This window comes from Actinomadura miaoliensis (assembly GCF_039536785.1).
GTDB classification, from domain to species: Bacteria; Actinomycetota; Actinomycetes; order Streptosporangiales; family Streptosporangiaceae; genus Spirillospora; species Spirillospora miaoliensis.
The window spans coordinates 1-161,716 of sequence record NZ_BAAAZG010000018.1 but is presented as its reverse complement, the minus strand read 5'-3'; the positions used below and the strand labels follow the sequence as shown (position 1 = coordinate 161,716).

Below are 161,716 nucleotides of genomic sequence, written 5' to 3'. Positions count from 1 at the left end.
ACTCTAGACGTCCGGAACGCCTCGTTTCACCTGTTCGCACCATGAGATTGTGCTGTTCGCCGTGGGAGATCGTTCCGACCCGGAGGCCACCGTCCCCGGTGTCGCCGGCGCGGGGGGCCGGTGTGGCCGTGTGAGTCCCATCACGACTGCCTTTGTGTGGTATGACTGGATTTGCGCCACCAGTGTCGGACCGGTTTACTGATGACCGTGACTGCCGTATGCCCCTGCCCGACGCGCCACCCGCGAGCCGTGCGCGCGATGGGGTGTACGTGCCGGTGTCGAATGTGTGACCGCTGAGGGCCCCGACCGAAGCCTCGCGCCCCGAAGCGAGCCGACCCCCGGACGACATCGAGCCGCGCACATGACCTTCCAGATCCACCTGCTGAGCCACGCGCCGTACCCGCCCGGCCGCGCCTAGAGCCCGCCGTCGGCTCCCCGCTCACGCGTCTTCCTGCCCACCGTCCAGCTCCGCGCGCCCGGCCCGCGCGCGGTCGATCCGCACGGGTGAAACCCCTTGATCCAGATCGAGAAACTTCGCAAGGTCTACCGCACCCGCGGGCGCGAGGTGACCGCCGTCGACGGCGTCGACCTGACCGTCCGCGAAGGCGAGGTGTTCGGCGTGCTCGGCCGCAGCGGCGCGGGCAAGAGCACCCTGCTGCGCTGCGTCAACCTGCTGGAACGGCCGGACGCGGGGCGCGTGCTGGTGGACGGGCAGGACCTGCCGGCGCTGTCGGGCGGCGAGCTGCGCCGGGCCCGGCAGCGCATCGGCATGATCCACCAGCACTTCGGCCTGCTGTCCAGCCGCACCGTGGCGGGCAACGTCGCGTTCCCGCTGGAGGTGATGGGCGTGCCGCGCGCCGAACGGGCCGAACGCGTGGCCGAGCTGCTGGAGCTGGTCGGGCTCACCGAGCACGCCCGCGCCTACCCCGCGCAGATATCCGGCGGGCAGAAGCAGCGCGTCGGCATCGCCCGCGCCCTGGCCGGACGGCCCAAGGTGCTGCTGTCGGACGAGGCCACCTCCGCGCTCGACCCCGAGACGACCGCGTCCATCCTGGAGCTGCTGCGCGACCTCAACCGGCGGCTCGGCCTGACCATCCTGCTGATCACCCACGAGATGGACGTGGTCAAGCGCATCTGCGACTCGGCGGCGATCATGCGCGACGGCCGGGTGGTGGAGTCCGGCCCGGTACGCGAGCTGCTGCTGCGTCCCGGCTCGGAGCTGGCCCGCGGCCTGTTCCCGCTGCCCGAGCCGGTGCTGCGCGACGGCACGACCGTCGTGGACGTCACGTTCGAGGGGGACAGCGCGGACAGGCCGTTCGTGTCCACGCTGGCCCGCACCTACTCCATCGACGTCAACATCCTGGGCGGGGCGGTCGAGGAGATCGGCGGCACGCGCATCGGACGGCTGCGCATCGAGCTGCCCGGCGAGCCCGACGTCAACGCGGCCCAGCTGGCCCACCTGCGCGAGGCGGGCCTGGCCGTCGAGGTCCACGGCGCCGCCGGCGACCCGGCCGCGCCCGGCGGCACGCCCGCCACGGAAGAGGAGGCGCCGGTCTCATGACCTGGGACGAAATGGTTCCGCTGCTGCGTCAGGGCACCCTGGAGACGCTGCAGATGACCGTGTGGTCGACGCTGTTCACGGCGCTCGGCGGCACGCTGCTCGGGGTGCTGCTGGTGCTGACCGAGCGCGGCGGGCTGCTGCCCGTCCCGACGGTCAACAAGGTGCTCGGCGTGATCGTCAACATCGGCCGGTCGCTGCCGTTCGTGATCCTGATGATGGCGATCATCCCGTTCACCCGGGCACTGGTCGGCACGTCCATCGGCACCCAGGCGGCGATCGTGCCGCTGACGCTGTCGGCCATCCCCTTCTACGCGCGCCTGGTGGAGACCGCGCTGCGCGAGGTGGACCCGGGGGTGGTCGCCGCCGCCCAGGCGATGGGCGCCTCCCGCGGCCAGATCGTGTGGAAGGTGCTGCTGCGCGAGGCCCGTCCCGGGCTGCTGGCGGGCCTGACCGTCACCGTCATCGCCCTCATCGGCTACTCGGCGATGGCGGGCGCGATCGGCGGCGGCGGCCTCGGCGACCTGGCGATCCGCTACGGCTACCAGCGCTTCGAGACCGGGATGATGCTCGCCATCCTCGTGCTGCTCATCGCGCTGGTGCAGGTGGTGCAGTCGCTGGGCGACGTGGCCGTCCGGCGCCTCACCCACAAGTGACCCCCCGCTTTCCTGTTCCCCTGACGACCGCAATCGCCTGACACCCGAATCCCCTGTCACCGAACGAGAAAGGCACTCTTCGTGCTGCGCAAGATCACCACCGTCGTCGCGTCCGCCGGGCTGCTGCTGGGCCTGGCCGGCTGCGGCGGCGGCGCGAACTCCGACGACACCCTCACCGTCGGCGCCACCTCGGTGCCGCACGCCGAGATCCTCAAGTACGTCAAGGACAACCTGGCGGCCAAGAACGGGCTCAAGCTGGAGATCCGCGAGTTCAGCAACTACGAGCAGCTGAACCCCGCGCTCAACGACGGCCAGCTCGACGCCAACTACTTCCAGCACAAGCCGTACCTGGACGAGTCCAACCAGAAGACCGGGCAGAAGCTGACCTTCGTCGCCGGGGTGCACCTCGAGCCGCTCGGCGTGTACTCCAAGAAGGTCACCAAGCTGCAGGACCTGCGGCAGGGCGCCACCGTCGCGGTGCCCAGCGACCCGTCCAACGAGGCGCGCGCGCTGAAGCTGCTGGCCGACAACGGCGTGATCACCCTCAAGCCGGGGGCGGGCCAGAACGCCACCGAGAAGGACGTCGCCGGCAACCCCAAGAACATCACGTTCAAGCCCACCGACGCCGCCGCGCTGCCGCGCCAGCTCCCCGACGTGGACGCCTCGGTCATCAACGGCAACTACGCGCTGGAGGCCAAGCTCACCCCGGCCAAGGACGCGCTGGTCAGTGAGAAGGCCGAGGGCAACCCGTACGTCAACGGCATCGTCACCAAGGCGGAGGACGCCGGCGACCCGCAGGTCAAGAAGCTCGTCGACCTGCTGCGCGGCCCGGAGGTCAAGAAGTTCATCGAGGACACCTACAAGGGCTCGGTGCTGCCCGCCGCCTGATCGGCGGAACGAGCCGGCGGACACGAGCCGGCGGACGGAATCGACGGCCCCCGGTCGCCTCCGAACCGGGGGTCGTCGCCATATGTCGGATAAGGGTTGCCGGAACTCGCCGTGGGATGTCCGGGGCGACTGATAGGACAGGTTCCGTTCGACGCGCGAAAGGGACCCCATGACCGTCAGCGATCATCTGTCGCACTTCGCCGGGCTGCCGGTGACCGACTTCCTGCACGACCCCCGCCCGGCCGGCGACCCCGGCGCGACGGCCTGGCGGGTGCGGACCGACTACAAAAGACCCTTCGAGGAGATCTTCCAGGAGTTCCTGGACACCGTCGACACCACCCGGGTGTCCCACCTGATCACGGGCTACGACGAGAACGCCGCCCACGTGCCCGGGCTGCTCGCCGACGCCGCCGGCCGCCTGCCCGCGCTGCGCAACCTGTTCGTGGGCGACATCGTGTTCGAGGAGTCCGAGATCTCCTGGATCGAGCGCGAGGACATCACCCCGCTGCTGGAGGCGTTCCCCGGACTGGAGTGCCTGGAGGTGCGCGGCAGCCAGGGGCTGCAGGTGCGGCCGGTCAGCAGCGCGGCCCTGCGGCGGCTGCGGTTCGAGTCCGGCGGGCTGCCCGGCGAGGTCGTGCGCGGGGTCGGCGCCTGCGACCTGCCCGGCCTGGAGCACCTGGACCTGTGGCTGGGCGTCGAGAACTACGGCGGTGACGCCACCGTGGCCGACCTGGCGCCGATCCTGAGCGGCGAGCGTTTCCCGGCGCTGCGCCATCTCGGGCTGGAGGACGCCGAGATCGCCGACGAGATCGCCGCGGCGGTGGCGGGCGCCCCGATCGTCGCGCGGCTGGAGTCGCTCAGCCTGGCCATGGGCACGCTGACCGACGAGGGAGCCGAGGCGCTGCTGTCCGGTCAGCCGCTCACCCATCTGCGCCGTCTCGACCTGCACCACCACTTCCTCAGCGACGCGATGATGGAGCGCGTCCGGCAGGCCCTGCCCGGCGTCGAGGTGAACCTCGACGCCCAGCAGAAACCCGAAGACGACGGCGACGGCGACGAATGGCTCTTCGTCGCCGTCTCCGAGTGACGGCCGCTCGCACGATGAGACATCGATGGTGATGACCGGCCATTTCGAGGAGTTCGCCGGCCTGCCGCTGATCGACTTCACCGACCCCGACCAGCCGTGGCCGACCGACGTGGGCGCGGCGGCGTGGTGGTTCCCCTCGGACGTGCCCTATGACCTCTACGACGACGGCGAAGCCGAATTCCCCGGCATTTTCGAGAGGTTCCTGGACACCGTCGACACCGCCCAGGTCACCAGCCTGGCCGTCGGGTTCTGGGAGCCGACGTCGCCGGTGGACGAGCTCCCCGCCCCGATCCAGGTCCTCACCGGTGCCGCCGACCGCCTGCCCGCGCTGCGCAACCTGTCCCTGAACGCGTCGAGTGACCGCGCTCTCTGGGAGCTCTACTGCCAGGACATCACCCCGCTGTTCGTGAGCTTCCCCGGGTTGACCTGCCTGGAGGTGCGCGGCCACGTGGTGGAGCCGCGGCCGGTCAGCAGCACGGCCCTGCGGCGGCTGCGGTTCGAGTCCGGCGGGCTGCCGGCCGAGCAGGTACGCATGGTGGGCGCCGGCGACCTGCCCGGCCTGGAACACCTGGACCTGTGGCTGGGCGTCGCCGACTACGGCGGTGACGCCACCGTCGACGACCTCGCGCCGATCCTGAGCGGCGAGCGTTTCCCGGCGCTGCGTCATCTCGGGCTGGAGAACAGCGAGACCGCGGATGAGACGGCGGCGGCGGTGGCGGGCGCCCCGGTGGTGGCGCGGCTGGAGTCGCTCAGCCTCGCCCTGGGGACGCTCACCGACCGGGGCGCCGAGGCGCTGCTGTCCGGTCAGCCGCTCACCCATCTGCGCCGTCTCGACCTGCACCACCACTTCCTCAGCGACGGGATGATGGAGCGCGTGCGGGGCGCCCTTCCCGGCGTCGAGGTGAACCTCGACGCCCGGCAGCAGGGCCGCGATCGGCTGTTCGTCGCGGTCTCCGAGTAGGTCGCCTGACCGGCAGGATTTCTATGGCATTCGTGTTCGATGAGCATCTGACCCAGTTCGCCGGGCTGCCGGTGGCGGAGTTCACCCCGGACGGTGAGGCGGACGGGACGCCGCCGCCCGCCAGAAAGGCAGAACCGAAGAGGAATGCATGTCGTTCGATGAGCATCTGACCGAGTTCGCCGGGCTGCCGGTGGTGGCGTTCACCCCCGACACCGAGCCGGACGAGCCCCTGCCGCCTGCCGGCGAGGCGGCCTGGGCCGTGCGGGGGGACTGGAACGACGAGCCGTACCCCCGGCTGTTCGAGCGGTTCATGGCCGCCGTCGACACCACCCGGGTGACCGCGCTGGTGATCGGCTTCTGGGGCTGGGACGACGCAGCCGGGCTCGGCGCCGCGACGCTGACCGCCGCCGCCGACCGCTTTCCCAACCTGCGCGCCCTGTTCCTCGGCGACATCCTCGACGAGGAGTACCACCTGTCCTGGATCCCGCACGCCGACATCACCCCGCTGGTCGAGGCGTTCCCCCGGCTGGAACGGCTGGAGGTGCGCGGTGGTGACGGCCTGGAGCTCCGCGCGCCGCGCAGCGACGCCCTGAAGGTCCTGCGGTTCGAGTCCGGCGGGCTGCCGTCCGGCGTGGTGCGGGCCGTGGCGGCCGGCGACCTGCCCGCGCTGGAGGAACTCGACCTGTGGTTCGGCGTGCGCAACTACGGCGGCGACGCCACGGTCGACGACCTGGCGCCGATCTTCGAGGGGACGCGGCTGCCCGCCCTGCGGCATCTCGGCCTGCAGAACGGCGAGTTCCAGGACGACATCGCGGCGGCCCTCGCGTCCGCGCCGGTGGTGGCCCGGCTGGAGTCGCTCGCCCTGGGCATGGGCATGCTGTCCGATCGCGGCGCCGAGGCGCTGCTGTCGGGCCAGCCCCTCACCCACCTGGAGCGGCTCGATCTCGGCTTCCACTACCTGTCGGAACCGATGATGGAGCGCCTGCGCGCCGCCCTGCCCGGCGTCGAGATCGACCTCGACCACCCGCAGGGGCAGCCGTCCGAGCCGTGGCAGCCATGGCAGGGCTTCCTGTTCGTCCAGGTCACGGAGTGATGATGACGTCGTTCACAGTGATCGCCACGCCGGGCGACAGGCGGACCTCGTTCTTCGCCGCCGCCTGCCGCGCCCGCGGCCTGCCTGAGCCCCATGTCGTGCCCTGGCCGGACGTGCTGCCCGGCGGGTCCGCGCGGCTGCGCATGGACGCCGCTGGGGACGTGCTGGTGCGGATCGACTCGCCGGGGGAGGACGCGCAGGTCGACGCCCTGCTGCGCGGTCCGGGGCACCCGGCACGGGTGGGCGGCGGCGCCCGCTGGTACCGGACGTTCACCGAGGCCCTGTCGCGCATCGCCACGGAGACGCAACGGGCCGGCGCGCGGCTCGTCAACGACGTGGACGACATCGCCGTCATGTGCGACAAGAGACGATGTCATGCCCGTCTGCAGGCCGCGGGTGTGCCCGTCCCCGAGGCCCTTCCGTCCGTCGAGAGCTACGCGCAGTTGCGCGACCGCATGGCCGAGGCGGGGATGCGCCGCGTGTTCGTCAAGCCCGCGCACGGCTCGTCGGCCTCCGGCGTGGTCGCGCTGCAGACCGCCCCCGGCGGCCGGATCAAGGCGGTCACCTCGGCGGCGCGGACGGCGACCGGGTACGCCAACTCCCTCCGCGTCCGGACGTACGAGACCGAACCGGAGGTCGCGCACCTGATCGACGCGCTGGCCCCGGACGGACTGCACGTGGAGCGCTGGTTCCCCAAGGCCGCCCTGGACGGCCGCGTGTTCGACCTGCGCGTGGTCGTCATCGCGGGGGAGCCGACCCACGCCGTGGCGCGGACGAGCCGTTCACCCATGACCAACCTGCACCTGGGCGGGACGCGCGGCGACCTGGAGGCGGTGCGGCGCGCACTGGGGGCGGACGGCTGGCGGCGAGCGCTCGACGTGTGCGCGCGCACGGCGGCGTGCTTCCCCGGGAGCCTCATGGTCGGCGTCGACCTGCTCGTCGGCGTCGACCGGCGACGTTTCGCGGTCGCTGAGGTGAACGCCTTCGGCGACCTGCTGCCCGGCCTGACCGGCCTGCCCGGCACGTGGGCCGAGGGGCTCGACACCTACACCGCGCAGGTCCGCGCCGCCCTCGCCCGGTTCTCTCCCGCTCCCCGGGCCGTCCCGCCGGCGCACGCGGAGGTGGGCGCGTGCACGACATGAACGAGATCATCGGCAGCCACGATCTGCTGCTGGTGACGCTGGACACGCTGCGTTACGACGTCGCGGCCGAGCTGGCGGAGGCGGGGGAGACCCCGACGCTCACCGGCCTGCTGCCGGGCGGCCGCTGGGAACGGCGGCACACCCCCGGCAGCTTCACCTACGCCGCGCACGCCGCCATGCTCGCCGGGTTCATGCCGACCCCGGCGCGTCCCGGCCCGCATCCGCGGCTGTTCGCGTCGCGGTTCCCCGGCAGCGAGACCACCGCGGAGTCCACCTGGGTGTTCGACGCGGCCGACCTGCCGACGGGGCTCGCGCGGGCCGGGTACCACACCGTCTGCGTCGGCGGCGTCGGGTTCTTCAACAAGCGCACGCCGCTGGGCTCGGTCCTGCCGGGCCTGTTCGCCGAGAGCCACTGGGAGCCGGAGTTCGGCGTCACCGACCCCGCGTCCCTGACCCACCAGATCGACCGGGTGGCCGAGACGATGGCGCGGCTGCCTGCCGACCGGCGGCTGTTCCTGCTGCTCAACGTGGCGGCGCTGCACCAGCCGAACTGGTTCTACCTTGACGGCGCCACCCGGGACGACGGCGACACCCGCGACAGCCACGCCGCCGCGCTGCGCCACGTCGACCGTCACCTGGCGCGCCTGTTCGGCCTGATGCGCCGTCCCTGCTTCGTGATCGTCTGTTCCGACCACGGGACCGCCTACGGCGAGGACGGTCACGTCGGCCACCGGATCGGCCACGAGGTCGTCTGGACCGTTCCGTACGGGGAGTTCGTCCTGTCGTGATCACCACAACCGCCGGCCCGTACCAGGGCTACGTCTACGCCTACCCCCACAAGACCGCCTACCGCCACCTGCCCGCCCGGCCGCTGCGCGAGGTGTGGGCGAAGGAGCGGCGCGACGCGCTGTTCCTCTACCTGCACGTGCCGTTCTGCGAGATGCGCTGCGGCTTCTGCAACCTGTTCACCCGCACCGGGGCGCCCGAGGAGCTCACCGGCGCCTACCTGGACGCGCTCGCCCGGCAGGCCACCGCCGTGCGCGACGCCCTCGGCGATGCGACGTTCGAGGTCGCCGCGTTCGGGGGCGGCACCCCCACCTATCTCACCGCCGCCGAACTGGAACGGCTGTGCGACATCGCCGCCCGCTTCGCCGACCTGGACGCCGTGCCGCTGGCCGTCGAGACGTCCCCGGCGACCGCCACCGCCGACCGCCTCGCCGTCCTGGCCGAACGCGGCGCCACGCGGATCTCGATCGGCGTGCAGAGCTTCGTGGAGGCCGAGACGCGCGCCGCCGTACGGCCGCAGAAACGCGCCGAGGTCGAGGCCGCCCTCGGCCGCATCCGCGCCGCCGGCTTCCCGACCCTCAACATCGACCTCATCTACGGCATCGACGGGCAGACCCCGTCCTCGTGGCTGCTGTCCCTGGACGCGGCGCTGGCCTGGCGTCCCGAGGAGATCTACCTGTACCCGCTGTACGTCCGGCCGCTGACGGGGCTGGGCCGGCGCGCCGACGAGGCGGACGACGCCCGCGCCTGGGACGACCAGCGGCTCACCCTCTACCGCATCGGCCGTGACCACCTGCTGGCGAACGGCTACGAGCAGGTGTCGATGCGCATGTTCCGGCTGCGCGGCCTGGCCGAGCACGACACCCGGTACTGCTGCCAGACCGATGGCATGGTCGGCCTGGGATGCGGCGCCCGCTCCTACACCACGGATCTGCACTACTCGTTCGAGTACGCCGTCGACCTCCGGGCCGTGCGCGCCATCATCGACGACTACGTCCGCGAGGACGACTTCGGCACCGCGCGCGTGGGCTTCGAGCTGGACGACGACGAACGGCGCCGGCGCCACCTCATTCAGTCGCTGCTCCAGGCATCCGGTCTCGACCGCGGCGCCTACCGCGCGCGCTTCGGCGGCGACCCCGTCACCGACTTCGCCCCGGAGCTGACGCGCTTCTCCCAAAGGGGGTGGGTGGAGGAGACCCCCGACCTCCTACGGCTCACCCCCGAAGGGCTCGCCTACTCCGACACCATCGGACCCGCGCTGTTCTCCTCCCGGGTGCGCGCCCTCATGGACACCTACGAGAACCGCTGATGCCGCACCCGCACACATCACCGCCGCACCACGCCCCGACGGACCGGTCAGAGGCGCATCAGGACGCGTCGGGGGAGCATCTCACCATCCTCTACCGCGGTCCGCTGGCGAGCTGCGACTACGACTGCCCGTACTGTCCGTTCGCCAAGCGCCGCGACACCCCCGAGCAACTGCGCGCCGACCGTGCCGCACTGGAACGCTTCGTGACGTGGGTGTCGCAGCAGACCCACCCGGTCTCGGTGCTGTTCACCCCCTGGGGGGAGGGGCTGGTGCGGTCCTGGTACCGGCGGGCGCTCGTCGCGCTCAGCCACATGCCGCACGTCGAGCGCGCCGCCATCCAGACCAACCTCAGCCACCGTCTCGGCTGGACGGCCGACGCCGACCTGTCACGCCTGGCGCTGTGGAGCACGTACCACCCCGGCCAGGTGCCCTACGAGCGGTTCCTCGAAAGGTGCGGCGAACTGCTCCAGCGGGGCGTGCGTTTCAGCGTCGGCATCGTCGGCATGCCCGAACACCTGGACGTCGCGCGACGGTTGCGCGCCGCCCTGCCCGCCCACGTCTACCTGTGGGTGAACGCCGCCGAAGGGCGCTCCTACACCGATGACGAGGCCGCCGCCTGGACAGAGCTCGACCCCTTGTTCTCCTACAGCCGCCACCCCCACCGCAGCCGCGGCCTGCCCTGCCGTACGGGCCACAGCGTCATTTCCGTGGACGGCGACGGAACCGTACGGCGCTGCCATTTCGTCCCGGCCGTGTTGGGGAATCTCTACGACGGCACGTTCCGCGCCGCCCTCCGGCCGCGTCCCTGTCCGCTCGACATCTGCGACTGTCACATCGGCTACGTGCACCTCCAGCCGCTCGGCCTGTATGACGTCTTCGCCGGTGGCGTCCTGGAACGCATCCCGCTGTTCCGGGATTTGAGATAAGGACATGTTGTCCCGGCCCGTCCGAATAGCACATTCCACGGGCCGGGCGGAGCCGCGGGTCTACGTTGGTGAGCCGCCACGCCCCCCGCCCCGTGGACGAAAGGACGGCCGGCCGTGACCCACGACGACGCGCCCGCCCGCAAGATCGACATCTCGGTGCCGCACTCGGCCCGCATCTGGAACTACTGGCTCGGCGGCACCGACAACTACGAGGTGGACCGCCGCGCCGGCGACGCGTACGTGAAGGTCTATCCGCAGATCGTCGAGCTGGCCCGCACCGGCAGGCTGTTCCTGGCCCGCGCGATCCACTTCCTGGCCGGGGAGGCGGGCGTCCGCCAGTTCCTCGACATCGGCACCGGCCTGCCCACCGTCGACAACACCCACGAGGTCGCCCAGCGGATCGCCCCCGACTCGCACGTCGTCTACGTCGACAACGACCCGCTCGTCCTGGCGCACGCGCGTGCCCTGCTGACCAGCACCCCCGAGGGCACCACCCACTACATCGACGCCGACCTGCGCGACCCCGACCGGCTTCTCGAGCGGGCGCGGGGCATCCTGGACTTCTCCCGGCCGGTCGCGCTCATGCTGATGGGCGTCATGGGCCACATCGTCGACGACCAGGAGGCGCAGTCGATCGTCGGCCGCCTCAAGGACGCGCTGGTCCCCGGCAGCTATCTGGCCCTGTACGACTCCACCGACACCGAGACTTCCCTGAATGAGGCGCAGAGCGGCTACGACGACACGGGGGCCGTCCCGTACCGGCTGCGGCGGCCCGAGTTCGTCCACCGCTACTTCGAGGGCCTGGAGCCCGTCGAACCCGGAATCGTGCCGTGCTCGCTGTGGCGCCCGGAGGTGCAACCGCTGGAAGTGGTCGACCACCCCACCATGTGCGGAGTGGCCCGTAAACCCTAGGGCCGCACACGCCTCCTCGGGGGGTAGCACGAGCGCCCGTTCGGTCTTTTCATAAGGCCACACAAGCCGGATACGTCATATCCGCACGTCAGGATGTGCATCGGCGCGTCCCATGCCAGGCGGATCAGGGGGACGACATGCCGGCACCGGACGGTGGGAGCGCTTCCACGCGGGTCAGGCCTTACCGTGTTAAGCCGGTGTTGGTTCGTCCGTGGCCGTCCACACGAGGAGCCGCCTTGGTCGCCGCCCCCCGCAGCGCAGCGTTCACCGACAGGCCCACCACGTCCGCTCCCAGCGGTCCGCTCGTCGCGCGGCTGCTGCTCGGCAGGCGCCTGCGCGCCCTGCGCGAGGAGAGCCGCCTGACGCGCGGACAGGCGGCCAGGGCGATCGGCGCGTCCACGACGAAGCTCAGCCGCATGGAGCGCGGCCGCACCCGCTTCAAGGCCCGCGACGTCGTCGCCCTGCTCACCCTCTACGGCGTCCACGACGAGGCCGAACGCGCCACCGCACTGGCCCTCGTCGACCAGTCCCGCGCGCCCGGCTGGTGGGAGGACGAGCGCGAACTCGTGCCCGCCCGGGAGCGCCTCTACCTGTCGGCCGAGCAGTCCGCCCGGCTCGTCCGTTGCTTCGAGCCCACCACCGTGCCGGTGCTGCTGCAGACCCCCGAGTACGCCCGCGCGGACATCGCCCGGCGCCACCCCGCCGCCACCGACGACGAGCTGCGCCGCCACGTCGGGCTGCGCCTGCGCCGCCAGCGGATCCTGCGGACGCGCCCGCGGCCGGTCAATCTGTGGGTGGTGCTGGACGAGGCGGTGCTGTGGCGGCCGGTCGGCGGCACGGCGACGATGCGCGCGCAGATCCAGCACATCATCGACGTCGGCCGGCGGCCGAACGTCACCGTGCAGATCGTGCCGCACACCGCGACGGGCCACCTGGGCGACCACCCGTTCACCCTGGTCCGCTTCCATCAGCAGGGCCTGCCCGACCTGATCTACCTGGACCGTCCCGAAGGGGCGTGCTACCCGTCCCGCCCCGCGCAGATCGAACGGTACTGGCACGCCTTCAACACCCTGGTGACCGAAGCCGCCCTCCCCGAACACGCCCCGCACATCCTCAACCGCGTCCTCGCCTCGTACTGACCCCTCAGCGCAGCAGCGGCCCGGGCCCAACGCCCGGGCTTTCCGTTGTCCGAGTGGGCGGGCGGGGCCCGTTGGTTGCAGGGGAAGTGCCACCAACGGGCGCCCGCTCGCCGTGCCGGTCCCCGCCGGAGTCCGGGCGGCCCGGGCGGACGGATGGCCGTCCCGGGTCAGGTCTCGCGTTCGGGCCTGTAGGCGGCCTCGTCCAGGCCGAAGGTCCAGGCGACGCCCTCGCGGGCCGTCTTGGTCCGGGGCGGCACGCGCAGGTAGTAGGTGCGGAACGACCCGTCCGGCTCGGGGGTGGAGTTCACCACCTCGACCATCACCACCGGCTCGTCGCCGGGCAGGTCGATGCGCCACAGCACGCCGGTCTCGTCGCGGTGCAGGGGCTTGGCGCCGCTGTCGGCCAGGTAGCGGTCGTAGCCGAAGATCTCGAGCATCACCCGGCGCAGCTCGGCGTTCTCTTCCCGCAGGATGCGCCGGTGGTCGAGGTCGGTCAGGGAGGCGATGAAGTCGGACGGCACCGGCATGCCCCGCCAGGCGTGCAGGGAGAAACCGCCCTCGTAGGCCAGCGCCGGACCGTCCCCCCGGTGCAGCCGCCCCGGCTCGTCGCGGTGCAGTTCCGTCGGCCGCTCGGTGACGACCACCAGGCGTTCGTACGGCCACCACCAGCCCGCGTGGCGCGCCACCTCGGCCAACCCGGACAACGGGCCGTCCAGCATCCCCAGGGAGTCGAACGTCGCCAGCCACGGCGCGTCGTGCTGGCCCAGCACCGCGTCCAGGGTGGCCGCGCGCAGCAGCGCCTCGTGATCGTCACCGCCCACGGCGCCGATCGCCTGCCGGACGCGCGTGACCAGAGAGTTGACCTGGTCCCAGAGCGGCCCTCCCGTCTGCGCCCAGACCTGCGGCCACCGCTGCGGCCCGAGGTCGGCGTAGGCGGCGGTACGGGCGGACTCCCACGGCCGGGTCCGTACGGCGTCGCGCACGCCGGCACCCGGGGCGGCGTCACCGAGCGCCGCCCGCACCGGCTCGACCAGGTCGCCGAGCCCGGCGGCGTCCAGGGGGTGCCCGGCGAGCAGGGCCGCGGCGACGGTGCCGTGGGCGGGCGACGGGAGCCAGACGAACCGTTCGGGTGCGGGGAGACCCGCGCGGGTGTAGGCATCGGCGATGCCCGCCTCCGCCCGGGCACGATCCGCCGGCCCCGTGGCGAACGCGACGGACGCCCAGTCGGTGGTCTTCGCGACGGCGGTCGTCATCAGTCGGCCACCACCCGCACCGAGCCGGGCACGTACTCGCGCTGGCGGATCACCCGGTACCAGCCCTTGGGCAGCGAGATCGCCGCGTGCTCCTCGTGCTCCAGGCGCCCCCCGGACGGAAGGTGCAGATGGTCGGGGGCCAGCGGGTCGGGCGAGCGCAGCAGCGCCCCCGGCGCCTTCACGGCGTGCGCGTGCCCGGTCGCCTCGCCCAGCGCGAGCACCATGCGTCCCCGGGCGTCGCGCGGCGCGGGCGGCAGGTCGCGCACCTCCTGCGGAACCGCGTCCTCCGCCACCGGCACGATCAGGATGTCTCCCTGTCGGTACATGTCGCGAACGTAACCGCCGCCACTGACATTTTCCGTCGACGGCATCGAGTGATCGCGATCTCAGTCCGGGGCCGCGGGCCAGGCGTCGCCCGTCCCGCCACGTCAGGGGGCAAGTCCGGGGCTGTGTGCCCTGGTGGGCCCCGATATCGCCGAGAGGACCTCAGTAGCCGCGGGTGCGGCGGGCTGCGGGACGGGCCCACCGGCCGGAGGCGCCCAGGCCGACGCGCTGGAAGGCGCGTACCAACTCCCGGCCGAGGTTCACCCCGGCGCCGAGCGCCAGTGCCGTGGACAGCGCCCCGATCAGGCTCAGCACGCCCGCCTGCGGGGAGCCCGTGTTGAGTTCGACCATGCCCCGGTACAGCAGCGTCCCGGGGAGCAGGGGGCCGATCATCGGGACGATGTAGGGCAGCGCGGGGGCCTGGTGCCGGCGCGCCAGCAGGCTTCCCAGCAGGCCGACGATGACCGCGGCGATGGCCGACGCCAGGACGGACGTGACGTTCAGATTCAGCAACAGGACGTACAGGACCCAGATGAGCCCGCCGCCCAGTGCCGCCGCGGGCAGCACCTGGCGCGGCGCGGCCAGCGACAGCGCGAACGTGAGCGACACCGCCCCGGCCGCCATCACCGACACCGGCTGCAGCAGCGCGGGGAAGTTCGGCAGGTGCGCCACGTCGATCGGCACGTTCAGCTTGATCGCCGCGTAGACGACGACGCCGAGCCCGGACACGAGCGCCGCGATGATGAAGAAGACCTCCAGCAGACGGGCGCCCGCGCTGAGCAGGTCTCCGGTGATGCCGTCCTGGATGCTGGCCACCAGGGGACGCCCCGGCAGCAGCGCCAGGATCGCCCCGGTGACGATGGTGGACGCACGGGCCGGGTTGCCCGCCCACGCCACCACCATGGCCGCGGCCGTCGCGCCTATGGCTGCGGCCACGGCGAGTTGGAAGAACTCGGCGACACCGCGGCGGGCCAGGGCGGCGGCGGCACGTTCCCCCAGCAGCGTGGCGACGAACGCGGTTCCGGCCACCAGGGGCCCGCCGCCCACCAGCACGCTGGCCGAAGCGGCGATCAGCCCCAGCGAGACCACGATCAGCCACGGGGGATAGGGGCCGCGGCCCCGCTTGATCTCCCGCAGCCGCCGGTGCGCCTCCTCCAGCTCCAGCATGCCGATCGAGGCGTCCTGGACCAGGGAGTGCAACGCGGTCAGACGCCAGAACGCGGGAGTGCGCCGCCGGATGGCGCGCGCGCCGGTGACCGGCGGCGCGCCGGCCCCGGGATGCGCCGACACCAGCAGGCTCGTGAAGGTCACCTGGACCTCCACGCGCGGCAGCTCGTAGGCCACGGCCAGGCTCAGCATGGCCTCGTTGACCCGTTCCGTGGACTCGCCGCTGGCCACCAGCAGTTCGCCCACGCGCAGCACCAGGTCGATGGCGCGGGCGTCGACGACCTCGGCCGGCTCGTCCTCGGGCGGCTCGGAGGGCGTCCCGTCCATCAGGGCGTACCACGTGCGTCGTAGACGCTCCCTGACATCTCCCATGCCCGCCCAAGACCTCCCAAAGCCGCCGTCGACGATCTGTCTCGGCAGGTTACCCAGGGTGGGCGCGTGCCCATGCCTCCGCCCTCACGCCCCGGGTTTTCCACAGAACGCGATTCTGGTGCTCGGTGTCACGGGGCGTTGATACCAAGGAGTCATGACCACAGCAGAGACGGCGGAGACGCTCCGCGACGAGGCCGAGCGGTGCCTGCGCGCCCTCGCCGGCGACGACGCGCGGCTGCGCGACGACCAGTGGACCGCCATCCACGCCCTGGTGGCCGAGCGGCGGCGGGCCCTCGTGGTGCAACGCACCGGCTGGGGCAAGTCCGCGGTCTACTTCGTGGCGACCCGGCTGCTGCGCGACCGCGGCGCCGGCCCCACGGTGATCGTGTCGCCCCTGCTGGCGCTGATGCGCAACCAGATCGACGCGGCCACCGGGGCGGGCATCCACGCCCGCACCATCAACTCGGCCAACACCGCCGACTGGGACCAGATCTTCGCCGAGGTCGCCGCGGGCACGGTGGACGTGCTGCTGGTCAGCCCCGAACGGCTCGGCAACCCCGACTTCCGCGACCTGGTCATGCCCCGCCTGGCGGCCGAGGCCGGCCTGGTGGTCGTGGACGAGGCGCACTGCGTCTCCGACTGGGGGCACGACTTCCGTCCCGACTACCGCCGCCTGCGCACCCTCCTCGCCGACCTGCCCGCCGGGATCCCCGTCCTGGCCACCACCGCCACCGCCAACGCCCGCGTCACCCAGGACGTCGCGGAGCAACTCGTCGACCCGGCCGACGGAGAGGCGCTGGTGCTGCGCGGGCCGCTGGCACGCGAGTCCCTGCGGCTGGCCGTCGTCCGGCTGCCGAGCACCGACCGGCGGGTCGCCTGGCTGGCCGAGCACCTCGACCGGCTGCCCGGCTCGGGCATCGTCTACACGCTGACCGTGGCCGCCGCGCAGGAGGTCGCCGGCTTCCTGCGTGACCGAGGGTACGAGGTCGCCGCCTACTCCGGGCAGACCGATCCCGAAGACCGCCTGCGCGCCGAACGCGACCTGCTCGACAACAAGCTCAAGGCCCTCGTGGCCACCAGCGCGCTCGGCATGGGGTTCGACAAACCCGATCTCGGCTTCATCGTGCATCTGGGCGCCCCGCAGTCCCCGGTGGCCTACTACCAGCAGGTCGGGCGGGCCGGCCGGCGCGTCGACCGCGCCGAGGTGATCCTGCTGCCCGGCGCCGAGGACCGCGACATCTGGGCCTACTTCGCCGGCCTGGCGTTCCCGCCCGAACCGCTGGTGCGCGCCACCCTCGACACGCTCGCCGCGGCCGGACGCCCGCTGTCCACCGGCGCCCTGGAGCCCCGCGTCGACCTGGGCCGCAGCCGCCTGGAGATGATGCTCAAGGTCCTGGACGTGGACGGGGCCGTGCAACGGGTCAAGGGCGGCTGGGTGGCGACGGGCCGTCCCTGGTCCTACGACCGCGCGCGCTACGAACGCGTCGCCGCCGAACGCGCCCGCGAGCAGCGGGCCATGCTGGAGTACATCGCCACCGAGGGCTGCCGCGAGGAGTTCCTGCGCCGCCAGCTGGACGACCCCGCCGCCGCGCCCTGCGGCCGCTGCGACAACTGCACCGGCCGCCACTGGCCCGCCGACGTCACCGACGAGGGCGCCGCCCACGCCCGCGACCGGCTGCGCCGCCCCGGCGTCGCCGTGCCGCCCCGCCGGATGTGGCCCACCGGCGTCAAGGACGACCTCGGCGTCTCCGGCCGCATCGCCGCCGACGTCGTCGCCGAGGAGGGCCGCGCGCTGGGACGGCTCACCGACATCGGCTGGGGCAACCGCCTGCGCGAGCTCCTGGCCGACGGCGCACCCGACACCGACGTCCCCACCGAGATGTTCGACGCCCTGGTCAAGGTGCTGGCCGCCTGGGACTGGCCCCGACGCCCCGCCGCCGTCGTCTCGATCGGATCCCGCACCCGCCCTCGCCTGGTCCGCGGCCTCGCCGAACGCATCGCCCAGATCGGCCGCCTGCCCTACCTCGGCGAGATCGTCCCCGTGGGCGACCCGGTGCCCCGCCGCCACAACAGCGCGCAGCGGCTGCGCTCGGTCTGGCAAGCCCTCGCCCTACCCGACGACACGGCCACGGCCGTCCAGGGAACCGACGGCCCCATCCTCCTCGTCGACGACCGGATCGAAACCGGCTGGACCATCACCGTGGCCACCCGCCTCCTCCGCACCGCCGGAGCCCCCAGCGTCCTCCCCCTCACCCTGGCCGTCACAGCATGACCCCCCCAGAGCCCCACACACTCGCCGCCTGAATACGTCGGTCAGCCGCAGCCATCGCCTTCCCCATTCGTGAGCAGTTGCGGCCGGTCAAAGAGAGCGGGGCGAACAGCGTGCAGAACAGCGTGGCGGAGGCGATGCCGTGGGCGCGGGTCGAGAGGGTCTCGTACCCGTCCTGGAGCACCATGTCCGTCAGTGCGGCGTTCTGCGGCACGATGCCGAGTTCGCTCTCCAGCATCGGGTCGAGAACGGGCCAGGACATTTCCGGTCCGCCGATCGGCAGCATGGCCGGACCGGTGAGGCCGCTGGCGGGACGGCTTCGGGGCGCCGAACGAGAGGGTTTTCATGATCACCAAAGCGCGTCCGGTGGATTCTGAGAACATCTCACGATTAGTTCGGCGGGAAATAATGACATTTCTCGTTGAACTGCACCGGCGACCATTTCGAGCGAACCGGGGTGGAAAGCTAGTAACGTCCGTGTCCGTGTCTGCCTCGACCCCTGCGCACGTGACCGCCCAGCGGGCTCTGGACGAGTTGCTGGACTGCCCGCCCGCCCTGCTGGACACCACGTTCGATCAGCTCCGGACGCTCCTGGTGGTGTACGAGACCGGCTCGGCCCTGCGCGCGGCACGGGCCCTGGGCCGCGAGCAGTCCAGCGTGCAGAAACAGCTCAACACGCTCAACCGCAACTGCCAGGCGCTGTGCGGCGAGGTGCTGACCGTCCGGCAGGGGCGCGGCAAGGACTTCCTGTTCACCGAGACGGGGGAGGCCGCGGTCCGGCTGGCCCGCAGCACCCTGTCGCAGTGGCAGGACTCCATCCACCGCAGCCGGCGGCGCCTGGGCCGGATGCTGACCGTCGGTACCACCGAGTTCACCCTGCCGATCATCTCCGGGGCCTGGGAGCGGGTCGCCGAGCAGTTCCGCCGCCAGGAGGTGGAGTTCAAGGTCGTCCACGTGCGCACCCGGGACCTGTGGAGCCGCCTGGAGGCGCGGCAGGTCGACCTGATGTGCGGCAGCATCGTCAGCACGTCCGGGGACGACCGCCGCCTCGCCGACTACGAGGTGGTGGAGTTCGCCCGCGGCCGTCCCATGCTGCTGACCAACCTCACCGAGGAGGAACTGCCCGGCGACGCGGTCGGCACCGCCGCACTGGCCGACCTGCCGCTCGTGGTGCCCCCGGCCGGGCTGGTCGCCGACTACCTGAGCAGCTGGTACGGGCCCGGCTTCCGCGACCGGCTCGACGTGGTGGCCGACATCGACGACGTCCACTACGGGCTGTCGCTGCTGCGCTCCGGCTTCGTCCGCGGCTGCATGATCGTCACCCCGTCCATCGGCCGGCGGATGGCCTCCGAGGGCGACGCCGACGGCGTCCCGCTGCGCTCCCTCGACCTGCGCGACGACCAGGAACCCCGGGTGGAGATCATGACGGGTGCGTTCGTCCGCCGGGCCGACCTCATGAGGTACGCGCGCGAGCACCCTCTCAACCGCATCTGGGCAGCCGTCCAGGAAGGCGCCCGCACCTACAGGGCACCCTGATCGCCGCTCCGCCGTCCCCGGCCGCGGCGCCTCAGGCAGGCCGCGGTCGCCCCGACGGTCGCGCGGTCGCAGCCGTACCGCGCCCCTGCCGGACGGTCAGCACCTCGCCGCACAGCGCCTGGCAGTTGCGGTTGAGCGTGTTCGCGCCCACCTGCGTCGACGTTCAGCGGACCGCCATGTCGGTGGCGGCGAACGCGTTCCACTCCCCGACGGACGGCAGCCAGCGAAAGTAGTGGTCGTCCGCGTGAGGGTTGGCCGTGCGGCGGCCGTCTATGTGGCGGTTGTCCGGGTGGCCTGTGGCGGCGGCCAGGTAGGTGCGCGGGGGCGCCGGCCTGGCGGAGTGGCCGGTCGCGTTCTGGGACGGGTGAGGGGAGCCGGGGCGCGGGTTACTTGATCTGGTTGTCCACCACGTCGAGCGTGGGGCGGGCGCCCAGGTGCTGCATGGCCTGCGAGGCCAGGCGGCAGCCGGCGGACAGGGCCTCGGCGGGAGGCTTGCCGTCCAGCCAGGCGGGGAGGAACCCGGCGACGAACGCGTCGCCCGCCCCGGTGCCGTCGACGATCTTGTCGATGGGTTCGGCGGCGACGGTGACCGGCTCGGGGCGGCCGTTGGTGTACCAGAGGGCGCCCTCGGCGCCCAGCTTGATCACGACCTGGGGGTACCAGGCGGTGAGCACTTTGGCCGCCGCGTCGGCCTTGTCGCGGCCGGTCAGCACCTCGGCCTCGCGTTCGTCCACCACGAGCAGCCGGGCTCCCTGCGTCCACTCCAGGAACGGCTCGGCGCCCATGCGCTTGAGCGGGGAGGACGAGGCGCCGTCCACCGAGATCGACATCTGCGCCTGGCGGGCCAGTTCGAGGGCGTGCGTGGCGGCCTTGCGGGAGCCCTCGTTGATCAGCGAGTAGCCGGACAGGTGCAGGTGCGTGCCCTGGGTGAACAGGTCCCGGCACCGTTCGACGTCCTCGGGCAGCAGCGCCGCGTTGGCGCCCGGGTCCGACAGCATGGTGCGGTCGCCTTTGTGGGTGACGAGCACCACGCAGGTGCCGGTGGGACGCTCGGAGTCCATGACCAGGCGGGCGTCCACGCCGTACCCCATCAGCTCCATGTCCCGGTTCCGGCCCGCGATGTCGGAGCCGCGACGGCCCACGAACGCCACCTCGACGCCCTCAAGGGCCAGCCAGGAGGCGACGTTGGCGCCCGAGCCGCCTCCGTGCGTCGTCACGGCGGCGGGCGTGTCGCTGCCCTTGGCCAAGGGGTAGGCGGCACGTGCCACGGTGTCTGTCATCAGATCGCCGACCACGACCACGCGCGTCATGGAGTCATCACCTCGATCAACACGGCCCGCGCGAGCGGCATACTGGGCGTGTGCTCGACCGTAACAGTTCTTGACCCCCGATTAGGTCTCGAACGCGCAGCGAAACCGGGAACACGGCGTTTTCCCCGGCCGCCGCCACGCCGTGAACCGTGCCTTACCCTCTGGTACGTGACCGAACGGCATGCCGGGGGCTATCCGGACCACTGGGAGGCGGACGTCGTCCTGACCGACGGCGGCACCGCGCACCTGCGTCCGATACGGCCCGAGGACGGCCCGCTGCTGCGCGCGTTCTACGCCCGGCTGTCGCCCGAGTCGATCTACTACCGGTTCTTCTCGCCCCGGCCGACGCTGTCGGACCGCGAGGTCGAGCACTTCACCACCGTCGACTACGACCGCCGGGTCGCGCTGATCGCCACGATCGGCACCGAGATGGTGGCGGTGGTCCGCTATGACCGGCTGGCCGACGGTGCCAAGCCGGGCACGACCGCGGAGGTGGCGTTCCTGGTCGAGGACGCCCACCAGGGGCGGGGCCTCGGCGCGGTGCTGCTGGAGCACATCGCGGCGGCGGCGCGCGAACGGGGGGTGCGCCGGTTCGTGGCCAGCGTGCTGCCCGAGAACCGGCGGATGACCAGGGTGTTCCGCGAGGCCGGCTACCGGGCCGAGCAGCGGTTCGAGGAGGGCGTGATCGAGCTGGTGCTCGATCTGGAGCCCACCGAGACGTCCGTGGAGGTCATGGTGGCGCGCGAGCACCGGGCCGAGTCGCGGTCGATCCAGCGGCTGCTGTTCCCCCGGTCGGTGGCGGTGATCGGCGCGAGCCGCACCGAGCACAGCGTCGGTCACACGGTGCTGCGGAACCTGCTGTACGGGGACTTCAGCGGCCCCGTCTACCCCGTCCACCCGACCGCGACGGCGGTGGCGGGGGTGCGGGCGTACGCGTCGGTGCTCGACATCCCCGACGAGGTGGACCTGGCGGTGGTGGCCGTGCGCGCCGACGCCGTCCACGAGGTCGTCCAGCAGTGCGCGGGCAAGGGCGTGCACGGGCTGGTGGTGGTGTCGTCCGGGTTCGGCGAGACGGGCCCGGAGGGCCGTGAACGCCAGGAGGAACTGGTGCGTCTGGCCCGCGCGTACGGGATGCGTGTGGTCGGTCCCAACTGCCTGGGCATCGCCAACACCGACCCGGAGGTACGGCTGAACGCGACCCTGGCCCCCACCATGCCGGGGCGCGGCCCCGTGGGGTTCTTCTCACAGTCGGGTGCGCTCGGCATCGCGATCCTGCAGCGGACGGCGGAACGGGGCCTCGGCCTGTCCACGTTCGTGTCGGCGGGCAACCGGGCCGACGTGTCCGGCAACGACCTGATGCAGTACTGGGAGGAGGACCCGGCCACCAAGGCCGTCCTGCTGTACCTGGAGTCGCTGGGCAACCCCCGCAAGTTCGCCCGGCTGGCACGCCGGCTCGGCCGCCGCAAGCCGATCGTGGCGGTCAAGAGCGGACGCAGCACCCAGGGCGTGCCGCTGGGCCACGCGGCGCAGGCGCTCAGCCTGCCCGACCACGCGGTCAGCGCGCTGTTCGCCCAGGCCGGGGTGATCAGGGTCGAGGACCTGTCGGAGCTGTTCGACGTGGCGCAGCTGCTGGCCTACCAGCCGCTGCCCGGCGGGAACCGCATCGCGATCATCGACAACTCCGACTCGCTGCGGCTGCTGGCCCAGGACGCGGCCATGGCCCACGGCCTGGAGGTGCGTCCCCCCGTCGACCTGGGGCCGCGGGCGGGCGCCGCCGAGTACGAGGCGGCGCTGGCCGACGCGCTCGGCGACGACGAGGTCGACGCGGTGGTGGCGTTGTTCACACCGCCCACCATCGGCGGCTACGACGTGCGCGTGCCCGAGCGCATCCTCAAGCTGGCGGCGGGCAGCTCCAAGCCGATCGTCGCCACGTACCTGGGCATGAAGGGCATGCCCGAGGACCTGCGCGTCATCGGCCCCGACGGGACGGCGGCCGCGGGGTCCATCCCGTCCTACCCGGCCCCGGAGGACGCGGTGCGCGCCCTCGCCTACGTGATCCGGTACGCGCAGTGGCGGCGGCGGCCGCACGGACGCGTCCCCGACCTGTCCCACGTCGACCGCAAGGGCGCACGCGAACTGGTGGAAGGGTGGCTGGATTCCGGGGACGCCCCTGTGGAGGCCTCCGCCGAACGGGCCGCCGCGCTGCTGCGCTGCTACGGCGTCACAGTGGGGGAGCAGATCGCGATGGGGGACCACGGCGGCGTACGAACGCGCATCTCCACCAGGGAGGACCCCTCGTTCGGCGCGATCGTGTCGTTCGGCCTGGCCGACGAGACCGCCGCGCTACTGGACGACCGGGCCTACCGCCTGGCGCCCCTGACGGATGTGGACGCGGCCGAGATGGTGCGGGCGATCCGTACCGCCCCGCTGCTGCTGGGCCACCGTGGCGCCGACCCGGTGGACGTGGGCGCGCTGGAGGAACTGCTCCTGCGCGTGGCACGCCTGGCCGACGACCTCCCAGAGGTGGCGCGGCTGGAACTCGACCCCGTCCTTGTGGACACCTCCGGGGTTTCGGTACGACGCGCGTCGCTGCGCCTGCAGCGCCCCCTGGGCCCCCGCCCCGAACTGGGTCCACGCCGCCTCCGCTAGGCGGCCCCCGGGGACCCGGTGTGGCGGTGGGCTTTCCGTGTGATGGGGCCTACTCCGGGTATGGCGGCGGGCCGGGCTCGGGCGGGACCGGTTCCGGTTCCGGTATGGGCGGGATCGGTTCCGGTTCGGGTTCCGGGACAGGGTGCGGCGGACGGGGCGGCTCCGGGGGTTTCGGTGGCGGCTCCGGGGGCGGCACGGGCGGTTGGGGCGGCGGCACCGGCGGTGGGCCCGGCACCGGGTCGGTCATGCTCATGTTCCACCCCTACCCGGACCGCACGCGATGATCCCGGCGACGGCATCGGTCCTGGTGGGCGCCGTCCCGCCGGGAGTTCGGCGGAGGCGCAGCGGGCGGCGGGGGCCGGGAGCGCGACGGCCGGGTGCGACGGCGTGCGGCAGGAGGGGACCATGGGAAGCGGGGTTCACCCGCGCGGCGTGCGAGGTGCGTCCCGACAGGGCAGGATGGGGGCATGAGGGACACCCGAGCGACGGCGCATGGGCTGCGCACGGCCATCGAGCGCAGCGGCTACTATCCCGCCCTTGTGGCGGACGCGGTCGAGTCGGCCATCGGCGCTGAGCAGGTGGACGCATTCGTGGTGCACCACGAGGCGACCTTCGATCCCGCCATGGAGATGCGGCGGCACGTGACCGTGCTGGTGCTGTCGCCGACCCGCCTGCTGGTCTGCCACACCGACGAGCACCCGCCCGGCGAGGGGAATCCACGGCCGCACGCCTCCACCACGACCGAGGCGGTCCGGCTCGACCGGGTCCAGTCGGTCGCGGTCACGCGCGTGGTGCCCGAGCCGGCCTCCTACGTCCCCGGCGTGCCGCCGTCGGAGGTCGTGCTGACGATCGGCTGGGGCGCGATCTCGCACATCGACCTCGAACCGGCGACCTGCGGCGACGAGAACTGCGAGGCGGACCACGGCTACACCGGCAGCGTCACCGCCGACGACCTGTCGCTGCGGGTCAGCGAGGCCGCCGACGGCACCGACGCGGTGACGCAGGTGCTGGCCTTCGCCGAGGCGCTGTCGGAGGCCACCGCCCGATGACCGGGGCCCGGGTGCGCGGGAGCGCGTGGTGACGGCGGGGTTGCCGCCGGCGCCGCGCTACGGCGCGGGGGCGCTGGCCGACCTGCCCACGTCCGTGCTGGCCGCGCTGGGCGTCCCCGGCGCCGCCAACGTGCTGGATCTTCCGGAGCGGCCGCGTGCCTGCGTCCTGCTGATCGACGGCCTCGGCTGGGAGCTGCTGCGCGAGTACGGGGCGGACGCGCCGTATCTCGCCTCGCTGGCCGCCGAGGGACGCGTCCTGACCGCCGGGTTCCCGGCCACCACCGCCACCAGCCTGGCGTCCCTGGGCACCGGGCTGCCGCCGGGCGAGCACGGGCTGGTCGGCATCCAGTTCGCCGTGCCGGGCGTGAACGGGCTGCTGTACTGCCTCAAGTGGCGGGCCGAGGACGCCGACCCGGCCGTCGTGCAGCCCCACCCGACCGCCTACGAGCGGGCCGCGGCGGCGGGCGTGTCCGTGAGCTACGTCGCGTCCGGCGCCTATCGCGGCAGCGGGCTGAGCCTGGCCACGGCCCGGGGCGCCGGCTACGTGGCCGCCGACTCGCTCGGCCAGCTCGTCGCCGAGGCCGAGAGGGCCCTCGCCGAGGCCGACCGGGCGTACGTGACCGTCTACCACTCCGACCTGGACTCCACCGGCCACCGCTTCGGCGCGGGCTCCCCGCACTGGCGCCACCAGCTGCGCTTCGTCGACCTGCTCGCCGAACGCCTGGCCGCCGTGCTGCCGCCCGGCACGTCCATGTACGTCACCGCCGACCACGGCATGGTCAACCCGTCCGAGCGCGTCGACGCCGACGAGGTGCCCGCCCTGCGCGAGGGGGTGGCCGAGCTGGGCGGCGAGCCGCGGGCGCGGCACGTGTACGCGCGGCCGGGCGCCGCCGGCGACGTGCTGGCGGCCTGGCGGGAGACGCTGGGCGACAAGGCGTGGGTGGTGACCCGTGAGGAGGCCGTGGCGGCGGGCTGGTTCGGGCCGGTGGCCCCGCGGATGCTGCCGCGCGTCGGCGACGTCGTCGCGGTCCCCGACGGCGAGCTGGCGATCATCGCGGGCGAGGCCGAGCCGCTGATGTCCAGGCTGGTCGGCATGCACGGTTCGCTGCTGCCCGCCGAGCAGCTCGTGCCGCTGCTGGCCGTTCACCGAGGATGAGGAACGTGGACACTCCACTGTCAAATCCGGGCAACCACGGTCAAACTGGCGATGTGCAGCCTCTCATCGACGTCGCCGACCTGGCCCGGCTCCTGCGTCACGACCCCCCGACCCTGCTGGACGTGCGCTGGCGGCTGGGCGGCCCGCCCGGCCGCGCCGCCTACGACGGCGGCCACCTGCCCGGCGCGGTCTTCGTCGACCTGGACCGCGACCTGGCCGCGCCGCCGGGACCGAAGGGCCGTCACCCGCTGCCGTCGCCGGACGCCTTCGAGGACGCGATGCGGCGCGCCGGGGTTTCCGCGGGCCGCACCGTGGTGGTCTACGACGACGCCGACTCCACCGCCGCGGGACGGGCGTGGTGGACGCTGCGCTACTTCGGCCACACCCGCGTGCGCGTCCTCGACGGCGGCTACCACGCCTGGGTGAACGCGGGCGAGCCGGTGACCACCGAGGTGCCCGACGTCGAACCCGGTGACTTCACCGCCCGGCCCGGCGGGATGCCCATGCTGGACGCCGCCGGCGCCGCCGCGCTGGCCAAGGCCGGGGTGCTGCTGGACGCCCGTTCCGCCGAGCGCTACCGGGGCGAGAACGAGCCGGTCGACCCCGTCGCCGGGCACATCCCCGGCGCGGTCAGCGCTCCCACCGTGGGCAACGTGGGGGTGGACGGGCGCTTCCTGCCGCCCGGCGTGCTGCGCGACCGCTTCGGCGAACTCGGCGCGACCGACGCCGTGGACGTCGGCGTCTACTGCGGCTCGGGAGTGACCGCCGCCCACGAGGTTCTGGCACTGAACCTGGCGGGCGTCCCGGCCGCCCTGTACGTCGGCTCCTGGTCCAACTGGATCACCGATCCCGGCAACCCGGTGGCGACCGGGGACAGCTGAGCCTCCGGAGCGCTCAGCCGGCGCCGAAGCATTGGAACCCGGCGGTGCCGGGTGTGCGGGGGACCGCCGCGAGGGCGGAGGCGGGAGGCAGCCCCCGGTGCAGCCGCACATGGAAGTCGATCATGGCGTCGCGGGCGGCGCGGTCCCCCACGGGGGCGACACTGGCGATCACGGTGGCCGTCCCCGCGCCCAGCAGCACCCCGGCCAGGCCAGTCACCGCGTCCCCGGCGTCCGAACGGCCCGTGTCGCAGCCCGACAGGACGATCGTGGCCGGGGGACGGTCCAGGTCCTGCAGGTCGTAGCCCATCAGGGGACCGTCGGACAGCTCCAGGTGCGACAGCAGGGCGTTGCCCCGCCGGAAGTACCCGTGTGCGGCCAGGTGCGTCAGGTCGGCCCCGTCCAGCGCCTGGCGGACGTCGTCCACGCGTGCCGCCGAACCCGTCATGACGGTCGCGTCGGGGTAGAGCCTGGCCAGCGCCAGTACCTCCGCCGCGGCGTGCTCCAGCCTGGGGCCCGCGACCAGGACGACGCGACGCGCGCGGGCCCGGGACGACTCGCGGGCGCGCAGCCAGGCGGCGGCGGACGGCACCACCGTGAACGGTCGCTCGGCCAGCATCGGCAGCACCGCCCAGGGGAGCCCGTGCAGCATCGCCGTGGGCGCGATGACCAACTCGCGTTGCCCCAGGGCGTGTTCGAGCGGTTCCAGCACGACGGACTGGATGCGTTGCGCCGCCTGCGCCAGCCCCGATTCGGCCGCCTCGTCCGGGCCGTCGGCCATCACCAGGCGCCGCAAGGCGAACCGCACCAGGTGGACGTCTCGCTCAACGGTCCCGTAGGGGCCGAGCCGCCGACGACGGCAACGTCCCTCGGTGAACGTCACGGCGTGGAGTTCGTCGTCGATCCGCACCAGCTCCAGGAGCGCACGGTCGCCGAGGGCGTCCGGGAGCCGCATCAACGCCAGCGGCACCTCCGCCGGGTCCCAGCACGGCGTTCGAGCCGCCGGAGGCTTGGCGCGGGTCATGCTCTGGAGGGCCCGCTCCAGCCGGGAGAGCCGTTCGGCCGAGGCGGCGAGTTCGTCCGGTGGGAGGGCACCGTCCGCCGTGGCGGCGGCGTGGGCGGCGCTCGCGGCGCGCAACTCCACCAACGCGGCGGCACGGGACGGGTCGCGTGGCGGACGCACCGCGACGGGACGCCGGGCCACCGCGCGGCGCCGCTCCTCGGCCAGCAGCAGTTCGCGCGCCGAACGCGCCAGGCGCAGCCCGAACGCGGCCAGCTCGTCGCCGAGCCCGGTGACGTGCGCGCGCAGGTCCAGAGCGCTCATGGTCTCGGCGTGCTCGGCCACCACCCGCAGCCCCGCCCACACGGCCGCGGCCGTACCGCGGCGGTCCCCGCGCGCCCAGCGGTCCAGCGCGGTCGCGTGCCAGGCCGCCACGCGCAGCGCCGCCGGGCCCCGCCCACGGGCGCACTCGATCCCGGCAGGCAGGGCGCGGGGCGGACGCCCCAGCTCCATGGACAGCCGCGCCGAGATGATCCACGCCTCGGCGGCGGCCTCGGCCCAGCCTCCCCGCGCGAGACGTTCGGCGGTGGCGGCCGCGGAGCGCAGGAACACCGCGGAACGGTCGCCGCCGGCCCAGCGCGCCCGCACCAGCAGGTGCTCGGCGGGCAGCGTCCACCCGGGACGTTCCTGGGCGGCGAACGCGGCGCGGGCCCGTTCGGCGGTGGCGACGGCCCGTTCCGGCTCCCCGTCGGCCAGCTCCGCGTGCGCGAGCAGCAGCAGCCCGTCCGCGGCGTCGCAGGCGTAGCCGCGCCGCGCCACGTCGGCGAGGGTCTTCTCCAGCAGCGGGCGGGCCTCGCCGGGCAGGCCGGCGGCGATCAGCGTCTCGGCCCGGTCGAGCCGCGCCTGCGCCAGGCGTTCCCCCGTCAGGTCGGTCTCGGCGACCCCGTACAGGTGCAGGGCCAGCGGCACGTCGCCCCGGCGGGACACGACGAACGCCAGGTTGACCCGTGCCATCGCCGCCTGGTGCCGCAGCCCCGCCCGCGCCGCGACGTCCACGGCTTCGGCGAGGACGGTCTCCGCGGCGTCCAGTTCGCCCCTGAGGGCACGGGCCAGCCCCAGGTTGGTCAGCAGTCCGGCCAGCGCGGCAGGGTCTCTCCCCGAGCGCAGCAGGGGGATGGCGTCGAGCGCCTCGTCGAGACGCCCCGCCCTGGCCAGCGCGCAGGCCCGGTTGGCGGTGAGGCGTTCGGCGTCGGTGCCCTCCAGGAACGGCGCGGCGCGTTCGGCGGCGTCCAGGGCGCCCGCCAGGTCCCCGCGGGCGGCCAGAAGACCCACCAGCGTCATCCGCACCTGCGCCTCCTGGTAGGGCAGGCCCACCGCCGTGTGCAACGCGGTGGTCAGGAGCTCGATGCCCTCGCCCAGCCGCCCCAGCTCCTTGGCGGCGACCGCGGCGGCCCGTAACGCCGTGACACGGGCCGCCGCGTCGTCGTGCGTCTGCAGGGCCGCCAGCGCCGTCACGTAGGCGCGCGCGGGCTCCGACGCCGCCAGCCGCAGCAGGTCGTTCACAGGCGCACCCAGCTCGTGACGATGCAGACACCGTCGGGCAGGCGGAACAGCAGGCTGACCGGGCCCCCGGGCACGCCGTCGACCACGAACTGCCCCGCCATGTCGGTACTGGAGCGCAGCTCCCCGTCCGCATGCCGTAGGAACACGGTGGCGGTGGCCGGGGGCAGGAGACGGCCGACGACACGGTGCCCCTCGTGCTCCTCCATCACCTCGATCTCCACGCCCACGTCGTGACCGGTGAAGCTGAGCAGCCGGGGGCCGCCGCCACGGCGCAGCCCGGACCGTCCGGCCGCCGCGTCACCGACGATTTCCACCAGGACCGCGTCGGGGTCGCGCCACCGGAACGCGGCCTGCGCCGCCGCCAGCACGTGCGGAGGGGGCGGGTCGATGGCGTCGAAGGCGGCCCGTATCTCCGCCAGGATTTCCTGCTCGTTCATTACGTCAGAAGTCGTCTCCGAGGCGTTGGCGTAGGGCGGACAGGCACCGCGTACGGGTGGGGCCGATGCTGCCGACGGGGATCCCCAGGGCCGCCGCCACGTCCGCGTAACTGGGGGACGTGGCGAACAACCGCAGGAGCTGCCGACACCGCTCGGGAAGTTCCTCCAGCGCCCCCGCGACGAGGCGGAGACGCTCCCGGGCGGTCCAGACACGCTCCGGTGTGCGTTCCGCCGCCGCCGCCGGCCGGACGGCCCCGTTGTGCGGCCACTGCGCCGACCGGAAACGGGCGCGTTCGGCCTCACGCGCCGTGGTGACGGCGAGCCACGCCCCGATCCGCCGCGGATCGCGCAACGCGTCGAGCCGTTCGACCAGGCGCAGCCACACGGTCTGCACCACGTCCGCCGCGTCGTTCTGGGACAGCCCCCGGGAGCGGGCGATGGCCCACAGCATGTCGGTGTAGCGCCGGGTCAGCGCCGCCCAGGCGTCACCGTCACCGTCACGGGCCCGCCCCACGAGTTCCTCGGGGGACGCCGCCTCCGCCTGGGGCGGCCCAGACGTCCGCCTAGGCGCCCGCGGGCTCACGCTGGACCTCGTCCCGTGCCGGCGGCCTCACGACGACGCCGAGGTCCGGCAGCGTGTGCGCGCCGGCCGGATCCAGCACCCGCCGCGCCGCCTCGGCCGCCGTCACGTCCTCCTGGGCGGCCAGGCCGGCGATCAGCCCCGCGACCACCGGCGCGGCGAACGAGGTGCCGCTCCAGCGCGCGTAGCCGTCGAACTCCCCGAACCGCACGAAACAGCTGGCGACGTCCACGCCGGGCGCGCACGCGTCCACCCACCAGCCGTAGTTGGAGAACCAGGCGCGCTCGGCACGCCCCTGCCGGGTGTCCAGGGCGGCCACCGAGATCACCGGCTTGGCCGCGGCGGGCCAGAACGGCCGCTCGCCGCCGGTGTTGCCCGCGCACGCCACCACCACCGGACGACGCGGCGACGACCGCAGCTGCGCCAGCACACGCGACAGCACGGGGGAGGGACGGTCGTCGAAGGTGTGGCACCCCAGCGACAGGTTCACCACGTCGGCGCGGCCCCACGCGGCCAGCCGGGCGAGCGCGCGCACCACGTCCAGCTCGTCGCCGACGCCGTCACCGCCCAGCACCCGCACCGCGCGGATACGGGCCGACGGCGCGTACCGCAACACCACCCCCGCGATGAACGTGCCGTGCCCCGCCTGCGCGTCGAGTTCGCAGTCGAGGTCGGCGTCGAGCACCTCGGCCACGTCGTCGCGTTGCCCGGCGTACCAGTCCGCGCCGTCGTACCACGGATGGGGGGACAGGCCCGTGTCCAGCACCGCGACCGTCATCTCCCGAGCGGCGGGACGCGGCCTGGGCGCGGGCACCGGAGCCGTGGGACGAGCCAGATCGGCGGGCCCCGACCACCACAGCGGCTGGCCCTGCACCAGGTGGTTGGGGGCGACGGCCAGTTCCCGGTGGCGGCGGTCACCGGCGACCTGGGACGCCAGCTCGCACACGTTCACGCGCGCGGCCGGACGCAGCCGCATCCTATGGACCCCGTGGTCGTCCTCACCGGAGTCGTGCCAGCGGCGCACGAGGTCTGCCACGGCGGGTGCGTCCTGGGGGGCGACCAGCAGCTCGTCACGCCGGATCAGGGCGGGACGGCCGGGCACCGCCTCCACCACGACGGCGTCGTCATGCCGGGCGAGCAGACGCTCAAGACAGGAATCTTGGTCGAACATTTAACCGAGTGTGCCCTAACGGGCACGGTGTGTCATCGAAATCGCACGGAGTGGCGTTCACGGAACGGCGGTGCCTTACTGGAGGAGTGCTCGGACGTCAGCAGACCCGCGCCCCGGAGCGCGCACGGACGCCGCGACGGAGGGCGGCGACGTGGGTGACGCGTCCCCGCGCGGTGAGCCTGCCGGCCGGGGCGCTGACGCTGGTCGTCTTCCCCGAGGCGGACCTGGGGTGGCTGGCGTGGGTGGTGCTCGTCCCGGGGATCCTGCTGATGAGCCGCGCCCCGACCGTACGGGAGGCGGCACTGCGCGGCTGGTGGTTCGGCGCGGGTTTCCTGCTGGCGGCCCTCTACTGGACGCTCCCCAACATCGGCCCGGGGCTGCTGCTCGTCGCGTTGGTGTTCGGCGCGATGTGGGCGGGATGGGGGGTCGCCGTACGGCGTCTCGTGCCCGAGCACCCCGTCCTGGCCATGGTCGTGGTGCCGAGCGTGTGGCTGGTCATCGAACTGGTGCGTTCATGGCCGCGCCTGGGCGGCCCGTGGGCGCTGCTGGGGGCGTCCCAGTGGCGGCACCCCACCGTGCTGGCCCTGGCCGCCGTGGGCGGGGTGTGGCTGGTGTCGTTCGCGCTCGTCGCCGTCAACACGGCCCTGGCCCTGGCCCTTGTGCTCCCTCGGGCCCGCCCGGCGCTGCTCGCCACCGCCGTGGCGATCGGGCTGGCGGGCCCGGCGACGTTCGCGCTCAGACCCGCGCCGCCCGCCGAACGCGCCGTCCGCGTGGCGCTGGTGCAGCCCGGCGTGGTCCACCGCCCCGGCCCCCGGCTGGCGGCGGGCGAGCGCATCACCGCCGGGCTGCCCCCCGCCGACCTGATCGTCTGGGGGGAGAGCAGCGTCGGCTTCGACCTCGACCGCCGCCCCGACATCGCCGCCCGGCTCACCGCCCTGGCCGCACGCGGCCGGTTGCTGGTCAACGAGGACGCCCGCGACGCCGCCGGCCGCATCTCCAAGAGCGCGATCCTCCTCGGCCCCCACGGGACCGAAGGGCGGTACGTCAAGACGCGGCTGGTGCCGTTCGGCGAGTACATCCCGTTGCGCCCGGCGTTCGGCTGGCTGACCCGCGTCAGCCGGGCCGCGGGTGAGGACCGCGTCCCCGGCACCGGCGCCGAGGCCCTGCGCGCGGGCGAGGTGACGATCGGGCCGCTGATCTGCTTCGAGTCCGCCTTCCCCGACCTCGGCCGCGCCGTCGTACGGCACGGCGCCCAGATCGTGGTCTACCAGTCGTCCACCTCCACCTTCCAGGCCAGCTGGGCGCCGCAGCAGCACGCCGCCCTCGCCGCCGTCCGCGCCGCCGAGACCGGGCGTCCCGCCGTGCAGGCCGCCCTGACCGGCGTCTCGGCCGCCTACGACGCCCAGGGCAGGCGGCTGGTCTGGCTGGACACCGACCGGCGCGGCGCCGTCGTCGTCACCCTGCGCGTCCCGCCCGCCGCGAGCCGCACCCCCTACGACCGCTACGGCGACTACGTGGGTCATCTGGCCGTGCTGGTGACGGCCGCCGCCGTCGTGCTCGCCGCCGCGCGGCGCCGCCCCGCCCCCTGACCCCGCGCCGGCCGTGCCCCGAGTAGGGTGCCCCACGGGGCCCTCCGCGGGCGCATTGCTTCGGCGAACAGTCGTCGCGCAGTGGTGTCTCCGGTGCCGATGATGCAGAATGATGGTCGCGGAACGCGTCCTGGGACTTACGAGGCCGTAGGGGAAGACGAGCCTCGGTACAGATCCAGGAGGTCCGGTGACCGCACGTGGCGTTTTCTACGTCCACTCCGCGCCGCCTGCGCTCAGCCCGCACATCGAGTGGGCCGTCGCAGGTGTTCTTGGCGTGCCCGTTTCGCTGGAATGGGCCGACCAAGCCGCCGCCCCGGGGACGCTGCGCGCCGAACTCCATTGGGAGGGCAGGCCCGGCACCGCGGCGGGGATCACGTCCGCGCTGCGCAGCTGGAAGCTGCTGCGGTTCGAGGTCACCGAGGACCCCACGCCGGGGTGCGACGGCGTCCGCTACAGCTTCACCCCGTCCCTCGGGGTGTTCACGGGCGTGATCGGCGCCAACGGCGACATCATGATCCCCGAGGACCGGCTGCGCAGCGTCATGGCCAACGCCGCCGTCGGCAAGACCAACCTCGAACACGAGCTGGAGCGCCTGCTCGGCACCCCCTGGGACAACGAGCTGGAGCCCTTCCGCCGCGCGGGCGACGGCGCTCCCGTCCGCTGGCTGCACGCCGCCGTGTGACCGCACGCCCCGGGCATCGTCTGACCGCACGCGCGGCCCGCTCCACCCAAACCTCCAGGAGCAGCCGCGCGTAACGTTTTCCTGCCTGCCGTGCATTGCCACCGTAACCCCGGCGCCACACTCCGAGGCCGAAGCGTCGCGCCCCCGGCGCTGACAGGCGGCCGCCCATGCGGCCGACCGCGCCCCAAAGCGCCGTGCCCAATTGCGGCCGCACACCTACCCGTCGCGACAGGCGGCCGTTAGAGCGGTTCGCCGGGTCTATGGGCCGCCCCTGTCCTGTCCGGTGGCGCACAAAGCCTGGCGGCGGTGGGTGCGGTCTCCCGGGTGGGCTGGTGCGCCGTGTCACTGTCCGGGGCGCACGAGAATCCGTCGCCGGCGGGCGGCTCATGGAACGGGCTTGCTGATGGCCCCCGCTGGGTCCCTGGGCATGGCGATGGCCCGGCAGCGCGGCCGGGCCATCGTGCAGGTTGCGATCAGAGGGGGATGTTGCCGTGGGCGCCGCGGGCCGGGATGGCCTCGGCGATGGCGCGGGCCAGGGCGGCGCGGGTGGTCGTCGGCGTGATGACCTCGTCGACGACGCCGAGCTCGCGGGCGCGGTCGAGACCGCCGGCGATGCGCTCGTGCTCGGCGGCCAGCTCGGCCTCCAGGGCCGGGCGCTCCTCCTCGGGGACGGCGGCCAGCTTGCGGCGGTGCAGGATGCGGACGGCGGCGACGGCGCCCATGACGCCGAACTCGGCGGTGGGCCAGGCGAACACGCGGGTCGCCCCCAGCGAGCGGGAGTTCATCGCGATGTAGGCGCCGCCGTAGGCCTTGCGGGTCACCAGGGTGACGCGCGGCACCGTGGCCTCGGCGAAGGCGTGCAGGAGCTTGGCGCCGCGGCGGACCACGCCCTCGTGCTCCTGGCCGACGCCGGGCAGGTAGCCCGGCACGTCCACCAGCACCACCAGCGGCACGCCGAACGCATCGCACATCCGGACGAACCGGGCGGCCTTCTCGGCGGACGTGGCGTCCAGGCAGCCGCCGAGCCGCAGCGGGTTGTTGGCGATCACGCCGACGGTCCGGCCGCCGAGGCGGCCGAGCGTGGTCACGATGTTGGGCGCCCACCGGGGGTGCAGCTCGACCGCCGCCGCGGCGTCGTCGAGCACGCCCTTGACCAGCGGCTGCACGTTGTAGGCACGGCGGGGGCTGTCGGGCAGCACGGTGGAGAAGTCGCGCTCCTCGACGTCGCCGGTGCGGACGCGGCCCTGGTGGCCGAGCAGCATGGCGATCTTGCGGCCCTGCGCGATGGCCTCGGTGTCGTCCTTGGCGACCACGTGCACCACGCCGGACTTGCGCGAGTGCGGCTCGGGGCCGCCCAGCCCCGCCATGTCGATCTCTTCGCCGGTGACCGAGCGGACGACGTCCGGGCCGGTCACGAAGATCTTGCCGCCCTCGGACAGGACGACGATGTCGGTCAGCGCCGGGCCGTAGGCGGCGCCCCCGGCGGCGGCGCCGAGCACCACCGAGATCTGCGGGACGATGCCGGACGCGCGGGTCATCGCGGCGAACACGGTGCCGACGGCGTGCAGCGACTCCACGCCCTCGGCCAGGCGGGCGCCGCCGGAGTGCCACAGCCCGACGATCGGCAGCCGCTCGCGGACGGCCAGGTCGTAGGCGGCCACGATGGCCTCGCATCCGGCGGTGCCCATGGCGCCGCCCTGGAAGCGCGGGTCGGAGGCGAACGCCACCACGGGCAGGCCCTCGACCCGCCCGTGCCCGGCGAGCACGCCGCTGTCGTCGTCCTCGCCCGGGGCGCCGGCGAGCGGACGGAAGGTGCCCTCGTCGAAGAGCGCGGTGAGCCGGGTCCGCGGGTGCCGCGGATCGGCCTCCTGCTGGTCTGCGGTGGCTGCCGGGTCCACGACCCGGTTGTCGAGCACAGTCACGTCCGTAAAGCTCCTTGTGTCACAGCCGACGGGTCAGGCCCGCGGGGCGGGTCGTCAGACGGCGCGTTGGAAGGCGACCGACACGTTGTGGCCGCCGAAGCCGAACGAGTTGTTGAGCGCGGCGGCCGGGCCGTCCGGCAGCTTGCGCGGCTCGCCGCGCACGATGTCCAGGTCGGCCTCGTCGTCGAGGTCCTCCAGGTTGGCGACGGGCGGGACCAGGCCCTCGCGCAGCGCCAGGATCGTGAAGATCGACTCCAGCGCGCCGGCGCCGCCCAGCAGGTGGCCGGTCATCGACTTGGTGGCGGTGACGCACAGCTTGCGCGCCACGTCCTCGCCGAGCGCGGCCTTGATGGAGGTCAGCTCGGCGATGTCGCCGGCCGGGGTGGAGGTGGCGTGCGCGTTGACGTGGATGATGTCCTCGGGCTCCAGCCCGGCGTCGGCCAGCGCGCGGCGCATCGCCTTGGCCTGCCCGGCGCCGGACGGGTCGGGCAGCACGATGTCGTAGGCGTCGGCGGAGTAGCCGCAGCCGGCGGCGATCGCGTGCACGCGGGCGCCGCGGGCGCGGGCGTGCTCCTCCGACTCCAGGATCATCACGGCCGCGCCCTCGCCGAGCACGAAGCCGTCGCGGTTCTTGTCGTAGGGCCGGGAGGCGCGCTGCGGCTCGTCGTTGCGGGTGGACAGCGCCCGCATCACACCGAACGAGGCCATCTGCAGCGGGTGGATGCACGCCTCGGTGCCGCCGCAGATCACCACGTCGGCCCGGCCGGTGCGGATCATGTCGATGGCGTAGCCGACCGCCTCGGCGCTGGACGCGCAGGCGCTGACCATGGCGTGCGACCCGGCCGTGGCGCCGAACTCGATGCCGATGTGGCCGGAGGAGCCGTTGGGCATCAGCATCGGCACGGTGAACGGCGTGACCCGCTGCCAGCCCTTCTCCAGGAACGTGTCATAGCTGTTGAGGGCGGTGTGCAGGCCGCCGATGCCGCTGGACACCACCACGCCGAGCCGGTCGCCGTCGACCCGGAAGCCGTCCCCGGCCTCGGCGGCGTCCCCGTCCTTGCCGCCCTTGCGCTTGACGGGCGGCGCGAACCCGGCGTCCCGCCACGCCTCACGCGCCGCGATCAGCGCGATGGCCTGGCAGCGGTCGAGGCGCCGCAGCTGCGCCTTGGGAATGGACTCCGAGGGCTCCACAGCCAGCTGCGCGGCGAACCGGACGGGCAGCCGGTCCACGTTGTCCCAGTCCAGCTTGCGCACCCCGGATTCGCCGGCGAGCAGCGCGGACCAGGTCGACGGCACGTCACCGCCGAGCGGGGTGGTCGCGCCGAGCCCGGTCACCACGACTTTGGTCTGGGTAGTGCTCATAAGAGAGTGCTCCTAGCGAACTGGGGGAGGCGGGCGGCTCCACAGGGCGGCGGGCGGCGCCGGAGTCGGGAACGCGGCCGGCGGCGCGGCGGCACCCTCCTCCGGTGCGCGCCGCGCCGCCCGCCGCGGCGGCCTTACTGCTGCAGGTTCTGGACGAAGACGATGACGTCCTTGACCGTCTTGAGGTCCTTGAGCTGGTCGTCGGGGATCTCGACGCCGAACTTGTCCTGGGCGGCCACCGCGATCTCCACCATCGACAGCGAGTCGATGTCCAGGTCGTCGACGAAGTTCTTCTCGGGGGTCACCTCGGACTTGTCGATCCCCACGATCTCGTCGATGATCTCGGCGAGGCCGGCCAGGATCTCCTGCTCGGTGGCGACTGCCATGGTGTGTGCTCTCCTTTTGGTCGGATCGTCGTCGGGTCGGGCCCCGCGTACGGTCAGGGAATCTGGATGACTTGGGCGGCGTAGGACAGCCCGGCGCCGAACCCGACCAGCAGGGCCGGGGCGCCGGACGGCACGTCGCCGCGTTCGATCATGCGCGACAGCGCCATGGGGATGGACGCCGCCGAGGTGTTGCCGGAGTGGACGATGTCGTCGGCCACCACGGCGTTGACCGCCTTGAGCCGCCGCGCGATCGCTTCGACGATACGCAGGTTGGCCTGGTGCGGCACCACGGCCGCCAGCTGGTCGGGAGTCACCCCGGCGCGTTCGCAGGCGGCCAGCGCGACGGGCGCGACCGCGGTGGTGGCCCAGCGGAACACCGCCTGGCCCTCCTGGTGGATGAACGACTGCCGGTCCGCCACGATGATCTTGTCGGCCAGGTCGCCGGCGCTGCCCCACACCACCGGGCCCACGCCCGGCTCGGCGGCGCCGGTGACGACCGCCGCGCCCGCGCCGTCGGCGAAGATGATGCAGGTCGAACGGTCGTTCCAGTCGATCCAGTTGGACATCTTCTCGGCGCCGATCACCAGCACGTTGCGGGCGCTGCCGGTGCGCACGGCCGAGGCGGCGGTGTCCAGCGCGTAGCAGAACCCGGCGCAGGCGGCGTTCAGGTCGAACGCGCCCGGCGCCTTGATGCCGAGCCGGTGCGCGACCGTGGCGGCCTGGTTGGGGATGGGCGTCTCGGTGGAGCAGGTCGCCACGATCACCAGGTCGATGTCCTCGGGGGACACGCCGCCGGCCGCCAGCGCCTTGCCGCCGGCCTGCACGGCCATGTCGGCGATGGTCTCCTCGGGCCCGGCGACGCGGCGTTCGGCGATGCCGACGCGGCTGCGGATCCACTCGTCGTTGGTGTCGACGATCTCGGCCAGCTCGTCGTTGGTGACGACCCGGGCGGGCTGGTAGTCGCCGAACGCCACGACGCGGGCGCCGGGCGTGACCTCGGGCAGGCGCAGGGCGGGCGTCTCGTAGGCGGCGGTCATGACGTGTGCGCCTTGATCAGCTCGCGGGCCTTGTCGAGGTCCTCGGGGGTCTTGAGGGCGAGCAGGTCGATGCCCTTGAGCTCGCGCCGGGCGATGCCGACGAGCGTGCCGGCGGGCGGCAGCTCGATGATCGCGGTGACGCCCAGCTCGCGCATGGTCGCCATGCAGCGGTCCCAGCGGACGGGGGCGCTGACCTGCTCGACGAGGCGGCCGAGGTAGTCGCGGCCGTCGCGCACCACCGCGCCGTCCCGGTTGGACAGCAGCGCGACGGCCGGGTCGGCGACCGGAGCGCCGGGCGCCAGGCGGCGCAGCGTGTCGACGGCCGGCGCCATGTGCTCGGTGTGGAACGCGCCCGCCACCGACAGCGGACGCAGCCGCGCCCCGGCCGGCGGGTCGTCCTTGAGCGCGGCGAGCCGCTCCATCGTCCCGGCGGCCACGACCTGCCCGGCGCCGTTGACGTTGGCGGGGGTCAGACCGTGCCGTTCGATGACGGCGAGGACCTCGTCGGGGTCGCCGCCGAGCACGGCGGTCATGCCGGTCTCGGTGACGGCGGCGGCCTCGGCCATCGCACGGCCGCGTTCGCGCACCAGCACCAGCGCGGCCTCGGGCGACAGCACCCCGGCGATCGCGGCGGCGGCCAGCTCGCCGACGCTGTGCCCGGCCACCGCGTCCGGACGGTCGTCGCCCTGGTAGAGGGTCTGGAACGCGGCCAGGGCCGCGGCGACCAGCAGCGGCTGGGCCACGGCGGTGTCGCGGATCTCCTCGGCGTCTGCGCTGGTCCCGTAGCGGACCAGGTCGAGCCCGGTGACGGCGGACCACCATGCCAGGCGGTCGGCGACACCGGGCACCTCAAGCCACGGACTCAGAAATCCTGGGGTCTGGGCGCCCTGACCGGGCGAGGCGAGGAGAATCACACGCCCCAGCTTCCCCCCTGGGCTTCCGTGGTGCCGATGCCGATCGCGACGAACTTTCGTCGGGGCCCTTTGTACGACCCCTACAAGGCGGGAGAAACAGACGTCATGCCTTGGGAAAGGGCGGCCATCGTGTCGGCTAGGGCCGTGGCACGCGTTCGCTGAAGCGGCCGAGGACGAGCGCGATCCGCAGCGTGAAGGCGTTGCGACCGTCCGTCGGCGCCAGTCCGGTCAGTTCGGCGACGCGGCGCAGCCGGTAGCGGACGGTGTTGGGGTGGACGAACAGCAGCCGTGCCGTGGCCTCCAGCGACGAGCCCTGTTCCAGGTAGGTGGTGAGGGTGTCCAGCAGGGGCGCGCCCGCCGCGCACATCGGGTTGTAGACCTGCTCGACGAGGTACCGGCGGGCCTCCTCGTCGCCGTCGAGGGCGCGTTCGGGCAGCAGCTCGGCGGCCAGGACGGGACGCGGCGCGTCCGGCCAGCCGGCGGCGGCGCGCAACCCGGCGAGCGCGGCGCGCGCCGAGACGGTGGAGTCGTACAGGTCGCCGACCTGCGGGCCGACCACGACGGGACCGGGGCCGCACTTGGCCGCGATGGGACGGGACGCCTCCAGCGGGTCGGCGGCGCCGCCCACGATGACGATGACGCGGCGGCCCTGCACACCGGCCAGCACGTCGACCCGGGCGCGGCGGGACGCCAGCTGCATCTGGTCGATGGTGACCTCGGGCTCCTCGTCCTCGGGGGTGTACCCGGCGATGACGGTGACGGGTTTGGACGTCCAGCCGAGGGCGGCCGCCCAGGAGTGCATGCCGTCGTCGACCTCGCCGCGCAGCACCGCGTTCACCACCAGCGCCTCCAGGCGGGCGTCCCAGGCGGCGCGCGTCTCGGCGGCGCGCGCGTACACCTGGGCGGCGCCGAACGCCACGTCCCGCGTGTAGCGCAGGATCGCCTCGCGCAGCTGCGCCTCGCCGCCGGGCGCGGCCAGCTCGTCGAGCCGCGTCTCCACCACGTCGATGATGACGCGGATCATGTCGATGGTGTGCTGCAGCTTCACGGACCGCATCAGGTCGCGCGGCGCGGTGCCGAACACCTCCCCGGCGATGGCGGGGCGGGTGCGCTCGGCGCTTTTGAACCACTCCACGAACGCGGCGATGCCCGCCTGGGCGACCAGCCCGATCCAGGAACGCTGCTCGGGTGGCATGCGCCGGAACCACGGGAGCTGTTGCTCCATCTTGGCCAGTGCGGCGGTCCCGAAGGAGCCCATGGCCTTTTCCAAACGCAGCGTGGTCTGCTCTCTCAGGGCGGCCTCGTTCGTGGTGTCCACCTTCCCAAGGGTGCCACCACCTGGGTGGTGTCCATGCTCACCGGTCACCCTGAGGTCACCCTGACCGGCCGGTAACGGACGCGGAGGTCAGCCGCGGGTGACGTCCGCGGGACGGCCCAGCGCGATGTAGGTGAGGTTGCGCAGGGACGGCGAGCCCGGGGCGAGGTAGTCGCTGTGGCCGCTGCCGCCCGCGTCGAACACGCGGGCGCCGAAGCCGGGCGACACGGGGTCGGGCCCCAGGCCGAGGCCGAAGATGCGCACGTGCGGTACGTCCTGCATCCAGTCGGCGGAACCGCGTCCCGCCCACACGCGCGCGGCGCCGCCCAGACGTCCCGCCGACCATGCCGTGGTGCCGGGGCTGCCGTACAGGGCGATGTCGGTGACGCTGCGCCAGGCGTCCCCGGCCGTGCCGGATCCGGCCAGGGCGGCGCGTCCGCACACCACCGAGCCGTAGCTGTGGCACAGCAGTCCCACTTGGGCGTGAGGGTTGACGCGGTGCAGTTCGCGGAGGAAACGGCGCAACGAGGCCGCGCCCTGGCCGGCCCGCTCGTCGGTCAGTACGTCACTGCTGAACGTGCGCGGCGCCGCGTACCCCAGCCATGCCACGACCGCGATGTCGGGGTCGGGGGTCACCTTGTACGCCTGTTCCCACACCGCGCGTGCACCGCCCGCGGGGGTCGACCACGGCTTGCCGGCTCGGTCGTCGAAGTACGACAGCGTCGTGTCGGCTCCGGGGACCAGGAGCACCACCCGTTGGGCCCGTGTCAGGTCGCCGATGACCTCGATGGCCCGTCCGTCGCCGCGCGCGTCGAAGTACAGGAACCGCCTGCCCGGCTCCAGGAACGCGCCCAGCGCCTTGGCGCGCTCGTCGTCGCCCACCTGGTGGGCGGTCTGGAGGGCCTGTTCGATGGTGCGGCGTTCGGTGGCGTAGCGGGCGTCCAGGGTGGACGGGGCGAGCACGGGGACGGGGCCGGGGGCGGCGTAGGGGTCGGCGTGGCCGGTCCCGGCGGTGGTGAGCAGCAGGGCGGAGATCGTCACGGCGCAGGCGAGGGCCCGGCGCAGGCGCCGCCGGACGCGTCCGGGCGCGGCCGGACGGTCTTCCGGCGGGGCGTCCGAGGATGCTTCGCAGGGCCGTTCGGAAGGCAGGGCCGGTCGCGTCACTGCAGCTCGTGGCGGCATGGTCCGTCTTTCTACCGGATATGGCGGAGTGCTCCGCGCATCCAGGGGTCGTCGTGCGTGTCCGTCTGCCCCGCGCGTTCGCCGCAGTGCTCCGCCGCCCGGGCCACTCTTGTGTGATGTACGGGACGGCGCCGGGGTTGGCTCATCGCGGGCGGGGCCGTTCGAACCGGTGCGCCGCGGCCCACAGCACCGCCAGGGCGAGCGCGAAGACCGGCAGCCACAGCAGCCGGGCGGGGATCCACGCCGCCTGGTCGGGGGCGGTGTGGAGTCCGGGCAGCGGGCCGGCGGCCGGCGCGGTCGTCACGGTGACGGCCATCATGGCCGTCTGGTGCCACAGGAAGATCGTCATGGCGGACAGGTTGGCCAGCGCGACCACGGCCCAGACGCGGGGACGCCGCGTCCAGCGCGTGAGCGGGCCGCGTGCCAGCAGCGCCAGGCCGCATTGCGCCAAACCGAACGCCACCGCCGCCAGGGTGGGCGGGTTCAGGTTGGACACCTCGGCGCCCGGTACGCCCACCATGCTCGCCGGATATCCGGCCCACAGCACCAACGCGCCCGTGGCCATGGCGCCTCCGCCCAGCAGCGCCCAGCCGGTACGGGGCGACGCCAGGGCGCCGTGTGCCCACGCCACGCCCAGGTAGAACGGCACAAGCCATCCAGTCAGGACGGTGCCCCAGCCGATCCAGGAGGGCGCGTCCAGGCCGAACCGGCCGAGGTCGATGAGCGCGGTCGCGGCGAGGGGGAGCAGAACGCCCCACATGCCGAGCCGGTTCCACAGCGCCACCACCATGGGGGTGAGGACGGTCAGCGTCCCGTACACGCCCAGGAACCACAGCGGGCTCAGCACCAGCTTCAGCAATGCGTGCAGCGTGCCGGACGACAGGCCCGCCCACGCCAACACGCACACGGCCGCCGCCCACGCCAGCAACAGCACGGGCACGGGACGCGCCAGCCGTGCCAGACGCCGGCGTGCCCACGGCAGGTACGGCTCCCCGGCGCGATGCCCTTTCGCCGCCGTGTAGCCCCCCACGAGGAAGAACACCGCGAGGGTCTGCAACACCCAGGAGACCGGCGCCAGGTGCGGCATCGCCGACAGAGGGCTGCTCACCCGCAGCTGCCCGTCCCCGGTGGACACGAACGCGGTGACGCACCAGTGCCCCAGCACCACGCCCAGGATGGCCAGCGCGCGCAGGGCGTCGACGGCGCGGTCCCGGTTGGGCGGTGTCGACGCCTCGATGCGAGCCGTAAGGCCCGGCCGCCGCGTGTCAAGCATGGGTCACCTCGGAGGCGCGGCCGAGCGCGATGAACGTCAGGTTGCGCAGTGACACCGACCCCGGGCGCAGGTACTCGCTGTGGCTGCCCGTCCCGGCGGCGAAGCGCAGCGCCCCGAACGAAGGACTCACGGGGTCCGGGCCGAAGCCGAGCCCGGCCACGTGCCTCTTCGGCACGTACCTGGTCCAGTCGCCGTCGGCTCGCCCCGCCCACACGCGTGCCCCGGTGCGCATGTCGGTGACCGACGAGGCGGTGACACCGGGGCTGCCGTACAACGCGATGTCGTCCACCCGGACCGCCCCGGCCGCCTGGCCGCACACCACCGAGCCGTAGCTGTGGCACAGCAGCGCGACCTGGGCGCGCCCGTTGGTGTCGTGCAGCTCGGTCACGAAACGCTGGAGCTTGCGGGCTCCGTCGACGGCCCGTCCCGGGGTGAGCACCGTCGCGCTCATGGTGGAGGGCGAGGCGTACCCGAGCCAGGCCACCACCGCGACGCGTACACCAGGGGCCACCTGTCGCGCCTGGCGGTAGACGGCGCGCGCGCCGCCGCCCGCCCACTTGGGGTTGTCGAAGTTGGTGAGCCGTCCGTCCGCGCCGGGCACCACGACCGCGACCCGTTCGGCCCGCGCCAGATCGCCGATGACCTCGACGGCCCGGCCGTGGCCGCGCGCGTCGAACGCCAGGAAGCGGCGGCCGGGCGTCAGGAACGCCTCGAACGCCTCGGCGCGGGAGTCGTCGCCCACGTCGCGGGCGGTGTCGTACGCCCGCTGGATGTCGCCGCGCACGGCGGTGTAGCGGGCGTCGAGCGTGGCGGGCGACAGCGGCGGCCGGGCCTGCGGCGCCGCGTACGGTTCGGGCGTCCCGGCGGTCGTGGCGGCGACCGCCGCCAGGGCCGCGCCGACGGCCAGGAACCTTCGGGGGGCTGGGCTGCGCACGGCGGCGTCCTTCCTGGGCAGGGGGTTCGTCCTGACCAGGAAGCTAGGAATCGCGGGCCGTCGCGCGGATCACACCGCGGAGCCGTCTTGCCGCCTCACACCCCGGTATGACGCGGGTCAGCCGGACGGTGCCGGCCGGAGGGGGTCAGTCGCCGGGGCGGACCAGGCCGACCTCGTAGGCGTAGACGATGGCCTGCGGCCGGTCGCGCAGGCCGAGCTTGGTGAGGATGCGGCCGAAGTGCGTCTTCACGGTCTGCTCGGCCACCACCAGCTCGGCGGCGATCTCGGAGTTGGACAGGCCGCGGGCGACCAGCGCCAGCACCTCGGTCTCGCGTTCGGTCAGCTCGCCCAGCCGTTCCCGGGACGGCGCGCGCGGCGCGCCCAGCCGGGCGAACTCGGCGATCAGCCGCCGGGTCACCGACGGGGACAGCAGCGCGTCGCCCGCCGCGATGATCCGTACCGCCTCGGCCAGCTCGTCGGCCGAGGCGTCCTTGAGCAGGAACCCGCTGGCGCCCGCGCGCAGCGCCTCGTACACGTAGTCGTCGAGGTCGAAGGTGGTCAGCATGAGCACCTTCGGGACGGCGTCACCGGCGCCGTGCTCGCCCTTGAGCAGGCGCCGGGTCGCCTCCAGGCCGTCCATGACGGGCATCCGCACGTCCATCAGCACCACGTCGGGCCGCAGCTCGGCGATCACCGACAGCGCCTGCGCGCCGTCGACGGCCTCGCCGACCACCTCGATGTCGGGCTGGGCGTTCAGCAGCACACCGAACCCGGTGCGCACCATGCCCTGGTCGTCGACGATCACCACGCGGATCGTCATGCCGTGGATCCCAGCGGCAGTGTGGCGGTCACGGCGAAACCTCCTTCGGGGGTGGGCTTGGCGGTCACCCCGCCGCCCAGCATGGCGGCCCGCTCGCGCATGCCCACCAGGCCGTGCCCGTCGCCGGGCGGCGACAGCGACGACGGCCGGTGGCCCTTGCCGGGCGGGCCGTTGATCACGCTGAGCAGGAGTATGCCCTCCCGCTGGATCAGCTCGACGTCGACGACGGCGCCGGGGGCGTGCCGCATGACGTTGCTGAGCGCCTCCTGCAGGATCCTGTACGCGCTGAGCGCGACGCCCTGCGGCACGGCGGCCAGGTCGCCGGTGACGCTGGTGTTGACGGTCAGCCCGGTGCCGCGGGCCGCCCACACCAGCGCGTCCAGCCGGTCCAGGCCGGGCTGCGGCGCGGTCTCCGCGCCGTCCTCCGAGCGCAGCACGCCCAGGATGCGGCGCATCTCGGTGAGCGCGTCCAGCGCGGTCTCGCGGATCTCCTTCAGATCCTGGCGGATCTTGTCGGGCACCTCCGGCACGGTGTACGGCGCGGCCTCCGCCTGGATCGCGATCATCGACATGTGGTGGGCCACCACGTCGTGCAGTTCGCGGGCGATGCGCTGGCGCTCCTTGAGCACCGCCTCGGCCTCGCGGTGCCGCTTCTGCTGCTCGGCCAGCTCACGGGCGGCGGCCTGCTCCCGTTCGGCCAGCTCGTCGCGGGTCTTCTGGCGCAGCCGGACGAACGCGCCGACCAGCAGCGGCACCACCACGAACACGGCCGCGCCCGCACCGGTCTGCCGGTCGACCACCAGCACCCCGGCCACCGACCACACCCCCGCGCCGACCGTCAGGTTGAGCGGGGAGCGCACCGCCACCGTGTAGAGGACGAACACGCCGGCGATCGACCCGCCCGGCGGGAACGGGACGTCGAGCCAGCTCTGCATCCCGGTGTAGAACATCGCCGCGCACAGCAGCCGCCAGGCGGCCACCGGATGCCGTTCGCGCAGCGCCATCGGCAGCGCCAGCAGGAACGCGGCCATGCCCAGCTCCGCGTACGACACCGACGAACCGCGTTTCTCGGTCTCGGTGAGCAGCAGCGAGTAGGTGCCGAACCCGATGATCACCGCGATGATCAGGTCGATGGCCTGCATGACGGGCGGGAACGGGACCCCGCGCAGGCGGGTGTCGCGCAGCCGGGGCGGCCACGGCCGGTCGGCCGGGCGCGGCTCGGCGGACCCGACGAGGCCGGAGACCAGCGGCCGCAGCACCAGCCCCAGCGTCTGCGCCAGGCCCTGCTTGGGGGCGTCGTCGCTGCTCATGCCGCAAGGCTAGAGGCGTCCGCGCCCCGGCGAATGACACCGTGGTGCCACGTACGTGTCATACCTTGGGTGCATACGGGCGAGGCCGCTCGCGTCATCAGGCCACGGCGTGACGGTCGCCGTGCTGATGGCACCGGGTGCCGCACCGAGCCGCACCCTTGGGTACGGTCTGACTGTGGAACCTGTGGAGGCGCTGCGTCGGATCGCGTTTCTGCTGGAACGCGCGCACGAACCCACCTATCGGGTGCGGGCCTTCCGCAAGGCGGCCGATCTGGTCGAGCGCGCCTCGCGTGAGGAGCTGGCGGAGCGGGTGCGTGAGGGCACGCTGACCGCGCTGCCCGGCATCGGCAAGGTCACCGCGCTGGTGATCGAGGAGGCGCTGCGCGGGGAGACGCCCGTCTACCTGCGGCGGCTTGAGGCGACCGAGGGGACGCCGCTGGACGAGGCGACGGCGGCGCTGCGGGGGGCGCTGCGGGGCGACCTGCACACCCACAGCGACTGGTCCGACGGCGGCTCGCCGATCCGGGAGATGGCCGAGACCGCCCGCGGCCTCGGCCACGACTACATCGCGCTGACCGACCACTCGCCGCGCCTGACCGTGGCCAACGGGCTGTCGGCCGAGCGGCTGCGCCGGCAGCTGGACGTGGTGGCCGAGCTGAACGCCGAGCTGGCGCCGTTCCGCATCCTGACCGGCATCGAGGTCGACATCCTGGACGACGGCTCGCTGGACCAGGACCCCGAGCTGCTCGACCGGCTCGACGTGGTGGTGGCCAGCGTCCACTCCAAGCTGCGCATGGACCGCGTCGCCATGACCGAGCGGATGGTCGCGGCCGTGCGGAACCCGCGGGTCAACGTCCTCGGGCACTGCACGGGACGGATCGTCAAGGGCGGCGGGCGGCGCGGCGGGGTGCGGCCGGAGTCGGAGTTCGACGCGGCCCTGGTGTTCGACGCCTGCGCCGCCTACGACGTCGCCGTGGAGATCAACTCGAGGCCGGAGCGGCTGGACCCGCCCAAGCGGCTGCTGCGGCTGGCGGTGGAGGCGGGCTGCCGGTTCGCCATCGACTCCGACGCGCACGCCCCCGGCCAGCTCGACTGGCAGCCCAACGGGTGCGAGCGCGCCGCCCGCTGCGGCGTCGCGCCCGAGCAGGTCGTCAACACGATGAGCGCCGACGACCTGCTCGCCTGGGCCGCCAAGCACCGGGGCTAGGCGCCCACGGCGCGGACCATGCGCATGAGGGTCTCGATCTGCTTTCCGCCCTTCATGTCGTAGGCGGTGTCGCCGCCGTACCCCCACCAGTTCCAGCAGCCCTGGGGGTTGCCGCCCGTCCAGGAGCTGGCCGTGGCCTGCGGGTAGAGGACGACCAGGTTGTTGGTGTCGGCGTACTCGTTCAGGTAGGACCTGGTCACGAACGTGGTGCCGATCGTGTCGTACCCCTGCTGGCAGCCGTGCAGGGCCACCATCAGGCGGCAGGACGTCCCGGCGGCGCAGTTCTGCGGGACGTAGGCGAACCCCGTGGCGCCCATGCTGATGGCCGCCGCGCTGCCGTTGGGGGCGTACGGGTTCTGGTCATAGCGCAGGAGCGTCCCGGTGGGGGTGGACGCGGGGGCGGCCACGGTGCCGAGCAGGTGGCGCAGCATCGAGCCCTGTGGGTCGTCCGTGCACTTGTTGACGTAGGGGGTGTAGGTGGCCGAGCAGGGGTTCGGCCCGAGAGGGCTGACCCAGGCGTGCCCCGCCGGCGAGGTCTTGCTGTACGCCACGTTCGCCCCGAAGCCCTGGTGGAACGTGGCGAGACCGTCGGTCACCGACTGCTTCACGGTGATGTCGTTGACGCCGTGGTAGAGCCACACCTTGTGCCCGGCCAGGTTGGCGACCGGGTCGATGCGTCCCTGGGCGGACCGGTCGGAGGCGATGCGCCGCAGTTCGGCGGGGTTGTCGTCGTACAGGTCGTTCATGCACGCGAGCTGCGCCGTGGTGAGGTTGCCGCGCGCGCAGTGGTAGGCCCCGGCGCTGAAGATCCCGGCGCCCTTGAACGTGCCGGAGTAGGCGACGTGCAGCTGGTCGGCCATGTAGCCGCCGGACGACACGCCACTGACGTAGGCGGCGCTGATGTTGAGCCGGGGCAGGGAGTCCGCCGCCGCCGCGGGGGTGTGCGTGGACGTGGCCAGCAGTACGCCCGCGGCGGCGGTCAGGACGGTCGTGAGCTTGAGGGCGGGACGTTTTCCGGTGGGGCGCTCGACGGTGCGGGATTTGACGGTGCGGAATTGGACGGCGGGGAGTTTCATGCGTGACCTCCCATGGGGTGGGTTAGCCGCTGAGGGAGCAGCTGTTGGCGAGGTCCCCCGATGTGGGCCGGGGCAGGGTGGTGCTCGGCGGAGGCGCCTGTCCGCCCGCGGCCCAGGTCTCCATTGCGGTGAACGCGCTGCGCATGCAGGGCAGCAGCGGCCGCAGCCGGTCAGGGTAGGCGTCGTAGAGGCCGTCGACGTGGTTGCCGCCTTCGAGCCGGTAGTAGCGGTACGGCGCGGCCTTCGACGTGCGCACCATCTGCGCGTACACGTCGGAGACCTTGGTGATGGGCAGCAACGTGTCGTACGTGCCGTGCAGGGTGATGAGCGGTTTGCCGATGCGTCCGGTCAGGGAGATGCGCCGCACCGCCTTGTGCACGGAAGCCGGACGTGAGGCGTAGTCGTAGTCGCTTTCCGGGCCGTTGTAGAAGGGGTCGACCTCCTGGCGGTAAATGCGCTGGGTCAGCCCCCAGTACACCTGGTCGTGGTACGGCCAGAGGAATTCGGAGCCTGGCGCGAAACCCGCGTCGAGGATCGCGCGGTGCGCGTTCGGGTCGCCGGTCGCCGCGTACGACGGGTAGGCCCGCAGCACGGGCGGCAGGAACGTCAGCAGATTGGGACCGTCGGCACGCCACAGGGTCCCTTCGGAGTCGATGCCCCCGTCGTACAGTTCCGGGCGGTTCTCCAGCTGCCAGCGCACCAGGTAGCCGCCGTTGGAGATTCCGGCGGCGAACGTGCGGCGCGGGGGCCTGCCATAGCGTTGCGTCACCACCGCCCTGGCGGAACGGGTGAGCTGGGTGACCCGATGGTTCCATTCGGCGATGGCGTCCCCGGGGCGGCGGCCGTCCGTGTAGAACTCGCTGCCGCTGTTGCCCTTGTCCGTGGCGGCGAACGCGTACCCCTTGGCGAGCACCCAGTCGGAAATGGCGAAGTCGTTGGCGTATTGGCGGCGGGTCCCCGGCGACCCCGCCACGACCAGGCCGCCGTTCCATTTCTCCGGGAGCCGGATGACGAACTGCGCGTCGTGGTTCCAGCCGTGGTTGGTGTTGAACGTGGAGGAGTCCGGGAAGTAGCCGTCGAGCTGGATGCCCGGCACGCCGGTCGGGTTGCGTGCGCCGGCCGGGTGCAGTCCCGCCCAGTCGGCGGGGACGGTGTGGCCGGAGGCGACCGTGCCCGCCGTCGTCAGGTCGTCCAGGCAGGCCGCGACCTGACGTTGCGCCCCGGGGACGGTGAGCCGCGCACCGCAGCGCTCCCCGGCGTGTGCGGCGGCGGGCAGGACCGCCAGGGCGGTCAGGGCTGCGGCGCCCGTGCTGAGCAGTCGAAGGCGGGCGGTCGGCATGCCGGCTCCTTCTCCCGGGGACGTGGACGTCCGCCATGCTCCCCGCGCGACGTGACGCGGGCCACGTAGGCGGCCCCCACTCTTGACGGCGCGAATGTGGCCGCGTCCGCCACCCCGCGTTCCGATCCCGGCAGCGGCCGCGTGATGTGGGTCACGGCGGTGTCCGGGCGAGTGAATGTGTGGCCGCGCCACATGGCCGGGTCACCGCGTGCCACCTAGCGTTCACGGTCACGGCGTCCCGGTGTGGCCCGGGTCACGCCATGACTGCGAGGAGGCTGCATGGACGGTCCTGTCCTGCGCGCCCGGGGACTGGTCAAGGAGTTCCGCGGGTTCCGGGCCGTGGACGGCGTGGACCTGGACGTCGCCGAGGGCAGCGTGCACGCGCTGGTCGGGCCCAACGGCGCGGGCAAGACCACGCTGTTCAACCTGCTCACCGGGTTCCTCCGGCCGTCGGCGGGCAGCGTGCGGCTCGGCGGGCGCGAACTGGCCGGGCTGAGCCCCGAGCGCATCGCCCGCCTCGGCGTGGCCCGCTCGTTCCAGATCACCAGCCTGTTCGCCGAGCTCACCCCGCGCCAGCACGTGGAACTGGCGCTGGCCGGCTCCACCGGCCTGGGCTGGCGGTTCTGGAGGTCCGACCGGGCGCTGGGCCGGTTCTCCGGCCGCGCCGCCGAGCTGCTGGATCGGGTGGGGCTCGCCGACCACGCCGACGTGCCCGCCGCGTCGCTGGCCTACGGCCGCAAGCGCGCGCTGGAACTCGCCCTCGCCCTGGCGCTCGACCCGAAGGTGCTGCTGCTGGACGAGCCGACCGCCGGGATGGGCGTGGAGGACGTCGACCGCACCGTCGAGCTGGTCAAACGCGTCCGCGACGGCCGCACCGTCGTGCTGGTCGAGCACAACATGAACGTCGTCGCCAGCCTCGCCGACCGGGTGACCGTCCTGCAGCACGGCCGCGTCCTGGCCGAGGGCCCGTACGCCGACATCCGCCGCGACCCCCGCGTCGTGACCGCCTACCTGGGGGACTCCCATGCTGCGCGTTGACCGACTGTCGGCCTGGTACGGCGAGGCGCAGGCGCTGCGCGAGGTGTCCCTGGAGGTCGCCGAGGGCGAGATCGTCACGCTCGTCGGCCGCAACGGCGCCGGCAAGACCACCCTGCTGCGCTGCCTGATGGGCCTGCATGGCAAGACGGCGGGGACGATCGAGTTCCTCGGCCAGGACGTCACCGCGCTCGGCCCGCACCGCCGCGCCCGCCGCGGCCTCGGCTACGTCCCCGACGACCGCGGCATCTACGCCACGCTGTCGGTCGAGGAGAACCTGCTGCTGCCGCCCGTGACCAGCAAGGACGCCTGGCCGCTGGAGCGGGTGTACGAGACGTTCCCGCGGCTGCGCGAGCGGCGGCGCTTCCCCGGCACGAAGCTGTCGGGCGGCGAGCAGCAGATGCTCGCGCTGGCGCGGGTGCTGCGCACGGGGGCGCGGCTGCTGCTGTGCGACGAGCCCACCGAGGGCCTGTCACCGCTGATCGTCCAGCAGATCGGCGACATCCTGCGCGAGGTCAAGGCCGCGGGCGTGACCGTGCTGCTCATCGAGCAGAACGTGCACTTCGCCGCCACCGTCGCCGACCGCCACCACCTGATCGCCGAGGGCCGGATCGTGGAGTCGATGGACAACGCCGAGGTCCGCGCCCGCGAGCACGAGCTACTCGACTACCTCGGAATCTAGGAGAACCCCCATGACATTTCTCGTGCGCGCGACGGCGTCCGGGCGCCCGGCCCCGCGCCGCCGCGGTGTGGTCCCGTCGCTGGCGCTGGCGGCCGCCGGGGCGCTGCTGGCGGGCTGCGGCGGCGGCCCGGCCGGCGCCGGAGGGAAGATCAGCGACGGCAAGGTCGTGCTGGCGGTGCTCAACGACCAGTCGGCGATCTACGCCGACCTGTCCGGCCGGGGCAGCATCGAGGCGGTGCGCATGGCCGTCGCCGACTACAAGGCCAAGTACGGCGCCGACGCCGCCGCCGACAAGGTCGAGGTGATCGCCGCCGACCACCAGAACAAGCCCGACGTCGCCAACTCCAAGGCGCAGGAGCTGTACGACCGGCGGCAGGCCGACGTGATCCTGGACGTGCCGACCTCCTCGGCCGCCCTCGCCGTCGCCACCGTCGCCAAGAACAAGAAGAAGGTGTTCATCGACGTGGGCGCCGCCACCACGGCGCTGACCGGCGCGAGCTGCAACAAGTACACCTTCCACTACGGCTACAACAGCTACATGCTGGCGCACGGCACCGGCACGGCGCTCACCAAGGACGGCGCCAAGAACTGGTACGTGGTCTACCCCGACTACGCCTTCGGCCAGGACATGCAGAAGACGTTCACCAACGCCGTGCAGAAGGCCGGCGGCAACGTCGTCAAGGCCGACCCCGCGCCGTTCCCCAACGACAACTTCTCCACGTTCCTGCTGAAGGCTCCCGGGCTCAATCCCAAGCCGCAGGTGCTCGGCACCATGCAGGCCGGGGGCGACCTGGTGAACCTCGTCAAGCAGTACAACGAGTACAAGCTGCGCGACAAGGGCGTGAGCCTGGCGGCGGGGCTGATGTTCCTCACCGACATCCACTCCCTGGGGCCGGACGCCATGGCGGGGACGCGCTTCACCGACGCCTGGTACTGGAACTTCGACGCCACCAGCCGCGCCTGGGCCGACAAGTTCCAGGCCAAGACCGGCAAGCGGCCCACGTCCGTGCAGGCGGCCAACTACTCGGCGGCGCTGCAGTACCTGGAGGCCGTGCAACGCGGCGGCACCGACAACAGCGACGACGTCGTCAAGCAGTTGGAGGGCGCCAAGGTCAACGACATGTTCTCCCGCAACGGCACGATCCGCGCCCAGGACCACCTGCTGACGCACGACGCGTACCTGGCGCAGGTCAAGCCGTCCAAGGAGGTCAAGGAGCCCTGGGACTACGAGAAGATCCTGACGACCATCCCCGCGGCCGAGGCGTTCCAGCAGCCCGACCCCGCCTGCAAGCTGTGACGACCGGGAGACCCTTGTGCTGGAACAGGCTTTCAACGGGCTGGTGAGCGGTTCGTTCTACGCGCTGCTCGCCCTCGGCCTAGCCGTCATCTTCGGAATGCTGGGCGTGGTCAACTTCGCCCACGGCGCGTTCTACATGCTGGGGGCGTTCGGCGCGTTCGTCCTGCTGGACTCCTTCGGCGTGAACTTCTGGGTCGCGCTGGTCGCCGTGCCGGTCGTGCTGGGGCTCGCGGGCATCGCGCTGGAACGGCTGTTCATCCGCCGCCTGGCCCCACTCGACCCCCTCTACAACTTCCTGCTCACCTTCGGGCTGGCGCTGATCCTGCAGGATGTGGTGAAGCGCCAGTACGGGGTGCAGTCGCAGCCGTACCCGCGTCCCATGGGCGGCACCATCGACCTGGGGCTGTTCACCTACCCCGCCTACCAGGTGTTCGTGCTGGCCGTGTCGCTGGTGGTGTGCGGGGCGGTGTGGCTGGTCCTGACCCGCACCCGCGTGGGGATGATCGTGCGGGCGTCCACCGAACGGCCCGAGCTGACGCGGGCGCTGGGCATCGACGTGGCGCGCTGGGTGACGCCGGTGTTCGGGTTCGGCATCGCGCTGGCGGCGTTCGCCGGCGTGCTCGCCGCGCCGATGCGGGCGGTGAACCCGCTGATGGGCGCCGACCTCATCATCACCGTGTTCGCCGTCGTGGTGATCGGTGGGCTGGGGTCGGTGTTCGGGTCGGTCGCCGCCGGGTTCGCCGTCGGCCTGGCGTCCGCGCTGGGCAACCTGTACGTGCCCGCGCTGTCCCAGACCCTGGTGTTCATCCTGATGGCCGCCGTGCTCCTGTGGCGGCCGGCCGGGCTGTTCGGACGCGAGGAGGCGCTGTGATCCTCTCGAGGCTCGCCCGGCGGCCGGTGCTGCTGGCCGCCGGGCTGGCGGTGGCGCTGGCCCTGCCCTGGCTGATCTATCCGCCGGTGGCCATGGACATCGCCTGCTGGGCGCTGTTCGCCGCCGCCGTGGACCTGCTGCTCGGCTTCACCGGGCTGCTGTCGTTCGGGCATGCCGCGTTCTGGGGCGGCGCCGCGTACACCGCAGGTCTGGTCGCGCTGCACACCGGCCTGCCGTTCCCGGCGGCGGTGCTGGGCGGCGCGCTGCTCGCCGCGGTGCTGGCGGTGCCGATCGGCTACCTGTCGGTTCGGCTGCGCGGCATCTACTTCGCGATGGTGACGCTGGCGTTCGCGCAGATGGTGTACTTCGTCGCCAACCAGTGGCGGGACGTGACCGGGGGCGAGAACGGCCTGCAGGGGATCCCGCGGGAACTGTTCGGGCTGGACCTGTCCGACCCGTTCTTCTTCTACTACGCGGGCCTGCCGTTCGTCCTGGCGGGGTTCTTCGCCGCCTGGCGGATCGTGCGGTCGCCGTTCGGCCGCGTCCTGGTGTCGATCCGCGACAACCCGGCCCGTGCGCGCGCCCTCGGCTACCCGGTCGACCGGTACAAGCTGCTGGCGTTCGTCCTGTCGGCGGCGCTGTCGGGGATCGCCGGCGGCCTGTTCGCCATCAGCCACGGGTTCGCGTCCCTGCAGGAGGTGTACTGGACGACGTCCGGGCAGGTCGTGATGATGGTCGTGCTCGGCGGCATCGGCACCCTGTGGGGCGGCGCCGTGGGCGCGGCCCTCATCGTCGAGCTGAACGACCGGCTGGCCACGGCGGGGTTCCAGGAGACCGGCATCATCACCGGCGCCATCTTCATGGTGGTCGTCCTGGTCTTCCGCCGCGGCCTGTGGGGCACGACCCGCCACCTGCTGGCCTCACGCGGGAACACCTCTCCGGGGGACGACGCGCAGTCGTCGAAGAACGAGCCCGCGGAATCCGAAGCCCTGTCCGACGCCCGTACCTGACGGTGTGGCAGCGCGCGCTTGCGGGGTGACAAGCGCGCGCTGCGTCAGGCGTCTTGCGCCCAGGCGATGTGGCCGTCAGGACGAACCAGCGCCGCCCGTACACGAGACCACGCGGGACGGTTCGTTTCCGCGAGCGAGTCGTTGTGGACGATGAGTCCGTGGGGGACGGGTGTGTGCTGGTCGCGTTCCAGGGCCGTCAACGCCTCGTCGGTGGAGCCGGACAGTGCGAGAAGCACGTGCCGCCCCTGGCGAAGCAAGGAGAACAGGGTTTCTTCGGAGAACCTCAGGTCGGGCGCGCGGTGGCCGACGAGCGGATGGGCCGGGCCGTCCGGGGGATAGGCGACCGACAACCCTGACAGGCGTTCGGCCAATACGCGGGAGAACTCCGGCACCGTGGCGATGGTCTTGGCGAGGAAGGCACGCAGTACCTGTCCTTCGGGGGTGAAGGCGGACATCAGTGCGGTTTGGGCCTGGCTGGCCTCCAGCAGGTCCGCGCCGACGGGGTGGCGCTCACGGTTGTAGGTGTCGAGCAGTTCGTCGGGTGCGCGGCCCTGGGCGACGGCCGCGAGCTTCCAGCCGAGGTTGGTGGCGTCCTGCACCCCAACGTTGAGCCCTACGCCGCCCGTGGGGAAGTGCTGGTGGGCGGCGTCCCCCGCCACGAGCACCCGGCCCGCACGGTACCGCTCGGCCTGGCGGGTGGCGTTGCCGAAGCGTGACAGCCACACGGGGGAGTGCATGCCGAAGTCCGTGCCCGCGATGGCTTTCACCTTGGCGCGAAGCTCGTTGAGGGTGAGCTCCCCGGGATGCTCTGGGCGCAGGTCCTCGGGGGTGGCTCCGACCAGGCGGTGATGCCCGTCCGGCAGGGGCACCACCATGAGCCCGCCCGCGCCGCCGGCCGCACTGAACCCGAGTTCCGGGGGGTCGTCCAGGACGACGTCGCCGAGCCAGCCGTACATGGTGGCGGGAGTCCCGGGGAAGGCGATCCCGGCGGCCTCGCGGACGGTGCTGCGGACGCCGTCGCAGCCGACGACGTAGGCGGCCTCCAGCTCGTACGGGCCCGTGGGCCCCGTCACCCGGACCGTCACCGACTCCGCTTTCTGGACGAGCCCGTCCACCGTGTGGCCGCGCCTGATGTCCGCGCCCATGGCGACCGCGTGTTCTTCCAGCAGCTCCTCCGTCCTGGCCTGGGGCTGGACGAGGGTGAACGGGAAGGGCGTGTCCAGCACGGCGAACTGGAGCCGGCTGGAGAGGCCGCCGAAATGGCCGGTGGGCACGCGGATGGCGCCGGCGAGGAACCGCTCGTGGATTCCACGCGACGCCAGGATCTCGATGGTGCGCGGGTGCACGGTGAGCGCCTTGGAGTGGACGTCGCGTTCCGGCCGCTTCTCCAGGACGGTGACCTCGGCCCCGCCCAGCCGCAGTTCCGCCGCCAGCCACAGTCCGACGGGTCCGCCGCCCACGATGACGATCATGACTTTCTCCCTTGGTCGGTGACCAATTTCTGCTTCGCAGTAAACTAGGTCAGTGACCAAGAAGCAAGCGGGGAGACCGTCCGGGACGCGGCTGACGGCCGGCGCCGTGGTCCGCGCCGCGCTGGAAGTGCTGGACGACACCGGCTGGGAGGGCGTCTCCACCAGGGCCATCGCCGACCGCCTCGGCGTGCGGATGAACACCGTGCTGTGGCACGTCAAGAGCAAGGCGCGGCTGCGGGAACTGATGGCCGACGCCATCGTCGGCGAGATCTCACTGGACGACCTGCCCGGCCCGTGGGACGAGCGCGTCACCGAACTGGCCCGCCGCTACCGCCGGGCCCTGCTCGCGCACCGCGACGGCGCCCTGGTGGTCGCGGGCACCTATGTCCCCGAGCCCGGCACCCTGCGCTTCGCCGAGGCGCTCGTCGCCGCCCTCCTGGACAGCGGGGCGGCGCACCGCGACGTCGCGTGGACCGCCTGGACGATCATCTACCTCGCCCTCGGGCTCGTCCAGGAGGAACAGGGCGCGGAGGACGCCCTGGTGGACCGTCTCGCCCAGGCCGTCTCCGCCACGGCCTACCCCGCGCTGCACGAGGTCCTCGGGCACATGGACCGGCGGTTCGACGAACGCTTCGAGTTCGGTCTCTCCCTCCTGCTGGACCCGCTTCACTCACACGCCGTGTGAGGCTGAGCCGGCGCGGAGGCGGTGGAGGCGCAGGGCGAGCTGGATCTCCAGGGCGCGGTCGGGGGACTGCCAGTCGTCGCCCAGCAGGCGGCCGACGCGGTCGAGACGCTGGGTGACGGTGTTGACGTGGATGTGCAGGCGCTCGGCCGTCTTCGACAGGTTGCAGCCGCTGCCGAAGTAGGTCTCCAGGGTGTGGACGAGCGCGGTGCCCCTGCGGGCGTCGTAGTCGAGCACCGGGCCCAGCCCCGCGGTCAGGAAGCCGTCCACGTCACGGTCGTCGCCGATGAGCAGGCCGACGAAGCCGAGGTCCGCGGCGCCCGCGCCCTCCCCGTGGCGGCCCAACGCGAGCAGGGCCTCGGCGCAGCGTCCCGCCTCGCGGGAGGCGGCCGCCACCTGGCCCGGCCCGTGCACGGGCCCGGCCGCGCCCACGGTGACCGGTGCGTTGAGGGAGGCGCCCATCTCCTTGGCCACGCGCCGTGCCGCCGCCCCGGGGTCGTCGCCCGGCAGCATCAGCACGACCTCCCCGCCCCTGGACGCCGCCAAGCCGTGTTCCACCGTCGCGTGGGACGCGGCCCAGAACGCCGCGCGTGAGCGGTGGTCGGGCGACTCGTACCGGGCCGACAGCACCACGTGAGGCGCCTCCACGTCGACACCCACCCGCCTGGCGCGAGCCTTGAGGGCGTCGGCGTCGAACTCCCGGCCTGACACCAGGTCGTCCAGGAGGTCCCCCCGTACACGGCCCTCCGCCTCGGCCACACTGCGGCGGAACAGCAGCAGCAGCGCGGTCACCAGCGCGGCCCGTTCCAGGATGCGGCGCCCGTCGTCGGGCACCTCGTCCGGTACGCGCAGCACCAGCGTGCCCAACACCTCGTCACCGGTGGACACCGACGCGATCCACAGGTCGCCCCGCCGTACCGTGCGGCCCTGCGCGCGGATGTTGCGCGCCGAGGCCGTCACCCCGTGCAGTTCCTCGTCGGTGAGGACGTCGGCGTGGTCGCCCGCCGTGGCCAGGCGGCGTCCCTCCGCGTCCAGCACGTGCAGTGTCCCGCCCAGCACTTCCGTCACGACGGCGGCGACGTCCTCCACGCCGCCGCCCCGCACCACCAGGGCGGTCATGCGGTCGTGCGCCTGCGCGGCCCGCTCCACCGCGGTGCTGCGCGCGCGCACCTCCTCGTTGGCCGCGCTCAGCTCCTCCAGCGCGGTGCGGGTCTCCTCCAGCAGCCGCGCGTTGTCGATGGCCACCGCCGCGTGCGCCGCCAGTGACCCGAGCAGCGCCACGTCCTCCTGGTCGAACGGACGCTCCCTGCGGTTGGCCGCGAACAGCACGCCGATCACGCGGCCGCCCAGCCGCATCGGCACGCCCAGGATCGCGACGAGGCCCTCCTCGGCCACCGCCGAGTCGATGAAGTCGCGGTGGCGGAACCGCGGATCGCCCAGGTAACCGGCGCTGGTGTACGGCATCGCGGTCTGCGCGACCAGCCCGCCCAGGCCCGCGCCCATCGGCAGCCGCAGCCGCCGGAACGCCGCCGACACCGACCCGTCGGTCACCCGCATGTAGGTGTCGCCGCGTTCGTCGTCGTTCAGCGTCATGTACGCGGTGTCCGCCGACAGCAGCCGGCGGGCGCGGCGCACGATCGCCTCCAGCACCGCGTCCAGGTCGCGCAGTCCCGCCAGGTCGCCCGCCGTGTCGAACAGCGCCTGCAGCTGCGCCTCACGCCGCGCGTGCCGCCGCATCACCGCCCGCACCCGCAGCGCCGCCAGCTTGGCCGCCTCCAGTTCCGCCAGCACCTCCGGCCCGGCGCCCGCCGCGCGGGCCTCCACCAGCGGCCCCTCGAACTCCACCGGGGACGCCTCGCGGGCCAGCAACTCCAGGAAGACGGCGCAGGTCATGCGGGACATTGTGGGCGCCGCACCCGTTGCCGGTCCATCCGCGGCGGGCCGCTCGGTCAGTGGGCGGTCCATCCGCCGTCCAGCGTGATCGACGCCCCGGTGATCATCGCGGCCTCCGGGGCGCACAGGTACGCCACCGCCGCGGCCACCTCCTCCGGCTCGATCAGCCGCTTGATCGCGGTCCGTGCCAGCAGCACCTCGGCCGTCACCGCATCCGGCGACATCCCGTGCACCCGGGCCTGGTCGGCGATCTGCCCCTCCACCAGGGGAGTGCGCACGTACGCCGGGCACACGCAGTTGGACGTCACCCCGTGCGGCGCGCCCTCCAGCGCGATCACTTTGGACAGCCCCTCCAGCGCGTGCTTGGCCGCCACGTACGCCCCCTTGTAGGGGGACGCGCGCAACCCGTGCACGGACGAGATGTTGACCACCCGTCCCCAGCCGCGCGCGTACATGCCCGGCAGCGCCGCCCGCACCAGCCGGAACGGCGCCTCCACCATGATCCGCATGATGGCGGAGAACATCTCGGGCGGGAACTCCTCCAGCGGCGCCACGTGCTGGATCCCCGCGTTGTTGACGATGATGTCGGCCTCGCAGTCGCGGGCCAGCGCGTCCAGCTGCGCCGGGTCGGCCAGGTCGGCGACGCGGGCCGTCCCGCCGAGCCGCTCGGCCGCCGCCCGCGCCTCGTCCCCGCGCAGGTCCACGATCATCACCTGCGCGCCGGCCGCCGCGAGCCGTTCGGCGCAGGCCAGCCCGATACCGCCCGCGCCGCCCGTCACCAGGGCGCGCCGGCCGGTCAGGTCCAGATTCGCCACGGCTGCGGTCTGCGGGTGCACGCTCGTCATGCCGGAAACCTACGGACGCCGCCGCCCCGCTCCTATGGGGACGGCGAACACAATCCTACGGCGAACCATGTGGACGCCCCACTGCGTCGCGTCCCGTCCGGGACGGCACCACGCCGTTCGGGGGCCGGCCATGTGACGTTCGGGCGCGGCGGCTACGGTCGGCTGTGCCGACGAACGTGAGGGGTCCCATGACCGAGATCACCCATCGCCACGTCCAGTCCACCAGCGGCCTGCGGATGCACGTCGCCGAGGCGGGCACCGGCCCCCTGGTCCTGCTGCTGCACGGCTTCCCCGAATGCTGGTACTCCTGGCGGCACCAGCTCGTCGCCCTCGCCGAGGCCGGGTACCACGCGGTCGCCCCCGACCAGCGCGGCTACGCCCGCACCGGCGGGCCGTCCCGCGTGGACGACTACACCATCCTCCACCTGGTCGGCGACGCCGTCGGGCTGATCGACGCGCTCGGCGAGGAGCAGGCCGTCGTCGTCGGGCACGACTGGGGTGCCCCCGTCGCCTGGGCCACCGCGCAGCTGCGCCCCGACCGGGTACGCGGCGTCGTCGGCATGTCCGTGCCGCACCGGCCCCGCTCCTCGCGTCCCCCCGTGGCCGCGATGCGCGAGCAACTGGGCGAGGGCTTCTACATGGTCTACTTCCAGCAGCCCGACGTGCCCGAGGCCGAGTTCGACCGCGACCGCGCCGCCACGTTCCGGCGGCTGCTGTACGCCGCGTCCGGCGACGGCCCCGCCCTGGCGCCGATCGTCCCCGACGGCGGCGGCTTCCTCGACTTCTGCCCCGAACCCGCCGAGCTGCCCGGCTGGCTCACCGAGGACGACATCGCCGCCTTCGTCCGCGAGTACGAGGACGCGGGCTTCACCGGCCCCCTCAACTGGTACCGCAACCTGGACCGCAACTGGGAGCTCACCGCCGCCTGGCACCGCGCCCCAATCACGCCCCCGGCCCTGTACATCGCCGGGGACCGTGACCTCGTCGTCGCCGCCCCGGGCGCCCGCGACATCGTCGCCGGCATGAACGCGTTCGTCCCCGGGCTGCGCGACACCGTCTGGCTGCCCGGCTGCGGCCACTGGACCCAGCAGGAACGGCCCGACGAGGTCAACCAGGCCATGATCGAGTTCCTCGGCGCGCTGTAGTGTCGGTGGCGGAGCGTACGGTCGGGGCGTGAACCGCACCGACCGTCTCTACGCCATGGTCGAGGAGCTGCGGGCGTGCGCGCCGCGCCGGCTGAGCGCCCGTGAGCTGGCCGCCCGCTTCGAGGTCAGCGTCCGCACCGTCGAACGCGACATCGCGGCGCTGCAGCAGGCCGGGGTCCCCATCTACGCCGACGTCGGCCGGGCCGGCGGCTACACCCTCGACAAGAGCCGCACCCTGCCGCCCCTCAACTTCACCCCAGCCGAGGCCGTCGCGGTGGCGATCACGCTCAGCCGGGCGGCGGGATCGCCGTACTCGCGCGCCGCCCGCACCGCCCTGCACAAGATCCTCTCGGCGATGCCGGCACCCGACGGCGCCTCGGCCCGCGACCTGGCCGACCGCATCCGGTTCCTGGTCCCGATCGCGTCGGACGGGCCCGCGTCCGTGCCCGCCGTCCTGGAGGAGGCCGTGGCCGCCCGCCGCGTGGTGCGCCTGCTGTACGTCAACGGCTCCGGAACCACCAGCGAACGCGACGTCGAACCCGTCGCGTTCACCGCCGGCCACCACTCCTGGTACTTCCTCGGCTGGTGCCGCCTGCGCGGGGAGGGCCGCGTCTTCCGCATCGACCGGATCCGCCGCGCCACCCTCCTCGACGAGACCGCCCCCGCGCGGACCTTCGAAGAACTCGAATGCGACCGCCCCGCCGACATGATCGCCCGATCTCTGGAACTGGTCTGAAAACACCGACAGGGGGTTGTCGCGGACGCCGGAGAAAGTGACACGCGTACACCGAAACCGGCGATCACCGTGGAGGCAACCATGGCCGCACCCGCGTTCAACACCGTCACCTGGTTCCAGGTCGGCACCGACGACCCCAAGGCCGCCCGGGACTTCTACGGCGACCTGTTCGGCTGGACGTTCGACCCCGGCACCGGCTACGACCTGATCAGCTACCCGGGCGCCGAGGCGCCCAGCGGCGGCATCGCGCACGTGCCCAGCGCCGAGCAGAACTCCGCCACCTTCCTGGTCCTGGTCGAGGACGTGGCCGCCGTGTGCGCCCGCACCGAACGGCTCGGCGGCAAGATCCTCGTCCAGCCGACCACCACGCCCAAGGGCCTGGTGTTCGCCCACCTCCTCGACCCGTCCGGCAACCACTTCGGCGTCTTCACCCCGCCACCCGCCCCCTGACCCGCCGTTTCCCGGGCGGCCGGTCCCCCGGCCGCCGCGCGGACACCCTTCGCGGTAATCGCCGGGGCGCACCCACCCACGAGCACCTCAGTTTCCCCGGCCGCGACGTGGACGACGACCGCGTGCGCCGGAATCGTCCGTACCCGCAGGCGATCAGAGCGTCCGACGGGTGGTTCAGCCGCCTGCCGCGGCCTCGATCGCCTGCTTCATCTCCACCGCGCCGCGTTCCATCCGGATGCGGATCTCGGCGGCGCGCGCGTGCGGCAGCAACGGACGGACGCCATGGGGGCCGGCTCCTCTCAGGCACGCGCAGATGCCGATCAAACCTAGAGGTGGCCAGCACGGTGCGGCTGTCCGGGGAGGCGTGAAGCTGTGTGGATCGGTGGGGCGAGGGGGCTCCGAGGGGCCGCGGCCCTGCCCTGGGGGGACGGTCCTAGGGCAGGGCCGGGTGTGGGTTGGGTCAGCCGCCGATGTCGGAGTTCTGCGCGGCGGTGACGATCGTCGTGGCGTCCTCCGGCAGGAGGTGTCCGGCGTTCACCGATGCCTGCGTGGCCGCCCGGACCTTGGTCACGTAGTCGTCGTGCGTCGGGTACAGCCTGGTGAGCACGGGCTCGGCGGTGGGCGGGAAGTAGGGGTCGGACGGGTCGCCGTCGTCATGGCGGTCCCACGGGTCGGCGTCGCCGTTCCACGGATCCCGGGCGCCGTAGAGGCCGCAGAAGATGCCGCTGCCGCTGGTGTCCCGCATGCCGGTGAGCGTGCGGGTCGGGACCGTGACGTCCGGTAGCCGGATGCCGCCGGTGGCCAGGCCGGTGCTCGGGTCGCGCAGGTCGGTGTTCAGCGCCGGGCCGCTCGGCGGACGCGCACCGCCCTGGGCCCAGCTCGCCAGATGCCGCAGCGCGGCGTTCATCGAGTAGTGGCCGGGGCCGTCGTTGAACGGCGCCGAACCGGAGGCGCAGTCCGGCTGCGGCGCGGCGGAGCCGGCGGACTTCCTCAACGTCGGATCACCGAGGTCGTAGGCCCACTGGTCGCCGTGCGCGGTTCCCGCCAGCTCCCAGCGCACGATCCGGTCGGTGTCCGGCTGCCGGGCGTCGGACGCCCCGGGGATGTCGGTCTCGGTCAGCACGACGAACGTCGGCTCCGGCCGGTCGGTGCGAATGCGGGACGGGTTCGGCATCCACAGCACGTCGGCCAGGCTGCCGCTGATCGGCGAGGCGACCGCGCTGTTGCTGTGGATCATGAAGCCGTCGTAGACGCGGGACACCGGCTGCACGGCGTTGACGTAGGTCGTCATGAAACCGGCCGACTGCGACTCGCCGTCGGCGAGCAGTGTCCTGATCCGCAGCCCGCCGAGCGGGTCGGGTCCGTCCGGCGTGCGCAGCGCCTGCCCGGCCTGGGAGAAGATGTCGTAGGAGTAGGCGTCGCCGGGGTGGACGAGGCCGCCGTACCGCGCCGGGTCCCAGCCCTTGAGACCGCGGATCTGGCCGAGGCCGCCGTTGACGCCGACCGACTGCGCCGAGACGCCGACCCACGCGTAGCCCTTGCGCAGCAGCTCGTCCCGGGTGAACCAGTAGTCGGGGGAGAGTTCGAGCTGGCCGCTGACGTTGAGCCACTCCACCACGACGGTGCCGTTGAACCTGGCCGGGTCGGTGGGCCGCCGGACGAGCAGCCGGGTCTTGTAGGCGGCCCGGCCGGACGTGCGGACGGCCCACCGGCCGTCGGATGTCCAGATGCCGGACTTGGCGTAGGACGTGGCGGTGCCCGCGATGAAGTACTCGCTCTCGGTGTATCCGAACGAGCCGAGGTCCTCCGCCGCGGCCAGGAACGGGAATCCGTGGTCGCCGGCGGGCGGGACGGTGATCGTCGGGTTGGCGGCCGCGGCCCGGGCGGCCGGGACGGTGGGCGGGACGCCGAGGAGGAGGGCGGCGGCCAGCACCGCCCCCAGCGCCGCCGCAGCGGCTCGCCGCCACGGGAACCGGACAGGTGTGCGCACGGGGTTACCTCCCTGAGCGGATGACGGGGGAAGCACAGTGTGATTTGCGGGCACCGGCCCGGAATCGGCGAAATCACCGGCGCCCGCCAGGCCGGCGCCATGACGCCCCTCGGCCTGCGCAGCAATGCCGCCGAGCCACGTCATGTTACATAGAGTGATGTTCTGGATTCGGACAGCACGCATCAGGGTGAGGTGTGGCCCAGCCTTCTGGAGGCAACACGGCCGGCCACGGGTGAGAGCCGCGACAGGACGACCGACCGAGGAGAACCCCCATGGGCCGAAGCGCGACTCCCGTCACAGGCGCTCCCGGCAGTCCGCGTGGCCGGGAGCCAGGCCGCAGGGCGCGAAGGCTCGCCGCCGTGTTCCTGCTTGGCCTCATCGCGTCGGGGGCGTGCGGTGCGAGTGCGCAGCCCGTCGCCGGGGCGGCGGGGGCGCGGCCGTCCTGCCCGCACACCCTGGTGGGCGTGGCGCATCAGGATGACGACCTGCTCAGCCTCAACCCCGCGATCCGCGACCTGATCCGGGCGGGCTGCCCCGTCAGCACCGTGTACCTGACCGCGGGGGACGGTGAGCGCGGTGCCGACTTCGTCGCCAACCGTGAGAACGGAGTCCGTGAGGCGTACGCGGCGATGGCGGGAGCCCGGAACCACTGGTCACCGCGGCCCGTCCAGGTCGGCGACCGCACCCTTCGCTCGTACCGGCTGCTCCGGCGTGAGGTGCGGCTGACGTTCATGGAACTGCCCGACGGGCGTCCCGCAGGAGACCGTCACCCGAGCCTGCTCGGGCTGTTCACCGGAGCCGTGTCCCAGATCGGCCCCCTGAACGGAGGCCGCGCCTACAACGAGGCGGAACTGCTGGCCACCCTCGATCAACTCGTCGTGCGCTGGAACATCGGGCGGATCCTCACCCTGGACCCGGACAACACCAGGTTCGGCTACGACGGCTGGCGCACCGGCGGCGTCGACCACAGCGACCATGGCGTCACCGCCCGCTACTTCCGGAAGGTCGCCTATCGCCGAGCGCTGCCGGTGCGGACCTACCTCGGCTACACCATGTCCAAGTACACGCCCAACCTCACCGGCGGCGACACGACGGACAAGACCCGGTTCGCCAGGCTTTACCACAAGTACGAACTCTGCGGCACGACCCGCTGCCTCGACCCTCCCGAACCGTCCACGCTGCCCGAGGACTACTCCAACTGGGTCGCCCGGCAGTACCCCACGGCACACCGGCCGCCGAACGCCGGAGAGATCGTGTCCCACATCGGCGACCGCGCCACCGACAGGGAGCACTCCGAACTCTGTCTGGACGTCGACCACGCCACCGGCCGGGTGCGCACCCTGCCCTGCGACGGCACGTCTAGCCAGCAGTGGACATTCCTGCCCACCGGCCACATTGCATCGGGCCCGTACCGCACTCTCTGCCTCGACGCCGGAACGGACGACGTCACCGCGACCCGGTGCGCTTCCGGAGCACCGCAGCAAATCTGGCAGACCCGCTCGGGAACCATCTCCTCCATGCGCCGCTGCCTGTGGCAGGACGACGCCGCGCGCAAGACCCCTCGCCTCCGCCTGACACCCTGCCCGCACACCGCCGAACCGGAAACCAGCTGGCAGTGGCAGGCTCCGCGCGTCCGCTACCCGGCCGGTGAGTGATCGTTCGCCGCCGCGCGCGGCCCCTCGCTGTTCAGAACGGCCTGGCTGTTGTGCGGGGACCGGCACCTGGCCGAGGACCTGGTGCAGACGACGCTGGGAAGGCTGTACACCTCGTGGCGGCGCGTGCAGCGCGCCGACAACCCCGCCGCCTACGCGCGCACCGTGCTGACGCGCGCCTATCTGTCGCACGTCCGCAAGCACAGCAGCAAGGAGACGCCGTGGCGGCGGCTGCCCGAGGCGGCCGCCGCCGACCACGACCAGGCGTTGCGGGTGACGCTGCTGAACGGGCTGGCCCGGCTACCGGCCAAGGACCGCGCCGTGCTCGTCCTGCGCTACTGGGAGGACCTGAGCGTGGAGGACGTGGCGTCCGAGCTGGGGCTGAGCAGCGGGGCGGTGCGCAACCGGAGCATGCGCGCGCTGGGCAGGGATGCGCCACCGCGCCGGCATCGCCGTCTCGGCGGTCACCGCCGTCGCCGCCGCCACCGGTGGCGTGGTGGTGCTCGGCACCGGCGGCGACCGGCCCGGGACGACGGTGACACGGCCGCCCGCCGTGCGGCTGGTGAGCGCGCAACAGGTGCTGGGCCGGGCCGCGCAGGCCGCGGAGTCGCGCCCGGCGGTCAGGCCCCGCCCCGACCAGTGGTGGTACACCAAGGCGGTCGAGACCGGGGCCGCCGCCGAACACGGGCCCAAGCCGCACTTCTCCGAGGACTGGATCAAGCTTGACGGCACCCAGGACGCCAGTCTCCTGCGCGGCAAGCTGGTGATCTACCGTCACACGGGCATCGGGGCCAAGCGCGCCAGGGCCGAGCACGACCGCCTGGTGTCGCTGCCGGCCGACCCCCGGAAGCTGCGCTCGATCATCTACAAGGAGGTCGACGCCATGCCCGCCCGCGATTGGATGGTCCCCGACCGGGACGGCCAGGCGTTCGGCAACGCCGCGCAGATGCTGTGGGACGCCCCGGTGACCATGCCCCCGGCGACCCAGGCCGCCCTGTACCGCGTGCTGGCGACCATTCCCGGCGTGCAGATCGACACCGGCGTCAGGGACGGCGCGGGCCGTCCCGCCATCGCGTTGTCCCGGGGGTTCGGCGAGCAGTTCCTGATGGACCCCGTGACCTACCAGATGGTGGCGCGGCGGACCGTCAACACCGGCCGCAACGTTCCCAGGTCGGCGCTCGACGGCCGCGCCGACCCCCGCTACAACGTGCCCAAGGGCACGATCATGAACGACCTCACACGCGTCGTCACCAAGCTCGTCGACCGTCCCGGCCAGCGGTAGCCCCCGTGCGTGCGAGCAGGGCTTCGCCGGGCGAAGCCCTGCCGCTGGGCGGCGCGGTCACCACGATGCCGCCGGTCCCGCACCGTCCGGGACGCCTCGGTGGCCGTCGAGGCGTCCCGGCACCCGATCAGTTGACGCGCCGCAGATACCTGCCGGTGTCCACCAGCCACCCGACGCTCAGCGCCTTGGGCGCTCCGGGGACGTAGGAGCCGACGAGGTGGTACTGCACGTCCTTGCCGGGCTGCTGGAAGGCGGGGGCGGCGGGTCCCGCCTCCACGTCGAACGCCTTGACCACGCGGTAGACGTGGTAGTTGCAGACGTGCTCCGGGTCGGCGGGGTTGGTGTTGAGGCTGTCCGGCGGCAGGGCGCGCCCGCTGAAGCTCGCGCCGGCGCGGGCGAGGAAGGCGCCGCGCTCGGAGCCGAAACGGTCGAGGTACTGGCCGGCGCGGAGGGTCACCCGCCTCTTGGCCGGACGGCCGTTGATGACGTCGCCGTCGTGCGCGAATCCGTCGTCGGGCGGATACCTCCAGCCCATCGGCTGGGCGGTCTCGTCCCAGTACCGGTAGAGGAACCGGTTGGGCGACAGCCCGCCATAGCGCTCGTAGCCCTCCAGGATGCGTCCGAGGGGACCGGTCTTCGGCAGGTACTTCGGCCCGAGCCGCCGGTCGTCGTCGATGTAGGGCGGGCCGCACACCTGGTCGTCGCGATGGTCGCGGGTCGAGACCTGGGCGGCCACCGCCGTGCGGGGCGAGGTGCGGTCGGCGGTGTCCGCCCGGACCGGTGCCGCGACCGGCACCAGCGCGGCGGCGGAGCCCACCGCCATGGCCAGCGCGACACGTCGTCGGAAATCACGCATGAATTCCCCTTGTGCGTTGTCGAGTTCGGTCTGAATTCTGGAGGCCGCCGATGGAACGGAACTCCGGAACGCGTGGTCACGCGCGCTCGACTTCCGGGGAAGAAATTAACCGAACAGCCTGCACAAGCGGAGCAACTCGCGCGCCGGTCGATGTCACGATAAAGCAAAAGCCCGGGCGGAGACCGATAAAAAGGAAATAGCGGTGAAGGTGGCAGAATGGTGGCGCGGAGGGATTAATGGAGCAGACTTTCCCAACTGGTCGGCCGATCGCCCGCGTCGGCCGACGTCGAACCGGCGCCCCAGAGTCGGGGGTCGGCGGCCCTTGTCGTCCTGGAGGTGAAGGGCGGGCGGCCATCTCCGGCCGCCTCTTGACGGGCGATCAGATGTGAGTTCTTCTCACGTTCATGGATGATCTCCGCCCCCCGCATCGCCTCCGCCCGGCGGTCCGCCGCCTCGCCCGCCGGGCCGCCGCCCTCGCCACCGCCGCCGCGCTCACCGCCGTGCTCCCCGTGACCCCGGCGTCGGCCGGCCGGGCGGAGGAGCTCACCCTCAACCGGATCCAGAGCATCGGAACGCACAACAGCTACCACGCCGAGCCCAACGCCAGGGAGTTCGCGCTGATCTCCGCCTTCGCCGGGACGCAGGCCAACGGGCTCCAGTACACGCACGTTCCGCTCGGTCGGCAGTTCGCCGGGCAGAACGTGCGGCAGATCGAACTCGACATCTGGGCGGACCCCGACGGCGGACGTTTCGCCCGGCCGCTGATCCGGCCGCTGACCGGCCAGTCCCTGGAGTACGACCCGCGCATGCGCGAAAAGGGCACCAAGGTCCTGCACATTCGCGACATCGACTATCACAGCACGTGCGTGTCCTTCGTCGAATGCCTGACCGCGGTGCGCGACTGGTCGCGGGCCAACCCGTCGCACGTCCCGATCGCGATCCTGGTGGAGTTCAAGGACACCCTCGAACTGTCGCTGCCCGACTCCTTCCCGCTCCCGCCGTACCGGTGGACGCGAGCGCGCATGCTCGGCCTGGAGGAGGAGATCCGCTCGGTCTTCTCGGCGGACGACCTGATCACTCCGGACGACGTCCGCGATGACGGCCTCACCCTCGAACAGTCCGTCCTGCGCAACGGCTGGCCTTCGCTGGACGCGGTCCGGGGCAAGGTCATGTTCCTCATGGACAACGCCGGCTCGTACCGCGACCGCTACGTCGAGGGCAACCCCGGCCTGGAGGGCCGGATCCTGTTCACCAGTTCCGAGCCGGGGCGGCCCGACGCGGCGTTCGTCAAGCGCAACGACGCGGTGGGATCGGCGGAGGAGATCAGGTCGCTCGTCCGCAGCGGCTACATCGTGCGGACCCGCGCCGACGCCGACACCGCCCAGGCCCGCAGCGGCGACACCTCCGTCCGCGACGCGGCGCTCGCCAGCGGCGCCCAGTGGGTCAGCACGGACTATCCGGTCCCCGGCATCGCCGACCGCTTCGGCACCGGCTACTACGCCGCCCTCCCCGGCTTCGCCGCCGCCCGCTGCAACCCCGTCCTCACCTCCGACGGCTGCACCGTCACCTCCCCTTGACGCGCAACGGCGTGCCGCCCCACACCGTCGTCGGCCGAGTGCGCCCGGACCACGTGAATATGGGTTTGAGCTGCGTATTCTCACGACATGACGGGTATCGCCCATGGTGGCGGCAGAGGGCGCCCGGCTCGTCTGAGAAGGGGCAAGGGCACCGGGCGCCCCCGCCGTCCGTGGAATACCACCTGTGGGTGCTCAGGGCCGCTCAGCCGGACGCGCCGGAACGGAGGCGGGCGGGGCCCGGACAGGCCATGGATGATCGACGACCTTCTTCCAGCGTCCGCCGGCCGCGGCGGCGGTCAGGCGCCGCGGGGTCGCGCCGGGCAGAGGCGGTCGTGACGGCGGCGGGGCGCGTGCCCTGGACGGCACGCCGGCCGCCGCCGGCCCGTGAACGGTCGGCGGCCGATCGTCCGGCCGCCTCATCCGCGGACCCTGTGGAGGCCGGGTGAGCGGATGGCCGTCGGCGGACACCGTCAACATGATCACCCGCTGCCTGGACCTGGCCGGAGTGTTCGCCTGCGGGCTGCTCGGCGGGGTCGTGGCACGCGCCGAACGTTTCGACCTGTTCGGCTACCTCGTGATCGGCACGATCTCCGGGCTCGGCGGCGGCATCATCCGCGACACCCTCCTGCAGCACGGCACGCCCGTCGCCCTGACGGACCCGGCCTACCTGCCGACCGCGTTCGCGGGAGCCTTCGTCGCCTTCCTGGTCAATCTCCGCGAGGACCAGTGGAACCGGCTCTTCACCCCGCTGGACGCGGCCGTCATCTCGTTCTGGGCCGTGGCCGGCGCGCAGAAGACCCTGGCGGCCGGGCTCGGGTGGCTGCCCGCGGTGCTGCTCGGGACGATCACCGCGGTCGGCGGAAGCGCGGTGCGTGACCTGCTGAGAGGCCGCGTGCCCGCCGTGTTCGGCGGAAACGCGCTGTACGCGTCGGTGGCCGTGGCGGTCGCCGGCGTGTTCGTCCTGTTCTCCTACCTGGATTCCCCCACGCTCGGGATGATCGCCGGAATCGTGCTCGGCCTGGCCTTCCGGATGGTCGCCCACCGCCGGGGCTGGCGCCTGCCCGGCGGCCTGCCGCTGGAACCCGGCACCGCGCTGCGGACCGTTCGGGTCAGGCCCCGGCGAGGCCGAGGCCGACGAGAGGGGAAGGACCCATGACCGCCGACGCCGTTCTGCCCGGGCTGGACGACATCCGCCCGCAGTTGGAGGACTTCTACAAGGACCTCCACGCTCACCCCGAGCTCGGGCTGGCGGAGCACCGGACGTCCGCCCGGGTGGCCGAGCGCCTGCGCGAGTGGGGCTACGAGGTGACGGACGGCGTCGGCGGCACCGGCGTCGTCGGCGTCCTCGGCAACGGTGACGGGCCCACCGTCCTGCTGCGGGCCGACATGGACGCGCTCCCTGTCAAGGAAGAGACCGGCCTTCCCTACGCCTCCGCCGTGACCGTCACCGATGACGACGGCCACCGGCGTCCCGTCATGCACGCCTGCGGCCACGACGTCCACGTCGCCTGCCTGCTGGGCTTCGCCCGGCTGATGGCGCGGGCGAAGGACACCTGGCACGGCACGCTGATCCCGCTCTTCCAGCCCTCCGAGGAGAACGCCGCCGGCGCCGGGGCGATGGTCGACGACGGCCTCACCGACATGATCCCCCGGCCGGACGTGGCGTTCGCGCAGCACGTCCTGCCGTACCCCGCCGGATACGTCGGCGTCCGCCCCGGCCCGTTCCTCTCGGCCGCCGACAACCTGCGCATCACGCTGTACGGGCGGGGCGGGCACGGGTCCATGCCGCAGGCCACCGTCGACCCCGTCGTCATGGCCGCCGTCTGCGTGCTGAGGCTCCAGACCGTCGTCTCCCGGGAACTGGCGGCCACCACCCCGGCCGTGGTGACCGTGGGCAGCGTCCAGGCCGGGGCGAGCCCCAACGTCATCCCGGACAGCGCCGTGCTGCTCATCAACGTCCGCACCTACGACGACGCCACGCGCGAACACGTCCTGGACGCCATCGAACGCTGCGTCAAGGGTGAGGCGACGGCCTCGAACGCGCCGCGCGAACCGCGGATCGAGCACCTCGCCGGCTTCCCCCCGACCGTCAACGACGACGCGGTGACCCGCCGCCTCGCCCGCGCCTTCGCCGACCGTTTCGGCGACGACTTCCACACCATCGACCTGCAGACGGCCAGCGAGGACTTCAGCGAGATCCCCGATGCCCTCGGCACCCCGTTCGCCTACTGGGGCATCGGAGGCATCGACCCCAGCGCGTACGCGCAGGCGGCCGCACGAGGCAGCGTCCAGCAGGACGTGCCCGTCAACCATTCCTCCACGTTCGCGCCGGTCATCCAGCCCACACTGGACACCGGCGTCACAGCCCTCGCCGTCGCCGCACTCGAATGGCTCGGTGCTTCAGTGCGCTGACCGCGCGCGCTAGCGTCGGGACAATGACCAGTGCACAGCTGCTCACCGACGCGTTCGGCCGGATCCGCGAGGTGGTCCACCAGGCCGTCGACGGGCTCTCACCTCAGCAGCTGGCCTACCGGGCCGGCGAGAACGCCAATTCGATCGCCTGGCTGGTGTGGCATCTCACCCGGATCCAGGACAACCACATCGCCGACGTCGCGGGCCTCCCGCAGGTGTGGACGTCCAAGGGCTGGGCCGCAAGGTTCGGCCTGCCCTTCGACGCCGCCGACACGGGCTACGGGCACAGCAGTGACCAGGTCGCGGCCGTCCAGGTCGAGTCGGGGGAACTGCTCACCGGGTACCACGACGCCGTGTACCAGCAGACGATCTCCTACGTCGAGACGCTCACCGACGACGACCTGCCGCTTGTCGTGGACCGTTCCTGGGACCCGCCCGTCACGCTGGCCGTGCGGCTGGTCAGCGTCATCTCCGACGACCTCCAGCACGCCGGACAGGCCGCCTTCGTCCGGGGGCTGCTCTAGCGCCGCCGAAAATGTCGGTGCCGTAGGGCACGCTGTCCGGCGGAGGGGGCAGCGGATGACCATACATGTCGTGAGCAGGCGCCGGGCCAGGGCTTCGATCGAGGCGGTGTATCCGGGCGCGCGGATCGTGGACGTCACCTCTCGCGCCGACGAGCCGTGGGTGCGGCTGAGCCCCTTCTACCCGCACGGCGGCATTCCCGTGCCGTTCACTCCGGGGGTGACCGCCCAGTCGGTCGAGGGGATCTGGCAGGCCCTCAAGGTCTTCGCGGACGAGGACGTCGACCCCGCCAAGCTGCACGTCACCTCGATGCGGGGGCTCAAGCGGACGGTTCGCCGGCACGGGCCCGTCCTCGGCCACCGCCGGGGCCTCGAAGGGACGGTGCTGCTGCCGTACGAGCGGGCCCGCCGGGAGATATACCTTCCGGCCTACCGGTGGGTCCTGGAGCGCCGCGTCGCCGATCTGGTCGCCGAACTGGGCCGCCTCGGATCCGAGGGCGATGTCGTCCTGCTCGACTACGGCACCAACGACGACGTGAGTGACCTGTCCAGCCCGCTGTCACACGCCGGTCTCGTCCGCCGTCACGTCGAGGGGCGCTGGCCGGGCTCGTAGCGCGTCTTTCAGAGGCCGGCGGCGTAGAGAAGGTCGCGGACGGCGGGGACGGTTTCGCGGGCGCTGTGCCAGACGAGGCGCAGGCTCAGGTCGGGGGCGTCCAGGGGCAGCCGGGCGAGCGTGCCGGACGCCAGCGCGGCCGACACCGCGAACTCCGGCAGCAGGGCGACGCCGAGGCCCTGTTCGGCCCAGGCGCGCATGATCGGGACGCCGCCGACCCGGACGCGTTCGGGGCCGGGCCCGATGATCCTGTCGGCGGCCATCCAGAACGAGCAGGCCGGCACGTTCACCAGCAGGCGTTCGCCGGTCAGGTCGTCGGGCACGACGCGCGAGGCCCCGCGCAGCCGGTGGCCGGGGGCCGCGACCAGGGCGAGCGGAACGGCGTCGACGTCCAGGAACGCCAGCGGCTCGGGCGGGGACGGGAAGCCGAGGTCGCCCAGGGCGGCGCCGGTGTCCAGCAGCAGCGCCGCGTCCAGGCGTCCGGCGGTCACGTCGGCGAGCAGGTCGTCGCGGCTCGCACCGGGGTGCACGTCCACGCGCAGGCCGGGGCGGCGTTCCGCGAGCCTGGCCAGCACGCGCGGCACGTGCGTGGCGGCGATGGTCTCCAGGGCGCCGAGCCGGAGCCGCTGGGAGGCGCCGGTCACCTCGCGGCGCGCCTGCTCGGCCTGGTCCAGCAGGCGGCGGGCCCAGCCCAGCAGGCGTTCGCCCGGCCCGGTCAGCCGCATGCCCTTGGGCGTGCGTTCGAACAGCGCCACTCCCAGCGACCTCTCCAGGGTGCGGATCTGCTCGGAGACACTGGACGGCGCCATGCCCAGGGCGTTGGCGGCGTCGGTCACCGTCCGGTGCCGCACGACGGCCTCGAACGTCCGCAACTGGCGCAGCTCCATGCCCTCGACCAACCCGCGGCGCGCGTTCGGAAATTCCGAACGCGGCGTGCGGGCGGGCCGGTGGAGGTTCCCCGGCGCCGGCCCGACAGTGGCGCCATGACCACTGTTCACCTTCCGACCGAGCGGGAGCCGGCGGTGTGGCCCAGGCGGCCGTTCGTGCTGCTGGGGATCTCGCTCGGCTACTTCATGGTGCTCCTGGACATGACCGTGCTGTCGGTCGCCGAGCCCGACCTGGCCGCCTCGCTGCACACCTCGATCGCCGGGCTGCAGTGGGCCACCACCGGGTACACGGTGACGTTCGGCGCGCTGCTGCTGTCGGCCGGGGCCGTCGCCGACCGGTACGGGGCGCACCGGGTGTTCCGCGCCGGCGTCGCCGTCTTCGGGGGCGCCTCGCTGCTGTCGGCGTTCGCCCCGACGCTGCCGGCCTTGGTCGGGCTGCGCGCCGTGCTCGGCGTCGCGGCGGCGGCGTGCGTGCCCGCCTCGATGTCGCTGATCGCGCGGCTGTATCCGGACCCCGCCGGGCGCGCCCGCGCCGTGGCGAGCTGGGCGGCCGTCAGCGGCGCCGCGGTCGCCGCCGGACCGGTCGCCGGAGGCGTCCTGGTCGATCTGGCGGGCTGGCGCGCCATCTTCCTGATCAACGTGCCCCTGGCGCTGCTGGTGCTCGCGCTGACCGCGGGACGGGCGGTCCGCTGCCCGCGCGGCGACCGGCGGATCGACTGGACGGCGCAGCTCGCGGCGTGCGCGGTGCCGGCCCTGCTGACCGACGCGCTCATCGCGGCGGGCGCGCGCTCCTGGGCGCACGCGGCCGGGTCGGCGGCGGCCGCGGTGCCGGCGGCGGCCGTGTTCGCGGTACTGGAACGGCGCAGTGCGGCGCCGGTGCTGCACCGGCCGCTCCTGCGCGGCCGCGGCGTGCGCGCGGGGCTGTTGGCGGGCGCGGCGGTGAACTTCGCGCTCAACGGGAACCTGTTCGTCCTGCCGCTGCTGTTCCAGCAGGACCGGCACCTCGGCGCGGCCGCCAGCGGCCTGGCGTTCCTGCCGCTCACCCTGCCGTTCGCGCTGGTCCCGCCGGTGGCCGGCCGGATCGTGGCGCGCGTCGGCCCCCGCCCCCCGATCCTGGCGGGGCTGACGTCGCTGGCGGCGGGCTGTGCCGTGCTGGGCTGGGCGGCCCGGGCCGGGGCGGGATACCCCTGGCTGGCATCCGGGCTGCTGCTGGCCGGATTCGGCGTGTCGTTCGTCCTGCCCGCTCTGGTGTCCGCCGTGATCGCCGCCGCGCCGCAGGGCACGGCCGGGGCCGCCGGGGGGCTGCTGAACGCCGTCCGGCAGATGGGCGCCACGCTCGGCGTCGCCGCCATGGGCGCCTGCGTGGGGCCGGACGCGGAAACGACGTGGGCGCTGCTGCTGGCGGCCGCCGTGTGCGCCGCCGCCGCGGTGGCGTTCGGCCGCGGCGCCGCGCGGTGACCGGACGCGGCGGGCGGGGCGGGATCACGGCCTACACCTCCGTGATCTCGGCACCCGCCCGCGCGGCCGGGGTCAGGGCGTCAGGCGTCGCCGCCGGTGTTGCTCTCGGCGGTCTGCACGCCGCCCGCGAACACCGAGGCCACGTCGTCGTTCAGCCGGTAGCGCTCGATGGCCTGCTGCAGCGTCTCCGGCTTGACCTCGCCCTGCCGGGCCAGCCGGGTCAGCACGGCGAGCACGATGGACGCCGCGTCGACGTGGAAGAAGCGGCGGGCGGCGGCGCGGGTGTCGGAGAAGCCGAACCCGTCGGTGCCGAGCGAGAGGAAGTCGCCGGGCACCCACGGCGCGATCTGGTCGGGGACGGCGCGCATGTAGTCCGACACCGCCACGATCGGGCCGGGCGCGTTCTCCAGCACGCGCGTCACGTACGGGACGCGCTGGTCGGCCTCGGGGTGCAGCAGGTTCCACTCGTCGCAGGAGCGGGCCTCACGGGCCAGCTCGTTCCACGAGGTGGCCGACCACACGTCGGCGGCCACGCCCCAGTCCTCGGCCAGCAGCCGCTGCGCCTCCAGGGCCCAGCGCCCGCCCACGCCGGACGCCAGGATCTGCGCCCGCGGCGCCTCGGCCCCGTTGCCCGCCCGCGGCGCCTCGCGGTACCGGTACAGGCCCTTGAGCAGGCCCTCGACGTCCAGGTCGTCCGGCTCGGCGGGCTGCTGGTACGGCTCGTTGTAGACGGTGAGGTAGTAGAAGACGTCCTCGCCGTGCGGGTGCTCGTCGGACGAGCCGTACATGCGGCGCAGCCCGTCCCGCACGATGTGCGCCAGCTCGAACGCCCACGTCGGGTCGTAGTGCACGCAGGCGGGGTTGGACGCGGCCAGCAGCGGGGAGTGGCCGTCGGCGTGCTGCAGGCCCTCGCCGGTGAGCGTGGTGCGGCCCGCCGTGGCGCCCAGCAGGAAGCCGCGGCCCATCTGGTCGCCCAGCGCCCACATCTGGTCGCCGGTCCGCTGGAACCCGAACATCGAGTAGAAGATGTAGACGGGGATCATGTGCTCGCCGTGCGTGGCGTAGGAGGTGCCCGCGGCGATCGTCGAGGCCATCGACCCGGCCTCGCTGATGCCCTCGTGCAGCATCTGCCCCTGCTCGGACTCCTTGTACGACAGCAGCAGCTTGCGGTCGACGGCCTCGTAGGTCTGCCCGTGCGGCGAGTAGATCTTGGACGTGGGGAACAGCGAGTCCATGCCGAACGTGCGGTACTCGTCCGGGGCGATCGGGACGAACCGGGCGCCGATGTTCTCGTCCTTGATCAGGTCCTTGAGCAGCCGGACGAACGCCATGGTGGTGGCGACGTTCTGCTTGCCCGAGCCCTTCTTCAGCGACGCGTACACCGGGTCGCCGGGCAGCTTCAGCGGCTTGGCGCGCACCACCCGCCTGGGCAGGAACCCGCCGAGCGCCGCCCGCCGCTCGCGCATGTACTCGATCTCGTCGGAGTCCTCGCCCGGGTGGTAGTACGGCGGCAGGTCCGCCTCCAGCGCCGAGTCGGGGATGTCCAGGTAGAGCCGGTCGCGGAACTCCTTGAGCTCGGCCTTGGTGAGCTTCTTCATCTGGTGGGTGGCGTTGCGGGCCTCGAAGTCGGGGCCGAGCGTCCATCCCTTGATGGTGTGCGCGAGGATCACCGTGGGCTGGCCGACGTGCTCGCGGGCCGCCTTGAACGCCGCGTACACCTTGCGGTAGTCGTGCCCGCCGCGCGACAGGCGGCGCAGGTCGTCGTCCGACAGGTGCTCGACCATCTTGCGCAGCCGCGGGTCGTCGCCGAAGAAGTGCTCGCGGATGTAGGCGCCGGACTCGACCGAGTAGGTCTGGAACTGCCCGTCCGGCGTGGTGTTCATCTTGTTGACCAGCACGCCGTCGACGTCCTGGGCCAGCAGCGGGTCCCAGTCGCGGCCCCAGATCACCTTGATGACGTTCCAGCCCGCGCCGCGGAAGAACGACTCCAGCTCCTGGATGATCTTGCCGTTGCCGCGCACCGGGCCGTCCAGCTGCTGCAGGTTGCAGTTGACGACGAAGGTGAGGTTGTCCAGCTCCTCGCGCGCGGCCAGGCCGATGGCGCCCAGCGACTCCGGCTCGCCCATCTCGCCGTCGCCGAGGAAGGCCCACACGTGCGACCGGGACGTGTCCTTGATCTTGCGGTTGTACAGGTAGCGGTTGAAGCGGGCCTGGTAGACCGCGTCGATCGCGGTCAGCCCCATCGAGACCGTGGGGAACTCCCAGAAGTCGGGCATCAGCCGCGGGTGCGGGTACGACGACAGCCCGCCGCCCGGGTGTGAGATCTCCTGGCGGAACCCGTCCAGCTTGTCCTGCGGCAGCCGCCCCTCCAGGTAGGCGCGGGCGTAGATGCCGGGCGCCGCGTGCCCCTGGATGAACACCTGGTCGCCGGACTCGCCGTGGTCCTTGCCGCGGAAGAAGTGGTTGAACCCGACCTCGTAGAGCGACGCGGCCGAGGCGTAGGTGGCGATGTGTCCGCCGACGCCCAGCTCCGGCCGGTTGGCCCGGGACACCATGATCGCGGCGTTCCACCGGATGTAGGCCCGGATGCGCCGCTCGATGTGCTCGTCGCCGGGGAACCAGGGCTCGTGCTCCGGCGGGATCGTGTTGATGAAGTCGGTACTGCGCAGGCCGGGGACGCCGACCTGCTGCTCGCGGGCGCGTTCCAGCAGGCGCAGCATCACGTAGCGCGCGCGGCCCTTGCCCTCGGTCTTGATGACCGTGTCCAGCGACTCCAGCCACTCCCGGGTCTCGTCCGGGTTGATGTCCGGCAGCTGGCTCGGCAGGCCGTCGCTGATGATCGAAAAGCGTTGACGTCCGGTAGCCACGGGGTCCCCTCTGTGCCGTACCGTCTCGCGACTGTTCGTCGCCGGTTTCGTGATCCATCGTCGCCCCTCGGGGCGGCCATCGCATCTCTACCAGTCAGTAACTATTTTCCCCGGTCACGACGGGTGTCAGGGTCTTTGGTGGGGCGATTTGCCCGATTTCCTGGAGCGTCCGCGCCGCCTCCCGGCGGGACGCCGGCGCCCAGGAAGGTATGAATCCACAACCAGGGTATGAACGCCCGGACAGGACCCGTACGACCAGCAAGATCGCATGTGCCTGGGGGTGTGATGAAGGCATCGGTCGGAGATCGACTGCACGTGCACGCCAAGCTCGTGGGCCAGCCGGACCGGGTGGGAGAGATCATCGAGGTCCGCGGCCCCGACGGCGGCCCGCCGTACGTCGTGCGCTTCGAGGACGGACACGAGGGTCTCTGCTTCCCGGGGCCCGACGCCGTGATCGAACCGGCGAAGGCCGCCGCCAAGCACTGACCGCACCGGCGCCGATGGCGCCCCCAGGGGTCGTCATCGGCGCCCTTTCCCCAGGCGGCCGCGTCCCACGCCGCATCCCCGCACCCCTTGGCCGTGGCGGGGCGCTGGGATCGCGCGCCGGCCCCGTCCGCCGATCAATCTCCACACCCTGTAGTCATAACCACAGTGCGTAATCGCAATCACGAGTGGCCGGCCGCCGTGCGGCGGCCCTGGGACGGCTGTGCGCGCGGCCCGAGTGCAGGTGCCGGGGCGGCGGCTCGGCCGAGCGCTGCGCGGCGCGGCCGGAGCCGGTCATTTCCGGGCGGGGACGCTGGCCAGTTGCGGTCTCGGCGCGCCCGGCCGGGCGATCACGCATCGGGGTCCGGGGATGGGGTAAACAAGCGGGTCATGAAGAGCGTCGTGGTGCGGGTGACCACTGGGAACCGGGACGTCGTGCACGACATCACCGCCGAGTGCGAACGGTTCGCCGCCGAGGCGGGCGAGGACGGGTTGCTGCACGTCTTCGTGCCGCACGCCACCGCGGGGGTGGCGCTGATCGAGCTGGGCTCGGGCAGCGACGACGACCTGCTGGCCGCGCTCGGCGACCTGCTGCCGGCCGACGACCGGTGGCGGCACGCGCACGGCTCGCGCGGTCACGGGCGGTCCCACGTGATGCCCGCGATCGTGCCGCCGTACGCGACGATCCCCGTCGTGGGCGGGCGGCTGGCCCTCGGAACCTGGCAGTCGGTGGCGCTCGTCGACCTCAACGTCGACAATCCCGAGCGGCAGGTCCGGCTGTCCTTCCTTGCGGGCTGAGCATGGATTGTTACGCTCGGTGGGTGTCCAGTGACCAGCCCGGCGGCGTTCCCGCCAATGAGCCCACCAAATGCCGGGAAGACACTTGCGCTAGGGCCCCTCACTTGTGTGGACTGTCCCGCAAACACCGCAGCGGTGTCAGACTCGGACACGTGAAATGTGCCGCGCCCCCGCGCCCCGGCCGGTGCGCAGGGGCCTCCGCTCGGGGGCCGGGAACGGCGCCGCGCGGGCTATCGACCATGGGAGGACTTTCGTGAGCGCGACCGCGGGTCAGGCGCAGACTGAGCGCAGCCTGGCCGAACGGCTCGGCTTCAAGCCGGACCAGGTGGTGCAGGAGATCGGTTTCGACGACGACGTCGACGAGGAGCTGCGTTCCTCCGTCGAGGCGGTCACGGGGAACGAGCTGGTCGACGAGGACTACGGAGACGTGGTCGACGTCGTGCTGCTGTGGTGGCGGGAGGACGACGGCGACCTGTTCGACGGACTCACCGACGCGCAGGTCCCGCTCACCGACGGGGGATACATCTGGCTGCTCACGCCGAAGGCGGGCCGTGAGGGGCATGTGGAGCCCAGCGACATCGGCGAGGCCGCCCGCAGCGCCGGCCTGACCCAGACCAAGAGCGTCAGCGCCGCCAGGGAGTGGTCCGGCACCCGACTGGTGCCGCCGAAGGCGCGCAAGTAGCCCGGCCGCGGGCGACCGCCGCCCGCCCGGCGTGACCCGCCCGGCCGCGGCGCCGGTGAGAGCTGCGCCACGACGACGACCGCGCGGCCCCACTTCCATCGTGCCGTGCGGCCGGGGTGAGCGGGGCGGGGCGGCCGCCGGGCCTCCCGCCGGCGACGGGAGATGGCAGACTGGGCCGCGTCGCGCCGTGGTGCGCGCGCACGTCCCCGTGACCGCGGGGACGAGGAGTTCCCCGCCGTGGCGGGGCGATCCGCGGGAGAGGCATGGCGGTTGAGGTTGGCGGCAGCGCGCCGGACTTCGAGCTGAAGGACCAGCACGGAACCCCGGTGAAGCTGTCGGACTACCGGGGCCGGAAGAACGTCGTCCTGGTGTTCTACCCCCTGGCGTTCAGCGGCGTGTGCACGGGCGAGCTGTGCACGATCCGCGACGAGCTGCCCACGCTGGGCGGTGACGACGTCCAGGTGCTGGCGGTGTCGGTCGACTCGATGTTCTCGCTGCGGGCCTGGTCCGAGCAGGAGAAGTACCAGTTCCCGCTGCTGGCGGACTTCTGGCCGCACGGCGGGGTGGCGCGCAGCTACGGGGTGTTCGACGAGGAGCGCGGCGTGGCGCTGCGCGGCACGTTCATCATCGACACCGAGGGCGTCGTCCGCTGGAAGGTCGTCAACGCGATCCCGGACGCGCGCGACATCGACGAGTACCGCAAGGCGCTCGCCGCGCTGTAGGTCGTCCAGGGCCGGGCCCGGCCGCACGCCGGCCGGGCCGGTCCGTACCCTTCGCACCCCTGGAGGTGTGATGCCCTGCTTCCGATGCGGGGCGCGGCAGACCGACCCCGTCCGCGGCGCGAGCCCGTGGAAGCGCGGGGTCCGGGCGGACCGCCAGGTGCTGATCTGCCCCCGCTGCCAGGCCGAACACGACTGGACGGCCGAACTCGACCGGTGTGACGCCTGCGGCTCCACCGTTCTGACGTGCCGCCTGGGCGAGGTGGAGTGCCGCGACTGCGGGCACACCCGCGAGGCCGTCCGCGACGACGAACGCCCCGGTGACCTGGTGCCGTCCGGCGGCGCCGGCCCGGCCGACGCCGGCCTGTCGCAAGAGGTCGCGGCGGCGCTGTCCCGCGTGCTCAAGCGCGGCCCCATCCGCTGACCACCCGGCCTCCGGCCAGTCCACCAGGCCGCCGCAGGCCGGTGAGGGAGGCCGGGAGGGCGTCCGGCGCCGAGGAAAGTGAACGCCCTCCCGGCGGCCGCGACCGCGCGGCCCGGAAGTCCGGGGCCTCCCCGCGCGTCGCGGAGCCCGTCCTCAGGCGGCCTGGCGGTTGTCGGCGTCCAGCAGGTGGTACAGCAGCAGCAGCTGGGTGATCGCCAGGGGATCGCTGGCGGTGCCGTCGGCCAGGCGGCCCAGGGCGTCGCGGTCGATGCTGCCGTCGCCCGCGCGCGGCCCCAGACGTTCCCAGATGGCCTTCTTGACGACCTGGGACTCTTCGGGGGACACGTAGCCGTGGACGTGCAGCGCGTCCACGGGACGGCCGTCGGTGTCGCGGCGCAGCCGCAGGTGCATGGCGGTCCCCGGCTCCTTGAGCACCCCGGCCAGCTCGGGATGGTCGATGGTGGGGCGCAGCAGCAGTTCGGCCGACAGGGGCGTGCCGGGCGGGTCGGCGCGTCCCGCGACGGGCGCGAAGCGCACCACGATGTCGGCCCAGCGGCGCTGCGGGCGGATGTAGGCGGCGCTCTCCGGCTCCCGGCGGTCGAGTTCGCCGCGCACCTGGTCGGGCGTGTAGCCGCGGTTGCGGCAGTCCCGGTCGACCTTCCAGCGGTGCCGCAGGTCCTCGGGCGGGTCGAGGTAGACGGTGATGTCGAAGCATGCCCGCGCCAGCCGGGTGTGCAGGGGGAGCAGACCCTCGACGATCACGAAGTCGCGCGGCCGGACCAGCTCGGGACGCACCAGCCGCCCGGTGGCGTGGTCGTACACGGGTTTGAGGATCGGCTCGCCCATCGACAGCAGTTGCAGGTGCTGCTCCATGATGTCGATGTGGTTGCAGTCGGGGTGCAGGGCGGTGAAGGGCTTGTCCCGGCGTTCGGCGCGGTCGTAGCGGTGGTAGTCGTCCACGCAGACGGCCGTCATCCGGTCGGCCCCCAGGCACCGCACCAGCCCCCGGGTGAGGGTCGTCTTGCCCGCCGCGCTGTCCCCGGCGATGGCGAGCATGACGGGTCGGCGGGCCGAGCCGCGCGCCCGCAGCATGTGCACGATCCGATGGGGCACCTGGCCTCCTCAGCGTCCCGCGGTGGTCGGTCGTGCTCGCGACGCTAGGCCGCCGTGCCTGCTCGCCGCGTCCCCCGATCAGGGGATTCACGGGGTGAAGCCCTTCCTACTGGCGGGTAGGCAGCGGCTTGTTATCTTTCCCGAATGGGGCCCATTCGCGTCGTCCTGGTCGACGACCACGAGATGATCCTCGCCGGGCTGAAGGCCATGCTGGCGGGCTTCGCCGGGCGCGTGCGCGTGGTCGGGCAGGCGGGCGGCGGGGCGGAGGCGACCCGGCTGGTCACCTCGCTGCGCCCGGACGTGGTGCTGCTGGACGTGCGGCTCGGCCCGGAGAGCGGCCTGGACCTGTGCCGCACGCTGACCCGCCAGGCGCCCGGCTCGCGCGTGGTGTTCCTGTCGGTGTACGACGACGAACAGTACGTGTTCGAGGCGTTGCGCGCGGGCGCCGGCGGCTACCTGCTCAAACGGGTCGACGGGCCGGAGCTGGTGCGGCGCCTGGAGGAGGTGGCGCAGGGCGAGACGGTCGTCGACCCGACGCTGGCGGGCCGGATGGCGGTCACCGCCGCCCGGCTGGGCCGCGGCGAGTTCTGGCCGGGCGCCGAGCGGGGGCTCACCCAGCGCGAGAGCGAGGTGCTGTCGCTGCTGGTCGGCGGGCTGTCCAACCGGGCGATCGCGGCGCGGCTGGTGCTGAGCGAGGAGACGGTCAAAAGTCATCTGCGCGGGCTTTACCGCAAGCTGGAGGTGACCGACCGGTCGGCGGCGATCGCCGTCGCCCTGCGCGAGGGGCTGTTCCGATGACGCGGCCGCCGCTGGAGCTGCTCGCCGCGCGCGGGACCGATCTGCTGGTGCGCGTGGTGACGGCGGCGTGCGCGGCCCGGGAGCTGCCGGAGCTGGCCGAGGAGCTGGCCGGGCTCGTGGTCCGGTCGGCCGAGGCGCTGACGTTCTGCGACGTGTACGTCCTGGACGAGGACGACCGGGCGCTGGAGGCCCCCGGCCGCCCGCGCGTGCCGCTGGGCGACGGCGACGCGGGCTGGGTGGCCGCCCACGGACGCGCCCGCCGGCACGCCGACGGACGGGGCGTCGCGATCCCCGTGCACGGCGACGACGCGACCACGATCGCCGTGGTGGACGTCCGGTCCGCCGGCCCCTGCCGGGAGGAGGACGTGGCGCTGGCGGCGGCGCTGGCCGTGCTGTTCGCGCCCGTCCTGTCGTCGTGCCGGCGGCTGCGCGCCGCCAAGGAACGCGAGCACGCCGCCGAACGGTTCGCCGAACGCGCCGTGGAGGTGCAGGAGGCCGAGCGGTCCCGGCTCAGCCGCGAGATCCACGACGGCATCGCCCAGCGGCTGGCCGGGCTCGGGTTCCACCTGTCGGCGGCCGAGCGGGCGCTGCCCGACCACCATCCCGAGGCCGCCGAGCAGATCGGCCTGGCCCGGCGGCTGTGCGAGCTGGCCGCCGCCGAGACCCGCGCCGCGATCGGCGGCCTGCGCCCGCCGGTGCTGGACGACCTGGGCCTGTCGGCGGCGCTGGCCACGCTGGCGCGCGAGGCGGGCGCGGCACGCCTGGACGTCACCGTCACGGTCACCGGGGAGCTGGAGAACGCGCTGCCCGACCACGTGCAGACCGCGCTGTACCGGATCGCGCAGGAGGCGGTGGGCAACTGCCTGCGGCACGCGTCCGCCACCTGCGTCGACCTGCTGCTGGAGCACGACCGGGACCGGGTGCGGCTGGCCGTCACCGACGACGGCGTGGGCTTCTCCATCCGGGACGTGTTCGCGCCCGGCCGCCGTCCCGGCTCCTACGGGCTGCGCGGCATGGCCGAACGCGCCGAGCTGCTCGGCGGCCGGGTGTCGGTGACCAGCCGCCCGGGCGGCGGCACGACGGTCGAGGCCGTCGTGCCGGTGCCGGCCTCCCGGCGCCGCGGCCCGGAGACCGGGCGCGGCGACGCGGAGGGAGTCAGCCTTCCCGCACGACGCGGAAGGTGATGCCCACCCGCACCAGCCGGTCGAGCAGCGCGTCGCCCATGGCCGCGGCGGGGGTGACCTGCCCCGACGTCTCCGGCAGGTCGTCGTGCGCCAGGCACAACGCCGACTCGGCGAGCATCTTGGCGGTCTCGTCGTAGCCGGGGTCGCCGCCCGCCACCTCGGTGACCACGCGTTCGCCGCCGCCCTCGCCGACGAACGTCAGCCGGAACCAGCTCTGGGCGCGCGTCTCGGGGGACGGGCCCTGGCCGGGGGCGCGCATCCGCAGCAGCAGCCTGCGCGTGGGCGGGAGCTGCGCCAGCGCCATGGCGGCCGTGGCGCCCGCCGCCATGCCGAGGACGGTGGGCAGCCGCCGCACCGCCAGGTACATGCCGAAGCTGAAGTCGGGGCCGTAACGGTCCAGCGCGGCGGCCGACCGGGACACGATGTCCGGGTCGATGGTCGGCATCGGCAGCGTCCAGCCCGAGCCGAGGCGGGTGTGCGGGACGGGCCGCTGCGACACGCGCACGCGGCGTCCGGCGGGCCACACCTCCGCGTGGCGGCGCTCGCGCCGGGCCCGCCACATGCCGGGCAGGTCGGAGAAGATCCCGATCGCCGAGTGCCAGGTGCCGCCGGATGGGTCGACCTTCACCCGGACGAACTCCTCCACCCGCACCGGCACGCCCTCGGGCAGGTGCTTGACGGTGAAGTAGACGCCCAGGTCGTGCGGGATGGAGTCGAAGCCGCAGGCGTGCACGATGCGGGCGCCGCTGTTGACCGCGTCCTCGTGGTGGCGGACGTACATGCGGTCGACGAACGTCGGCTCGCCGGTCAGGTCGAGGTAGTCGGTGCCCGCGCGGGCGCACGCGGCCACCAGCGGCTCCCCGTACCTGGCGTACGGACCCACCGTGGTGATCACCACGCGGGCGGACGTGGCGACGTCCCGCAGCGACGCCGCGTCGGTGGAGTCGGCGTGCAGCAGCGGCAGGTCCTTGCAGGCCGGGTCGATGGCCGCGAGACGGTCGCGCACCGCCTCCAGGCGGCCCCGGTCGCGGCCCGCCAGCGCCCAGCGGGTGCCCGGGGGAGCGTGCCCGGCCAGGTACTCGGCCGTCAGCCCGCCGGTGAACCCGGTGGCGCCGAACAGGACGATGTCGTACGGACGGTCGGCGGTCATGGTGACCCCTTCCCGTGGTGTCGGTTGCTGTGGCGGAGCATGAGTCGAATCCGATTCTGGCGCGCCGCCGCGAGGCGTTCACGGACCCTCAGGCGGGTGTCCAGCCCGGCGCGTCGGTCAGGTGGCGGACGAACAGGCGGGCCGTCGGGGTGAGGGTCGTCCCCGCCACGGCGTGCCAGGGACGGTCCAGCGGCATGCCGGGGGCGTCGACGACGACGAGCCGTCCGCCGGCCAGCTCGGCGCCGACGGCGTCCCGCGACACCAGCGCCACCCCCAGCCCCGCCGCCGCCCCGGCGATCACCGCGCCGTTCGAGCCCAGCACCAGGCGCGGCGGGGCGGCGGCGCGGTCGGCCAGGTACGCCTCGGCCGTCGCCCGCGTGCCCGACCCCGGCTCCCGCATCACCCACGGAGTGGTGCCCAGCGCGAACCCCGCCGCCACCGCGGGGGAGCCCACGACCACCAGCTCGTTGGGACGGCGGGCCAGGACCGTCGCCGGCACGCCCGCGGGCGGGCGTCCGGCCAGCACGAGGTCGGCCTGGTGGGCGGCGAGGCTGCCCCACACCTGGCGGCTCGGCCCCACCTCCAGGGCGACCTCGACGTCCGGCAGGCGCGCGCGGAACGAGGCCAGCAGCTCGGGCAGCAGCTGGTCGGCGGCGGTGGTCACGGCGGCCAGCCGCAGCGAACCGCGGGCCGGGTCGGCCGCGTCCCGGGCCGCGGCCCGTCCCTGCTCGAGCAGGCCGAGCACCTGACGGGCGTACGCGGCGTAGGCGGCGCCGGCCGGGGTCAGGCGCAGGCCCCGTCCGTCCCGCTCCACCAGCGGCACCCCCACCTCCCGGGACAGCGCCGCGACCGCCGCCGACACCGCCGACTCGGTGACGTACAGCCGCTGCGCCGCCGCCCGCACCGACCCGGTGTCCGCGACCGTCACGAACGACCGCAGCCGCGCCTCGGTCATCCCGCTCCCTCCCGCAGGTTCAAACGATCGGTTGATGGTCACCGCTGAAGACTTGATGGACATTGCAAGTATCGGCGCGGCAGGCTCGAATCGTCCACCCAACGCAGACCACGGACGGGAGCGGGCGATGAGCAGCGCGGACAGATGGTCGGCGGGCGTGATCCCGTACGCCGAGATGGGCTACTGGCGGCCCGACTACCAGCCCAGGGACACCGACGTGCTGGCGGCGTTCCGGATCACCCCCCAGCGCGGCGTGCCGCCGGAGGAGGCGGGCGCGGCCGTCGCGGGCGAGTCGTCCACCGCCACCTGGACCGTCGTGTGGACCGACCGGCTCACCAGCTACGACAACTACCAGGGCAAGTGCTACCGGGTGGAGGCCGTGCCCGGACGCGAGGGCGAGTTCATCGCCTACATCGCCTACGACCTCGACCTGTTCGAGGAAGGCTCGATCGCCAACCTGACCAGCTCCATCATCGGCAACGTCTTCGGGTTCAAGGCGCTCAGGGCGCTGCGGCTGGAGGACATGCGCATCCCCGCGCACTACGTCAAGACCTTCCAGGGGCCCGCGCACGGCATCGTCATGGAGCGCGAGTACCTGGGCAAGTTCGGCCGTCCCCTGCTCGGCGCCACCGTCAAGCCGAAGCTGGGCCTGTCGGCGCGCAACTACGGCCGGGTCGTGTACGAGGCGCTGCGCGGCGGCCTGGACTTCACCAAGGACGACGAGAACATCAACTCCCAGCCGTTCATGCGCTGGCGCGACCGGTTCCTGTTCTGCATGGAGGCCGTCAACCGGGCGCAGGCCGCGACCGGCGAGGTCAAGGGCCACTACATGAACGTGACCGCCGCGACCATGGAGGACATGTACGAGCGGGCCGAGTTCGCCCGCGACCTCGGCAGCGTCATCGTCATGATCGACCTGACCGTCGGGTACACAGCGATCCAGTCGATGGCCAAGTGGGCGCGGCGCAACGGCGTCCTGCTGCACCTGCACCGCGCCGGGCACTCCACGTACACGCGGCAGAAGACGCACGGCGTCAGCTTCCGCGTGATCGCCAAGTGGATGCGGCTGGCCGGGGTCGACCACGTCCACGCCGGTACGGTCGTCGGCAAGCTGGAGGGCGACCCGGGCAGCGTCGCCGGGTTCTACGACACGCTGCGCCTGGACCGCGTCGAGGCCGACCCGCACAAGGGCCTGTACTTCGACCAGGAGTGGGCGTCCCTGCCGGGCACCATGCCCGTCGCGTCCGGCGGCATCCACGCCGGGCAGATGCACCAGCTGCTGCACCACCTCGGCGAGGACGTCGTCCTGCAGTTCGGCGGCGGCACCATCGGCCACCCCATGGGCATCGCCGCCGGCGCCACCGCCAACCGCGTCGCCCTCGAGGCGATGATCAAGGCGCGCAACGAGGGCCGCGACTTCCTCGCCGAGGGCCCCGACATCCTGCGCGCCGCCGCCAGGCACAGCCGCGAGCTGGACGTGGCGCTGTCCACCTGGGGCGACGTGACGTTCACGTTCGAGTCCACCGACACCCCCGACGTCGTCGAGACCCCTGTGAGCATCTGATGCGCATCACCCAAGGCACCTTCTCCTACCTGCCCGACCTCACCGACGACGAGATCGCCGCGCAGGTCGCCTACGCCCTGGAACGCGGCTGGCCCTGCTCGGTCGAGTTCACCGACGACCCGCACCCCCGCAACACCTACTGGGAGATGTGGGGCCTGCCGATGTTCGACCTCACCGACCCCGCCGGGGTCGTCCACGAGGTCAACGAGTGCCGCAGGGCGTACCCGAACCACTACGTCCGCCTCAACGCCTACGACGCGGGCTACGGGCGGCAGACCACCGCGCTGTCGTTCATCGTGCAGCGCCCGGCGGACGAGCCGGGCTTCCGCGTCGACCGCGAGGAGACCAGCGACCGGCAGGTCCGCGTCCGCCTCCACCCGTACGCGCTCGACCGGCCCCAGGGGTCCCGCTACGTCTCCGCGGAGGGGTCGGATTGAGCGACAGACTCGGATTCGGCATGCGGCCGTCCGAGAACGGTTCCCCGGCGACTCCAACGCCGCCGGGCGCCGGGGAACCGTCGCCTCCTCAGGAGCCGCTGCCGCCGAACGCCCGCGTCGACCTGGTGGCCGAACGCGCCGAATCCCACGTCGACGACGTGCTGGACGCGCTCGACGCCGAACTGGTCGGCCTGGCCCCCGTCAAGAGCCGCATCCGGGAGATCGCCGCGCTGCTGCTGGTCGACCGGGCCCGCGCCCGCTTCGGCATCGGCACCGGCCGCCCCAACCTGCACATGTGCTTCACCGGCAGCCCCGGAACCGGCAAGACCACCGTCGCCATACGCCTGGCCGAACTGCTGCACCGCCTCGGCTACGTCCGCCGCGGCCACCTCGTCTCGGTCACCCGCGACGACCTCGTCGGCCAGTACGTCGGGCACACCGCCCCCAAGACCAAGGAGGTGCTCAAACGCGCCATGGGCGGCGTGCTGTTCATCGACGAGGCCTACTACCTCTACCGCGCCGAGAACGAACGCGACTACGGCCAGGAGGCCATCGAAATACTCCTCCAGGTGATGGAGAACCAGCGCGACGACCTGGTGGTGGTCCTGGCCGGCTACAAGGACCGCATGGACTCCTTCTTCGCCTCCAACCCGGGCATGAGCTCCCGCATCGCCCACCACATCGACTTCCCCGACTACACGCCCCCGGAACTGGAGGCGATCGGGCACCTCATGCTGGAACGCGAGGGCTACGTCCTGTCCGCCGACGCCGTGCCCGTCTTCCGCGACTACCTCCAACGCCGCCGCGCCCAGCCCCGCTTCGCCAACGCCCGCTCCGTCCGCAACGCCATCGAACGCGCCCGGCTGCGCCACGCGGGCCGCCTCGTCGCCGCCGGCGGCACCGCCGGACGCGACGACCTGACCACGCTGCGTCCCGAGGACTTCCTCGCCAGCCGCGTTTTCCCGGCGCGAGAATGATCACGTGAGGGGACCGCCCCGCCATGTCCTAGTGTTGAGTGCGTCGGCATGAGGAATGTGGGGGAGACGGTGCGCAACCCTGAGGATCTGTACGAGCTGGACACCGACCTGCCGGAGCTGTCCGGACCGGTGCTGCTGCACAGCCTCGACGGCTTCGTCGACGCGGGTTCCACCGGGCAGCTCCTGCGCGAGCACCTCCTCGACGCGCTGGACCACCGCGTGATCGCGCGCTTCGACGTGGACTCGCTGCTGGACTACCGGGCCCGCCGCCCGATGATGGTCTACGACCGCGACCACTGGGCGTCCTACGACGCCCCCGAACTGGTCGTCCACCTGCTGCGCGACGAGGTCGGCACCCCGTTCCTCCTGCTCAGCGGACCCGAGCCCGACCGGCTCTGGGAGGGCTTCACCGCCGCCGTCCGCCACCTGGTCGAACGCCTGGGCGTCCGCCTCGTCGTCGGCTTCCACGGCATCCCCATGGGCGTGCCGCACACCCGTCCGGTCGGCCTGACCTCGCACGCCACCCGCTCCGAGCTGATCTCCCGCACCTCCTGGTTCGACAAGGTCCAGGTGCCCGGCAGCGCCGCCGCCCTGCTCGAACTGCGCCTGGGGGAGGCGGGCCACGACGCGCTCGGCTTCGCCGTCCACGTCCCCCACTACCTCGCCCAGGCCGCCTACCCGGCCGCCGCCGTCGCCGCCCTGGAGGCCGTCGTCTCCGCCACCGGCCTGGTCCTGCCGTCCGACCGCCTGCGCGAGGCCGCCGTCAAGACCGACGCCGAGATCGCCGAACAGGTCGCCGGCAACGAGGAGGTCGAGAAGGTGGTGCGCGCCCTGGAGGAGCAGTACGACGCCTTCGCCGGCGCCGCCGACCGCGAGAGCCTGCTCGCCGAGTCCCAGGACATGCCCACCGCCGAGGAGATCGCCGCCCAGTTCGAACGCTTCCTCGCCGAGCAGGACGGCCCCGACTCCCAGCCCTGATTTCGTTTCGCGATCGCACCCCCCGACCGGGTACGCTTGCCCGGTCACCGGGATCACCTCCCGATCCCTTCCGGGCGCATAGCTCAGTGGTAGAGCACTCGCCTTACAAGCGAGGAGTCGCAAGTTCGATCCTTGCTGCGCCCACGCGTGAGGGAAGTATGGTCGGCGCTGCGCGCCTTCCCCCAAGGCCCGCAGTGTCCTTTGGGGGGACGACCCCCCAAACCCCCCGTCCGGCCCTCGTAACCGGGCCTGCGTGCCATCAACGTCCCATCAGCCCGTGTGCCTAGCTCGTGCGCGCGAGAGCACTCCGGCCATTCCGTCGTCATCTTGGTGTGTTGATCTCGACGTCGACGGCGTTCGCGATCGCTTGGTAACCACACGCCGACTGGTGCTGGGAGATCATCGTGCCCCGCGACGCTGTCATGCCCCCATGCGCCCCGCGAGGTCGGACTCGCCCGGGTGCCGCCCGTCACCGGGTGCGCGCCGCCGCCTCCCAGAAACGGTTGGCGGTCCTGACGCCCGACCTGTGACCATCCGCGTATGAGCGAAGAGTTGGATCAGCTCGACCGCCTGATCCTCAGCGGACAGGTGCTTGGTGCCGTGCGCCTGGTCACCGAGTTGTTCGGGTGCAGTCTTCAGGAAGCCATCGAGTTCCATTACGCCCGGTACACCAAACTTCGTGAGACCCGGCCTGATGAGTTCACCACTAGCCCCGAGGAGTATTGGCGCGGCGTCTACACCTAACACCCTCCGGGGTCCGCGCCGTTGCCGAATGGCGGTCACATCCAGGCCGCAGGCCGCCGCCAACGAGTGAAGCTTGCCCCTACGGGGTGCCTACGGCACGGGCCGCCCGCTCATCTGGTCACGAGTCGCGGCCTTCCTCTTCCGTAGAACGGCCAGAACCGCGACGGCTTCTTATACGACGCACTGCATCAATCATGGTTCCGGCCACGACTCCCACGACAGCGCCCATGAGCCCGGTGCCGATTGCGCTGTCACCGGGCTCGTAGCTGTTCCCCAAGAATCCCCACGCAGCCCCCAGCACAGTGCCGACAAGCAACCCCACCCAACTTCCGCTCACCCGCATGCCCTCCCACCGACGTCAACTCCCGTGAGCCTTCAGCCAACGCCGTACTCTGTCCAGCCCGGGAGCGCCACGAGCGCACGTGCGAAACCATTTGCCGCTTAGGAAACCTGAAACGGGGCCTGGAAGGGCGCAGGGCTCGCCCCGACCCCGAGTTGTCGAGGACGGCGGCGGTCAGAACCCGTCAAGGGAGCTTCGCGTCACTGGCGTGATGGCCTACGGCCACCCTTGACGGGATTCGTCCGCCGCTAAGTGCAGGTCTCGTCGGAGCCAGGGGGAGGAAGGCAGGGAAGAACAGCGGCTACGCCGCACGCCCCAGGCCGACACGCACACCAGGCGGCTGCGGCGCGGCGCCCGGGTGCCCTTGATCGCCGTGCCATATGCGTGCCAGATGCACTGTGACGGCGGGGCCGGCCGCGAGGTGGAGCCGGTAGTTGATCAGGCATGACGGGCACGATCGCCGTGCCACTTGCCCGCGAAAATTCGCCGCACAGATCGGGGTGCGCCTGTGACCGAACCCGACCGCCGCCGCGTCCTCTACGTCATCGTGTGCGCCGCCGGCCCCGCCGGCGACGTCGGCAAACTCGTCACGCTCGCCCACCAACGAGGCTGGGACGTCCAGATCATCGCCACCCCGTCAGCCCTGGACTTCATTGACGTTCCCGCCCTGGAGGCCCGAATCGGCCGCCCCGTCCGCAGCCAATATCGCAAGCCAGGCGAACCCCGCTCGCCCAAGGCCGACGCCATCATCGTCGCCCCCGCCACTTACAACACCGTCAACAAATGGGCCGCGGGCATCAGCGACACCTACGCCCTGGGCATCCTCGCCGAAGCCCCCGGCCTAGGCATCCCCGTAGTAGTCCTACCCTTCGTCAAAGTCAACGTAGGGCCGAAGTGATCTAGGTGCTATTCCGAAAATCGCCACCAAGTCTCACTGTGCTATATAGATGTAAACTCTCAGTCCATCGTGCCGTCCTGTGAGATCATTTTCCAAGGCCCGCTTGTTCTTGATTTTGCGGTCGGGGTCATAGACGAAGGCGACGAGAGCTCCGCAGTCCGGATGAGACTTGTAGCGGGCGATGTCGGTGATGAGCTGCTCGCCAACCTCGCTCGCCCCAAGCCCTCTGCGGGTCATCTTGACTTCGATGACGATGCGTTCCGCCTTAAGTAGGAAGTCTACGCGCGATTTCGAACCGGCATATTCAGGCACATAATCTTCCGGCCTGACATCGTCGAAGAAGATCCGAAGTAGACCGTGTACGGCATCTTGAACGTCATACTCATCATCGATGGTGAGAGGAGGCCTGTCGCGCAGCCTGTCCTGCAATGGCGAGAGGAACTCTGGAAATTTCCTGCACATCTGCTCTATGAGTGAGATGTCTTCACTCAGAGACCCCGGTCCTTCAAGCTTCTGTCGTGCCTCAACCAAGATCTGGCGTTGATTGAGAAGAGGGCCGCGAAAGGTTCTTTCGAATGGATGCTGCCAGTAGTCGAAAAGCAAATCTTTGTTATTTGGATCGTAGAGTACGCTGACGTCTCCGGGCGCCTGGAGAAAATTCCGAATCTTGGGAGTGAATATCCCCCCTTCAAATTCTTCTCGAAATCGTTTTTGATATTCCTCGGGGAGGAGGTCGAGTGCTAGCGCATACCATTCATGATATGCGCTAATCAGAGTATCAATTTCTGATCTCGGTGAGATCTGGTTTGGGGCAATCTGGATCTTGGAAGCCATGACTTCCAGCTCTTGGCTCTTGTTGATCAAGGAGTCCAGGCGACTATGTCTCATGGGCGGATCCTAGCGCGCGCGTACGACAGCGGCGGAACTCCGCCGAATTTCCTGCACTGTCGTCGTGCGTAGGACGCGTGCGGAGGCTGGAGTGACTGTGCGGCATCTAGTGCGGGAAGTCTGACGCAGGGGTGATGCTCTCGTGATCACGTGGTGGCAGGTAAGCGATCACGGGGGCGGACGTTGTCGGCGCGGTGAGGGTGTGACCATTTGTGATGTTGTGGTGGCGGTGAGGTGGTTGGACTGTTTGCGGGTGGCGGCAGGGAGGCGTGGTAGGTGAGTGGGCGCCCCGGCTGTTTGGAGGGGGGTGTTGTAAACGATCTTGAAGTGGAGAGAGTTCGGGGAGCAAGATCGTTTGTTTTGGGTCTGGTATTGGGTCTGGGGGCCCGTGTCGGTGGGTCGTTGGGTTGATTTACTTGCGGTTTTGACGGGTTCTTACGGGCCTGGGGGCGCCAGATGCCCAGACGACTGGGAGATCAGGGTGAGGGCGCGCTCTCCTACATCGCCATCACCCTGCTCGTGGCCGCGGTCGCCGCGGCGATCACGGTGGTGGCCGTCCCGGACACGGTCACGAGGGACATCCGGGCCGCGGTTTGCCGGTTGAGCGGTGGCGAGAACTGCGATCGCGGTGAGAAACAGCCGAGTCCGAGCACGTCAACGAGCTCCAGCGCGTCACCGGGCTCGAGTGCGTCACCGAGTGTGCCCGTCACGAACCCGGTCGGTGGGGAGTCGCCGGAAGAGCAGGAGTACACGGCTGCGCAGGACGCCGCGACCAAGGCCGACCAGGAAGCGCAGGCCATCGAGAACGAGTGGAACAACTTCAACCTGCTCAAGGAGATCGCCAAGCTCGGGCTCGACTGGCTGGCCGGCGACATCATCAACTGCATCCGGAAGCCGAACCTCAGCGACTGCATCTGGGGCCTGATCGGGATCATTCCGTGGGGCAAGCTCGGCAAGGCGCTGAAGGCCATCCCCAAGGTCGCCAAGCTGATCGACCGCTTCCTCGACCTCAAGCGGCGGCTGGAGAAGGCCCGTGGTGCCCGCAAGGCCGCCCAGGACCGGCTGAGGAGGGCCCTGGAGGCCTGCCAGGGCGCGGCTCCCAACAGCTTCCCGCCCGGAACCCTGGTGCTGATGGCCGATGGGAGACGAAGACCCATCGAGCAGGTCGCCGTCGGCGACCTGGTCTGGGCCGCCGATCCGGAGACCGGCCGGGACGGCCCGCGGCGGGTCACCCGGACCATCGTCGGCGCCGGCCCCAAGGACCTGGTGGACGTCGTGGTCGACCTCGACGGTGCGCTGGGCGGTCCCACCGCGGTGGTCACCGCCACCGCCAACCACCCGTTCTGGGTGGCGGGCGCGCGCGACTGGATCGACGGCGGCCGCCTGGTGTTCGGCGACATGCTGGCCGCACCCGACGGCCGCCGGGCGATGGTGGTCGAGTCGCGTCGGTACAGAGTCGAGCGGCGCGTCCACAACCTCACGGTGGAGGGACTCCACACCTTCTACGTGACGGTCGGCGGGCTCGATCTCCTCGTCCACAACGATCCGGCCAAGGGCGTCTGCGACCTGCTCGCCAAGCAGCGCGCGAAGATCAAGAACGACATCGACACCGCCATCAAGCAGGGGCGGCTCGACGATGCCGACGGCCTCATCGACCAGGCGCAGGCCAACGCCGACGCCGCCCGGGAGGCGGCGCGCCGGAACCCGACCCAGGCCAACAGGGACGCCGCCAACCAGGCGCAGCGTGAGGTCGACCTGCTCAAGAAGAAGGTCGTCGACTCCAAGATCGACAAGGCGATGCGGTCCGCCGACGAGGACAAGCGACTCGAGGCGACCACCGCCAAATCCATTCGCAACATCGTGCGCGACTTCGGCCGCAAGTACGGTAAGAACGGCGACCTCGGTGAAATAGACATCGAGACCAACAGGGCGATCATCGAGATCTCGAACGGCCGGAAGGCCAGCAAGACCAACCAGATAACCAAATTGATCAACAACAGGCAGATGAATCCGAACGGCAAGCCGGTGGTCGTGCTCGCCACGCAGTGGTCCGGGAAGCAGATCGCCCAGGCCAGGCAGCTGGGTGCTATCGTGGTGCGCACCGAATACGAGCTCAAAGAGGCTCTTCGCAAGCTGGGCGAGCCCGTCTGAGCGAAGGAGCGCGATGGGGCACGAAGTACTGCTGATATTCGCCGACCCCGTGCACCCCGAAGAGTTCCTCGACCTCGTGGAGGAACTCGGGGGCGTGCGGCGCCCCGACCAGTGGACGAATGGCCGCCTGTCGCGCGGAGACCGGCACGTCTGGGTGACGGTGGCCCCGGACAGCGCCCCCGAGTTCGAGCCCGATGACCTCGTGGAGTACGAGAAGAAGCTCGGTGCCCCCATGCTCGCCTCGGTGGAGTTGTCGATTTCCAGCACCGAGGGCAGTGACGCCGTCGCCATGGAACTCATCGAGGCGGCGGCTCGTCGCTGGCGCACGGTCGTCGACAACGACCACGGTGAGGTCTTCTCCGTCGACGAACTGCGCGGGATCCCGCCTGAACGCCTTCCCTTCGCCGGCAGACGTCGATGACAACGACGGTGGTGCGATGAGTCTTTTGGTGCGGGGGGCACCGGCCGTCCGGCAGTCCTTCCGGTCTATGCGTGGCCGCCTCGACCGCCTGTTTCGGCAAATCCCGGTGCCACAGCGGATATACCAGGTCTGACGTGCTCCGTTAGGGTGCCGGTGGCCGGTTAGCCCGGGCGGAGGGCTCGGCCCACGCCCCGGCCGCACGTCCGGCTCGAAGCCGCACCGGATCGTGTATTCCGGATCGACCGGACGCCTCATCGGGACCCTCGCCCAACCAAGTCCCGCCGCTTCCCGTACCACGTCGGCACCTCCAGAGACTCCCGCTCGATCCGCGCGACCACCTAGCCGCCCGTTTCAGCTCGCCGGGCGGCACCTGCCGGGTCCGCGGCCTGCTCACCCACGTGCTCCGCCATGCGATGGTGGTGGTCGCCCCGAACCCTGCACTGAGTTCGGCGGACGTCTCGTTCTCGCGCAGGTACCGGCACCGTCCCTGTGTCCCGGGCGGGAGTGCGCCCGGAAGCTTGCTGCTGATCCCGCACGGTGCTCGCGGACCAACACCCGCGGTGCAGTCCAGGGGGCGGTGCGACAACGGCAGCGAAGAACGACAGAAACGCGTCCGAGGCCTCTGGTGGGACGGGGATGCGGTGCATCACCCGACCTGCCAGGGGATTTCTGCGTATGGAGCCCGCCGCACCGTTCGCGATCATGCCGTGTTGGGCGGCCCTCCGACCGCAGGTGACTCACAGCGAGCTCCCCGCACCTGAGATCAAGGCGCCAACGCGGAATTCATCCCTGATGGCGCGCCCTTTGGACGGAGCTTCTCCGCTCCGGTATCCGTGTGGGGCCGGACAGTCATACGCCGGTCCGATTCGACGACCGCTCATTCATTCAGGAGCAGCAGGAAGGAAATGGGAGAAATGATCGTCCATGCGCAACCCATGAGGGCGAAGGGACCTGCCGCCCATGCGGCAGCGCGTGCCTGCGCATGCGAGGCACCCGACGCTTCCAGGCGGCGACGTACGTTCCCATAGGGCGCGGAGAGGCCCGCGCCGTTCAACTTCGGAACGAATCCGGGGAATACGGGCCCGCACGCCAGCATTCCGACGATGACGAGCGCGACCCCCGCCCAGTCATGACCGTTTCTGCCCAATGCGAACGAACCGCCATGCGCCGCTGCGAGCAGCAGCACGCCACCCAGCTGTATGACGCTCGCCAACGCGGCGGCCCGCCAAGCGCCGGCCTCGGCCCGGCGGAATATCGCCCGGCTGATCCGAGGACCCACTCGAAAGCCGATTGTAATTGCCCAGAACGCGGACCCTATGCTGGAACCGAGTGCGATCCAGAACACGCTTCCTTCTCCGCGACGTCACCGATAAAGAGGAGCATTTAGGATCTCTTGCCTAAAGCTCAACATCAGTGTGTAAATGACGATTTCCTGCGAGTGTGGTTGGATCGGGCTGATCGGCGTCGCCTGTGAGACACGGCCGTCCTTCCTGGCAGATGCGCTCAGCGCTGGGCACCACCGTCGTTGACAGCCCCTCGGTGGCACCTGGGTGGCCGAACAATCCGTACGCCTTGCTGGTAACTGCCCTGTGGACGGCTTCGGTGCGACGCCAGAGCCCGAATCTACGGACCGTAGCTTTAGGTTTGCTAACTCTGCGCTTACAGTCGGCAAGTCCCGTGAAGCCCCCGCGATGGAGATCACACAAGGCCCTCGGGGCGGGCCTCGGTGCTGACTCCATCAGCACCGAGGCCGTTCCGCGCGGGCCGCTCGGCATCGCCGCAGTTCGAGACACTCAAGGTGCGCGCTCGTCACTCGGCGACACCCCCACCGTGGCCTGGGCCGACATCGGCAGAGTGGACGCACTGATGGCATTCCTGCTCACCGAGGAGCCCGAACGCCTCCGCGTCCTCGGCGACGTCCCCGACGAACGGTCCGCCGGAGAGATCGCCGACGTACCGGTCCTCCGCGAGGGCGGCGCCCCGGACGATGCGAAGCGCGAGTTCGATGGCGTCGCCGGCGTTGTCCCCAGACGCTGACCGACCTGGGCGACCAACTCGCCTGCCGCGTCTTCGTCACCTGGCGGGGACGGCTCCGACGGTCAGTCTCGACGTCGTCGGCCGCCAGGCCGAGGATGCCTTGACTCGGCCGTCGTGTCGTACGGAGCCGTCCAGTTGATGGCTTCGAGTTGGCGCACGTGAGCGCCGAGGGGCTGGAAAACCGGCAGGGGTGGGGATGCGTGGGCCGCGCCGTGAGAGGCGGGGGGCGGTTGCACGCCCACAGGGCTCGCCGCGCTGTGGGGGTGGGGCGCGCGTCATGGATGCCCGGTCATGCCCTGGGAGGGAGGTTCTTGAGGTAGCGCGCGCTGCGGTCGCTCCACTCCTGATAACCGAGATTCCGATAGAAGGGGTGCGACTCGGTGCGGCTTCGTGCGCTGGTCACCTCCATGGTGACGCAGCCGAGGTCGCCGGCCGCTTCCTCGGCTGCTTCGACAAGCCGCCGGCCGATTCCCTGCCCCCGCCGTCCGGCCGCGACGACGAGTGCGACGATGCGTCCAGAGCGTCCCCCTCGTTCCAGGTAGGGAATCGCCGCCACGGCGACCGCTCCCACCACCTGGCCACCGCCCTCGGCGACGAGGACGACGCCGGCCGTTTCCTGTGCCCATGTCGCCAAGCGCAGTCGTACGTCATCGATGCTGTTGTCGGGATATCCCAGCTCGGCCAGCAACGACGCCACCTGCGCCGCGTCTTCGAGCCGGGCCCTCCGGACGGTGAAATCCGCCGCTGTGCTCACCGGGATTGATCCTCCTGCGTCGATACGCATGTCCTGATCTCCGCCCGCGCGGTCCGCACGATACGACTCAGCCGCATGGTCAGGGACAGTGCCGTCTTGGGGCCCATCCCGATGGACAGAGCACTTTCCGAGCTTCGCCGCCGACTACGTCATTCACCTTGGTGCCGCGCGTCAGCGGCTCCGAAGACGCGGAGTGAGAACTCCCTGCCGGCCCCGGAAGGATTCCTAATGAGAAACCGGTGAATACGGCAGGCATCGGTCAGGTGGGTTGCTGTTACTGACGGGCTGGGGGCGGCTCGGCGGTGGTGACGGCCGGTGCGGGCGGGCAGTGGGTGCCGTGAGGTGGGGTGCGGAGGGTTCGCAGGTTGCGCTCGATGGCTGTTCTGCTGCAGGGGTCGTTCAGGTAGGTGACGTGGGCGACGCCGTCATAGGTGAGCAGCGTCGCGGTGGGGATCTGACGTGCCACGTTGGTCGCCGCCCGGTAGGTGGTCACGAAGTCGTGTCGGCTGTTGGTCATCAGGATCGGCGGGGTGCCCTTGATCCGGTACGGGCGTTGCGGGTTGCGGGACTGGGGCAGGTAGCCCTGGCATCCGATGACGTCGTTCCAGGCGCCCCGGGTTGATCCGCATGTGCGGCGCCGCCGCCCTGGAGGCGGCCTTGAGCCGCTGCAAGTCACCGAAGCCGCGGACCGTGAATCGGAAGTCGGAGCAGTAGATCGGCGACGTGGGGTCGGGGGTCGTGCCGGGGTCTTCGGCCCGTGCCCGGGTTCCGGTGTCCAGCCCGGCCAGATCCTGGGCCAGGTCTTCCCATGACGGAGAGGAGGCCAGCGAGGGATGGATTCTGGCGGCCAGGTCTTCGGGGGAGAGCGTGCTTCCCGGCCGGTCCGGGTCGTCGAGGTCGCCTCGCTCGGCCCTCGCCATCAGCTCGTCCAGGACCTTGATGGCGTCCTGGCCGGTCAGGGCACATCGCGGACTGGTCGCACACCAGGCGGCGAACCGCCGGTAGGCCTGCTCCATCGCCGTGGACGCCGAGGTCAGATGACGGCGGGCGTCGGTGACGCTGTAGTCGACGTTGCTGTCCAGCACCAGGGCGCGCAGCCGGTGCGGGAACTCCTCGGCGTACAGCTGGCCGAGCAGTGTGCCGTACGAAGCGCCGACGACGGAGATCCGCCGCTCGCCCAGCGCCCGGCGGACCGCCTCCAAGTCGCGTGCCACGCTGCGGGTGTCGACGTGATCGAACAGCGGGCCGGTGAGCCGTCGGCACGCCTGCGCGCGCCGCTGGTGGTAGGACACCAGACGCTGGTACGCCTCCGCGTCGCGCGGGTACTGCGACCGGGCAGAGCGCCGGATGGCTGCGCCCGATCCCGCGGGCGTCGAACCCGATGAGGTCGAAGCGCCGGAGGACCTCGGGCCCGAAGACGTCGGCGCGCTGGAGCACCACATCCACGCCGGAGCCCCCCGGCCCACCGGGTAGCGCGAACAACGCGCCTATCCGGCGCTCGGGGTTCTCGGCCCGTGCCCGGGCCACCGTGACGGCGACCTTCGCGCCCCAGGGATCGGCCCAGTCGATCGGTACGGAAACGGTGCCGCATTCGACCGACGTGTCCCCGGGCACGGCTTCCAGGTGATTCCTCCGGCCGGCGGGGCGTGCGCGTCCTGTGCCCGTGCCGGGCTGCTCAGCAGTGCTCCTGATATCGACAGCGCCAACGTGACCGAACCGATCCGCTTCATCGGCACTCCCGGGGCGGTTCGCTCCGGCGCCGTCCTGTGTCCGGCTCACCTCCCCGGCACCATTTAAGATCAACTGTGTCGACTGAACGGCCCGTTGCGGACGTGCCGATATCGCGGCGCAGGGGCGCCCGGCGCCGGTTTGACATCGCCGTCGGCGGAGCAATCCGGCACTGGTGGCGTGCATTGCCGAAGCAGGCGTTGACCTGCGGTGATAGACGCCGTGTCCAACATCTCGCCCATGGAGACCATGCGGGATTATTTCCGCGAACGGGGTGTCGGCTCATATCACATGAGAACCCGGCGTCGACACATCCGGCAATGAAACTTCCACGCCGATTCGGGGTGGGCGCTTCCGCGTTGGAAGGGGCGGTGAAAAGGCGTGGAAGAGCGTTCCGTTCGGCAAACGCGTGTCCTACGGTTTTGTTGCCCAGTCCATGAGGGGCCCGGCCGAGTCGTTCCCATGCGGCCGATGAGTTGATTGGGGCATGCAGTCCATTCTCAGGAGAAGCCATGCAACACGTACGTGACGCCGTCCTGTCGTTGTTCCGTGTCGTGGTCGGCCTGCTGTTCGCCTGTCACGGAGCCGCGAGCCTGTTCGGAGTCCTCGGCGGGCCGCACGGCGGGGTTCCGGTCCGCGTCGGCGAGTGGCCGAGCTGGTGGGCGGCCGTGATCGAGCTGGTCGGCGGCGGCCTGGTGATGATCGGCCTGGCCACCCGCCCCGCCGCATTCGTCTGCTCCGGGGCGATGGCCTACGCCTACTTCACCGTCCATCAGCCCAAGGAACTGTTCCCGCTGGTCAACGGCGGCGAGCTGGCGGCCCTGTTCTCCTGGTCCTTCCTGCTGCTGGCGCTGTTCGGCGGCGGCCCCTGGGCGCTGGACGCACTGATCGCCCGGCGGGGCCGGCCTGCGAAGACGGTCACCGTCCGCGCCCCCGTCGCCCCGAAGGCCGGGCATACCGGGAGCGCCTGACCTGGACGCCGCGGCGGCCCCGACCCCACGCCGCCCGCTCCAGCGGCGTGGGCTCGACCTTTCGTACGGGCCGTACGCCGCGCAAACCGGTGCACGCCGGGCCATTGGTCGTCTGCGGAATTTCGTTCGGCATGGATCTCGGGTCGCAGTACAGTCGCGGCTCGGTGAGCGTCGGCCGGCCCGGCAGAGAAGGTGAATCCATGGCGCGGAGAGATCCCCAGGAGAAGAAGCGGATCAGCTATGCCAAGGACCGCCGCAACGCCTACGCCGAGAACGACAAGTCTTCACGGAACGCCATACGGCTGAACAAGCGGTTCCCGCACCGCGCCAACCGGCACCGGGTGCAGCAGGTCCTCCGGGACGCGGTCGGCGCGGCCGCCGCCGACACCGCGGACGACGTCGAAGAACGCCTGGGGCGCCGGCGGCCGAAGAGCTGGCGGAAGCATCCGGACCTGCCGCTCGGCGACTGGGTGGAAAGCAGGCTGCAACGGCGTCTCGAGATCGACGCCGACAGCCCGGCCGACGAGCGGCGCCTTGCCCGAGTCCGGCAGAGGAGACGTCGCCGGGCCAAGTTCCGCACCCTCAGGAAGGCGGAGATCGCCACGAAGGGAACCGTCGAGCGGTACTGGTAGCAACGTGCGGTGGACGCAGGCGTGGGGCGAAGACGCCGGCCGACGTGACCGGTCAGACGACTGAGGGGCGAGTCAGGTGGGGTGGGCCGGTTGGTCGCGGTCCGAGCGCGGCCAGACGTACGGCAGGTCGGCCGGTACGCCGGGGAAGATCGGGCCGTAGAACTCCGGATCCTTGCGGACGAGGGCGGACCGGTGGCTCAGGTGCAGGGCCGGGTCGCCCAGCCAGGGCGGCAGCTGCCCGGCCTCGGCCAGCCGCGCCTGGGTCCGCGGCCGCCCGGTGCCCTTGGCGGTGAGCAACTCGGCCGTCAGCGTGGCGGCGCAGGTGTCATTGTGGCCGAGGGCGCACCACCGCTGACACATCTCCAGGCCGTAGCGGACCAGCGCCTCCTCGTAGCCGGTCCACATCCGCACGGCCGGATGGTGCCGCCAGCCGTACCCGGGCACCGTGAGGCCGCGCAGCACCTGGATCGTCTCGACACGCTGCTTGCCGAGCCTGCGCCGGTCGAGGACGCGGGCCGTGGCGGCGAAGTCCGCGTACGGAAGGAAGGTCTGCACGGCCCCCATCGATTCCGGATCGGCGGCTCTGCCGCGGCGGCGGATGGGCGAGCCGGTCGCCGTACCGCGGCAGGTCGGCCTCGTTGCTGCCCCTAGCCGGAGGGCCGAAACCTGGACGTCGGCCGGGGACGCCCGCCGATCCGGAGGTCATGTCGCCGAACCGGATGCCTGTGCGGCGGCCCCGTCCTCTCCGGCAGGGCGTGGTGCTGTGGGGGGCCGGAAGTGCGTTCACCGCGTTGTGGCCCGCTCACGCCGGTCGGCCCGGTCGAGAGGGCGGCGGCGCTGTGCGGGCAGGGAGGACGGCCGGGGGGAGGTCAGTCGGAGGGGGTGGGCAGGACGGTGGGTTTGGGCTGGCCGTCGGGGAGGAGCAGGAAGACCTTGGGGCTGAGGCGTTGCATGTCGCCGCGGCGGCCGAAGACCAGGCCCGCTGCGAAGTCGACGAACTGGCGGGCCACGTCGTCGGGGAGGTCGGTGAGGTCCATCACGACGGGGACGCGTTTGTTGCGGAAGAAGTGCCCGACGTGCAGGGCCTCGTTGTAGTCACGGGGGCGCAGGGTCTTGACCATCACCCCGTCAGTCTCGCCGAGCGGGGCCGGACGTCAAGAGAGGGCCCCGTCCCCTGAGCGGGGGCGGGGCCTTTGGTGGCTCTCCCCGCGCCGGCGGGTGAGGGCCGAGGGGGCGTGGGGGGTCACCTCGGGCGGCGCATGCCCATGCCGCCCGCGCGGGTGCCCGCGAGACCGAGGGTGGCCAGGCCAAGGACGAGGATCAGTGCGCCCACCACGACATTGCTGACGATCGTCGGCGTCGTGTTCATGCGACCGGCGATCACCCACGGGCTGATGATCGTCCATACGCCGATGATGGGTGCGACCCAGGCGATGCCGTACGTGCGGCCGAAGGCCAGGGCGAAGCCCAGCCCGAGCGCCGCCACCGCGAGGCCGGTGATCAGGTTGTTCACCGTGATCGGCCGCAGGCCGCTGAACCCCACGATCCACGGGGAGATCGCCAGGTAGAGCCCGCTCAGCACGGTCAGGCCGTCCAGGGCCTGCGCGGTGGGACTCGCCGCGGCGAGCTCGTACCGCGTGCGCATCTCGGCTATGTCGGGATGCCGCTCGATGTCTGCCGGGTGCGTCATCTGATGCACACCACCTTCCGGTGCCGGGGACGAGACGGTCCCGCCCCTGGCTCGCCTCCCGCGGTCGGAAGCCTCCCGTTACGGGAGGACGAGTCATCCATCGATCCTTCCTTTCACGGTAGCCCGGTCCGACCGGCCGGTAAGGGCGGGACCCGCGCCCTTGGCGTGGTGTTTGCCCATGTCATGGGGCATTGTTGGGGTTCGTCCGGTGGGGGCGGGGCGGGCCTTGACCGGGCGCTGGGGCGCCGTCGAACGCGGGACGCGGGGCACGGGTGATCCCGTGGAGAAGGCCATGCGCGCCCACGACGGACGCCGCCGGGCGCCGGTGAGCGTCCCAAATGGGGGGCCGGGTGAGGGTGCGCCTGGTCAGCGGCCGGTTTAACACGGCGTTCACATACGGGCAATGGACCCGAAATCGGGCGTTGTCAACCTTTCCAGGGCCGAAACCACCGGGACCGGCAACACGAAGGGATCGCACGTTGACCTACAAGGCCGAGTACATCTGGATCGACGGCACCGAGCCGACCGCCCGGCTTCGGTCCAAGACCAAGATCCTCCCGGACGGCGCCGACCTGCCGGACTGGGGGTTCGACGGGTCGAGCACGAACCAGGCGCCGGGGAAGAACTCGGACTGTGTGCTCAAGCCGGTCTTCTCCTGTCCCGACCCGCTGCGCGGCGGTGACCACAAGCTGGTGCTGTGCGAGGTGTACCTGCCGGACGGGACGCCGCACCCCACCAACACCCGGGCCGCGCTGCTGCCCGTCGCCGAGAAGTACGCCGCCCAGGAGCCCTGGTACGGCATGGAGCAGGAGTACACGTTCTTCAAGGACGGCCGTCCGCTCGGCTTCCCCGAGCGCGGGTTCCCCGCGCCGCAGGGCTTCTACTACTGCGGCGTCGGGTCCGACGAGGTGTTCGGGCGTGAGATCGTCGAGCGGCACCTGGACGCCTGCCTGGCCGCCGGGCTGAGCGTGTCGGGCATCAACGCCGAGGTCATGCCCGGCCAGTGGGAGTTCCAGATCGGCCCGGCGGGCCCGGTCGAGGTCTCCGACCAGATGTGGATGGCGCGCTGGCTGCTGTACCGCATCGCCGAGGAGTTCGACGTGGCCGCCACGCTCGACCCCAAGCCGGTCGCGGGCGACTGGAACGGCGCGGGCGCGCACACCAACTTCTCCACCAAGGCGATGCGCGAGGCCTACGACCCGATCATCACCGCGTGCGAGGCGCTGGGCACCAAGGCGCAGGAGCACATCGCCGGGTACGGCGCCGACATCGAGCGCCGCCTGACCGGCATGCACGAGACCGCCCCCTGGAGCGAGTACAGCTACGGCGTGTCGGACCGGGGCGCCTCGGTGCGCATCCCGTGGCAGGTCGAGGTGGACAAGAAGGGCTACATCGAGGACCGCCGCCCGAACGCCAACTGCGACCCGTACGTGGTGACCCGGCTGATCACCGACACCTGCTGCGAGGCGCTGGAGCGGGCCGGACAGGTCTGAGCACAGGGGCGGCGCCGGGCGTCGCCCCCACGGGCGAGGGGGTTTCGGGAGCGGGGCGCTTCCCGGAACCCCCTCCAGCGTCTCCGGACGGGCTCCGGCGTCCTCAGGCGAGGGGGCGGCGGCCCGCGAAGCCGAGCTCGGTGCGGTGGTACCAGCCCAGCTCGGTGTCGCCCTCCAGCCAGCACAGGCGGACCGAGCGGCCGTCCAGCACGGCGGGGAAGTCGACCAGGAACGGCGCGATGCCCTTGATCTCGATGCCCTGGCCGGTGAACCAGGCGATCTGCTCGTCCAGCCGCGCCTCGAACGCCTTCACCTCGGCCATGCCGCCCAGCGGGGACGAGCCGGACGCGCGCAGGTCCAGGGCGAGCTCGGCCAGGTCGGCGCGGAGCCGGACGATCTCGGCGGCGCGTGCGCGCACCTCGGGGATCAGGGCGCGCGCCTGGGCCACGGTGAACTCGCGTCCGTCCGCCGTCACTGCGCCGCCCCCCGAGGTCGCTTCCGGTGGCAATTTTCCCCCACCGAACGTTACCTCCCGCCCCGACGGGAATGGCGAAGGGGCATCAAATGACCGCAAAGTGTCGATGCCGGGGGAGTTCACCGTACGTGGTCGGGTAGCACCTGGGACGTTCACGTCGGGGGGACAGGGGGAGGCGCCATGGCCGGGACCCCGTTCGGACGGTTCTACGGCGACTCGCCCGACAGGGACCGGCACGGGACGGAGGGCGCTGGCCACCGGGCCGGACGCTCGCGGCACGGCACGGACGGGGCGCCGCCGCGCGCCTGGCAGCGTTCCTTCCGGTGCCAGTCCGGCATCGGACGGTCGGCGTGGTACGCCGACAGCGCCATGGCCCGCTACCGGCGGTTCATCGCCCTGCACGAGGCGTTCTCCCTGCCGCCGGACGTGAACGAGCGGCGCCTGTGGCTGAGCGGCGCCGGCGTCTCGGCGGCGGCCGCGGGCACGGCGTTCGCGGGGGTGCTCGTGCTGCGCGGGCTGTTCGGGTTCGACGTGCCCGTGTTCGGCGGGGGCCAGGGCCGGGCCGTCCCGGCGGCCGCGACGTACGCGTTGTGCGCGGCGGCCGCGGGACTGCAGGCGACCGCGCTGCTGAACGTCCTGGCGTCGGTGGCCGTCCGTCCCGTGCGCGCCTTCGGCTGGATCGGCGCGCTGGCCGTCCTGCTGCTGACGCTGCTGCCGCTGACGGTGCGCGCCCCGCTGGAGGACGCGCTGGCCACCGCGGCGCTCAACCTGCTGACCGGCTGCCTCATCACCGGGTCGCTGGCGGCCGCCGGCGCCTGGTCGACGTCCTGGCCGCCGCGTCCGCCCGTGCCCTACTGACCGCCGACGGTGATCGTCAGCGGGGCGGGCGCGCGGGTGGAGGTGATCCGCAGGTGCCGCAGGCGGCGCCGCACCCGGTGGTCGACGGGCTCGGCGGGCGCCAGGACGCACAGCTCGCGGTGCAGGCCGGAGAAGCCGACGACCAGGGTGGCGTCCCAGGTGCCGCGGGGCAGCGGGTCGTCGACGAACGCCCTGGTCATGGGGATGTCGGCGGTGTAGGTCATCCGGTCGGCCCCGGCGTCCAGCATCGCGATCACCTCGTACACCCGGCCCGTGCGGCGGTCGCGCAGCGCGAGGGTCGCCGAGATCGGCGGGGCGAACGCGCGCAGGTCGAGATGGCCGCTGACGACGAGGGTCTCGTCGTGCTCGTTCCAGGCCACCGCGTCGGCGCGGACGTCCCCGGCGACGTGCCGCTCGCCGCCCACGTCGACCGCCAGCGGGCCGTAGACGCTGAAGTACACGGTCACGGTGGTCGAGTCGGGCAGGAAACCGCGTCGCGGCGAGACGTCGAGGCCGGGGGAGCGGCCGGGGCCGAGCGGCACGGTCTCGGCGCCGACGGTCAGGTCGAGGTCCCACAGGCCGTGCGGCAGCGGCCGACCGTCGGCGGCGCCGGCGACGTCGATGGCCGCCTCGAAACGCAGGCCCCCGGACCCGGCCGGCGCCGCGGTCGCGGGGCACGACAGCGTCCGGTCGCCGTCGTGCTCGCGCAGGACGAGCCGGGCCTCCGGCGCGCCGTCCGGTGCGGGGTGCAGCGACCCGGCGACGCGCAGGGTCGTCCCCGTCCAGCCGACTTCGGTGACGACGGCGTCGTGTTCCGTTGTCTCCTGATATGTCACGGGCACCGGTCTTCCCCGCATGCGGCCGCGCACTCGGCCGCCGGGGCCGAAGGTCAGGGCACCACGGTCACCGGCCAGCGTCCGGCGCGCACGAGCCGTACCGCCACCGAGCCGATCAGCCGGTGCCCCGCCTGCTGCGACGCCCCGACGATCACCGCGTCGGCGCGGGACTCGTCGGCGACGCGCGACAGCACCCCGTACGCGTCGCCCTGCTCGACCAGCAGCTCGTAACGCACCTCGTCCGGCCGGGTGGCCGCCACGCGCTCCAGCTCCCCGCGCAGCTCGGCGACGATCTCCTCGCTGGCCTCGCGCAGCACCGCCGCGCCGCCCGGGGTGAGCGTCGACATCGACGCCAGCGGGGTGACGTGCACCAGCAGCAGCCGCGCGCCGCTGCGCCGCGCCAGCCCCCAGGCGTAGGAGGCCGCCCGCAGGGACGTCTCCGAGCCGTCCACCCCGGTGACGATCACCTTCGGTCCGTCTCTGCCGTACTCGAACGGCCCCTCGTGCACCACGACTCCCAGCCTAGGGCCGCCACGCGCCGCCGCCTCCGCCGCCTCCGCTGTCTCCGCCGCCTCCGCGGGCGCCCGCCGGAAAAAACTCGCGGCGGTTGCGCCGGGACGGCGCACGCGGCGAACCGGGAAGCGGAACGTGCGGGCCCGCCGAGCGCGTCCCATCGTTTTCACGGTTTCTTTCCGGGGCGGGACGGCCGGACGGCCCGACGGATTTAACACGCTCTTCACAGGGATGTGATATGAACCTCACCGTGGATGCACGCAGAATGGTCTGAGATTCCCCCGCGTCCGGCTCGCCGAACGGAGTGGACAATAGCGAAATGAAGCCGTCCCCCCGGAGCGTGCGCGACGCCGCGGCCGGCCTGGCCCGCAAGGTGCTCTACGGCCGCGTCGCCGACCTGCGCCCGATGCCCGCCGATGTGGCCGAGGCCGAGCCCCGGGGATGCCTGCACCGCTACCGCCCGCCGGAGGGCGTCATCCCCACCGGGCCGCCGGTGCTGTTCGTGTCGCCGCTGGCCGCGCCCGCCCGCTGCTACGACCTGCGCCGGGGCTGCAGCCTGGCCGGACACGCCGTGGCCCGGGGGCGGCGCACCTACCTGCTGGATCCCGGCACGCCCCGCTTCACCGACCGCGGGCCCGCGCTGGCCGCCTGGGCGGGACGGGTGCTGCCCGCGGCGATCCGCGCCGTCAGCCGGGACGCGGGCGGGCAGCCCGTGCAGCTCGTGGGGTGGTGCCTGGGCGGCGCGTACTCGTTGCTGGCCGCCGCCGACCCCGCGCTGCCGATCGCCTCGGTGACCGCCGTGGCGATCCCGGCCGGGCCGCCGCCCGCGCCGTTCCCCGGGGGATTGTCCAGGATGCTGGGCGACCGGCCGAACGCGTTGCTGGAACGAGCTTTCCGATTCGCCGACGTCGACAAATACCTGCGCCGTCCTTACAAGATAATGACAGGCGTTGACATCATCGAGTTCCTGGCGCAGGAAGAGGCGGTCGACCACTTCCTCGGCATGATGCCGACCGCACCGGGACGCACCGCCGAGCAGGTTTACACCGCGTTCGTGCGGGAGCTCGCCCCGGCCGGAGACCGGCTCGAGATCGGGGGCCGCCGGGCGTGGCTGGCGGACGTGCGGGTGCCCGTGCTCCTGGTCGCCGGACGCGGCGACGCGGTGGCGCCGGTCGCGGCCGTCCGCTCGGTCGCCCGGATGCTCACCGGCTCGCCCCGGCTGCGCCTGGTGGCGGCGCCCGGCGGGCACCTAGGCGTGCTGACCGGCCCCGCCGCCCGCGCCACCACCTGGACGTACCTGGACCGCTGGCTGGACGAGGGCGTGCTGCGCCACGGCATCCGCGCCCACCGCCGGGAGGCCGCCAGCGTCTGACCCGCGCCCGCCCCTGCTGCTGGGGCCGACGCATCCGGAGCCGACCGCCCCCCGCCGCCCGGTCGCCGCTCCCCCCGAACCCGGCGGGCCGGTCGCCGCCCCGGCCCGCCGGCCGGTCTTCGGGCCGCGCCTCGCCCGGCCGTCGGATTTCCGCTGGTCAAGGGACCTTCCAGGGAATCTTTGGAGAGGCGTTAATCAGCGTGCTTCCTGGTGTGTCGTCCCCGTGCCGGTCTCGTCGCCGACCGTAGTGTTGCGCAGCGTCGCGGGCCTGTGCCCGCGGTAACAGGCGTAACGTCGGGGGGCAGCGCATGACGGCTGGCAGGGGCGAGCTCCGAGCCGGGGAGGCCGGACGGCCGGCACGGACCGAGGCGGACGCGGGGCATCGCGACCGGCCGCCGACCGGGGCTCCGTTCGACGGGCCGTTCGACGTGCCGTTCGACATCGTCGCCATGGCCCCGTTCGGGCGGACCGCCCCGCGGCTGACGGTCGCCGTCGCGCGGGCGGGCGCCCTCGGGGTGCTCGACCTCGGCGCCGACCGCGCCGCCGCGCTCGCCGCCCTGGCCGAGGTCGGCCGGTGGTGGGACGGCACGTTCGGCGTCCGCGTCCCGGCCGGTTGCGGTATCCGCCCGGCCGACCTGCCGGACGCCGTCGACACCGTCGTCATCGACGCAGCCGCCCTCGGCCTGGCCGCCCCCGGCGACGACGCCCTCGGCGGGAATCACGGACTGCCCGCCGGTGCGCCGTCCACTGGAGGCGGCCCGGGTGCGGTGTCCGCCGGCGCGCAGGGCGGCGCGCCCATCGTGGTGCCCCAAGCGCGCGGTGCGGCGGTCAAGAGCGGGCGAAGCACTTCTCCAGGCGTCCCCGAGCCCGCCTCCCCCGGCGACGGGAAGCCCACCAAGCCCAGCGTTCCGATGCCCACCCCGCCCGGCGGCGCGTCCCGCCTGGGAGGCGGTGCCGGGCAGGCCGGTCCGGCCGACGCCGACCTCGACGACGCGGGTTCGGTCCGGGTGATCCCGGCGGGCGAGCTCAGGCGCGAGCAGGCCCAGAGCACCGGACCGGCCGAGGGCGTCGTCGTGCTCGACCGCGAGGAGGCCGAGCGCCGGAAGGCCGCGCCCACCACGGCGCCGGGCCGGCCCGGGGACCGGATCGACGCGGCGGAGTTCGCGCGCGGACGGCGGCTGCTGGTCGAGGTCGTCGACCCGGCGGAGGCGGAGGCGGCGGTACGGCTGTGCCGCGAGCTGTCCGCCGACGGCGACCGCAACGGCCCGACCCTGGTCGGTCTGATCGCGCGCGGCGCCGAGGCGGGCGGCCGGGTCGGCGACCTCACCACTTTCGTCCTGCTGCAGCGCCTGCTCGGCGACCCGGCGATCAACGTGCCGGTGTGGGCGGCGGGCGGCATCGGCCCGCACAGCGCCGCCGCGGCCGTGGCGGGCGGCGCCGCCGGGGTGGTCCTGGACGTGCACTTCGCGCTGGTGCGGGAGATGGACCTGCCGGGCGACGTCGTCGCCGCGCTCACGGCCATGGACGGCGGCGAGACCCGCGTGGTGCGCGGGCACCGCGTGTACGTCCGGCCCGACCTGCCCGAGATCGACCTGGACGGCCTGGCCCCCGCGGAGATCAACGCCCGGCTCGGGGCCACCGGGCTGCGGTCGCGGCTGCTGCCGGTCGGGCAGGACGGGGCGCTGGCCGCCCCGCTCGCCGCCCGGCACGAGACCGCCGGCGGCGTCGTCCAGGCGATCCGCGAGGAGATCACCGCGCACCTGCGCGCCGCCGTGCGGGCCCGTCCGCTGGCGCCCGCCGACAATCCGCCCGGCGCGCCCGCCGGGCGCGAGTACCCGGTGGCGCAGGCCCCGATGACGGGTGTCAGCGACCGGTCGGCGTTCGCCGCGGCGGTCGCGCAGGACGGCGGCCTGCCGTTCCTGGCGCTGGCGCCGATGGACGGCGAGGAGACGCGGCGGCTGCTGGCCGACACCGCCGACCGGCTCGGCGACCGGCCGTGGGGCGTGGGCGTCCTGGGGTTCGCGCCGCCCGAGCTGCGCGAGGAGCAGCTGGCTGCGGTGCGGGCGGTGGCGCCGCCGTTCGCGCTGATCGCCGGCGGCCGGCCCGCCCAGGCCGCGTCCCTGGAGGAGGCGGGCGTCGGCACGTACCTGCACGTGCCGTCGCCGGGGCTGCTGGAGCGGTTCCTGGCCGAGGGGGCGCGCAGGTTCGTGTTCGAGGGCATGGAGTGCGGTGGCCATGTGGGGCCGCGCGCGGCGTTCCCGCTGTGGGACGCGCAGGTCGAGCTGCTGCTGCGGTGGTGCGACGACAACCCGGCCGGCGCCGCCGAGCTGTCGGTGATGTTCGCGGGCGGCGTCCACGACGAGCGGTCGGCCGCGATGGTCGCGGCGCTGGCCGGGCCGCTGGCCGCGCGCGGCGCCGACGTCCGCGTGCTCATGGGCACCGCGTACCTGTTCACCTACGAGGCCGTGGCGGCGGGCGCGATCCTGCCCGGCTTCCAGCAGACGGCGCTGAGCTGCGACGGCACCACGCTGCTGGAGACCTCGCCGGGGCACGCCACCCGGTGCGCCCGCACGCCCTACGTGCGGACCTTCGAGGAGACCCGGCGCCGGCTGGAGGCGGCGGGCACGCCCCAGCACGAGATGTGGGCGCGGCTTGAGGAGCTCAACCTCGGGCGGCTGCGCGTCGCCGCCAAGGGCCTGCGCCGCGACCCCGCCGCGCCGGCCGGCGCGTCCGCCGGGGACGCGCCGGAGCCGGTGGACCCGGACGAGCAGCGCCGCGAGGGCCTCTACACGATGGGGCAGGTGGCGGCGCTGCGGTCGGCCACCACCGGCATCACCGCCCTGCACGAGCAGGTCACCACCGGCGCCACCTGCTTCCTGGAGACGCGGGCCGTCGCGCTCGGCATCGGCGTCCCGGACGAGGAGCCGGACGCGCGGCCGGTGCCGCGGGCCGAGCCGGAACCCGGGCGGCCCGACGAGGACGGCGCGCCGCCCCTGGACATCGCGATCGTCGGCATCGGCTGCGTGTTCCCCGGTGCCCGGGACGCCGCCGAGTACTGGGCCGGCATCGTCGACGGCGCCGACCCGGCCACCGGTGCAACCGCCGGGGCGCCGCCCGACCGCGGGCTCCTGCCGGACGTGCCGTTCGACCCTCAGGGATACGGCATCGCGCCGTCGGCGGCGGCGGGCATCGAGCCGGTGCAGCTGCTGGCGCTGGAGGTGGCGGCGCGGGCGCTGGCCGACGCCGGTTACGCCGACCAGTCGTCCGACCGGTCCCGCTGCACCGTGATCTTCGGCAACGTGGACGCCGGGCGCGTCGCCGACCGCCTCGGCCTGGGCGGCTCCGCCCACGGCTCGGCCGCCGCCGCCGACCTGCTGGACGTCGCGTGCGGGCGGCTGGCGGACGGCGCCAGCGACATCGTGCTGTGCGGCGCCGCCGACGTGTTCGACGACGTGACGGCGGCGCGGCCGCAGGGCCGGTGCGCGCCGTTCGACGCCTCCAGCGAGGGGCGCGCCCCCGGCGAGGGCGTGGCGTGCGTGGTCCTCAAGCGCCTCGCCGACGCCGAGGACGACGGCGACCGCGTCTACGCGGTGATCAAGGCGGTGGCCGGGGCCGGCGACCCGCCGGCCGCCCGGCGCCCCGAGGCGCGGCGGCGGGCGGCGCGGCGCGCCTACGCCCGCGCGGACGTCTCACCGGCCCGCGTCGGGCTGGTGGAGGCCCACGGCACCGGCGACCCGGCGGACGACGCGGCCGAACTGCAGGCCCTCACGCGGGTGTTCACCGAGGCGGGCGCCGAGCCGGGCAGCGTGACGCTCGGGTCGGTCACGGCGCGGATCGGGCACACCGGCGGCGCCGCCGGGCTCGCGGGCCTGATCAAGGTCGCCTGCGCGCTGCACGCCGGCGTGCTGCCCGGCGCCCCGCACATCACCGAACCCGACCGCGCCTGGGACCCCGAGACGAGCCCGTTCGTGTTCGGCCGTCAGGCGCGTCCGTGGCCGGTGCCGCCCGCCGAGCGGTACGCGGGCCTGAGCGACGCCGGCTTCCACGCCGTCCTGGCCGCCCACGACGGCGCGCCCGAGCCGGTGTCCGGGCTGGACGCGTGGCCCGCCGAACTGTTCCTCGTCCGGGGCGCCGACCCCGCCGCCGCCCGCGACCGGCTCGACCGGCTCGGCGAGCTCGCCGCGACCGGGGCGCGGCTGCGGGACCTGGCCCGCACGTTCGCCGCCGGCGACGGCCCGGTGCGCGTCGCGATCGTCGCCACCGGGCTCGACGACCTGCGGGCCAAGCTGACCGCCGCCCGCGAGTTCCGCGCCGCGCCCGGCGTGTTCGTCGCCGGGCGGGCGGCCGGGGCCGAGCCCGGACGGGTGGCGTTCCTGTTCCCCGGGCCGGGCGGCCGGCGGCCCGACGCGCTCGCCGGCCTGTTCACCGCGTTCCCGCGGCTGCGGCGGCTGCTGCTCCTGGACGGCGGACACCACGTCGCCGCGATGTTCCCGCCCGCCGCGTTCACGCCCGAGGACGCCGAACGGCAGTGCGCGGCCCTCACCGACACCCGCGTCGCGCAGCCCGCGCTGGGCATCGCCGGGCTGGCCCTGCACCGGCTGCTGACCGAGCTGGGCGTGCGTCCCGACATGGCCGCCGGGCACGGGTACGGCGAGCTGGTGGCGCTGTGCGCGGCCGGGGTGTTCGGCGAGGACGACCTGATGGCGCTCAGCACGGCCCGCGCCGAGGCCGTCCTCGCGGCGGCCGGGGCGTCCGGCGACGGCGCGGACGGCGCCGACCCGGGGACGATGGCCGCCGTGGCGGCCACGCTCGGCGAGGTCCGCGCGGCGCTGTCGGGCATCGGGGGCGTCGTCGTCGCCAACCACAACGCGCCGCGCCAGGTGGTGATCTCCGGGACGACCGCGGCCGTGGAACGGGCGGTCGCCGAGCTGCGCGGCCGCGGCCTGCGCGTCCGTCCCGTCCCGGTCGCGTGCGCGCACCACAGCCCGCTGGTCGCGGGCGCGCCGGCCGTGTTGCGCGCCGAGCTGGGCCGCCGCGACCTGCGTTCGCCGGCCTTCCCGGTGTGGTCCAACACCACCGCCGCGCCGCACGACGGCGACCCGGGGGAGCTGGCCGCCACGCTGGCCGGGCAGGTCGCCGCGCCGATCCGGTTCGTCGAGCAGATCGAGGCAATGTACGCCGCGGGCGCCCGGGTGTTCGTCGAGGCCGGGCCGGGACGGGTGCTGACGGAACTCGTCGGGGAGATCCTCGGCGACCGTCCGCACACCGCCGTGGCGTGCGACGCGCCCGGCGGCGCCATCGAGGGCCTGCTGTGCGCGCTGGCCGAGCTGGCCGTCGCGGGCGTCCCGGTGGACGCGGCGGCGCTGTTCGCCGGGCGCGACGCGCGCCCCTTGCCCGCCCACGCCGCCGACCGCGCCGACGCGCCCCGCTGGACGGTGAACGGGCACCTCCTCCGCGCCGTCGACGGCGGGCGGCCGGCCACCGCGCCGCGGCCCGCCGAAGGCGCCGCGCCGATCACGGGAACGACCATGGATGCTGATCGTGATGTCCGTGCCGCCGAGGCCTCCGTGCCGCCGGCGTCCCTGCCGGCGCCGCCGGACGCCGACGCCACCGAGGCGGCGGTGCTGGAGTACCTGCGCGCCACCCGGGAGCTGGTCGCGGCGCAGCGCGAGGTCATGCTGCGCTTTCTCGGCGCCGCCGACGACGATCACGGGGACGACCACGGAGACGACCACACCGGCGACCACACCGAGGACGAGCCGCTGTCCGCCGAGTCGCTGGACGTGCTGCGCAGGGCGATGACGGCCACGGTGCCCGAGCCGCGGCCGTGTCCCGCGCCGGAGCCGGGCCGGCGGCGCCAGGAGGCGGAGGCGCCGGAGCGAGACGGGAGCCGGTCCCAGGCCGAGCCGCCGACGCCTCGGCCCGCGCCGGAGCCGGAGATGACGCCCGAGCACGCGCCTGAGCCTCGGCCCGAGCCGGTGGGGGCGGCGCCCGTCCGGCAGGTGGTGCGGATGGCGGACCTGCCGTCCCTGCCGATACCCCCGCAGAAGCCCGGACGGTTCGACGGCCGCCGGTTCCTGATCGTCGACGACGGCTGCGGGATCGCGCTGGAGCTGGCCGACCTGCTCGAACAGCAGGGCGCGCAGGTGCGCACGCCGCTGGAGCCGGACGCGCCGTGCGACGGCCTGATCCACCTGGCGGCGCTGCGTCCGGGCACCGGGCCGATCCTGCCGGGCGCGTACGGCGGCGTCCGCGACGCGCTGCGGGGCGGGCTGCGCTGGCTGGTGCTGGCCTCCGGCGCGGGCGGCACGTTCGGGCACGAGTTCACCGGCGGCGGCGTCGGCGACCCGACGCCCGGGGCGGGCCTGCGCGGCCTGGCGCGCACCCTGGCGCAGGAGTACCCCGAGGTGCTGGTGCGCGCGATCGACGTCGACACCAAGGAGAACCCGCGCGCGGTGGCCGAGCGCATCCTGGCCGAGCTGCTGACCGCCGACGCTCCGGTGGAGATCGGCCACGACGCCGAGGGCCGCCGCCGCACGCTCGTCGTCGTCCCGGCCGAACCGCCCGCCGAACCGCCCGCCGAACCGGGGCAGGCGAGCGGCGCCGCCGCCCGCCTCGGCCTGGACGCGGACGGCGTGGTGCTGCTCACCGGCGGCGCCCGCGGCATCACCGCCCGGCTCGCCCGCGAACTGGCCCGCGCCACCGGCTGCCACCTGGAACTGGTCGATCGCACCCCGCAGCTGCCGGGAGCGGAGGACCCGCTGATCGCGGCGGCCCCCGACGAGGCGGCGCTGCGCCGCACGCTGCTGTCCCAGGGCGTGGCCCGCACGCCCGCCGAGATCGACGCGGGCATCCGGCGGATCCTCGCCGAACGGGAGGTCCGCGCGACCCTGGAGGCGCTGCACGGCACCGCCGCGTCCGTCCGCTACCACGCGGTCGACGTGCGCGACCCGCAGGCCGTGCGGGCCGTCGTGGAGGACGTGTACGCACGGCACGGCCGCCTGGACGGCGTCGTGCACGGGGCGGGGCTGCCGGCGGACGGCCCGGTCCGCGACAAGCACCCCGAGTCGTTCGCCCGCGTCTACCGCACCAAGGTGGACGGGGCCTGTGCGCTGGCCGCCTCCGTCCGCCCGGACCTGCGGTTCTTCGTGGTGTTCGGCGGTGTCGCCGGCGTGTACAGCAGCCCCGGCCACGCCGACCACGCCGCCGCCTGCGACGCCTGCGACACCCTCGCCCGCGTGTGGCGCACCGAGCTGCGCGGCCGGGTGCTGGTCGCCGACTGGGGCCCGTGGGCCGGGGACGGCGGCGCGGCGTCCGCCGGCGTCCCGCTGATCGATCCGGACGCGGGCGTGGCCGCCCTGCTGCGTGAACTGGCGTTCGGCGACGAGGTGCAGGTGGTGTTCACCGGGACCGCCCGGTGACCGAGCCGATCGCGATCGTCGGCCTGGGGGCGGTGTTCCCCGGCGCCGGGTCCGCGGCCGAGCTGTGGCGCAACGTGCGCGCCGGGGTCGACGCGATCACCGACGTGCCCGCGCACCGCTGGGACCCCGACCTGTACTACGACCCCGCGTCCTACGGCGCGCCGGCCGGCGACGGCCTGTACTGCCGCCGCGGCGGATTCGTCGACGAGCTGGCCACCGTCGACCCGGCCCGGTTCGGGATCGCGCCCGCGGCCGTGGCCGACATCGAGCCCGACCAGCTGCTGGCGCTGCGCACCGCCGCCGAGGCGATCGCCGACGCGGGCGGCGAGGAACGGCTGCCCGACCGGTCGCGCGTTGGCGTCGTCCTCGGCCGCGGCGGCTACATCACGCCCGGCGTCGCACGGTTCGACCAGCGCGTCACCGTCGTCCGGCAACTGCTGGTCACGCTGCGGGAGCTGCTGCCGGAGCTGGACGCCGAGTCCCTGGAACGCGTCCGCGCCGCCTTCTGCGAGCAGACCGGCACGGGCGGCGGGGCGGGCGTCCTGCCCGGTTTCGCGGCCGCGCGCGTCGCCGACCGCTTCGGCCTGCGCGGACCCGCCTACACGCTGGACGCGGCGTGCGCGTCGTCGCTGCTGGCCGTCGAGCACGCGGTGCGGGCGCTGCGGTCCCGGCAGTGCGACGCGGTGCTGGCCGGGGCCGTGCACCACGCCCACCACGCCACCGTGTGGAGCGTGTTCAGCGGCCTGCGCGCGCTGAGCCCGAGCGGGCGGATCCGGCCGTTCGACCGGTCCGCCGACGGGACGCTGCTGGCCGAGGGCACGGGGATGGTCCTGCTCAAGCGGCTGGCCGACGCCGAACGCGACGGCGACCGGATCCACGCGGTGCTGCGCGGCGTGGGCGTCTCCAGCGACGGGCGCGGCGACGGCGTCCTGCGGCCCCTGGTGGAGGGGCAGGTGCTGGCGGTGCGGCGGGCCTGGTGCGACGCCGGCCTGGACCCGGCGGCGCCGGGCGCGGCCGGGCTGGTGGAGGCGCACGGCACCGGCACCCCGGCGGGCGACGCGGCCGAGCTGGAGACGCTGCTGCGGGTGTTCGGGGCGGACGGCCCGCCGCTCGGCCTCGGCTCGGTCAAGTCGATGATCGGGCACGCCATGGCCGCGGGCGGCGCGGCGGGGCTGATCAAGGCGGTGTGCGCGCTGCGCGAGGCGACGCTGCCGCCCACGCTGCACGTCGACGATCCGCATCCGGCGCTGGAGGGGACCCGGCTGCGTCCCGTCCACCACGCGACCGCCTGGGAGGGCCGGGCCGACGCGCCGCGCCGCGCGGTCGTGAACGCCTTCGGCCTCGGCGGCTGCAACGTTCACGTGATCCTCGAAGAACCGCCCGCGCACGCGTGGTTCACCGGCGTGGTCCGCCGCCCGCCCGCGCCGCCGAGGGCGGACGAGGCGACGGCGGGCGGCCGGGAGGTGCGGCTGGACCTCGGGACCCCGGTGATCCGGCTCGACGGCGCCGTGCCGCCGCTGTGCGTGGCGTCCGCCGCGGACGCGGACACGGCCGCGCCCGCCGGCGGGGCGCTGCCGCGGCTCGCCCGGGACAGTCCCGTGGTGGCCGAGATGAACGCGCTGCTGCGGGAGGCCACGGCGAGCGCGCGGACCGTCCTGCGGGCGCTGAGCACCCGCGCGGCCCTGCGGCCGGACGACGCCCCGGCGGCGACGGAGCTGACGGTCTCGCGGGTGTTCTCGCTGGCCGCGATGCCCTACGTCGCCGACCACTGCGTGATCCCGCAGCCCGCCGGCTGGCCGGAGATGTCGGACCGGTTCCCGGTCGTGCCGATCACCACCCTGCTGGAGGTGATGGCGGAGACGGCCCGCAGGCTGTGCCCCGGGCTGGTGGTCGCCGGGTTCCGGGACGTGCGGGCCCGGCGGTGGGTGGTGGCCGAGCCTGCGACCACCGCCGAGATCCGCGCGGAGACGACCGTCCCGGGGCGTCCACGCGACGGTGTGCCGCGCGAGGTGAGCGTCACCGTCGGCGACCACGCCGACGGCGTCGTGCTGCTCACCGCGGCCTACCCGGAGCCGCCCGAAGCGGCCGCCCCGCTCGCCGGGGAGGGGCCGCCCCCGGTGGACGCCGACCGCTTCTACGAGGAACGCTGGACGTTCCAGGGGCCGCTGTTCCAGAGCGTCAGCGACATCTGCGCCGTCACAGGGGAGGGCGTGCGCGGCACGTTGGTGTCACTGCCCACGCCCGGGGCGCTGCTGAACGGCGCCGGGCAGCTGTGCGGCCACTGGATACAGGTGTACGGGGAGGACAACCAGACCGTCTTCCCCACGGGCGTCGACCGGATCTCCTTCTACGGCCCGCAACCGCCGCAGGGGGAGCGCCTGGACGCCAACGCCCGTCCCCGTACGGTCACCGGCTCCACAGTGCGGTACGACGTGGAGTTGGCCCGCACCGACGGGACGGTGTGGGCGCGCATCGAGGGCTGGACGGTGCACCGCCTCTACACCGACGAGGCGTTGTGGCGGATGAGGTTCACCCCGGAGCTGACCTGCGTGGGCCGGCCACAGCCCGGGGGCTGGTGCCTGGCCCGCAGGCATTGGGACGCGGCCTCGTCCCGTGACCTGGTGATGCGGCTCTACCTGGGGGCGGCCGAGCGGGCGGACTACCACCGCCTGGCGCCCTCCGCCCGGGGGCCGTGGCTGCTCGGCCGTATCGCCGTCAAGGACGCCGTACGGAACTGGCTGTGGGAGCAAGGGCACGGGCCGCTGTTCCCCGCCGAGCTGTCCGTCCGTGACGACGACGCCGGACGCCCCCGGGTGACCGGCCCCTTCGAGACGGAACTGAACGTGGCCGTCGCGTACACGGCCCAACTGGGCGTCGCGCTCGTGCGGCCCGTCCCGCAGACGGCCCGCATCGCCGTCACCCCGATACCGGCCGGGGCGGACGCGACGGTGCTCGCCGCACGGGAACGGGCGCTGCTGGACCGGCTGCGGGCCGCGCCGGACGAGACGGTGACCGAGGTGGCGTCGCGCGTGGTGGACGGGCACGTCGTCGCCTGGACCGTCGCCGCGTACGGCACGCGCGCCAACGACAGGGGGGAGAAGTGACCATGGCAGCAGGGGACACCGCAGGGGAGCGGCCGCGCGGGCCGCGTCCGCGGCCGCCGCTGTGACCGGCCCGCCGTCATGGGAATCGTGCTGGCGCGGGGCGTGCGCTTCCACGTCGTCGACATGGGGACCGACGACGGAGAGCCGGTGGTGATGCTGCACGGGCTGTTCACCGGCAGCATCGCCACCTGGTACTTCACCGTCGCCCCAGCCCTGGCCCGCACCCGCCCGGTGCGGCTGCTGGACTGGCGGGGGCACGGCCTCAGCGAGCGTCCCCCGACCGGATACGACACCGCGACCATGGCGGCCGACCTGGCCGCCCTGACGGCCGACCTGCCCGCGTTCGCCGTCGTCGGGCACAGCTACGGCGCGGCGGTCGCGGTGCGGTTCGCCCGCGCGCACCCCGGCAGGCTCACCCGGCTCGCGCTGATCGACCCGCCGTTCACCCAGATCGACCTCAAGGCCGCCAAGGGACTCGTCCGGTTCGACGGGGAGGGGTGCCTGGCCCAGCGCGCCGCGGCGCTGGCGACCGAGACCAGCGTGCTGGCCGACCTGGCCGCCGAGTCGCTGGTGACGGCGGAGGAACTGCGCGGGCTCGGCGACCTGCCGGTGCTGACGGTGGTCGGGTCCCGCTCACCGTTCCGCCGGTCCGCCGACCTGGTGGGGCGGGCGCTGCCCGCGTCCCGCCGGCACGTGCTGGACGGCGGCCACGACCTGCACATCACGGCGCGGGCGGCGCTGACGCGCCTGCTCGCGGAATTCCTGGAGGACGCAGCAGATGCCTGAGTTTCCGGGCCACGCCCACCCGGTGGGGCGGGAGGCCGCCGCGGAACCGCTGGAGGTCTTGTCGCCGTGGCCGGCCTGCCACGCGGGCACGAAGGCGCCCTCGGCCGCGGGCGCGGACGGTGGTGTGCGGTGAGGGCGCGTCGCGTACGGGTGCCGTCGCTGGGCGCGGTGACCGCCCCCACGCCCGGCATGCCCTCCACCCGGAACAGCGCCAAGACGTCACGGTTCCTGTTCGCCGTACCGCCGCTGGCGGGCCACATCACCCCGACCGTCGCCGTGGCCGCAGAACTCACCCGGCGCGGCCACAAGGTCGCCTGGGTCGGCCCCCGCGCCGCCGTGGAGCCCCTGGCGCCGCGCAACGCCCGCGTCTATCCGGCCGGGGACGACACCGTCGCCCAGCTCCCGAGCGATCCCCGGGACGAGCCGGAGGGCCCTGCCGCCCTGCGTTCGATGTGGGAGAACTTCATCGTCCCCCTGGGGCACGCCATGATGCCCGGCGTCGACAACGCCATCGACCGGTTCCGCCCGGACGTGGTGGTGTCCGACCAGCAGGTGCTGGCCGCGCCCGTGGCCGCCCGCCTGCGCGGCCTGCCGTGGGCGACCTCGGCGGCGACGCCCTTCGAGTTCACGCGGCCGCTGCGGGACGCGCCCGAGGACGAGGAGCGGGTGCGGGAGCTGATCGGCGACTTCCAGCTCGACCACGGCATCGAGGACCTGCTCGACCCGCGTTTCTCCGACCACCTGGTGCTGGTGTTCTCCACCGGCGCGCTGGTCGGCGACGTGTCGGTCTTCCCCGACCGCTTCGCCTTCGTCGGCCCCGTCCCGCCCCGGCCCCGCGACGGCGACTTCCCCTGGGAGTGGCTGGACGGCCGCCCCGCCGTGCTGGTGACGATGGGCGCCGAGCACGGCGCGGCGGCCGAGCGGTTCCTGCGCGTCGCCGCCGAGGCCGTGGCCGCCATGGACGTGCGGGCGGTGTTCGCCGCGCCGCCCGGCGCGATCGCCGAGCCGCCGCCGAACGTGCTGGTCCGCGCCGACGTCCCGCAACCGGCCCTGCTCGAACGCATGGCCGCGGGCAGAGCGGCGGTGGTGTGCCACGGCGGTCACGGCACCGTCTGCGCGGGCCTGGCGCACGGGCTGCCGCTGGTGGTCGCGCCCATCCGCCACGACCAGCCGGTCATCGCCCGCCTGGTCGCCGAGGCGGACGCCGGGATCGCCGTCCGCTTCGGCACGGCCACGCCGGTCGAGCTGCGCGCCGCGCTCGGCGCGGTGCTCACCGACGACGTCCACCGGGCGGCCGCCGCGCGCGTCCGGGACTCGTTCGCCGAGGCGGGCGGCGCCGCCGCGGCCGCCGACCGGCTGGAGAAACTGGCGTGATCTGGCTGCCGCTCGTCGTCGCCGCCGGGCTGCTGGCCAACGCGCTGCGGCTGCGCCGCCGGCTGGGGGCGCTGCCCCGCCTGCCCGTGTCGGGGCGGCGCGGGCGCTCCCTGCGCTGGGACGGCTCCTACGACACCGACACGCCCGGACACGACGAGTCCTACGGGCTGCTGCTGGCGGAGGGGGCCGTCGTCTCCGGACAGTTGCGACGCGCCGCCTGCGCCTACGCCCGCCACCACGGCATCCAGGTTTTCGACCTGATCCCACGGGACCTGCCGGTAGAACGCGCGCTGGACCTGGCCAGGGGAGCCGACCGCCACGCCTACAGAACCGACCCGCTGGCCCTGGGCCACGGCGCCGGATACGCCACCGTCGTCGACGAGGACCTCCTGCAACGGACCGGGACCCGGCCCCGCGCGCTCGACCCCGGCGAATACGGCGCGGTGACCCTGCGCCTACGCCAGTACGCCCGCGCCCAGGAGGGCGACGTCTTCGCGGCCGATCTGGCGGTCGTGCCGAGTCGCGTGCCCAGGCGGGTCCCCTCCTGCGCGGGACGACGGGCCTGGCTGCGTGGGCTCGGCGTCTCGGTGCGGTGGACGGTCGGCGCGTCGATGACGAGCTACGCCCTGGTGCTGGCGTCGCTGGTCGTCGCGCCACGATGGGGGGCGGTGACGGCGGCGGTCTACTGCGCCGTCCCCTACCTGGTGTTCACCGGCGTCCCCGTCTCGCCCCGGGACCTGCACCGGATGGCCCTGCTGCGGCTCGTCCTCACGCCATGGAACTGGTGGCGCACCCTGGCGGAGGCGCCCTGCCCGTGGGAACGGCGGCGTGAGCAGACCCTGGCGGACGCCCACGAGTGGTACGGCACGGCCCTGGCCGACGGGGTGGAACGGTTCTTCCACCCCCGCCGGGACGACTGCCCCTGGTGCGGCGCCCGCGCCGTACAGCCCCACATGACCACCGACGACGTGATCCAGGCGAAGCCGGGCCGGTTCACGCTCGACCGCTGCCGGGAGTGCGGCCACATCTTCCAGAACCCCCGGCTCAACACCGTCGGCCTGGAGTTCTACCGGCGCGACGTCTACGACGGTCTCGCCGCCGAATCCGCCGAACACGCCCTGGCCGCCCAGCGCCGTGTCCACACAGCCCGTGCCGACATGGCCGTCGCCGCCCACCTGGCCCCGCGCGCATGGCTGGACGTGGGCACCGGCCACGGCCACTTCTGCCGCGCCGCACGCGCCGTCCTGCCCGACACCGAGTTCGACGGGCTGGACACGGGCGACGGCGTGCAGGAGGCGGCCGCACGCGGCTGGCTCCGCCGTCCCCACCGCGGCGCCCTCACCGACCTGGTGGACGAACTGGCCGGACGTTACGACGTCATCAGCATGCACCGCCACCTGGAACAGGTCCCCGACCCGGCCACCGAACTCGACGTCGCCATCAAGATGCTCCCGCCCGGCGGGCACCTGCTCGTGGAACTGCCCGACCCCGAATGCCCGGCCGGGCGGCTCCTGCGCCGGTTCTGGGCGGGGTGGCTGCAACCCCGCCACCTCCACCTGATCCCCATCGGCAACCTGGAACGCGCCCTCACCGCGCGCGGCATGCGCATCGTCGCCCGCCAGCGGCGCCGCGCCCACCAGCGGCACGACCTGGCGTCCGCCGCGCTGATCGCCCTGCAGGCGTTCGGGCCGCCGCCCGGCCGTCCCTGGGCGCGCCGGGCGCGTGCGTCGGCACGGGTCAGGTACGCGATCGCCGTGGCGGGCGCGCGCCCGCTGGGGGCCACCGCCGCGCTGCTCGACCGGCTCTTGGCGCCGTTCGTCCCCGGCCCCGGGAACACCTATCGCGTGCTGGCGCGCAAGGACGAGGGCTGATCAGATCTTCGGGGTGAACGGGCGGCGGTACTCCGGGTCGCCGGGACGCTCCCGGGCGCGCAGCGCCGTCTCGACCAGTTCGATCGCCTGGAGCAGCGCCACCATGCGGGCGCCCTCCTTGCGGTAGGTGTCCAGGACGGCCTCCACCCCGTGCGGCGGCACCAGGTCGCCCAGCTCGACCCGCGCGGTGCGGAACCCCTCCCGCGCGGCGTCCACGGACGCGCTCACGTGGTGCCGGGCCATGCGGGCCAGCGCGATCGGGTAGCGGCGCAGGACCCCGTAACGGCGGTACTCGGGCGGCACGAGTTCGAGCAGCCACGTCATCGCCGTGTCCTCGAAGCGCTCGGTTCCCGGCGGGTGCACCTGGGCGGGCCAGCCGGGCGGAACGTACGTGCTCACCGTTCCACGATAACCCGTTATCGAACGCGTGTTCGATGGGGTGTCAGGAGGAGGTCGCGCCGTCCGACTCGGACTGCGCCGCCGAGCCGTCGGCGGACCCCTTCGCGGACCCGTTGGCCGACCCGTTGGCGGACCCGTTCGCGGGCTCGTCGCCGCCGTCCGGGCCCGTCCCGGAACGCCGGATGCGGATCTTTCCGGTGCTCAGGTCGTCGCGGCCGCCGCCCGCCTGCAGACGGTCGTCGTGGCGGCGCAGCTTCTGCTGCTCCTGCTCCTCGACCTTGACCCGTTTCGACCCCTCGAACACGGTGGCGAGGTCCTCGAACATCGCCCCGCCGAACCCGGCGCCCGTCTGGCCGTCCCCGCGGATCGCGCCCATCAGCGACTTCTTGCCGGTGCCGTCGGTGGGCCAGTCGACCACCTCGTGCTGCTCCGGCTTGGGCCTGGCCTTGGCCTGCGCGCGGTCGGCGGCACGGCCCTTCAGGCGCCCGCGCCGGCGGCGGAACGGCGACTTCACGTGAACACTCTCGCGGAACCCCCGCGCACCGGGCGCGCGTCGCTGACCCGCGCACCGGGAACCGTGCGGTTACGGCCGTGCACGCCACCTCCAGTGGTGGAAGAGAAAACTGGTTCGTCCGAGCCTACGTGGTTCGTGCCCACCAGGCCCGTCTCGTACCGCCGAGACCACGGATTTTCCACGATAACCGGTGCCCGGGGGTGAGCCGCGTCGGCTCGGCCGGGAGCCGCCCGGGACGGTAGCCTGCGGACGTGCGTCTGTCCCATGTCATCCAGGTCCTCGACGAGATCTACCCGCCCGCGTGGGCCGAGTCCTGGGACGCCGTCGGGCTGGTCTGCGGCGACCCCGACCAGGAGGTCGGCCGGGTGCTGTTCGCCGTCGACCCCGTGGCGGCCGTCGTCGACGAGGCCCTGGAATGGGGCGCCGACCTGCTGGTCACCCACCACCCGCTGCTGCTGCGGCCGGTCCACGGCGTGGCCGCCACCACCCCCAAGGGGCGGCTCGTCCACCGCCTGATCAGGAACGGCACGGCCCTGTTCACCGCGCACACCAACGCCGACGTGGCCGACCCGGGCGTGTCGGACGCGCTGGCCCGCGCCGTCGGCCTGACCGGGGAGCTGCGCCCGATGGTCCCCGCCGCCGACGATCCCCGCCGCGGGCTCGGCCGCGTCGGGGAACTGCCCGCACCGCTGCCGCTGCGGGAGTTCACCGCCCGCGTGGCCGCCGGGCTCCCCGCCACCGCCTGGGGCGTGCGGGCCGCGGGCGACCCCGGCCGTCCCGTCCGCACCGTGGCCGTCTGCGGCGGGGCGGGCGACTCCCTGCTCGACACCGCCCGCGCCCTCGGCGTCGACGTCTACCTCACCGCGGACCTGCGGCACCACCCGGCGTCGGAGTTCGCCGAGCACGGCGGCCCGGCGCTGGTCGACGCCGCGCACTGGGCGACCGAATGGCCGTGGCTGGCCGACGCCGAACGCCGCCTGCGCGCCGCCGTGGCCGCCCCGGACGCCACGGAGGCCGCGCGCAAGCTGGAGACCCGGGTGTCCACGCTCGTCACCGACGCGTGGCGCCTGCACGACGAAGGAGCAAAGTGAAAGCCGCACCGCAAGCCCAGCTGCGCCTGATCGACCTGCAGGAGCTGGACACCGCCCTCGACCGCCTCGCGCACCGCCGCCGCACGCTGCCCGAGCTGGCCGAGATCGAGCGCCTGCAGGCCCGCGTGCGCGAGCTGCGCGACGCCGTGGTCGCCGCCGAGACCGAGATCGGTGACCTGGACCGCGAGCAGCGCAAGGCCGAGCAGGACGTCGAGCAGGTCCGGGCACGGGCCGAGCGCGACCAGAAGCGACTGGACTCCGGCCAGGTCTCCTCCGCCAAGGACCTCAGCGGGCTGCAGGCCGAGATCGCCTCGCTGCAGCGCCGCCAGTCCGACCTGGAGGAGGTCGTCCTGGAGATCATGGAGCGGCGGGAGGAGGCCGAGGGCCGGGCCGCCGCGCTGCGCGCCGACCACCAGGCCGCCGAGGCCGAGCTGGCCGAGGCCGTCCGGCGCCGCGACGAGAACTGGCAGCGGATCGACGAGGAGGCCGGGACCACCAGCGCCGCGCGCACCGCCGTCGCCAAGGACGTCCCCGCCGACCTGCTCGGCCTGTACGAGAAGCTGCGCGGCCAGTTCGGCGGGGTGGGCGCCGCCAAGCTCTACCGGGGCTCCTGCCAGGGCTGCCACCTGGCGCTCAACACCGTCGACCTCAACCGCATCCGCGGTGCCGCGCCGGACGAGGTGGTCCGCTGCGAGGAGTGCCGCCGCATCCTCGTGCGCACCCCCGAGTCGGGGCTGTGAGCGCGCCCGTGAGCGGAGGCCGCCCGGGCCGCAGGCTCGTCGTCGAGGCCGACGGCGGGTCCCGGGGCAACCCCGGGCCCGCCGGGTACGGCGCGCTGGTGCGCGACGCGCTCACCGGCGAGGTGCTGGCCGAGGTCGCCGAGTCGATCGGCACCGCCACCAACAACGTCGCCGAGTACCGCGGCCTGATCGCCGGGCTGGGCGCCGCCGCCGCCCTCGACCCGTCCGCCCGCGTCGAGGTGCGGATGGACTCCAAGCTCGTCGTCGAGCAGATGTCCGGCCGCTGGAAGATCAAGCACCCGGACATGGTGCCGCTGGCGCTGCGGGCCCGGGAGACCGCCGCGGGCCTGGGGTCGGTGTCGTACACGTGGATACCGCGCGAGCGCAACGCCGACGCCGACCGCCTGGCCAACGAGGCCATGGACGCCGCCGCCCGCGGCGAGCACTGGACCCGCGAGACCGGCGGCACGTCCCGCGACACGGCCGCGCCGCCCGAGGAGGACGACACGGCCCCCGCCTGGTCGTCCGCCACCACCACCCCGACCACCACGCTCCTGCTCCGCCACGGTGAGACGGCCCTGTCGGTGGACAAGCGCTTCGCCGGCACCGGCGACTTCCCGCTGACCGACAACGGCGCCGCCCAGGCCCGGGCGGCGGCGCGGGTCCTGCGCGACCAGGGGATCGACGCGATCGTCACCTCGCCGCTGAGCCGCTGCCGCGACACCGCCGCCGCGGTCGCCGCCGAGACCGGCGCCCCCGTCCGCGTCGAGGACGGCCTGCGCGAGACCGACTTCGGCGACTGGGAGGGGCTCACCTTCGCCGAGGTGGGGGAGCGGTGGCCGGGCGAGCTGAAGGCGTGGCTGGCCGACCCGTCGGCCGCCCCGCCGGGCGGGGAGAGCTTCACCGCGACCGCGCGCCGCGTCCGCACCGCCTTGGACAAGCTCAAGGTCCGCCACCGCCACCGGAAGGTGCTGGTCGTCACCCACGTGACCCCCATCAAGCTGCTGGTGGTGGCCGCGCTCGGCGCCCCCATGTCGGCGATGTACCGGATGCAGCTGGACGTGGCGTCGCTGTCGCGGATCGACTGGTACGACGACGGCCCGGCGACGCTGCGCGCGTTCAACGACGTCCACCATCTGTGACCGACCCCGGCCAGGCGGCCCGCAGGCCGCCTGGCCTACGTTGGGAGGGGTGGAGACGAAGATCCTGCTGGACGAGTCGAGGCTGCCCGGCCGCTGGTACAACGTCGTCCCCGACCTGCCCGCGCCGCCGCCCCCGCCGCTGCACCCCGCCACCCGCGAGCCGGTCGGCCCGGACGACCTGGCGCCGCTGTTCCCGGCCGAGCTGATCGCCCAGGAGGCGAGCACCGACCGCCACGTGGACATCCCCGAGGAGGTCCGCGAGGTCTACCGCCTGTGGCGTCCCACCCCCCTGATCCGTGCACGGCGCCTGGAACGGGCCCTGGACACGCCCGCCCGCATCTACGTCAAGTACGAGGGCGTCTCGCCCGTGGGCTCCCACAAGCCGAACACGGCCGTCCCCCAGGCGTACTACAACGCGCGCGCGGGAGTGCGCCGCCTCACCACCGAGACGGGCGCGGGCCAGTGGGGCAGCGCCCTGGCGTTCGCCTGCGCCCAGTTCGGCCTCGATCTCGACGTGTGGATGGTGCGCGCCTCCTACGACCAGAAGCCGTACCGCCGCTCGATGATGGAGCTGTACGGCGCCCGCGTCCACGCCAGCCCGTCCACCGCCACCGCCTCCGGCAGCGGGATCCTCGCCGAGCACCCCGATTCGCCCGGCTCCCTGGGCATCGCCATCAGCGAGGCCGTGGAGGTCGCCGCGGCGTCCGACGACACGCGGTACGCCCTCGGCAGCGTGCTCAACCACGTCCTGCTGCACCAGACCGTCATCGGCGAGGAGGCGCTGGAGCAGCTCGCGCTCGTCGACGAGACCCCGGACGTGATCGTCGGCTGCACCGGCGGCGGCTCCAACTTCGCCGGGCTGTTCTTCCCCTTCCTGCGCGAGAAGCTCGCCGGCCGCATGGACCCCGTCATCCGCGCCGTCGAACCCGCCGCGTGCCCCACGTTCACCCGCGGCCGCTACGCCTACGACTTCGGCGACACCGCCGGTTTCACGCCCCTGCTGAAAATGCACACGCTGGGGCACGAGTTCGTCCCCGACCCCATCCACGCGGGCGGCCTGCGCTACCACGGCATGGCCCCGCTGCTGTCCCACATGTACGAGCTGGGGCTGTTCGACGCCGTGGCCAAACCCCAGCGCGAATGCTTCGAGGCGGGCGTCCTGTTCGCCCGCACCGAAGGCATCGTCCCCGCCCCCGAACCCACCCACGCCCTGGCCGCCGCCGTCGAGGAGGCCCGCAACGCCACGAGCGAGAAGGTCATCCTCACCGCCCTGTGCGGCCACGGCCACCTCGACATGGCCGCCTACGACCGCTACCTGTCCGGCGAGATGCGCGACCTCGACCTTTCCGTGGACCGCATCGAGGCGTCGCTCTCCCGCCTTCCCTGACTCCGATAGGCTTGGGGCACGGCGGACGAGCCGGCCGGACGGCCGCGTCGGGGCCTCGCGCCCCGCCGAGGAAGGTCCGGGCTCCACAGGGCAGGGTGGTCGGTAACGCCGACCCGGGGCGACCCGCGGGACAGTGCCACAGAAAGCAAACCGCCACCGGCACCGCCGGTGGTAAGGGTGAAACGGTGAGGTAAGAGCTCACCAGCGCCCACGGTGACGTGGGCGGCTCGGTAAACCCCACCCGGAGCAAGGTCAAGAAGGGAAGCGACGCTTCCCGCGCAGGCGTCCGAGGGCTGCCCGCCCGAGCCTGCGGGTGGACCGCTGGAGGTCGTCGGCAACGGCGACCCGAGATGGATGGCCGTCACCGCCGCTCCCGCGGCGGCACAGAACCCGGCCTACAGGCCGACTCGTCCGCCGCTCCCGCGGCCCGGGGGCGAATGAACCGTGCCGGGAAACGGACGGTGGGGCGAACGCGCGCCGAAGTGTGCATTCTCGCGGCGAGTTCGGGTCATACGACACAGTTGATTCGAAACGGTGCCTCTAACGTTCAAGTACGGCCGATCTCGGGGGATCGGCCGGAGGCGGCGGGGCCGTCCCGAGGCGGCTCCGCGAGAGAGGAGCGCCGATGTTCGTCGTAGCGATCGTTGTCGGGCTCATCACGTTGCTGGCGTCACTGGTCTTCCTGGCGGACTTCGCCCGGGCCACCCGGAGCGACGACCCCCGCCTTCCCGCCCACAACTCGCGGGCGCGGCGGCACCGCTGGGCGGTCGGGATGTACACGCGCGGTCCCGAGGACCGGGAGAAGGAGCTCGTCGGCCGATGAGGGGACGGGGCGGCGGGCCGGTCGCGCGGCCCGCCCGTCCCTCTTGCCAGGGCCCGCCCCTTCCTCAGGTCAGGGCGCGCTCGTCCGGCGCCTCGTCCGGTACGGGCACGAACGTCCCGGACGTCCGGTCCAGCACGTGCACCTTGGCCGTCTCGAGGTCGAGGTAGAGCCCCACCAGTTCGAGCCCGCCGGCCTCGACCCGCTCGCGCAGCCAGGGGTAGGTGAGCAGGTTGTCCAGCTGCTGCATCACGTTGATCTGGCACAGCCGCGTCAGCGGGGGCTCGTCCTGCTCGCCGGCGGCGGCCTCGGCGTCCAGGAAGCGGGTCAGGCTGTGATGGCCGTGCCGCAGCCAGCGGGTCAGGGACGTCAGGTGCTCCACCTCGCGGCCCCCGGCCAGCAGCGCCGCCATCGCCCCGCAGTTGGAGTGGCCGCACACGGTGATGGTGCGGATGCCCAGCACGTTGATCGCGTACTCGACGGTGGCGGCCACCGAGTCGTCGGGCGTCCGGGAACCGTGCCGCGGCACCAGGTTGCCGACGTTGCGGTTGATGAACAGGTCGCCGGGGCCGCTGGCGGTGATGATGTTGGGCACCACCCGCGAGTCCACGCAGGTGATGAACAGGTGCTCGGGTTTCTGCTCGAACGCCAGCTCGGCCATGATCGGCCGTACCAGCGGCGCCGTGCTGCCGTGGTACTCCCGCACGCCCGCCAGCAGCAGGGCGCTCGCCGAGACCTCCGGCGCGTCCGGCTCCTGGGGCTGGGAACGGCGTCGCCGGTTCGCCCACGGCGCCCACCAGCGAGCAGGCGGCGAGGATTTGCGCGTAGGTGTGGTTTCGCCGGTCACAGCCCTTTCATACCAAGCCTCGTGCACCTCGTCGATGTCGACCCCGCCACCTTGCCGTTCGTGTGACAGGCGCCACGCGTGCACGGCGTCGAACGCGGCGTGATCCATGAAGTCGACGTTCAGGTCCAGGTCGACGGCCGCCCCGGCCGGAATCTGCCGCAGCACGCCGATCAGCCGCGGCACGCCGAGGAACGTCAGCGTCCCCTCCACGGCCACGTGCCAGCGCGACCCGTCGGCGGCCTCCCGCACGTGCACGCTCAGCCGGGTCAGCCGCCGCAGCGCCAGCACGGCGGCGACCGCGATGCCCAGCAGCACCCCCTCGCCCAGCCCGAGCAGCACCACGCCGAGCAGCGTGGTCAGATAGACGGTGGCCTCCCGGTGATGCCGCAGGTCCCGGAACCGCGCCGTGCCGATCATCCGCAGGCCCAGCACCACCAGCAGCGCGGCCAGCACGCACAGCGGCACCCGTTCGATCACCGGCCCGCACGACAGCGCCAGCACCAGCACCCACACGCCGTGCAGCACGGTCGACATCCGCGAGCGCGCCCCCGCGGCCAGGTTGGCGGTGCTGCGGACGATCACCCCCGCGACGGGCAGCCCGCCGAGCAGCCCCGACACGGTGTTTGCGGCGCCCTGCCCGAGCAGCTCGCGGTCCAGGTCGGCCTGGCGCACGCCGGCGGGACGGGCGCGGTCGACGGCCACGGCGCACAGCAGCGACTCCACGGCCGCCACCGCGGCGACCGACACGACCGCGCCGACGATCTCAGGCGCGGGGCCGTGCGGCAGCACCGGCGGGGCCCAGCCGGTGACGAGCGAGTCGGGCAGGTCGACGCGCGGCACGTCCCAGCCGAGCGCCCAGCCCGCCAGCGTGGCCAGCACGACGGCGGGCAGCGGCGCGGGGATCCAGCGCAGCGCCGCGCCGGCCCGCCCGTCCCCGGCGAGCCGCGTCAGCCGCGGCCAGCCGAGCAGGATCGCGATGGTCAGCAGTCCCAGCAGCACCGGACGCGAGTGCGAGGTGATCAACTGGACCGGCAGGTCCCGCAGGTTGCGCACCGCCGAGCGCTGCGGGCTGCCGCCGAGCACGACGTGCAGCTGCGCCACCACCAGGACCACGCCGACTCCCGCCAGCATGCCGTGCACGACGGCGGGCGACACGGCCAGGGCCGTCCGCGCGACCCTGCTGGCCCCGAACAGCAGTTGCAGCAGCCCCGCCAGGAACGTGATCGTGCAGGTGGCCCGCCAGCCGTAGGTGGCGACCAGCTCGGCCACGATGATCGTCAATCCGGCGGCCGGGCCGCTGACCTGTAAAGGCGATCCGCCGAGCAGCCCCGCCACGATGCCCCCGACGATCGCCGCGACCAGCCCGGCGGCGACGGGCGCCCCCGACGCCACCGCGATGCCGAGTGACAGGGGGATCGCGACCAGGAACACAACGAACGACGCGGGCAGGTCCCGTCGCATGACGGATGCGCTGAGTATTTTAGTCGTCACACTTCGTATCGAAGCATGATCTCGGTCGCCTCCTACACCCCCGCCCCCTATCACGACGACGCGCCCGCCTGCCCTGCGAAGGGCGGACGGGCGCGTTATGGGGGCGCGTCAGCGACGGTAGTCGCGGTGGCTTTCCCAGTCGTCGGGGTCGCGCGGGGGGCTGCCGGGGTAGGAGCCGCCGTACGAGCCGCTCTGGTCCTGGCCCCCCTGCTGGGAACCGGGGGAGCCCTGCTGGGAGCCGTAGTAGTTGCCGTACGCCTGGGTGGCGCCCGGGTCGCCGAAACCGCCGCCGGGGGGCGTGCCGCCGGTTCCCGAGGACGAGTCGATGCCCAGCGGGTCGCTGCCGCTGTAGCTGCTGCCGCTGAAGTCGCCGTAACGGCCGGGCTCGCCGGACGGCTGCTCGCCCGTGCCCGGGTAGGACGACCCGTAGGAGTCGCGCCCGGTGTTCAGCGGGTCGTCGTACCCCCGGGACGAGTCGCCGTAGGCGGGCGACGTCGGGTAGCCGTCGGTGCCGCCCTGACCGGAGGCGTAGCCGCCCGTGCCCGTCGACGACGGCGGCGCCGACCACGGGCCGGTGGACGAGCCGAACGAGGAGGAGCTTCCGGTGCCGAGCGGGTCGCCCAGCGGGTCGTTCAGGGGGCTGCCGCCGTACGAGGAGCCGGACGACTCGGGTTCGGAGGACGACGGCGCGGGACCGGACCCGGCCGACCGCTCATTCTGGATGCGCTGCAGCAACTCGTCCACCGTGGGCAGCTTGTTGTCGTCGCCCGCGCCCGACGGCGCCCCGGACGACGCGGCGGGCGCCGACGGAGCCGGGGCCGCGGGGGCGGGAGGCGGCGAGGCGGGAGGCTGCGAAGCGGGCGGCGGCGAGGTGGGCGGCGGGGGCGGCGTCGAGCCGTATCCGCCGAAGCCGCCGTGGTCGGCGGGCTCCGGCGCGCGGCCGAGGTCGCCCAGGCCGCGGATGGAGTGCTCGTCGGTGCGGCCCAGGGGCAGCCCCAGGGCGTCGGAGCCGCCCGGGGCCCCGGAGGAGCCGGACGGCGACAGCGGCCGGTCGTAGCCTTCGGGACGCGGCGAGGGGCCGGTCGCGGCGGAGTGGCGGCCGCCGCCCAGCGGGTCGCCACCGTACGGCGAGGACTGGTCGACGCCGGGGGCACCGGAGCCGTAGGCCGGATCGCCGTAGGACGGGTCGCCGTAGGAGTCGCCGTACGACGGCTCCGCGCCGCCGCTGCCGGGGGGCGGGCCGAAGGGCGACTGGTCCGCGTTCCCGTAGGCGAGCTGGTCCTGGGGGCCGGTGCCGTAGGGCGGCTGGGCCTGGCGGCCCATGAGGTCGGCGGGCAGCGGGTCGTTCGCGGTCGACTGCGGGTCACCGGGCAGGTGCGAGGTCGCGCTCGGGTCGCCCGACAGGTGGGTGGTGGCGCCCGGGTCACCCGACAGGTGCGCGGCCGGGGGGAACGAGGACGGCTGCTGCGGCACCTGCTGGGGACCGGTGCCGCGTCCGCCTTGGACGGGCTCGGGGGCGCCGGGCATGTCGCCCATCGACACCGGCTGCGTCATCATGGGCGGCTCGCCGGGCATCGCGGGGCCGCCCGGCCCCGCGGCCCGTTCGTGCTGGCCCTGGGCGAGCAGCGGGTCCTCGGCCGGGTCGACCTCCGGGTGCTCCTGCTTGTCGTGCTGCCAGGGGAACTTGGGCTTGTCGAAGGTGATGGTGGCCCAGTAATCGTCGTCGGCCATCTCGTCGGCGTCGCCGCCCGCCGCGGGCGGCGGGGTGGGCGGGGTCGGCGCGGCGAGGGGACCCGCCCCGCCGGCGACGCGGCGGTCGTAGCCGCCCTGGGGCTCGCCACGGCCCTGCGGCTGCGCCTGCTCGGGCCCGGGGGCCGCCTGGGCGTAGCCGTCCTCGTAGCCGCCTTCGTAGCCGTAGCCGTCGTCGGCCGGCGCCTCCTCGGGGGCGCCGCCGGACCGGTAACCGCCGCGCGGCTGCTGCTCGTCGGCCATCCAGTCATCGTCGTCGTCGCGGGCCGCCCGGCTGGCCCGCAGGCCCAGGGCCACCAGGACGACCACCAGGACGACGACCACGATCAGGCCGAAGACCACGATGTAAGTTGTCATGCCACCACCCAATGCCTTGGCCCGACGAGACGCGTCAGCGGGGCCCGCGGGTTCGTCCCGATTGCCGGCTGGCCGGTCGCCGACGGTCCGGTCCCCGGGGACCTAGACCGATTCTGACCGACAGACCGATTCTGACCGACCGCTATGACCGTTGTCACACCATTCGCGCACATCTGCCCTCGCCCGGCGCGCACCGGCCGACCCGCTGGTCGACCCCCGCGCCACTGTCGTCTCCGGCCCCCCGCAAGGACGGCCCTGACCTCTGCGCTCTGCGGCCCCACGGTCAACGCGCCTGTTCGCTCCCGAAGTTCCCGGTGATCCGGCCCCGGCCCACCGTGTGCTCGGCGATGGCGCCGAGCGAGTCCTCCAGCGACGCGCCCCTGCGGAACAGCGGCGTGTCGTTGGGGACGTCCAACGCGTAGATGGTGAACCGGTACCGGTGCCGCTCGTTCCTGGGTGGACACGGCGGCGTGTAGCCCACCTTGTCGCCGGTGTTGAGTCCCTCGACCGTCTTGTCCAGCTTGGCGCCCTCGACGATCTGCTGCGTGGTCCCGTCGATGCCCGCGATCACCCAGTGCACGTAGGCGCTGTCGGCGTCGTCCATGACGATCGCGAACGACCGGGTTCCGGCCGGAGTCCCCGACCACCGCAGCGGCGGGGTCCTGCCCTGCCCGCCAGGGTACGTCCCGCAGGCGTACCGCGTGGGCAGGTCGCGGCCATCGCGGAACACCGGGCTGGACACGGTGAACCACTCGGCCAGCTCGGCGCTCTGGTTCTGCGGCAGGCCGATCAGCCCGCAGCCGCTCAGCGCGCCGGCGAGCGCCACGGCGGCCGCGGCGGCCGCGGCGCCCGCGGTGGCCGTGACCGGACGCCGGTCTTTGCTCATCATCGCTACGCTCCCGGGCGAGATCGTACGCCGCGCCCCGCCGGACTCGGTGCAACTTCACGGTTCGTTCGTGGGCGGCCCGGGGGCCCGGCGCCTGGCGGGCGGCGTCCCCATGCCGCGTCCGGCCCCACCTTAGGGGTTCGATGGGGGTGGAACGGGTCTTTTCTCCCCGGCGGGCGGCGTGCCCGGCGAGAATCCCCTGCCGAGGCGATGATCTGTGAACTACGTCCCATGCCGTCCGATTCGAGGGGAAGAGGTGATGAAGTTCACGGCCCCCTCAACGTCCCAATTTGACGACATGGAAACTTCCGCTGTTCTTCCGCCGTTTTCGTTTGGTTCCACCCGCGCTGGTCGGATAGTTTGTGAATGTCTTCACAAGCCGACCGTGACAGAGGAGGCCGCGAATGGCCAGGACCGTCGAGGAGACCCCTGGCGCTCCCCACATCCTCATTGTGGGTGGCGGCTACGTGGGCATGTACACCGCGCTGCGGCTGCAGAAGAAGCTGCGCCGCGAGCTCAAGCGCGGCGAGGTCAAGATCACAGTCGTTGACCCCAACTCGTACATGACCTACCAGCCGTTCCTGCCCGAGGCCGCCGCCGGGAACATCTCCCCGCGGCACGTGGTGGTACCGCTGCGCCGGGTGCTGCCGCGCTGCTCCGTGCGCAACGCCCGCGTGACCGAGCTGAACCACTCCGAGGGCTGGGCGATCGTGCAGCCGCTGGCCGGGCCGCCCGAGCGGATCTCCTACGACTACCTGGTGATGGCCGCCGGGGCGGTGCCGCGGATCCTGCCGATCCCCGGACTGGCCGAGAACGGCATCAGCCTCAAGACCGTCGGCGAGGCCATCCACCTGCGCAACCACGTGCTCCAGCAGCTTGAGATCGCCGAGTCCACCGGGGACGAGGAGATCCGCCGCAAGGCGCTGACCTTCGTGTTCGTCGGCGGCGGCTTCGCCGGCGTGGAGGCGGTCGCCGAGCTGGAGGACATGACCCGGCACGCGGTCAAGTACATGCGCAACGTCACCGCCGAGGACCTGCGGTTCGTGCTCGTGGAGGCGGCCGACCGGATCCTGCCCGAGGTCGGGCCGGACATGGGCAAGTGGACCGCCGAGCAGCTGCGCGGCCGCGGCATCGACGTGAAGCTGAAGACCCTGCTGAAGTCCGCGGTGGACGGCGAGATCGAGCTGTCGGACGGCAGCCGGTTCCCCGCCGGCACGCTGGTGTGGAACGCCGGCGTCAAGGCCGCCCCGGTCGTGCGCGGCAGCGACCTGCCGCTGGACGAGCGCGGCCGCGTCAAGGCCACCGAGTACCTCACCGTCGAGGGCCTGGTGCGCGCGTTCACCGCCGGTGACAACGCGGCCGTCCCCGACCTGACCCAGGAGGGCATGACCTGCCCGCCCAACGCCCAGCACGCGGTGCGCCAGTCCAAGGTGCTCGCCGACAACCTGGTGCGGTCGCTGCGCGGCAAGTCCCTCAAGCCGTACGTCCACAACAACGTGGGCGCGGTGGCCGGTCTCGGCCTGCACAAGGGCGTCGCCTACACCTACGGCTTCCGGGTGAAGGGCTGGCCCGCCTGGTTCATGCACCGCAGCTACCACGGCTCCCGGGTGCCGACGCTCAACCGCAAGATCCGGGTCCTGGTCGACTGGACGCTGGCGCTGTTCCTCAAGCGCGAGACCGTCTCGCTGGGCATCATCGAGCAGCCGCGCGCCGACTTCGAGCTGGCCGCGCTCGCCGACGCCCCGCCCCAGTCCAAGACCAAGGAGAACGCCGCCTGATCCCAGGCGGAGCCCTGCCCTCAGGGGCGACACCCCGGGCAGAAGCATCTGACGCCCCGGCGGCCCACCGGCCGCCGGGGCGTCAGGTGTTCGCGGCCGATTTCCGGTTGCGGCGCCGCTGCGGCAATGTGCCAGTTTGGCCCGATGGAGTCGTTCACCGGGTCGGGCCGTTTCGTCGGGGCGATGGAGGACAATCGGGCTGTGCGGATCGGGATCCTGGGGCCGCTGGAGGTGGTCGCGGACGGCCGTCCCGTCGAGATCGGGGGCGCGCGCCTGCGGGCGCTGCTGACCCGGCTGGCGCTGGAGGCGGGACGGATGGTGCCCGCCGAACGGCTCATCGAGGACCTGTGGGAGGAACGCGCCCCGCACGGCGCGCCCAACGCGCTGCAGTCGCTGGTGTCCCGGCTGCGCGCCGCGTTCCAGGAGGCCGGGGCCGGGCGCGACCGCCTGGAGTCGCGCCGCGGCGCCTACCGGCTGGCCGTGCCGCCCGAGGCGGTGGACGCCCACGACTTCGAGGCCCGGATCCGCCGGGCGCGCGGCCTGGCCGACCCGTCCGCCCGGTCCGCCGAGCTGCGCGCGGCCCTCGCGCTGTGGCGGGGCGCGGCGCTCGCCGACGCGTCCGGGCTGCCGTTCGCCGACGGCCCGGCCGCCCGCCTGGAGGGGCTGCGCCGTGCCGCCCTGGACGAGCGGATCGACGCCGACCTGGCCCTCGGGCGGCACGCCGAGCTGATCCCCGAACTGCAGGCCCTCGCCGCCGCCGAGCCGCTGCGCGAACCGCTGCGGGGCAGGCTCATGCGGGCCCTGTACGGGGCGGGCCGCCAGGCCGAGGCCCTGGCCGAGTACGAGTCGATCAGGAGCCTGCTCGGCGAGCGGCTCGGCGTCGACCCCTCGCCCGACCTGGAGGCGGTGTACCTGGCGGTGCTCCGCCGCGACTCCGCGCTCGTCCCGGCCGCTCCGCGTCCGGCTGCGGCCTCGCCGCCGCCCGCGAACGGCGCGCCCGCCGAGGGCGCCTCCGGCGAGTCGTCCGGCGTCCCCGCGCGTACGTCCTGGGACGAGGCCGAGCCCGGCCGACGGGGCAACCTGCGCGCCCGGCTGACCAGCTTCATCGGCCGCGACCACGACCTGAAGGCGGTCGACGAGCTGCTCGGCGGCGGGCGGCTGGTCACCCTGACCGGACCGGGCGGGTCCGGCAAGACACGGCTGTCGGTCGAGGCGGGCCGGCGGATGCTCGACCGGATGCCCGACGGGGTCTGGGTGGTGGAGCTGGCGCCGATCGTCGACCCGGCCGAGGTGCCCTCCGCCGTGCTCGGCGCGCTCGGCATGCGCGAGACGGCGCTGATCGGCACGGCGAACCGGCTGCTGCCCGAGCAGGCCGACGCGCTGGACCGGCTGGTCGCCGCCCTGGCGCGCAAACGCCTGCTGTTGCTGCTGGACAACTGCGAGCACCTGCTCGACGCCGCGGCCCGGCTCGCCGACCGGGTGCTGGCGGGCTGCCCCGGCGTGCGCGTGCTGGCCACCAGCCGCGAACCCCTCGGCATCACCGGCGAGGCGCTGTGGCCGGTGCCGCCGCTGGAGCCGCCGCCCCCCGACGCCGGCGCCGCCGAGGCGATGACCTACCCGGCCGTCCGGCTGCTGGCCGACCGCGCCGCCGCCGTCCGCCCCGGCTTCACGGTGACCGGCGCCAACGCCCCTCACGTGACGCGCATCTGCCGGGCGCTGGACGGCATGCCGCTGGCGATCGAGCTGGCCGCCGCCCGGCTGCGCGCCATGACGCCCGCCCAGCTCGCCGCCCGCCTGGACGACCGCTTCCGGCTGCTCACCGGGGGCAGCCGCACCGCGCTGCCCCGCCACCAGACGCTGCGTTCGGTCGTCGAGTGGAGCTGGGAGCTGGTGTCGGACGCCGAGCGGGCGCTGTGGCGGCGGCTGGCGCTGTTCACCGGCGGCGCCACCCTCGAGAGCGCCGAGGCGGTCTGCGCGGGCGACGGCCTGGACCGCGCCGAGATCCTGGACGTGCTCACCGGCCTGGTCGGCAAGTCCCTGGTGTCCATGGTCGAACAGGACGGCGGCGAGCCCCGCTACGGCATGCTGGAGACCGTCCGCGCCTACGGGCTGGAGCGCTTGGCCGAGGCCGGTGAGGAGGGCCGGCTGCGCCGTGCGCACGCCGAGCACTTCCTGCGCCTGGCCGAGACCGCCGAGCCCCGCCTGTTCCGCCACGACCAGCTCGACTGGCTGGCGCGGCTGGCGGCCGAGCACGACAACACGCACGCCGCGCTGTACTGGGCGATCTCCGCGGGAGAGGCGGCCCTGGCGGTGCGGTTCTGCGCCGCGCTCGGCTGGTACTGGTTCCTGCGCGGCAACCTGAGCGAGCACGCCGACGCGCTGGAGGACGTGGCGCGGCTGCCCGGCCTGCCCACCGACCAGAGCACCGCGGTGGCCCTGGCGATGGGCGCCATGACGTCCCTGGACATGGTGGACAACTCCCGGGTCACGCAGTGGCTGCTGCGCGCCCGGGACATCTGCGAGCAGCTCGGCGAGGAGCCGTCGCATCCGGTACTGCGGCTGATGCTGGCGACCCTGGAGCTGCACCTGTCGGGCTGGAGCCCCGACCGGTTCCCCGCGATCGAGTCGCTGATGGACGACCCGGACCCCTGGGTGCGCGGCGTCGCCCGCTTCGCCCGCGTGCAGATGGGCATGGGCTTCGGCCTCACCGAGGGGCTGGAGGAGCACGTGGAGCAGTCCATCGCCGAGTTCCGCGCGATCGGCGACCGGTGGGGCCTGTCGTTCGTGCTGACGGCGCGGGCGGAGCTGCAGGCGCGCCGGGGCAGGGGCCGCGAGGCCGTCGCGACGCTGGAGCAGTCGATGGAGCTCAGCGAGGCGCTCGGCGGCGGCACGGCCATGCGGCTGCACGCCACGCTGGCGCTGGCGCGCCAGGTGTTCCTGCTCGGCGACCGCGCCCGCGCCGAGGAACTGCTGACGGCCGCCCTCCGCGAGACCGAGCGCACGGGCGCCAAGGAGGGGACGGGCCTCGTCCAGCAGCAGCTGGCCGAGCTCCTGCGCCGGGCCGGGGAGCCGGAGGAGGCGTCGCGCCGCCTGGCCCGCGCCGAGGACCTGCTGGCCCGGCACTCGCACGGCCTGCTGCGGGCGCTCGTGCTGACCTCCCGCGCGTTCCTGGACCTGACCCGGGGGGACGCCGAGCGGGCCCGGTCCCGCCTGGAGAAGGCCCTGCGCGAGGGGGTGGAGGCGTTCGACCACATGGCGGTCGCCGCCGCGCTGGTGGCGATGGCGCACGTCGCGCTCGCCGATGACGACCCCGAACGCGCCGCCGTGCTGATCGGCACCGCCGATGCGTTGCGCGGCATGCCCGACCTGTCGTTCCCCGAGTCGCTGGCCGTCGAGCGCGCCGCCCGCGCGGCCCTCGGCGACGCGGCGTACACCGCCGCCTACCGGCGCGGCCGCGAGCGGACCTTCGGCGACGTGCTCAGCGAGTTCGGCATTCCGCGCCCACCCGCCCCCGAGGACGTCCTGCCGCCGTCCTCCGACGGGCATCCCGGCGCCTGACCCGGGCGGCGCGCTCGGCACGCGCCGCCCGGGGGAGCCGGACGCCCGGACCGCCTCAGACGCGGCGGCGCAGTTCCCGGATGGACAGCGGGGCGAATATGATCATGAATGCCAGGCCCCACGCCACGGCGATCCAGGCGTGCTCCAGCACCGGACCGCCCACCAGCAGCCCGCGGATCGACTCCACCAGCTGCGTCAGCGGGTTGTTGCGCATCACGAACGCCAGCCAGTCCGGGGTGCCCGGGGACAGCCGGATGAACGCGGTGCTCAGGAACGTGAACGGGAAGATGATCGTGAAACCGAAGATCTGCACCTTCTCCGGCTCGTTGACCTTGACCCCGACGTACACCGAGATCCAGGTGAACAGCAGCGCGAACAGAAGGATCAGCCCGAACGCGGCGAGCAGGCCGAGCGGCCCGGTCTCGAGCCGGAAACCGATGGCGAACCCGACCAGCAGCAGGACCAGCATCGACCACGCCTGCTTGACGGTGTCGGCGATGATCCGGCCGACCAGGGGGGCGCCGCGCGAGATCGGCAGGCTGCGGAACCGGTCGTACACCCCCTTGGTGATGTCCACGTTCAGGCCGTATCCGGTGGTCATCCCGGCGAACAGGGCGTTCTGCGCGATGATGCCGGGGATCACGATGGGCAGGTAGGCCTCGACGCTGCCCGCCATCGGCGGGCCGAACACGTAGGCGAACAGCAGCACGAACATGATGGGCTGGATGGACAGGTCCAGCAGCTCCATCGGGTTGTGCTTGATCTGCACCAGGTTCCGCCAGGCCAGGGTGGCCACGTGGCGGACGGTGGCGCCGGCGGTCACCCGCCGGGTCGGCGTGGGACGGCCCAGCCCGCCCGCCGCGGCCGTCGCGGTCGTCATACTGTGTCCCCCGTTCGCCTCCGCGGCGCTTTTTTGGCGCCGCATTCCTTCCTCGCAGGCTCGTCAGTCCAGGCGGCGCCGCACCGCTGCGGCTCACTCATACTGTGTTTCCCGTTCGCCTCCGCGGCGCTTTTTTGGCGCCGCCTTCCTTCCTCGCAGGCTCGTCAGTCCAGGCGGCGCCGCGCCGCTGCGGCTCACTCATACTGTGGCTCCTTCGTTCTCGGGCAGCTCGCCGGACGCCTTCTCCACCTCGTCGGTGTGGTGGCCGGTCAGGGCGAAGAACACCTCGTCCAGGCTGGACTTGCGCAGCGACAGCTCGCCGACGGTGACGCCCGCGTCGTCCAGGCGGCGCACCACCGCGGGCATGACCGCCGGGTCGGTGACCGGGACGGACACCAGCCCGTCGCGCACCTCGGGGGAGTCGCCGGTCAGCTCGGCGACGACCCGCGCCACGGTGACGTGGTCGGCCTCGTGCACCGGCCGCACCTCCAGCACCTGGCCGCCGGCCTGCGCCTTCAGCTCGTCGGAGCTGCCGTGCGCGATGACCGTGCCGCGGTCGATGACGATGATGTCCTCGGCGAGCTGGTCGGCCTCCTCCAGGTACTGGGTGGTCAGCAGCACGGTGACGCCGTCGTCGGCCAGGCCGCGCACGATGTCCCACAGGCCGCCGCGGCTGCGCGGGTCCAGGCCGGTGGTGGGCTCGTCCAGGAACAGGATCTGCGGCCGCCCGACCAGGCTGGCGGCCAGGTCGAGCCGGCGGCGCATGCCGCCGGAGTAGGTCTTGGCGGCGCGCTCGGCCGCGTCGGTCAGCTCGAAGCGCTCCAGCAGCTCGGCGGCGCGCGCCTTGGCCTGGCGGCGCGGCAGGCCCAGCAGCCGCCCGATCAGCACCAGGTTCTCGGTGCCGGTGAGCATCTCGTCGACGGCGGCGTACTGCCCGGTCAGGCCGATGAGCTGGCGCACCTGGTGCGCCTGCCGGACCACGTCGAAGCCGCCGACCTCGGCCGTGCCGGCCGTGGGTTCGAGCAGCGTGGCCAGGATCCGGGTGGTGGTGGTCTTGCCGGCGCCGTTGGGGCCGAGCACCCCGAGCACGGTGCCGGGTTCGACGGTGAACGAGACGCCGGCCAGGGCCTGCGTCTCGCCGAACCGCTTCACCAGGCCGTCGGCCCGGATGGCGTGGGTCATGAGGGAACTCCTCGCTCCTTCGTCAGCCGATAGGGGTCGGTCAGCGAATCGGGCGGCGGTCACCGGCTCGCCGGGGATGGTCGTTCGCCGGCCGTCCGGCCGCGGTGGCGACGGGACAAGCCAGGCGCTGTCCGGTGCGCCGCGCATCCAGTTTTCCCGCCGTTGCTGACGGCACGCTGGCAGCGCGGCGGCGTCCGGGACCACCGTCGCACACGGGGCTGACAGAACGCTGAGATCGCCGTCACGGCCGCGGACTCCGACGGCGGGTGCCGGCGCCATGCGCTGGTGAGACGCCGGGGGCCATAAACTCGGGGACGTGACGACGGTGCGGCGCACCCACGAGCCCGACGGCGGGACGCCGCACCCGCCGCGGTTGCGGCCGCCCGCGCACCGGGTGGCGCGCCGCGCCATGGCGCACTGGGCGATCGAGTCGACCCTGCTGTGGGGCCTGGCCTCGGGGCTGGCCTGGGGCGTGGCCGCCTTCGTCGACGAATGGGACGGCACGCGCCGCTGGGACGGCCTGCTCGGCTGGCTCGGCGAACGGGCCGGGTGGCTGCCGGTCGTGGTGGTCGCCGCCGGGGTGCTCATGACGGCCGTCACGCCGGTGTGGCGCTACCGGGTGCACCGCTGGGAGGTGAGCGCCGACGTCGTCTACACCCGCACCGGATGGTTCAGCCGCGAGTGGCTGCTGGTCCCGGTGAGCCGCATCCAGACCGTCGACACCGAGCAGGGCTGGATCGAACGGCTGCTGGGCCTGGCCACCATCGAGATCAACACCGCCTCGCACGCGGGGTCGTCCGAGGTGGCGGGGCTGCCGGTGGACGTGGCGGCGCGGCTGGCCGAACAGCTCGCCCACCGGGCGCACGACCTGCGCGACGACGCGACGTGACCACGCGCGACGAGGACCGGGACGCCGCCGCTGCCGCCGCCGCGCGGCCGCACGCGGCACGGCTGCATCCGCTGACGTTCGTCGTTGGCGCCGTCCGCGAGCTGATCGCCCTGCTGGCGGCCGGCGCGGCCGGGCTCGCCGTGGGCGGGCTGTCCACGGCGTTCTTCTTCACCCTGGCGGGGCTGGCGTTCGGGCTGCTGGTGCACGTGGCCGGCTGGGCGACGTTCACCTACACCCTGTACGACGACCGCCTGGAGTTGCGCCGGGCCCTCGTCGGCCGTTCGGTCAAGACGATCCCGCGTGACCGCATCCGCGGCGTCGACATCAGCGCGGCGCTTCCGCACCGGCTGCTGAGACTGGCCATCGTGCACATCGACGCGGGCGCGGACGGGGGAGAGGGCGTGCTGAACGCCGTCTCCCGCCAGGAGGCCGAACGGCTGCGCCGCCTCCTGCTGACCGCGCACACCGTGTCCCCGGAGGAACCGGTGCGCGCGCCGCAACGCGTACTGGCGCGGATGCGTCCCCGCTGGTTCCTGTACGCGCCGTTGAGCGGCGCCTACCTGCTGACGCCGTTCGCGCTCGCGGGAAGCTTCCTGGGAACGCTCTACAACCTCGGGGACGACCTGGGGCTCATCACGCGCGAACGCGTGGAGAACGTGGGCCACGACGTGGTCGGCCTGCCCACGGCCGTGGTCGTCACCGTGGCGGTGCTGTTCGTCCTGGCCATGCCGGTGATGTCGGTGGTGGCGTTCGCCTTGTTCAACTGGGACTTCACCGTGTACGAGCGCGACGGCTCTGTGGTGGCCCAACGCGGACTGGTCACGCGCCGCAGCGTCTCCCTGGAACGGCGCCGCCTGCGCGGGGTGGAACTGACCGACAACCCGTTCGAACGCCTCACCCGGGTGACGCGCCTGGGCGCCCTGGTGACGGGCCTGGGGGACGCGTCGCATCGCGGCCGTTTGCTGCCCGCCTCCCCGCGTCCGTTCGCCGTGGACCTGGCGGAACGGGTGCTCGGCTCCACCCCCGCCCCGCTGGTGGGGCATCCGCCCGCGGCGCGCGGCCGCCGCGTCGTGCGTGCCACGGCGCCCCCGCTCGGGCTGGCGGCGCTGGCGCTGCTGGCGGGCCGGCCCACGGTCGCCTACGGCTGCGTCGTGCTGGCCCTGCTGGGCATACCGCTGGGCCTGGACCGTTACCGGCAACTGGGGCACGCCACGGACGAGGCCCGTCTCACCGTACGGTCGGGTTCGCTGCGGCGCCGCCAGGTGGTCGTCGAGCACGGCGCCGTGGTCGGCTGGCGGATCCGGCAGACGCTGTTCCAGCGCAGGCTCAGGCTGTCGACGCTCGTCGTCGCCGTCGGGGCCGGGGACGGTGCCTGCCCCGCCATCGACATGGCGCACGACGACGCCGTGGCGTTCGCCGCCCGCATCACCCCCGAGTGGGTCGCCCCCTTCCTGGAGGACGACTCCAGGCTGGAGGACGACCCCGGCGCCGAACGTTAGCGCGCGGCCGGATGTGGCCGCGCCGCCCGGCCCGGGGGCCGCTCAGTCGGGGCGGCGGGCGCCGAACATGATCTCGTCCCAGGACGGCACGGACGCGCGCTTGCCCTTGGCGCGGCGGCGGTTGCGCGCGGGGCGTTGCGGCGCCGGGGCGTCGCCCGCGGGCGTTCCGGTGCCCGGCTTGTCCACCTGGGCGGCGGGCATGGCGGGGCGTCCCGCCGACTTCTTCTTGCCCGCGGGACGCGCGGGCTGGTGCGCGGGACGCTGCGGCGGGGCCGGCTTGGGCGCGGCCGCGGCGGGTGCGGCGGGCTCCTGGGGCGGGGCCGCCGGTTCCGGCTCGGCGGCTGCGGCGGGGGCCTCCGCGGGGGTCTCGGCCGGGGGCTCGGCCTGCGGCTCCTCGGCCGCGGCGGGAGGCTCGGGCTCGGCGGGCTCGACCGGTTCGTCCTTCGGCGTGTCGGCCTGCGCGGCCTCGGCCTCCTCCGGTTGCGGCGCCTCCTCGGCCTCCTGGGCCTCGGCCTCGTCATCAGTCGCGGCCTCGGTGGCGGTCTCGGTGGCGGCCTCGGCCTCGGCGGGCTGAGGTTCGGCCTCGGCGGGCTCGTCCTGCGGCTCGTCGGCGTCGGCGGCCTCGGAGTTTTCGGAGTCCTCGGCGTGCTCGGAAGCCTCGGCGGCCTCGGCGGCGGGCTGCTCCTCCTCCGGCCGGGGCTCCGGCTCGGCGGTGGCGGCCTCGGGCGCCTCCTGCGCCTCGGCGGCGGCCGCCTCGTCCTCCTGAGGCGGCTCCTGCGGCTCCTGAGGCGCCTCCTGGGCGGGCGCGGGGGACGCGGCGAGGGCGCCCTCGCCCGGCGGCGACGCGGCGGCGGCCGGCTCCTCACGCGGCGGCGGGACGGACGCCTCGCGCGGCGGCGCGGCCGGAGCCTCGGGCAGGGACAGCGGCTGCGGACGCGGCTCGACGATCCGCGTCGGCACGGCGGCCCGCAGCGGCGGCTCGGCGGGCGGCTCGTACCCGGCGGGAATGCCGCGCGCCGCCGGGCCGGGCACCGGCGCCGGGCCGACGCCGAACTCGCGCGCGTCGCTGACGACCTTCATCGCGGGACGGCGCGGCACCAGCGGCGTGACGGTGTCGCCGAGCGAGTCGTCCTCGTCGTCCCAGTCCACGGCGGTCAGCCGCGCGGCCACCTCGTCCAGCGGCGACACGTGCCGGCGCCGCGGGTCGAACACCCACTCGGCGGCGTGCGGACGGCCGTTCTCGAAGAACGACAGGCGCACCCGCCAGGTGTTGTCCTCGCACTTCCAGGAGTCCCACTCGACGTCCTCGAGGTCCACGCCGCCCCGGCCGAGGCGCTCCTCGACGGTCTCGCCCAGCGGCGGCCCGGGAGTGGACTCGCCCGGCCGGCGTACCGCGACCCGCTGGGCCTGCTGGGCCATGTACTCGCGTTCCTGCAGGACCGGACCCTCGAACCAGCGGACGCGTTCCACCGGGATCCCGGCGGACTCGGCGATCTCCTCCGCCGTCTCGCCGGACCGGATGCGAGCCTGGATCTCCTTGGGGCGCAAGGGACTCTCCACTTCGATCTCGAACTGGCCGAGGCGGGAGAAGTGCCCACGGACCGCTGCGCGCAGCCGATCGTCGACGGGCAGGGTGAACCGGGTGCCTCGGCCCGCGGTGGCCAGGACGAGGTACGTACCGTCCTCGCTGACCGCGACGAGGCGCAGCTCCTGCATGCGTGTCCTTCCTGCCCTTCCTGACGGCACTGAGGGCGCATGCGTGCCCTTCCCCCGGAATCCCGAGTCTCTCTTTCGGACACACCTGCTGCCAGCACCGTACCCGGCATGTCCGAACATCGCCGCTCTCGAAGCCCTCTTCACGAGGCTGAAGAGGGCACCTGACCTAGCTTGCCCGTGCGACGGTCCGGCCGGGGGCGCCCTGCCTGATTCTTGTGGATCCTTTTCCACACTGTGCCCGATGCGAGCCCGCGGCTCCAGTCCCGCCGCACGCGTCGCGTCCCGGCGCGGCAGTTGCGATCGTCACGTCCGTGTCTGGAACACCCGCAGAGTGCCGTTAGTTTCGGTTTGCGGGACTTTACCGGGTTTGTGTGGGACGAATTTTTAGGGGGAAGCGCGTCGATGCAGCGACGGCTGCCGGATGTCAGTACCACCCAGCTCATCGCGAGCGGTGTCGCCACATTGGCCGCCGCCTGGGGAGCGTCGTACCTGGGCGTGTACGGGACGGTCCTCGGCGCTGCCTTCATGAGCGTGGCGTCCACGGCGGGCACCGCGGTCTGCAAGTACTACCTCGACCAGGGCAGGGAACAGCTCCAGGAGAAGAACGAGGAGACCGCGCGGGAGGCGGTGCGGGAGGCCACCAGCGCCGACCCCACGCGCACCGTGGTCTGGCCCGAGGGACTGCACCCCGCGGACCCGGCGCTGCTCGTCGGCGACCCCGGCGCCACACGCCCGGACCCGAGCACGCGCCCGTCCGACCCCAACGCGACTCGTCTTGACCCGGGCGCCCTGTACCCGCCGGGCGGGTCGGACCCCAACGCCACACGTATCGACGTCCCGGTGCCGCACGCCGTGGCCGACCCCACGCAGGCCGTGGCCGGCACCCTCGTCGACGAGGCGGGGGATGAGGCCGTCAGGGCCGCCGCGTGGCGGACCGCGTTCGACGCCACGGTCCTGTGGGCCCGGCAGCGCTGGAAGGTGCTTCTGCTGTCGTCGGCGGTCGTGTTCGCCATCGTCATGGGAGGCATCAGCCTCTACGAGTGGCAGACCGGAAAGCCGATCGGGAACAGCGCCGAGAAGGGCACGACCCTCAACCACGTGTTCGGCGGCGGCAGCGCGAGCGGCGACGGCGGCGGAAGCGACGTCACGCCCACGCCCGCCACGTCCGACCAGGACACCGACAGCCCGTCCACTCCGTCCACCGGCCCGTCCACCGACCCCACGCAACAGGCGTCCTCCGAGCCGGGCCCCACGCCCACCACGAACGTCCCCCAGGTGCCGTCGTCCCGACCGACGACGTCCACGCCGTCCCGCACGCCCACCCAGGCGCCGCCCAGCACGCCCGGCGGCGGCCAGGAGGATCCCGGTGGCGGCCAAGACGACACCGACACCGGCCCGAACCCGGACTCGACCCCGCGTTGACCGCGGGCCGGGGTCAGTCGCCGAAGACGCGGCGGGTGTAGGGGTTGGCGAAGCGGCGGTCGGGGTCGAGCTCGTCGCGCAGGGCGACGAAGTCGTTGAAGCGCGGATAGACCGTCTCCAGATAGGCGGCGTCGCGGGTGTGGAGCTTGCCCCAATGGGGGCGGCCGCCGATCGCGGTCATCAGTTCCTCGACGCCCTGGAAGTACTCCTCGTGCCGGTCGCGGTGGTAGACGTGCACGGCGATGAACGCGGTGGGGCGGTCGTAGGCCATCGACAGCCACGCGTCCTCGGGCGGCAGCAGGCGCACCTCGATCGGGAAGCTGATGCGCCAGTCCCGCTTGTCGAACAGGGCGCGCAGCTCGCGCAGCGTCGGCAGGAGCATCTCGCGTGGGATCGCGTACTCCTGCTCCTTGAAACGCACCGTGCGCGGGCTGGTGAAGACCTTGTACGAGGTGTCGCTGTAGGTGCGCGCCCCCAGCGCCTTGGCCGACACGGCGTTGAGGCGCGGGGTGACGGCCGGCGCGCGGTGCGTGACGCGGTTCAGGACCCCGAACACGGTGTTGGACAGGAACTGGTCGTCCAGCCAGTACCGCAGTTTCGGCACGGGCTTGGCCGGGCCCTCGACGCGGTTGTTGCGCTTGGTCAGGCACCCGTCGGTGTGCGGGAACCAGTAGAACTCGAAGTGCTCGTTGGCCTCGGCGAACTCGTCCGTGCGCGCCAGCACCTCGTCCCAGCGCATCGGCTGCTCCTGCGCGCGCAGCAGGAAGCGGGGGACGGTGCGCCAGGTGATGGCGGTGACGATGCCGAGCGTGCCCAGGCCCGCGCGCGCGGCGTCGAACAGGTCGGGACGTTCGTCGGGGGAGCAGGTGACCACGCTGCCGTCGGCGAGCACCAGTTCCAGTGCGGCGACCTGGGAGACGAGCCCGGCGGCGTCGCGGCCGGTGCCGTGCGTGGCGGTCTGCAGGGCGCCCGCCACGGTCTGCTCCTGGATGTCCCCCATGTTGGCCAGTGCCAGCCCGTGCTCGTCCAGAAGCCTGTTCAGGGCGTGCAGCGGCAGTCCGGCCTCGACGGTGACCAGCCGGGTGGCGGTGTCGACGGAGCGGACGGCTCTGAGGCGGTCGGGGCGCAGCAGGACGCCCTCGGCCACGGCCGCCCCGGTGAAGGAGTGGCCGGTGCCGGTCATCCGGACGGTGCGGCCCTCGTCGGCGGCCGCGCGGACCGCGGCGGCGACCTCGCCGGTGTCGCGGGGGGCAAGGACGCGCCAGGGGACGGCGCGCTGGTTGCCCGCCCAGTTCCGCCAGGTCTGCGTGCTCGTGGGGGACATGGCAGGACTCTACTCGTCCCGCCGTTCATGAGGAAAGTTCATGTTTACGGTTCGGCGTTGCGCAGGCGCCGCGTCCCGGCCAGCCCCACGGCCGCCGCCGCCAGCGCGGCGACCAGCGGCACCAGGAACGCGGTGTCGGCCCCGTGCGCGTCCACGACCCGGCCCGCGATCGACGACCCGAACGCCAGCCCCACCCCGACCATCGTCGACACCATCGCCAGGCCCTCGGTCAGCTGGTGCGGCGGCACCAGCCGCTCCACCAGCCCATACCCCGGGATCACCGTCGGGGAGATCGCCAGCCCGGAGAAGAACACCACGGCCATCATCAGGTACAGATCGCCGACCAGCACGGGCGGCACCAGGCCCACGGCCAGCAGCACCAGCCCCACGCGGAAACGCCGGTCCAGGCGGCTCTCCCAGGCCCGCGCCCCGTACCACAGCGCGGCCACGCCGCTGCCCAGCGCGTAGCAGCCCAGCAGCACCCCGGCCAGCGCCTTGTGCCCCTCCTCCTCGGCGAACGCCACCGCGCTGATGTCGATCGCCGCGAACACCACGCCCAGCATCAGGAACACCGGCGCCAGCACCATGAGCGCCGGGTTGCCGAACAGCGCGCCGCCCCGATCCGCCTCGCGCGGCCGCGGCGGCGGCTCGGTGGCGCGCTGCACCGCCAGCGCCAGGCAGCCCACCAGGGTGAACCCGGCGGCCGCGCCCAGCCCGGCCGCCGGGTGCACGCCCGTGGCCAGCGCCGTGACCAGCAGCGGACCCACCACGAAGATCGTCTCGTCGACCACCGACTCGAACGAGAACGCCGCGTTCAGCCGCGCGGGACGCTGCCGCAGCACGTGCGACCAGCGCGCCCGCACCCAGGCGCCCAGCGACGGCTGCGTCACCCCCGCCAGCGCGGCGGCCGGGAACAGCGTCCAGGTGGCCAGCGCGAACTCGGCGCACAGGATCAGCGCGGCGAACCCGGCGGCGTTGGCCAGCGCCAGCGGAACCAGCACCCGGTGCTGCCCGTGCCGGTCGGCGAACCGGGCGCTCACCGGCCCGCCGGCCGCGTACGCCAGCGACATCGTCGCCGACACCGCGCCCGCGACGCCGTACGAACCGGTGACCGCCGACACCAGCAGGACCACGCCGATCCCCACCATGGACATCGACATGCGACCGACCAGGCCCGCGGCGACGAACAGCCGGGCCCCGGGAACGGCGAGCAGCTCCCGGTACGCGTTGGCCAACCCTGGACCCCTCTCCCCGCCCGGGCGAACTCCCGGGTAACCTCAACCCCTCCGGCCCCCCACGTCGCATCGGAGCGCGCGGCGGCACGCCGCCGCCTCCCCGTGCCGCGACCCGTGAAGTGATCCCGAGGTCAGAACGTGATCACGCTACCTGGACGTAATAACCGAAAAGACCCTGTAACCAAGCCGTAGCGACTCTCGTTGGGAATGGTTGTGGCTTCCTCCCCACCCCCGCACGCCCCCACCCGGCCGCAACGCACCGAGCAGGCGAACACGTCGCAGAAGGCCGAGAAGGCCCGTGCGGCGACGCCTCACCCCCCACGCGGCCGCCGCCGTGGGCTGACGGTCGCCGCGGCCGGCATCGCCGTGCTGTGCGCCGGGAACCTCGGAGGCGGCGTCTACGTCGCGCTGAACGCCGACGACGAACGCGGCACGTCCGGGAAGGCCGCGTCGCGCACCCAGAGCCCGCCGACCGGCGTCCCCGGCGTCCCCGGCGGCCCGGTCGCCAACGTCGCCGACGAACGCCAGGTCGCCCCGCTGCGGCGCGTCGTCCCCCCGGACGTGCTGGCCGTGTCGCGGGGCGGCCCGATCGGCCGGGCCGAGATCGCCAGGATCGGGAAGCTGCGCCGGGTGCAGGACGTCATCGCGGTGGCGGGCGGGGCGGTGCAGCTGCAGGGACGCGGGATCAACACCTTCGCCGTCGACCCGTCGCAGTTCCGGTCCTGGACGCCCCCGGGCACCGCCAAGCGCAACGAGCTGTGGGAGGCGCTGGCCGCCGGCCGCTTCGTGGTCTCCACCGCGGCGGCCGACCAGCTGCGCCTCGCCCAGGGCACGCGCTACCCGGTGGTGGCCCGCACCGTTCCGCAACTGGAGATGGGCGGGTCGGGCACCCTGGGGCTGCCCGGCATCGACATGCTGGTCGACAGGAAGACCGGCACCGACATGGGCCTGGTGCCCAACGTCGCGGTCATGGTCAACGCACCCGGCGTGGACACGGCGAAACTCGCGGGCTCGGTGAAGAAGATCCTGGGGCGCGACGCCGACGTGGTGAACCTGCACGAGCGGCGCTACCAGGCCCCCGCCGAGGCGGGCGGACGCCCCGGCAGCTACCTGGACCTCTACAAGGAGGCCGCCCGCAGCTGCCCCGGCCTGTCCTGGACGGTCCTCGCCGCCATCGGCCAGGTGGAGAGCGACCATGGCCGCAACGCCGGCCGCTCCAGCGCGGGGGCGCTCGGCCCCATGCAGTTCCTGCCGTCCACGTGGCGCTCCTACGGCGTGGACGGGGACGGCGACGGCAAGGCCGACATCATGAATCCCTACGACGCCATCCCCGCCGCCTCGCGTTACCTGTGCGCCCACGGCGGGGGCAAGGGCGGGCGGCAGCTCTACAAGGCGATCTGGGCCTACAACCACGCCGACTGGTACGTCCAGAAGGTCCTGAACCTGGCCAGGGCCTACGCCGTGCGGTACGACTAAGGCCCCGCCCCGTCACCGGGGGGCCGCCGGACGTTCACCCCGGGGGCGCGCACGGCATCGGGACGCGGCTGGTTGGATGGAACCATGACCGCGTTCGGAGCGAGCCGATAAGTGACAGCGCCTATGAGTGACTACGACGCGTTGCTCCTGGTGTCGTTCGGGGGGCCCGAGGGACCCGACGACGTGATGCCGTTCCTGGAGAACGTCACCCGCGGCCGGAACGTCCCCCGGGAGCGGCTGGAACACGTCGCCGAGCACTACCACCTGTTCGGGGGCGTCAGCCCCATCAACGAGCAGTGCCGGCGGCTGAAGGCGGCCATCGAGGCCGACCTGGCCGCGCACTCCATCGAGTTGCCGGTGTACTGGGGCAACCGGAACTGGACGCCGTACCTGGCCGACACGGTCCGCCAGATGGCGGCCGACGGCGTACGGCGCGCCGCCGCGTTCGTCACCTCCGCCTACAGCGGCTACTCGACGCACCAGCAGTACCTGGAGGACATCGCCCGGGCACGCGACGAGGTGCCGAGAGCCCCGCAGATCGACAAGCTGCCGGTGTACTGCCGCCGCCCCGGGTTCGTCGACCCGTTCGTGGACGGGGTGCGCGACGCCCTGACGCGGCTGCCGCGGGACGCCCGCCTGGTGTTCACCGCGCACAGCGTGCCGCTGGCGCAGCCCGGCCGCGAGGCCTACGTCGCCGAACTGGAGGACGTCGCGGCGACCGTCGCCGAACGGGCCGCGCCCGGCCGCCCGTGGGCGCTGGTGTACCAGAGCCGCAGCGGCCCGCCCGCCCAGCCGTGGCTGGAGCCCGACGTCTGCGACCACCTGGACAAGCTGGCGAGCGAGGGCGTCGGCGCGGTGGCGGTCGTGCCGATCGGGTTCGTCTCCGACCACATGGAGGTCAAGTACGACCTGGACGTCGAGGCGGCGGACAGGGCGGCCGCGCTGGGCCTGCGCTTCGAGCGCGTCCCGACGCCCGGCGCCGACCCGCGCTTCGCCGCGCTGGCCCGCGAGCTGATCACCGAGCCGGCCGGCGGGGCCGCCCCGGATGCGGGCCGCTGACGGCCGCCGGGCGACGACGAGATCACGATGAGGGGGATGAGGGTGCGCAGCCTGCCCGAGGAGCTGCTCGAACTGGCGGTGGCCGTGGCCCGCGAGGCGGGCCGGATGCTGGTCGACAAGCGTCCGGCCGAGGGGCCGGACGTGGTGCAGACCAAGTCGAGCCCGACCGACGTGGTCACGCAGATGGACCGGGCCGCCGAGAAGCTGATCATCGACCGGATCCGGGAGGAGCGGCCCGACGACGGCTTCCTCGGCGAGGAGGGCGGCACCCGGGCCGGCGGCAGCGCCGTCCGCTGGGTGATCGACCCCATCGACGGCACCGTCAACTACCTGTACGACCTGCCCGACTGGGGGGTCAGCGTGGCCGCCGAGGTGGACGGCGAGGTCGTCGCGGGCGCGGTCGACATGCCGCGCCGCGGCGAGACCTACACGGCGGCGCGCGGCGGCGGCGCCCTGCTGCACACCGCCACCGGAACCCGCGAGCTGCGCTGCAACACCGGGGTCCCGCTGAACCGGGCGCTGGTCGCCACCGGGTTCGGGTACGAGGCGCGGCGCCGCGCCCGCCAGGCCGAGGTGCTCACCGGGGTGCTGCCGAACGTGCGCGACATCCGCCGGGGCGGCTCGTGCAGCGTGGACCTGTGCTCGCTGGCCGCCGGACGGGTCGACGCGTACTACGAACGCGGCGTCCAGGCGTGGGACGTCGCCGCGGGCGCGCTGGTCGTGCGGGAGGCGGGCGGCCGCGTCGACGGCCTGAACGGCGCCCCCGCGGGCCCCGAACTGGTCATCGCGGCCGCGCCTGGCCTGTGGGAGGACCTGCACGACCTGCTGGCCCCGCTGGACCCCGCCCGAGACTGAGCCCACGGCGGGGCGTCACAGAACCTGTGGAGGTCCCAGGTCCGTGTGGGGGTCCCAGGGGGTCGTCCCGCTGGGGGAGAAGGCGGGGAGCAGCGGCTCACGCTTTCCACGGGCGCACGGCTGCCGGCTCTGTGCGGGGGTTCCAGGGGGTCGTCCCCCTGGGAGAGAAGGCGGGGAGCAGCGGCCCACGCTTTCCGTGGGCACACTGCTCCCAGCTCTCCGCGCGTTAGTCGCAGCGGGACGGCTCGAGGCCGATGTCGTGGTTCGCTGCGATCCGGCGCAGTTCTTTGATCTCCTCCTGGCGGATGTCGACCAGGTAGGTGTCGCCGACGGCGTGGGCGTGACGCAGCGACTCGTACGCGTCGTCGAGCCGCTGCTGGATCGCACGTGACAACTCGCCCATGGACCTCCTCCCGGGAACAGGCCACCCTTACCCACACCTACGCTTGAAATAAACCTGTTTCGGGATGAAATTTTCACTGCAACCTCACATACCCCCCAGTGCGCCGCTGACCAGGGAACTTACCGGCGTCTTACGGTGGACGTGGGATACCTGATGCCGTGGCCGGGCCGTAGGCCGAGGAGGAGACGAAGTGCGTGTTCTGGTCGTCGAGGACGAGCGGGTCCTCGCGGACGCGATCGCCACCGGGCTGCGCCGTGAGGCGCTCGCCGTGGACGTCGCCTACGACGGCGCGGGCGCGCTCGACCGGGCCGGGGTCAACGAGTACGACGTGATCGTGCTCGACCGCGACCTGCCCAGGGTGCACGGCGACGAGGTCTGCAAGCGGCTGGTCGCCCGCCGCTACCCCGCCCGCATCATCATGCTCACCGCCGCGGGGGAGCTGGACGACAAGGTCGAGGGCCTGTCCATCGGCGCCGACGACTACCTGGCCAAGCCGTTCGCGTTCGTCGAGCTGATCGCCCGGGTGCGGGCCCTCGGGCGGCGCGCCGCCGCCCCGCTGCCGCCGGTGCTGGAGCGCGCCGGGATCACCCTGGACCCGGCCCGCCGCGAGGTGCAGCGCGACGGCCGCACGGTCGACCTGACCCGTAAGGAGTTCGCGGTGCTGGAGGTGCTGCTCAGCGCGGACGGCGCGGTGGTCAGCTCCGAGCAGCTGCTGGAGAAGGCATGGGACGAGCACATCGACCCGTTCACCAACGTGGTGCGGGTCACGATGATGACACTGCGCAAGAAGCTGGGGGACCCGCCGATCATCGAGACGGTCCCGGGAGTGGGGTACCGCCTGTGACCCGGCCCTCCGGATCCCAGAACGCGACCGGCGACGCCCCGCCGCCCGCCGACGCCCAGCCGGCCGCGACGCGTCCCGGCTCCGTCCCCGGCGGATGGCAGGGGAGCGGGCAGGGCGGATGGCACGGCTCCACCGGGCCCAACCCGCTGCCGCTCGGCGGCAGGGGCGGCGGCCGCGGCGGCGCGTCCTTCGGCGCCGACGTGCGCGCGCTGCCGAGCCGGGTGAGCGTGCGGCTGCGCCTGACCGTGCTGTACGGGCTGCTGTTCTTCATGGCCGGGGCGCTGCTGCTGTTCGTGACCTACTTCCTGGTCGGCTCGATCCTCAACTCGGTGTTCCCGCGCGGCTATGTGATCTACACGCCGTCCGGGCCGCCGCTGGACCCGGAGGTGCTCAAGGAGCTCACCATGAAGCGGCTGGTCAGCCGGTCGCTGGTGGCGCTGGCCGGGGTCGGGATCATCGCCCTGGTGCTGGGCTACTTCGTCGCCGACCGGGCGCTCAGCCCGCTGCAGAAGGTGACCGCGACCGCGCGGCGCCTGTCGGAGAGCACCCTGCACGAGCGGATCGCGCTGGAGGGCCCCGACGACGAGATCAAGGAGCTGGCCGACACCTTCGACGCGATGCTGGAGCGGCTCGGGCAGGCGTTCGACTCCCAGCGCCGGTTCGTCGCCAACGCCTCGCACGAGCTGCGCACCCCCCTGGCGATCAACCGGACGCTGCTGGAGGTGGCGCTCGGCGACCCCGAGGCGTCCGACGACCTGAAGACGGTGGGCCGCACGCTGCTGGCGACCAACGCCCGGCACGAACGGCTGATCGAGGGTCTGCTGCTGCTGGCCCGCAGCGAACGCCAGCTCACCACCCGCACCCCCGTGAACCTGGCCGAGGTCGCCGCCACCGTGCTGGAGACGCACGGCAAGCGCGAGCACGACAACGACGTGACCGTCCACCCCGAGCTGACCACGGGCACGACGCTGGGCGATCCGGTGCTGCTGGAGCACCTGGTGTCGAACCTGGTCGACAACGCCGTCAAGCACAACGCCGACGGCGGCGAGGTCTGGGTGCGCACCGGCGTGCTGGACGGGTACGCCACCGTGCAGGTGGAGAACACCGGCCCGGTCGTGCCCGCCTACGAGGTGGACCGCCTGTTCGAGCCGTTCCGCAGGCTCAACGCCGACCGGGTCGAGTCGGCCAAGGGCGCCGGGCTGGGGCTGTCGATCGTGCGCTCGGTGGTGCTGGCCCACCGCGGCACGGTGTACGCCGCGCCGCGCACCGGCGGCGGCCTCATCGTGACGGTGCGCCTGCCGCTCGGCTGACCGGCCCCGGCCGCGACGGGCCCCGTGTCCGCGACGGGCCCCGTGTCCGCGACGGGGCCCGTTTTCGCGACGGGGCCTATGGCCGAGACGGGGCCCGCTACTTGCGGGCGGCGGTGGCCACGGTCGGGTCGCCGTCGGGGTCGAGGCCCAGGCCGGTGAACTTGTCGGACACCAGGGCCCCGTCCATGTCCGTCAGCACCGGGATGATGGCCATGTCGTCCAGGGCGCGCTTCTCGGAGGCCAGCATGCCGCGCGTGCGGCTCGTCTCGTCGCGGGTGGTGATGGCCCTGGCCAGGGTGGCGTCGAACGTCGCGTCCTTCCAGCCGCCGTAGTTGGTCCGGCCGTTGTCGGCGGTGGCGATCTGGTCGCCGCCCAGCAGCGGCTGCAGCATCGTGTACGCCGACGGGTAGTCGGGCTGCCAGCCCAGCGCGATCAGGCCTTCGGCGTCCTTGGCCGTGATCTCCTTGGTGAACTGCCCGTAGTCCTCGATCGGGACGGCCCGCAGGCTCACCTCCCAGCCCAGCACCTGCTTGAGCTGCTCGGCGACCGCCTGCGTCCAGGCCCGGTAGGTGCCGGTCTCGCGGAAATAGATGTTCAGCTCGGTGCCCGGCCCCAGCCCCGCCGCCTCGGCCAGGCGCTTGGCCTCAGCGGTGTTCTGGCGCTCGCACGCCGGGCAGCGGCCGCTCTCCGCGAACCCGGGGACGGCGGGCGACACCAGCCCGATCGCCGGGCGGCCGAGCCCGTGCATCGCGGTGTCGCCGATCCGCTTGCGGTCGAGCGCGTACGAGACGGCCTGGCGCGCCCGGCGGTCGCGCATCGGCCCGCGCGTGGTGATCGGGATCAGCAGCCGCTGGGACATGGCGGGGCGGACCTGGAGGTTCCGCTCGGTCCGGGCCGAACGCGTCGTGTCGGTGCCGACGGGGATCCAGTCGACCGAGCCCGCCGCGAACGAGGAGATCCGCAGCGCCGGGTTCGCCGACAACTGCACCCGCACGCCGTCGAGCTTGGTCCTGCCGAACGCCCACCGTTCGTTGCGGACCAGAACCGCCTCCTGCTTCGCCCGGTAGGACTGCAGCTTGAACGGGCCGTTGCCGATCGGGTTGAGGTTGTAGGACCGGTTGTCCTGCTTGCCCGCGTCCTTGGGCGCCGGTGCGAAGACGGGGTCGGCCAGGCGCTCGTCGAACTCGCAGTCGGCCTCGTCGAGCTCCACCTGCAGCAGGTTGCCCGACGCCCGCACGCCCTCGAAGGTCTGCGACCGGCCCCCCGACACCGCCACGTACCCCTTGATGCCGGACATCAGGAACCCGTTGGCCTGGACGCTGGCGGCGTTACGGGCCCAGCCGCGGGCGAACGCCTCGGCGTCCACCGGCTCCCCGTTGGAGAACGTGGTGCCCGGCTTGATCTCGATCTTCCACTGGCGGCACGCGTCGTCGGGGGTGATGCTGCGGGCCAGGCGCAGCCGGCTCGTGCCGTCCCGGGTGATCTCGGTGAGCCCGGTGAACAGCTGCTTGGACAGGAAGCGCTCGGTGCCGAACCCGGCGTGGGAGGGGTCGATCTCGCCGTTGGTGGACGTCGGCGTGGCCAGCGCCAGCCGCGCCTCGCCGCCCTCCTTGGGCGCCGGGGGCCGGTTCTCGTCGTCGTTCATCTGCGCGAGGACCACGCTCGCGCCGACGACCAGCGCGACGAGCGCCGCGCCGCCGCCCGCGGCCAGCACGCCGATGCCGCGCCGCCGGGACCGGCCGCCGGAGCCGCCCGGGGACGTCGCCGACGGCAGCTGCTGCCAGGAGGGGTGGGTGACCGGGCCGTTGCCCGGCCGGCCGGGCGCGGGCGGCGGCGTCCACGGCCCGCCCGGCGTGCCCGGTGCCTGCGGCCCCGGACCCGCCGGAGCGCCTTGCGGCGGGAACCCCTGCGGCAGCGCCGGCGGCGCGAAGGCGCCCTGCGCGGGCTGAGGCGTCGCCTGCGGGCCGCCCGGAGCGTACGCGGAGTCCGGCGGCGCCAGGCCCAGACGGGTGTCGGTGGCGGCCGCCTCGGCGCCCTGGTTGAGCATCGCGGCCGGCGCCTCGGGCGCCGCCTCGGCGGCGGGCCCCGGCAGGCTGCCGGCCAGCACCAGCAGCTGCATCAGCACCTGCTGCGACGACGGCCGCGCGGCCGGGTCCTTGCTCAGGCAGCGGGCGACCAGGCCGCGCAGCGGCTCGGTCAGCGCGCCCAGGTCCGGCGGCAGGTTGAGGATGCGGTGCATGACCGCGGGGATGGAGTCCTGGCCGAACGCGGCATGGCCGGAGGCGGCGTACACCATCGTGGCGCCCCAGGCCCACACGTCGGCCTGCGGGCCGATGCGGCCGCCGGTGATCTGCTCGGGCGCCATGTAGGCGGGGGTGCCCACGGCGGTGCTGGACATGGTGCCGGTGGCGTCCAGCGCCCGGGCGATGCCGAAGTCGATCACGCGCGGCCCGTCCGGGGCGACCAGCACGTTGGCGGGCTTGAAGTCGCGGTGCACCACCCCGGCCTGGTGGATGGCGGCCAGCGCGGTCATCGTGCCGATCGCCAGCCGGTCCAGGTCGCCGCCCGAGCGCGGACCCTTGGTGGCCAGCACCTTCGACAGCGACGGCCCGTCGATGTACTCGCTGACGATGTAGGGCCGGTCGCCCTCCACGTCGGCGTCCAGGATGCGCGCGGTGCAGAACGGCGACACCCGCCGCGCCACCTGGAGTTCGGCGGCGAACCGGGACCGGGCCTTGGCGTCGCCGCTGAACCGGGCGTGCAGCAGCTTGATCGCCACACGGTCGCCGCCGTCGTCCTCGGCCAGGTACACCGAGCCCTGGCCGCCCTCGCCGAGCAGTCCCGTCAGCCGGTAGGCGCCCAGCCGTTCGGGGTCGCCCGGGCGCAGCGGGGCGATTTCCGCCATCGCGGACCTACTGCCGGAACACGGTGCCGTACGCCGCCGCGTTGCCGCTGGTGTCCGACGTCTCGCGCCATTCCCAGCGCAGGTACACGCCGGTCGACGACGGCTGGAACGTCACGTAGCCCGCCGCGCACTCGGTCGCCGACTGCCCGCTGATGGGCGACTCCCGGTAGACGATCTTGCTGTCGGTGCTGATGCTGCGCTGCAGCGACAGCATGGTGCGGCAGGTGTTCGAGCCGTTGCTGTAGGTGTAGGTGGCGTTGCCCGCGCTGCGGATCAGGAAGAACCGGGTCTGGAAGGTGGTGCGTCCCGAGCCCGCGCCGGGCTGGTACCCGGTGCCGGTGTAGGTGCCGGTGATGCCGTTCTCGGCGCTGATCGACGCCGACGAGCTCGGCGACGGCAGCGAGTAGGTCGGCGGCGTGTAGGTCGGCGTCGGGTCCGGGTCGTCGTCGCCGCTGGACGCCAGCGCCACGATCACCACCACCACGACCACCAGCAGCACCAGCACCACGCAGCCGACACCGATGATCACCGGCGCGGACGAGGAGGACGACCGGGGGGCGGGCGGCGGGTAAGGCCCTCCCGGCCCCTGCGGCCGGGGCGGCGCCCCCGGGCCGGCGGCCGGCTGGTACATCGGCATCGGCGGCGGGGTGATCGGCTGCGGCGGCGGCGTGGTCGGCCCCGCGTGCCCGGGCCCCGCGTTCATCGGCATCGGCGGCGGCGTGATGGGCTGCGGCGGCGGGCTGTGCCGCGGCGGGGCGGGCGGCACCGGCGGCGGCGCCGGCAGCTGCGCGGCGATCCGGGTGCCCTGGTCCAGCAGGTCCTGGCGGCCCGCCGCCGCGCCCGACGGCGCCGCGCCCACGTGCCCCAGCAGGTTCAGCAGCAGCTGCGCCGCCGGGGGACGCAGCCCCGCGTCCTTGGACAGGCAGCGGCCCACCAGGTCGCGCAGCGGCCCGGCGGGCAGCGCCGACAGGTCGGGATCGTCGTTGAGGATCCGGTTGATGATCACCGGCAGCGTGTCGGCCTCGAAGGGCGACTGGCCGGTGGCCGCGAACACCATCGTCGCGCCCCAGGCGAAGATGTCGACCGCGGGCGTCAGCGGCGCCCCGGTGAGCTGCTCGGGCGCCAGGTAGCCGGGGGTGCCCACCACCATGCCGGTGGCGGTGACGGCGCTCTCCTGGGAGTTGACGGTGCGGGCGATGCCGAAGTCGACCACCCGCGGGCCGTCCGGCGCCAGCATGACGTTGTTGGGCTTGAAGTCGCGGTGCACGATGCCGGCCTCGTGGATGGCCGCCAGCGCGGTCGCGGTGCCGATCGCCAGCCGCTCCAGCTCCTCCGGCCCGCGCGGGCCGTTGTGCGCCACCACGTCGTGCAGGGACGGGCCGTCGATGAACTCGCTGACCACGTACGGCTGGTCGCCGTGCAGATCGGCCTCCAGCACCCGGGCGGTGCAGAACGGCTCGACCTTCTGCGCGGCCGACACCTCCCGGGTGAAACGGGCCCGCGCTGCCGGGTCGCCGGCCATCGCGGCGTGCAGCAGCTTGACCGCCACGTACTCGCCGCCCGGGGCGCGGCCGAGGAAGACCGACCCCTGTCCGCCCGCGCCGAGGCGCCCGACGACCTCGTACCGTCCCAGTACCCGGGGATCGCCTGGCTCCAGGGGAGCGGCATCCGGCATCTGACCCTCCAGTGACCCGCAGTGATGTGCCGCGTGGTGAACGCCGGCCCCGTACCGGCCCTCCCGACGGTGGCCGGGCGGCCCGCGACGCGGCGCGCCCCAACCTCGGCGGGCACGATATCGCGTTAGGTCAGACGTTTCACCGCAGCTTCCGGTTCGCTCCGGACCGATCAAGATGCCACGTCCGGCGCGCACGGCCGGACACGGCCGCGCGCCGCGCGGTGCGGCCGGTGCGCACAAGCCCTACGGGACAGGTATGATCCGGCCGCCGCGGGGTGCCCCGCCGGGGGTCCCGGTACTGATGGACGCCGTGACGCCCGGCCGGACATGTGACCGACGACACACATATGGGGATCGATCCCGGTGACCGGTGTCACGACTGGGACCGGTCGCGTCTTGCGTGTCAGGGGTCACTACCCGTGACAGAATTTCCCGCCCGGATCGGGCACAAGACGAGTCCCCCGAGCGTTAGATCCGCGCGACGGGGCGCATAAAGGACTGAGGGGGATGGAGATAGAAGATGGCGACCGACTACGACAGCCCGCGTAAGACAGACGACGACCTGGGCGAGGACAGCCTGCAGGAGCTCCAGGCCCGCCGCGCCGACAAGGCCGCGAGCATCATCGACGAGGACCTGGACGCCGGCGAGGTCGCCGAGCTTCCCGGTGCCGACCTGTCGAACGAGGAGCTCACCTTCCGGGTGGTGCCGCGCCAGGCCGACGAGTTCACCTGCAGCCGGTGCTTCCTGGTGCACCACCGCAGCCAGCTGGCCACCGAGAAGAACGGCCAGCCCGTCTGCCGCGAGTGCGCCGCCTGAGGTGTTCCGGCGGCGTGATGGGCAGGAGCGGCCGGTGACGGGAGACCGCGGGCGCGAGCACGACGACGATCGCGCGGCGCACGAGGCGCCGCGCG

Annotated in this window: 135 protein-coding genes, 1 tRNA gene, 1 other RNA gene and 3 pseudogenes; 84 read left to right on the top strand and 56 right to left on the bottom strand. The window is 73.3% G+C overall.

The features are described from left to right. Positions 1-514 precede the first annotated feature (514 nt). From ABD811_RS15430 to ABD811_RS15370, 13 genes are all read left to right on the top strand, one after another. Positions 515-1,561: a methionine ABC transporter ATP-binding protein gene (locus ABD811_RS15430; protein ID WP_344947209.1), complete on the top strand. Its 1,047-nt coding sequence runs from the start codon at positions 515-517 to the stop codon at positions 1,559-1,561. Next, positions 1,558-2,214 carry a methionine ABC transporter permease gene (locus ABD811_RS15425; protein ID WP_344947206.1) on the top strand — a complete coding sequence of 219 codons (657 nt, stop codon included), beginning with the start codon at positions 1,558-1,560 and terminating at the stop codon, positions 2,212-2,214. The genes ABD811_RS15430 and ABD811_RS15425 overlap by 4 nt, the downstream gene beginning before the upstream one ends. 81 nt (positions 2,215-2,295) lie before the next feature. Next, positions 2,296-3,102 (top strand): MetQ/NlpA family ABC transporter substrate-binding protein, encoded by an 807-nt coding sequence (locus ABD811_RS15420; RefSeq protein ID WP_344947204.1) that lies wholly within the window; start codon positions 2,296-2,298, stop codon positions 3,100-3,102. Positions 3,103-3,271: 169 nt separating this feature from the next. Beyond that, positions 3,272-4,189 carry an STM4015 family protein gene (locus ABD811_RS15415; protein WP_344947202.1) on the top strand — a complete coding sequence of 306 codons (918 nt, stop codon included), beginning with the start codon at positions 3,272-3,274 and terminating at the stop codon, positions 4,187-4,189. A 25-nt stretch (positions 4,190-4,214) separates the two neighbouring features. Further along, a complete protein-coding gene (locus ABD811_RS15410) occupies positions 4,215-5,150 on the top strand; it encodes an STM4015 family protein (protein ID WP_344947200.1) in 936 nt (311 codons plus the stop codon). A 23-nt stretch (positions 5,151-5,173) separates the two neighbouring features. Further along, on the top strand, positions 5,174-5,320 hold the full coding sequence (locus ABD811_RS15405; RefSeq protein ID WP_344947197.1) for a hypothetical protein: 147 nt from the start codon (positions 5,174-5,176) through the stop codon (positions 5,318-5,320). Beyond that, positions 5,299-6,243 (top strand): STM4015 family protein, encoded by a 945-nt coding sequence (locus tag ABD811_RS15400; protein WP_344947194.1) that lies wholly within the window; start codon positions 5,299-5,301, stop codon positions 6,241-6,243. The genes ABD811_RS15405 and ABD811_RS15400 overlap by 22 nt, the downstream gene beginning before the upstream one ends. Positions 6,244-6,245: 2 nt before the next feature. Next, on the top strand, positions 6,246-7,385 hold the full coding sequence (locus tag ABD811_RS15395; RefSeq protein ID WP_344947191.1) for an STM4014 family protein: 1,140 nt from the start codon (positions 6,246-6,248) through the stop codon (positions 7,383-7,385). Beyond that, on the top strand, positions 7,382-8,173 hold the full coding sequence (locus ABD811_RS15390; protein WP_344947467.1) for an STM4013/SEN3800 family hydrolase: 792 nt from the start codon (positions 7,382-7,384) through the stop codon (positions 8,171-8,173). Before ABD811_RS15395 ends, ABD811_RS15390 begins: the two co-directional genes overlap by 4 nt. Continuing rightward, positions 8,170-9,480 carry an STM4012 family radical SAM protein gene (locus tag ABD811_RS15385; protein ID WP_344947188.1) on the top strand — a complete coding sequence of 437 codons (1,311 nt, stop codon included), beginning with the start codon at positions 8,170-8,172 and terminating at the stop codon, positions 9,478-9,480. Before ABD811_RS15390 ends, ABD811_RS15385 begins: the two co-directional genes overlap by 4 nt. After that, positions 9,480-10,406: an STM4011 family radical SAM protein gene (locus ABD811_RS15380; protein ID WP_344947185.1), complete on the top strand. Its 927-nt coding sequence runs from the start codon at positions 9,480-9,482 to the stop codon at positions 10,404-10,406. Before ABD811_RS15385 ends, ABD811_RS15380 begins: the two co-directional genes overlap by 1 nt. Before the next feature lie 114 nt (positions 10,407-10,520). After that, complete coding sequence (locus ABD811_RS15375; protein WP_344947183.1) at positions 10,521-11,318, top strand: SAM-dependent methyltransferase; 798 nt, start codon at positions 10,521-10,523, stop codon at positions 11,316-11,318. A gap of 236 nt (positions 11,319-11,554) precedes the next feature. Then, the gene (locus ABD811_RS15370) at positions 11,555-12,457 is read left to right on the top strand and encodes a helix-turn-helix domain-containing protein (protein ID WP_344947181.1); all 903 of its coding nucleotides are present in this window, start codon (positions 11,555-11,557) and stop codon (positions 12,455-12,457) included. Positions 12,458-12,624: 167 nt separating this feature from the next. On the opposite strand, the gene ABD811_RS15365 is transcribed toward ABD811_RS15370, so the two are convergent. From ABD811_RS15365 to ABD811_RS15355, 3 genes are all read right to left on the bottom strand, one after another. Continuing rightward, positions 12,625-13,710, bottom strand: a complete 1,086-nt coding sequence (locus ABD811_RS15365; protein WP_344947179.1) for a DUF6745 domain-containing protein — start codon at positions 13,708-13,710, stop codon at positions 12,625-12,627. After that, positions 13,710-14,036 carry a hypothetical protein gene (locus tag ABD811_RS15360; protein WP_344947177.1) on the bottom strand — a complete coding sequence of 109 codons (327 nt, stop codon included), beginning with the start codon at positions 14,034-14,036 and terminating at the stop codon, positions 13,710-13,712. Before ABD811_RS15360 ends, ABD811_RS15365 begins: the two co-directional genes overlap by 1 nt. A gap of 160 nt (positions 14,037-14,196) precedes the next feature. Continuing rightward, positions 14,197-15,528, bottom strand: a complete 1,332-nt coding sequence (locus tag ABD811_RS15355) for a threonine/serine exporter family protein (RefSeq protein WP_344947175.1) — start codon at positions 15,526-15,528, stop codon at positions 14,197-14,199. A 199-nt stretch (positions 15,529-15,727) separates the two neighbouring features. Here ABD811_RS15355 and ABD811_RS15350 point away from each other — a divergent pair, with 199 nt between their 5' ends. Then, complete coding sequence (locus tag ABD811_RS15350; protein ID WP_344947173.1) at positions 15,728-17,845, top strand: RecQ family ATP-dependent DNA helicase; 2,118 nt, start codon at positions 15,728-15,730, stop codon at positions 17,843-17,845. Here the strand turns inward: ABD811_RS15350 and ABD811_RS15345 are convergent. Continuing rightward, the gene (locus tag ABD811_RS15345) at positions 17,835-18,128 is read right to left on the bottom strand and encodes a hypothetical protein (RefSeq protein ID WP_344947171.1); all 294 of its coding nucleotides are present in this window, start codon (positions 18,126-18,128) and stop codon (positions 17,835-17,837) included. The genes ABD811_RS15350 and ABD811_RS15345 overlap by 11 nt on opposite strands. A 197-nt stretch (positions 18,129-18,325) precedes the next feature. On the opposite strand from ABD811_RS15345, the gene ABD811_RS15340 reads away from it, so the two are divergent. Then, positions 18,326-19,378: a LysR family transcriptional regulator gene (locus ABD811_RS15340; protein ID WP_344947169.1), complete on the top strand. Its 1,053-nt coding sequence runs from the start codon at positions 18,326-18,328 to the stop codon at positions 19,376-19,378. Between the two features lie 386 nt (positions 19,379-19,764). On the opposite strand, the gene ABD811_RS15335 is transcribed toward ABD811_RS15340, so the two are convergent. Beyond that, positions 19,765-20,688 (bottom strand): carbohydrate kinase family protein, encoded by a 924-nt coding sequence (locus ABD811_RS15335; RefSeq protein ID WP_344947167.1) that lies wholly within the window; start codon positions 20,686-20,688, stop codon positions 19,765-19,767. Positions 20,689-20,856: 168 nt separating this feature from the next. Between ABD811_RS15335 and ABD811_RS15330 the strand changes: the two genes are divergently transcribed. The 4 genes from ABD811_RS15330 (at position 20,857) to ABD811_RS15315 (ending at position 26,423) form a co-directional block, all read left to right on the top strand. Continuing rightward, entirely contained in the window at positions 20,857-23,337 is a 2,481-nt protein-coding gene (locus tag ABD811_RS15330) for a bifunctional acetate--CoA ligase family protein/GNAT family N-acetyltransferase (protein WP_344947165.1), read from the top strand. Between the two features lie 467 nt (positions 23,338-23,804). Next, on the top strand, positions 23,805-24,386 hold the full coding sequence (locus ABD811_RS15325; protein WP_344947163.1) for a DUF5998 family protein: 582 nt from the start codon (positions 23,805-23,807) through the stop codon (positions 24,384-24,386). Positions 24,387-24,414: 28 nt separating this feature from the next. Continuing rightward, complete coding sequence (locus ABD811_RS15320; RefSeq protein ID WP_344947161.1) at positions 24,415-25,542, top strand: alkaline phosphatase family protein; 1,128 nt, start codon at positions 24,415-24,417, stop codon at positions 25,540-25,542. A 53-nt stretch (positions 25,543-25,595) separates the two neighbouring features. Then, the gene (locus tag ABD811_RS15315; RefSeq protein WP_344947159.1) at positions 25,596-26,423 is read left to right on the top strand and encodes a sulfurtransferase; all 828 of its coding nucleotides are present in this window, start codon (positions 25,596-25,598) and stop codon (positions 26,421-26,423) included. A gap of 13 nt (positions 26,424-26,436) precedes the next feature. On the opposite strand, the gene ABD811_RS15310 is transcribed toward ABD811_RS15315, so the two are convergent. The 4 genes from ABD811_RS15310 to ABD811_RS15295 are packed head-to-tail and all read right to left on the bottom strand — an operon-like array spanning position 26,437 to position 31,171. Then, on the bottom strand, positions 26,437-28,983 hold the full coding sequence (locus tag ABD811_RS15310; protein WP_344947157.1) for a CHAT domain-containing protein: 2,547 nt from the start codon (positions 28,981-28,983) through the stop codon (positions 26,437-26,439). Next, a complete protein-coding gene (locus tag ABD811_RS15305; RefSeq protein WP_344947155.1) occupies positions 28,980-29,420 on the bottom strand; it encodes a hypothetical protein in 441 nt (146 codons plus the stop codon). Before ABD811_RS15305 ends, ABD811_RS15310 begins: the two co-directional genes overlap by 4 nt. A gap of 4 nt (positions 29,421-29,424) precedes the next feature. After that, entirely contained in the window at positions 29,425-29,934 is a 510-nt protein-coding gene (locus ABD811_RS15300) for an RNA polymerase sigma factor (protein WP_344947153.1), read from the bottom strand. Between the two features lie 49 nt (positions 29,935-29,983). Continuing rightward, positions 29,984-31,171, bottom strand: coding sequence for a S8 family peptidase (locus ABD811_RS15295; protein ID WP_344947151.1), 1,188 nt, complete (start codon positions 31,169-31,171; stop codon positions 29,984-29,986). A 155-nt stretch (positions 31,172-31,326) separates the two neighbouring features. Here ABD811_RS15295 and lnt point away from each other — a divergent pair, with 155 nt between their 5' ends. Together lnt and ABD811_RS15285 are read left to right on the top strand one after the other, a co-directional pair. Beyond that, complete coding sequence (gene lnt / locus ABD811_RS15290; protein ID WP_344947148.1) at positions 31,327-32,760, top strand: apolipoprotein N-acyltransferase; 1,434 nt, start codon at positions 31,327-31,329, stop codon at positions 32,758-32,760. 187 nt (positions 32,761-32,947) lie between these two features. Continuing rightward, positions 32,948-33,442, top strand: a complete 495-nt coding sequence (locus ABD811_RS15285) for a DUF3145 domain-containing protein (protein ID WP_344947146.1) — start codon at positions 32,948-32,950, stop codon at positions 33,440-33,442. Between the two features lie 473 nt (positions 33,443-33,915). Here the strand turns inward: ABD811_RS15285 and ABD811_RS15280 are convergent, their stop codons facing one another. The 11 genes from ABD811_RS15280 to ABD811_RS15230 form a co-directional block, all read right to left on the bottom strand. Beyond that, the gene (locus ABD811_RS15280; RefSeq protein ID WP_344947144.1) at positions 33,916-35,364 is read right to left on the bottom strand and encodes an acyl-CoA carboxylase subunit beta; all 1,449 of its coding nucleotides are present in this window, start codon (positions 35,362-35,364) and stop codon (positions 33,916-33,918) included. A 54-nt stretch (positions 35,365-35,418) separates the two neighbouring features. After that, the gene (locus ABD811_RS15275) at positions 35,419-36,726 is read right to left on the bottom strand and encodes a beta-ketoacyl-[acyl-carrier-protein] synthase family protein (RefSeq protein ID WP_344947142.1); all 1,308 of its coding nucleotides are present in this window, start codon (positions 36,724-36,726) and stop codon (positions 35,419-35,421) included. 134 nt (positions 36,727-36,860) lie between these two features. After that, entirely contained in the window at positions 36,861-37,112 is a 252-nt protein-coding gene (locus ABD811_RS15270; RefSeq protein WP_344947140.1) for an acyl carrier protein, read from the bottom strand. Positions 37,113-37,165: 53 nt separating this feature from the next. Continuing rightward, positions 37,166-38,149, bottom strand: coding sequence for a beta-ketoacyl-ACP synthase III (locus ABD811_RS15265; protein WP_344947137.1), 984 nt, complete (start codon positions 38,147-38,149; stop codon positions 37,166-37,168). Then, complete coding sequence (locus ABD811_RS15260; protein WP_344947135.1) at positions 38,146-39,063, bottom strand: ACP S-malonyltransferase; 918 nt, start codon at positions 39,061-39,063, stop codon at positions 38,146-38,148. Before ABD811_RS15260 ends, ABD811_RS15265 begins: the two co-directional genes overlap by 4 nt. A gap of 136 nt (positions 39,064-39,199) precedes the next feature. Continuing rightward, positions 39,200-40,321, bottom strand: coding sequence for a PucR family transcriptional regulator (locus ABD811_RS15255; RefSeq protein ID WP_425549412.1), 1,122 nt, complete (start codon positions 40,319-40,321; stop codon positions 39,200-39,202). Between the two features lie 147 nt (positions 40,322-40,468). Next, the gene (locus ABD811_RS15250) at positions 40,469-41,419 is read right to left on the bottom strand and encodes an alpha/beta hydrolase (protein WP_344947129.1); all 951 of its coding nucleotides are present in this window, start codon (positions 41,417-41,419) and stop codon (positions 40,469-40,471) included. A 283-nt stretch (positions 41,420-41,702) separates the two neighbouring features. Further along, positions 41,703-42,833, bottom strand: a complete 1,131-nt coding sequence (locus ABD811_RS15245) for an acyltransferase family protein (protein ID WP_344947127.1) — start codon at positions 42,831-42,833, stop codon at positions 41,703-41,705. Beyond that, the gene (locus tag ABD811_RS15240; RefSeq protein WP_344947124.1) at positions 42,826-43,767 is read right to left on the bottom strand and encodes an alpha/beta hydrolase; all 942 of its coding nucleotides are present in this window, start codon (positions 43,765-43,767) and stop codon (positions 42,826-42,828) included. The genes ABD811_RS15245 and ABD811_RS15240 overlap by 8 nt, the downstream gene beginning before the upstream one ends. Before the next feature lie 145 nt (positions 43,768-43,912). Further along, complete coding sequence (locus ABD811_RS15235) at positions 43,913-44,587, bottom strand: response regulator (RefSeq protein WP_344947121.1); 675 nt, start codon at positions 44,585-44,587, stop codon at positions 43,913-43,915. After that, on the bottom strand, positions 44,584-45,897 hold the full coding sequence (locus ABD811_RS15230) for a sensor histidine kinase (protein WP_344947119.1): 1,314 nt from the start codon (positions 45,895-45,897) through the stop codon (positions 44,584-44,586). Before ABD811_RS15230 ends, ABD811_RS15235 begins: the two co-directional genes overlap by 4 nt. Positions 45,898-46,072: 175 nt before the next feature. Between ABD811_RS15230 and ABD811_RS15225 the strand changes: the two genes are divergently transcribed. Further along, positions 46,073-47,104: a PHP domain-containing protein gene (locus ABD811_RS15225; RefSeq protein ID WP_344947117.1), complete on the top strand. Its 1,032-nt coding sequence runs from the start codon at positions 46,073-46,075 to the stop codon at positions 47,102-47,104. Here ABD811_RS15225 and ABD811_RS15220 read toward each other — a convergent pair. Both ABD811_RS15220 and ABD811_RS15215 read right to left on the bottom strand, forming a co-directional pair. After that, positions 47,101-48,180 (bottom strand): extracellular catalytic domain type 2 short-chain-length polyhydroxyalkanoate depolymerase, encoded by a 1,080-nt coding sequence (locus tag ABD811_RS15220; protein ID WP_344947115.1) that lies wholly within the window; start codon positions 48,178-48,180, stop codon positions 47,101-47,103. The two genes, ABD811_RS15225 and ABD811_RS15220, sit on opposite strands and share 4 nt — an antisense overlap. Positions 48,181-48,202: 22 nt before the next feature. Next, positions 48,203-49,519: a tannase/feruloyl esterase family alpha/beta hydrolase gene (locus tag ABD811_RS15215; RefSeq protein ID WP_344947113.1), complete on the bottom strand. Its 1,317-nt coding sequence runs from the start codon at positions 49,517-49,519 to the stop codon at positions 48,203-48,205. 279 nt (positions 49,520-49,798) lie between these two features. Between ABD811_RS15215 and ABD811_RS15210 the strand changes: the two genes are divergently transcribed. The 5 genes from ABD811_RS15210 to ABD811_RS15190 are packed head-to-tail and all read left to right on the top strand — an operon-like array spanning position 49,799 to position 54,414. Then, a complete protein-coding gene (locus tag ABD811_RS15210; RefSeq protein WP_344947111.1) occupies positions 49,799-50,557 on the top strand; it encodes an ABC transporter ATP-binding protein in 759 nt (252 codons plus the stop codon). Further along, complete coding sequence (locus ABD811_RS15205; protein ID WP_344947109.1) at positions 50,544-51,236, top strand: ABC transporter ATP-binding protein; 693 nt, start codon at positions 50,544-50,546, stop codon at positions 51,234-51,236. The genes ABD811_RS15210 and ABD811_RS15205 overlap by 14 nt, the downstream gene beginning before the upstream one ends. 10 nt (positions 51,237-51,246) lie before the next feature. Continuing rightward, complete coding sequence (locus ABD811_RS15200) at positions 51,247-52,533, top strand: ABC transporter substrate-binding protein (protein ID WP_344947106.1); 1,287 nt, start codon at positions 51,247-51,249, stop codon at positions 52,531-52,533. Between the two features lie 16 nt (positions 52,534-52,549). Continuing rightward, the gene (locus tag ABD811_RS15195; RefSeq protein WP_344947104.1) at positions 52,550-53,404 is read left to right on the top strand and encodes a branched-chain amino acid ABC transporter permease; all 855 of its coding nucleotides are present in this window, start codon (positions 52,550-52,552) and stop codon (positions 53,402-53,404) included. Then, positions 53,401-54,414, top strand: a complete 1,014-nt coding sequence (locus ABD811_RS15190; protein ID WP_344947101.1) for a branched-chain amino acid ABC transporter permease — start codon at positions 53,401-53,403, stop codon at positions 54,412-54,414. Before ABD811_RS15195 ends, ABD811_RS15190 begins: the two co-directional genes overlap by 4 nt. Positions 54,415-54,458: 44 nt before the next feature. Here the strand turns inward: ABD811_RS15190 and ABD811_RS15185 are convergent, their stop codons facing one another. Then, complete coding sequence (locus ABD811_RS15185) at positions 54,459-55,886, bottom strand: FAD-dependent monooxygenase (RefSeq protein ID WP_344947098.1); 1,428 nt, start codon at positions 55,884-55,886, stop codon at positions 54,459-54,461. A 52-nt stretch (positions 55,887-55,938) separates the two neighbouring features. On the opposite strand from ABD811_RS15185, the gene ABD811_RS15180 reads away from it, so the two are divergent. After that, positions 55,939-56,571, top strand: a complete 633-nt coding sequence (locus ABD811_RS15180; protein WP_344947096.1) for a TetR/AcrR family transcriptional regulator C-terminal domain-containing protein — start codon at positions 55,939-55,941, stop codon at positions 56,569-56,571. Here the strand turns inward: ABD811_RS15180 and ABD811_RS15175 are convergent. Next, the gene (locus ABD811_RS15175) at positions 56,557-58,533 is read right to left on the bottom strand and encodes a helix-turn-helix domain-containing protein (RefSeq protein ID WP_425549409.1); all 1,977 of its coding nucleotides are present in this window, start codon (positions 58,531-58,533) and stop codon (positions 56,557-56,559) included. The two genes, ABD811_RS15180 and ABD811_RS15175, sit on opposite strands and share 15 nt — an antisense overlap. Continuing rightward, complete coding sequence (locus ABD811_RS15170; protein WP_344947090.1) at positions 58,518-59,306, bottom strand: 3-hydroxybutyrate dehydrogenase; 789 nt, start codon at positions 59,304-59,306, stop codon at positions 58,518-58,520. The genes ABD811_RS15175 and ABD811_RS15170 overlap by 16 nt, the downstream gene beginning before the upstream one ends. A gap of 188 nt (positions 59,307-59,494) precedes the next feature. On the opposite strand from ABD811_RS15170, the gene ABD811_RS15165 reads away from it, so the two are divergent. The 3 genes from ABD811_RS15165 (at position 59,495) to ABD811_RS15155 (ending at position 61,637) form a co-directional block, all read left to right on the top strand. Continuing rightward, entirely contained in the window at positions 59,495-60,451 is a 957-nt protein-coding gene (locus ABD811_RS15165) for an alpha/beta fold hydrolase (protein ID WP_344947087.1), read from the top strand. Between the two features lie 28 nt (positions 60,452-60,479). Beyond that, a complete protein-coding gene (locus ABD811_RS15160; RefSeq protein WP_344947085.1) occupies positions 60,480-61,187 on the top strand; it encodes a helix-turn-helix transcriptional regulator in 708 nt (235 codons plus the stop codon). 81 nt (positions 61,188-61,268) lie between these two features. After that, on the top strand, positions 61,269-61,637 hold the full coding sequence (locus ABD811_RS15155; protein WP_344947082.1) for a VOC family protein: 369 nt from the start codon (positions 61,269-61,271) through the stop codon (positions 61,635-61,637). Between the two features lie 460 nt (positions 61,638-62,097). On the opposite strand, the gene ABD811_RS15150 is transcribed toward ABD811_RS15155, so the two are convergent. Next, on the bottom strand, positions 62,098-63,627 hold the full coding sequence (locus tag ABD811_RS15150) for an alpha/beta hydrolase domain-containing protein (protein WP_344947079.1): 1,530 nt from the start codon (positions 63,625-63,627) through the stop codon (positions 62,098-62,100). A 464-nt stretch (positions 63,628-64,091) separates the two neighbouring features. Here ABD811_RS15150 and ABD811_RS15145 point away from each other — a divergent pair, with 464 nt between their 5' ends. From ABD811_RS15145 to ABD811_RS15140, 3 genes and pseudogenes are all read left to right on the top strand, one after another. Continuing rightward, positions 64,092-65,282, top strand: a complete 1,191-nt coding sequence (locus ABD811_RS15145) for a ricin-type beta-trefoil lectin domain protein (protein WP_344947076.1) — start codon at positions 64,092-64,094, stop codon at positions 65,280-65,282. A 15-nt stretch (positions 65,283-65,297) separates the two neighbouring features. Then, positions 65,298-65,696 (top strand): annotated as a pseudogene (locus tag ABD811_RS43995) (SigE family RNA polymerase sigma factor); the annotation flags it as partial. Positions 65,697-65,709: 13 nt separating this feature from the next. Further along, the gene (locus ABD811_RS15140) at positions 65,710-66,561 is read left to right on the top strand and encodes a CU044_5270 family protein (RefSeq protein ID WP_344947073.1); all 852 of its coding nucleotides are present in this window, start codon (positions 65,710-65,712) and stop codon (positions 66,559-66,561) included. 127 nt (positions 66,562-66,688) lie between these two features. On the opposite strand, the gene ABD811_RS15135 is transcribed toward ABD811_RS15140, so the two are convergent. Then, positions 66,689-67,417 carry a TNT domain-containing protein gene (locus tag ABD811_RS15135; protein ID WP_344947070.1) on the bottom strand — a complete coding sequence of 243 codons (729 nt, stop codon included), beginning with the start codon at positions 67,415-67,417 and terminating at the stop codon, positions 66,689-66,691. A 404-nt stretch (positions 67,418-67,821) separates the two neighbouring features. On the opposite strand from ABD811_RS15135, the gene ABD811_RS15130 reads away from it, so the two are divergent. The 5 genes from ABD811_RS15130 to ABD811_RS15110 all read left to right on the top strand — a co-directional run bounded on the left by ABD811_RS15130 (position 67,822) and on the right by ABD811_RS15110 (position 72,540). Then, on the top strand, positions 67,822-68,994 hold the full coding sequence (locus ABD811_RS15130) for a phosphatidylinositol-specific phospholipase C1-like protein (RefSeq protein ID WP_344947067.1): 1,173 nt from the start codon (positions 67,822-67,824) through the stop codon (positions 68,992-68,994). 442 nt (positions 68,995-69,436) lie between these two features. Further along, positions 69,437-70,150, top strand: a complete 714-nt coding sequence (locus ABD811_RS15125; RefSeq protein ID WP_344947064.1) for a trimeric intracellular cation channel family protein — start codon at positions 69,437-69,439, stop codon at positions 70,148-70,150. Next, positions 70,147-71,406 carry an amidohydrolase gene (locus tag ABD811_RS15120; RefSeq protein WP_344947061.1) on the top strand — a complete coding sequence of 420 codons (1,260 nt, stop codon included), beginning with the start codon at positions 70,147-70,149 and terminating at the stop codon, positions 71,404-71,406. The genes ABD811_RS15125 and ABD811_RS15120 overlap by 4 nt, the downstream gene beginning before the upstream one ends. A 23-nt stretch (positions 71,407-71,429) precedes the next feature. Further along, positions 71,430-71,930 (top strand): mycothiol transferase, encoded by a 501-nt coding sequence (locus ABD811_RS15115; protein WP_344947059.1) that lies wholly within the window; start codon positions 71,430-71,432, stop codon positions 71,928-71,930. A gap of 70 nt (positions 71,931-72,000) precedes the next feature. Then, positions 72,001-72,540, top strand: coding sequence for a DUF6939 family protein (locus ABD811_RS15110; RefSeq protein ID WP_344947056.1), 540 nt, complete (start codon positions 72,001-72,003; stop codon positions 72,538-72,540). An 8-nt stretch (positions 72,541-72,548) separates the two neighbouring features. Here ABD811_RS15110 and ABD811_RS15105 read toward each other — a convergent pair whose 3' ends face one another. Beyond that, complete coding sequence (locus ABD811_RS15105; protein ID WP_344947053.1) at positions 72,549-73,427, bottom strand: LysR family transcriptional regulator; 879 nt, start codon at positions 73,425-73,427, stop codon at positions 72,549-72,551. 96 nt (positions 73,428-73,523) lie between these two features. Between ABD811_RS15105 and ABD811_RS15100 the strand changes: the two genes are divergently transcribed. After that, positions 73,524-74,885 carry an MFS transporter gene (locus ABD811_RS15100; protein WP_344947050.1) on the top strand — a complete coding sequence of 454 codons (1,362 nt, stop codon included), beginning with the start codon at positions 73,524-73,526 and terminating at the stop codon, positions 74,883-74,885. 80 nt (positions 74,886-74,965) lie between these two features. Here the strand turns inward: ABD811_RS15100 and aceE are convergent, their stop codons facing one another. Then, entirely contained in the window at positions 74,966-77,752 is a 2,787-nt protein-coding gene (aceE, locus tag ABD811_RS15095) for a pyruvate dehydrogenase (acetyl-transferring), homodimeric type (RefSeq protein WP_344947048.1), read from the bottom strand. Between the two features lie 285 nt (positions 77,753-78,037). On the opposite strand from aceE, the gene ABD811_RS15090 reads away from it, so the two are divergent. The 5 genes from ABD811_RS15090 to ABD811_RS15070 all read left to right on the top strand — a co-directional run bounded on the left by ABD811_RS15090 (position 78,038) and on the right by ABD811_RS15070 (position 80,858). Beyond that, positions 78,038-78,238: a DUF1918 domain-containing protein gene (locus ABD811_RS15090; RefSeq protein ID WP_344947045.1), complete on the top strand. Its 201-nt coding sequence runs from the start codon at positions 78,038-78,040 to the stop codon at positions 78,236-78,238. A gap of 387 nt (positions 78,239-78,625) precedes the next feature. Next, positions 78,626-79,033 carry a secondary thiamine-phosphate synthase enzyme YjbQ gene (locus tag ABD811_RS15085; RefSeq protein WP_344947043.1) on the top strand — a complete coding sequence of 136 codons (408 nt, stop codon included), beginning with the start codon at positions 78,626-78,628 and terminating at the stop codon, positions 79,031-79,033. Positions 79,034-79,286: 253 nt separating this feature from the next. Further along, positions 79,287-79,715 (top strand): DUF3052 domain-containing protein, encoded by a 429-nt coding sequence (locus tag ABD811_RS15080; RefSeq protein WP_344947041.1) that lies wholly within the window; start codon positions 79,287-79,289, stop codon positions 79,713-79,715. A gap of 263 nt (positions 79,716-79,978) precedes the next feature. Continuing rightward, positions 79,979-80,437, top strand: coding sequence for a peroxiredoxin (locus ABD811_RS15075; protein WP_344947039.1), 459 nt, complete (start codon positions 79,979-79,981; stop codon positions 80,435-80,437). A 70-nt stretch (positions 80,438-80,507) separates the two neighbouring features. After that, positions 80,508-80,858, top strand: coding sequence for a hypothetical protein (locus tag ABD811_RS15070; RefSeq protein ID WP_344947036.1), 351 nt, complete (start codon positions 80,508-80,510; stop codon positions 80,856-80,858). Positions 80,859-81,011: 153 nt separating this feature from the next. Here ABD811_RS15070 and ABD811_RS15065 read toward each other — a convergent pair whose 3' ends face one another. Then, positions 81,012-81,971 (bottom strand): phosphoribulokinase, encoded by a 960-nt coding sequence (locus ABD811_RS15065; RefSeq protein ID WP_344947033.1) that lies wholly within the window; start codon positions 81,969-81,971, stop codon positions 81,012-81,014. Positions 81,972-82,115: 144 nt separating this feature from the next. Between ABD811_RS15065 and ABD811_RS15060 the strand changes: the two genes are divergently transcribed. Together ABD811_RS15060 and ABD811_RS15055 are read left to right on the top strand one after the other, a co-directional pair. Further along, positions 82,116-82,769, top strand: coding sequence for a response regulator (locus ABD811_RS15060; protein ID WP_344947030.1), 654 nt, complete (start codon positions 82,116-82,118; stop codon positions 82,767-82,769). After that, positions 82,766-83,953, top strand: a complete 1,188-nt coding sequence (locus ABD811_RS15055; RefSeq protein ID WP_344947027.1) for a GAF domain-containing sensor histidine kinase — start codon at positions 82,766-82,768, stop codon at positions 83,951-83,953. Before ABD811_RS15060 ends, ABD811_RS15055 begins: the two co-directional genes overlap by 4 nt. Here the strand turns inward: ABD811_RS15055 and ABD811_RS15050 are convergent. Together ABD811_RS15050 and ABD811_RS15045 are read right to left on the bottom strand one after the other, a co-directional pair. Next, positions 83,925-85,103 (bottom strand): saccharopine dehydrogenase family protein, encoded by a 1,179-nt coding sequence (locus ABD811_RS15050; RefSeq protein ID WP_344947024.1) that lies wholly within the window; start codon positions 85,101-85,103, stop codon positions 83,925-83,927. The genes ABD811_RS15055 and ABD811_RS15050 overlap by 29 nt on opposite strands. An 88-nt stretch (positions 85,104-85,191) precedes the next feature. Continuing rightward, the gene (locus tag ABD811_RS15045; protein ID WP_344947021.1) at positions 85,192-86,058 is read right to left on the bottom strand and encodes a LysR substrate-binding domain-containing protein; all 867 of its coding nucleotides are present in this window, start codon (positions 86,056-86,058) and stop codon (positions 85,192-85,194) included. 127 nt (positions 86,059-86,185) lie between these two features. Between ABD811_RS15045 and ABD811_RS15040 the strand changes: the two genes are divergently transcribed. The 7 genes and pseudogenes from ABD811_RS15040 to ABD811_RS15010 form a co-directional block, all read left to right on the top strand. Continuing rightward, the gene (locus tag ABD811_RS15040; protein WP_344947018.1) at positions 86,186-87,622 is read left to right on the top strand and encodes a form I ribulose bisphosphate carboxylase large subunit; all 1,437 of its coding nucleotides are present in this window, start codon (positions 86,186-86,188) and stop codon (positions 87,620-87,622) included. After that, entirely contained in the window at positions 87,622-88,059 is a 438-nt protein-coding gene (locus tag ABD811_RS15035) for a ribulose bisphosphate carboxylase small subunit (RefSeq protein ID WP_344947015.1), read from the top strand. Before ABD811_RS15040 ends, ABD811_RS15035 begins: the two co-directional genes overlap by 1 nt. Beyond that, on the top strand, positions 88,056-89,036 hold the full coding sequence (cbbX, locus tag ABD811_RS15030; RefSeq protein ID WP_344947012.1) for a CbbX protein: 981 nt from the start codon (positions 88,056-88,058) through the stop codon (positions 89,034-89,036). The genes ABD811_RS15035 and cbbX overlap by 4 nt, the downstream gene beginning before the upstream one ends. 69 nt (positions 89,037-89,105) lie before the next feature. Next, positions 89,106-90,014, top strand: a complete 909-nt coding sequence (locus ABD811_RS15025) for a proteasome assembly chaperone family protein (protein ID WP_344947464.1) — start codon at positions 89,106-89,108, stop codon at positions 90,012-90,014. 72 nt (positions 90,015-90,086) lie between these two features. Then, positions 90,087-90,158, top strand: a tRNA-Val gene (locus ABD811_RS15020). A gap of 396 nt (positions 90,159-90,554) precedes the next feature. Further along, positions 90,555-90,758, top strand: coding sequence for a hypothetical protein (locus ABD811_RS15015; protein ID WP_344947009.1), 204 nt, complete (start codon positions 90,555-90,557; stop codon positions 90,756-90,758). A gap of 848 nt (positions 90,759-91,606) precedes the next feature. After that, a pseudogene (locus ABD811_RS15010) lies at positions 91,607-91,972 on the top strand (flavoprotein); the annotation flags it as partial. A 57-nt stretch (positions 91,973-92,029) separates the two neighbouring features. Here the strand turns inward: ABD811_RS15010 and ABD811_RS15005 are convergent. After that, on the bottom strand, positions 92,030-92,860 hold the full coding sequence (locus ABD811_RS15005; RefSeq protein WP_344947006.1) for a PD-(D/E)XK nuclease domain-containing protein: 831 nt from the start codon (positions 92,858-92,860) through the stop codon (positions 92,030-92,032). A gap of 480 nt (positions 92,861-93,340) precedes the next feature. On the opposite strand from ABD811_RS15005, the gene ABD811_RS15000 reads away from it, so the two are divergent. Both ABD811_RS15000 and ABD811_RS14995 read left to right on the top strand, forming a co-directional pair. Then, positions 93,341-95,035 carry a Hint domain-containing protein gene (locus tag ABD811_RS15000; RefSeq protein WP_344947003.1) on the top strand — a complete coding sequence of 565 codons (1,695 nt, stop codon included), beginning with the start codon at positions 93,341-93,343 and terminating at the stop codon, positions 95,033-95,035. A 13-nt stretch (positions 95,036-95,048) separates the two neighbouring features. Next, positions 95,049-95,456: a hypothetical protein gene (locus tag ABD811_RS14995; protein ID WP_344947000.1), complete on the top strand. Its 408-nt coding sequence runs from the start codon at positions 95,049-95,051 to the stop codon at positions 95,454-95,456. Between the two features lie 877 nt (positions 95,457-96,333). Here the strand turns inward: ABD811_RS14995 and ABD811_RS14990 are convergent. Continuing rightward, a complete protein-coding gene (locus tag ABD811_RS14990) occupies positions 96,334-96,642 on the bottom strand; it encodes a hypothetical protein (RefSeq protein WP_344946997.1) in 309 nt (102 codons plus the stop codon). A gap of 644 nt (positions 96,643-97,286) precedes the next feature. On the opposite strand from ABD811_RS14990, the gene ABD811_RS14985 reads away from it, so the two are divergent. Further along, complete coding sequence (locus ABD811_RS14985; protein ID WP_344946994.1) at positions 97,287-97,493, top strand: hypothetical protein; 207 nt, start codon at positions 97,287-97,289, stop codon at positions 97,491-97,493. Positions 97,494-97,782: 289 nt separating this feature from the next. Here the strand turns inward: ABD811_RS14985 and ABD811_RS14980 are convergent, their stop codons facing one another. From ABD811_RS14980 to ABD811_RS14970, 3 genes and pseudogenes are all read right to left on the bottom strand, one after another. Then, positions 97,783-98,247: a GNAT family N-acetyltransferase gene (locus ABD811_RS14980; protein WP_344946991.1), complete on the bottom strand. Its 465-nt coding sequence runs from the start codon at positions 98,245-98,247 to the stop codon at positions 97,783-97,785. A 274-nt stretch (positions 98,248-98,521) separates the two neighbouring features. Next, the gene (locus ABD811_RS14975; protein WP_344946987.1) at positions 98,522-98,923 is read right to left on the bottom strand and encodes an alpha/beta hydrolase; all 402 of its coding nucleotides are present in this window, start codon (positions 98,921-98,923) and stop codon (positions 98,522-98,524) included. A 256-nt stretch (positions 98,924-99,179) separates the two neighbouring features. Continuing rightward, a pseudogene (locus tag ABD811_RS14970) lies at positions 99,180-99,689 on the bottom strand (alpha/beta fold hydrolase); the annotation flags it as partial. A gap of 798 nt (positions 99,690-100,487) precedes the next feature. Between ABD811_RS14970 and ABD811_RS14965 the strand changes: the two are divergent. Together ABD811_RS14965 and ABD811_RS14960 are read left to right on the top strand one after the other, a co-directional pair. Next, a complete protein-coding gene (locus tag ABD811_RS14965) occupies positions 100,488-100,946 on the top strand; it encodes a DoxX family protein (RefSeq protein WP_344946984.1) in 459 nt (152 codons plus the stop codon). A 200-nt stretch (positions 100,947-101,146) separates the two neighbouring features. Next, on the top strand, positions 101,147-101,578 hold the full coding sequence (locus ABD811_RS14960) for a hypothetical protein (RefSeq protein WP_344946981.1): 432 nt from the start codon (positions 101,147-101,149) through the stop codon (positions 101,576-101,578). 72 nt (positions 101,579-101,650) lie between these two features. On the opposite strand, the gene ABD811_RS14955 is transcribed toward ABD811_RS14960, so the two are convergent. The 3 genes from ABD811_RS14955 to ABD811_RS14945 form a co-directional block, all read right to left on the bottom strand. Continuing rightward, positions 101,651-102,133 (bottom strand): MSMEG_6728 family protein, encoded by a 483-nt coding sequence (locus ABD811_RS14955; RefSeq protein WP_344946978.1) that lies wholly within the window; start codon positions 102,131-102,133, stop codon positions 101,651-101,653. A 314-nt stretch (positions 102,134-102,447) separates the two neighbouring features. Then, entirely contained in the window at positions 102,448-102,699 is a 252-nt protein-coding gene (locus ABD811_RS14950; protein WP_344947461.1) for a cell division protein SepF, read from the bottom strand. Positions 102,700-102,821: 122 nt separating this feature from the next. Continuing rightward, positions 102,822-103,268 (bottom strand): SPW repeat protein, encoded by a 447-nt coding sequence (locus tag ABD811_RS14945; RefSeq protein WP_344946975.1) that lies wholly within the window; start codon positions 103,266-103,268, stop codon positions 102,822-102,824. Positions 103,269-103,747: 479 nt separating this feature from the next. Here ABD811_RS14945 and glnII point away from each other — a divergent pair, with 479 nt between their 5' ends. Beyond that, on the top strand, positions 103,748-104,761 hold the full coding sequence (gene glnII / locus ABD811_RS14940; protein WP_344946972.1) for a glutamine synthetase: 1,014 nt from the start codon (positions 103,748-103,750) through the stop codon (positions 104,759-104,761). A 103-nt stretch (positions 104,762-104,864) separates the two neighbouring features. Here glnII and ABD811_RS14935 read toward each other — a convergent pair whose 3' ends face one another. Then, the gene (locus ABD811_RS14935; protein ID WP_344946969.1) at positions 104,865-105,236 is read right to left on the bottom strand and encodes a DUF2203 domain-containing protein; all 372 of its coding nucleotides are present in this window, start codon (positions 105,234-105,236) and stop codon (positions 104,865-104,867) included. Positions 105,237-105,416: 180 nt separating this feature from the next. Between ABD811_RS14935 and ABD811_RS14930 the strand changes: the two genes are divergently transcribed. Next, a complete protein-coding gene (locus ABD811_RS14930; RefSeq protein ID WP_344946966.1) occupies positions 105,417-106,094 on the top strand; it encodes a DUF6069 family protein in 678 nt (225 codons plus the stop codon). On the opposite strand, the gene ABD811_RS14925 is transcribed toward ABD811_RS14930, so the two are convergent. Next, positions 106,088-106,936: a hypothetical protein gene (locus ABD811_RS14925; RefSeq protein ID WP_344946963.1), complete on the bottom strand. Its 849-nt coding sequence runs from the start codon at positions 106,934-106,936 to the stop codon at positions 106,088-106,090. The genes ABD811_RS14930 and ABD811_RS14925 overlap by 7 nt on opposite strands. Positions 106,937-106,983: 47 nt before the next feature. Then, a complete protein-coding gene (locus ABD811_RS14920; protein WP_344946960.1) occupies positions 106,984-107,442 on the bottom strand; it encodes a universal stress protein in 459 nt (152 codons plus the stop codon). 320 nt (positions 107,443-107,762) lie between these two features. Between ABD811_RS14920 and ABD811_RS14915 the strand changes: the two genes are divergently transcribed. From ABD811_RS14915 to ABD811_RS14890, 6 genes are all read left to right on the top strand, one after another. After that, positions 107,763-108,815, top strand: coding sequence for an alpha/beta fold hydrolase (locus ABD811_RS14915; RefSeq protein ID WP_344946957.1), 1,053 nt, complete (start codon positions 107,763-107,765; stop codon positions 108,813-108,815). A gap of 308 nt (positions 108,816-109,123) precedes the next feature. Then, a complete protein-coding gene (locus ABD811_RS14910) occupies positions 109,124-116,236 on the top strand; it encodes an SDR family NAD(P)-dependent oxidoreductase (RefSeq protein ID WP_344946954.1) in 7,113 nt (2,370 codons plus the stop codon). Continuing rightward, on the top strand, positions 116,233-119,340 hold the full coding sequence (locus tag ABD811_RS14905) for a polyketide synthase family protein (protein ID WP_344946951.1): 3,108 nt from the start codon (positions 116,233-116,235) through the stop codon (positions 119,338-119,340). Before ABD811_RS14910 ends, ABD811_RS14905 begins: the two co-directional genes overlap by 4 nt. Before the next feature lie 78 nt (positions 119,341-119,418). Then, positions 119,419-120,126: an alpha/beta fold hydrolase gene (locus ABD811_RS14900; RefSeq protein ID WP_344946948.1), complete on the top strand. Its 708-nt coding sequence runs from the start codon at positions 119,419-119,421 to the stop codon at positions 120,124-120,126. 129 nt (positions 120,127-120,255) lie between these two features. Beyond that, positions 120,256-121,500, top strand: a complete 1,245-nt coding sequence (locus ABD811_RS14895; RefSeq protein ID WP_344946946.1) for a glycosyltransferase — start codon at positions 120,256-120,258, stop codon at positions 121,498-121,500. After that, positions 121,497-123,371: a class I SAM-dependent methyltransferase gene (locus tag ABD811_RS14890; RefSeq protein ID WP_344946944.1), complete on the top strand. Its 1,875-nt coding sequence runs from the start codon at positions 121,497-121,499 to the stop codon at positions 123,369-123,371. The genes ABD811_RS14895 and ABD811_RS14890 overlap by 4 nt, the downstream gene beginning before the upstream one ends. On the opposite strand, the gene ABD811_RS14885 is transcribed toward ABD811_RS14890, so the two are convergent. Then, positions 123,372-123,770 (bottom strand): hypothetical protein, encoded by a 399-nt coding sequence (locus ABD811_RS14885; RefSeq protein WP_344946942.1) that lies wholly within the window; start codon positions 123,768-123,770, stop codon positions 123,372-123,374. Positions 123,771-123,813: 43 nt separating this feature from the next. Continuing rightward, positions 123,814-124,284, bottom strand: a complete 471-nt coding sequence (locus ABD811_RS14880; RefSeq protein ID WP_344946940.1) for a DUF6191 domain-containing protein — start codon at positions 124,282-124,284, stop codon at positions 123,814-123,816. Between the two features lie 251 nt (positions 124,285-124,535). On the opposite strand from ABD811_RS14880, the gene ABD811_RS14875 reads away from it, so the two are divergent. The 6 genes from ABD811_RS14875 to ABD811_RS14850 all read left to right on the top strand — a co-directional run bounded on the left by ABD811_RS14875 (position 124,536) and on the right by ABD811_RS14850 (position 129,467). Then, on the top strand, positions 124,536-125,375 hold the full coding sequence (locus ABD811_RS14875) for a Nif3-like dinuclear metal center hexameric protein (protein WP_344946938.1): 840 nt from the start codon (positions 124,536-124,538) through the stop codon (positions 125,373-125,375). Continuing rightward, positions 125,372-126,115 (top strand): zinc ribbon domain-containing protein, encoded by a 744-nt coding sequence (locus tag ABD811_RS14870; RefSeq protein ID WP_344946936.1) that lies wholly within the window; start codon positions 125,372-125,374, stop codon positions 126,113-126,115. The genes ABD811_RS14875 and ABD811_RS14870 overlap by 4 nt, the downstream gene beginning before the upstream one ends. Before the next feature lie 8 nt (positions 126,116-126,123). Next, positions 126,124-127,257: a bifunctional RNase H/acid phosphatase gene (locus ABD811_RS14865; protein WP_344946934.1), complete on the top strand. Its 1,134-nt coding sequence runs from the start codon at positions 126,124-126,126 to the stop codon at positions 127,255-127,257. Positions 127,258-127,306: 49 nt separating this feature from the next. Then, a complete protein-coding gene (locus ABD811_RS14860; RefSeq protein WP_344946931.1) occupies positions 127,307-128,644 on the top strand; it encodes a TrpB-like pyridoxal phosphate-dependent enzyme in 1,338 nt (445 codons plus the stop codon). Positions 128,645-128,670: 26 nt separating this feature from the next. Next, positions 128,671-129,058, top strand: an RNA gene (rnpB, locus tag ABD811_RS14855) — RNase P RNA component class A. Between the two features lie 211 nt (positions 129,059-129,269). After that, positions 129,270-129,467, top strand: a complete 198-nt coding sequence (locus ABD811_RS14850; protein WP_344946928.1) for a hypothetical protein — start codon at positions 129,270-129,272, stop codon at positions 129,465-129,467. A gap of 64 nt (positions 129,468-129,531) precedes the next feature. Here ABD811_RS14850 and ABD811_RS14845 read toward each other — a convergent pair whose 3' ends face one another. The 3 genes from ABD811_RS14845 to ABD811_RS14835 form a co-directional block, all read right to left on the bottom strand. Continuing rightward, the gene (locus tag ABD811_RS14845) at positions 129,532-131,772 is read right to left on the bottom strand and encodes a SulP family inorganic anion transporter (RefSeq protein WP_344946925.1); all 2,241 of its coding nucleotides are present in this window, start codon (positions 131,770-131,772) and stop codon (positions 129,532-129,534) included. 138 nt (positions 131,773-131,910) lie between these two features. Then, complete coding sequence (locus ABD811_RS14840; protein ID WP_344946922.1) at positions 131,911-133,908, bottom strand: hypothetical protein; 1,998 nt, start codon at positions 133,906-133,908, stop codon at positions 131,911-131,913. A 283-nt stretch (positions 133,909-134,191) separates the two neighbouring features. Then, positions 134,192-134,794, bottom strand: coding sequence for a YbhB/YbcL family Raf kinase inhibitor-like protein (locus ABD811_RS14835; RefSeq protein WP_344946919.1), 603 nt, complete (start codon positions 134,792-134,794; stop codon positions 134,192-134,194). 473 nt (positions 134,795-135,267) lie between these two features. On the opposite strand from ABD811_RS14835, the gene ABD811_RS14830 reads away from it, so the two are divergent. After that, complete coding sequence (locus ABD811_RS14830; RefSeq protein ID WP_425549411.1) at positions 135,268-136,572, top strand: NAD(P)/FAD-dependent oxidoreductase; 1,305 nt, start codon at positions 135,268-135,270, stop codon at positions 136,570-136,572. 201 nt (positions 136,573-136,773) lie between these two features. After that, on the top strand, positions 136,774-140,130 hold the full coding sequence (locus tag ABD811_RS14825; protein WP_344946913.1) for an AfsR/SARP family transcriptional regulator: 3,357 nt from the start codon (positions 136,774-136,776) through the stop codon (positions 140,128-140,130). 55 nt (positions 140,131-140,185) lie between these two features. Here the strand turns inward: ABD811_RS14825 and ABD811_RS14820 are convergent, their stop codons facing one another. Both ABD811_RS14820 and ABD811_RS14815 read right to left on the bottom strand, forming a co-directional pair. Continuing rightward, positions 140,186-141,010, bottom strand: a complete 825-nt coding sequence (locus ABD811_RS14820) for an ABC transporter permease (protein WP_344946910.1) — start codon at positions 141,008-141,010, stop codon at positions 140,186-140,188. A gap of 198 nt (positions 141,011-141,208) precedes the next feature. After that, entirely contained in the window at positions 141,209-142,192 is a 984-nt protein-coding gene (locus ABD811_RS14815; protein ID WP_344946907.1) for an ATP-binding cassette domain-containing protein, read from the bottom strand. Between the two features lie 316 nt (positions 142,193-142,508). Here ABD811_RS14815 and ABD811_RS14810 point away from each other — a divergent pair, with 316 nt between their 5' ends. After that, positions 142,509-143,081 (top strand): PH domain-containing protein, encoded by a 573-nt coding sequence (locus ABD811_RS14810; protein WP_344946904.1) that lies wholly within the window; start codon positions 142,509-142,511, stop codon positions 143,079-143,081. Beyond that, positions 143,078-144,580, top strand: a complete 1,503-nt coding sequence (locus ABD811_RS14805; protein WP_344946901.1) for a PH domain-containing protein — start codon at positions 143,078-143,080, stop codon at positions 144,578-144,580. The genes ABD811_RS14810 and ABD811_RS14805 overlap by 4 nt, the downstream gene beginning before the upstream one ends. A 42-nt stretch (positions 144,581-144,622) precedes the next feature. Here the strand turns inward: ABD811_RS14805 and sepH are convergent, their stop codons facing one another. After that, complete coding sequence (gene sepH / locus ABD811_RS14800) at positions 144,623-146,296, bottom strand: septation protein SepH (protein ID WP_344946898.1); 1,674 nt, start codon at positions 146,294-146,296, stop codon at positions 144,623-144,625. 402 nt (positions 146,297-146,698) lie between these two features. Between sepH and ABD811_RS14795 the strand changes: the two genes are divergently transcribed. After that, entirely contained in the window at positions 146,699-147,718 is a 1,020-nt protein-coding gene (locus ABD811_RS14795) for a hypothetical protein (RefSeq protein WP_344946895.1), read from the top strand. A gap of 13 nt (positions 147,719-147,731) precedes the next feature. On the opposite strand, the gene ABD811_RS14790 is transcribed toward ABD811_RS14795, so the two are convergent. Then, complete coding sequence (locus tag ABD811_RS14790; protein WP_344946893.1) at positions 147,732-149,042, bottom strand: D-arabinono-1,4-lactone oxidase; 1,311 nt, start codon at positions 149,040-149,042, stop codon at positions 147,732-147,734. A 44-nt stretch (positions 149,043-149,086) separates the two neighbouring features. After that, the gene (locus tag ABD811_RS14785; protein WP_344946891.1) at positions 149,087-150,277 is read right to left on the bottom strand and encodes an MFS transporter; all 1,191 of its coding nucleotides are present in this window, start codon (positions 150,275-150,277) and stop codon (positions 149,087-149,089) included. 207 nt (positions 150,278-150,484) lie between these two features. Between ABD811_RS14785 and ABD811_RS14780 the strand changes: the two genes are divergently transcribed. The 3 genes from ABD811_RS14780 to ABD811_RS14770 all read left to right on the top strand — a co-directional run bounded on the left by ABD811_RS14780 (position 150,485) and on the right by ABD811_RS14770 (position 153,667). Continuing rightward, the gene (locus ABD811_RS14780) at positions 150,485-151,753 is read left to right on the top strand and encodes a lytic transglycosylase domain-containing protein (RefSeq protein WP_344946889.1); all 1,269 of its coding nucleotides are present in this window, start codon (positions 150,485-150,487) and stop codon (positions 151,751-151,753) included. 123 nt (positions 151,754-151,876) lie between these two features. Continuing rightward, positions 151,877-152,812 (top strand): ferrochelatase, encoded by a 936-nt coding sequence (locus tag ABD811_RS14775; protein ID WP_344946887.1) that lies wholly within the window; start codon positions 151,877-151,879, stop codon positions 152,810-152,812. 36 nt (positions 152,813-152,848) lie between these two features. Next, the gene (locus ABD811_RS14770; protein ID WP_344946885.1) at positions 152,849-153,667 is read left to right on the top strand and encodes an inositol monophosphatase family protein; all 819 of its coding nucleotides are present in this window, start codon (positions 152,849-152,851) and stop codon (positions 153,665-153,667) included. 226 nt (positions 153,668-153,893) lie between these two features. Here ABD811_RS14770 and ABD811_RS14765 read toward each other — a convergent pair whose 3' ends face one another. After that, entirely contained in the window at positions 153,894-154,070 is a 177-nt protein-coding gene (locus tag ABD811_RS14765; RefSeq protein WP_344946882.1) for a hypothetical protein, read from the bottom strand. Positions 154,071-154,260: 190 nt separating this feature from the next. On the opposite strand from ABD811_RS14765, the gene ABD811_RS14760 reads away from it, so the two are divergent. Continuing rightward, positions 154,261-154,914, top strand: a complete 654-nt coding sequence (locus tag ABD811_RS14760; RefSeq protein ID WP_344946879.1) for a response regulator transcription factor — start codon at positions 154,261-154,263, stop codon at positions 154,912-154,914. After that, positions 154,911-156,224, top strand: a complete 1,314-nt coding sequence (locus ABD811_RS14755) for a sensor histidine kinase (protein ID WP_344946876.1) — start codon at positions 154,911-154,913, stop codon at positions 156,222-156,224. The genes ABD811_RS14760 and ABD811_RS14755 overlap by 4 nt, the downstream gene beginning before the upstream one ends. Positions 156,225-156,321: 97 nt before the next feature. Here ABD811_RS14755 and ABD811_RS14750 read toward each other — a convergent pair whose 3' ends face one another. Further along, on the bottom strand, positions 156,322-159,129 hold the full coding sequence (locus tag ABD811_RS14750; RefSeq protein ID WP_344946873.1) for an ABC transporter substrate-binding protein: 2,808 nt from the start codon (positions 159,127-159,129) through the stop codon (positions 156,322-156,324). 7 nt (positions 159,130-159,136) lie between these two features. Beyond that, complete coding sequence (locus ABD811_RS14745; RefSeq protein ID WP_344946870.1) at positions 159,137-160,804, bottom strand: serine/threonine-protein kinase; 1,668 nt, start codon at positions 160,802-160,804, stop codon at positions 159,137-159,139. A gap of 520 nt (positions 160,805-161,324) precedes the next feature. Here ABD811_RS14745 and ABD811_RS14740 point away from each other — a divergent pair. Then, the gene (locus ABD811_RS14740; RefSeq protein WP_344946868.1) at positions 161,325-161,621 is read left to right on the top strand and encodes a DUF4193 domain-containing protein; all 297 of its coding nucleotides are present in this window, start codon (positions 161,325-161,327) and stop codon (positions 161,619-161,621) included. Positions 161,622-161,716: the final 95 nt, after the last annotated feature.

Coding starts and splice junctions, on each gene's coding strand:
- ABD811_RS15425 (WP_344947206.1), top strand. CDS start 1,558: ATGACCTGGGACGAAATGGTTCCGCTGCTGCGTCAGGGCACCCTGGAG.
- ABD811_RS15415 (WP_344947202.1), top strand. CDS start 3,272: ATGACCGTCAGCGATCATCTGTCGCACTTCGCCGGGCTGCCGGTGACC.
- ABD811_RS15410 (WP_344947200.1), top strand. CDS start 4,215: ATGGTGATGACCGGCCATTTCGAGGAGTTCGCCGGCCTGCCGCTGATC.
- ABD811_RS15405 (WP_344947197.1), top strand. CDS start 5,174: ATGGCATTCGTGTTCGATGAGCATCTGACCCAGTTCGCCGGGCTGCCG.
- ABD811_RS15400 (WP_344947194.1), top strand. CDS start 5,299: ATGTCGTTCGATGAGCATCTGACCGAGTTCGCCGGGCTGCCGGTGGTG.
- ABD811_RS15395 (WP_344947191.1), top strand. CDS start 6,246: ATGACGTCGTTCACAGTGATCGCCACGCCGGGCGACAGGCGGACCTCG.
- ABD811_RS15390 (WP_344947467.1), top strand. CDS start 7,382: ATGAACGAGATCATCGGCAGCCACGATCTGCTGCTGGTGACGCTGGAC.
- ABD811_RS15380 (WP_344947185.1), top strand. CDS start 9,480: ATGCCGCACCCGCACACATCACCGCCGCACCACGCCCCGACGGACCGG.
- ABD811_RS15365 (WP_344947179.1), bottom strand. CDS start 13,710: ATGACGACCGCCGTCGCGAAGACCACCGACTGGGCGTCCGTCGCGTTC.
- ABD811_RS15360 (WP_344947177.1), bottom strand. CDS start 14,036: ATGTACCGACAGGGAGACATCCTGATCGTGCCGGTGGCGGAGGACGCG.
- ABD811_RS15355 (WP_344947175.1), bottom strand. CDS start 15,528: ATGGACGGGACGCCCTCCGAGCCGCCCGAGGACGAGCCGGCCGAGGTC.
- ABD811_RS15350 (WP_344947173.1), top strand. CDS start 15,728: ATGACCACAGCAGAGACGGCGGAGACGCTCCGCGACGAGGCCGAGCGG.
- ABD811_RS15345 (WP_344947171.1), bottom strand. CDS start 18,128: ATGCTGCCGATCGGCGGACCGGAAATGTCCTGGCCCGTTCTCGACCCG.
- ABD811_RS15335 (WP_344947167.1), bottom strand. CDS start 20,688: ATGACGCGCGTGGTCGTGGTCGGCGATCTGATGACAGACACCGTGGCA.
- ABD811_RS15325 (WP_344947163.1), top strand. CDS start 23,805: ATGAGGGACACCCGAGCGACGGCGCATGGGCTGCGCACGGCCATCGAG.
- ABD811_RS15305 (WP_344947155.1), bottom strand. CDS start 29,420: ATGAACGAGCAGGAAATCCTGGCGGAGATACGGGCCGCCTTCGACGCC.
- ABD811_RS15295 (WP_344947151.1), bottom strand. CDS start 31,171: ATGTTCGACCAAGATTCCTGTCTTGAGCGTCTGCTCGCCCGGCATGAC.
- ABD811_RS15275 (WP_344947142.1), bottom strand. CDS start 36,726: ATGAGCACTACCCAGACCAAAGTCGTGGTGACCGGGCTCGGCGCGACC.
- ABD811_RS15270 (WP_344947140.1), bottom strand. CDS start 37,112: ATGGCAGTCGCCACCGAGCAGGAGATCCTGGCCGGCCTCGCCGAGATC.
- ABD811_RS15265 (WP_344947137.1), bottom strand. CDS start 38,149: ATGACCGCCGCCTACGAGACGCCCGCCCTGCGCCTGCCCGAGGTCACG.
- ABD811_RS15255 (WP_425549412.1), bottom strand. CDS start 40,321: ATGGGCTCCTTCGGGACCGCCGCACTGGCCAAGATGGAGCAACAGCTC.
- ABD811_RS15245 (WP_344947127.1), bottom strand. CDS start 42,833: ATGCTTGACACGCGGCGGCCGGGCCTTACGGCTCGCATCGAGGCGTCG.
- ABD811_RS15235 (WP_344947121.1), bottom strand. CDS start 44,587: ATGACGATCCGCGTGGTGATCGTCGACGACCAGGGCATGGTGCGCACC.
- ABD811_RS15230 (WP_344947119.1), bottom strand. CDS start 45,897: ATGAGCAGCGACGACGCCCCCAAGCAGGGCCTGGCGCAGACGCTGGGG.
- ABD811_RS15220 (WP_344947115.1), bottom strand. CDS start 48,180: ATGAAACTCCCCGCCGTCCAATTCCGCACCGTCAAATCCCGCACCGTC.
- ABD811_RS15215 (WP_344947113.1), bottom strand. CDS start 49,519: ATGCCGACCGCCCGCCTTCGACTGCTCAGCACGGGCGCCGCAGCCCTG.
- ABD811_RS15210 (WP_344947111.1), top strand. CDS start 49,799: ATGGACGGTCCTGTCCTGCGCGCCCGGGGACTGGTCAAGGAGTTCCGC.
- ABD811_RS15205 (WP_344947109.1), top strand. CDS start 50,544: ATGCTGCGCGTTGACCGACTGTCGGCCTGGTACGGCGAGGCGCAGGCG.
- ABD811_RS15200 (WP_344947106.1), top strand. CDS start 51,247: ATGACATTTCTCGTGCGCGCGACGGCGTCCGGGCGCCCGGCCCCGCGC.
- ABD811_RS15185 (WP_344947098.1), bottom strand. CDS start 55,886: ATGATCGTCATCGTGGGCGGCGGACCCGTCGGACTGTGGCTGGCGGCG.
- ABD811_RS15175 (WP_425549409.1), bottom strand. CDS start 58,533: ATGGACCGCCCACTGACCGAGCGGCCCGCCGCGGATGGACCGGCAACG.
- ABD811_RS15170 (WP_344947090.1), bottom strand. CDS start 59,306: ATGACGAGCGTGCACCCGCAGACCGCAGCCGTGGCGAATCTGGACCTG.
- ABD811_RS15165 (WP_344947087.1), top strand. CDS start 59,495: ATGACCGAGATCACCCATCGCCACGTCCAGTCCACCAGCGGCCTGCGG.
- ABD811_RS15155 (WP_344947082.1), top strand. CDS start 61,269: ATGGCCGCACCCGCGTTCAACACCGTCACCTGGTTCCAGGTCGGCACC.
- ABD811_RS15140 (WP_344947073.1), top strand. CDS start 65,710: ATGCGCCACCGCGCCGGCATCGCCGTCTCGGCGGTCACCGCCGTCGCC.
- ABD811_RS15135 (WP_344947070.1), bottom strand. CDS start 67,417: ATGCGTGATTTCCGACGACGTGTCGCGCTGGCCATGGCGGTGGGCTCC.
- ABD811_RS15130 (WP_344947067.1), top strand. CDS start 67,822: ATGGATGATCTCCGCCCCCCGCATCGCCTCCGCCCGGCGGTCCGCCGC.
- ABD811_RS15120 (WP_344947061.1), top strand. CDS start 70,147: ATGACCGCCGACGCCGTTCTGCCCGGGCTGGACGACATCCGCCCGCAG.
- ABD811_RS15115 (WP_344947059.1), top strand. CDS start 71,430: ATGACCAGTGCACAGCTGCTCACCGACGCGTTCGGCCGGATCCGCGAG.
- ABD811_RS15105 (WP_344947053.1), bottom strand. CDS start 73,427: ATGGAGCTGCGCCAGTTGCGGACGTTCGAGGCCGTCGTGCGGCACCGG.
- ABD811_RS15100 (WP_344947050.1), top strand. CDS start 73,524: ATGACCACTGTTCACCTTCCGACCGAGCGGGAGCCGGCGGTGTGGCCC.
- ABD811_RS15090 (WP_344947045.1), top strand. CDS start 78,038: ATGAAGGCATCGGTCGGAGATCGACTGCACGTGCACGCCAAGCTCGTG.
- ABD811_RS15085 (WP_344947043.1), top strand. CDS start 78,626: ATGAAGAGCGTCGTGGTGCGGGTGACCACTGGGAACCGGGACGTCGTG.
- ABD811_RS15075 (WP_344947039.1), top strand. CDS start 79,979: ATGGCGGTTGAGGTTGGCGGCAGCGCGCCGGACTTCGAGCTGAAGGAC.
- ABD811_RS15070 (WP_344947036.1), top strand. CDS start 80,508: ATGCCCTGCTTCCGATGCGGGGCGCGGCAGACCGACCCCGTCCGCGGC.
- ABD811_RS15060 (WP_344947030.1), top strand. CDS start 82,116: ATGGGGCCCATTCGCGTCGTCCTGGTCGACGACCACGAGATGATCCTC.
- ABD811_RS15055 (WP_344947027.1), top strand. CDS start 82,766: ATGACGCGGCCGCCGCTGGAGCTGCTCGCCGCGCGCGGGACCGATCTG.
- ABD811_RS15050 (WP_344947024.1), bottom strand. CDS start 85,103: ATGACCGCCGACCGTCCGTACGACATCGTCCTGTTCGGCGCCACCGGG.
- ABD811_RS15045 (WP_344947021.1), bottom strand. CDS start 86,058: ATGACCGAGGCGCGGCTGCGGTCGTTCGTGACGGTCGCGGACACCGGG.
- ABD811_RS15040 (WP_344947018.1), top strand. CDS start 86,186: ATGAGCAGCGCGGACAGATGGTCGGCGGGCGTGATCCCGTACGCCGAG.
- ABD811_RS15035 (WP_344947015.1), top strand. CDS start 87,622: ATGCGCATCACCCAAGGCACCTTCTCCTACCTGCCCGACCTCACCGAC.
- ABD811_RS15015 (WP_344947009.1), top strand. CDS start 90,555: ATGAGCGAAGAGTTGGATCAGCTCGACCGCCTGATCCTCAGCGGACAG.
- ABD811_RS15000 (WP_344947003.1), top strand. CDS start 93,341: ATGCCCAGACGACTGGGAGATCAGGGTGAGGGCGCGCTCTCCTACATC.
- ABD811_RS14995 (WP_344947000.1), top strand. CDS start 95,049: ATGGGGCACGAAGTACTGCTGATATTCGCCGACCCCGTGCACCCCGAA.
- ABD811_RS14965 (WP_344946984.1), top strand. CDS start 100,488: ATGCAACACGTACGTGACGCCGTCCTGTCGTTGTTCCGTGTCGTGGTC.
- ABD811_RS14960 (WP_344946981.1), top strand. CDS start 101,147: ATGGCGCGGAGAGATCCCCAGGAGAAGAAGCGGATCAGCTATGCCAAG.
- ABD811_RS14950 (WP_344947461.1), bottom strand. CDS start 102,699: ATGGTCAAGACCCTGCGCCCCCGTGACTACAACGAGGCCCTGCACGTC.
- ABD811_RS14945 (WP_344946975.1), bottom strand. CDS start 103,268: ATGACGCACCCGGCAGACATCGAGCGGCATCCCGACATAGCCGAGATG.
- ABD811_RS14930 (WP_344946966.1), top strand. CDS start 105,417: ATGGCCGGGACCCCGTTCGGACGGTTCTACGGCGACTCGCCCGACAGG.
- ABD811_RS14915 (WP_344946957.1), top strand. CDS start 107,763: ATGAAGCCGTCCCCCCGGAGCGTGCGCGACGCCGCGGCCGGCCTGGCC.
- ABD811_RS14910 (WP_344946954.1), top strand. CDS start 109,124: ATGACGGCTGGCAGGGGCGAGCTCCGAGCCGGGGAGGCCGGACGGCCG.
- ABD811_RS14900 (WP_344946948.1), top strand. CDS start 119,419: ATGGGAATCGTGCTGGCGCGGGGCGTGCGCTTCCACGTCGTCGACATG.
- ABD811_RS14850 (WP_344946928.1), top strand. CDS start 129,270: ATGTTCGTCGTAGCGATCGTTGTCGGGCTCATCACGTTGCTGGCGTCA.
- ABD811_RS14845 (WP_344946925.1), bottom strand. CDS start 131,772: ATGCGACGGGACCTGCCCGCGTCGTTCGTTGTGTTCCTGGTCGCGATC.
- ABD811_RS14840 (WP_344946922.1), bottom strand. CDS start 133,908: ATGACAACTTACATCGTGGTCTTCGGCCTGATCGTGGTCGTCGTCCTG.
- ABD811_RS14835 (WP_344946919.1), bottom strand. CDS start 134,794: ATGAGCAAAGACCGGCGTCCGGTCACGGCCACCGCGGGCGCCGCGGCC.
- ABD811_RS14830 (WP_425549411.1), top strand. CDS start 135,268: ATGTACACCGCGCTGCGGCTGCAGAAGAAGCTGCGCCGCGAGCTCAAG.
- ABD811_RS14820 (WP_344946910.1), bottom strand. CDS start 141,010: ATGACGACCGCGACGGCCGCGGCGGGCGGGCTGGGCCGTCCCACGCCG.
- ABD811_RS14815 (WP_344946907.1), bottom strand. CDS start 142,192: ATGACCCACGCCATCCGGGCCGACGGCCTGGTGAAGCGGTTCGGCGAG.
- sepH (WP_344946898.1), bottom strand. CDS start 146,296: ATGCAGGAGCTGCGCCTCGTCGCGGTCAGCGAGGACGGTACGTACCTC.
- ABD811_RS14795 (WP_344946895.1), top strand. CDS start 146,699: ATGCAGCGACGGCTGCCGGATGTCAGTACCACCCAGCTCATCGCGAGC.
- ABD811_RS14790 (WP_344946893.1), bottom strand. CDS start 149,042: ATGTCCCCCACGAGCACGCAGACCTGGCGGAACTGGGCGGGCAACCAG.
- ABD811_RS14780 (WP_344946889.1), top strand. CDS start 150,485: ATGGTTGTGGCTTCCTCCCCACCCCCGCACGCCCCCACCCGGCCGCAA.
- ABD811_RS14775 (WP_344946887.1), top strand. CDS start 151,877: ATGAGTGACTACGACGCGTTGCTCCTGGTGTCGTTCGGGGGGCCCGAG.
- ABD811_RS14770 (WP_344946885.1), top strand. CDS start 152,849: ATGAGGGTGCGCAGCCTGCCCGAGGAGCTGCTCGAACTGGCGGTGGCC.
- ABD811_RS14765 (WP_344946882.1), bottom strand. CDS start 154,070: ATGGGCGAGTTGTCACGTGCGATCCAGCAGCGGCTCGACGACGCGTAC.
- ABD811_RS14750 (WP_344946873.1), bottom strand. CDS start 159,129: ATGGCGGAAATCGCCCCGCTGCGCCCGGGCGACCCCGAACGGCTGGGC.
- ABD811_RS14745 (WP_344946870.1), bottom strand. CDS start 160,804: ATGCCGGATGCCGCTCCCCTGGAGCCAGGCGATCCCCGGGTACTGGGA.
- ABD811_RS14740 (WP_344946868.1), top strand. CDS start 161,325: ATGGCGACCGACTACGACAGCCCGCGTAAGACAGACGACGACCTGGGC.